196 protein-coding genes and 1 other annotated feature (2 of these 197 cut by a window edge) are annotated in these 230,686 nt (G+C 55.9%); of the genes, 53 read left to right on the forward strand and 143 right to left on the reverse strand.

Annotation, left to right across the window (positions count from 1 at the left end; all coding sequences use genetic code 11):
• On the forward strand, positions 1-40 hold the final stretch of the coding sequence (locus tag AC0YNU_RS01970; RefSeq protein ID WP_475752632.1) for a helix-turn-helix transcriptional regulator. It extends 827 nt beyond the left edge of the window; the window shows 40 of its 867 coding nt (coding positions 828-867); its start codon lies off the left edge, out of view; it ends in the stop codon at positions 38-40.
• A 106-nt stretch (positions 41-146) separates the two neighbouring features.
• Here the strand turns inward: AC0YNU_RS01970 and AC0YNU_RS01975 are convergent, their stop codons facing one another.
• A complete protein-coding gene (locus AC0YNU_RS01975) occupies positions 147-1,673 on the reverse strand; it encodes a carboxypeptidase M32 (RefSeq protein ID WP_475753924.1) in 1,527 nt (508 codons plus the stop codon).
• Positions 1,674-1,782: 109 nt separating this feature from the next.
• Between AC0YNU_RS01975 and AC0YNU_RS01980 the strand changes: the two genes are divergently transcribed.
• Together AC0YNU_RS01980 and AC0YNU_RS01985 are read left to right on the forward strand one after the other, a co-directional pair.
• Positions 1,783-2,103: an iron-sulfur cluster biosynthesis family protein gene (locus tag AC0YNU_RS01980; protein ID WP_475752633.1), complete on the forward strand. Its 321-nt coding sequence runs from the start codon at positions 1,783-1,785 to the stop codon at positions 2,101-2,103.
• A gap of 97 nt (positions 2,104-2,200) precedes the next feature.
• Positions 2,201-2,746 carry a beta-class carbonic anhydrase gene (locus tag AC0YNU_RS01985; protein ID WP_475753926.1) on the forward strand — a complete coding sequence of 182 codons (546 nt, stop codon included), beginning with the start codon at positions 2,201-2,203 and terminating at the stop codon, positions 2,744-2,746.
• A gap of 143 nt (positions 2,747-2,889) precedes the next feature.
• Here AC0YNU_RS01985 and AC0YNU_RS01990 read toward each other — a convergent pair whose 3' ends face one another.
• Positions 2,890-3,420: a DUF309 domain-containing protein gene (locus tag AC0YNU_RS01990; RefSeq protein WP_475752634.1), complete on the reverse strand. Its 531-nt coding sequence runs from the start codon at positions 3,418-3,420 to the stop codon at positions 2,890-2,892.
• Between the two features lie 131 nt (positions 3,421-3,551).
• On the opposite strand from AC0YNU_RS01990, the gene AC0YNU_RS01995 reads away from it, so the two are divergent.
• From AC0YNU_RS01995 to ytxJ (AC0YNU_RS02010), 4 genes are all read left to right on the forward strand, one after another.
• Positions 3,552-3,986 carry a hypothetical protein gene (locus AC0YNU_RS01995; RefSeq protein WP_475752635.1) on the forward strand — a complete coding sequence of 145 codons (435 nt, stop codon included), beginning with the start codon at positions 3,552-3,554 and terminating at the stop codon, positions 3,984-3,986.
• A gap of 2 nt (positions 3,987-3,988) precedes the next feature.
• A complete protein-coding gene (locus AC0YNU_RS02000; RefSeq protein ID WP_161694458.1) occupies positions 3,989-4,267 on the forward strand; it encodes a YxcD family protein in 279 nt (92 codons plus the stop codon).
• Between the two features lie 229 nt (positions 4,268-4,496).
• Positions 4,497-6,425 carry a glycosyl hydrolase family 18 protein gene (locus AC0YNU_RS02005; protein WP_475752636.1) on the forward strand — a complete coding sequence of 643 codons (1,929 nt, stop codon included), beginning with the start codon at positions 4,497-4,499 and terminating at the stop codon, positions 6,423-6,425.
• Positions 6,426-6,530: 105 nt separating this feature from the next.
• Positions 6,531-6,878 carry a bacillithiol system redox-active protein YtxJ gene (gene ytxJ / locus AC0YNU_RS02010; protein WP_475752637.1) on the forward strand — a complete coding sequence of 116 codons (348 nt, stop codon included), beginning with the start codon at positions 6,531-6,533 and terminating at the stop codon, positions 6,876-6,878.
• Positions 6,879-7,037: 159 nt separating this feature from the next.
• Here the strand turns inward: ytxJ (AC0YNU_RS02010) and AC0YNU_RS02015 are convergent, their stop codons facing one another.
• The 9 genes from AC0YNU_RS02015 to AC0YNU_RS02055 all read right to left on the reverse strand — a co-directional run bounded on the left by AC0YNU_RS02015 (position 7,038) and on the right by AC0YNU_RS02055 (position 23,931).
• Entirely contained in the window at positions 7,038-8,801 is a 1,764-nt protein-coding gene (locus AC0YNU_RS02015) for a putative bifunctional diguanylate cyclase/phosphodiesterase (RefSeq protein WP_475752638.1), read from the reverse strand.
• Between the two features lie 452 nt (positions 8,802-9,253).
• Positions 9,254-12,016, reverse strand: coding sequence for an alpha-mannosidase (locus AC0YNU_RS02020; protein WP_475752639.1), 2,763 nt, complete (start codon positions 12,014-12,016; stop codon positions 9,254-9,256).
• A gap of 95 nt (positions 12,017-12,111) precedes the next feature.
• Positions 12,112-15,297: a beta-galactosidase gene (locus AC0YNU_RS02025; RefSeq protein ID WP_475752640.1), complete on the reverse strand. Its 3,186-nt coding sequence runs from the start codon at positions 15,295-15,297 to the stop codon at positions 12,112-12,114.
• The gene (locus AC0YNU_RS02030; RefSeq protein ID WP_475752641.1) at positions 15,290-16,615 is read right to left on the reverse strand and encodes a glycoside hydrolase family 125 protein; all 1,326 of its coding nucleotides are present in this window, start codon (positions 16,613-16,615) and stop codon (positions 15,290-15,292) included. The genes AC0YNU_RS02025 and AC0YNU_RS02030 overlap by 8 nt, the downstream gene beginning before the upstream one ends.
• 38 nt (positions 16,616-16,653) lie before the next feature.
• Positions 16,654-17,574 (reverse strand): carbohydrate ABC transporter permease, encoded by a 921-nt coding sequence (locus tag AC0YNU_RS02035; RefSeq protein ID WP_475752642.1) that lies wholly within the window; start codon positions 17,572-17,574, stop codon positions 16,654-16,656.
• A 218-nt stretch (positions 17,575-17,792) separates the two neighbouring features.
• Positions 17,793-18,728, reverse strand: a complete 936-nt coding sequence (locus AC0YNU_RS02040; protein WP_475752643.1) for an ABC transporter permease — start codon at positions 18,726-18,728, stop codon at positions 17,793-17,795.
• A gap of 125 nt (positions 18,729-18,853) precedes the next feature.
• Complete coding sequence (locus AC0YNU_RS02045; protein ID WP_475752644.1) at positions 18,854-20,365, reverse strand: ABC transporter substrate-binding protein; 1,512 nt, start codon at positions 20,363-20,365, stop codon at positions 18,854-18,856.
• A 145-nt stretch (positions 20,366-20,510) separates the two neighbouring features.
• Complete coding sequence (locus AC0YNU_RS02050; RefSeq protein WP_475752645.1) at positions 20,511-22,115, reverse strand: response regulator transcription factor; 1,605 nt, start codon at positions 22,113-22,115, stop codon at positions 20,511-20,513.
• Positions 22,108-23,931: a sensor histidine kinase gene (locus AC0YNU_RS02055; RefSeq protein ID WP_475752646.1), complete on the reverse strand. Its 1,824-nt coding sequence runs from the start codon at positions 23,929-23,931 to the stop codon at positions 22,108-22,110. The genes AC0YNU_RS02050 and AC0YNU_RS02055 overlap by 8 nt, the downstream gene beginning before the upstream one ends.
• Before the next feature lie 299 nt (positions 23,932-24,230).
• On the opposite strand from AC0YNU_RS02055, the gene AC0YNU_RS02060 reads away from it, so the two are divergent.
• Both AC0YNU_RS02060 and AC0YNU_RS02065 read left to right on the forward strand, forming a co-directional pair.
• Positions 24,231-24,653 carry a hypothetical protein gene (locus AC0YNU_RS02060; RefSeq protein WP_475752647.1) on the forward strand — a complete coding sequence of 141 codons (423 nt, stop codon included), beginning with the start codon at positions 24,231-24,233 and terminating at the stop codon, positions 24,651-24,653.
• Positions 24,650-25,723: a phosphodiester glycosidase family protein gene (locus AC0YNU_RS02065; protein ID WP_475752648.1), complete on the forward strand. Its 1,074-nt coding sequence runs from the start codon at positions 24,650-24,652 to the stop codon at positions 25,721-25,723. Before AC0YNU_RS02060 ends, AC0YNU_RS02065 begins: the two co-directional genes overlap by 4 nt.
• A 434-nt stretch (positions 25,724-26,157) precedes the next feature.
• On the opposite strand, the gene AC0YNU_RS02070 is transcribed toward AC0YNU_RS02065, so the two are convergent.
• Positions 26,158-26,616: a DinB family protein gene (locus AC0YNU_RS02070; protein ID WP_475752649.1), complete on the reverse strand. Its 459-nt coding sequence runs from the start codon at positions 26,614-26,616 to the stop codon at positions 26,158-26,160.
• Positions 26,617-26,849: 233 nt separating this feature from the next.
• Here AC0YNU_RS02070 and AC0YNU_RS02075 point away from each other — a divergent pair, with 233 nt between their 5' ends.
• Positions 26,850-27,656, forward strand: coding sequence for a class I SAM-dependent methyltransferase (locus AC0YNU_RS02075; protein WP_475752650.1), 807 nt, complete (start codon positions 26,850-26,852; stop codon positions 27,654-27,656).
• Here AC0YNU_RS02075 and AC0YNU_RS02080 read toward each other — a convergent pair.
• The 8 genes from AC0YNU_RS02080 to AC0YNU_RS02115 all read right to left on the reverse strand — a co-directional run bounded on the left by AC0YNU_RS02080 (position 27,607) and on the right by AC0YNU_RS02115 (position 36,056).
• Positions 27,607-28,407, reverse strand: a complete 801-nt coding sequence (locus tag AC0YNU_RS02080) for an ABC transporter permease (RefSeq protein WP_475752651.1) — start codon at positions 28,405-28,407, stop codon at positions 27,607-27,609. The genes AC0YNU_RS02075 and AC0YNU_RS02080 overlap by 50 nt on opposite strands.
• Positions 28,388-29,203, reverse strand: a complete 816-nt coding sequence (locus tag AC0YNU_RS02085) for an ABC transporter ATP-binding protein (RefSeq protein ID WP_475752652.1) — start codon at positions 29,201-29,203, stop codon at positions 28,388-28,390. Before AC0YNU_RS02085 ends, AC0YNU_RS02080 begins: the two co-directional genes overlap by 20 nt.
• A gap of 5 nt (positions 29,204-29,208) precedes the next feature.
• A complete protein-coding gene (locus AC0YNU_RS02090) occupies positions 29,209-30,219 on the reverse strand; it encodes an ABC transporter substrate-binding protein (RefSeq protein ID WP_475752653.1) in 1,011 nt (336 codons plus the stop codon).
• Positions 30,220-30,443: 224 nt separating this feature from the next.
• Complete coding sequence (locus AC0YNU_RS02095; protein ID WP_475752654.1) at positions 30,444-32,117, reverse strand: ABC1 kinase family protein; 1,674 nt, start codon at positions 32,115-32,117, stop codon at positions 30,444-30,446.
• Positions 32,118-32,130: 13 nt separating this feature from the next.
• Positions 32,131-32,439: a phasin family protein gene (locus tag AC0YNU_RS02100; protein WP_161694424.1), complete on the reverse strand. Its 309-nt coding sequence runs from the start codon at positions 32,437-32,439 to the stop codon at positions 32,131-32,133.
• 273 nt (positions 32,440-32,712) lie between these two features.
• On the reverse strand, positions 32,713-33,483 hold the full coding sequence (locus tag AC0YNU_RS02105) for a phytanoyl-CoA dioxygenase family protein (RefSeq protein ID WP_475752655.1): 771 nt from the start codon (positions 33,481-33,483) through the stop codon (positions 32,713-32,715).
• Positions 33,484-33,508: 25 nt separating this feature from the next.
• Complete coding sequence (locus AC0YNU_RS02110) at positions 33,509-34,507, reverse strand: aromatic ring-hydroxylating dioxygenase subunit alpha (protein ID WP_475752656.1); 999 nt, start codon at positions 34,505-34,507, stop codon at positions 33,509-33,511.
• Between the two features lie 163 nt (positions 34,508-34,670).
• The gene (locus AC0YNU_RS02115) at positions 34,671-36,056 is read right to left on the reverse strand and encodes an amidohydrolase family protein (RefSeq protein ID WP_475752657.1); all 1,386 of its coding nucleotides are present in this window, start codon (positions 36,054-36,056) and stop codon (positions 34,671-34,673) included.
• A 304-nt stretch (positions 36,057-36,360) separates the two neighbouring features.
• Between AC0YNU_RS02115 and AC0YNU_RS02120 the strand changes: the two genes are divergently transcribed.
• Positions 36,361-36,819 (forward strand): Lrp/AsnC family transcriptional regulator, encoded by a 459-nt coding sequence (locus AC0YNU_RS02120; RefSeq protein ID WP_475752658.1) that lies wholly within the window; start codon positions 36,361-36,363, stop codon positions 36,817-36,819.
• A gap of 107 nt (positions 36,820-36,926) precedes the next feature.
• On the opposite strand, the gene AC0YNU_RS02125 is transcribed toward AC0YNU_RS02120, so the two are convergent.
• From AC0YNU_RS02125 to AC0YNU_RS02210, 18 genes are all read right to left on the reverse strand, one after another.
• Positions 36,927-38,492 carry a histidine kinase N-terminal 7TM domain-containing diguanylate cyclase gene (locus tag AC0YNU_RS02125; RefSeq protein WP_475752659.1) on the reverse strand — a complete coding sequence of 522 codons (1,566 nt, stop codon included), beginning with the start codon at positions 38,490-38,492 and terminating at the stop codon, positions 36,927-36,929.
• 223 nt (positions 38,493-38,715) lie between these two features.
• Positions 38,716-39,891 (reverse strand): sugar ABC transporter permease, encoded by a 1,176-nt coding sequence (locus AC0YNU_RS02130; protein WP_475752660.1) that lies wholly within the window; start codon positions 39,889-39,891, stop codon positions 38,716-38,718.
• 12 nt (positions 39,892-39,903) lie between these two features.
• Positions 39,904-41,424 (reverse strand): ATP-binding cassette domain-containing protein, encoded by a 1,521-nt coding sequence (locus tag AC0YNU_RS02135; RefSeq protein WP_475752661.1) that lies wholly within the window; start codon positions 41,422-41,424, stop codon positions 39,904-39,906.
• Positions 41,425-41,517: 93 nt separating this feature from the next.
• On the reverse strand, positions 41,518-42,621 hold the full coding sequence (locus AC0YNU_RS02140; protein WP_475752662.1) for a sugar ABC transporter substrate-binding protein: 1,104 nt from the start codon (positions 42,619-42,621) through the stop codon (positions 41,518-41,520).
• 257 nt (positions 42,622-42,878) lie between these two features.
• On the reverse strand, positions 42,879-43,961 hold the full coding sequence (gene xylF, locus AC0YNU_RS02145) for a D-xylose ABC transporter substrate-binding protein (RefSeq protein WP_475752663.1): 1,083 nt from the start codon (positions 43,959-43,961) through the stop codon (positions 42,879-42,881).
• A gap of 40 nt (positions 43,962-44,001) precedes the next feature.
• Positions 44,002-45,591 carry a response regulator gene (locus tag AC0YNU_RS02150; protein ID WP_475752664.1) on the reverse strand — a complete coding sequence of 530 codons (1,590 nt, stop codon included), beginning with the start codon at positions 45,589-45,591 and terminating at the stop codon, positions 44,002-44,004.
• Positions 45,588-47,027 (reverse strand): sensor histidine kinase, encoded by a 1,440-nt coding sequence (locus tag AC0YNU_RS02155; RefSeq protein ID WP_475752665.1) that lies wholly within the window; start codon positions 47,025-47,027, stop codon positions 45,588-45,590. Before AC0YNU_RS02155 ends, AC0YNU_RS02150 begins: the two co-directional genes overlap by 4 nt.
• On the reverse strand, positions 47,024-48,007 hold the full coding sequence (locus tag AC0YNU_RS02160; RefSeq protein WP_475752666.1) for a substrate-binding domain-containing protein: 984 nt from the start codon (positions 48,005-48,007) through the stop codon (positions 47,024-47,026). The genes AC0YNU_RS02155 and AC0YNU_RS02160 overlap by 4 nt, the downstream gene beginning before the upstream one ends.
• A gap of 1,216 nt (positions 48,008-49,223) precedes the next feature.
• On the reverse strand, positions 49,224-51,248 hold the full coding sequence (locus tag AC0YNU_RS02165; RefSeq protein ID WP_475752667.1) for a beta-galactosidase: 2,025 nt from the start codon (positions 51,246-51,248) through the stop codon (positions 49,224-49,226).
• A gap of 4 nt (positions 51,249-51,252) precedes the next feature.
• Positions 51,253-52,842 (reverse strand): response regulator, encoded by a 1,590-nt coding sequence (locus AC0YNU_RS02170; protein WP_475752668.1) that lies wholly within the window; start codon positions 52,840-52,842, stop codon positions 51,253-51,255.
• Positions 52,835-54,616: a sensor histidine kinase gene (locus AC0YNU_RS02175; RefSeq protein WP_475752669.1), complete on the reverse strand. Its 1,782-nt coding sequence runs from the start codon at positions 54,614-54,616 to the stop codon at positions 52,835-52,837. The genes AC0YNU_RS02170 and AC0YNU_RS02175 overlap by 8 nt, the downstream gene beginning before the upstream one ends.
• Positions 54,617-54,783: 167 nt before the next feature.
• Positions 54,784-56,547 carry an extracellular solute-binding protein gene (locus tag AC0YNU_RS02180; protein ID WP_475752670.1) on the reverse strand — a complete coding sequence of 588 codons (1,764 nt, stop codon included), beginning with the start codon at positions 56,545-56,547 and terminating at the stop codon, positions 54,784-54,786.
• A gap of 84 nt (positions 56,548-56,631) precedes the next feature.
• Entirely contained in the window at positions 56,632-57,522 is an 891-nt protein-coding gene (locus AC0YNU_RS02185; protein WP_475752671.1) for a carbohydrate ABC transporter permease, read from the reverse strand.
• Positions 57,523-57,538: 16 nt separating this feature from the next.
• The gene (locus AC0YNU_RS02190) at positions 57,539-58,507 is read right to left on the reverse strand and encodes an ABC transporter permease (RefSeq protein WP_475752672.1); all 969 of its coding nucleotides are present in this window, start codon (positions 58,505-58,507) and stop codon (positions 57,539-57,541) included.
• Between the two features lie 174 nt (positions 58,508-58,681).
• The gene (locus AC0YNU_RS02195) at positions 58,682-59,254 is read right to left on the reverse strand and encodes a GNAT family N-acetyltransferase (protein WP_475752673.1); all 573 of its coding nucleotides are present in this window, start codon (positions 59,252-59,254) and stop codon (positions 58,682-58,684) included.
• A gap of 97 nt (positions 59,255-59,351) precedes the next feature.
• On the reverse strand, positions 59,352-59,831 hold the full coding sequence (locus tag AC0YNU_RS02200) for a DUF6530 family protein (RefSeq protein WP_475752674.1): 480 nt from the start codon (positions 59,829-59,831) through the stop codon (positions 59,352-59,354).
• Between the two features lie 248 nt (positions 59,832-60,079).
• Positions 60,080-61,381: a potassium channel family protein gene (locus AC0YNU_RS02205; protein ID WP_475752675.1), complete on the reverse strand. Its 1,302-nt coding sequence runs from the start codon at positions 61,379-61,381 to the stop codon at positions 60,080-60,082.
• Positions 61,382-61,548: 167 nt separating this feature from the next.
• Complete coding sequence (locus tag AC0YNU_RS02210) at positions 61,549-61,971, reverse strand: VOC family protein (protein WP_475752676.1); 423 nt, start codon at positions 61,969-61,971, stop codon at positions 61,549-61,551.
• Positions 61,972-62,153: 182 nt separating this feature from the next.
• On the opposite strand from AC0YNU_RS02210, the gene AC0YNU_RS02215 reads away from it, so the two are divergent.
• Positions 62,154-62,345, forward strand: a complete 192-nt coding sequence (locus tag AC0YNU_RS02215; protein WP_475752677.1) for a hypothetical protein — start codon at positions 62,154-62,156, stop codon at positions 62,343-62,345.
• Positions 62,346-62,539: 194 nt separating this feature from the next.
• Here AC0YNU_RS02215 and AC0YNU_RS02220 read toward each other — a convergent pair whose 3' ends face one another.
• A complete protein-coding gene (locus tag AC0YNU_RS02220) occupies positions 62,540-66,793 on the reverse strand; it encodes a S8 family serine peptidase (protein WP_475752678.1) in 4,254 nt (1,417 codons plus the stop codon).
• 42 nt (positions 66,794-66,835) lie between these two features.
• Positions 66,836-70,156, reverse strand: a complete 3,321-nt coding sequence (locus AC0YNU_RS02225; protein WP_475752679.1) for a S8 family serine peptidase — start codon at positions 70,154-70,156, stop codon at positions 66,836-66,838.
• Between the two features lie 1,021 nt (positions 70,157-71,177).
• Between AC0YNU_RS02225 and AC0YNU_RS02230 the strand changes: the two genes are divergently transcribed.
• From AC0YNU_RS02230 to AC0YNU_RS02245, 4 genes are all read left to right on the forward strand, one after another.
• On the forward strand, positions 71,178-71,504 hold the full coding sequence (locus tag AC0YNU_RS02230; RefSeq protein ID WP_161694379.1) for a PadR family transcriptional regulator: 327 nt from the start codon (positions 71,178-71,180) through the stop codon (positions 71,502-71,504).
• A gap of 2 nt (positions 71,505-71,506) precedes the next feature.
• Positions 71,507-71,914, forward strand: coding sequence for a permease prefix domain 1-containing protein (locus AC0YNU_RS02235; RefSeq protein ID WP_475752680.1), 408 nt, complete (start codon positions 71,507-71,509; stop codon positions 71,912-71,914).
• A gap of 12 nt (positions 71,915-71,926) precedes the next feature.
• Positions 71,927-72,559: a hypothetical protein gene (locus AC0YNU_RS02240; RefSeq protein ID WP_475752681.1), complete on the forward strand. Its 633-nt coding sequence runs from the start codon at positions 71,927-71,929 to the stop codon at positions 72,557-72,559.
• A gap of 72 nt (positions 72,560-72,631) precedes the next feature.
• Positions 72,632-73,171: a GNAT family N-acetyltransferase gene (locus AC0YNU_RS02245; protein WP_475752682.1), complete on the forward strand. Its 540-nt coding sequence runs from the start codon at positions 72,632-72,634 to the stop codon at positions 73,169-73,171.
• Between the two features lie 113 nt (positions 73,172-73,284).
• On the opposite strand, the gene AC0YNU_RS02250 is transcribed toward AC0YNU_RS02245, so the two are convergent.
• The 6 genes from AC0YNU_RS02250 to AC0YNU_RS02275 all read right to left on the reverse strand — a co-directional run bounded on the left by AC0YNU_RS02250 (position 73,285) and on the right by AC0YNU_RS02275 (position 80,442).
• Positions 73,285-74,310: an AAA family ATPase gene (locus AC0YNU_RS02250; RefSeq protein ID WP_475752683.1), complete on the reverse strand. Its 1,026-nt coding sequence runs from the start codon at positions 74,308-74,310 to the stop codon at positions 73,285-73,287.
• Positions 74,307-74,951 carry a nicotinamide riboside transporter PnuC gene (pnuC, locus tag AC0YNU_RS02255; protein ID WP_475752684.1) on the reverse strand — a complete coding sequence of 215 codons (645 nt, stop codon included), beginning with the start codon at positions 74,949-74,951 and terminating at the stop codon, positions 74,307-74,309. Before pnuC ends, AC0YNU_RS02250 begins: the two co-directional genes overlap by 4 nt.
• A 229-nt stretch (positions 74,952-75,180) precedes the next feature.
• Positions 75,181-76,422 carry an aminopeptidase gene (locus AC0YNU_RS02260; RefSeq protein ID WP_475752685.1) on the reverse strand — a complete coding sequence of 414 codons (1,242 nt, stop codon included), beginning with the start codon at positions 76,420-76,422 and terminating at the stop codon, positions 75,181-75,183.
• Between the two features lie 205 nt (positions 76,423-76,627).
• The gene (locus AC0YNU_RS02265) at positions 76,628-78,343 is read right to left on the reverse strand and encodes an ABC transporter ATP-binding protein (protein ID WP_475752686.1); all 1,716 of its coding nucleotides are present in this window, start codon (positions 78,341-78,343) and stop codon (positions 76,628-76,630) included.
• A gap of 37 nt (positions 78,344-78,380) precedes the next feature.
• The gene (locus AC0YNU_RS02270) at positions 78,381-79,397 is read right to left on the reverse strand and encodes a FecCD family ABC transporter permease (protein ID WP_475752687.1); all 1,017 of its coding nucleotides are present in this window, start codon (positions 79,395-79,397) and stop codon (positions 78,381-78,383) included.
• A gap of 1 nt (position 79,398) precedes the next feature.
• Positions 79,399-80,442, reverse strand: coding sequence for a FecCD family ABC transporter permease (locus AC0YNU_RS02275; protein WP_475752688.1), 1,044 nt, complete (start codon positions 80,440-80,442; stop codon positions 79,399-79,401).
• A gap of 296 nt (positions 80,443-80,738) precedes the next feature.
• Here AC0YNU_RS02275 and AC0YNU_RS02280 point away from each other — a divergent pair, with 296 nt between their 5' ends.
• Positions 80,739-82,637, forward strand: coding sequence for a terpene cyclase/mutase family protein (locus tag AC0YNU_RS02280; protein WP_475752689.1), 1,899 nt, complete (start codon positions 80,739-80,741; stop codon positions 82,635-82,637).
• A 153-nt stretch (positions 82,638-82,790) separates the two neighbouring features.
• Here the strand turns inward: AC0YNU_RS02280 and araA are convergent, their stop codons facing one another.
• Entirely contained in the window at positions 82,791-84,284 is a 1,494-nt protein-coding gene (araA, locus tag AC0YNU_RS02285; RefSeq protein WP_475752690.1) for an L-arabinose isomerase, read from the reverse strand.
• A 372-nt stretch (positions 84,285-84,656) separates the two neighbouring features.
• Between araA and AC0YNU_RS02290 the strand changes: the two genes are divergently transcribed.
• Positions 84,657-84,986: a helix-turn-helix domain-containing protein gene (locus AC0YNU_RS02290; protein ID WP_475752691.1), complete on the forward strand. Its 330-nt coding sequence runs from the start codon at positions 84,657-84,659 to the stop codon at positions 84,984-84,986.
• Here AC0YNU_RS02290 and AC0YNU_RS02295 read toward each other — a convergent pair.
• On the reverse strand, positions 84,983-87,028 hold the full coding sequence (locus tag AC0YNU_RS02295) for a sensor histidine kinase (protein ID WP_475752693.1): 2,046 nt from the start codon (positions 87,026-87,028) through the stop codon (positions 84,983-84,985). The genes AC0YNU_RS02290 and AC0YNU_RS02295 overlap by 4 nt on opposite strands.
• A 108-nt stretch (positions 87,029-87,136) precedes the next feature.
• Between AC0YNU_RS02295 and AC0YNU_RS02300 the strand changes: the two genes are divergently transcribed.
• Genes AC0YNU_RS02300 through AC0YNU_RS02315 form a run of 4 tightly spaced genes read left to right on the forward strand, consistent with a single transcriptional unit; the run spans position 87,137 to position 90,848 of the window.
• Positions 87,137-87,868, forward strand: a complete 732-nt coding sequence (locus tag AC0YNU_RS02300) for a response regulator (RefSeq protein WP_475752695.1) — start codon at positions 87,137-87,139, stop codon at positions 87,866-87,868.
• Positions 87,855-88,721, forward strand: coding sequence for a class I SAM-dependent methyltransferase (locus tag AC0YNU_RS02305; protein ID WP_475752697.1), 867 nt, complete (start codon positions 87,855-87,857; stop codon positions 88,719-88,721). The genes AC0YNU_RS02300 and AC0YNU_RS02305 overlap by 14 nt, the downstream gene beginning before the upstream one ends.
• Position 88,722: 1 nt before the next feature.
• On the forward strand, positions 88,723-89,481 hold the full coding sequence (locus tag AC0YNU_RS02310) for an RluA family pseudouridine synthase (RefSeq protein WP_475752700.1): 759 nt from the start codon (positions 88,723-88,725) through the stop codon (positions 89,479-89,481).
• Positions 89,478-90,848 carry a CapA family protein gene (locus tag AC0YNU_RS02315; protein WP_475752702.1) on the forward strand — a complete coding sequence of 457 codons (1,371 nt, stop codon included), beginning with the start codon at positions 89,478-89,480 and terminating at the stop codon, positions 90,846-90,848. The genes AC0YNU_RS02310 and AC0YNU_RS02315 overlap by 4 nt, the downstream gene beginning before the upstream one ends.
• Positions 90,849-90,980: 132 nt before the next feature.
• Here the strand turns inward: AC0YNU_RS02315 and AC0YNU_RS02320 are convergent, their stop codons facing one another.
• The gene (locus AC0YNU_RS02320) at positions 90,981-91,388 is read right to left on the reverse strand and encodes a MarR family winged helix-turn-helix transcriptional regulator (RefSeq protein ID WP_475753928.1); all 408 of its coding nucleotides are present in this window, start codon (positions 91,386-91,388) and stop codon (positions 90,981-90,983) included.
• A 196-nt stretch (positions 91,389-91,584) separates the two neighbouring features.
• Here AC0YNU_RS02320 and AC0YNU_RS02325 point away from each other — a divergent pair, with 196 nt between their 5' ends.
• Positions 91,585-91,752 (forward strand): hypothetical protein, encoded by a 168-nt coding sequence (locus tag AC0YNU_RS02325; RefSeq protein ID WP_475752704.1) that lies wholly within the window; start codon positions 91,585-91,587, stop codon positions 91,750-91,752.
• 78 nt (positions 91,753-91,830) lie between these two features.
• Here the strand turns inward: AC0YNU_RS02325 and gyrA are convergent, their stop codons facing one another.
• From gyrA to leuC, 16 genes are all read right to left on the reverse strand, one after another.
• Entirely contained in the window at positions 91,831-94,284 is a 2,454-nt protein-coding gene (gene gyrA, locus AC0YNU_RS02330; RefSeq protein ID WP_475752706.1) for a DNA gyrase subunit A, read from the reverse strand.
• A gap of 92 nt (positions 94,285-94,376) precedes the next feature.
• Complete coding sequence (parE, locus tag AC0YNU_RS02335; protein ID WP_475752708.1) at positions 94,377-96,350, reverse strand: DNA topoisomerase IV subunit B; 1,974 nt, start codon at positions 96,348-96,350, stop codon at positions 94,377-94,379.
• A 316-nt stretch (positions 96,351-96,666) separates the two neighbouring features.
• Positions 96,667-97,653, reverse strand: coding sequence for an ABC transporter permease (locus AC0YNU_RS02340; protein ID WP_475753930.1), 987 nt, complete (start codon positions 97,651-97,653; stop codon positions 96,667-96,669).
• Positions 97,646-98,614, reverse strand: coding sequence for an ABC transporter ATP-binding protein (locus AC0YNU_RS02345; protein ID WP_475752710.1), 969 nt, complete (start codon positions 98,612-98,614; stop codon positions 97,646-97,648). The genes AC0YNU_RS02340 and AC0YNU_RS02345 overlap by 8 nt, the downstream gene beginning before the upstream one ends.
• Positions 98,615-98,625: 11 nt before the next feature.
• A complete protein-coding gene (locus AC0YNU_RS02350; protein ID WP_475752712.1) occupies positions 98,626-99,453 on the reverse strand; it encodes a GDSL-type esterase/lipase family protein in 828 nt (275 codons plus the stop codon).
• Between the two features lie 203 nt (positions 99,454-99,656).
• Positions 99,657-100,835, reverse strand: a complete 1,179-nt coding sequence (gene purT / locus AC0YNU_RS02355) for a formate-dependent phosphoribosylglycinamide formyltransferase (protein ID WP_475753932.1) — start codon at positions 100,833-100,835, stop codon at positions 99,657-99,659.
• 124 nt (positions 100,836-100,959) lie between these two features.
• Positions 100,960-102,795 carry an ABC transporter ATP-binding protein gene (locus tag AC0YNU_RS02360; protein WP_475752714.1) on the reverse strand — a complete coding sequence of 612 codons (1,836 nt, stop codon included), beginning with the start codon at positions 102,793-102,795 and terminating at the stop codon, positions 100,960-100,962.
• Positions 102,795-104,573: an ABC transporter ATP-binding protein gene (locus AC0YNU_RS02365; protein ID WP_475752716.1), complete on the reverse strand. Its 1,779-nt coding sequence runs from the start codon at positions 104,571-104,573 to the stop codon at positions 102,795-102,797. The genes AC0YNU_RS02360 and AC0YNU_RS02365 overlap by 1 nt, the downstream gene beginning before the upstream one ends.
• Positions 104,574-105,086: 513 nt before the next feature.
• Positions 105,087-108,752, reverse strand: coding sequence for a dynamin family protein (locus AC0YNU_RS02370; RefSeq protein ID WP_475752718.1), 3,666 nt, complete (start codon positions 108,750-108,752; stop codon positions 105,087-105,089).
• Between the two features lie 57 nt (positions 108,753-108,809).
• Positions 108,810-109,076, reverse strand: a complete 267-nt coding sequence (locus AC0YNU_RS02375) for an NAD/NADP transhydrogenase alpha subunit (RefSeq protein ID WP_475752721.1) — start codon at positions 109,074-109,076, stop codon at positions 108,810-108,812.
• A 39-nt stretch (positions 109,077-109,115) separates the two neighbouring features.
• Positions 109,116-109,766, reverse strand: a complete 651-nt coding sequence (nth, locus tag AC0YNU_RS02380; protein WP_475753934.1) for an endonuclease III — start codon at positions 109,764-109,766, stop codon at positions 109,116-109,118.
• Between the two features lie 183 nt (positions 109,767-109,949).
• Complete coding sequence (locus tag AC0YNU_RS02385) at positions 109,950-112,667, reverse strand: S-layer homology domain-containing protein (protein WP_475752723.1); 2,718 nt, start codon at positions 112,665-112,667, stop codon at positions 109,950-109,952.
• 17 nt (positions 112,668-112,684) lie between these two features.
• On the reverse strand, positions 112,685-113,353 hold the full coding sequence (locus tag AC0YNU_RS02390; protein ID WP_475752725.1) for a GerMN domain-containing protein: 669 nt from the start codon (positions 113,351-113,353) through the stop codon (positions 112,685-112,687).
• A gap of 10 nt (positions 113,354-113,363) precedes the next feature.
• Positions 113,364-114,854 (reverse strand): N-acetylmuramoyl-L-alanine amidase, encoded by a 1,491-nt coding sequence (locus AC0YNU_RS02395; RefSeq protein ID WP_475752727.1) that lies wholly within the window; start codon positions 114,852-114,854, stop codon positions 113,364-113,366.
• Between the two features lie 190 nt (positions 114,855-115,044).
• A complete protein-coding gene (gene leuD, locus AC0YNU_RS02400) occupies positions 115,045-115,638 on the reverse strand; it encodes a 3-isopropylmalate dehydratase small subunit (protein WP_475752729.1) in 594 nt (197 codons plus the stop codon).
• A gap of 28 nt (positions 115,639-115,666) precedes the next feature.
• The gene (gene leuC, locus AC0YNU_RS02405; protein WP_475752731.1) at positions 115,667-117,088 is read right to left on the reverse strand and encodes a 3-isopropylmalate dehydratase large subunit; all 1,422 of its coding nucleotides are present in this window, start codon (positions 117,086-117,088) and stop codon (positions 115,667-115,669) included.
• Positions 117,089-117,257: 169 nt separating this feature from the next.
• Between leuC and AC0YNU_RS02410 the strand changes: the two genes are divergently transcribed.
• Positions 117,258-118,160 (forward strand): LysR family transcriptional regulator, encoded by a 903-nt coding sequence (locus tag AC0YNU_RS02410; RefSeq protein WP_475752733.1) that lies wholly within the window; start codon positions 117,258-117,260, stop codon positions 118,158-118,160.
• Between the two features lie 55 nt (positions 118,161-118,215).
• On the opposite strand, the gene AC0YNU_RS02415 is transcribed toward AC0YNU_RS02410, so the two are convergent.
• Positions 118,216-119,013: a carbon-nitrogen family hydrolase gene (locus AC0YNU_RS02415; protein WP_475752735.1), complete on the reverse strand. Its 798-nt coding sequence runs from the start codon at positions 119,011-119,013 to the stop codon at positions 118,216-118,218.
• Between the two features lie 156 nt (positions 119,014-119,169).
• Between AC0YNU_RS02415 and AC0YNU_RS02420 the strand changes: the two genes are divergently transcribed.
• The 8 genes from AC0YNU_RS02420 (at position 119,170) to mtnB (ending at position 127,329) form a co-directional block, all read left to right on the forward strand.
• Positions 119,170-119,613 (forward strand): hypothetical protein, encoded by a 444-nt coding sequence (locus AC0YNU_RS02420; protein WP_475752737.1) that lies wholly within the window; start codon positions 119,170-119,172, stop codon positions 119,611-119,613.
• 106 nt (positions 119,614-119,719) lie between these two features.
• Positions 119,720-120,904, forward strand: coding sequence for an aminotransferase class I/II-fold pyridoxal phosphate-dependent enzyme (locus AC0YNU_RS02425; protein WP_475752739.1), 1,185 nt, complete (start codon positions 119,720-119,722; stop codon positions 120,902-120,904).
• 394 nt (positions 120,905-121,298) lie between these two features.
• Entirely contained in the window at positions 121,299-122,414 is a 1,116-nt protein-coding gene (gene proB / locus AC0YNU_RS02430) for a glutamate 5-kinase (protein ID WP_475752741.1), read from the forward strand.
• Between the two features lie 205 nt (positions 122,415-122,619).
• Positions 122,620-123,867 carry a glutamate-5-semialdehyde dehydrogenase gene (locus tag AC0YNU_RS02435; protein WP_475752743.1) on the forward strand — a complete coding sequence of 416 codons (1,248 nt, stop codon included), beginning with the start codon at positions 122,620-122,622 and terminating at the stop codon, positions 123,865-123,867.
• Positions 123,868-123,888: 21 nt separating this feature from the next.
• Entirely contained in the window at positions 123,889-124,770 is an 882-nt protein-coding gene (gene proC / locus AC0YNU_RS02440) for a pyrroline-5-carboxylate reductase (RefSeq protein ID WP_475752746.1), read from the forward strand.
• Entirely contained in the window at positions 124,767-125,996 is a 1,230-nt protein-coding gene (locus tag AC0YNU_RS02445) for a 2,3-diketo-5-methylthiopentyl-1-phosphate enolase (protein ID WP_475752748.1), read from the forward strand. The genes proC and AC0YNU_RS02445 overlap by 4 nt, the downstream gene beginning before the upstream one ends.
• Positions 125,993-126,682, forward strand: coding sequence for a 2-hydroxy-3-keto-5-methylthiopentenyl-1-phosphate phosphatase (locus AC0YNU_RS02450; protein WP_475752750.1), 690 nt, complete (start codon positions 125,993-125,995; stop codon positions 126,680-126,682). Before AC0YNU_RS02445 ends, AC0YNU_RS02450 begins: the two co-directional genes overlap by 4 nt.
• Positions 126,683-126,684: 2 nt before the next feature.
• A complete protein-coding gene (mtnB, locus tag AC0YNU_RS02455) occupies positions 126,685-127,329 on the forward strand; it encodes a methylthioribulose 1-phosphate dehydratase (RefSeq protein WP_475752752.1) in 645 nt (214 codons plus the stop codon).
• A gap of 95 nt (positions 127,330-127,424) precedes the next feature.
• On the opposite strand, the gene AC0YNU_RS02460 is transcribed toward mtnB, so the two are convergent.
• Positions 127,425-128,879: a DUF2515 family protein gene (locus AC0YNU_RS02460; RefSeq protein WP_475752755.1), complete on the reverse strand. Its 1,455-nt coding sequence runs from the start codon at positions 128,877-128,879 to the stop codon at positions 127,425-127,427.
• Between the two features lie 134 nt (positions 128,880-129,013).
• Between AC0YNU_RS02460 and AC0YNU_RS02465 the strand changes: the two genes are divergently transcribed.
• Positions 129,014-129,697, forward strand: coding sequence for an SOS response-associated peptidase (locus AC0YNU_RS02465; RefSeq protein WP_475752757.1), 684 nt, complete (start codon positions 129,014-129,016; stop codon positions 129,695-129,697).
• 51 nt (positions 129,698-129,748) lie between these two features.
• Here the strand turns inward: AC0YNU_RS02465 and AC0YNU_RS02470 are convergent, their stop codons facing one another.
• The 5 genes from AC0YNU_RS02470 to AC0YNU_RS02490 form a co-directional block, all read right to left on the reverse strand.
• A complete protein-coding gene (locus AC0YNU_RS02470) occupies positions 129,749-130,036 on the reverse strand; it encodes a stage VI sporulation protein F (protein ID WP_161700936.1) in 288 nt (95 codons plus the stop codon).
• A 108-nt stretch (positions 130,037-130,144) separates the two neighbouring features.
• The gene (gene recG, locus AC0YNU_RS02475) at positions 130,145-132,193 is read right to left on the reverse strand and encodes an ATP-dependent DNA helicase RecG (RefSeq protein WP_475752760.1); all 2,049 of its coding nucleotides are present in this window, start codon (positions 132,191-132,193) and stop codon (positions 130,145-130,147) included.
• Positions 132,194-132,203: 10 nt separating this feature from the next.
• Positions 132,204-133,061, reverse strand: coding sequence for a DegV family protein (locus tag AC0YNU_RS02480; RefSeq protein WP_475752762.1), 858 nt, complete (start codon positions 133,059-133,061; stop codon positions 132,204-132,206).
• A gap of 13 nt (positions 133,062-133,074) precedes the next feature.
• Positions 133,075-134,919, reverse strand: coding sequence for a DAK2 domain-containing protein (locus AC0YNU_RS02485; RefSeq protein ID WP_475752764.1), 1,845 nt, complete (start codon positions 134,917-134,919; stop codon positions 133,075-133,077).
• A 16-nt stretch (positions 134,920-134,935) separates the two neighbouring features.
• Positions 134,936-135,295, reverse strand: coding sequence for an Asp23/Gls24 family envelope stress response protein (locus AC0YNU_RS02490; protein WP_475752766.1), 360 nt, complete (start codon positions 135,293-135,295; stop codon positions 134,936-134,938).
• Between the two features lie 221 nt (positions 135,296-135,516).
• On the opposite strand from AC0YNU_RS02490, the gene rpmB reads away from it, so the two are divergent.
• Positions 135,517-135,705, forward strand: coding sequence for a 50S ribosomal protein L28 (rpmB, locus tag AC0YNU_RS02495; protein WP_161700925.1), 189 nt, complete (start codon positions 135,517-135,519; stop codon positions 135,703-135,705).
• Positions 135,706-135,854: 149 nt separating this feature from the next.
• Here rpmB and spoVM read toward each other — a convergent pair whose 3' ends face one another.
• The 20 genes from spoVM to AC0YNU_RS02595 all read right to left on the reverse strand — a co-directional run bounded on the left by spoVM (position 135,855) and on the right by AC0YNU_RS02595 (position 159,008).
• Complete coding sequence (gene spoVM / locus AC0YNU_RS02500; protein WP_040711006.1) at positions 135,855-135,935, reverse strand: stage V sporulation protein SpoVM; 81 nt, start codon at positions 135,933-135,935, stop codon at positions 135,855-135,857.
• A 303-nt stretch (positions 135,936-136,238) separates the two neighbouring features.
• Positions 136,239-136,496, reverse strand: a complete 258-nt coding sequence (locus AC0YNU_RS02505) for a hypothetical protein (protein ID WP_475752768.1) — start codon at positions 136,494-136,496, stop codon at positions 136,239-136,241.
• A 10-nt stretch (positions 136,497-136,506) separates the two neighbouring features.
• A complete protein-coding gene (gene rpe, locus AC0YNU_RS02510; RefSeq protein ID WP_475752770.1) occupies positions 136,507-137,151 on the reverse strand; it encodes a ribulose-phosphate 3-epimerase in 645 nt (214 codons plus the stop codon).
• A gap of 1 nt (position 137,152) precedes the next feature.
• The gene (rsgA, locus tag AC0YNU_RS02515; RefSeq protein WP_475753937.1) at positions 137,153-138,088 is read right to left on the reverse strand and encodes a ribosome small subunit-dependent GTPase A; all 936 of its coding nucleotides are present in this window, start codon (positions 138,086-138,088) and stop codon (positions 137,153-137,155) included.
• Positions 138,069-140,282: a Stk1 family PASTA domain-containing Ser/Thr kinase gene (gene pknB / locus AC0YNU_RS02520; protein ID WP_475752772.1), complete on the reverse strand. Its 2,214-nt coding sequence runs from the start codon at positions 140,280-140,282 to the stop codon at positions 138,069-138,071. Before pknB ends, rsgA begins: the two co-directional genes overlap by 20 nt.
• Positions 140,283-140,287: 5 nt before the next feature.
• Positions 140,288-141,037: a Stp1/IreP family PP2C-type Ser/Thr phosphatase gene (locus tag AC0YNU_RS02525; protein ID WP_475752774.1), complete on the reverse strand. Its 750-nt coding sequence runs from the start codon at positions 141,035-141,037 to the stop codon at positions 140,288-140,290.
• A gap of 12 nt (positions 141,038-141,049) precedes the next feature.
• Positions 141,050-142,096 carry a dual-specificity RNA methyltransferase RlmN gene (gene rlmN / locus AC0YNU_RS02530; RefSeq protein ID WP_475752776.1) on the reverse strand — a complete coding sequence of 349 codons (1,047 nt, stop codon included), beginning with the start codon at positions 142,094-142,096 and terminating at the stop codon, positions 141,050-141,052.
• A 143-nt stretch (positions 142,097-142,239) separates the two neighbouring features.
• On the reverse strand, positions 142,240-143,832 hold the full coding sequence (rsmB, locus tag AC0YNU_RS02535) for a 16S rRNA (cytosine(967)-C(5))-methyltransferase RsmB (RefSeq protein ID WP_475752778.1): 1,593 nt from the start codon (positions 143,830-143,832) through the stop codon (positions 142,240-142,242).
• Positions 143,829-144,773, reverse strand: coding sequence for a methionyl-tRNA formyltransferase (fmt, locus tag AC0YNU_RS02540; RefSeq protein ID WP_475752780.1), 945 nt, complete (start codon positions 144,771-144,773; stop codon positions 143,829-143,831). The genes rsmB and fmt overlap by 4 nt, the downstream gene beginning before the upstream one ends.
• Positions 144,774-144,777: 4 nt before the next feature.
• Complete coding sequence (def, locus tag AC0YNU_RS02545) at positions 144,778-145,263, reverse strand: peptide deformylase (RefSeq protein WP_475752782.1); 486 nt, start codon at positions 145,261-145,263, stop codon at positions 144,778-144,780.
• A gap of 41 nt (positions 145,264-145,304) precedes the next feature.
• Positions 145,305-147,839, reverse strand: coding sequence for a primosomal protein N' (priA, locus tag AC0YNU_RS02550; protein WP_475752783.1), 2,535 nt, complete (start codon positions 147,837-147,839; stop codon positions 145,305-145,307).
• Positions 147,836-149,056, reverse strand: coding sequence for a bifunctional phosphopantothenoylcysteine decarboxylase/phosphopantothenate--cysteine ligase CoaBC (gene coaBC, locus AC0YNU_RS02555; RefSeq protein WP_475752785.1), 1,221 nt, complete (start codon positions 149,054-149,056; stop codon positions 147,836-147,838). Before coaBC ends, priA begins: the two co-directional genes overlap by 4 nt.
• A gap of 81 nt (positions 149,057-149,137) precedes the next feature.
• Positions 149,138-149,353, reverse strand: a complete 216-nt coding sequence (rpoZ, locus tag AC0YNU_RS02560) for a DNA-directed RNA polymerase subunit omega (RefSeq protein ID WP_475752787.1) — start codon at positions 149,351-149,353, stop codon at positions 149,138-149,140.
• Positions 149,354-149,369: 16 nt separating this feature from the next.
• On the reverse strand, positions 149,370-149,987 hold the full coding sequence (gene gmk, locus AC0YNU_RS02565; RefSeq protein WP_475752789.1) for a guanylate kinase: 618 nt from the start codon (positions 149,985-149,987) through the stop codon (positions 149,370-149,372).
• 14 nt (positions 149,988-150,001) lie between these two features.
• Positions 150,002-150,262, reverse strand: coding sequence for an extracellular matrix/biofilm regulator RemA (remA, locus tag AC0YNU_RS02570; RefSeq protein ID WP_020615370.1), 261 nt, complete (start codon positions 150,260-150,262; stop codon positions 150,002-150,004).
• 286 nt (positions 150,263-150,548) lie between these two features.
• Complete coding sequence (locus tag AC0YNU_RS02575) at positions 150,549-152,399, reverse strand: bifunctional homocysteine S-methyltransferase/methylenetetrahydrofolate reductase (RefSeq protein ID WP_475752792.1); 1,851 nt, start codon at positions 152,397-152,399, stop codon at positions 150,549-150,551.
• Positions 152,400-152,423: 24 nt separating this feature from the next.
• The gene (gene dapF / locus AC0YNU_RS02580; protein ID WP_475752794.1) at positions 152,424-153,254 is read right to left on the reverse strand and encodes a diaminopimelate epimerase; all 831 of its coding nucleotides are present in this window, start codon (positions 153,252-153,254) and stop codon (positions 152,424-152,426) included.
• Between the two features lie 999 nt (positions 153,255-154,253).
• Entirely contained in the window at positions 154,254-154,952 is a 699-nt protein-coding gene (locus AC0YNU_RS02585) for a class I SAM-dependent methyltransferase (RefSeq protein WP_475752796.1), read from the reverse strand.
• Between the two features lie 62 nt (positions 154,953-155,014).
• Positions 155,015-156,028 (reverse strand): MerR family transcriptional regulator, encoded by a 1,014-nt coding sequence (locus AC0YNU_RS02590; RefSeq protein ID WP_475752798.1) that lies wholly within the window; start codon positions 156,026-156,028, stop codon positions 155,015-155,017.
• A 187-nt stretch (positions 156,029-156,215) separates the two neighbouring features.
• Positions 156,216-159,008, reverse strand: a complete 2,793-nt coding sequence (locus AC0YNU_RS02595; protein ID WP_475752800.1) for a calcium-translocating P-type ATPase, SERCA-type — start codon at positions 159,006-159,008, stop codon at positions 156,216-156,218.
• Between the two features lie 159 nt (positions 159,009-159,167).
• Between AC0YNU_RS02595 and AC0YNU_RS02600 the strand changes: the two genes are divergently transcribed.
• Entirely contained in the window at positions 159,168-161,024 is a 1,857-nt protein-coding gene (locus AC0YNU_RS02600) for an Rqc2 family fibronectin-binding protein (RefSeq protein ID WP_475752803.1), read from the forward strand.
• Positions 161,025-161,086: 62 nt separating this feature from the next.
• On the opposite strand, the gene AC0YNU_RS02605 is transcribed toward AC0YNU_RS02600, so the two are convergent.
• From AC0YNU_RS02605 to AC0YNU_RS02645, 9 genes are all read right to left on the reverse strand, one after another.
• Positions 161,087-161,959: a PHP domain-containing protein gene (locus tag AC0YNU_RS02605; RefSeq protein WP_475752805.1), complete on the reverse strand. Its 873-nt coding sequence runs from the start codon at positions 161,957-161,959 to the stop codon at positions 161,087-161,089.
• Positions 161,950-162,861: a selenium metabolism-associated LysR family transcriptional regulator gene (locus tag AC0YNU_RS02610; protein ID WP_475752807.1), complete on the reverse strand. Its 912-nt coding sequence runs from the start codon at positions 162,859-162,861 to the stop codon at positions 161,950-161,952. The genes AC0YNU_RS02605 and AC0YNU_RS02610 overlap by 10 nt, the downstream gene beginning before the upstream one ends.
• 116 nt (positions 162,862-162,977) lie before the next feature.
• Positions 162,978-163,415, reverse strand: coding sequence for a hypothetical protein (locus tag AC0YNU_RS02615; protein ID WP_161700882.1), 438 nt, complete (start codon positions 163,413-163,415; stop codon positions 162,978-162,980).
• Positions 163,416-163,594: 179 nt separating this feature from the next.
• On the reverse strand, positions 163,595-163,858 hold the full coding sequence (locus AC0YNU_RS02620; RefSeq protein WP_475752810.1) for a YlbG family protein: 264 nt from the start codon (positions 163,856-163,858) through the stop codon (positions 163,595-163,597).
• 24 nt (positions 163,859-163,882) lie between these two features.
• Complete coding sequence (locus tag AC0YNU_RS02625) at positions 163,883-164,365, reverse strand: YlbF/YmcA family competence regulator (RefSeq protein ID WP_475753939.1); 483 nt, start codon at positions 164,363-164,365, stop codon at positions 163,883-163,885.
• A gap of 139 nt (positions 164,366-164,504) precedes the next feature.
• Positions 164,505-166,409 carry a helicase-associated domain-containing protein gene (locus tag AC0YNU_RS02630; protein ID WP_475752813.1) on the reverse strand — a complete coding sequence of 635 codons (1,905 nt, stop codon included), beginning with the start codon at positions 166,407-166,409 and terminating at the stop codon, positions 164,505-164,507.
• Positions 166,406-168,124 (reverse strand): DNA repair helicase XPB, encoded by a 1,719-nt coding sequence (locus tag AC0YNU_RS02635; RefSeq protein WP_475752815.1) that lies wholly within the window; start codon positions 168,122-168,124, stop codon positions 166,406-166,408. The genes AC0YNU_RS02630 and AC0YNU_RS02635 overlap by 4 nt, the downstream gene beginning before the upstream one ends.
• Before the next feature lie 151 nt (positions 168,125-168,275).
• Positions 168,276-168,722, reverse strand: coding sequence for a CBS domain-containing protein (locus tag AC0YNU_RS02640; RefSeq protein WP_475752817.1), 447 nt, complete (start codon positions 168,720-168,722; stop codon positions 168,276-168,278).
• Between the two features lie 104 nt (positions 168,723-168,826).
• Positions 168,827-170,032, reverse strand: a complete 1,206-nt coding sequence (locus tag AC0YNU_RS02645) for an amidohydrolase (protein ID WP_475752820.1) — start codon at positions 170,030-170,032, stop codon at positions 168,827-168,829.
• Between the two features lie 217 nt (positions 170,033-170,249).
• On the opposite strand from AC0YNU_RS02645, the gene AC0YNU_RS02650 reads away from it, so the two are divergent.
• On the forward strand, positions 170,250-170,594 hold the full coding sequence (locus tag AC0YNU_RS02650; protein ID WP_475752823.1) for a YugN family protein: 345 nt from the start codon (positions 170,250-170,252) through the stop codon (positions 170,592-170,594).
• A gap of 18 nt (positions 170,595-170,612) precedes the next feature.
• Positions 170,613-171,794, forward strand: a complete 1,182-nt coding sequence (gene ftsW / locus AC0YNU_RS02655) for a putative lipid II flippase FtsW (protein ID WP_475752825.1) — start codon at positions 170,613-170,615, stop codon at positions 171,792-171,794.
• 58 nt (positions 171,795-171,852) lie between these two features.
• On the opposite strand, the gene AC0YNU_RS02660 is transcribed toward ftsW, so the two are convergent.
• Both AC0YNU_RS02660 and AC0YNU_RS02665 read right to left on the reverse strand, forming a co-directional pair.
• Entirely contained in the window at positions 171,853-172,236 is a 384-nt protein-coding gene (locus AC0YNU_RS02660) for an Asp23/Gls24 family envelope stress response protein (RefSeq protein WP_475752827.1), read from the reverse strand.
• A 73-nt stretch (positions 172,237-172,309) separates the two neighbouring features.
• On the reverse strand, positions 172,310-173,992 hold the full coding sequence (locus AC0YNU_RS02665) for a stalk domain-containing protein (protein ID WP_475752829.1): 1,683 nt from the start codon (positions 173,990-173,992) through the stop codon (positions 172,310-172,312).
• Between the two features lie 109 nt (positions 173,993-174,101).
• Between AC0YNU_RS02665 and cax the strand changes: the two genes are divergently transcribed.
• On the forward strand, positions 174,102-175,163 hold the full coding sequence (cax, locus tag AC0YNU_RS02670; RefSeq protein WP_475752831.1) for a calcium/proton exchanger: 1,062 nt from the start codon (positions 174,102-174,104) through the stop codon (positions 175,161-175,163).
• Between the two features lie 146 nt (positions 175,164-175,309).
• Here the strand turns inward: cax and AC0YNU_RS02675 are convergent, their stop codons facing one another.
• The 5 genes from AC0YNU_RS02675 to AC0YNU_RS02695 form a co-directional block, all read right to left on the reverse strand.
• Positions 175,310-175,591 (reverse strand): Fpa/YlaN family protein, encoded by a 282-nt coding sequence (locus AC0YNU_RS02675; RefSeq protein ID WP_161700861.1) that lies wholly within the window; start codon positions 175,589-175,591, stop codon positions 175,310-175,312.
• Positions 175,592-175,734: 143 nt separating this feature from the next.
• Entirely contained in the window at positions 175,735-175,974 is a 240-nt protein-coding gene (locus AC0YNU_RS02680; RefSeq protein ID WP_475752834.1) for an HPr family phosphocarrier protein, read from the reverse strand.
• Between the two features lie 79 nt (positions 175,975-176,053).
• Complete coding sequence (locus tag AC0YNU_RS02685) at positions 176,054-177,169, reverse strand: aminopeptidase (RefSeq protein WP_475752836.1); 1,116 nt, start codon at positions 177,167-177,169, stop codon at positions 176,054-176,056.
• Between the two features lie 79 nt (positions 177,170-177,248).
• Positions 177,249-177,995 carry a hypothetical protein gene (locus tag AC0YNU_RS02690; protein WP_475752838.1) on the reverse strand — a complete coding sequence of 249 codons (747 nt, stop codon included), beginning with the start codon at positions 177,993-177,995 and terminating at the stop codon, positions 177,249-177,251.
• 157 nt (positions 177,996-178,152) lie between these two features.
• The gene (locus tag AC0YNU_RS02695) at positions 178,153-179,895 is read right to left on the reverse strand and encodes a sensor domain-containing diguanylate cyclase (RefSeq protein ID WP_475752840.1); all 1,743 of its coding nucleotides are present in this window, start codon (positions 179,893-179,895) and stop codon (positions 178,153-178,155) included.
• A 515-nt stretch (positions 179,896-180,410) separates the two neighbouring features.
• Between AC0YNU_RS02695 and rpsD the strand changes: the two genes are divergently transcribed.
• On the forward strand, positions 180,411-181,010 hold the full coding sequence (gene rpsD / locus AC0YNU_RS02700; RefSeq protein WP_161700998.1) for a 30S ribosomal protein S4: 600 nt from the start codon (positions 180,411-180,413) through the stop codon (positions 181,008-181,010).
• 63 nt (positions 181,011-181,073) lie between these two features.
• Here rpsD and AC0YNU_RS02705 read toward each other — a convergent pair whose 3' ends face one another.
• Entirely contained in the window at positions 181,074-182,177 is a 1,104-nt protein-coding gene (locus AC0YNU_RS02705) for a glycoside hydrolase family 172 protein (protein WP_475752843.1), read from the reverse strand.
• A gap of 121 nt (positions 182,178-182,298) precedes the next feature.
• On the opposite strand from AC0YNU_RS02705, the gene AC0YNU_RS02710 reads away from it, so the two are divergent.
• On the forward strand, positions 182,299-183,174 hold the full coding sequence (locus AC0YNU_RS02710) for an AraC family transcriptional regulator (RefSeq protein WP_475752845.1): 876 nt from the start codon (positions 182,299-182,301) through the stop codon (positions 183,172-183,174).
• Here the strand turns inward: AC0YNU_RS02710 and AC0YNU_RS02715 are convergent.
• The 5 genes from AC0YNU_RS02715 to tyrS form a co-directional block, all read right to left on the reverse strand.
• A complete protein-coding gene (locus tag AC0YNU_RS02715) occupies positions 183,150-183,986 on the reverse strand; it encodes a phytanoyl-CoA dioxygenase family protein (RefSeq protein ID WP_475752847.1) in 837 nt (278 codons plus the stop codon). The genes AC0YNU_RS02710 and AC0YNU_RS02715 overlap by 25 nt on opposite strands.
• A gap of 132 nt (positions 183,987-184,118) precedes the next feature.
• The gene (locus AC0YNU_RS02720; protein ID WP_475752850.1) at positions 184,119-184,892 is read right to left on the reverse strand and encodes a helix-turn-helix domain-containing protein; all 774 of its coding nucleotides are present in this window, start codon (positions 184,890-184,892) and stop codon (positions 184,119-184,121) included.
• Between the two features lie 179 nt (positions 184,893-185,071).
• On the reverse strand, positions 185,072-186,577 hold the full coding sequence (locus AC0YNU_RS02725) for a flotillin family protein (protein WP_475752852.1): 1,506 nt from the start codon (positions 186,575-186,577) through the stop codon (positions 185,072-185,074).
• Between the two features lie 25 nt (positions 186,578-186,602).
• The gene (locus AC0YNU_RS02730; protein ID WP_475752855.1) at positions 186,603-187,130 is read right to left on the reverse strand and encodes an NfeD family membrane protein; all 528 of its coding nucleotides are present in this window, start codon (positions 187,128-187,130) and stop codon (positions 186,603-186,605) included.
• A 190-nt stretch (positions 187,131-187,320) separates the two neighbouring features.
• Positions 187,321-188,574, reverse strand: a complete 1,254-nt coding sequence (tyrS, locus tag AC0YNU_RS02735) for a tyrosine--tRNA ligase (RefSeq protein ID WP_475753941.1) — start codon at positions 188,572-188,574, stop codon at positions 187,321-187,323.
• A gap of 46 nt (positions 188,575-188,620) precedes the next feature.
• Positions 188,621-188,914 (reverse strand) — a binding site (T-box leader).
• A gap of 184 nt (positions 188,915-189,098) precedes the next feature.
• On the opposite strand from tyrS, the gene AC0YNU_RS02740 reads away from it, so the two are divergent.
• Positions 189,099-192,218, forward strand: coding sequence for a transglycosylase domain-containing protein (locus AC0YNU_RS02740; protein WP_475752857.1), 3,120 nt, complete (start codon positions 189,099-189,101; stop codon positions 192,216-192,218).
• Positions 192,219-192,298: 80 nt separating this feature from the next.
• On the opposite strand, the gene acsA is transcribed toward AC0YNU_RS02740, so the two are convergent.
• Positions 192,299-194,023 carry an acetate--CoA ligase gene (gene acsA, locus AC0YNU_RS02745; protein WP_475752859.1) on the reverse strand — a complete coding sequence of 575 codons (1,725 nt, stop codon included), beginning with the start codon at positions 194,021-194,023 and terminating at the stop codon, positions 192,299-192,301.
• A gap of 166 nt (positions 194,024-194,189) precedes the next feature.
• On the opposite strand from acsA, the gene AC0YNU_RS02750 reads away from it, so the two are divergent.
• Positions 194,190-194,822 carry a GNAT family N-acetyltransferase gene (locus tag AC0YNU_RS02750; protein WP_475752861.1) on the forward strand — a complete coding sequence of 211 codons (633 nt, stop codon included), beginning with the start codon at positions 194,190-194,192 and terminating at the stop codon, positions 194,820-194,822.
• Between the two features lie 44 nt (positions 194,823-194,866).
• Positions 194,867-196,045 (forward strand): acetoin utilization protein AcuC, encoded by a 1,179-nt coding sequence (locus AC0YNU_RS02755; protein ID WP_475752865.1) that lies wholly within the window; start codon positions 194,867-194,869, stop codon positions 196,043-196,045.
• Between the two features lie 77 nt (positions 196,046-196,122).
• Here AC0YNU_RS02755 and AC0YNU_RS02760 read toward each other — a convergent pair whose 3' ends face one another.
• From AC0YNU_RS02760 to AC0YNU_RS02780, 5 genes are all read right to left on the reverse strand, one after another.
• Complete coding sequence (locus AC0YNU_RS02760; protein WP_475752867.1) at positions 196,123-196,824, reverse strand: 5'-methylthioadenosine/adenosylhomocysteine nucleosidase; 702 nt, start codon at positions 196,822-196,824, stop codon at positions 196,123-196,125.
• Complete coding sequence (gene ccpA / locus AC0YNU_RS02765; RefSeq protein ID WP_475752869.1) at positions 196,824-197,828, reverse strand: catabolite control protein A; 1,005 nt, start codon at positions 197,826-197,828, stop codon at positions 196,824-196,826. Before ccpA ends, AC0YNU_RS02760 begins: the two co-directional genes overlap by 1 nt.
• A gap of 57 nt (positions 197,829-197,885) precedes the next feature.
• On the reverse strand, positions 197,886-198,239 hold the full coding sequence (ytxJ, locus tag AC0YNU_RS02770; protein ID WP_475752872.1) for a bacillithiol system redox-active protein YtxJ: 354 nt from the start codon (positions 198,237-198,239) through the stop codon (positions 197,886-197,888).
• A 35-nt stretch (positions 198,240-198,274) separates the two neighbouring features.
• Complete coding sequence (locus tag AC0YNU_RS02775) at positions 198,275-198,655, reverse strand: hypothetical protein (RefSeq protein ID WP_475752874.1); 381 nt, start codon at positions 198,653-198,655, stop codon at positions 198,275-198,277.
• Positions 198,656-198,839: 184 nt separating this feature from the next.
• Entirely contained in the window at positions 198,840-199,253 is a 414-nt protein-coding gene (locus tag AC0YNU_RS02780) for a VanZ family protein (protein ID WP_475752876.1), read from the reverse strand.
• Positions 199,254-199,316: 63 nt separating this feature from the next.
• On the opposite strand from AC0YNU_RS02780, the gene AC0YNU_RS02785 reads away from it, so the two are divergent.
• Positions 199,317-199,841, forward strand: a complete 525-nt coding sequence (locus tag AC0YNU_RS02785; protein WP_475752878.1) for a type 1 glutamine amidotransferase domain-containing protein — start codon at positions 199,317-199,319, stop codon at positions 199,839-199,841.
• Positions 199,842-199,924: 83 nt separating this feature from the next.
• Here the strand turns inward: AC0YNU_RS02785 and ptsP are convergent, their stop codons facing one another.
• The 6 genes from ptsP to AC0YNU_RS02815 all read right to left on the reverse strand — a co-directional run bounded on the left by ptsP (position 199,925) and on the right by AC0YNU_RS02815 (position 206,870).
• Positions 199,925-201,682, reverse strand: coding sequence for a phosphoenolpyruvate--protein phosphotransferase (gene ptsP, locus AC0YNU_RS02790; protein ID WP_475752880.1), 1,758 nt, complete (start codon positions 201,680-201,682; stop codon positions 199,925-199,927).
• Positions 201,679-203,562, reverse strand: a complete 1,884-nt coding sequence (locus AC0YNU_RS02795) for a glucose PTS transporter subunit IIA (protein WP_475752882.1) — start codon at positions 203,560-203,562, stop codon at positions 201,679-201,681. Before AC0YNU_RS02795 ends, ptsP begins: the two co-directional genes overlap by 4 nt.
• Positions 203,563-203,713: 151 nt before the next feature.
• Positions 203,714-204,385 (reverse strand): hypothetical protein, encoded by a 672-nt coding sequence (locus AC0YNU_RS02800; protein WP_475752884.1) that lies wholly within the window; start codon positions 204,383-204,385, stop codon positions 203,714-203,716.
• Positions 204,386-204,498: 113 nt separating this feature from the next.
• A complete protein-coding gene (locus AC0YNU_RS02805; RefSeq protein ID WP_475752886.1) occupies positions 204,499-204,933 on the reverse strand; it encodes a CoA-binding protein in 435 nt (144 codons plus the stop codon).
• Positions 204,934-204,983: 50 nt separating this feature from the next.
• Entirely contained in the window at positions 204,984-206,309 is a 1,326-nt protein-coding gene (gene aroA / locus AC0YNU_RS02810; protein WP_475752888.1) for a 3-phosphoshikimate 1-carboxyvinyltransferase, read from the reverse strand.
• A gap of 18 nt (positions 206,310-206,327) precedes the next feature.
• A complete protein-coding gene (locus tag AC0YNU_RS02815) occupies positions 206,328-206,870 on the reverse strand; it encodes a shikimate kinase (RefSeq protein ID WP_475752890.1) in 543 nt (180 codons plus the stop codon).
• 142 nt (positions 206,871-207,012) lie between these two features.
• On the opposite strand from AC0YNU_RS02815, the gene AC0YNU_RS02820 reads away from it, so the two are divergent.
• The gene (locus AC0YNU_RS02820) at positions 207,013-207,312 is read left to right on the forward strand and encodes a hypothetical protein (RefSeq protein WP_475752892.1); all 300 of its coding nucleotides are present in this window, start codon (positions 207,013-207,015) and stop codon (positions 207,310-207,312) included.
• Here AC0YNU_RS02820 and gndA read toward each other — a convergent pair.
• The 4 genes from gndA to AC0YNU_RS02840 form a co-directional block, all read right to left on the reverse strand.
• Positions 207,293-208,705 (reverse strand): NADP-dependent phosphogluconate dehydrogenase, encoded by a 1,413-nt coding sequence (gene gndA, locus AC0YNU_RS02825; RefSeq protein WP_475752894.1) that lies wholly within the window; start codon positions 208,703-208,705, stop codon positions 207,293-207,295. The genes AC0YNU_RS02820 and gndA overlap by 20 nt on opposite strands.
• Before the next feature lie 212 nt (positions 208,706-208,917).
• The gene (locus AC0YNU_RS02830) at positions 208,918-209,514 is read right to left on the reverse strand and encodes a hypothetical protein (RefSeq protein ID WP_161700804.1); all 597 of its coding nucleotides are present in this window, start codon (positions 209,512-209,514) and stop codon (positions 208,918-208,920) included.
• A gap of 281 nt (positions 209,515-209,795) precedes the next feature.
• Complete coding sequence (locus AC0YNU_RS02835; RefSeq protein WP_475752897.1) at positions 209,796-209,996, reverse strand: hypothetical protein; 201 nt, start codon at positions 209,994-209,996, stop codon at positions 209,796-209,798.
• A gap of 123 nt (positions 209,997-210,119) precedes the next feature.
• The gene (locus AC0YNU_RS02840; protein ID WP_475752902.1) at positions 210,120-210,545 is read right to left on the reverse strand and encodes an Hsp20/alpha crystallin family protein; all 426 of its coding nucleotides are present in this window, start codon (positions 210,543-210,545) and stop codon (positions 210,120-210,122) included.
• A gap of 151 nt (positions 210,546-210,696) precedes the next feature.
• Here AC0YNU_RS02840 and AC0YNU_RS02845 point away from each other — a divergent pair, with 151 nt between their 5' ends.
• The 6 genes from AC0YNU_RS02845 (at position 210,697) to AC0YNU_RS02870 (ending at position 213,170) form a co-directional block, all read left to right on the forward strand.
• The gene (locus AC0YNU_RS02845; protein WP_475752905.1) at positions 210,697-210,933 is read left to right on the forward strand and encodes a spore germination protein; all 237 of its coding nucleotides are present in this window, start codon (positions 210,697-210,699) and stop codon (positions 210,931-210,933) included.
• Positions 210,933-211,136 carry a spore germination protein GerPB gene (locus tag AC0YNU_RS02850; RefSeq protein WP_475752907.1) on the forward strand — a complete coding sequence of 68 codons (204 nt, stop codon included), beginning with the start codon at positions 210,933-210,935 and terminating at the stop codon, positions 211,134-211,136. Before AC0YNU_RS02845 ends, AC0YNU_RS02850 begins: the two co-directional genes overlap by 1 nt.
• 18 nt (positions 211,137-211,154) lie before the next feature.
• A complete protein-coding gene (gerPC, locus tag AC0YNU_RS02855; protein ID WP_475752909.1) occupies positions 211,155-212,102 on the forward strand; it encodes a spore germination protein GerPC in 948 nt (315 codons plus the stop codon).
• Positions 212,103-212,148: 46 nt separating this feature from the next.
• A complete protein-coding gene (locus tag AC0YNU_RS02860) occupies positions 212,149-212,415 on the forward strand; it encodes a hypothetical protein (protein WP_475752912.1) in 267 nt (88 codons plus the stop codon).
• Positions 212,412-212,906 carry a spore germination protein GerPE gene (locus tag AC0YNU_RS02865; protein WP_475752914.1) on the forward strand — a complete coding sequence of 165 codons (495 nt, stop codon included), beginning with the start codon at positions 212,412-212,414 and terminating at the stop codon, positions 212,904-212,906. Before AC0YNU_RS02860 ends, AC0YNU_RS02865 begins: the two co-directional genes overlap by 4 nt.
• Before the next feature lie 141 nt (positions 212,907-213,047).
• Positions 213,048-213,170 (forward strand): YjcZ family sporulation protein, encoded by a 123-nt coding sequence (locus AC0YNU_RS02870; RefSeq protein WP_475753943.1) that lies wholly within the window; start codon positions 213,048-213,050, stop codon positions 213,168-213,170.
• A gap of 228 nt (positions 213,171-213,398) precedes the next feature.
• Here the strand turns inward: AC0YNU_RS02870 and AC0YNU_RS02875 are convergent, their stop codons facing one another.
• The 8 genes from AC0YNU_RS02875 to AC0YNU_RS02910 form a co-directional block, all read right to left on the reverse strand.
• On the reverse strand, positions 213,399-213,848 hold the full coding sequence (locus tag AC0YNU_RS02875) for a GyrI-like domain-containing protein (protein WP_475752916.1): 450 nt from the start codon (positions 213,846-213,848) through the stop codon (positions 213,399-213,401).
• Between the two features lie 185 nt (positions 213,849-214,033).
• Complete coding sequence (gene thrS, locus AC0YNU_RS02880; RefSeq protein ID WP_475752918.1) at positions 214,034-215,953, reverse strand: threonine--tRNA ligase; 1,920 nt, start codon at positions 215,951-215,953, stop codon at positions 214,034-214,036.
• A 507-nt stretch (positions 215,954-216,460) separates the two neighbouring features.
• Positions 216,461-217,294: an MBL fold metallo-hydrolase gene (locus AC0YNU_RS02885; protein WP_475752920.1), complete on the reverse strand. Its 834-nt coding sequence runs from the start codon at positions 217,292-217,294 to the stop codon at positions 216,461-216,463.
• Positions 217,288-217,554, reverse strand: coding sequence for a hypothetical protein (locus AC0YNU_RS02890; protein WP_475752922.1), 267 nt, complete (start codon positions 217,552-217,554; stop codon positions 217,288-217,290). The genes AC0YNU_RS02885 and AC0YNU_RS02890 overlap by 7 nt, the downstream gene beginning before the upstream one ends.
• A 15-nt stretch (positions 217,555-217,569) precedes the next feature.
• Positions 217,570-218,109: an aromatic-ring-hydroxylating dioxygenase subunit beta gene (locus AC0YNU_RS02895; protein ID WP_475752924.1), complete on the reverse strand. Its 540-nt coding sequence runs from the start codon at positions 218,107-218,109 to the stop codon at positions 217,570-217,572.
• A gap of 33 nt (positions 218,110-218,142) precedes the next feature.
• Positions 218,143-219,501 (reverse strand): aromatic ring-hydroxylating oxygenase subunit alpha, encoded by a 1,359-nt coding sequence (locus tag AC0YNU_RS02900; RefSeq protein ID WP_475752926.1) that lies wholly within the window; start codon positions 219,499-219,501, stop codon positions 218,143-218,145.
• Between the two features lie 34 nt (positions 219,502-219,535).
• Positions 219,536-220,453, reverse strand: coding sequence for an NAD-dependent epimerase/dehydratase family protein (locus AC0YNU_RS02905; RefSeq protein WP_475752928.1), 918 nt, complete (start codon positions 220,451-220,453; stop codon positions 219,536-219,538).
• A 15-nt stretch (positions 220,454-220,468) separates the two neighbouring features.
• Entirely contained in the window at positions 220,469-221,500 is a 1,032-nt protein-coding gene (locus AC0YNU_RS02910; RefSeq protein WP_475752930.1) for an ABC transporter substrate-binding protein, read from the reverse strand.
• A gap of 125 nt (positions 221,501-221,625) precedes the next feature.
• Here AC0YNU_RS02910 and AC0YNU_RS02915 point away from each other — a divergent pair, with 125 nt between their 5' ends.
• A complete protein-coding gene (locus AC0YNU_RS02915; protein WP_475752932.1) occupies positions 221,626-222,462 on the forward strand; it encodes a MerR family transcriptional regulator in 837 nt (278 codons plus the stop codon).
• Between the two features lie 163 nt (positions 222,463-222,625).
• On the opposite strand, the gene AC0YNU_RS02920 is transcribed toward AC0YNU_RS02915, so the two are convergent.
• The 5 genes from AC0YNU_RS02920 to glgB all read right to left on the reverse strand — a co-directional run bounded on the left by AC0YNU_RS02920 (position 222,626) and on the right by glgB (position 230,400).
• Positions 222,626-224,611 carry a glycoside hydrolase family 15 protein gene (locus AC0YNU_RS02920; RefSeq protein WP_475752934.1) on the reverse strand — a complete coding sequence of 662 codons (1,986 nt, stop codon included), beginning with the start codon at positions 224,609-224,611 and terminating at the stop codon, positions 222,626-222,628.
• Positions 224,593-226,056 (reverse strand): glycogen synthase GlgA, encoded by a 1,464-nt coding sequence (glgA, locus tag AC0YNU_RS02925; RefSeq protein ID WP_475752936.1) that lies wholly within the window; start codon positions 226,054-226,056, stop codon positions 224,593-224,595. Before glgA ends, AC0YNU_RS02920 begins: the two co-directional genes overlap by 19 nt.
• Positions 226,057-226,122: 66 nt before the next feature.
• The gene (glgD, locus tag AC0YNU_RS02930) at positions 226,123-227,235 is read right to left on the reverse strand and encodes a glucose-1-phosphate adenylyltransferase subunit GlgD (RefSeq protein ID WP_475752938.1); all 1,113 of its coding nucleotides are present in this window, start codon (positions 227,233-227,235) and stop codon (positions 226,123-226,125) included.
• Positions 227,232-228,398 carry a glucose-1-phosphate adenylyltransferase gene (locus AC0YNU_RS02935; protein WP_475752941.1) on the reverse strand — a complete coding sequence of 389 codons (1,167 nt, stop codon included), beginning with the start codon at positions 228,396-228,398 and terminating at the stop codon, positions 227,232-227,234. Before AC0YNU_RS02935 ends, glgD begins: the two co-directional genes overlap by 4 nt.
• 55 nt (positions 228,399-228,453) lie before the next feature.
• On the reverse strand, positions 228,454-230,400 hold the full coding sequence (gene glgB, locus AC0YNU_RS02940) for a 1,4-alpha-glucan branching protein GlgB (RefSeq protein WP_475752943.1): 1,947 nt from the start codon (positions 230,398-230,400) through the stop codon (positions 228,454-228,456).
• 231 nt (positions 230,401-230,631) lie between these two features.
• On the opposite strand from glgB, the gene AC0YNU_RS02945 reads away from it, so the two are divergent.
• On the forward strand, positions 230,632-230,686 hold the beginning of the coding sequence (locus tag AC0YNU_RS02945) for an iron-containing alcohol dehydrogenase (protein WP_475752945.1). It continues 1,112 nt past the right edge of the window; the window shows 55 of its 1,167 coding nt (coding positions 1-55); its start codon is at positions 230,632-230,634; the stop codon falls past the right edge of the window.

Raw genomic sequence — 230,686 nt, forward strand, 5'->3', positions numbered from 1 at the left:
GGACAAGGAACAGCAGGGCCAAGAGTCCGATTTGCCATGATGAGGTCTCAGGCAATGTTCAAGTTCGACTCGTCTTGCCTATTATCCATAGAAAAGACCCCCTTCACCCATAGGCGAAAGGGGTCCTCCCGGCAGTAAACCGATCGTTACAGTTTATAAATAGCGGCGTACTTCTTCTCCAAATAGCGAACGAGATAATCCGGATCCAGCGGCTTGCCGGTAATGCCCTCGATCAATTCGGAAGGCGTTCTCAGCTTGCCGTATTGATAGATCTTATCCGTCAGCCATTCCTTGATCGGAAGCAGATTGCCCTGCTCCACGAGCGACCAGAATTCCGGCAGCTCGCGCTCCAGCGTATCGGTAATCTGCGCGGCGTACATATTGCCCAGCGAGTAAGACGGGAAGTAACCGAACGCGCCGCCTGACCAGTGTACGTCCTGCAGCACGCCTTCGCCGTCGTTCTGCGGCTCGATGCCGAGGTACTCTTTGTACTTCGCATTCCACAGCGCCGGCAGCTCGGACGCTTTCGCGCCTTCGTTGAAAATCAGCTTCTCCAGCTCATAACGGATGATGATGTGCAGATTGTAGGTCAATTCGTCCGCTTCGATACGGATGAGCGAAGGCTCCACGACGTTCGTCGCGCGGTAGAACTCCTCCATGGACACGTCCAGCTGGCCCGGGAAATGCTGCTGCAAATCGCCGTAATAGCGGCTCCAGAAGCTCATCGAACGGCCGATTACGTTCTCCCAGAAACGCGACTGCGATTCGTGGATGCCCATGGACGTTCCCGTCGCGAGCGTCGTGCCGACCAAATCCTTGCGAATGTTCTGCTCGTAAAGCGCATGCCCGCCTTCGTGAATCGTGCCGAATAGCGCGCTGGTCACGTCGCCCTCGAGGTATCGCGTCGTGATCCGCACGTCTCCGGGGTTCAAGCCCGTAGCGAATGGATGGGCGCTTTCGTCCAGCCGGCCCGCGGCGAAGTCGAAGCCCATCTGCTCCAAAATAAACAGACTGAATTTCTTCTGCGCTTCTTTCGGGTATTTCTGCTGCAGGAATCCGGTCTCCGGCTGATGCGGCGATGCCGCGATAGCCGCGGACAGCGGAACGAGCTTCTCCCGCAAGCCGCCGAATACGCGGTCAAGCTCCTCCGTCGTCATGCCCGGCTCATAGGCATCGAGCAGCGTGTCGTAGCGCGTGCCTTTAACGCCCCACAGATCGATGAATTGATTCGTATAAGCGATGATTTTGTCCAAGAACGGCTCGAACGACGCATAGTCGCTGTTCGTCTTCGCCTCTTCCCACATCGATTCGGCCTGCGACGTCAGCACGACGTAGTCCTGATACAGCTTCGGCGGGATTTTCACGCTGCGGTCGTAGTCCTTGCGCGTCTCCGTGACGAGACGCCGGTGCACTTCGTTCAATGTCTCGTATGTATCCGGCTTCTCGAGGGCAGTCAGCCACTCGCCCAGCTCCGGGGCAGTAGAGAGCTTGAACATTTGTCCGGACAGATTGCCGATAGCCTCCGAACGGACATCCATCCCTTTGCGGGGCGCTCCCGTGCGCAGATCCCAATAAAGTACCGCGAGCGCTTCTTCATAGCTCTTGATCAATCCGATGCGTTCGATAAACGGTCCCAGCACTTCGTTATTCTGTGTTGTCGTCAATGCTATCATCACCTTTCCAGCGTCGTATTCCCGCTCCTACTTGATCATACTTTTTGCAAACCGTATAATCAACTTTAATCCTACATAGCCATTCACTTCGCGGAAAGGAGTCCTTATCATGCATTTTACTTTTACTCCCAGCGCTGTGGAGAAGCTGTCCGAACCGCTTGCGGACGGCAGCAAGAGCTTGAAGCTTCTATATGATACGGAGGGCTGCGGCTGCGTCATGAACGGCGTGCCGACGCTGCTTGCGGTCAACGCGCCTGAACAGAACGATACGCTCGGCGAAGGTACCCCCTACTCGGTATGGTACGAGCCCAATTACGAAGTGTTCTTCGAGCCTGAGCTCAAGATCGATTATCAAGCGTCGCGCAATGCGTTCGTCCTGAAAAGCGACAGTCAAATTTACACCTCGAATTTGCGTTTCATCAAGCAATAAAGCAATAACGACCGCGCATGACAGCTACAAAAGAGAGATGAACGGCATACTTGTGGGATATTTCGGAGGAGGAACCAGCTTGAGTACTGTACAAACCATGTTAGCCTTTAATGAACAATTCGTGGAAAACCGCGAATACGAGCAATATTTGACCACGAAGTTCCCCGATAAGAAAGTCGCCATCGTCACCTGCATGGACGCGCGGCTTACGGAGCTGCTTCCGAAGGCGTTGAACCTGCGCAACGGCGACGCCAAAATCATCAAGAACGCCGGCGCCATCGTCACGCAGCCGTTCGGCAACATCATGCGCAGCATCCTGGTCGCCGTCTACGAGCTCGGCGCCCAAGAAGTCATCCTCATCGGCCACCACGATTGCGGCATGACGGGACTCGATTCCGATGTGGTCCTCTCGCACATGAAAGAGCGGGGAATCTCGGAAAACACGATCGACACGCTGAACAATTCGGGCATTCACCTCGAACGCTGGCTGACCGGCTTCGACAACGTGCAGGACAGCGTGGAACGAAGCGTAGGCATTATCAAGAACCATCCGCTTCTGCCGCCTGGCACCCCGGTCCACGGCATGATCATTCACCCGACCACGGGCAAGTTGGATCTCGTGGTTGACGGCTACCAGGATTAAACGGCATTCAAAAGAAGCTTAGCATCGCAAGGGGCAGTTTCCTTGCGGCGCTAAGCTTTTTTATTTTAATGAAGTATGCCGTCTTCAGCGAACGCGTCCATTCATAAATGCGGACAACCTTCCGGGCACGGCAGCTGCAGGCATCAGCCCCTTCTTAGACGACTTCTCTCCGCGGCTGCAGCCGCTCTAGCGGCGATTACGTCACTGCGGTCGCGCAGACTATGCCTGTGCACCAGCGCCTCATCGGCGGCGCTTGGCGCTCCCCAGACGTTGCCTTCCGATTCGGCCGAGTCCCGGAGCCGCTTCAGCAGCTCCCGATCCGCGATCGGAATCGCCAAATCCGCGAATGCCTCCCCGCTCTCCGCTTCGGCAATTCTCCGGTCAATTCGTGCCAACAGCTCTTCGCCGTCGATCCCGAGCTGCGTCAGTTGCCCGGCTTCCAGCCGGCGGAAGGCTTGGCGGTACATTTTCGAAGCGCCACGGAAATTGTCCCTGCGGTGATGATAGGAGCCTACGGCGAGTTGAATCAATCCGACCCATGCATTGCCGTATCCGTCGTCGGGATGCTTCTTCCAATACTCCTCGAGCAGCTCGTGGCACTCGAAATAGTCTCTCGTAGCATGAAATTCATATAAATACGACTCGTAATCGACCGGATATCGTCCATTGTCCACCCTGATCCCCCATTTATTCCGTCATTATTCCGAAACGGGAATGAAAACTGAAACCTTTGATTATATTATTCGTAATTGTACTGAAGTGCAATAAGCCTAGCAGCTTATGAATAACAGGAGGAGATTTGCAGATGAAGAAGGGGATTATGATTTTCATGGCATTCGCGCTGTTCTTCGTGGTCAGCGTCGGATCCGCAGATGCCAAACCGCGCGGCGGCGGCTTCAAATCGCCGAAGAAGAGTTATTCTTCGACGCCGGCCAAGCCTGCGGACAATGTAAACAAGAGCACGTCGGGCACCTCGGGTACGACGAAATCGGGCACGACGGCGAACGCGAACCGCGGATTCTTCAGCGGCGGCGGCTTCATGAAAGGACTCATGATCGGCGGCTTGGCCGGCATGATGTTCGGCGGCTTGTTCGGCAACATGGGCTTCCTCGGCAACATATTCGGCTTCCTGATCAACATACTCGCCATCTATGTCGGCATCGTGCTGATCCTCGGTATCGTCCGCTACTTCCGAAACCGGAATAAGCCTGCGAATCCCGAGCATCGGAGACCTTATTAACAATGCGGATCTACACCGACGAGATTATTAATGCCGTTTGCCTCCATATGGCAGAACGCAGAGGCGTCTCGCCGACGGATGTCGAAGTGCAGCTGTCATGGGAGGAAGAATACGGCTATACCGCAGAAGTATGGGTGAAAGGCCGCAGCCAGTACCTGGTCGAGGCCAATCTGCTGGAGGCGATCGAGCAATATTTGCTGAAGCAGTACCAGCTTCGCAAATTCCGCTCTCAGATCACGTTGGACGCCGACGAGGAATTTTGGGCGGACATCGAAGATTGATGCCAGACAAAGGATTGGGATTTAAGATTTAGGATTTAGTTTTAGGATTTAGGATACACCGACGGGTGCAGCTCACGCTGCCCCGTTTTTTTATGGCTTCGGAATCGCCTCTCGGCCGTTTCGACAGCCGTTCTCTCCTCATTTATGAGAAAATTGTCGAATAACGCAACCTCCTCCAACATATTGCGTCTAACTGCGTAGTTTGAGAGAGGAGCGAACGTACACGCATATGCAGAATCGAATCAAATGGACCTCCGTTATCGCCGTTTCCCTGGCCTTGCAAGCCGGCTTGACGACGTTCGCCGCATCGGACGCGCATGCCGCCTCCGACAGCACGAAGAACTACCGCGTCTACCAGAACGACAAAGCGCTCCGCGAATTTACGACGAGCACAAGCGCCATCACCTACGCCAAATCGTTCTCCTATTCCCATGTCGAGAAAATTACGGGCCGCCAATGGCTGTGGGACAATTTCCCGAGGTACAAGGTCTATGAGAACGGCATCTCATCCCCTGGCCGCGAATTCAAGACGTTGGCAGAAGCGAAGCATTACGCCGCCAGCAAACGATTCGCCCAAATCCGCGACATGGAGGCGCCGGGCTTCATTCAAGCCGAATTCCCGAATTTCCGCCTGTACCAAGGCGACAATACAACGGATGCCTGGTCGTTCGCGACGCTTGCCGACGCGAAGAAAGCTGCCAAATCCTTTGCGAACAGCCACATCATGGATCTGTCCACCAACCAATGGGTGTGGGACAATTTGACGGCAGCTCAGGAAAATGCGCAACGCGCAGCCGCGCCGAAATACGGCTTAATGAAGGACGGCGAGCAGCTCGGAGCCAAAACGTACGGATTCCTGCTGGATGCGATCCGTGCTTCTGCCAGCCGCCCCGGCAGTACGGTCGTCAATACGTCGACGAATAAGGTCGTGCATCGCAATGAACCTTCCTTTACGGTCATTCAGTCCGGTCCCGTGCTGGGCTCTTACAATAGCATATATAGCGCGATCGCGTATGCCAAAACGTTATCCGGCGCTACCGTCTTGAAGGACGGCGTGCCCTGGTGGACGAACATGCCTTATTTATCCGTCTTCCAGGGAAACAAGCTGCTGAAGAACTTCCATACGCTGAAAAGCGCCGTTCCGTATGCCGCGCAATACAGGGATAGCATTGTCGTTACGGCAGACAGCCGCACCGTCTGGGACAATACCAAGCAGCTGCTCTATCTCGGCTGGAACGGCTCTTCCCGCACGCAGACCGTAATGGACCAAATCGGCCAAACGCAGGGATTGGATATCGACTCCCCGTCTTGGTTCGAACTCGCCGCTGCCGACGGCTCCTTTACCGATGCTTCCGATCCGGCGCTCGTCAGCTCGCTTCGTTCGTCCGGCATCAAGCTGACGCCGCTCGTCAGCAATCAATTCGACAGCAAGCTGACCAGCGCATTCCTGCGCGATGCTGCCGCGAAGACGCGGTTCATCACGAAGCTCGTGGCCAAGCTCTCGGCATTAAAAGTGGCGGGCGTCAACGTTGACTTCGAAGGGCTAGCCGGCGGCGATCGCGCGCTCTATACCGCATTCATTCGTTCATTAACGTCCGCCGCGCATCAAGCCGGACTGACGGTTTCCATTGATTTGCCGCGCGGCGACATCCGTTGGGATGCCCAGACGGCCTACGATCAGGCCGCGCTGGCCGGAATCGTGGACATGATCATGATTATGGCGTACGATCAGCATTGGCAGGGCGGCGACGAGGCTGGATCCGTGGCGGAGCTCGCCTGGACGGAGGAAGGCGTGAAGCAGTTCCTGGCTTACGGCGTCCCTCGAAGCAAGCTGATGCTCGGCGTTCCGTTCTATGTTCGCGAATGGAGCATCGATGCCTCCGGCAAGCTTGCGGGCAGCCAAGCCATCCTCATGAAAAGCATCGCCCAGCTGATCCAGTCCACCGGCGCGACGGGCACGTACGACGCGGCTTCCGGACAGGTCAAATACAGATATAATGCCGCGGACGGCTATACGCATGTGTTCTGGGCGGAAACGCCTTCCACCGTTAAAGCCCGTGTCGCGATCGCGCAAAAGTATGATTTGGCAGGCGTTGCCGCATGGCGGCTCGGCTACGAACAGGCCGACCTATGGAGTATGCTTCTCCAGCAAAAATAGCATCATGGGAACGACGGGACAAGAGTGGTACCGCACTTCTCGTTGTGGTATGATGATGAGCAAGCAGTACTGTAACTCATTTCATAACAGTTAGGAGAATGCGACATGTCCCAACCATTCAAAGAAATTCAATCCATCGAGGAATGGAATGCCGCGCTTGAAGGCTCCGCCTCCCGCCCGCTCGTCGTGTTCAAACATAGCACGACTTGCCCGGTCAGCGCGAACGCGTACAATGAATTCACGAACTACTTAAACAGCGAAGAGGCTCCCGGCGATACGGACTACGTGCTTGTCAAAGTGATCGAGTCGCGTCCTGTCTCCAATCAAATCGCCGAAGACATCGCGGTCAAGCATGAATCGCCGCAAATCATTCTCGTGAAAGACAAAGCCAAGTATTGGACGGCTTCCCACTGGTCCATTACGGAAGCGCACATGAAGGCGGTTATGAACTAGACGCCGAATCACCGTCCAAGTTCCAAATTCAGAAGCCCCGGGTAACAAGTGTACATCCTTGTCGCCCGGGGCTTTATTTGTGACGTATTCGCATTCTGATTTTATTAGTGACTTGTTCGCGTTCTGATTTTATTGGAGACTTGTTCGCATTCGCGTCGATTATGAGGTTTTCCGCAGTCTCGTTTGCATGAGGTCTGCCGACAGCGGCTTATCGATGAAATAGCCCTGCCCTTTGTCGCAGCCCATTTCACGCAGCCATGTCATCTGCTGATCCGATTCGATGCCTTCGGCGACGACCGTCTTGCCGAGATGATGCGTCATCGTGATCATGGCGGCAACGACGGAACGAACCGAATGGACATCGACCATCTCGGCAATGAACGACTGATCGATCTTGATGACGGAAATCGGCAGCTGGCGCAGCAGGCTCAAGGAGGAATAACCTGTCCCGAAATCATCGATGGATATTTCGACGCCGAGCGCTACCAGATCGTCCAGCATCTTCAGCGTAAACTTCAGCTTGTCGATGACGACGCTCTCCGTGATTTCGATGCACAGCTTCCTCGCATCCAATTCCGTTTCCTTCAAGATGCCCTTGACCATGTCCGCGAAATCCGGCTGCATGAACTGCTTCGCCGATACGTTGACCGATACGGTCATCGATGTCCGCCCTGCCCGTTCCCACCGCTTCGCTTCTTTGCAGGCTTCTTGCATCACCCATTGGCCAAGCTTCAAAATCAAGCCGGTCTGCTCCGCGAGCGGAATAAAATCCGCCGGGGACACGACGCCGTAATCCTTGGAATTCCAGCGTACGAGCGCCTCCGCCCCGATCATAGCCCCGCTCTCGATATCCGTCTGCGGCTGATACAAGACATAGAACTCATTCTCATCCAACGCCTTGCGCAGGCTCGCCTCCATATCCACCATGCGTTTGATCGACGCGTTCAATTCTTTGGAGAATAACCGATACTGGCTGCCGCCGCTCGTTTTGGCATGGTACATCGCAATATCCGCATTCTTGATGACGGCATCCACCGTATCGCCATCGCCCGGGAATAAGCTGATTCCGATGCTCGCGGTAATGTAATAGTCGCTGCCGAGCAGAGAAACCGGCGTTTCCAGCACGTCCTGAAGCTCCTCCGCCAACCGGATGATCTCGTCGAATTCCGCTGCGCCGCGCACCAACACCATGAATTCGTCTCCGCCCGCGCGCGCCAACAGCGAATCTCCGTTCAAGCACCCGAGAAACCGTTCCGTGATCACTTTCAGCACGTCATCGCCGCATTGATGGCCAAGCGTATCGTTGATCAGCTTGAACCGATCAAGGTCGACGAGCAGCACGGCATCGAAGGTCGAGGCGTCGTTCTTGGCGGCTAGCGCTTCGTCCAGCGCCTGCTGGAAGGCAAACCGATTCGACAGTCCGGTTAACATATCGTGATGCGCCAGATACTCCGACTGCTTCTCGATGCTTTTGCGAAGCGTAATATCCCGAATGATCGCGATCGCGTAGGACTCCCCGTTCTCCTCCATGGTCTCCATGTCGATCAGCACGATTTTCGTATCGCCGCCCGCTCCCCGCATCGCCATCTCCTTGCCCTGCCAGCGAATATGAGGGAACTCCCGGCCATACAGCTCATTGAATAATCGACGGTCTTCAGGAAGGAAGAACGTCTCTAAACCGTAATGATGAAGAGCTTCTTGGGCGAAACCGAACATATCCTCCGCCTTGGCGTTCGCTTCATGAATACGGGCATGCCGATCCAAAATGAGAATCGGCGCAGGCGACATCTGATACAGCACTTCGTATTTCCTTGCCGTCCGGTTCTCCCTTCGGAAGCGATTTCTGCGATACATCAGGATCGACAACAAGAGGAGAACGACGAGCAGAACCAGTATGACAAGGAGATGACCATCGTATAGCAAGAAAGCACCCCCAGCAGTATTTGTTTCACGACCTGCGACCTACGAAAGCGAACAACCAAAAAATACCGTTGTGTTAAATTATACCTTTTATTCGACATAATTCAATGAAATCCGAAGATTTTAACTAGTCTTTAGGAACTATTCGTATCCGAATTTATCGAATTTAGTCGAATTTCGTAACCCTTTGGTCCCATAACTCCCTCGTAACAGGTCGAAGATGTCGCAATAACGAAAATTTCCGGCTGTGCGGGGATTCGCAATTCCCATCATATTACTTCTCCGGTTGGGAGAAACGTTCCTCTGAGCACGTCAAATAAAAACGAAAATTAAAACCTGCAACATAGAAACCGAAATAAAACCGTAAACAAAAAGGGCCAGCCGAAGCTGACCCGATCCTCATAAGCAAGCTAATGCTTGTCGTTGCCCGTACTAAACGGTGAATTCACATCCCCTTAGCTCTTCGCGGACACGATCCCGACGGTGAAAATCTCGCAAGGACCAAGCTCTGCCGCAAACGCCGCGGCGGCATCGCCATCCAGCGGTTGGATGCGTTCGCCAGCGCGCTCCAACACATCGCTCTTGTATGCAGCTGCCGTCTCTACGACATTCGAGCGAACTTGAAGCACAGCCGCCTCCGGTCGCAGATTGAACCAACGCAGCATGAGATCGCCTGACGCTTCCGCGATCTTCGCCGAGGAGAACGCGATGCCCTCTCCCTCCCAAGCCATAAAAGCATGAACAGGTGCGAGCGTTCCGTCATGAACGCCGGTCTGCACGGACGTCCATGGCGTCTGGAATTGATAAGCCGAAGCGTACGCGCCGGATGCCGCGCCGTCACCTTGATGCGGAAGGATCAGCAGCTCGGCCGTCTGGACGCCGAGGCACTGCGCTTCCGGCGTCGGGAACACGCCCCAGTCGCCAAGTTCCGCGACGGAACGATGCAGCGTGACCGCAATCGTGTTGCGGCCGTCGCGCAGCACTTCATATTCGTTCAAGCCCTTGTTCGCGATGGTAAGTCCTTGCTTCTCGTCGCTGACATCGGCGAAAGCCTGCTGATGCTGCGCGTTGCTCGGATTCTCCCACTCGGCTGCCGGTTCGTTGTCCCGAACCGCTACCTCGAAGATGGCGTCGGCTCGATGAACCGACGAGATCAGGTCCGTCGGGAAAAGCGCGCGGACGCGGTGGTCCTTCGCCTGGTTATCGAATGTGACGCTGATGCCAACGCCGGAACCGGAACGCTCCAGGCTGACGACGGAGCGGATCGTAAACGGCACAAGCGCTGTCGATCGCCCTGCTTTGCGCTCCGGATAATAGACGGCTTCCTGCTTCTCCTGCTCGAACAGCTCGTCGGCCGAAGCCGGAATCGACCAATGATGCACGATTTCGAACGCCGCGCGATAGGCGTTGTCCTCGAGGACGCGAATTTCAGCCGCGAGGCCTTTGGTCGTCAGCGCCGGCTCGTTGTCCGGCTGCTTGAACATGTATTCGTTGCCGATGTCGCCGGCATCTTCATAGATCAACAAGTCGCGGTACGTACGGCCGCTTGCGAAGTCCGTCACTGCCAAGGTGCCGTCCTCGGCGATTTCGACGCCAAGCGTTCCATTGCTCATCGAGCGAGATCCCGTCACGAGCGACGCCGCAAGCGGCGCGTCAGCCGAATCAAGCACCCAAGCGAAGGTTTTCAGTCCAAGTGCCGGCACCGCTGCCGTTTCGAACGTCAGCTTCACGCGGCGCGCCCAATACGGCTGGCGGAATTTGTCATCCGGCAGCTCATAGTCGAATTGCAGGCCAAGATCCTCCATCGTGCAGGAGATAGCCTTGCCTTCCGCATCTACGAGCGTGCGCCCAGTGACGGCGATGCCCTTCATCATGCGAATCATTTCGGTCGGACTGATGCCTTCCCGATAATAGACGCGCGCAACGTCCAGCTCGACCTCCACGACGCCGCTGCGCTTCCATCCCGTCGTGTTGAACACGACGAGCGGCAGCGCGTCCCGGCCGAACGCGGCGAATGCGCTCGTATCGACGGCGCCGGCAAGCGCGAGCGCGCTGTCGTCCACGATCGTCTCCGCGACATGGCGGCTCTTGTCGAACCGGGTAACCATCTCGCGGTGCACTTCGTCGACGCTGCAGCCGCAGATGCTGTCATGCGGATGGTTCTGCATGAGCGTCTTCCACGCGTACGTAAGCAAATGCTGCGGATACTTGGCGCGTCCCGCCGTATGCGCGAACGCTGCCAGCGGCTCGGCAACCTTCTCCAGCATGGTCTGACCGACTTGGTTCATCTGTTTCAAGTACACTCTGGCCGAAGCCGTGTTCACGAGCGTCGACCAGCCGTCCGTCCGCTGGCTGCGCAGCTCGCCCCGAACGACCGAGAGCTCTTTATCGTTCAACGACGACCGCAGCGAAGCCAGATAATCCGGGAAATTCGAATGGACGAAATCCGTGTCCGGATAAAGCTTGCTCGCCACGCGAATGGCTTCGGACAGGTCCGTCTGGATCGGTTGATGATCGCAGCCGTTCATGAACAGCAGCTGTTCCGTCGACGCGTATTTGCCCGCGTCAGCCAGCTTACGCTCCCAGTAAGCCTTGGCTTCCGCCTCGTCGGCAGGCACTTCGTTGCCGTTGCTATACCAGTTGGCGAACAAAATACCGAGTACGCGCGAGCCGTCCGGTCCTTCCCAGACGAGCTCCGAGAAGGACGATTCGTAAGCGGCATCCGATACCATGTTATTGAAGCCGGTCGGCTTTACGCCGCGGCCGAACACCGCGTTATCAATATCCGCCTGCCGCATAAGCTGCGGCGCTTGGCCGATATTCCCGAACGTGTCCGGGAAATACCCGATCTTGGCGATCGTATCGTAATGCGCGGCATCCTGATGCCCGATTTGCAGGTTGCGAACGTTCGCTTCGCTGCTCGTCAGGAACGCATCCTGCAGCACGTACCAAGGCCCGATGTGGATGCGGCCTTCGCGGATCCATTTCTCCAGCCGTTCCCGCTGATCGGGGCGCACCTGCAAGTAATCCTCGATGATAATGGTCTGCCCGTCCAAGTAGAAGCTGCGATATTCCGCATCGTTCTCCAGCGTGTCCATCAGCGTATCCATGAGCGCGATCAGCCGGACGTGATGTTTCTCGTAAGGCAAATACCATTCGCGGTCCCAGTGGGTATGCGAGATAATATGCGCCGTTCTTCTGTTATCTGCGTTCGCCAAGATGAATGTCACCCTTCCTTGTTCCATTCGTTACTGCTTTCCACCTTATGTGCTGCCTGACAATGAATCACGCTCTGCCACTAGCCAGCGCGCTGCTATGCCTTCGTCCGCACGTCCACTTCATCCGGCCGGTAGACCGACGTTACGCGGCCGTCCGAATCAACGGCGAACATAACCGCCCGCTCCCGTTCCAGCACGAATGAATACGTCTTGCCGGTTGAAGCGGCTTGTACCTCGATTTGCGCCTCATGCGCGTATTCGGAGACGAAGACGAAGAGCTCGCCGTCCCGGAAACGAAGGCTCCGGCCGTAAACGCCGGGCAAATCTCCGCCCTTGAGCCAAGTCAGCTCCGCTTCGCAGCCGGCTGCTTCGAGCGCATGCTTGTATAGAGCCGCGACCGGCTCGATGCGTTCATTCAGCTCGACAGGCAGCGGACACCAGATCAGCCGACCTTGGCCGTATGCCGATTCGACGATTCCATCTACGCCCGCCGGAACGGATCCTTTATCGACGACAGCTTCCTTAAGTACCTCGGCGATTCTGCGGTGACCGTAGGATACCGGATAAGCCTTCTCGCCGATGGCGATCCGTTCTTCGCGGACGACATTGCCGAGCTTTCGCTCGCCGAACGTTGCCGCTAACCGCTCCGCAGAGCGCCAATACGCATCGAGTCCAAGCGGGCCGGTGAAGAGCAGCGTCGCCGCCGTCCGGTCCACGATGTCGAGCAGCTGCGCAAACGCTTCGTCATCGAAGTTATGCGCAGACGGCACGATGATCAGTTTCGCAGGAGCCGCTTCCAGCACGTCGAGATGATACTCGGACACGCCGCGGAACGGCACCTTCAGCTCGTAGCCGAGCACGCGCGTCAAGCGGGTCGTCGCATCGAACGCCAGCTTGCGGTTCGAGAAATCGTTGGAGTACGGGAACACGACGGCCACGTCCTCCAGCTCGCGATCCCGGAACAGGTCGCGAATGTCCGCCATGAAGCTGCCGAACCGGTATGAGACGTCGGCTTCCGGCTTCTCCGTCCCGTCGGCGCGCAGTGCGCCGATATGAGACTCGTTCGCGTTGTCCATGTAGAAATTGGTGTTCCAAATCCACTGCACCGCGCCTGCTCCGCCCGTCGCGAACGCGTAAGCATATTTGCGTTCCAGCATGGCGCGCAGCTCTTCCTCGGAACGCTTCGCGAAGCCTGCCGGCGTCTCCACGTACATGATGCCCGTCTCTTGGATCACGTTCGGTTTATTCGCCGTTTTGGCAAAGATGCCGTCCCACAGCAGATGGTCGTTCAACCACCAGGAATGAACGGTCGTATAATCCACCGCTTCCTCGTAGAAGAACGGCGAAGGACGCTGCGCTCCCAGCCCTTCGTCCTGACCGACGGTGACGAGCTGTTCGGGATTGCTTTCCTTAATGGCATTAACAAGCTCCCCAGCCCAGCGGTTATGCATGTCCATGGAGAACAGGACATAATCCAACCAGCGCGTTCCGCGTTTGCCTTGGTGCATATCCTGCACGTCGAAGTTGATCTCCTCCGGCTCCGGAATGCCGGCGGAAGCGAAGTCCGGCAGTTCGCCGGGCGTCATTCCCCAGCGCTCTCGCAGCGCCTCGACGGAACCATGGCGCTCCGCAAGCCAAGCCGTATACGCCTCGCGTTCGAAGCGATCGCGGGTCGACCGCGGTCCGTCCGAGAAAATCCGCGGCGGATCGAACATCGACGGCTCGTTGATCAAATCCCAATCCACGTTCGTCGTGTCGCGATGGCGGCTGACGATGGATTGAATGAACCGCTTCTGCGCTTCCACGCTGCGCGGATCGAGGTAAGGATTGACCCCTTCCCACGTCTCGGGGGTGAACGAGAAGAACGTGAACGTCACTTGCAGTCCGTTCTTCCTCGCCGTCATGAAGAAAGCGTCGATCGAGCGCAATACCTCTTCCGACGCATGGCCGTCGACCTGCATGATGTTGCGGTATGCCGTCCAAATCCCCGTGCGAATCCAGTTGATGCCGGCTTTGCGCATTTGCGCCATGTCGCGGTCCCAGACCGAAACGTTCGGCAGGAACAGGAACTTGCGCGCAACGTCGGAGGTCATGTAGGTCATGCCGACGACAGGCATCGGATGGCCGTCTTTCTCGAAATAATCCCGTCCGCGCGTCAGCAGGCCGCCCGTGCGAAGCAGCTCGGCATCCGTTCCCCAGAAGCCTTGACGCAGCACTCGCTTCTCGCCTTCAGCCGAAACCGCCGTGCATGATACGCGGTAATAACCGGCTTGCAAGTCGAGCGGAAGCGGAATCCGGACCAGCTCGAGCGCCTGGCCGATGTCCGCTTGATGGACATATAGGAACGCCGCCGGCTCTATGTCGCGATAATGAACTTGAATCGTAAACGTCCAGCTCGTCTTCAATGCTGGCGTACTGTTATGTTCACCGCCGCGGCTCAGCTTCTGCGCCTGCAGCGTCAGCATCGGCCGTTCGTTCAACTCATAGGACGCGTAGCTCGGCTTCAACCACAGCTCGGTCACGCCCGCCGCGCAGAACGACGCCCACTCCTGCAATGCCGCAGCTCCGCCGCGCGCGAAGAATTCCCCGCCAAGCGGCTGATTGACGAACAACCAGCGGCCGCCGGCAAAATCGCCCTTCGTGTTCTCCCATAGCACGGCCGGCGCGGCAACCTCGCGTCCCTCGCCCGATATGCCCTTCAGCACCGGGTAAATATGAGCATCCATCGGACCCGCCGATCCCATCTGATGCGGCAGATCGCTCGTCTTCGTGACATGCGGCACCAGATTCCACGTATCAGATACGTCAAGCAGCGCCTCGCGGCCGTGGAATAGCGGGATATCATTCGTCGCCGCAAGCGCGGTTACGGGCGCGGCTTGAACAGGCAGCGCCTCGTGAATGCGCAGCTGCCGATGATAGGCGGTCTGCTCCGGCTCGATCACCCACGCATCGGCTTCCTTCCTCACCGGCAGACGGAACGGCGCGCCGCCAGCGCTGATCAAGCCGCCGCCGCGTTTCAAGAAACCGAGCAAGGCCTCCCAGCTCGCGCTCGGAAAATAAGGGGCGTGCAGCGTGACAAATACGCCGCCGTCCGCTTCGCTCAAGCGGTCCGCCAGCTCGTCTGCCGTGCATACGTCGCCAATCCCTCGCAGCTGTTCCAAGTCTGCAGCCCCTACGACAGCGGCGCCCGGGAAGGCGCCGTCGTAGAACAGAATCGTTTTGCTACTCAATGGCGTTGACGATGCCGTTGATCGCGTCGATGGGGTCGTCAATTTAGGCATCGAGCAGCCCCGCTTTCATCGCCTTGTACACCAGCTGAGAGAACAAGCTGTTGGACCAAGCGAACCATTTGCGCGTGAACACGGTCGGATCGTCCGAATGGAAGCCTTCGTGCATGTAGCCGGTGTCCGCGTCCGTCGCTTCCAGCAGCGCGATCATCGCCAGCTTCTCCTCGTCCGAAGAAGCCGTCAACCCTTGCATGGACAACGCCATATGCCAGACATAGCCAGGAGGCGTATGCGGGCTGCCGATGCCGCGAGCCGCAGTACCTTCGTAATAGAACGGGTTCTCTTTGCTAAGGGCAAAACGACGCGTATTCTGGTAGATCGGATCGTCGCCGTCTACGTAACCGAGATACGGAATCGAAATCAGCCCCGGCGTTCCCGCATCGTCCATCAGGCAATGATTGCCGAAGCCGTCCGTCTCGTACGCATAGATCGGCCCAAACTCCGGATGGCGGTAAATGCCGTACAGCTGAATGCCGTGGTCGATTTCGCGCTCGAGCTTCGCCATCTCCTTCTCGAACGACAGGTCGCGGAACACGAACTCGGCGATTTCCCGCATTTGGCGCAGCGTAACGACGGCAAACATATTATCGGGAATGTTGTAATGGAAATCGCAGGCGTCGTCGCTCGGACGGAAGCCCGACCAGACCATGCCCGTATAGTTGACCGGCATGCCGCGGCCGTCGTTCTGGAGCGTATCGTGCATGATGCCGTTGTCCCGCTCGAAGCGGTAAGGCGAGCGCTCGAAGTGGAGCTGCTCCCGCTTCCACAGATCGACCGTCGCGCGCATCGCGATTTTGAAGTCCGCGTCGAAGATATCCGCTCGGCCGGTTTCTTTCCAATAGGCAAAAGCAAGACGCATCGAGAAGCAGATGGAGTCCAGCTCGAATTTGCGTTCCCACACCCACGGGGACATATCCGTCTTGTCGTCGGTGTTCCAATGCCAATCGTTCGCCATTTCGTTAAACGCGTTCGCGTACGGATCGATGACGATATCGCGCATATGCAGCTTGATCAGCCCGCTGATGATGCGCCGCAGATCGGCGTCTTCCTTGGCGAACGGCACGTAATGCATCACTTGCTCGACGGAGTCGCGCAGCCACATCGCCGGAATATCCCCCGTGATGACGAACGTCGTGCCGTCATCGAGCAGCTTCGTCGTCGTCTCCAGCGTATTCGGAAAACAGTTCTTGAACAGCTGCAGCAGCTTCGGCCGGTGCGCGAGTCTCGTCTCCGCTTCCGCGAGGACGTCCTGAATGGATTGCGGCAGCGGCAGCGCCGGCATGTCGATTTTCGGTAGTCGGAATTGTTCCATGTCTCTTTATCTCTCCCTCGTTTTTTCCATTAATGACATTACTCTTTAACGGCACCAACTGTCAAACCTTGGACGAAGTACCGTTGGAAAAACGGATAGGCGAGCACGATCGGCCCGGTTGCCAGCACGACCATCGCCATCCGCGACGTATCCTGCGGCATCGACTGCAGGACGCCCACGCCGAGCGAGGCGTTGTTGCTGTTCGCGAGAATGAACTGCATGCTGTTCTCGATCCGCATCAGCATCGACTGCAGCGGAACCAGGCTCGGGTCGTCGATATAAAGCAGCGCGTTGAACCAGTCGTTCCAATACCCGAGCGTGCTGAACAGCGCGATCGTGGCCAAGCCCGGCAGCGCCAGCGGCACGATCAGACGGAAGAAGATGCCGAACTCCCCCGCGCCGTCGATTTTACCGGATTCCACGATCGCGTCCGGAATCATCGTCGAGAAGAACGTGCGCATGATCATGATGTAGAACGCATTGACCGCAAGCGGCAGGATCAGCGCCCATAGCGAGTTTTCCAAGCCAAGCAGCCTCGTCGTCACGATGTAGCTCGGCACGAGTCCGCCGTTGAAGAGCATCGTGAAGAAGGCGAAGAAGGAGAAGAAGTTGCGGTATTTGAATCCTTTTCGCGAGATGGCGTAGGCAAACAGCGAGATCATAATCAGGCTGATGACCGTGCCCACGACCGTCACGAGGATCGTAACGCCGTACGACCGAAGCAATTGATCGCCCGCCTTGAACAGGTAGCTGTACGCGTCGGCGCTCCATTTCTCCGGAAACAGGGAATACCCGTTCCGGGCGAGCGTTTTCTCATCCGTGAACGAGATGATCATGACGAACAGAAACGGGAATACGCAGGCCAGCGCGAAGATGCCGGCGATGAGATTAAACAAGACGTTCCAGATCGGAGATAGGCGGTGAAAGTCTTGCGGTTTGGTTTTGGTTAAGGAAGCCATGAAAGTTGCTCCTTTCTGGTTAGCGTAGGTTTAGAACAGGCTTTGAATATGTTGGAACAATGACCGGAGAGTCGGTATGGAGTCGTAACAGCGTAAGCGTTCGCCTTTGTAGTCTGATTTCTACATCTACTTACTTATATAATCAAGAAATCAGAACTACAACAGCGAGTGTAGGCCCATACCGACCGCAGGTCATGCTTTTTGCTTTCTCAATCGTCTTAAAACAGCGCATTGTCCTTGTTGAACTTACGAACAATGTAGTTCGACGTAATGACGAGCACGAAGCCGACGAACGATTGATACAGCCCCGCCGCCGTGCTCATGCCGATTTCACCGGTTGTTTTCAAGCCGCGGTAGACATAGGTGTCGATAACGTTCGTAACGCCGTAAAGCGTTCCGGAATCCCGGGTGACTTGGTAGAACAAGCCGAAGTCGGCATAGAAGATGCGGCCGATTGCCAGCAGCGTCAGAATCGTCATGAGCGGTGCCAAAGTCGGCAGCGTGATGTTGCGGATCTGCTGCCATTTGTTCGCGCCGTCGATCATCGCCGCTTCGTACAACGATTTGTCGATGCCCATGATGGCCGCTAGATACACGACGCTGTTGTAGCCGAGCGACTTCCATAGGAACACGATCACGATGATGAACGGCCAGTATTTCGGCTCCGAGTACCACTGCGTCGCATCCATGCCGAAGGAAGCCGCGATTTTGTTGATCATGCCCCGATCGAAGCTGAGGAAGCTATATACGAAATAACCGACGATGACCCAGGACAAGAAGTACGGCATGAACATGCCGGTCTGGTACCATTTCGCCAGCCGTTTGTTTGCGATTTCGGAAAGCACGATGGCCATGGCCACCGCCAGAACGAGTCCGATAAGGATAAACACGATATTGTAGAGCAGCGTATTGCGGGTGATGATGTAAGCGTCGTCCGTGCTGAACAAGAACTTGAAATTGTCGAAGCCGACCCATTTACTGTTGATGATGCTGGACAAGAATCCGCCGTGCACGCGGTATTCCTTGAACGAAATGATCGTGCCGAGCATCGGCAGGTACGAGAAGAAAATAAACCAGACGGTCGCCGGAAGCACCATCAACAACAGGGCTTTATTGCGGTTCATGTCTTTGAAGAAGCGCCCTAAGGCTTTCATTGGGGGTCACCCTTTCTTGGCAAAGTCGGTTCGCGGCGCCAGCTGCGCCGCATGCTCCTCCCAAAAAAAGGGCGAATGCGGAACATTCGCCCTTCATTGCTATGAGAACAGCTTGCTTATTGCGTTTATTTGCCTTGCGTTGCTTTCCATGCGTCGAGCTGCGTTTGCGCTTCGGTCAGGATTTTGCCAAGGCCAGCGTCGTTCATCTTCTTGATCGCTTGCGGCAAATATTTAACCGGATCAACCGTTCCCGTCATCAGCGGCGCCCAGAACGCTTCTTTCGCATTCTGTACGGCTGCGATTTCGCTGGATACTTTCGTTGGATCAAAGTTGAAGCCGAGCAGCGCTGCAGGTTTGCCTGCTGCGTTGTACGTTTTGAATTGCGCCCATTTGTCGGCAGGATCGCCCGGGTTCAAGTACGTCAGCATGATGTTGCCGAGCGCGAAGGTCGGCATGTCGTAGTTCTTGGATTCCGGCAGGTTCTCCATGTAGTCGCCGTCGGTTTTCTTGTAGTGTGTACCTTCGATACCGGAGTCAACCATGTTGCGAAGAACCGGATCCGTGTTCAGCAGGTTCAGGAACTCCATTGCTTTCTCTTTATGCTTCGAGTTCGCGGAGATCGCCTGCATGGAGCCCATAACCGACGAGTTGTAGATCAGCGCGTCGCTCATCGGCGTCGAGACGATCGGATAGCCGTAGCTTGTCGACCATACGTTGTCCGCGAACGGCTGCGTCGTCGCTTTATCCGCGAACCATTTGCCCGTTGCTTGCACGTCCGAGGACGATTCCAGCGTTGCGGCTTCCGTCGGGATGTAGCCGGCTTGATAGTATTTGTGCATCGTATCCAGCGCTTGCTTCATCTCCGGCGTATCGAAGACGTTTACGACTTTGTAGCCGGTATCGCCGAGCTTAACGGCCAGCGGGAATTTCTCGATCAGGTAATCGTACGGGATGTACGGCGTGTAGTTCTTGTCCACTTGCAGCGGCGTGACGTCCGGATTGTTTTGCTTCACCGTTTTGAGCAGCGGCTCCAGGCTTTCCAGCGTCTTGATGCCCGTGATGTTCAGCTTGTTCTCGTCCAGGATGGTTTTGTTGAAGCGCCATACCTCTGCCGTTGGCAGCTCTTTATAGGCCGGAATGCCGTAGTTCTTGCCGTCGACCTTCGAGCCCTCGAGGAAGGCCGGATCCAATGTGTCCGTAATGCCTTTGCCATATTGCTTAAGCAGATCGTCGATCGGTGCGAAAGCGCCTTTACGTGCGTTTTGTACATAATCGAATGCCCATGCTGCCGTGAACATCATGTCGATGTCCGCGCCGGAAGCCGTCAAGACTTGCAGCTTCTGGTTGTAGTCGCCCCAGTCGATCATGGTCATTTTGACCGTGGCGCCGATTTTTTCCTTCGTATATGCGCTGACCGCATCCATAACTTTGTCTACGTCTTTCTGCGGCGTACCGATCGTGTACCAGTTCAATTCAACCGGTTCGGCGCTGCTGTTGCCCGATGCATTGCCGGAAGCCGAGTCGTTTGCGGCCGTGTTGCCGTTATTGCCGCCGTTGCTGCCGCATGCGCTTAGCAAAAGCATTGCTGCCATGGCGGACGTCAGTCCGATTGCTGCTTTCTTACGGGTCGTTCTCATGGTATAGCCTCCCTAATGTCTGTGTAGAATCATGTCGAAACTTCCTTCTTCTTCATCTTAGAAGATGAAAACAGTTTCAAAAATAATAGAAAACAAAGAATACGTGTACAAATTAAAGAAAGGAGCTGCATGCGGCGCATCGGCGTCACAGCAGCTCCTTATATTCGCCAGGCACCATGCCGACATGCTTCTTGAACTGTTTATAGAAATAACCGGTCTCCCAATACCCGACCTGCCTCGCGATGTCGCTGACCTTAAGCCGGCTGTCCGCCAGCAGTTCCTTAGCCCGCTCGATGCGGTATTTGTTCAAATAATCGGTGAACGTGTCGCCCGTCTGCTTGTGAAACAGCTGACCCAGGTAGTTGGGATGGATGTGAAATTGCAGTCCGAGCGACTTCAGCGTCAACGGTTCCTCGTAATGCTCGTGGATGTAGCGCAGCGCCTGCTTGACGACCGGACTCATGTCTTCGCCGGAGAACGAGTCGGCCGCGAAGTATGCAGCCGTCGTTACCGCGTCCTCCACGCCTGCGAGCGACTCCGCTGCGACCGCCCTGTCGAGCAGCTCCTTGAAGACTTCCGGAGTGTCGGCCCGCCGGAGCTTGTCGACCTCCATCTTCATCAGGATCATCAGCTCGACGGCCGCGCCCCTTGCCCGGGCCGGATGCAGGCCTTCAAGCGCCCGGATGACCGCGAAGTCCCGCTTGATCCGCTGCGTCAGCTCGTCCTTGTCCTTCGCCGTGATCGCCTTCGCATACAGCTCCCAATTGAATAACTCCGTCGGCAGCGCGGAAGTCTCCGCGGCTATCCGCGCATAATCGATCAACTGACGTTCGGGAAGCACCAGGAAGAATTGCTGCGCTTTGCGCGCCTGGCCGTAGCTGACGGCGGCATCCGCCATCCGCACGATTTCGCCGAGCGCGATGCGCGGCTGCCATTGCCGGCTCTCCCACCCTGCCGCCAAACGTTCCAGCGCTTCCGTGAGCTTAGCTTTCGCCTGCTCGCTTCCGTCTATGCAGCATGCCGCAACCAAATCGCCTTCTTCGTTATGGAACGGAATGAACGATAGTTCCTCCGTGGTGATGGACAAGAGGTCAGCGATGGGGTCGGCGGAGCTTCCCGGATCGGCGACGTACATGGAATCGGTAGTGTCCGTTGGTCCGGTAGCGCCGGTCGGGTCGGGAATGTTGGTCGGATCGGTAATTGGGCCAAAACGAATGATCGCCAGCGCCGTGTATGGCTTCGACAGGTCGATGCCGAGCAGAGACGTTCGCTCAGCCAATTCAGGGAACGCGATCCGTCCGTTCGCCCAGCGGGTCATGACGTTATCCCGCAAAATGCCGATCTCATCCTGCCCGAAGATTGGCATTGGCTTGTCCGCGTCCAGCTTGCGCACCGTGTCGGCCAGTGTCGCTTCGAGCTCCTCGAAGCGGATCGGCTTCAGCAAATAGTTCTCGATGCCAAGCCGCATGCCTTCCTTGAGGTAATCGAACTCGTTGTACCCACTCAATATAATCACCTTCAGCTGCGGCTGCAGCTCCCGGGCTGCGCGGATCAGCTCAAGCCCCGTCATAATCGGCATGGAAATGTCCGTAATGAGCAAATCCGCGTTCACTTCGCGCAGCCGCTCCAGCGCTTCCTCGCCGTCCTCCGCGCTCCCGACGACTTCGAGGCCGAAAGCAGACCAGTCCACCGCGTCGCTCAGACCTTCCGTAATGAACGGTTCATCGTCCACAAGCAAAACTTTATACATCGCCAGCTTCCTCTCTCTTCTGCGCCGCGGGCCAGTATGCGATCACTGACGTCCCGCTCCCGAGCGCGCTTTCGATATGCAATCCATAGGCCGGCCCGTGCATGAGCAGGATGCGATCGTGCACGCTGCGCAATCCGAAGGAATCCTGCCCTTCGATTTCCGGCACCCTCAGCTTCTTCCGGAGACTTGCCAGCTTGGCCGGTTGAATGCCTTTGCCATTGTCGCGGATTTGGACGAACACCATGCCTTCCGCTTCGACGGCTTCGATCGTCAGCAGATTGTCTTTGCGCCTCGAATCCATGCCATGCACGATATAATTCTCCACGACCGGCTGCAGCAGCAGCTTGGGCACGAGAATCGGGAGCAGCTCCTGCGCGCAATCGATTTCGTAGGCGAATTTGTCCTTATAGCGAATCCTGAAAAGCTCCAGATATAAGCGGCACATCTCCAGCTCCTCGCCAAGCGTGCTCTCGGTCCGGCTGCTGACCGAATTGCGGAACAGCGCGGCGAGGCTGTATATCATCTCGCCGACGTCCGCTGCCCCCTGCGACATCGCGCGCATCCGAATAACTTCCAGCGTATTGTACAGGAAATGCGGGTTCACCCGCGCCTGCAAAGCCGCGAGCTCCGTCTGCTTCAAGCGCAGCTCCGATTTGTACTCCCGATCGATATGGCGGCCGAGCTCGTCCAACATGTCGTTGAAGCTTCGGGAAATTTGACCGAGCTCGTCTTCCCGCTCATCCTGCAGCCGGGCGCTCAAGTCGCCGCCTTCCACCTTCCGCATGAAATGGACGATTCGATTCGTCCGACGAGAGATATTGACGACTAACACCGACGGGACGATGATCGCAACGATGATACAGATCGCGCTGATGAGTATGATCGTGCGCTTGATCCCCGCGTAGGCTTCGGCCACCGTGCGCTTCGGCATAATGCCGACCACGAGATAGCCGGCCTTGTTCTGCGTCAGCGTAGAGATGTACGACGGCTCGTCCAGCATGTCCGACGCCTTGAGCGAATCGAGCTGTTTCATATACGGATATGGCTTCCCGTAGAAGCGGTTCGAGGTATCGGACATCACCTGGCCGTCCGGCGTGAGCACCAGAATCTCGCCTTTGAACGCGGTCTGCTCCAGCGAACGGCTCACCATGCCCGCATCGAAATAGACGAGGAGCTGTCCGATCGATTGCAGCGTATTGTTATCGTTCACTTGAATGCGCATGGCATACAACTGTGCATTCCACTGGCCGATCAACGTGCGAATCCACACGTTCGGCGTACCGGCTGCCGGCCCTTCCGCCGCCATGATTTCCGGAATGTACGAGCGGGTCGGATTTGTCGAATACAGCTTCCGCGAGCCGTTACGGCTGAATGCATACATTTGCTGCTTCCCCGTGCTGTACAGCAGGATGTTCTGAATGTCCGGATCCGCGTCCAGCCTGTCTGCCAGATAGCTTAAGATATCGATCGCGCTCTCGTTGCCGCCTGCATAATTCTGGTCGAGCAAATATTGGGCGTAGTCGTTGTAGGGATGCTGCAGGAAATACGACGTATTGCTCGCCAGCACGCTGTTGCGATACACGTTCTGCATGAGGCTTTGCACGCCTTCGTATTTCTGCTCCATATAGCGGTTGACCCGCTCCATCGCCTGCTTCTGGTTGTTCAGCTCGCTGTCCGCGATGGACGAAGACATGAGGGTAAAGAGAAAATAAGAGAGCGTAATGATCGTCAGATTCACGATCATCGCGAAGACCAAAATGACTTTGACGAACAAATTGTTCTGAATATAGCTGCGGTAAATCTTCCGGAATCGCAATCTTGGCTGCCTTCTCTCGAAATTCGGGGTTGGATTTCCGACATTATAGCATGAAGTGAAGAGCCTCGCCTATTCGCAACCTGTTCCGGCTTATTCTCGTCTGTTCAGACGCGAGCGATGCAGCCTCTCTCGCAGGTCGTTCGCGCACGCAGCTCGCAAAGCCATTCGCCGGCCTGGCCCTCTGCCTGCTCTTCTACCATTTTTGTGGTAGAATATAGTTTCCGTTGGTAGGCACTTTGCCCGAAGACGAACGATTTCCCGCATTTCGCAATTTTAGGTCATTAGGAGTGATGCACAACATGGAAACGAATTTGCAAACGGCGGCGCAGCGCTCAACCGAACGCACGTCCCGCAGGTCCAAGCCGTCCGTGCCGTTATTTCTCGCGGTATGGGTGCTGCTGATCGGCTGCGGCGTCTTCGGTACCATATGGTATACCGGCCAAGTGAAGGCCAAAATGACCCAGGAAATCGCCGCGCAGACTTCGCAGCAGATTACGGCGATGCAGAAGGATTACGACGCGCAGCTGAAGCAGATGCAAACGCAATTTGCCGGCGAGCTGACCAAGGTTCAAGGCAAAGTCGACGCGCTGAACGAGCTGCTGGAATTCACGAAGGATAACACGAATTCCAAGACGGACAACAGCAACAAACTGTTCACGCAGCTGAGCCAGGTACAGAAGAAGCTGGCCGAGCTGCAAAAAAGTCTGGATGTGTTGAAATGACGTTGACCGTCAAACGCATCAATCGCTTCTGTCTGCTGGCCTGCGCCCCGTTCATCGGGCTGGTTATCTGGCTGCTGGCCGCGGATCTGTCGATCACGCTTCCGGACGACGCCTTCCCGAAGCAAGCGTTGTCGGAGGTTAACGTGCCGGCCGACACCGGAAAACTAACGGATGGCCTCGACGCTGCGAAGCAGAAGGCGCTCGTGACCGCGAAGTCGCTCAAGAAATCGATCGCGCTCTATACGGCGACGGGCAAAAGCATGAATGCCATCGTTACGCTGTCCGTCTCGCAAGCCGACAGGCCTTATCGAATCTACGACCGCCGCATTACGTTGAAAATCGGATCGCCGGCGCAGCAGATCCAATCCGATAACATCCGCGCGCAGCTGTTCACGATCCATGCGCAATACTTCAGCGGTTATGCGCTGAAGGTCAAGCTGAAATCGCCCGAAGCGATGAAGATGGTTCTCGGGCAGGATAAGAACGGCGGCGCCGAGACGACGCTCGCGGCTGCCCGCCGCTACAACGCGATCGCCGGCGTCAATGCCGGCGGCTTCGCGGACGACGGAGGCAAACGGTATCCGCTCAGCACCACGGTGATGAACGGCAGCTATTTGAACGGCTTTGATCCTTCGTTCAAGGACCTCTTCTTCGTCGGGTTGAACGACAATCTCGAGCTGATCGGCGGCAAATATTCGAGCCGCGATCAGTTGGACAAGCAGAACCCGCGGTTCGGCGCTTCTTTCGTGCCGGTGCTGCTGCAGAACGGCAGAACCTTGACGATTCCGACCAAGTGGCAGACGAGCCCGCTGCGCGCGCCGCGGACCATCATCGCCAATTATAAGGACAACCAGCTGCTCTTCCTCGTCATCGACGGGCGCAACGAGAACGGCAGCTCCGGCGCGACGCTCGAAGAGGTGCAGATCCTGCTGCAGCGGTTCGGCGCGATCGACGGCTATAATCTCGACGGCGGCGGCTCGTCGACGCTCGTCTTCAACGGCCGGGTCGTCAATCACCCGTCGGACGGGCAGCTTCGGCCGGTGCCGACCCACTTCTTGTTTTTCAAATGAGACCGGGACGGCCGCCGAGCAGCTTGCAGACGATTTTCGCCCGTTAGAAGCTTAGAGGCTGCTATGCATAGAGGCTGCTATGTTCCATAAACACAACAAAGACCACTTCGTGATGAAGTGGTCTTTGCGTTCGTTGCAAAGATTTAAATGAATGGGAGGGCAACGACTATAGCGATTAACATGTAGAACAATCAACGACGTTTCCCGCACAGCTAACGGTTGTGCGGAGGACTATTCGGCTAAACATGCTTATTGTACATGGCTTACGGTTGTCAGGAGGCTTATTGCGCGATTTTCCCGTATCAAACAGCGCTTTTACGATAATAACGACTGTCAGAACCGTTAGATCCTGATACACTGCATTATTCATGGATTAGCAACGCTGACAACCGTTAGTCTCCGTCCGAATTCACGTTAACCGGACCAACTCCGCTCTACCCTTTGCTAACGTAAAACGGCAGCTGTTCGATACCGGCCAAACGAAGGTAAATGAACAATTGCCCTTTATGGTGAATTTCATGCTCTTTGCCATTTTGGAGCAGCGCGCTGCCTGACAGCGAACGGCCGAAAAATTCGATCGTACGGTCTAATTGCTCCGGCGTAAGCGAACGCAGCAGCGCCTCGGTTTGCTCCGTATCCGCCAAGATGTTCGCTCTTAGCTCGTCGCTTGTCGTAAATGGCTTCGAGGGCGCCCCCTTCGTATATGTACCGTTCTGCACCGACGAAGCGAACATGCCCATCGCTCCCGTGATATGCAGGACGAGCTCCGCCAGCGACATGCCTTTCTCGTGCGGCTTCAATTGTAGCTGCTCCGTCGTGACATCCTTAAGCATCTCGTGCAAGACTTTGCGGTGGCTCAGCCAACCGCTGACAAATTCACTGCTGTTCGTCATCTCATGTGCTCCTTCGGATTATGGATTAAGTACCGCTTGCTGCTGCCAGCAGCTCAACCCATTATATCGAAGTGGGGTTCGCATTTCATCTTTCTGCCGTCTTACGTTCAGCTTTATGGTTAACCGAACGGCTTATTCATAGCCAAATCCTATAAAGTCCATTCCCATCTTATATTTTACGAATAACGCCGACCATGAGACAATAGCCTCATCAACGATAAGAGGTGATCGAGATGGCTTCTATTAACGAATGGAATCCCGGAGCATACGACGATAAGCTGGGCTTTGTATCGCAATTCGGCAAAGGCGTCGTCGAGCTGCTCCAGCCTGTACGCGGAGAACATATTCTCGACTTAGGCTGCGGCACCGGAGACTTAACGGAGACGATCGCCCAAACAGGCGCCATCGTAACCGGCATGGATTTGTCGGCAAGCATGATCGCCAGTGCCCAAGACAAATACCCGCATTTGGATTTTCGCGTCGCCAATGCCGAGGACTTTGCTTGCGACCGTGCATACGATGCCGTATTCTCGAACGCGGCCTTGCATTGGATGAAGAAGCCCGAGCAAGTGATCCGCTGCGTATGGAACGCCCTCGATGCCGGAGGCCGATTCGTCGCCGAATTCGGAGGGCGCGGCAATGTCGAAACCGTGATCGCCGCCCTTGGCGAGTCGCTGGCCGAAGACTACGGAATCGATGCTTCATCGCGAAATCCCTGGTACTTTCCGAGCATCGCGCAATATAGCAAGCTGCTGGAAGACCAAGGCTTCGCCGTGAAGGCAGCCTTTCATTTCGACCGGCCTACGATGATGAAGGACGGAGAAGCCGGCTTAAACCACTGGCTGGCCGGATTCGCTGACGATTTCGTGAAGGAATTGGACGCCCGGCAGAAGGAAGCCCTGTTCGACAAGGTGGCGTCGAAGTCGCGGGCAACCTTATTCCGGGACGGGTCCTGGCATGTGGATTACAAAAGATTGCGCATCCTTGCGATCAAGCCTCATGGTGATACTTCTGCCGCGCATACCGCTCGAGCAGATTAACGAGCCCGTACAACACGATCGACAACAGCGCTAGCAGCGCGATGCTGACCATGACCAGGTTCATCTGAAACACCTGGCCGCCATAGATGATTAAATAACCGAGACCGGCTTTCGAGGATAAGAACTCGCCCATGATGACGCCGACGAGCGTCAAGCCGACGTTCACCTTGAGCGTCGCGATCAAATGCGGAACGCTTGCCGGAAGCAGCACCATGCCTAGCATTTGCAGCTTGGTGGCGCCGAACGACTCCATGAGCTTCAGCTTCGTCCGGCTGATATCCTTGAAGCCGCTCTCGATCATAATGATCGTCACGATGACGGAAATCGCGACCGCCATGCCGTACACCGAATAACGGTCCCCCAGCCAAATGAAAAATATCGGCCCGAGGGCGACTTTTGGCAAGGCGTTCAATACGACCATATACGGATCGAGCACCTTCGAAGCAAATGTCGACCACCAGAACAAGACGGCCACGATCGATCCGATCGCCATGGAAACCGCGATGCCGATAAGCGTCTCCTGACTCGTGATCCATAAGTGATGAAACAATTTGCCTTCCATCGCCAAATCGCGAAAAGACGACCATAGCTGCGACGGCTTGCTGGTGAGCATGGAGTCCACCCACTTCCACCTGGCCGCGAACTCCCATAGCAGGAGGAAGACCGCCAGAAGCGCAAGCCGCGCAAGCCAGATCAGCCGCTGCCTGCGCTTCTGGGCGCGCAGGTAGCGGTCATAAAGCGGGGACGGCATGCTCATCCAGCTCCTTCCATATGGTATTGAAGTAGTCGTGGTATCGCGCAGCCTGCCGCTTGCTCCACGGGGACAGATTATCGCCCTCGTCGAATACGATGTCGTGCGCCGCCGCGATCGTGCTCGGCCGTTTGGACATGACGAGCACGCGGTCTCCCATGCTGATCGCCTCGGACAGGTCGTGCGTGACGAGCACGGCCGTTTTGCCCTGATCCTTGATGATGCCGAACACTTCCTCCGACAGCGTCAGCCGCGTCTGATAGTCGAGCGCGGAGAAAGGCTCGTCGAGCAGCAAGATGTCCGGCTCAGCGACAAGCGTGCGGATCAGCGCCACTCGCTGCCGCATCCCTCCGGACAGCTGGGCGGGCGCGTGGTGGATAAAATCACCCAGTCCGTAACGCTCCAGCAGCTCCTGGCCCTTTCGCCTCGCGTCCGCCTTTTTCATCCGGCGGATTTCCGCCCCGACGGTCACATTGCCTAGTACGTCACGCCATTCGAACAAATGATCATGCTGCAGCATATAGCCGACTTTATCCGACGATCCGGTCACTTCCGCTCCGTCGATCGTTACGGTCCCCTGCGTCGGCCGAAGCATGCCGGAGACGAGAGAGAGCAGCGTGCTCTTGCCGCAGCCGCTCGGCCCTACGATGCTGATGAATTCGCCCCTGCCGATCGATAGCGAGATATCGCGCAGCGCCTCGGTCTCTTCTCTCGGCGTAAAATAACTAAGTCCCACGCCGTTCAGCCGGATATGCTCCTGCCCCGGCTTCGACGCGCCGATCTCCTTGCGTGCCACCGGCGTTAGTCCGACTTTCCGAGCTGCTTCGCGAAGCTCATGTCGACGACGTCATCCATCTTCGTTACCTTCTCATCGGCCTTCAGCACGCCGTTCTCCACGAGCACGTTCTGGAGAATATCGAATTGCTCCTGCGTCAGAACAGGATCGGTCGGCCACGTATCCTGCGCTTTATACCGGTTGACCGATTGCAGGATGAGTTCATCCGACGTGCCGTCGAAGAACGGTTTGAGCGCCGCCACGATCTCTTCGTCGGAGGCGGTGTTCAGCCACTTCGCGCCTTCGGTAACGGCAGCCGTGAATTTCTTGATAATGTCCGGATGCGACTTGATGAAGTCGGAAGTCGCGACGTAAGACGTCTCCGGGTATGCGCCGAAGTCTTCGCCGAGCGAAGCGACGTAATAGGCTTTGCCTTGGTTGACCAACGTGGAAGCGACAGGCTCGAACACTTGGATGAAGTCGCCTTGACCGCTCGTGAATGCGCCTGCCATCGCCGGCGATGCGATGTTCGTAATGACGTTGGCGTCCGTCACCTGCTCCTTCAAGAGCTGAGAATTCAGTACCATTTGCGGGGAACTGCCCGGTCTCCAGCCGATGACCGTCTTGCCCGAGAGGTCGCCCCAATTGAAATCGTCAATCTTCTCTCTCGAGAGCAGGAACGAACCGTCCTTCGCCGTAAGCTGATGGAACACTTTCAGCGTCTTATCGCCTTTCTGATTGTAGATATAGATCGTCGTCTCCGGACCGACCATGGATATGTCCGCCGTTCCCGCGATGAGCGCGGCCGCACCTTTGTCGGAGCCTTGCGCGGTATTCATATCGACGTTCAAGCCTTGTTCCTTGAAGAAGCCCTGCGACATGGCGACATAATGCGGCGCATAGAAGATCGAACGGATGACTTCTGAAAATTTGACCGTCGTCAACTCATCCGATTTGGAGCTTTTGCCGCACGCGGCCGTCATGGCCAGCAGCAGGACCGCCAGCAGCAGCAGCGTCGGTTTCATCATTTTACGCATGTTGATTTCTCCTTTGCCCTCGTGAATGTCTGTCGTGTACTTGTCTTGCTGTATGTGAACGGTCCGCCCGGAACCGGTAGGTCAGCGCAATGCCCCATAACGCACAAAGAGCCTTGAATAGGTAATATCCTATTCAAAGCTCTAGACCGATGTTCGTATTCAGCTGCGCTTACATTTCCAAAAAATTGGCTTCGCGTCACTCTACCTGACTTCTACTTCACCTATCAGAACCGATTGGAACGAATCATAGCCACGATCAGCCAGATAAACATGACCAGCGCGACGACAAACCCGATATCGATGATCGGGATATGCCAAATCATCGTCTGCGTATGGCTTAAAGCGGCACCGATGATCAATCCGACCATCAGGATGCTGAGTGACAACAGCACGATGCTGAGCGACAATCGGTTGCTGATCCGATCCATCTTCTTCGTCAGCATGTCCACTTGCGGGGATGCAACCTCGACGCGAAGCTTCCCCTGACGGATAATACGGGACAATTGCTTCAGGCTGAGCGGCACGTCGCTGATCAAATCGATCATCTCCGGCACGTCCTCGACCCAATTCCTCCAAATATTGCGCGGATCGATCCGCTCCAGGAACAGCTTCCGGCCAAGCGGCTCGGCCACGTCGAACACGCTGAATGTCGGATCCAGCGCCGTGACGACGCCTTCCATAGTAAGCAGCGCTTTGCCGAGCAGCGTCAGCTCGGACGGAATGCGGATCCGGTGGCGGAACGACAGCGAGAACAGATCGTTCACGATCTCGCCGAAGCCGATCCGCTCGAGCGGTACTTTGTAATATTTCTCCCTCATCTCGTCGACGTCGGCGCCGAGCGCCTCCATGTCCGCGTCTTCCGGGATGACGCCCATGCTCGAAATCGCGCGCATGACGCCCTTCGAGCTTTGGTTCCGCAGCGCGATGACGAACGCTACGAACTGCTTCTTCATGCTCGGATTCAGCCTGCCGACCATGCCGAAATCCAGAAGCGCCAGACGACCGTCCGAGAGCGCCAGCACATTGCCGGGGTGAGGATCGCCATGGTACAAGCCGGCAACGAGAATCTGATGAAGAATCGTCGTCGCGAAACGATCCGCCAGCACGCGGGTATCCAACCCCGCCCGTTCCAGCTGCAAACGGTCGGACAGCTTGATGCCGTCGACGTAAGCCATCGTAAGCACGCGCTTCGAGCAGTAATCCCAATAGATCTCGGGCACGTGGACATGCTGCAGATTCTCGCTTTGCGCGATGAAACGTTCGGCATTGCGCGCCTCAAGCGAATAGTCCAGCTCCTTGCGCAGCACATGGCCAAGCTCATCCACGATTTCGCGAAGCCGGTAAATTCGCGCCCACTCCATCGTACTCTCGGCGAGCCGTGCCCAGTCCGCCAAAATATCCAGGTCGGTCTCGATCAGCTTCCCGATCGCCGGCCGCTGCACCTTGATCGCGACCATCGTGCCGTCCTGCAAGGTCGCGCGATACACCTGACCGATGGATGCCGCCGCCAGCGGTTCCGCGGTGAAGGAACGGAACAGCTGATCGATCGGCGCGCCTAGGTCCTCTTCGATGATGGCGGCGACGTCCTCGAACGGCGAAGCGGGCACATGATCCTGCAGGCGCTCCAGCTCCGTTACGATGTCGGCGGGAATGAGATCAGGACGCGTACTGGCGATTTGTCCAAGCTTTACGAAGGTCGGGCCAAGCTCCTCGAGCAGCAGCCTGATGCGTTCTCCCAAGCTCTTGACCTGAAGCTCCCTCTGCGCCTCGCTGCGAAAAAAAAACAGCTTGTCTGTCAGCCCCATCTCATGGGAGACATACCCCAGGCCGTTGCGCGCCAGCGCCGAGGCGATCGTTCGATATCGCTGCAATTGCCGCAGCCGTTTCCCCGCATTCATGACTTGCCCCCGATCATGACTCGGAAGGATTCACGCGTTCCCGTTCCAGCGCATCCAAGCGCTGCTCGATTCGGGCGATATCCTCCTTTGTCGCCAGCTTGTTCTCGCCAAGCAGCGCTTGCATGCGCTCGCGAGCCATCGTCTCGACCTGTTTGCGCAGCTCATCGCCCTTAGCGAGCAGTTCCTCCACCAGCGCTTTGGATTCCGCCTTGCTGACCTCGCCTTTCTTGACGAGCTCGTCGAACGTCTTCTCGACCTGCTCCTTGCCTGCGAGCGCCAATCCCAATCCCAATGAAATAGCTTTTCCGATCGTATCCTTCATCCGATTCACGACTCCTTCGAAGCTAAAGTTGCGGTACGTATTAATGGCCTGCACAAAATAGACGACTGCGACTAAGATATGCTTCCATTATACCCTTGGATTCCCGCCCTTACCAAGTGTACGCCAAATTCTGCCGGCATCCCGCGAAGAGGCGCCATGCGAATCTCATTGGGACGCGGCTGATTTATACGTTTGCCTGCTCCCTTACAGACGAAAAAAAGCCTGACCGCCCGTTCCGCCTTTCGGGGGACAAAGCCGATCAAGCTTCGCGTTTCAACCTCGGCGCGCTACCACCGGGAACATGTCCCCGGTAATGGCATCGCCGTCGCTCAAGCCCAGACCTTTCGTCAAGGGATGCCTGCTGCTTCCGTCGAACGTCGCATGCTCGGGCATATAGACGATCGTCAGCACCCGGCGGGGGCGGTCGGTCTGGTTCGCATACGCATAATGGAAGGTCAGCCCATGATGCACGGTGCAGCTTCCCCGCTTGAGCGGGACCGCAACCGGTTCATTGCCCGCGGCGGCCGTATCCTTCGCCAGCTCGAACAAGTCGACGGGCTTGACGAAATCGACATTGTCCAGCTTGCCGGCCCGATGGGAGCGCGGCACGAACGACAGGCAGCCGTTCGTCTCGTTGACGTCTTCGAGCGGAATCCACATCGTCATCACGTCGGACTCCTTCATCGGGAAGTACGTCGCATCCTGATGCCACGGCGTTGCTTTGGAATCGCCGGGCATTTTCCAGAACGCCTGGTCGTGAAACATCCGCAAGCCGGATGAATCGGTCAGCTGCAGCGCAATGCCCGCAAGGTAGGGACTGAGCGAATACTTCGCCATGCCCGCGGACTCCTTCCACGTGTTCATTCTCATGAGCAGCACGCGCTCCAGCTCCGGATTATCTCCGCCTGCGGCATGATCGCGCATGACTTCTTCCAAGTAAGTCGTCAGCTCTTCGAGCTCCGGCTCCGTCAACACGCCGTCCAACTGAACATAGCCTTCGCGCTCGTAAAATCTCACTTGCTCGTCCGTCACCTGATAAGCCACTGCTTTCGCCTCCCCTAGAGAGTGATTAAGCCATGCCGATCCTTACGCCAAGCTCGATCAACCATCGCCGGTAAGCGACGGACAGGACATCCGCCTTGTGGTTCAGCTCCTGCTGCAGATCAAGCGGAAGCAGCTCCGGCTTTTGGGTCTCGATGATCCAGGCATCCTGCTCGAACACCGTATCCTGAAACCGGATAAACTGCTCATCCGGCACATCGAAGCCATAATTACGCGAGACGGCCATGTAAACCGTACATTCCTTCTCCGTCACCGGCAGCACGGTCAGCAGAATCCACAGCGTCTCTCCCGTGGCCGCATCCCGCTTGGACAGGCGCCCCGCGAGCGGGCGAAACACTTCTTTCACATACACGTACGTCGTCCCTTCCTCCGCTTCGGAGCCGGAATGCGCCACGGGCTGGAAGATCGGCACATCGCTCGTGTATACGCGATCCTTCTCCTTGAACACCTTGAAGTCCGGCACTTCCGCATAATCCGGATGGCCGAGAAGACCGCCGTGCACGAACATCAGGTGGGCAAAATCCGTAAAGTTCTCGATGACTCTCGTGCCGGCAGCATGGACCGTATAGGGGCCGCAAGCCAGCGGCCGATAATCCGGATTTTCGAATTCCTCTAGATCCGGCAGCGAATGTGACGGTTCTCCGATGCACACCCATACCAGGCCGTACTTTTCCATGCAAGAATAATTCTCCGCGCGGGCTCGAAGCGGGATCGTGTCCGATTTGCCTTGCGCCGGAATGCAGACGCAGGCGCCGCTCCCGTCGTATTTCCAGCCGTGATATGGACAGACGAGGTTATCCCCTTCCACCCTTCCCTTGGACAGCATCGCGCCGCGGTGCACGCACAGGTCGCGCAGCGCGTAGACACCGCCGCTCCCCGCGCGGAATACGGCCACGCGTTCCCCAAGGATTGTAACCGACAGCGGTGCGTCGTTCAGCTTGCTCGCAATACATACGGGATGCCACTCATTCTCCAGCACGTTATCCTTCAGCGCTTCCGTCAACATATGCCCACTCTCCCCGGGTTTCTCGTCTCGATTTTGGTGTTTGCCTCGCTACGACCTCTGTAAATCGTGTTCCGTAATGCTTGCCTCACGCTCTCGCGTGCCGTGACCGACATGTCGTGATTAGCGTTACGGCCTAGCGCCTCATTGGCATTCGTAAGCGCGTCTACTCCACGCTGGCGAAGACAGGATAAGCCGGCGCCAGCTTGTGCCGCAGCGCATCGACGCGCGCCTGCGCCCTGCGGATGATTTCCGCCTCGTCCACGAGCGTGCATTGCCCATGACGCACGACGACCCGCCCGTTCACCAGCACCGTATCGACGTCGTTGCCGTTCGCGTTGTACACGATCGCCGAGCTGACCCGATGAACCGGCGCGATATGTGCTTTCTGCAGATCGATAATGACGATATCCGCCTTCTTCCCTGGCTCCAGGCTGCCAAGATCATCCTCCCTGCCGACGGCCTTCGCGCCGTTCCGAGTCCCCATCCGCAGCACCTCCATCGGCGGCATCAGCGTGGAATCAAGCCGGTCCACCTTGTGCAGGCATGCGGCGAATTTCAGCACCTCGAGATTATCCTGGCAGTTGTTGCTGCCGGGACCGTCGGTTCCAAGCGCAACATTGATGCCGCGCTCGAGCATGTCCGGTACCCTCGCAACCCCCGAGGCTAGATACATATTGGACACGGGACAATGAACGACCGTCGCTTCGCGCCTCGCGAGAATATCGAGCTCGGCATCGTTCAGCCATACGCCGTGCACCACTTGCGTTTGCCGGCCGAGCAGCCCGACCTCCTCCGCCAGCTCCAGGTTGCGCAAACCGAACCGCTCCAGCGTGTTATCGATCTGCTCCCTCGTCTCCGCAATGTGAATATGCGTAATCAAGCCGTTCCGTTCGCTGTACTTGGCGGCCTGCCTCAAGAACCCTTCCGAGCAGCCGTACAGGTTAAGCGGCCCCATCGCGATCGCGATTCGGCCTTCGCCTTCGCCCTGCCATTTGTCCAGCAGCGCATCGGTGTTGGCGAAGATCTCGTCGACGCTTTCGCTAAGTCTTGGCTCATAACTGAGATCGACGCCGCCCCGCGCCATATGGCCGCGAATGCCGGACTGCCGCATCGCCTCCAGCACGCCCTCGTCGTTGCCGGGATGGGTATGGATGTAATGATGGTCCATCACATACGTCGCGCCGGACTTCAGATTCTCGATGCAGCCGATCATGGCCGCCAGGTAGAAATCCTCTTCCTCCATCGCAAGCGACGCCGGCCATATAATCTGCCGCAGCCATTGTGCCAAAGGCAGATCGTCCGACACGCCGCGCATGAACGTTTGAAACAGATGCGTGTGGCAGTTGACCAGACCCGGTATGACCGCTTTGCCAGCGGCATTGATAACCGTATCCGCCAGCGCGAGCAGCGCGTCTTTGGAGCCATCCCCCGGCCAAACGCCGACTTCCGCGATCCGGGCGCCATCGATATAGACATATCCTCCCGGGATGACGTCCAACCCGTCGTTCATCGTCATGATCGTGCCGTTTCGAATGAGTGTCTTTGCCAAACGAATCACATCCTAAGTAAGGTATAAGGAACATTCGTACCGTTATCACGGAAAAATTCAATTTTCTATTTATTTATGTAATGTTATCTGACATAATTATATTTGTCTCTTCGTCTTCGCGTCAATCCGTTTTGTAAACCGAATTACTGGATTATCACTCAATTCATAAGGAAAATAGTGATTATTGGTTTACAACTCATTTAACTGTTAGCCCGAATAACGAACAATCGAAACCTAAACCTCACGCGACTATTACGTTAGCTATCATAACGTAACATTTTATTCTGATCGGGGAGCGATGCCTATGTTTCTGCCTCAAATGGACGCGATCGACCAAGACATTATTCGCTTGCTGCACGATAACGGAAGAATGTCCTATTCCAAAATCGGCGAGCAGCTGAATTTATCGCGCGTTGCCATCCAGAAGCGCGTGGATGCGCTGATCGAGGACGGCATCATCGAGAATTTCACGGTTCGGCTGAACGCGGCGCGTCTGGGGAAATTCGTCTCCGCCTTCTTCGAGGTGGAGGTGGAGCCAAGATTCGTGGAGCAGGCGGGCGAGCTGCTGTCGCGAGAGCCGGAGGTCATCAGCATCTATCAAATGACGGGGCCAAGCTCGCTGCATATGCATGCCCTTCTTCAAGACGAGAAGGCGCTGGAGGAGTTTCTGTTCAAGAAAATCTATGTGCTGGAGGGCATCGTGGGCGTCAATACGCATATGGTGATCCGCCGATTCAAGCAGGGGACGGGATTGGAGCTCTAGGTCGCCTAACCTTGCCATACAAAAAAGAAGGCAGCCGCAGCTGCCTTCTTGTCTATGCTTCTATGCTTCTATGCTTCTATGCTTCTATGCTTCATTCCCTAATACCGTCATGCCGTATACGCTTCCTCGAACAACCGGACGCGGTTGCGTCCCTCCCGCTTCGCCTCGTACAGCGCCATATCCGCGTTCTTCAGCAGCGCCTGCAGCGTCGCGCCGTCGTTGCCGGACTGCGATACGCCGAAGCTTGCCGTAATGGCGATCGTTTCGCCGTCCGCCAGAAGCGGTTCCGCGGCGAGCGCAGCCCGAATCCGGTCCGCCGATTCCCCCGCTCCCGAACGCGCGGTTGCCGGCAGGAAGAACACGAACTCCTCTCCGCCGTATCTGGCGAACAACGCATCCGGCGGAAGAAGACGATTGACGACCGAAACCACATGCTGAATAGCGAAATCGCCGGTCTCATGCCCGTACGTATCGTTGATGCGCTTGAAATAGTCGATATCGAACAGCACGACCGATGCCGGCGTCCCGCTTTCCTGCGCTTCCTTGAGCAGCTGCTTGCCCCGATAGATGAACGACGTGCGGTTCAGCAGCTTCGTCAAGCCGTCATGATAAGCCAGCCGCTCGAGCTGTTCCTGCAGCCTCCGCGGCTCCGTCACGTCGATCAGCATCAAGAGACTGCCGATGGATTCCCCGATTCGGCCGCGCACGACGGATGTACGAACCTGGTAATAGGCGTAGGAGCCATCCTTTGCCTGCCACCTCATGGCCTCCTGTTCGACGTCGGCATGCCGGTTAAGCGGAAAAGGAGCGCCGGTCATGCCGATCCACGCTTCATCCAGCGTCCGGCCGATCAGGCTGACGCGGAGTCCAGGCAGCATGCGGCTCGCCGCGCCGTTGAAATCGATCAACCGGTCCGCGCTGTCGAGCACGATAACGCCGTCCCCCATGCTCTCAAAGATGCTTTCTTTGGCGATCGGAACGATCGTCAGCATGCGCGTGGATATGATGGCCCAAATGTACATCGCCGACGTCACGCACAGGATGACCGGAACCGGATCCATGCCGTTCGGAACCATGCCCATCAAATAGACGAACGCCCCGGCCATCGGGAGAAACTGCCCGACGATGAGCGTCACGAGCTGCAGGCGGTACGCTTTCTTCGTGCTCTGCCATTTGCGCACGAGCAGCACGACGCCAGCCAGCATGGAACCGAACGTGAACGCGCCGTGCACGACATAGAATTGGCCGATGACGATATCCGTGAACGGCAGCGACGAGCCTTGGCGCACATGAACCGCTTTGTAAAACAAATGATGATACTCGTTCGTGGCGACCATGACGATCGACAGGACGGGAATCGCGAACAGCGCCGCTGCCATCTTGCGCGATACCGTCTTGCCGGTGTACTGCAGCACGACGATCAGGCCGAGCGCGGGCGCAGGCGCCATTCCCACATATTGGACGACCGTCCAATGAATAATGTCTTGCAGCGTGCTGCTTGCCATTCCGAACGCCACCGAAAAAATATAAATGGCCTGCGCGGTCGTATACAGCATGAACGTCCTGGCGCCGGCCATTTCTTCCCGCTTCAGATAGGCATACAAACAAAGAAACAACGTAAACACGCCCGAGGTCGCGACAAGCGAAATATACATCGTAAGTGAAGACCCCATTGTCAGCTCCCATGAAGATCATTGTGGATTTTTGTAACTTCGAGGCGAAAAAAGTCGATTTTATGGTACCACACCAGCATGGGGATGTCATGAGCTATTTTCGATTTCAGCCAACTTTATTCTTTACGTCATCCCTGCCCGCAGCACGCCGTAAATGTCGACCAATGAACGCAAACAGCCGGCGGCTGTTTCGCAACAGTCGCCGGCCGGCACGCGCGCAGTCTTATGCTCTCTGCTTGCGGGTCATGACATCGAAGATGACGGCGATCGCGAGTACCGCGCCGCGAATCATATATTGGTACGATATGCCGACGCCAAGCAGGTTCATGCCGCTCGACAGCGATGCCATGACGATCGCGCCGATGATGGAGCCCGTTACTTTGCCGACGCCGCCGGCCGCGGATACGCCGCCGACATAAGCGGCCGCGATCGCATCCAGCTCGAACAAGGTTCCCGCCGTCGTCGTTGCCGATTGCAGACGGGCCGTGAACAGAATGCCCGACAAAGCGGACAGCATTCCCATCGACCCGAACACGATATACGTGATTTTCTTGACGCTGATCCCGCTCAGATGCGCCGCTTCCGGGTTGCTGCCTACGGCGTAAATATGCCGGCCAAGCACGGTCTGCGTCGTAAGGAAATGATAGATGACGACGATCAGCAGCATAATGATAACCGTCCACGAGAAGCCGTTGTATCCCGCGATGATATACGTAATATAGGCGATGATCGCGGAGACGAAGATCAGTTTTACGGCGAACATGCCGCCGGAGATGACTTCGAAGTTGTAGCGCAATTTGTTCCGGCGCTTCGAGAATTCGCTGTACAAGTAGAAGACGATGACGACGGCGCCGAAGATAAGCGAGAGCAAATTCAACCCGCCTACCGTCGCGAGCGATGGAATATACCCGTTGCCGATGGCGTTGAAGCGATCGTCGTCGACGTTGATCGTGCCGGTCTTCTCGGTGACCCGCAGCAGCGCGCCCCGGAAGATGAGCATGCCCGCCAGCGAGGCGACGAACGACGGAATTCCGATCTGGGCGACGAGAAATCCGTTGAACATCCCGATGACGACGCCCATTACGAGAATGATCGGAATCGTGAAGTAGAACGGAACGCCGAGCTGCGACATGAAGATGGCGGCGATGGCGCCCATGAACCCCGCGGCGAACCCGACGGAGAGATCGATGTGCCGGATGACGATGACGAGCGTCATGCCGACGGCAAGCACGGCGATATACCCCGTCGCATCCAAGAGATTGCTGATGTTCCGCGAAGACATGAACAGGCCGTCCGTCATGATCGAGAACGTAAGCATAATGACGAATAACGCAATGTACATCCCGTATTCGCGAATGTTGACTTTGATTAATGATCTGGCTTCCTTGTATAAGTTCATCTGTCTTTCCCCCTATTGCGTTGCAAAATGCATGATCTTCTCTTGGTCGGCATCCTCGATGGCCAGCTCGCCCGTTATTCTGCCTTCCGCCATTACGTACACGCGGTCGCTCATGCCGAGCACCTCGCCCAGCTCGGACGAGATCATGATGATGCTCAACCCTTCGCTGATCAGCTTGTTCATGATCGTATAAATTTCGAATTTGGCTCCTACGTCGATGCCGCGCGTCGGTTCATCCAGGATGAGCAGCTTCGGACCGACGAACAGCCATTTGCCGAGCGATACCTTCTGTTGATTGCCGCCGCTCAGATTCCCGACGAGCTGCTCGACGGACGGCGCCTTGATATTCATCGATTGCTTATAGCCGTTGGCGATCTTGACTTCCTCGTTGCCGTTAAGGATGCCGCGCGAGGCGACCGCTTCCAGATTGGCAGCCGATATGTTGCTTTTGATGTCCTGGATCAGGAACAAGCCGTCGCCCTTGCGATCCTCCGTCACATAAGCGATGCCCGCCTTGATCGCGTCCCGCGTATGCTTGAAGACCCGCTCCTTCCCTTCCAGCAGCAGGTCGCCCTGCAATTTATACGACTTCGGATTGCCGAACAAGCTCTGCGCCAATTCCGTTCTTCCGGAGCCCATCAAGCCGGCAATGCCGACGATTTCGCCTTTTTTCACGTGGAGATCGACGTTCTTGACGACTTTCCTGCCAAGCTTCGCGTCGTAAGCAGACCAATTGCGGATCTCGAGCACGTTCTCGCCGAACGCCCGGTTCGTCCTTTTCGGATAAATATCGTCGATTTCGCGTCCGACCATGTTTTTGATGATGATGCTTTCGGAGATTTCGCCTTTCGATGCATCGAGCGTGCAGATCGTCCGGCCGTCGCGGAGAACGGTCGCTTTGTCCGCGATCGCGATGACTTCCTTCAGCTTGTGCGAGATCATAATGCATGTGATGCCCTGCTGTTTCAGCTCGCGGAGCAGCGTCAGGAGGTTCTCGCTGTCATCCTCGTTCAACGCGGCCGTCGGCTCGTCGAGAATAAGCAGCTTCACATCCTTGCTTAATGCTTTCGCGATTTCGACCAATTGCTGCTTGCCGACGCCCAGATCCTTGATCTTCGTCTCGGGATTGACGTTCAGCTTCACTTTCCGCAGCATTTCCTTCGCCTGCACGATCGTTTGGTTCCAGTTCACGACCGCGCCTTGGGTAATTTCGTTACCTGCGAAAATATTTTCGTACACCGTCAAATCGGGGAACAGCGCAAGCTCCTGATAAATGATCGCGATCCCCGCCTTGACGCTGTCGCTAATCTTGGCGAAGCTTTGCACGCTGCCTTCGAACACGATGTCGCCTTCATAGGTTCCGTGCGGATAAACGCCGCTCAGCACTTTCATCAGCGTCGATTTGCCTGCGCCGTTCTCGCCGATCAGGCAATGGATCTCGCCCTGCTCGACCTTGAAATTAACGCCGGAGAGCGCTTTGACTCCCGTGAACCCTTTCGAGATCTCCTTCATTTCCAATATCGCTTTGCTCATGTTTATCGCTCCTAACGGGACCATTCCTGCGCACGGGAAGCAGCGGGAGACTTGCGTCCGCCGCCGCTTCCCCGCAGGAAATCGGTGATGCGCTTACAGCCCTGTGAAATCGCTCGCTTTGTAATAACCGGAATCGATCAGTTTTTCTTTCACGTTGTCTTTGTCGACGACGATAACTTCCGTTTGTTTTGCTTTGACGTCGATTTTGCCGTTGTTGTACGAACCCGTCGTCTCCGGCGCATTGCCTTCGAGGAGGGAAACCGCCATGCCCATCGCGTCTTTGACCAGGCTGCGCACGTCCTTGAACACCGTCATGGATTGCTTGCCGTCGATGACGTATTGAACGGAAGCTTGCTCGGCGTCCTGACCGCTCACGACATAGCTCTTGATTGCCGAATCCGAACCGAATACGTCGGCGATGGAACGCGCGGTGCCGTCATTCGGGGCCAAGATCGCAACGTCGCCTTTCATGTCCGCCGCCGCGGCCGTCAGATGCGTCTGCGCTTTGTTTTTAGCTTCGTTGGCATCCCAGTTCGTCGTCACTTGGCCGATGATTTTGCTCATTTCGTCGCGGGACAGCTCAGCCTTGCCTTTCAGGCCTTCCGCTTCGCTGGAGTTCGCGATTTTGAACGTGCCGTCCGCGATTTTCGGCTGCAGCACCGTCCAAGCGCCTTGGAAGAACAAGAACGCGTTGTTATCGGAAGATGCGCCGGCGTAGAGGTAAAGCGGCTCGCCGTTGCCTTTGGCGTGATCGACCAAGTATTGCGCTTGCGCTTTGCCTACTTCTACGCTGTCGAACGTTACGTAGTAGTCGACGGCGTCCGTTTTGGTGATGAGGCGGTCATAAGAGATGACTTTGATGCCGGCTTTCTTCGCCGATTCCACTGCACCAGCTGCCGCGTCGCCGTCCTGCGGGCAGATGATCAGGACTTGAATCCCTTTATTGATCAACGTTTCCACGTTTTCTTTCTCTTTCGCCGAAGAACCTTGACTGAACAAAATTTCGGTCGAATAATCCGTTCCCTTCAGCGCATCCTTGAAGCGCTGTTCATCCTGTACCCAACGCGGCTCGTCTTTCGTCGGAAGCACGATACCGACGCTCACCTTGCTGCCTCCGTTTTTGCCGCATGCCGCTACGGCTACTGCCAGGATCATAATCACGAGCAGCAGCGAGATCCGTTTCAATCCTTTTCCCATTTGTGTTACCCCTCTCGATAATGAAAATGTCTGAAGCGCTTACAAATCCAACTATAGCACCGGCGCCATCGTCTGAAAGCGCTCTCTTATAGCACTTTTTTCATACTGCCTATACTATTTTGACATGGGCTTGTCCGCATACGCGCAGCTGCGATTCAAGGTGTGGTCCAGCATTCGCGAAGCAATGCCGGAAAAGCAAAAAGAACGGCGCCTCTGCTTGGCTGCAGAAACGCCGTTCTCTCACTTATATGCTAGGCCTACTTATTCACGTTGCGGTATACGTCTTCCCGGCTATGAAATCCGTCCGCGATAATCGTCGCATCGATATTCGATCGATTGACGGCGATCGGCTCCAGCAGGATGGCCGGCACGTCGATTTTCTTGTTGAACACGGTCTTGTCCGTGCTCACCTTCTTGCCCTGGGCCATCTGCACGGCAAGCGCGGCCGCCGTCTCGGCCAGCTTCCGGATCGGTTTGTACACCGTCATCGTCTGCGTTCCTTCCACGATCCGCTGCGCCGCGGCCAGCTCCGCATCCATGCCGGTAACCGGCGTTTTCCCCGCCAGCTGCCGTTCGGCCAACGCGCCAACGACGCCGCCCGCAGTCCCGTCATTCGCCGCGAGCACGGCGTCGACCGCATCGCGGTTCGCCGCGAGTGCCGTCTTCATGTTCGCCAGCGCATTGACCGGCTTCCATTCTTTGGTGAATTGATCATAGACGATTTGAATGTCGCCGCGGTCGACAAGGGGCTGCAGCACGTTCATCTGTCCCCGCTTGAACATATGCGCGTTATTGTCGGTGTCGGCACCTTCGATCAGCACATAATTCCCGCGCGGCACTTGAGAGACGAGCGCCTGCGCCTGCAGTTCGCCCACTTTCTCGTTGTCGAACGATACATAGAGATCCACGTCCGCGTTCAAGATCAAACGGTCGTACGAAATGACCTTCACGCCGGCCTGATGCGCCTTCGCCACGATCGCAGCCGATACTTTGGCGTCATGCGGCACGACGACGAGCACATCGACATGCTTCGAAATCATGTTCTCCGCCTGCGCGATCTGCTTGGCGTCATCACCGTTCGCCGCTTGTACGTCGACCTTCGCGCCCAGCTTCTCGACCGCGGCTTTGAACAGATCCCGGTCTTTCTTCCAGCGTTCCTCCAGCAGCGTATCCAGCGACAACCCGACAACCAATTCATGGACAGCCGCTTCGTTCTGTTCCTGCGCCGCGGGTTTCGTTTCACTCCCGGCGCCTTGATTGTCGGACGAACAAGCGGAGAGCACAGCAAGCAGAATCGTCAATACGCCAGCCAATCCGCTACGTTTGAAGCTCTGCTTCATTCTTCATCCCTCCTTCCTTAAAGCCGCCTGTTGCAGCTGCCTACGTAAGTTTCTTATCCAGCGGACGAAGCAGCATTTTGCGATATTCCGTGGGCGAGTAGCCGACGATCTTCTTGAATACCCGGCTAAAATAGTTCGGATCATGGTAGCCGATCTCGTACGTGATTTCCTTCAAGCTTTTCTCCGCGTCGAGCATCAGCTGCTTCGCCCTCTCCATGCGGCATTCCGTCAAATAATCGATATAATTCATGCCGAAATGCGATTTGAACAGCTTGCTGACATAGAACGGATTCCGATCGACCGCAGCCGCAACCCGCTCCAAGGACAGATTCTCGCGGGCATGCTCCCGGATGTACGTCTTCATCGTCATGACGAGATCCGATTCCATGTCGCCTGCTTTCAATGCCGTCGCTTCCGCCAAACGTCCAAGAAGAACGCTCGTTTCCGTCTTCAGCTGCATGTAGCCCGAGGTCTGATGCGGATAGTAAGGCTTATCGAGTTCGTAGCCCATCTCCTCCAGCATCCGCGTCAAGATAATGAGCACTTCGAAGATCCGCTGCTGCGCGATCGCGATCGGCTGTCCCGCGCTTTCATACGCTTCGATGACGCGGATGGCGCCCGAAACGGCCGATTCCCAATGGCCTCGGCGCACATCCTCCAGCACGCATTTCTCGAGCTCCAGGACACGTGGTCCGCTTGACGGATGCTCATGCAGCGGGAGGTCCTCATACAGCCGGAAGCGTGCGGGCAGCGACAGATCGACGGAGGCGAGCAGCGCTTCGTGATAGGATTTGCGCAAGTCTTTCCGATCGGCGTACAGACCGCCGACGCCGATGAACGGCTCCGCGCCGGTCATGCGGCGCAGCGCCTGAACGAGCGTTCTGCCGAGACCGACGGCTGATTGACGGTATGACTGGCGGCTGTCTTTGAATACGATAAGCGGAATTTGCTTGCCTGAAGCTTTGCCGACCCAGCCATGCACGGACGAAGCCTCCAATTGCTGCGCCAGCCGAAGCTGAAGCTCCTCGAACTCTCCATGCAAGCCTTCTTGCGAAGCATGATTATCGTGCAGCAGCACGTTCATGACGAAGCCGTCGTTCATCTCCGGAGCTTCCAGCAGGTCAATCATCTCGTTCAAATGCACGGACGGAGCAAAGTCGAACAGCAGCTGCGAGACGATATCGGCCTCTACGACGGGCAGCATCCTCCGCAGCCGCTCCTGATCTTGGCGCCGGCTCTCCACATCCCTGCGCGATGCGCGAATCTCGTCCGCCACCTTGCCGATCGTTTCCAACACGACCGCGGTTTTGCTCGGCTTCAGCAAGTAATCGCGCACGCCTAGCCGCAGCGCCTGCTGCGCGAACTCGAACGTGTCGTAAGCGGTGACGACGATGAATTTCACTTGCTTATCCGTTTCCATGATGGTCTCGATAGCCTGCAGTCCGCCTATGCCCGGCATCTTGATGTCCATCGTGATCAGATCCGGCTTCAGGCGCGCCGCCGCTTCGATCGCTTCGCGGCCGTTGGCGGCCTGGCCGACGATGACGATATCGTCCATGCCTTCCTGGATCATGCGCTGCAGCGCGGTCCGTTCGATCGGTTCATCATCCACGATCAATAGCGATATCATGTTTCCGGCCTCCTTGGCAGCTTGAGCGTAATGCTGGTTCCTTCTCCGATCGCGGCGTCGATCGCGATCAATTCCTCTTCGCCGTAGAACAGCTGCAGCCGATCGCGCACATTGCGGATGCCCAGTCCCGTAGAATGGCCCTTGTAATCCGCCGACTCCGCGTCCGACATCAGGCTGGCCTGCTTCTCCGGCGTCATGCCCGGACCGTTGTCGCTCACCTGCACGAGTACGTACTCGCCGCCGTCAACGACGCGAAGCGTAAGCACGCCGCCGTCTTCCGACGGTTCAATGGCGTAGATGAAGGCGTTCTCGACGAGCGGCTGCAGTATGAGAATCGGCACCTCCAGCTCCAGCGCGGCTTCGTCGATGTCCCGGACGACAATGACGCGGGAACCGAAGCGCGCCTGCTGAATCGTCAAATATTCTTCCACGACGTTGATCTCGTCCCGGAGCGATACCCGGCTGTCCATCCGACGAAGATTGTAGCGCAGCATGCCGGCCACCGAGCTGATCAGCTCGCTCGTCTTGTCCGCGCCCGCCAGATAGGCTTCCTTGGACAGCATATTCAGCGTATTGAACAGAAAATGCGGATTGATCTGGCTTTGCAGGCTCTTCAGCTCGCTTTCCTTGAGCATCAGCTTATGCTTATGCAGATCGTATTCCAGCTGCGCTTTGCTTTGGATTTCATCGAATAGATTGCCGATGCTAAGCCGCATGTTGTCCAGCGTCTTGGCCAGGAACGACATATCGTCATTGTTGTCGATGACAATCGGCTTCTGGAAGTTGCCTCGCGACAACTCGCGCGCCGACTGCGTCAGCTTCAGAATCGGCCGCGTGACACTGTTTACGAACCGATAGGAGAACAGCAGCAGCAGCAGCGACACGAAGGCGAGCGTCCAAAAGCCCATTTTCTTGATCTCATTGCTTCGCTCGATGATCTGCCTATAGAACGCGTCATAGGTATGCTGTTCGCTGCCGATCAGCGACAACGCCGCCTCCGAAATATAGCCGGAAATATTCGATGCCTCGTCGAATTGTTCCGCAACCGCTTCATCGTCATGGTCGCGCTGGAACCGAACGGCCAAATTCATCGCCTGCGATTGACTGTCCACCATATGCTGAAAATCAACGAGCTGCATTTCGTTGTTCGGGTTGCGCAGCAGGTTCATGTCCATCTTCATGCGCAGCAGCCGGTTGCTGTCTTCGACATACTTCCGCAGATTATCGTCGGTCGGCGACATCCGGTATGTGTTCAGCGTCGTCAGTGCTTCCCGGCTCAGCTCGGAGGCTTGATTCATCAACAGATAGCGCTGCAGAATGCCATTGTACTTCTCCACCGTCCGCTGGTTGAAAATACTCATGGAGATCCAAATGAACGCCATTATGATCCAAATAATGATCGAGAGCATCATCATTTTGCTGCGAATCGTCTTCATGGCGCTTCCTCTTTCACGTCGGCGGGCTCGACGACGCTGATCGGCGTGTAGTAGCTGGGATCGAGCGGCAGGCGTTCGCTGTCCAGCCAGCGCTGCAGCAGATCGACGCTCATTTTCCCCATGTCCTCGTAATGCTGCGACAGTCCGGCTTGAATAAGGCCGCTCTTGATCATCGACTCCGTCTGCGGCGAAGCGTCGAACATGAACACTTGGCTGGCCTTCTTCCTCGAGCGGGAATCGACCGCCTCCACGATGCGCTTGCCCGAATCGGCGGGAAGTCCGATGAACGCGGTCACGTCCGGATCATGGTTCAAAATATCGAAGGTCTGCATGCTCGCCTGCAGCTTCGACGCATCCTCGGAGGCGAATACGAGCTTAATGCCGGCATGCAGATCCAGCACCTCGCGCAGCCCCTTGAGCCTCAGCTGATCGGTATCCGAGGATTCCGCGTTCGTAATGACGCCGATTGTCCCTTTGCCTTTCAATTGCTCGGCGAGATGCCGACCCATCAGAATGCCTTCCTGGTAATGGTTGGAGCCGATATACGTTTTGCGCAGGCTGCCCGGCGCGTCCGAGTTAATCGTAATGACCGGAATCCCCTTCTCCGTCGCTTTGTTCACCAGCCGCACGAAATCCGGCCGGTCAGCCCCTTCCAAAATGATGCCGTCCACCTTGGAAGCGATTGCAACATCGATCTGCTTCAACAACTCTTCGTCGTTCAAACGGTATACGCCCCAGAAATCAATCATCATGCCGTGTTCGGCCGCCGCGTCGCGAGCGCCCTTCTCGATTTCGTCCATGACGTAGCTCCCTAGCTCTTGCGAGATCACGACCACCCGCTCGGAATGGGTGCCGAGCGCGGTTTCCGAGCTACCCGTCATCCCCATGTCGCCGCGGTAGATCGTCAGCATCAAGTAAAGCGTCACCGTTAACGCAGCCAAGCTGCCGGCAAAAACCGTGGCAAATAGTAGCTTTTTCATGCTAGCCCCTTAATGAAAGCGTTTTTGCACCTATTCTATCCGGAAATCCATGCTTTGCATAGGTGTAATATTTGTGAGCTGGGTGGGTTTTATTAATGTGCGGCCTCGGATGCGACATTATTTTCCTTCCGAAACCTGTTTTACCGCACCCAACTGGCATTCCCTCCATATCCGAACTGCGTACGTGATCAACCGGCAATCGGCCCGCATCCATTGCTCCGCCCGTAATTCACCTGCCCGGGAGCAGCCAGTATCCAGCGTCCAAACCTCAACCATCCCACCCATACCAATCGCTATTTAGATGCAAATAACCGCTGTCCGCAAACAACCGGCAGCTCGCACGAACAGCATTTCGTCAGTCGAACAAGAGCGGTTGGGCGAAATGCTCGCGGAGAGATGTTGATTCAGAAAATAGATGTAAAAGTGCAGCTAAAATCGGGATCAACCGCGGTTTGGCTCGATTTAGCTGCAAAAGTGCAGTTATTTCAAGCCCATTTCATTGAATTTCCTATTTCCGCCCTAAATAAGTGCAGATTTGCAGTTATTTTTGTTTTGAAGGCGGTTTAAAGCGAAATAGATGCAGATTTGCATCTATTTCTCGCGTCGAGTAATCGGATTCAATATGAACACGAACGGTCGAATAGGAATGTTGGATTCCAGTTTGTCGCGTGCGAACGGAGGAGAATGAAGAATTATTCGCGGTCGCGTGCGAACGGAAGGGAACGAAGGGTTCTACGCAGTAGCCCCTACGAGCGGTCGGGAACGAATGGTTCTACGCAGTAGCCTGCGAGCGGTAGGGAACGAAGGGTTCTATGCAGTAGCCCCTACGAGCGGTAGGGAACGAAGGGTTCTACGCAGTAGCCTGCGAGCGGTAGGGAACGAAGGGTTCTACGCAGTAGCCCCTACGAGCGGTAGGGAACGAAGGGTTCTACGCAGTAGCCTGCGAGCGGTAGGGAACGAAACGTTCAACGCATCCGCGTCCAATACATTAAGAGCTCTTCTTCCACTTCTTGTTGTAGTTGAACAAAAAAAGACGCGCCGTCAGCACGTCTCTCCTAAGTCATTATTCTTTCGTTATTATTCTTTCGTTATTATTCTTTCGTTATTATTCTTTAGTTATTATTCTTTAGTCATTATTCTTTCATTATTATTCTGTCGTCAGTATTCTGACGCAGTATTCTATCGTTATTGTTCCGTCCTTATTTTAACTCCCCGTTTACTCCGTCACAGTCGGATCCGCACTCGGCTGACCAAGCATCCACACCCCGTTGCCTTCCAGCTCCGCCGGTCCGCTCTCCAAGATGCGGCCCGACAGCGCGTCCTGCCGAATACCGCCAAGGTTCACGATGACCGGTTCCACCGTATGGTTGATGACGAACGTGTATTCACGCTCGTCGTTCGAGCGCGATACGATTTCAACGCCCGGAGGAGCAGTGACCTCGGGACGTCCGAGGAGGATTCCAGCTTCCCCGCAGATCGTACCGAAGATATGATCGCGCAGAGTTGGATCGATTTCGGTGCCGATGTAGTACGCTTGCCCTCTTCCGAACGCATGCTTCGTGACGGCCGGACGGCCCGCGTAATAATCCTCGTCGAACACGGCGAGCGCCTCGGCGCCTCGCAGCTCGATCACGTCCACCCATTTGCCTCCGCCATAGACGGCGTCTTGCCCGTTCGCCTTGATCCGCCGTTGATCATCCTTGAACAGGACGCCGTACTCTTCTACCGTAATGCCGAGCAGCTCCGCGAATTTCCCCGGTAGCGTCAAAGGCTCCATACGGTTGTCCCAGTCCTTCGCCCCTGCGCGGAAGTCGAGCACGAGAGAGCCTCCCGCTTCCACGAACGCATACAGGCGCTCCACCATGTCGTCCGTCGCCATGATGAAATTGGACAGCACGAGCAGCTTGTATTTGGAATAATCCGTATTGGGCGATACGATATCCGTACCGATGCGATGATCGTAGAAAAATTGATAATAGCCCGTAAAATGATCCAGATACGAATAGTTCATGATGTGCGGCTGAATCTCGAACGTCCATTCGTTGTCGTACGAACGAAGCATGGCCGCCTGCGGCCGGTTCTCCGTTCCTTCGAGCAGCCACGAGACCCGCTTCAGCTCTTCGCCGACCGCTTTCGTCTCCGCGTATTTGCGACCTGGCTTCCCGTCATGCTGCAGAATGGCATGCCAGAATTGCTCGGCGCCGAACAAGCACCCGCGCCAGCGGAAATACAGAATCCCGTCCGCTCCATGAGCGATCGACTGGTACGTCCAACGTCGCAGCTCCTGCGGCTTCGGCGTCGGGAACATGATATTGCCGCCGGGCTGGCCGCTCTGATGCTCCATGATCCAGAAGTTCTGCTCCTTCAGCCCGCGCGTCATGTCATGCGACATCGCCGCGATGGCAGGATTAACGTCCCGCGTGAACATGAGGTTCGGATAGTTGTCCCAAGACGCGATATCCAGCTCCTCGGACAAGTCGTAGCCGTCGATTTCGTTGAACGTGCCCATCAAATTATGCGTAATGAGCTGACGCGGCGCGATCGAGCGGATCAGATCCGTCTGCAGCTTCTGGAATTTGCATACCGAATCCGATGCGAATCGGCGGTAATCCAGCTCCAAGCCCGGGTTATGAAGCGGAAACGGCGTATTCGTAGGCAGCACGATTTCATGCCACTCATTATAGATTTGGCTCCAGAATACAGTGCCCCAACGTTCGTTCATGGCGTCGATATCGCCGTATTTCTCTTGCAGCCAGACATGGAACGCCGTTCTGCAGTTCTCGCAGTAGCAGCGGGTCGTCTCGTTGCAGCCGAACTCGTTGTCGATCTGCCACCCCAAAATGTTAGGATTGTTAGCATATCGGCTAGCCAAGCGCTCGACGATCTTTCGGATGTACGGTTGATAGGACGCAGCGTTATAACAGTAATGCCTGCGGTTGCCGAAGCCCCGCACATGCCCGAATTTATCCCGCATGTAAATATCGGGATGTTTGTCCATCAGCCATTTCGGCGGGGTGGCAGTCGGCGTTCCAAGTATGACGCGGATGCCATGCTCCGCCATTAGATCGATAATGCGGTCCAACCAGGAGAAGTCGAATTCCCCTTCTCTGCGTTCCAGCTTGGACCAGGCGAACTCGCCGATCCGGACGACGTTCATCCCTGCCTCCTGCATCATGCGGACATCCGTTGCCCACCGTTCCTCCGGCCAATGCTCCGGATAATAGCAAACTCCGAACAGCATGCGATCACTCCCTCGATTGAGGCTGATACGACGATCGATATTCGCCGGCGCTCAGTCCCGTATATAATTTGAACCGTTTATAGAACCAGTCTAGCTCGCCGAACCCGACTTCCTGCGCGATCTCGTACACCTTCTTGTCCGTGAAACGAAGCAGCTCCTTCGCCTTCTCCATCCGAATCTGAAGCAGGTACTCGTTGAACGACGTGCCGGCGTTCGCCTTGAACAGCTTGCCGAGGTAATGGGGGTTCATATACACCTGCTGGGCGATGCTGCGCAGGCTGATGGGCGTCTGGAACTGTTCCTGGACAAGCTTCTGTACCGTGACGAACACTTTGTTCGGCTGCTGTTCCTTCATGCGCACGAGCAGCTCGAAGGCGGACAGGCATTTGTTCTCGATGAACTGGTGCAGCTCGTCGATCGTACGGATCGTCATGACATGATCGTAGTCGCCGAACTGCGAATCGAACAAGAGCGCATGGTTCGCGCCCGCTTCCTTCACGACATGGAACAATTGGATGAGCTGCTCCAGGACGCGAAGCTTGATAATACCAGGTTCCACGTTGCTGGATCTGTACGCTTCCTTCAAGGCGAGAAGCGCCTCCCGGACCCGGTCCAGGCGGAAGCTCTTCATTGCCTCGATGACGTTCTCCTCCATGGCGCGGAGCTCCGTCTGTTCCGTGTCCTTCGCTTCGACCGACATGCTCGTCAGGATGGCATTCTTCCCCCGCAGAAACTTACCGTCGAGCGCTTTCTCCGCCGCCGCGAAGGACTGCGGTACATGCTCGCGGGCGTAGACGACGTGGCCGACGCCGATGCTGACGGTTTCCTTGGCATACAGACTGATCGACGATGCCAATCGCTCTGCCAGCGAAAGCCGGTCGCTCTGCTCGGCCTTCTCGTCTCCGCCGCCGCACAGCACCGTAAACCGTTCTTCCGACTCCTCGAAGACATAGCAGCCGACGCCGCACACATCCTCGATGATGTTGCGAATCGCGAATCGCTTGAGCGACAGCTCCTGATCCGTCCAGTACGCATGCAGCGCCTGCACGAAATCCATTTCGATGACCAAGCAGCATAAGGAAGGCCAATCTACGGACAAATTGAGCAGCTTCGATTGTTCCTGGAACTCGCCCGCCTTCACCTGACCATGCACCCACTGCTTGAAGAAACGGTCGCGCAGCGCGGACACGCCGAGGTTCAGCTGTTTATGCGTCCTGTATTTGACGTCCAGCTCGCCCTTGATCCGCTCGATGACGGCAGCAAGATCGTCCTCGTCCACCGGCTTCAGCAAATAATCCTGCACGCCCAGCTTCAGCCCTTGGCGCGCATATTCGAAATCGTCATATCCGGTCAGGATGATGACCTCCGCGCCCGAAAATTTCCGCAGCTCGGCGATGAACTCGAGGCCGCTCATGATCGGCATCCGAATATCGGTCAGCACCAGCGAATAGTAATGGCCGCGCATCAATTCCAGCGCTTGCTGGCCGTTCTCTGCTTCGCCCTTGATCTCGAAGCCGAGCGACTGCCAGTCGATCAAGTATTTCAATGATTCTCGTGCAAATGGCTCATCCTCTACGATCAACACGTCATACATCGCCGTCACCTCTCGCGCCTGTTTCGTCCGGGAGAATCATCGTCACTCGCGCGCCTTGACCTTCCGTGCTTTCGACGTTCAGCCCATAGGACTCGCCGTACATATCCTTCAATCTGCTGTGCACGTTCCGCAGCCCGATATGGGTATCGCGGGACAACGTCGTTCCTTCCTTCAGCCATCGATGAATCTCGGCCAACCGCGCCGCCGTCAAGCCGAGTCCATCGTCCTCGACGGTCAAGAGGATCCGGTCGTCCTGCCGCTTGCCCGTCACGCGAAGATGGGAGAAGCTGTTGTTCAGCTCGATCCCGTGCACGATCGCATTCTCGACGAGCGGCTGAAGCGACATCCGCGGAATCGCAATCGACCGCATGTCCTCGGGAATATCGATGACATAGTCGAATTTGTCGACGTACCGATACGCCTGAAGCTGGAGATAACGATCGATGAATTCGATCTCCTCCATGAGCGGGATCTCTTGTCCGCCGTTCTTCAGCATCATGCGGAACGATTTGGCGAGCAGCCCGATAATACGGGCGTTCTCCCGGTCGCCGGAGATGAGCAGCTTGCCGCGGATCGTGTTCAAGATGTTGAACAGAAAATGCGGCTTGATCTGCGCTTGAAGCGCATACAATTCCGCTTCTTTCGTCCGTAGCTCCTGCTCCTGCCGGTCGATTCTCGCCTGATACGTCTCGTTCACAAGCTGACCCAGCCGCCTTACCATCACATTGAAGATTTGGCCCAGCTGCGCGACCTCATCCTTGCCTTTTACCTCGATGAAGCTTTCGAAATTATCTTTGTGAACGCGTCTCATCTTCGTCGACAGCTCGGTAAATCGACGCGTCAGGCCGAGCGAGAATCCGAAGATCAGCGTCGCCGAGAGGAACATGGCGACGGCCAGCAGCACGAGCGCCAGCGACTGCAATTGCTTGATTTTCGGCATGAATTCCGTAACCGGGATGAGCGTGATGACTTTCATGCCTCTGACCACGTTGCGCGAATCGAGCGTTTTGTATAACACCTGATAGCTGTCCTTGCCGTCTTTATAGAGAAAGCTGCCTTCCGCGTCCCCCATGATCCGATCGCTGAACGGAAGCTTCTTCAAATTATCGATTGGCGACTTGGCGGACGAGTCGAGCAAGGTTACTCCGTCCGGCATCGTAAATAAGAATCGTTTGCTCTTGCTTTCCTCGTGAATCAAGTCATTCAGCACGCTGACGTTCACCTCGATCGACACGACCAGCGGCGAATTCGGATTTTGCTTATTCAGCCGTTTGCGGAGACTGAACACCTTGTGCTCCGGAAACTCGTTCATGTACGAAGCCGTCCAATAGGTGCCGAACGGATTGCTCATGACTTTCTGGTACCAATCGCTCGATCGTATATCCGCGTCGATCAGATTAAAATTCGCGAATACGAACGACGGATTGTCCGTGTAGATGATCAGGGACGATACGTTCTGCGTCAGCTTCATCGCGGAGTCGAGCGGCTCGAACTTACTGAAATAGTCGTCGTACGCGTCGCGAAGATCCGGATAATTCTGCGAAAGCATTTCCTGGAGCGACGAATTCAAATAGAGGGAATTCGCGATTTCTTCATAAGCTCCGAGCGTATGATCCAGGTTGACGGCCACCTGGGACAGCGACAGATCCGCGTTATCGACCATGTTGTCGAAGACGATATCGCTGCTGCGCTTCATCAACGCGTACGTCAATGCGCTGAGCAAGAGCAGCATGATGAACAGATTGGCTAAGATCAGCTTGGTGCGTATTTTCATCGTAGCGTTCCCCTTGGCTGTCGCAATGTTGGCAACTGGCATCGCCACCCTAGTTATTCTCCGTCGCCGTACTATTACCTCTACATGGAGATAACTCCTTATCCCATGTTCGAGATAAGGAGTTATCGGTTATTAAAGCTCCTTCAGCATTCAATATCGCTGGCTTATTAATTGTTGCCCAGCTGCGCCTGGTATTTGGCGTTGAAATCCGCCCACAGGTTCGTGAACGCCGCTTCATAATCGGCGAGGCCGTCTTTCGAGATCGATTCCTTCATGTTGTTCCAGTTCTTGTCGAACTCGGCGTCGTTCTTGGACATGATCAGTTTTGGAATGCCTTTGCGCCAGTCGTCGCTGATTTTTTGCTGCGCTACCTTCGTGCTGTCCGGAGGCGTCAGCTGCCAGAGGTAACCCGGCACCTTCTCGACCGGCGGCAGGAAGTCCGCCCATACGGTCTTGCCGTATTTCGCAAGCACTTCTTTCGTCATGTCGTCATAGCTGGTAACGACGGAATCCTTGGTAACCGGCGTCGCGTAGTCGCCGTCGCCCAGCTTCGCGCCGTTGCCAAGCGCGAACCACTCGCCTGCAGGACCGCTGCTCGGGCCTTTAAGGCCGGTTTTGTACATGTAATCCGGATCGGAAGCGGTGTTCTTGATTTTCTCCGGATTTTCGACGCGTTTGCCGTCCGCGATCGTGTAATCCTTGCCTTCGATACCCCAGTGCGTCAGGATTTGGCCTTCGTCGGAGAACAGGTAATCGATGAATTGAATGATGCGCTCGGGATTCTTGGCGTTCTTCGTGATGACCCATTGGCCCGTGCCGGTACCGATCGGCGTAATCGTGTTGTTATGATCGACCACGCTGTCGTTGAAGTAGATCGGAATATGCGCGTAAGCACGTTCCGGCTTGCCGGCAGCCCGGAGCGATTTCTCCGTGTCGCCTAGAATCCAGCCCGGAGCAAATGCCGCCAGGACGCGGCCCTGAGCCATTTTGGCACGCATGCCGTCCATGTTGAGCGAGAACGTTTCTTTGTCGAGCAGGCCGTTCGCATACAACTTATTCAAGAATTTATCGTAGGTTTTCGCATCGTCCGTCAATGGATTGTACGAGACTTTGCCATCGGCGTCGATCCGGAAGTTGCCGTGATCCGGCTGACCGGCAGCGAACGTAATCGGATTGTTGAACTGCGCGTCCATGATCCAGTCGGCCATGGCCGCCGTGTAACCGATCGTGTCCTTGCCGTCGATTTTCGGATGCTTCTGCGTGTAATCGGCAATGATGTCGTACAATTGATCGAGCGTTTTGATCGTCGGGTAACCGGCTTCCTTCAGCACGTCGTATTGCACGATGAAGTTCGGTACGGCATCCGGGGACGCTTCTTTATTCAGGAGCACGCTGGAAATCGAGTCGATGTTGCCGTCGTCGGATTTCAGCAGGTTGTACATGTCGCCGTATTTTTCTTTAATATGAGGACCGTATTTGTCGATCAGGTCATTCAGCGGAATAATGGCGCCAGCGTCCTTGTACTTCTTGACATGCTCCGGATCAAGCGGCATGATGTCCGGATAATCGCCGCCGGCCAGCCAAATGTCCCATTTCTGTTTCTCGTCGCCGACGATCAGATCGTATTTCAGCGTCGCGCCCGTCTTCTCCGTCAGCTTCTGGCTGACCGGATTATCCCAGTTCAGCTTGTTGTCGCTCGTGCTGATCGTGAACGTGACCGGGGACGTGTCCACCGCGGGTTCTTTGTTTCCTTCGTTTGTCGTGCCTTCGTTCGTCGCCTTGTTCCCGTTGTTCGTCGTCGCCGGAGGCGTGTTCGTATTATCCGCCGCATTTCCCCCGTTGTTATTGGAGGAGCAGCCAGAAAACACAAGCGCGGTCATGCAGGTGAGTGAAAGTAAAGCCAATCTTCTCTTGGTATGTTTCGCTTTCATGTGACACCCTCGCATTCTATATATGATTTTATATCTAACGGTGTATGAACCCCCGATGATATCATGCTTTCGGCCGATAACGCCTCATTCCTTCATGGCCGACATGGTGATGCCTTTCACGAAATACTTCTGCAGGAACGGGTAGACGAGCAGGATCGGCAAGGTGACGACGATCGTCAACGCGGCCCGGATGGACTGCGGACTCAGGCGGGCAACGTCGTTCGCCGCGGAGGAGCCCGCCGTGACGGCCGATTGGTTGACGGATTGCAGGAGCACCTTCATCAGCTCGTACTGCATCAGGCTCAAGCTTTGGCTGCGGCTCGTATACAGATAGTTATCGAACCAGGAGTTCCAATGCTGTACCCCGATGAACAAGGTCACCGTCGCGATGACGGGCATGCTGATCGGAATGATGATGCGGAACAGCGTCTGGAAATCGTTCGCTCCATCGATCTTGGCGGATTCCACGACGCCTTCGGGCAGCTGCTCGAAGTAGCTTCGCATGATCATAACGTTGTAAGCGCTGACCAGGATCGGCAGGATGTAGACCCAGAAGTTGTTCATGAGACCGATATTCTTGATCAGCAGGTAGCCGGGAATCAAGCCGCCGTTGACGTACAGCGTCAGGACGAAATAGAAATTGAACGGCCTGCGGAAGATGAATTCCCTCCGGCTGAGGGCGTAGGCGATCATGGCCGTGCAAACCACGCCCAGGAAGGTGCCTACGACGGTTCTTGCGATCGATACGAAAGCCGCCATGAAGAGATTCTTGTTGTCGAAGACGTAGCTGTAGTTGAACCAGGACAGCTTGCGCGGCAGCCATGTAATGCCGCCTTTGATCATATCCAGCGGCTCGTTAAGCGAGATCGCCAGCAGATGTACGAACGGAAAGAGCGTAATGAATCCGAGCAAAGCCAATCCGAACGTATTAAGGAACGTAAAGGCCATGTCTCCGAATGAGCGCTGCCGAATCATGTTGGAGCTCCTTTCATCAGAAAAGTCGTGTTTGTGCGGTTTTTCTGGCCAGCAGATTGACGGATACGACCAGCGCGATCGATACGACCGACTTGAAAATGCTGATTGCGACGCCGTACGAGAAGTCGCCGATCTGGGTCGAATAGCGAAGCGCGTACAGATCCAGCACCTCGGAACGGCCGCTGACGACGTCGTTGCCGAGCAAATACTGCGATTCGAAGCCGCCTTGGATCAGCCAGCCGAGCGACATGATGAGCAGCAGGAACGCGGTCGGCATAATGCCTGGGAGGGAGATGTACCTCATCTTCTGGAGGCGAGTGGCGCCATCGATATCCGCTGCTTCGTAATGCTCGGGATTCAAGCTGGCGAGAACGGCCAAGTAGATGATCGTGCTCCAGCCGATTTCCTTCCACAGGTTCGCGGCGGTTTGGATGTACCAGAAGTAGCCTTCCTTCGCCATGAAATAGATCGGTTCGTGGATGAGGCCAAGCTTCATGAGGAAGGAGTTGATCATCCCTCCGTCCGGAGACAGGAACGTTAATACGATGTTGGCGATAACGACCCAGGAGACGAAATGCGGAATGTAGGTGATGGTTTGGATCGTCCGCTTGAAGAACTGGTTCTTCACTTCGTTCAGCATGAGCGCCAGCACGATCGCGCCGACAAAGCCGGTAATCAGATTCATCACGGCCATGACGAGCGTGTTGCGAAGCACGGGGTAAAAATCGTCGTCCTTGAACAATGCCTTGAAGTTGTCCAATCCGACGAACGGACTATGCCAGATGCCTTGGCCGATTTTGTATTTCTGGAAGGCCATGATCCATCCCCAGAGCGGTCCGTACGAAAAAATCAACGCCCAGATAACGAAAGGCACCGTCATCAGGAGCAGATACCTTTGCAGGTACAGCGTTCGCCATAGCGATCTGCGATTTGCCGGGGCAGGATGCGGCATTGCCGCCTGTGGTTCGATCATTATTTTTGCCATGGTGTCCTCCTTCTTGCCTACAACCTAAGTATGCCTTGGTACGGAAGCGCCTTCAACCTTACAAACCTCAGCAATCGACCTTAGAAATGAGATATATTGCCGGATGTGCCGACTCTAAAAAACAAGGATCGTCCATGAAGTCATGGATCGACTTCGTGAACAATCCTTGTTTGGTTAGCCGAAGCTTATAACATGGCCTGCGGCATCGATGCCCTCGATCCGCCTGTCCAATACATTCGCCAGTCCCCGCCAGCGCTCCGCATGGCCATCATCGACGATCTCGGGCGAATATCCCAGCTTGAGATACGTCTTGACTGCCGGCAGGCGAAAATTATCCGTGTGCAGCACGCACCTCGTGCGACCTTCCTGCTTCATCTGCAGCAGCGCCGCCAGACTGACCCAATAACCTAGTCTCCGCCCCGCATGCTCCGGCATAATTCCGACCATGTGCAGGTACCCCGTATCCGCATTCCATTGCGGTCTGAACCAGGCGGAAGCCGTCGCGACCGGCGTGTTGCCGGCGTCGCAAACGAACCATACGCGTTCCGGCCGGTAGGCCTCGTCTTCCGTCATATGCTTCGCGAAGGAGTACGCATCGCCGAAGGAAGCGCCGATAATCCGTTCCCACGCCTCCTCGTCGCCCGAGCGAAAGCCCCTTGCCCGATATCCTTCGGGCAGCGACATCGCGGGCAGCGTGTCCAACCCTTCTTTCACCATAAGCAGCTGCGTCTGATTCGTTTCCGACATTCAATCCAGCCTCCCACGTCTCGTCTCCCATTTCATGCGACTTGCGAATGCGATCCTTACAACCTGGAAATCCAGTCCCGTACGGCTCCGGCGTTCGTCAGTAACCAAGCTCCTTCAGCACGCGGGACAGCGTACGCAGCCGTTCGCCGATCATCTCGCCGTCTTCGCCCAGCGCTTGGTTGAACAATTGCATGTCTTCTTTGATTTTCTCGTTGTCCGTGCAGACGGAGATCGTCATGGCGTCGCCCTGCAGGCCTATGCGGTCGAGTACCGGCTGTTCCGGGTCGTACAGATCCTTGAAGCGATACGCATCCTGGAAATGCAGGATCCCCCTGCTTACCAGAATCGCCAGATCCAGCACGCGGTGCAACGGCAGCTCTTCGGATTGCCTCGACCATTTCTCGCCCGTATAACGCCACACCTTCGCCGAAATATCGATTTTGCCCCGATCATTCCATTGCGCGAGTCCAAGCGACAGCCCCTTGGCGTCCGAATGGTTGGCGTATCTGCCGTCGATCTGCTCGTAATTCTCCGATACGATGACCGGTTTATGTTTCAGTGTCGTTGGAATTTTCATGCTGTTCGCTCCCGTTCTCTGTATCGTATCTTCACATAGTAAATTACTGATTTACTAAATCATAAAACGATCATAGCCCATTCCCCAAGCTCATGTCAATCGGGCAGCAGCTTGGAGGATGGGCAGCGATTTTTCGGGCCATATGCACGGATGGAAGACTCGCATGGAGGCATACGGAGCGTCCGCGAGATGCTTCTAGCAATTCTTGCACTCGGCCGTACTCATGAGTCCGAGTGCTACACCAAGTATTAGTTGTCCGGTTTCTTCGATCTCACCCCGGACACATAGATGCCGATCAGCATCACGCCCAGCAGCGTTTCGAACATGACCGCCGCCTTGACCGGGCCGGAATTCGGCGTAATGTCGCCGAAGCCGAGCGTCGTAATCGTAATGGCGCTGAAGTACCAGAAGTCCTCGATATGATAGCTCGCGTAGCCGTTGATGCCGACGTACAGCTCGAGGAACTTGCCGTCCGGCAGCGTATGGGAGGCCGCGATCAAACGGCTCAGATGCCGATCCTTGCGGTCGCCTTCGAACACCTGCATGAAATGCTCGTAGTCCTGCCCGGCAAAATAAAGCTTCATCGTTTCGTCAGGTTCTCCGAGCTGCGTCTGCCCTGCCTCCGTCCCTCCGCTCGCCGGTACATAAACCACTTCATTGTTCCCGTTCTTGTTATCCTTGCTCTTGTAGAGACGTACGTCGATGACTTTGAACGACTTCCCCAAGTAGGGCTCCCAGGCAGCTAGGGCGTCGTAATCCAGCAGCTTGGGCTTGATCGTCAAAGGTTCCGCAGAGGGTGCAAAGGAATAGTACGCATAGCCTTCCCTGCCGAGCATATTCTCATAGATTTCGCCCCAGTCGATGCCCGTAGCATCCGTCGTCAGAAATTCATCGTCCGCCATCTTCAAGTACTCCTTCTTGTACTGCCCCTTCTTCAATATTTCCTGCAGCCGATATGCATCGTAATCATCATAGCGATCGTCGCCCGAGATGCCCTTCAAGGTCATTTGGATCTTCGCCTCGTCCGAGAAGATGAAATCGCTGCCCTTCGTTCGCTCGGCCATATAAAAATAAAACGCGCCGCACCATACCCAAAGAAACAGATACAGGAGCAGCGTTAAATGTTTCGCATTGCGCCGCAGCCACGGCATATAACCCTGCGTGAACAGGCCGAGCAGCACGATCAGCAGCGGATACGCGGCCATTTGGATGCCGATCTCCAATTGCTCGGTTTTCTCGGGACCGTACGCGTTCGTTTCCCTTACGAGGACCTGGATACAGGCAGTCGACGCCTGGAAACCGAGCAGCGCCAGGAGCAGCACGGCCACATGCAAGAGCATTCGTCGGGAATGCTTCATCTGCCAGCTGGCAAACACCGCGCGCTGATCCTGATAGAACGCCCATGCCAGCACCAATGCCGCCGCAACCTTAAGAAGCTTCAGCATGCCGTGATAAGATGTATGAACGAGCGAATATTCCAAGCTGGCTGCAATGATCAGCAGCGTCATCGCGATATGACGATAGGACGAAATCCGTTCCGACAGGCGCATAGCTTCAGGCTCCCTTCGCGTTTGAAGCATATATACCCCAAACGGCGCCCATTCACACCATGAGGCCAATTGGACGGATGCCTGCGCAAATAAAAAACGGGGTCTTCGCCGTAGCGAAGACCCCGTCATAGGACGAATATATTAACTTGCAAGCCAGCAGGCCCAGCCTACATATCGGCGATGCCCAAGTTGAACTGCCAGAAGATACCGTAACGGTCCGTTACTTGGCCGTACAAGGCGCTCCATGGCGTTTGCTGCAGCTCCATGGCTACGTTGCCGCCTTCCCGCAAGCGATTGAACGCGCGTTCGATCTCTTCCCGGTCATCCGTAACGACAGCCAGGCTGATGTTATTGCCCACCGTGAACGGCATGTTCGGAAACACATCGGAGAACATCACGTTGCTTCCGCTGATGTTCAGGCGAGAATGCATGATCAACGATTTCGCTTCTTCCGGAAGCGGATAATCCGGATGAGCCGGCATATCGCCGAACGTCTGGAATTTAGGCTTGTCCGTCTCGAAAACATCCGCGTAATACTCCACGACTTCCCTGCAGTTTCCGTTGAAATTCAAATAAGCATCTACAGACATCCCATTGCACGCTCCCAATTTTTAGCTTGATCGGATGGAAAAGTCTTCTTCCTTCGCCATTATAGCATTCCCCGGCAGACGTGCATATCCGCACCCATCCTGCAGATAAATGGACATCCACATAAGCATGTCTATCCGCCCGCGCATATCCTGTACCAACTACGAGCATGGAGGGATTCGCGATGAAACCTTTTAAAAACGGCGGCAGAAGCAAAAAAGGCGTAACCAAAATCTACTACATCACGATCAACAAATGGATCACGATCAACCAGCATGCAAGCGGCAACTCGCAGATCAACCGCAACATCGGCACCTATGCCAATGAAGGCGGACAGAACGTCAAACGAGGCGGCAAAAACATCCAAAAGCGTTAACCCCTGCCGCTGCGCTTCGGTTAGTTATACCCTATCGAGAATGATCGGTTTAAAATGATTTTGTTCCATCAGGCGTTCCCTCTCCTTAATGACTTGCTTCCTGCGAAACACGAAAAATACAGGCAGGCAGACGCTTAGTAAGCGTCTGCCTGCCTGTTCATCGAGCGAGCCCCGTATCGAGGACGTTCTTTGAATTAAATCAAGTTTCCTACACTAAGCAATTGGTAAAGCACTTTCGCTGCGGCTTCGCGCGTCGTCGGCATCACGGGATCGAAGAAGAGCTGTCCCTGCTTCTCGAGTCCCTGCATCAATCCGGCATCGGTTACGGCGCCAATGCTGTCTTGGGCGTAAGAGCCGAACTTGGACGCATCGGCGTAAGGACGGTCCGGCGTGCTGCCGGTCTTGACGATATGCAGCAGCTTCATGGCTCTCGCGAGCATGACGGTCAGATCCTGACGCGTGATTTGATCGTTCGGTCTGAATTTGCCTTCGCTTCCCGTGACCAGGCCGGCCTTGTAAGCGGCGGCCACGTCTTGCGCGAACCACTCCGTGCCTCGGATATCGGAGAACGGCGCGGATGCGGATGGTTTGTTCAAGCCGATCGCATTCACCAGCATGGCGGCGAATTCGGCGCGCGTGACGGACTTCTTCGGCGAGAACGCGGATTCGGAAGTGCCGTTCAGGATGAATTTGTCCGCAAGCGTCTGAATTTGTTCGGCGGCCCATGAGGCTTTCGTATCCGCGAACGCGACATGACGCGTCGCGACGGCGTATACGGAGAAGCCTGGACGCGTAATGGAGACGAGCGTGCGGCCGTCCGCCGTTTTCTTGAACGCGGCAGGCACAGGATTCACGCTGCCGTCTTCGGCGTAGAGCGCGCCAGCCGTGCTTGCGTCGATGCCTTTATCCAGCAGGAACGCGCGGCGAACCGCTTGGTCAGGCGCCAGGACGATCGGCGTCGCCGTTCCGGCTGCGATCGTGTGCGCTTCGAATGCATACGGCGTGCCGAGCACGGTCGCCGTCGGATATTCTTTCGTAAACAGCGATGCTTGATTGGCAGCTTGATTGATCGCGAGCTCGAAATCGGCATCGATTCCTTTCAGCGCCGACAACGGCATGGCAACGGAAGCGTCGTTCCACGTGAACGCGACGGATCCTTGCCCGGAAGCCGCTTGCAGCAGCTTCACTTGCGCGGCCGTCAAGAAGAGGCGCGCATTGGCGACGGAAGCATCCCCGGAAGACGCGACGACGCTGAAGGCAATCGGATCGCCTTTAGCGCTGTCGAGCGCTTTCTGAAGCTCGGCATCCGTTACGGTGACGACCGTTTGGTTATCCTTCGTTGCTGCGGTGCTTGTCAGCGGCACCAGCTTCTGATCGAACGGAACGACGGAAGCCAGCGTTTCCGGGGCCGGGGTCGTTGCCGGTTGGGTCGGCACGCCGCCTCCGCCGTTACCCGGATTGGTCGGGGTTCCCGGATCGCCGGGATTGCCCGGTTCGTCGGTACCGTCCGGTTCATCCTGGACATAGATCATCGAGCCCGCCGATTGGACGAGATCCGCGTTGCCTCCTCCAATGAGATGCGCCACGATCAACTGCAGCACGTACTGGCCTTCCGGCAGCTGCTTGATCGTCTCGAACCCGTTCTCGTCCTCGGTCTCGTCGGTATAGGTGCCGTCCAGCTTCTCGATCCGAAGATCGCCGGCCGGCAGCGGATTCAAGCTTTGCGTCTCTTCATCGACATTGTACATAAACGCCAGCGTGCCCACGTATTCTTCGTCCATGTTATAGGCGTAGACCGCGGCATAGTTCATGGAATCGTCGGCCAATTTTGCCGTGATGTCGATAGGCGACCCAGCCGCGATTTTTTGGCCGGACAGGGCGAAGTTTTGCAGCGTAAAATCGTTATCCGCCACGTCGTCGCCGACATGGATAACGAACGGCAGATGGAGCGCAGGCTTCCCGTCGCCGCTTTCCAATTTGACTTCTCCTTCGTACACGCCATGCGCGGCATCGGTCTTCGCCGCAGCCGTCAACGTGAACGGCTGGCTGGAAGCCGCGCCCGCGGTGATTGTATTCGCGCCGGCATCAAGTCCGCCAAGCTCCACCACGACGTCGTTCACGTCCGGCGTCGCGATCGGATCGGACGGATCCGAAGTGACGCTCGGATGCATAATTACGGAAGCCGTGTACGTCACGGGGCTGTCCGAGAAGTTCTTGAGCCGAAGCGGTTTGGAGAGCGGGTCGGCCCCGGGCTCGATCGCCCCGAAGCTTACGCTGCTCGCTTCGCTGTCGATGACCTTCGCGTTCATCTTCTCGTCGTAGATCGTGATCGGATCCATCGCTTCAACGATTGCCGGCGTCAGGATCGCGTTCGCAACGTCCGCCCGTCCGGCGCCTTGGGAATAGACGTCGTATTGCGTGCCGTTCTCGTCATGCAGCGCATCCGACGTATTGGCAAGCGCGGCGCGCACGTCGCGCGGCGTCCAGTCGGGATGCTCCTGCTTCATGAGCAGGGCCAATCCGGCAATATGCGGCGTAGCCATGCTCGTGCCGCTGATCCGGTAATAGGCCGTGTCATAATCGGGAATCGGTTCATATCCGTAATCCAATTCCCCGTAAGCCGGCCACGTCGAGCGGATATTCACGCCCGGCGCTGTGATATCGGGTTTGATGCTGTAATTGCCGTCCGAGTTCGGACCGCGCGAGCTGAAATCGGCGATCGTGTCGCCGGGCAGCACCGTCTCGGGAAATTCGGCCCCGAACGCGAATTGCAGCGGCGCGCCTTCGTTCGCGGGATCGATAATCTTCCTTGCAAGCGCCCTTCCTTCGGAACCCGACATATCGAAGGCGGGGAGATAATCGGAGTTCTCGCCCAGGAACGCGACGGATCCGATCTTGCCGTCCCGGCCGTCGACATGCTCGGAGAGGTCCGCTTCAGTCGTATCTTTTACCTCTTTGCCGTTAAAAATGACGATCGCTTTCGCGCCGTGCCGCTTGGCGATGGCGATCTTGTCCACGAACGCAAGCACGCCGCGCGAGGCGAGAACCACTTTGCCCGACACGTCGGTCGTGTAATCGCCGTCATCCCCCAAACCGACGTACACGGCATCCAGCGGATCCGTTCCCAGTATCTCGCCGAAATTCGATTGATTATCCTGCCAAGCCATGGCATCGATCGAATACGCCGGTTGACCGGCCGTCAGCGAATCCGTGAAGCTGCCGCCGAAGTGGCGGCTGGTGCTCGTGGCCGCCGCGACCGAAATGCCCAGCTGCGCGCTTGCCGGCGAACCCATGGAATAGTAATAATACCCGTCGGCCGCTGCGTTGCCGTTCGCCACGACCGCGATCACGCCGGAAAGCACCGCATTGTTGACCGCGATGGAATCGGGCGAATTCGGGCTTTTCTCCATATCCGAGCCCAAGGACATGTTAATGACGTCCATATGGTCTTTGATGGCATGCTCGATCCCGTCGATGACCTGGGCGGATGAGCCCGTCACATCGACTTGTTGCTTCTCCTCGTTCCATTTCGCCCCTAATACCTTATAGGAATAGAGGTCGGCCTCGTACGCGATCCCCTTCTGCACGAGCTCGGCGTTCGGATTGGCCGCGCGGCCTGCGATGGTTCCGGCAACGTGCGTACCGTGTTCGGAGCCTGCGAAGCCGTAGCTGATGTTCGGGACGTCCTCGTACGGGTCGTTGTCCTTATAATAGGAATCGTACCCGCCTTTGTAAGCGCCTTTCAGATCGGGATGGTCATAATCGATGCCGGTATCGATGACGCCGATCTTCATGCCTTTCCCCGTCAAGCCTTTCGTCCAGGCGGTATCCGCTCCGATTTGCTTGATGGGATCGATATCGTAGTTGATTTCGCTTGCGCCGTCCGCGCCGTATTCGGGCGTTGCCGGCATCGGGATCGGATAATAAGTGCGGTTCTTGTTGATTGCCTTTACGCCGGCCATCTGCGCCAGCTTCGGAATTTCATTGGCGCTGACGGTCACTTCCATGCCGTTCAACACCGTATCGTACTGGTAGTTCACGTTCATGGCGACGCCTTTGCTGCCGGCAGCGCTGACGAAGGACGCTTGCTCCGTCTTGACCGCGCGCTGGACCGATTCGGCCGAGAACGAGCTTCTCGCCAGCTCCGACGCGTACTTGGCCACGGAAACCGGCTGCGTGCTAAGCTGCACGATAACGTTGATCTTGTCGGCCGAGGTCGTGTCGATTGCCGGGTCGATGGTCGCGCCCGGATTGCCGGCAGTGCCGCCGATCGTATTCAGCGCCTGCAGCTCGCTTAGGTTCGATGGAAACAACGGACCGCCGGGATGAAGGATATCGGCGAGATTCGTCTCCGCGCCGGCCGCTTCGCTAGCGTGGCCGAAGGGAGCCGTCAGCAGCATGGCGGCCGTGAGGAGGGCGACCGATTGTTTGATCATGGATTTAGCCAATTTGCGATTCCTCTTTTCCTATGAATGATGAATGATGACCTTTTACTGCGTGACGGACAAGGCGTCGAACGAGACGACCGTGCCGGCGGACGACGGATTTTTCTCGCCTTGATTGACGATCTTGATCGTATGGGCGCCCGCGGCGAGGACATTCGATTCGAATACGACGGTACGGTACTGGTCGGCGTTGCTGTACAGATCGATCGCTTCCGGCGTAACCAGCTTGTCGTCGATGTAGATATTCGCTTTGCCGCGGTCCTTGCCGACGAGCGCATACAGCTTCACATGCGTACCCTCGAACTTCAATTTCGCGGAGCTGCCCGCTTTATCCGAGTAGATGGCTCTGCCTCCGAGATGCTTCACGCTGTAATTCGTCGTCCATTGCCCCGAGAGCATCAACCCGGGATCGTTGTCTTGTACCAAATTCGCGACATTGAACGCATCGACGTTGATGAACGTGCCGTCGGATTTCTTGGCGGACGGATCGTGCTTGCCGGTCCATACGATCTTGATCGCATGCTGGCCGAACGGAAGCATCTTCTCGAACACGATCTGTTTGTTCAACGATTTGGCGCTGTACAGCGAAGGCGAAGCCACTTTCGTTCCGTCCACGTAGACATCGGCGATCCCTTGATCCGCGTTCTTGGACCCGATCCAGGAGAAGTAGCTGCCCACGAAGGCGAATTCGACTTTACCCGCGGCATCGATTTCCTTCTTGCTGCCGCTCGTATAGGCGCTGCCGCTCACCTGCTTCCAAGGTCCGGAGAAGGCGAGGGAACTGCTGGAATCCTCGTAACCGCCGATTTGATTGTCCCGTTGAAGCGTTAAGCCGTACGCGCCCTTGCCTTTATGGGCGAAAACGTCCAGGTAGTAGGTCCCGCTCGTCGTTACCTTGTAATCGAACGATTCCGCGGATGTCTTGTCGTTCTCGGAGTAAGCGACCATATGATCGTTCAGGTTCACGGTCGTCGCGTCCGGCGCGTATAGGTAGAGATCGAAGTCCGTATTCTTGTCGCCGGTCATCGAGACGCTGATGTTTTCGCCGGCATGGAGCTCGACCGCATAGACGTCGTTCAGGTCAGAGCTGTCGTCCAAGCGATTGGAAATGCTGTCGCCGGTGAACGGCGACCCGGGAATCTCGTCGTCCGTCAGCGCCTGGTACGCGTTGATCATCCGGCCGCTGGCTACTTTCCCCGACAAGGAACTGACCTTGGTGCCGCTGTTGATCACCCGCTGCTTGACGGCCAGCGCGCTGAGCGAAGTCTCTTGGCTAAGCACCAGCGCCGCTGCGCCGGCCGCATGCGCAGCGGCGATCGAGGTGCCCCGCATGTAGCCGTAGCTGCTGCCTTTAAAATCCTTCGTCACGTTCAACAGGTCGATCTTGGCGATCGAAGGATCCCGCGAAATGATCCAGTTGTAGCTGTCTTTGTCTTCGTCGAGCGGGTAGTCCTTATCGTCGTAAATCGTGCCGGGAACCCCGATTGCGTTGCTGTAGAAATACTGATCCATGAAAGCAAGGTGCAGGACATCCTTGACGAAAGGCGTGTCGATGATGCTCGAGGCTTCTTCGCCCATGTATTCCGTCGGTCCGTTCAGCACGTTCGTGCCGGTCAGCATGAGATGTCCGCCGCCGTGCAGAAAATCCGTCAGGTTCTTCTGATCGTTCACGGTCAGATTGGAAACGTAATACCGGTCCGCCATGCCCGTAAACCAGATCACGGCGTCGTACGCCTGCATTTTCGCCAGCGTCGGTCCGTCGCCGCCGTCCGGCGAGGCTTGCACGATATCGACCCCGGCGTAATCCTGAAGGAGGTCGGTATACTTCGCCAGCTTGCTGGCGCTTGGAAGGGCCGTGTAATTCGAGAGGTCATCCTGAACGAGGAGGATTTTGCGGTCCGGATCGCTTTTGGATACCTCGAGGTAGTCCATGGCGGTGTCGAACGCGTCTTGACGGTAGTCATCGTCCGCGTCTTCCTCGTCCAGAATGTTCTCGAAGGCAATGCCGTTGAAGATCGCCTTGGAACCGTTCTCCGGATCGTGGATCTCCGCCGCCAAACCGGTGTTCGATACCGGAACCGCGGCCGCGATCGCCTCCCCGGGAGCAGCGACGTCAACGGACGCAAATCCGATGTTCGCATCGTTGACAATTTGGCCTTCGTTATCGATTCCGGTTACCGAGAGGATATTCGGGCTGTCGAAAGCAGCAGGGTAAGACGGCGTGCCGTCGATGTTCACGCGATAATCGCCCGCTCCCGTCACGAACAGCATGGAGGAAGCGTCGATGGCATCCTTCAAGGCTTGGCTGTACTCGAAGGTTTGCGCGCTGATGTCGGCGATTTGAGCGCCGTTGTTCTCGGCATATTCGATGGCTTCGATCAAATCGGACAAGTAACCGTATTCCGTGCCGATGTATTTGAGCGGCATGATCTTGACATTCGGCGCAATGCCCGCCAAGCCGGTTCCGTTATTGACGGAGCCCGCGATGATGCCGGCTAAAGCCGTGCCTTCCGAATTCAAGTCGAGTTCGGAATAAATTTGGTTATTGTCCTCGACGAAGTTCCAGCCGTGCACGTCGTCGGCGTAATGATTGTTATCGTCGTCCGTTCCGTTGCCGGCCCGCTCCTTCGGATTGGTCCAGATGCTGTCCGCCAGGTCCGGATGGTCGATCTGAATGCCGGAATCCATCACCGCGACGACCACGTCCGGATTCCCCTTCGTGACCGTCCACGCTTCGGGCGCTTTGATATCGAGTCCCGGAATGCCGGGATGCCCTTCCTGGAACGGATTGTTCAAGTTGAAAGGCGGGGTTTGCCCCGTATTGTGCAGCGCCCATTGCTTGTCGAAGTACGTATCGTCCGGTAGCGTCGCGTCTTCGGCGATTTTTTTGATTTGATTCAGGCTGTCGGCCGACGCGCTGGATTTGTACAATTTGCGGTCAGGCTCGGCGTAGAGCACGTTCGGATCGCTGTTCAGCTTGTCGAGCAGCGACTTCACGTCGGCGGGCGAGGTTAGCTGAATGACGGTGGCATCGATGCCTGCCAGCTTCGCGCTGCTTGTCGTCATGCCGGCTGGCAGAATCGAGGCTGCCGTCGCGGCGAAGCCCTTCTTGTACTTCACGATGATCCGGTCGACGCCGTCGAGATTCTCTTCGATCGCCGGCGGAGCAGGTGCTTCTTCGTCGTTCGAAGCACCTGCTTTCGGCGCGACTTGAATGACGTTTTCTTTGGGGGCCGTCTGGGCGGTCCAAGTGCTTTTCTTTGGATTCGCCTCGGCCGCGTGGACCAATGCGGGACTTGCGGAGCCGATCATTAGCGAAGAGAATGCCGTGATCGCGATCGACTTTATTACCTGTTCTCGTTTCAAGTTGTCGCCCTCCTGTTTGACGAAAATGTTGGCTTATGTATACGGCAGCAAAAATCCTATGCTTTCCCCCAGGCTTCACCCCCTCTATGTTTTGAATCTATCACGATTTAATAGAACGAGATTCATGCTGGAAATTGTAACATAGTGCAAATACCTTATCAATGAGCCAGCATAAAATATTTCTATTATTTGGTCCTAAAAGTGACTTGACTCCAGAAAGTACATGGCAAATAAACTTACATGTCGTGTTATATAAATGTATATTTTTAGTTAATTAATTAAACTCAGATCCTGACATTTCTTTTTTTGAGATGAATTTTGCCCATCATCCATGCAAAGCGTTAATTAATTAAAGAAAAATTCCATATTACATAGCAAGTTAGCTGTCATTAATATTGATTCCTCCCTCTGATTTCCGATTGTATGTTAGATTTTCTCCGAGGGAATATCGATATCCCAGCAAGATTCAACTCTGTTAGATTAGCTATTATCCGCATGGAAATCATACAAATAGTGCAAACTCGATTTCCAATCCTTAAAAGCGTCCAATGCCCTCTTTCGAGAATCTTATCCGTCCTCGATAGCAAAAAAACCAAGCTTTTTGAGCTTGGTAGAGGGGCGCCGGCAACTCGCGGAACGCTTCAATAGAAACTTCGAATGGACATCTAAACCTAGCACACATGCTGGCTTTTTCGCGGGACCTTCAAAACTGCTCGGAGGACCGGATTGCGTTCAACAATAGGGCAGCGCCCCGTACCGTTAGGATAACCGGCCCCACCCACCGGATAGGCGTAACGAAGGAATGTGTGGGCATCGACCACCGAGACTCCATAAACGAGCGGCATTGAAATTATTACTTTGACACGTAGAGTAATGATGTGATACATTTACTCCATCAGATAGAACTCTATCAGGTAGAACACTATCACATAGAACACTATGAGACAGAGCACTGCGACATAGAGCAATTCGCCGCACCGGCTTTGAACGCAGCCATCGAACAAGGACTGGAGGAAACAGCATGATCCGAAGCGATATTATCCGCGGCCATCTCGACGCCATCATTTTACGGCTGATTTATGAAGAAGACCGTTACGGCTATGAGATTTCCAAAGAAATCAGCGTCCGCACGGACGACCGGTTTCAAATCAAAGAAGCAACGTTATATGCGGTATTTCAACGGCTTGAACGCAAAGAGCTGATCGAATCGTACCTAGGCGACATCTCGCACGGCGGCAAGCGCCGGTATTACAAGATCACGAAGCTCGGCAAGGCTTATTTGAAAGAAACGGTCGAGGAATGGAACGAAATCAAAGAGATCGTCAATATATTCATGGAGGGACTATGACAATGAAAAGAATCAGAACGCATGTGGAAGAATGGTTCTCGGACATTCCGGACAGCGAGCAGAAGCAGGCTATACAGGAAGAAATCACGCAAAACCTCGAGGAAAAAGTATTCGATCTCGTGCGAAGCGGCAAAACCGAGGAAGACGCCACCAATAAGGCGATCGTCGAATTCGGCGACATCACGGACATCAAGCAGGAGCTCGGCGTCAAGGAAGGCAAGCCCGTCTCCTCCCGGAAGCAATACGGCCTTCACCTCGGCTTCTCGCTATGGGGCAGCGGACTCATCATTGCTCTCTTCCTTTTCATTAATGTGTACTATACGCCCGATGTCATCTGGTTCGTTTACCCGACCTTCGCCGTTGCCTGGTGGCCGCTCGTCATGTTCTACAAATGGCTGGGTTGGAAATAAGGAGGCGATTCGATGAAGACGCATCGCATAGCATTTGCCGTCTCTGGCAGTATCATGAGCATCTTCTTCCTGGCGCTCGTTAATTATTTGACTTCCCCCGGCGTCGTGTGGTTCATCCATCCCGCGTTCGCCCTGATTCAGTGGCCGGTCTCTCTCTATTTTGCGGGCAACGGCCGGATCAAAGCTTATTCCGTGGCAACGACAGCCCTCATCATCGCCTACTTGGCTTATCAGAACATCACGGAAAGCCCCGGTTATCCTTGGATCCTGTATGCAGGCTTCGCCGTCATCTGGTGGCCGATTCTCATGTATGCCGGCCGTTTCGCAGGTACGCTCGCGATGGCGCTGCTTGGCAGCTTCTGCATCATCATCTATTACGGCATGTTGAATCTGCTGCTCTCGCCGCAGTTTCCATGGATTATATTCCCCGCCTATGCCGTGCTCTGGTGGCCGATGTCGATCTATTTCGTCCGCACGCGCCAATGGTTCTCGTTCGCGCTCTGCGCCTCGCTGCTCAGCAGCGCGCTGTTCATTACGGTCAACGCGATTACGTCGCCGGAGGATATTTGGGCGGTCTATCCGATTTTCGCCGTGATTTGGTGGCCCCTCAGCATGTATTTCTTCGTGAAGAAACCCGCGGTTTGAACACGCCGGGCGCCGGATGCTACAATAGAAGCCTGCGCAAGTATCAAACGGTAAACGGACGGAGAAACCAACATGCTTAATTACATCATGCACAACGATCATGCGAATGCACGTATTTCGGTTACCCAGGCGAAGCCGGCCGATACGGCGGCCGTCATGGAACTGCTCGTCGGCGCAGCCAGATGGCTGCAGAGCCAAGGCTCGACCCAATGGAGCGCGCTATTATCGGGCGACGATCACCATGACGTCGCCGGTCATATCGAGAAAGGCGAGCTGTTCCTTTTCAAGGACGGCGAGAAGCTGGCCGGCATCGTGCTGCTCATGCAGGTGCCCGGCGATTGGGACCATAATTTGTGGGGACCGGACGGACATGAATCCGTCGTCTACCTCCACCGGCTCGCCATCAACCGCGACTACGCCGGGCTGGGTCTCGGCGCCGACATGGTGCGCTGGGCGGAAACCGGGGTTTCGTTCCCGGGCAAGACCGTCATGCGTCTGGACTGCATTGCCAGCAACCCGAAGCTGAACGCGTTCTACAGCGGCATCGGCTACACGTTCAAAGGCACGTCGCCGAGCGGATTCTGCTTGTACGAGAAGCAGCTGGGCTGGTAAGAACGACAAAAACCATGCGAATGAGTCTCTCAATCGCATGGTTTTTTGCATGTCGTTCGATTATCGTGAAATGCACATCAGAGACTCCGTGGAACACGGCGCTCTAACCTATGCTAGCTGAAGTTTCCCATCCATTCGAATGGACTGCGATATTTACGGAACTGCCGCAGCACTTCCTCCACCCGCTCGGCACGTTCGCTCAACGGCCCGCGGAGCAGCACGTACGGGATGCGGCGAATCTGCAGATCGGCCTCGATTTGCTTCTGGAATACTTCTCTGTGCACCGCCCCCGAGCGGTCCCACGTATCGTCGTACGGGATATCCGCGTCGCAGAGGAAGACGAGATCGTAGCGCGCCGCTGCCCGCTCCGCCAGCAGCGTCAATCCGGGCGTCGCCGAGCCATGATAGTCCCGGGCGAACATATACGTCGTGATGGCGTTCGTATCGACGAACAGTACGTCGCGCGCGTCGAGCATCATTCTGTCTTCCCGTTCGATGTGGCCGACTGCGATCTCCTCCAGCTGCTCCGGCATCAGCCGACGGTCGATTTGATGCTTCTCCCAGTATTCGCGGCCGTATTCCGGCATCCACGCCGTATTCATTCGCTCGGCCATATACGCGGCAAGCGTTGTCTTGCCCGTGGATGGCGCGCCTAACAGAACTGCTTTCGCGATCAGATCACCATACACGACCGGACTCACGAATTTACGATTGGCATAAGGATCCAAGCGGACCCGCGTCCCCGAGACCGGAACCTGCTTGCGTTCGACATCGACTTGGCGGTTCTCGGCACCAAGCGCCGCGCTCATATGCTCCCCGTAAAATTCGCTGGAGTAGAAATGGGTAATCCGTCTCCCGTTCAGTTTGCCAAGGATATAATTCTCTTGCAGCCGTTTGATTTCCGGCGTGTCCCCCATCGCCGTCGGGCCGTCCCAGGCTTCGATGACCTGCACTTGCGGATATAGCATCCGAATCCAGCCGGCACGTACGTTCAGCGGAATATCCGTCGTCTCCGGACAATCATAGATGACGACGATGACTTCGTCGGTTTCTTGAATTGCGGTTTCGATCATCAGCTGATGGCCGCGATGCAGCGGCGCGAATTTGCCTAGCGTAAGTCCTGTGCGTCGTTTACTCATACCGATAACCCTCCCTTTACGGACCGATATTCCCGCTGCCACGATACATGCCCTGCGATGGCGATTGCCAGGAAGATCATGTAGAGAAACGCAAGCGAATGCAGGCCTTTGTACGCATACATGCCAATCGACATGACATCCACGGCAATCCAGCACAGCCAGTTTTGAAGGATTTTCGAGGAGAGCAAATACTGCGCGATCAGGCTAAGCGTCGCGATCAACGCATCCGCGTACGGAATCGAAGCATCGGTATATTGCTGAAGCACGTATCCCCACAGCAGCGTCACGATGACCAGGAGTAACGCAAGCGTCCAGCTCAGACGGCCGGTAATCGTGCGCGACGGACGAACTTTGGCGGCGCCTCGCCCCTTCAGCCATGCTGCCCAGCCATAAATGCTCAGGATGAAGAAAAATACTTGCAGCATCATATCCGCGTACAGCTTGGCGTCCTCGAACATATAGAAGAAGCAGGCGACATTGACTAACCCGATCGGCCAAGCCCATATCCGCTCCCTCGCCGTCAGCCAGACGCTGAGCAGCCCCGTAGTCGTAGCCGCGATTTCAAGCGTAGAGGACGAAGTGTAATACGCGATCCCCACCATAATTACGAATAAGCCCGGGAGAACCCAAGGTTTGTTCATTCGTCATTCCTCCTGTACAGAAGTTTCAAATATGTCAAAATGACAATATCAACAACCGTAATCCATTATCAAAACCGAAACCAAAATCCTTCTTATCGATATTGTCATTATGACATATTAAAATTTACTGTCAACCCCTTATTTCTGAAAAAGGCTTTCCGTCACCGGCGCCAAACGACACCCGGCACGAAAAGCCCCTCGCAACGAAGCATAATAAGCCCTCAATACCTTAGAACGCCCAGTTCCCGTTCCTGAATACCGGCTCCAGGCTGCCGTCCTCCCGGACCCCGTCGATCTCGAGATCTGCCGTTCCGATCATAAAGTCCACATGCGCCAGGCTTTGATTCAAGCCTCGCGCCATTTGCTCTTCCTTGCTCAGCTGCAAGCCGTTTTCCAAACAGAAAGAAAATGCAAATCCGATCGCCAAGTGGCAAGCCGCGTTCTCGTCGAACAGCGTATTGTAGAACGTGAGATTCGTATCCGAGATCGGCGAACGGTACGGTACCAGCGCGACTTCACCCAAGTAATGCGAGCCGTCGTCCGTCTCGATCAACTGGCGAAGCGCATCCTCTCCCTGTTCGGCTTCGAATGCGGTAATACGGCCTTCGACAAACGTAATCGAGAAACGATCCATCAGATTACCGTTATAGCTGAGCGGCTTGCTGCTGACGACTTTGCCGTCGATGCGCATCCGATGAGGCGAAGTAAACACTTCCTCCGTCGGCATGTTCGGGATGAACGTCGAACCCTGCTTGCTTTGCGTTCCGGCGCTGACCCAGATATGTCCTTCCGGCAAGCCGATCGTTAAATCGGTGCCCGTAGATTCGCTGCGGTAACGCAGTTCCGCGTACTTCCGCTCGTTCAGCCAGCTCGCTTTCGTATGCAGATTGCTGGCATGTCCGCGCCACGCGGCGATCGGATCATCCGCATCGACGCGGACGGCGGCGAAGATTGCCTCCCACAGCGCTTGGACGCGTTCGCCTTCCGCATGCTCGGGAAACACCTTGTCCGCCCAGGCTTGCGTCGGAACCGCTACGATCGACCAGGCCGACTCGTTGTTCAACGTGTATTTGCGGAACGCATACAGCGCCTTCTGTTGCGCTTTCGTCATCGTGCCTACCCGAGCGGCATCGATGCCGTTCAGCAGATCCGGATCCCCCGCATCGACCCATAGGAACGCGGCGCCGTCCTCCGCCATTTGGATGCGTCCGTCGGCAATCCATGTCGGGAAGACGGACAAACCGTCCTCCGGCGAATGCTCCAGCCGAGCGCGCGTCACGCCTTCGTCGTTCCAGTCGACATGTACATATGGCGAGCCGATGCGGTACGCATGCTTGACGATTTCGCGCACGAACTCTGCGGCCTCCACCGACGCGATGATGTAAAGCTTCTGACCGGGCTGCACGTTGACGCCGACCTCGACCGCCAGCGCGGCGTACTGCTCCATCCGTTGCCGGAACGTTTTCGTCACTGTTCGCACTCCTCTTCGGTTAAATTGGCATGAAGCCAGCGGGACACTAGTGACCCGAAATGAAATCCATTATACCAATGGAAAGCCGCCTCATGCAAAAAAAGACCGTTCGCAGCGCGGGCTGGAACGGTCTTCGATGCTCGTACTAATAGAATGTCATACACGGTATCAAAAAGGAGCGTTAGACTACGCTTAGATCTGTTCGTTAATTCTGAAACTGCGCCCGATGAAGTCGGCTGTAATGCCCGCCTGCTGCAAGCAGTTCCTCGTGCCTGCCCTGCTCGGAGACGCCTTGCTCCGTCACGACGATGATCCGATCCGCATTCTTGATGGTTGCCAGCCTGTGCGCGATGACGAGCGTCGTGCGGCCCTGGGACAGCTCGGCCAGCGATTGCTGGATGGCCAATTCCGTCTCCGTATCCAGTGCGGAAGTGGCTTCGTCCAAGATGAGATACGGCGGATTCTTCAAGAACATCCGAGCGATCGCGACGCGCTGCTTCTGTCCGCCGGACAGCTTCACGCCGCGCTCGCCGACGATCGTGTCGAGCCCTTCCGGCAGCGATTGCACGAACGTTTCCAGCTGGGCGCGTTTCACGGCCGTATCCATCTCTTCCGCGGTGGCGTTCATTTTGCCGTACAAAATATTCTCTCGCAGCGTGCCCGAGAACAGGAAGACGTCCTGCTGCACGATGCCGATGCCTTTGCGCAGCGATGCGAGCTTCATGTCCCGAATGTCCAAGCCGTTGATCGAGACGCTGCCTTCGCTCACGTCATAGAACCTTGGAAGCAGGCTGCACAGCGTCGTTTTGCCCGCGCCGGACGGACCCACGAAAGCTACGGTCTCGCCTTCGCGAATCTTCAGATCGATATGGTTCAGCACCTTCGCTTCGTTCTCGTAGCCGAAGCCGACATCGCGAAATTCAATATCGCCTTGCAGCTTGTCCACGTTAACCGCGTTCGGCCGGTCCGCTACCTCGGGCTCGGTTTCCAGCAGATCGACGTAACGCTTGAAGCCCGCGATGCCCTTGGGATAACTTTCGATGACGGCGTTGATCTTCTCGATCGGTCCGATGAATACGTTCGCCAGCAGCAGGAAGCCGACGAATTCCCCGGCAGTCAGTTCCCCTTGGATGACAAACCAGGTTCCGCAAATCATGACGAACAGCGTAACCAACCGCTTCAGTATATAGCTGAGCGACGTGTTGGAGGCCATGATCTTGTACGACAGCAGCTTCGTTAACCGGAAACGCTGATTGTTCTCATGAAAGAGCTTCCTCTCGTGCTCTTCGTTGCCGAACGCTTGAACGACGCGAATGCCGCCGACATTATCTTCGACGCGCGCGTTGAAATCGCCGATATCCGAGAATAATTGATGGAACGCTTTAGTCATTTTAGAGCTGAACAGGATGGCCAGCCAAATCATGAGCGGAACGACGATGAACGTCAGCACCGCGAGCTTCCAGTTAATGAGCAGCATCAGGACGAAGGCGCCGACAAGCGTCATAACGGCAATGAATAAATCCTCGGGCCCGTGATGCGCCATTTCGCCGATCTCCATCAAGTCGTTCGTCAGCCTGGACATCAGATGCCCCGTCTTCGTGTTGTCGAAGAACCGGAAGCTGAGCTTCTGGACGTGATCGAACAGCTTGCGGCGCATATCCGTTTCGATATTGATGCCAAGCATATGGCCCCAGTAGGTTACGATGTAGTTCAAGAAAGCGTTCAAGGCGTAGATACACAGCAGTCCTGCGCAAGCCCAGGTAATCAGGCTCCAATCCTTGCCCGGCAGGAGCTTGTCAATGAATTGATTGACGGCAAGCGGAAACCCGAGCTCGAGAAAGCCTGCCAGTACCGCGCTGAAGAAGTCGAGATAGAATAGCTTCTTATAAGGCTTGTAATACGAAATAAAACGCGCCAGCATAAATTTCTTTCCTCCCTGTCATGCACGTATGCAAATATTAGTTGCGGGCTTTGGCGAGCAAATACAAGAAATACGGCGCGCCGATGACCGCGACGACGATGCCTGTCGGCACGTCGAACGGCCTGGCGATCGTATCGGCTGTCATCACGAGCAGTGCGCCAGTCAGCGCTGAAGCGGGAAGCAATTGACGGTGCTGCGGACCGACGAGCCTGCGGGCCAGATGAGGGCCGATGAGTCCCACGAAGCCGATGGATCCGCCGAGCGCCGTGCACGACGCCGCCAAACCGACGGCCGCGGCGAAGAGATACAACCGCTCCCGCTGTACGGCGGATCCAAGTCCCGTTGCCGTGAAATCGCCCAGATTCATCACGTCCAGGATGCGCCCCTTGGCAAACGCGAAGGGCATCAGCACGATCAGCCACGGCAGCAGCGCGGTAACGAACCGCCAGTCCGTACCCATGATGCTTCCCGCCAGCCACGTCTGTACATAATTGAACTGTTCCGGATTCAGCTTGAGCGTCAGCACGAGCGTCAAAGCATTGATTCCGGCTGCCACTGCGATGCCGACGAGCAGCATGCGAATCGTAGATACGCCTTGATGCCGCCTATACGATAAACCATAGATGAGCGCGGCGGCAGCCCCGGCACCGATCAGCGATAGGACAGGCAGCAGGAAGACGCTGCCGTTCACGGCATGCGAAGAAACGTACAGCAGCACGACGAGACCCGCTCCGGCGTTAATGCCGAGAATACCGGGCTCCGCGAGCGCATTTCGGGTAATGCCTTGCAGCATGCAGCCCGATAGACCGAAGCCGGCACCGATCAAAAGCGACATGACGATGCGCGGAAGCCGGAATTGAAACAGAATGAGCTCCTGCTTGTCGGAACCGGAACCGAACAGCGTCCGGAGCACGTCAAGCGGAGCCAGTCGGATAACGCCCGTATTCATGCTGACGATGAACAACAGTAGTACGAGCAGGAGCATGATCCCCATGATTCGCGCCGCACGGATGCCGCGGCTATGTGTCGCTTGAGAGAAGCTTGCCCTCTTCATGCTAGCTCGACCTCCCGTCTCTCATCGCCAGATAGAGAAAGAAAGGCACGCCAAGCAGCGCGGTAACGGCGCCGACCGGCGTTTCCGTCAGCGGATTGAACAGCCTCGCACCGATGTCCGAGAGCTCGAGCAGCAGCGCGCCGAGGACGGCGGAGCATGGAATGATCCAGCGATAATCGACGCCGACCAAGTAGCGGGCCACATGCGGAATAATAAGGCCAAGGAAACCGACGGCGCCGACGACGGATACGGAGGCGCCTGCGAGAATCAGCACTAGCAGCGTGCAAGCAGCCTTCACCAGGCCAATCCGCTGACCTAAGCCGACGGCGATATCGTCGCCCAGGCTGAGGAGCGTAATGGACCTCGACAACGCGATGGCTCCAGCGAGACAAACGATAATCCACGGCGCCATCAACTGCACTTGCACCCAGCTGACGCCAGCCAAGCCGCCCGCGAACCAGAAGGCCAGGTCGCGGCCGATCTGATAATGGATCGCGATACCGTCGGTGATGGCCAGCAGCAGCGCGGATGTCGCCGCGCCTGCGAGAACGAGGCGCAGCGGCGACAACCCGCCCCGCGACAGCGAGCCTGCTCCGAACACGATAACGGCGCCGACAGCGGCGCCGGCGAACGCGAAGAGCATCAAGCTGATGAAGGGCAGTCCTGGCAAGAAAGCGAAGCAAACCGCCAGCATGAGGCCGGCACCGGCATTGATGCCAAGTATGCCGGAGTCCGCAAGCGGATTGCGCGTCATGCCCTGCATGATGGCGCCTGCCGTCGCGAATGCCGCGCCGGACAGCGCGGCAGCCAGCACGCGGGGCAGCCGCAGCTCGCGTATGATCTGATGCGTCGTCAGATCCGGATTGAAATGGAAGACGGCATCCCAAACCGTTCCCAGCGAAATATCCGTCGCGCCGACAGAGATGGACACCGCCGCGGCCAAGACAAGCGCGATCAGTCCCAGCACGAGTATAAGTACAGCAGCAATCGGCCGAGTGGTCGTAAGGGGGCCGGATTCGCCATTCGAAGTAGACTCAGGGTTCACGAAAATAAGACCACCTTTGCTTTATGTAGATCATGTTGAAGAATCCGAACGAATGAGAATCATTTTCATAATATAGAGTTCGACGCGTCTTGTCCATGCTTTTACAACCTTCTTTGTTGAAAAAATCCGAATTCGAGCGGAACCCCCGCTGTATGTGAACGCGACATGACGGGACATAACGCGACATGAGCAAGACATGGCATGGTACGATCAAAATGGCATGGCATGAGCACGACATCAGCATGCGACATGAATGAAGCAGCGACCGTCATACACTACCTAGTGAGGTGATTGTCATGATGCTTCAACGCGTGCAATCTGGGATCGACATGCTCATCGGCCACCTGCTCCAGCGGCAAGCCGCCGACGGCAGCTGGCGCATGGGATTTATCGAGCACGGCACCTCCGTGGATGCCACGGCGGTAATACTGCTGCGCAGCTTGGGCATCTCGAGACCGAAGCTCGTGAAGGAATTGACGGATCGGATGCTGGCCAAGCAAACCGACGATGGCACTTGGCGCGTCTATCCGGACGAGGCGCCAGGCAATGCGTCAGCAACGGCGGAATGTTACTATGCTTTGCAATACGCGGGACTTTCATCGGAAGAACCTGCCTTGAAACGGGCGAAGGACGCTTTCGCCGAGCTGGGCGGGCTGAAACAGATCGGCAGCCTGCTGACGAAATTTCATCTCGCGCTCATCGGACGCTACCCTTGGCCCCGATGGTTCCCGCTTCCGCTGGCGATCATGATGCTTCCTTCTTCGTCTCCGCTCCATTTCTTTCACTTCTCGGGCTATGCCCGCGTGCATATGGCGCCGATGCTGCTGCTTGCACACCGGAAGCCGAATTACAAGCTGCCCTCCATTCGACCGTTGACGCAATCCTCACGCCGCGGGAATGAATTCAACAGCCTGCTCCGCGGCTGGCAGGAGCACTTCAGCCTTCCGCTTCACGAGCTGTCCGACCATCGCCGCAAAGGGCTTTGGAGCCTGACCGGCAAGCTGCATAGCCAGGCGGCCGAACGCGCCGAACGGTACATGCTGGATCGGATCGAGCCGGACGGCACGCTCTACAGCTACTCCAGCTCCACCATACTCATGCTGCATGCCTTGCATGCCTCCGGTTATCACTTCAGCCATCCCGTCATGCAGAAAGCGATTCGCGGTCTGGAATCGCTCGTGTTCGCGGACGCTCAGATATCGGCTAAACCAACGATTCAAATCACGACATCCGCCCAATGGGACACCGCGCTGGTCAGTCACGCCTTGCAAAACGCCGGCGTACCCGCCGATCATCCAGCCGTCGCCGGAGCCGGCGCTTACCTGCTTGCCCGCCAGCACACCTTGCTTGGCGATTGGAAACGCAACGTAAAGCGGCCCGCAGCCGGGGGCTGGGGCTTCTCGGACGTCAATACGATCAATCCCGACGTTGACGATACGACGGCATCCCTGCGAGCCGTCCGTGAACTAAAAGGCTCCGCCTCGCGTCGCGCCGTCGACCTCGGTCTGCAATGGCTGCTGAGCATGCAGAACAGCGACGGGGGGTGGGCCGCCTTCGAACGGAACATCGACAACCCGCTCGTCCGCTGGGTTCCGCTGGACGGCGCCGAGGATGCTGCATCGGACCCCTCCACGCCGGATTTGACCGGCCGGACGCTGGAATATTTGGGCCGCAGCGCAGGTTTGACGAACGGGAATGCCTTCATTCGCCGAGCGACAGACTGGCTCTATCGCCATCAAGAGCGTGACGGCTCCTGGTATGGCCGATGGGGCGTATGCTACATCTACGGCACATGGGCCGCGTTAACCGGTCTGGCCGCCGTGAGCGAGCCCGCCGATCATCCGCAAATCCGCAAAGCGGCGGATTGGCTGCTCCGCATTCAGCAGCCGGACGGCGGATTCGGCGAATCGGGCGGCAGCGACCGGGTCAAACGATATGTTCCGTTGTCCTATTCGACGCTCTCGCAAACCGCATGGGCGCTCGATGCCCTGATCGCCGTGCACGACAAGCCGCTGCCGGCGATGGAGCGAGCATGCGATTACTTGCTGACGCACATGCGGCAAGCCGGACCAGCCGCCGACTACCCGACTGGCGCTGGTCTTCCCGGATGTCTCTATACGCGCTACGACAGCTATTCGATCGTCTGGCCGCTCTTGGCGCTCGCCAATTATCGGAATAAATACGGCCATCATTAGCGGCAGACGCATGCCAACGATCGATCTCTACCCTCAAGAACGCCAAGAGGACTTTCCCTGACGGCAGTCTACCGCCGGGAAAGTCCTCTGCATGAATTCCTATCATCCGGCCATCGCTGCGCCTCGCAGCAGTTATGGCCTATTTGCGATAGTCTATCGGTTCAAACGCCAGTACATATCATTCAAGCGCAGCTCATTGCGGAACGCGTTCGTGTTCGTCGCATTATCGATGATGACGCACTCGATGCCCGCCATTTCCGCCCAATCCAGCAGCTGCTCCGCTGTCACCTCGTACGAGAATACGGTATGATGCGCGCCGCCTGCGCGGATCCAAGCCTCGGCGGATTCGTTCAGCGAAGGCTGGGGCTTCCACAGCACGCGCGCAACCGGTAGCTGCGGCATGTCATGCGGAACGTCGACCGCGTCCACGATGTTCACGATGAGACGGAACCGGCTGCCGAGGTCGATCAAGCACGCATTCACGGCTTGGCCGCTGCGGCCGTTGAAGATCATGCGGGCCGGGTCAGCCTTCCCGCCGATGCCGAGCGGATGCACTTCCAGACGCGGGCGGTCCGCCGCGATCGTAGGGCAAATTTCAAGCATATGGGCACCGAGAACCATTTCGCTTCCAGGCTCGAAGTGGTACGTATAGTCCTCCATGAACGATGTGCCTTTGTTGTCGGCGATGATCTTCATGACCCTTGTCAGCGCCGACGTCTTCCAGTCGCCCTCTCCGCCGAAGCCGTAGCCCGCTTCCATGAGGCGCTGCACGGCCAGTCCTGGCAGCTGCTTCATCCCATGCAGATCCTCGAACGTCGTCGTGAATGCCGTAAAGCCGCCCTCCTCCAGGAACGCCTTCAACCCAAGCTCGATCCGCGCCTGCTCGCGAATCGCTTCCCACTTCTGGGCGTCGTTCCGAAATTCCGGCGCGATATCATAGCTTGCTTCATATTCAGCCGTCAGTGCATCCAGCTGCTCGTCCGTGATTTTAGAAGTGTAGCCGACCAAGTCGCCGATGCCGAAGCCGTTGATCGCCCAGCCGAATTTCACCTGCGCTTCGACTTTGTCGCCTTCCGTTACGGCAACTTGACGCATGTTGTCGCCGAAACGGGCAACCTTCAGGAAGCGGCTTTCCGTAAACGCGACCGCCGTGCGCATCCAGCCGGAAATCCGGCTGCGGACGGCCGCGTCTTCCCAGTAGCCGACGACGACTTTGCGGGCGATGCCCATGCGGGCGCCGATAAAGCCGTATTCGCGGTCGCCGTGCGCGGACTGGTTAAGGTTCATGAAATCCATGTCAATGGAATCCCATGGAATGTCTCGATTGAACTGCGTGTGCAGGTGCAGCAGCGGTTTGCGAAGCTCCGACAGGCCCGCAATCCACATTTTGGCCGGCGAGAACGTATGCATCCAGGTGATGATGCCCGCGCAGCGTTCGTCCGCGTTCGCAGCGGCGCACACCTTGTAAATTTCCTCCGGCGTCGTCACGACCGGCTTGAATACCACTTCATACGAGACCACTTCGTCCCGGTCCAATCCTTCGGCGATGATGCGGGAATGCTCGGCAACCTCAAGCAGCGTCTCGGGTCCGTACAAATGCTGGCTTCCGGTCACGAACCAAAATTGATAGGGCTTAACGGTAATCATGACAATATTCCTCCTTCATCGTCTCCAAAGTACATCAACTTGTACGAACATGAGCGCGACACGGCAGTCGACCACGATACGAATACATCAAATGATTGCATGAATCATGCATCTTAACTGCAGCGATCGCGCCCTAACTTGTACGTACAACTTCAACTTCTCCTATTGTACGATGACAAGGCTTTCATTTCAACCGTTTTTTCTCCGCTTGCCAGCGCCCCGAAACGTTAAAAAATTATAATGTCGCCGGCTAAATGCCAATATTTCCTTGACAATGATACACTTTGTATCATAAATTATCTAGTAGTAGGACGGAAGGATATCTTCCGTACTAGTACTAGATGGCTAGATTGACGTAAGGAGCTATAAATTATGACGATGGGAGATCGATTGCGAGAACTAAGGCTTCGCAAAAACATTTCGCAAGAAGAAGTCGCCAAGCAAATCGGCATTACGCGTTCCGCTTACAGTCATTACGAAATCAATAATCGCCAGCCCGTCTATGAAACCTTAAAGAAGCTGGCGGTTCTGTTCAACGTATCGCTGGACTATATTATCGGAGGCGAGCAGGCGAAGTCGGATACGTCCGTTACGCCCGAGGCGATTGAAATCATCCGCATCCTAAACGGCATGGATCAGGAGAGGCGAAAGCAGTCTATCGACCGGATGATGGCCGTCCTCAAGCAGGCCGATCGAAGCTAGCGAACGGTGCATGGCAGCATGAACCAAATCATGGTGCCCTTCTCGACCGCGCTTACCGCTCCGATCGTGCCCCCATGGGCTTCGACGATTTCCTTGGCGATGGCCAGCCCCAGCCCGCTTCCGCCTTCCGCGGAATTGCGGGATGCCTCGATTTTGTAAAACCGGTCGAATATGAACGGCAGATGCTCCTCCTCGATCCCGCTTCCCGTGTCGCTGACGGTAATGATGACCCGGTTCGTCGACGCCTCGAAGAAAAAAGAAAGCGTTATCTCTCCGCCTCTCGGCGTATGTTTGATCGCATTGTAAATGATATTCGCCATGACTTGATCCATACGGGACAAATCCAAGCTCAGCCGGATGCGGTTCTGCTGTTCAGCCTCCCGGGCATGACTTTCCCGGGGCGCGTTTTCGCTGTGATATTCGCAGTTGAACCGTAATCCCGCGCTGATGACGTCGATCTCGTACAAGTCGTTCAGCTGTCTCTTCCATTGCCCCAGCACGACCTCCGCAAAATCGAACCGCGTCTGTCCCGCCTCCAGCTTCGTCAGCTCGAACAAATCATGAATCAAGCGATTAAGCCCGCCGACTTTCCCAAGCATCATCCGTATGTAGCGCTGCTGCTGTTCCTCGGATTTGACGACCCCGTCCTGGAAAGCTTCCAGATACCCTTGGAGAAGCGTGATCGGCGTTCGCAAGTCGTGAGAGATATTCGTCATCAGCTGGCGCCTTGACGTTTCCGAGCGCTGCAGGTCGCGGTTCGTCTGCGCCAGCGAATCATTGACCTCGCTCAGCGCGACCGTCCGCTCCTCGATCCGCTCCTCCAAATGCACGTTCAGCTCGCGAAGCTCGTTCGATACATGCTCCACCTGGTACAAGGCGCTCGAGAACCGTTTGGATATGATAAACGACTGCATCAGCATGAAGAAAAACAAGCCAAGCGGCACTAATTGCGCGTTCATCAGCCATTCATTATAGAACAGCATATCATTCAGAACGGTAAGGACGAATACCCCCACGCCGACAAGCACGAACGCGGCTCCGATCCGCCTCCTGATTCTCGCGGCCGCGAGCACGCAGAGCGTATAGGCGCTTACCGCGACGACGTACAGCTGAAATACCGTAAGCAGCCTGGAATAGACGATCGCCGGGCAGAAGATGACGAACGCGCAGAGCGCGAGGCCGACGCCAATGACGGCATGAGCGACTCTCTTCGACGCTTCCTGCGGAAACAGCCGGTACACGTACAAATAGCCGGTAACCGCGCTTAGCGAGAAGGAGATGTACTCGATCTTCAGCCCGCCCTCCCACGGGATCGGAAACAGCTGGAGCAGATAGTTATCGCCCGTAACGCTCGCCCTGGCAGCCACGAACAGGCAGAGAAGGCCGAAGTGAAGCATAAACTTCTCCTGCCTTCGGAACGCGAAGAGCCCGATGTGATAGACGCCGATGATGATCAGACTGCCGAGAATGAGCATTTCCTTGGCCGTCGTTTTCATCTGCCCGTTCACGATCGTGTCGCTGTTCCCGAGCTGCATGGGTACCCATATCCCGCCTTTGCGGTGCTGAAAATTGGATACTTGAATGACGATGTCGACGTTGTCCGAATTGGCGTCAAAGGAAACGATACGCGGATATTGCTGCGGCACCGACGTGTCTCGGCTAGTCCCGACTCGTCCCTGCACGGCCATTTCCTTCCCGTCGATCCACAGCCTGTAGCTGCTGAAAATGTTCGGAACGCGCAGCGCCAGCACCCGTTCCCGCGGCGCCAACTCCACCTTCAGCTTATAAGTGGCGTATCCTTGCCCGTTCCATGAGCGCGGCACCATGACGAAGCGATCGGACTGATCCAGCTGCGGATCCCCCGGCGTCATCAGCTTGCCTGTATAGAACGACCATTGTCCGGAGAGCGCTACCTCTCCCTTTTCTTCGAACGACCAGCTTCGCAGGTCCATGACGCCGTTCTTGGCCGCGGGCAAGGCGCTGCCTTCGCGAACCGTGCAGCCCGGCAGCATGATGAGGAGAACGCAGATAAGCATGAGCATGAATAGTGCGGATAAGCGGCGAATGACGGTACCCTCCTGAAAAACGTAGATTGCCCGCCCCTCCCTCCATTCGCTATAATAGTGCGAGGGAAGAGGAGGAACTGAAAGATGTCTGGGAGCAAAATATTAGTCGTTGATGATGAAGCGGATATTACCGAGCTGATCAGCCTGTACATGGAACGCGAAGGCTATCATGTGCACACAGCGGACAATGGCGAAGATGCCGTGTTGTTCGCCGATTCGTATCGGCCGGATTTGATCATTCTGGATGTGCAGCTCAAGCAGATGGACGGTTTCGACGTCTGCAAGCAGATCCGTGAAGTTTCGGATGTTCCCATCCTGTTTGTCAGCTGTAAAAACGACGATACTGACATTATACATGGTCTGACCGTAGGCGGCGACGATTACATGACGAAACCATTCAGTCCGAGCCAGCTGGTCGCACGGGTCAAGGCCCATCTGCGCCGTCAGTCGGTAAACGACAAGCCGAATCCGTATGACCGCGCCGCCGGCGAGGTGCTGCGTTTCGACGGTCTCGTCATCGACCTGCCTGGCCGCACGGTGCATGTGCAAGGCAAGGAAGTGTTCCTCTCAACCAAGGAGTTCGAGCTGCTCGTCCGATTGGCCAAGACGCCTAACCGCGCCTTCGCTTTGGACGACCTGTACACGATCGTGTGGGGACACGATAGTATGGGAGACACGCGCACGCTCATGGTGCACGTCAGCAATCTCCGCAAGAAAATCGAGCCGGACCCCGCGAATCCGACCTATATCGTCACTGTCCGGGGCGTCGGCTATAAATTCAACATCAAGGAAGGAAACACGCATGTACAACGCTGATTTATGGAAAGATTACGAGCTTCTCGATACCGGAAACGGTGAAAAACTGGAACGCTGGGGGTCCTACGTGCTTCGCAGGCCGGATCCGCAGACCATTTGGCCGATCGCGAACGAGACGGGCCGCTGGAAGACGGCCGACGGCCACTACCATCGCAGCTCCTCGGGCGGCGGCGAATGGGAATTCCGCACGAAAATGCCGGACAGATGGACAATCTCTTACGGGGAATTGAAATTCCATATCAAGCCGACGAGCTTCAAGCATACCGGCCTGTTCCCGGAACAAGCGGTCAACTGGAGCTGGATGATGGACAAGATCCGGAACGCCGGCCGACCGATCAAAGTATTGAATCTGTTCGCTTATACCGGCGGCGCTACCGTCGCGGCGGCGGCGGCCGGCGCGGAAGTGTGCCACGTCGATGCCGCCAAGGGCATGGTGCAGTGGGCGAAGGAAAACGCCGAGCTGTCCGGCCTTGCTTCCGCTCCGGTCCGTTACATCACGGACGACGTTTTCAAATTCGTCCAGCGCGAAGAACGCCGCGGCAATCGGTACGATGCCATTATCATGGATCCGCCTTCTTACGGACGCGGGCCGAACGGCGAGATGTGGAAGCTGGAACAGAACCTGTATCCGTTCCTGGAATCGTGCACGAAGATCATGAGCGAGACCCCGCTGTTCGTGCTGGTTAATTCCTATACGACAGGGCTCTCCCCTACCGTGCTCCACAATATGCTCCATATGACAATCGGACGCAAGTTCAAAGGCTCGATCCACTCCGGCGAGATCGGAATTCCCATTACGGCGTCGGGCTTGACGCTACCATGCGGCATACTGGGACGCTGGGAGGGCGAATAGCATGACCGCCGGCAGCAGGCCCGATTCGTCTCCCTTGCTTCCCGTGCTTTATGAGGATAATCATCTGCTTGCCGTCGTGAAGCCGCCGGGCATCCTCTCGCAAGCCGACGAAACGGGCGAGTCCGACATGGTCACCTTGCTGAAGGAAGATTTGAGAGTGCGGTATAACAAGCCCGGCAACGTTTACGTCGGGCTTGTCCACCGCCTGGACCGTCCCGTCGGCGGCGCGATGCTCTTCGCCAAGACGTCCAAAGCGGCCTCCAGGCTGTCGGAATCCGTCCGCAGCCGCAGCTTTGACAAAATATACCTTGCTGTCGTTCACGGCGCTCCTGCGGCCCCTTCCGGCCGTCTGAGGCATTTTCTGCGCAAAGACGCAGGCCGCAACATCGTAACCGTTCATGAACAGGCGGTCCGGGATTCCAAAGAGGCGATTCTGGATTATGCGGTTGCCGCGAAGCGAGGCGCGTATTCCCTCGTCGCGGTGAAGCTGCTGACGGGCCGCTCGCATCAGATTCGGGCGCAGATGGCCGCGATCGGCTGTCCGCTCGTCTTCGACCGCAAGTACGGCGCTCCGCCCGTTCAAGGGGAGCAGGACATCGCCTTATGGTCGACGTCCATCGGCATATCGCATCCCGTCACGAAAGAATGGCTGACCATCATCTCTCGCCCGCCGGCGTCGCTGCCATGGACCCGGTTCGAAGAGGAGGATTTCTCCAGAGCGCTTCAACTGCTTGCGCACGAAGGAGGGACAGATCGATGAAGCACCTTTCAGCGAATCGGTTGAAGAGATGGTACTTGCCTGCCCTGCTGTGCCTGCTGCTGCTTAGCGGCTGTTCATCGGGTCCCAAGCTCGACCCTGTTCCTCCCGATCAAGCCGCTGACAATTCGAACGGCAACCAGTCTCCGGAAACGCCTGAACAAGATCCGGCTCCGGACAATACGCCGGATGCCGGACAGCAGCCGCCCGATGAACCAGCTGACCATTCAGGAGACGCAGATTCCCCCGGCACGGATGAAGGTGTTTCGAATGACGACGGAAACACCGCTCAGCCTCCCGTTGACGACGGGACGTATGATGCGACATGGGTCGCAGCCGGCGACATCATGATGCATATGCCGCAGCTGCCGGGCGCCTACGACGAGGCAACCGGCACCTACAACTTCAATTCCTTCTTCACGCCCGTGAAGTCGATTTTGGAACAGGGGGACTGGACGCTCGGAAATCTGGAGACGCCGATCGCGGGCAAGTCGCTCGGATTATCCGGTTACCCGCGCTTCAACGCGCCCGCGGAGCTTGGCGATGCGTTGAAATATGCCGGGTTTACGACGATAACGAATGCCAACAACCATGCGATGGACCGCGGCTCCCAAGGTATCGCCATGACGCTAACGAAGCTGCAAAAGCTTGGCTTCGACACGAAAGGAACGGCCCGCTCGCAAGCGGAAGCCGATAAGATCACGATCGTGAAGCAGGCGGGCATATCCATGGGACTGCTAGCGTACACGTATGGAACGAACGGCATTCCGCTGCCGAAGAACCAGCCTTATGCGGTATCGCTCATCGACGAGCAGGCCATCATCAAGGACATCGGCCGTTTGAAGGCGGCCGGGGCGGACTTCATCACCGTCTGCTTGCATTTCGGCATCGAGTATCAGACAACGCCTAACGACGAACAGACGAAGCTGGCCAGAAGCCTCATCGCCGCCGGTGCCGACATCATTGCCGGCTCTCATCCGCATGTCGTACAGCCCTACGAGCTCGCCGAGGTGACGAATCCGGACGGCACGGTAAGAAAAGGCCTTATCATTTATTCCATGGGCAACTTTATTTCCAATCAACGCGGCAATACGAAAGATTACGGCGTCATCTACAAAGTCGGCATTCACAAGGAGCATGGCATCACGTCGATCGGCAACGTGAAGGCCATTCCGACATGGGTGCACCGAACGAGCGCGAAGGGCGTCACGCGTTTTGCTATCGTTCCGATCGGAGAGGCAATCGCTTCCAAAACGCTGACCGATTTGAGTGCGGCCGATTACTCTACTTTGAAGAGCACCTACGCGCAAGTAACGAAGCGGATCGAATCGATGCACAGCAAGCCGGTTCAGCTTCAGGCTTCGCAATAAACAGCGCCGTTAAGGGAAGACTTCAGGACACCTTTCGGACACCTATGGACAAAAGAAACCGCCCCTTCAATTCCCGGTGAGGAATCGAAGGGGCGGTTTTTGCTATATTCCGTTCAACTATAGTCATCCCAATCAGGCATTTGCAACCTTACCGAGCAAATAAACAAGCAGCTGTTGATTGTGCAAGGAAATCCGATCCAGCGCCTCGCTGATATACGCATCGCGAATGGATACGCCCCGCTCGGCTTCCTCTTTCCCTTTCTCCGTGGCCGTGATCCATACGATCCGTCTGTCGCTCTCGTCCCGGTTTCTGACCACCAGGCCGCCGCGTTCCATACGGTCCAGCAGCGTCGTAATCGCTGCAGGCGTCGTCTCCAAATACGCCAGCAGATCCGACGGCTTCATCGGCTGATGCTGTTGAAGCAGCTCCAGCACGACCAGCTGTCCTTCCGTCAAGCTCGGTGCCAATTCATCCTCCAGATGCGTCTTCCATTCCTTCGTCATCTTCATCCACAGCCGGGCAAATTCCGCAGAAACGATGACCATCACCCGCTTTCTGTCCGATTTAAGCTCATACCTTATTATACCATGACCGAATGTCGAATTTAAGGTTAATGCAGTTAATATTTTGCCCGCTTAATCGCTATAATAGAGAACCATTTGACAACGTTAGACATACACTGATGCTATAGGCTGTTGTACCGGCTCGAAACATCGAACAGGAGCGTGAACGCACATGGAGGACCACAAGCTGGAGATCTTGCGCAAATTGAGCCGTTTCGGAATAGAAAAAAACCCGCAATGGCTTGACCGGCTTGATGAACCGGCTCCATTGTGGGTCGTGCTTGAATTGATGATTGAACTGCTTGAGCAGCGGGAACCGCCGCATCAGCCATACGACTAGTTCGTATGAAACCTTTTGATTAAATCAAAAGAAACCATACGACTATCTCGTAAAAAGCCGTTCGATTAACTCACCCGGCTAGTCCTGCTGCTGCAGGTCCGCCCTGACGAACAACGCGACGAGCGCGTCCTTCTTATCAATCGGCGTAAGGGCGCGCCCAGTCGATTTGCGATCCTCGATCGGCGCTTTCTCGGTCGATGCCGAGAATGCCGATCCGGACGCCGCGAGCAGGACAAGCTCCCGCTCTTCTTTGCACAGCAGCCCGCCGATGAGTCGATCGCCGTTCGGACGAACGCGTTTGCCTTCTTTGAATTCGAAGGTCGCCACGCCTTTGCCGCCCCGGCCCTGCATCGGATAATCCAGGAGCAAGGAACGTTTGGCAAAACCGAGGTCGGTCATGACAAGCACTTCGCCCTCATCGCCGCTGACCGTTTCGGCAGCTACGATTTCGTCGTCCTCGCGGAGGGCGATGCCCTTGACGCCGGCCGCAACGCGTCCCATCGTGTTCACTTCGCTTTCGGCGAAGCGAATGCTCATGCCGTTCTTCGTCAGCAGCAGCAATTCCTTCGCATTGTCGCTCGGCATGACGCGAAGAACATCGTCTCCATCCGCCAGTTTGACAGCCGCGATGGCCGTTGAACGCGTTGATTTGTAATCCTTCAGCTCGGAACGTTTCACTTGTCCCCGCTTCGTCACGAAGACGAGCGAACGGCCGGGCACTTCGAAGTCTTTGATCGGAATGACGCTGACGATGCTGTCGTCCTTCGGAAGCGGCACCACGTTAACGACCGCGGTTCCGGTATCCTTCCACTTGAACTCGGGTATGAGATGGACAGGCAGCTGATAATATTGACCCTTGCGCGTGAAGAGCAGCAGCTGGTCGATCGTATTGACGTCGATCAGCGTGCGGATAACGTCGCCGTCCTTCACGCCTGCGCTCGACAGCTCGCCGCCCGAACGGGTGAACGAAAGCTTTGAGGTCCGCTTGATATAGCCGTCCTGGCTCAGCGTAACGAAGACATCCTCCGCCGCCACGATGACTTCCAGGTTCACTTTCAGCTCTTCCACTTCGCCCTTGATCTCGGAGCGACGGTCGATGCCGTACTTATCGCGGATTTCCGTCAGCTCTTCCTTGATGACGCTAATCAGTTTCTTCTCGCTATCGAGGATGGAACGCAGATACGCGATGCGTTTCTGAATATCCTTGAGCTCCTTCTCGATCGACGTGATCTCCAAATTCGTCAGACGGTATAATTGCAGCGTTAAGATGGCGTCTGCTTGGCGTTCGGAGAAGCCGAATTTCGCGACGAGATTGTTCTGCGCATCCTGGCGGTTCTTCGATGCCTTGATCGCAGCAATGACTTCGTCCAGAATATTAAGCGCCTTCGCCAAACCTTCCAGCACATGCGCGCGGTCTTCCGCTTTCTCCAGCTCGTACTTGGAACGGAAGGTCACGACTTCCTTCTGGTGCGCGATATAGGCTTCCAGCATCGCCTTCAAGCCCAACTGCTGCGGCGTTTTGTTGACGATCGCAACCATGTTGAAGCTGTAGGCGACCTGCAGGTCGGTTTTCTTCAGCAAATAAGCCAAAATTCCCTGCGCGTCGGCTTCCTTCTTCAGTTCTACGACGATGCGCAGACCGTTCCGGCCGCTCTCGTCGCGCACTTCCGCGATGCCTTCGACCTTCTTCTCGATCCGAATGTTCTCCATGGCCGTCACGAGACGGGATTTCACGACCTGATAGGGAATTTCGGTAATGACGATTTGCTGGCGTCCGCCCTTGACGTCTTCGATCGCCGTCTTCGAACGGTGATAGATGCGCCCTTTGCCCGTCTGGTACGCATCCCGAATGCCATCCTCGCCCATGATGATTCCGCTAGTCGGAAAATCCGGACCTTTCACGATCGTCATCAGCTGCTCCAGCTCGATAGTCGGATTATCCATCATAGCCATGCACGCATTGATGACTTCCCGAAGGTTATGGGGCGGGATTTCGGTTGCGAAGCCGGACGAAATGCCGCTTACGCCGTTGACCAGCAAATTCGGGTAACGGGAAGGCAGCACGACCGGTTCTTTCGTCGTATTATCGAAGTTGTCCTTGAACAGGACGGTACGTTTCTCGATATCGCGCAGCAGCTCCATCGCAATCGGCGACAAGCGTGCTTCCGTATATCGCATCGCCGCTGCCGGATCGTCGTCGATCGAGCCCCAGTTGCCATGGCCGTCGATGAGCATATGTCCCATTTTCCATGGCTGCGCCATGCGGACCATGCCTTCATAGATGGACGAATCGCCATGGGGGTGATAGTTGCCCATGACGTCGCCGACCGTTTTGGCGGACTTCCGGTACCCTTTGTCCGGGGTGTTGCCCGCATCATACATGGCGTACAGAATACGCCGCTGCACCGGCTTCAGCCCGTCGCGAACGTCGGGGATGGCGCGGTCTTGAATGATGTATTTGGAATAACGTCCGAATCGGTCGCCGACGACCTCTTCCAGAAACGCCGGTAAAAACTGTTCCAGCATACTCATGCCGATACTCTCCTAAAAGTTTATGGGTGAAGCCAGCAGCCGAGTTATCGGCTAGTTAAACATAACTGCTTCGTAAGTCTAATCTTAACTAATTATTCCTCGTACTCCGTAAAGTCGACGTTTTCGACGATCCAACGTTTGCGCGGATCGACCTTGTCGCCCATCAGCGTGGAGACGCGGCGTTCCGCTTTCGCGGCATCCTCGATCTGCACCTGCAGGAGCGTGCGGGTTTCCTGATTCATCGTCGTTTCCCACAACTGATCGGGATTCATCTCGCCAAGTCCTTTGTAGCGCTGCAGCTCGAAGTTTTTGCCGAACTCCTTCAAGTAGTTCTGCAGCTGCTCGTCCGTCCATGCGTACCGAACCGTTTCCAGCTTGCCGGATTTGCGCGTGATCTTATAGAGCGGCGGCTGCGCGATGAAGACGCGGCCGGAATCGATCAGCGGCTTCATGTAGCGGTAGAAGAACGTGAGCAGCAGCACTTGGATATGCGCGCCGTCCGTATCCGCGTCCGTCATAATAATGATTTTGCTATAATTACACGATTCCGCGTCGAATTCCGGACCGATGCCCGCTCCGATCGCCGCAATAACCGCCTTATATTCGTCGTTTTTGAGGATATCGAGCAGCTTGGCCTTCTCCGGGTTCATCGGCTTGCCTTTGAGCGGCAGAATGGCTTGGTATTTGGAATCGCGGCCCTGTTTCGCCGAACCGCCGGCGGAGTCGCCTTCCACGATAAACAGCTCGGTTCGCGTAACGTCCTTCGATTGTGCCGGCGAAAGCTTGCCGTTCAGATTGGAGCTCTCGCTCTTCTTCTTGCCGCTGCGGATTTCGTCGCGTGCCTTGCGCGCCGCTTCGCGGGCTCTGGACGCTTGTACCGCTTTCTTCAGCAGGAGCTGCGCCACTTGCGGGTTTTCTTCCAGAAACACTTGCATTTTCTCGGTCACGATGGCATCGACGGCACTTCTGGCCGACGAGCTTCCGAGTTGATCCTTCGTTTGGCCGACGAATTCCACGTCCGCCATCTTAATGTTGATGACAGCCATCATGCCTTCGCGCAAATCATTGCCCTCAAGATTCTTGTCTTTCTCCTTCAGCAGGCCGTTCTTGCGGGCATAATCGTTCATGACGCGCGTATATGCCGTTTTGAAGCCCGTTTCGTGCGTGCCGCCGCCCCTTGTCGGAATGGCGTTAACGAACGAGGCCATCGTTTCCGTATAGCCATCGTTATATTGCAGCGCCACTTCGACCTCGATATCGTCGCGCTCGCCCGCAAAATGAATCACGTCATGAAGCACCGTCTTATCCTCGTTCAGGAACTGTACGAATTGACTGGCGCCGCCCTCGTAATAATATTGATCTTCCTTGCCGCCGCGGCTGTCCTTTACGCTGACCTTCAGGCCGGAGTTCAAGAACGCGATTTCCTGCAGCCGTTCGGACAGCGTCTCGTAATGGATCGAGATATTGCCGTGGAAGACGCGCGTATCGGGCTTGAACGTGATTTTGGTTCCGGTGCGGTTCGTATTGCCGATGACTTCCAAACCGGTCACCGGTTCGCCGACATGTTCTTTGCCGTCCTTGTCGACCCAATATTCAAAGCGCTGCTTATGTATTTTGCCGTCCCGGAAAATTTCAACCTCCAGCCACTCCGACAGCGCGTTCGTGACCGAAGCGCCAACGCCGTGCAAGCCGCCGGATTTCTTATATCCGCCGCCGCCGAACTTGCCGCCGGCATGCAGGATCGTGAACACGACCTGCGGGGTCGGAATGCCCGTCTTGTGCATGCCCGTTGGAATACCGCGCCCGTTGTCGCGGACCGTGATCGAGCCGTCGCCGTTGATCGACACGTCGATGGCAGAGCAGTACTTCGCCAAATGCTCATCCACCGCATTGTCGACGATTTCCCAGACGAGATGATGAAGACCCGAGCTGCTCGTGCTGCCGATGTACATGCCGGGCCGTTTGCGGACGGCGGTCAATCCCTCCAGCACTTGAATGTCGTCCGCGTCGTAATTGCCGGCAGCCGAATTTTTATCGCCCGCAAACAGATTCAACTGCTCAGTCATGTTTGGCCTCCTGTAAGTTTTTTACGATACCTCGTCGATTTACACCTCTGCGAGCAAAAAACTCGCTTCGGAAGCATAATCCAAGTTTTTAAGCGATACTTACTTTCATACACAATTCCAAGTTTAACGCCATAAAATGACGGTTCCTAAATAATTAACGGTATGTACCCCGCGGAATTGAAGAGCGGCGACTCCGCCTTCTCGCCCTCGCCCCGGGCTATTAACAATACACGATAAACCTTCTCCGCGCCAAGCATTCGGCCAAATTTTTTAAATCTGACCCGACGATGCCCGGCATCACTCACTTCAAGCTATTCTAATTCATGATGTCTTGTTTCGTAAAGACGGAGAACGAAACCGTCAAGGAAGCCGCGGCCCAGAACGCGAGCACGATCAGCGAGAATCCAAGCGTCATGCCGGTGATCGGCGGCGGTGAGCCCGCCAAATAATCGGTCAGCTGCAAATTGACGGAGAAGATGAATTTCGCGCTTTGCCACGAGGAAGACATGCTGGATAATATCGTACCCGAGATGACGGCTGCCATCATGGTGACAATGCTTGCCGCCGTGCTTCGAACGAGCACGGACACCATCAGAGCGAGCAAGGCGACCGACATGGAGGATACCCAGATCAGGCCCGCTTCCATCATCAGGTAGAGCCATTGGGGCACCGCGTGCACGAAGCTGCTCTCGATCGAAGAGCCCTGGATGACAAACCCGGTGAAGACCGGCATGTCCCATCCGTCGTAGCCGAACACCGCGCCTGATATAAGATAACAGAGAACGGCGCTCGCGACAACGGTCATCGAAACATACATCGTAAGCGCGACGAGTTTGCTGAACAATATTTTCCATCGCCGCACGGGCCGCGTAAGCAGCATTTTGATCGTGCCTGCCGTACGTTCGCCCGATACCAGATCGGATGCGATGGCCAGTACGAGCAGCGGGAAAAATAACGTAACCGCGTTCGACATGAAGCTTCGCGTAAAGGTCACGCCGTCCGGCGAATTCGGATTGACGTCATGATCCAGATAATACTGCAGCTGCTGGACCGCGATCCGCCGCGAGCGCTTCCACTCGTCGGGAATGCGGTCGCTGGACAGCATATTTTGATATTCGTTTATTTGCTGGACCAGCTGATTCCGCCAGTCCTTGAAATGGCTTTTGTTCGTCTCGGCGATTTTCATCTGCGCGTACGTAAAGATCGGAATGAGAATGAGCAGCACGATGAGAATGACCAGAAACCGTTTCTTCTTCCAGATCTTCAGCGTCTCGTTCTGTATAAGCGGCAGCAGCCTATCCAATGCTTTCACCCTCCGTCATCTGCAAAAACAGCTCCTCCAGCGTCGGCGCGATGCGATGCACGGCCACGACGCCGATTCCCGCGCGTACGGCTTTCTCGACCAGAGAAGGGATCCGTTCTTGATTCATCGTTGTCACCTGCGCATCCTGCATGCCGGCAAAAATACTCTCGTCGATTCGGTGCTCATGCTCGCCGACGAGCTGAACGTCATTCTCGCCTGCCAATAGCCGCCTGCCGGCTTCCGGCTGCTCGAATTGCCAAACAACGTATTGGCCGGCGCCGTGTATGAGTTCGTCTACCGTGCCGACAGCCAGTACCTCGCCTCTGCTGATAATCGCCACGCGATCGCACATCAGCTGGATCTCGCTCAGCAAATGGCTGGAAATAAACAAGCTCATGCCTTGATCGGCCAGCATGCGGACGAATACCCGTAATTCCTTGATGCCCTTAGGATCCAGACCGTTCGTCGGTTCATCGAGAATGAGCAGCTTCGGCTTGCCCAGCAGCGCTTGCGCGATGCCGAGCCGCTGCCGCATGCCGAGCGAGTAGGTTCTCACCTTGTCGTGAATGCGGGCATCCAAGCCGACGATCTGAACAACCTCTCGAATTCGTTCTTCACCGATATTCCGCTGCATCCGCGCGAAATGCTCCAGGTTCTCCCAGCCCGTGAGAAAAGGATAGGCTTCGGGGTTCTCGACGATGCAGCCGACGTGACGCAGCGCGGCTTCCGGATTGCGCCCGATATCCTCGCCGCAGATCGTGATTTCCCCGGAGGACGGCTTGATGAGGTCGACCAGCATGCGAATCGTCGTCGTTTTGCCTGCTCCGTTCGGCCCGAGGAAGCCGAAAATTTCACCGCCGCGGACATCGAAGGTAACGCCCTTGATAATCGGTTTGCCGCCGATTTGCTTCTTGAGATCGTTCACTGACAATACGACCTCGTCGTTCATGGTCTTGTTCATCGCAGTGCCTCCTATTCCAGCGATTGCGCAATACGAGCGGCAATCTGGGCGTACCCGGTATGGTTGGGGTGAAAATGATCCGATGACAAATAGCGGCCGATCGTCTGCTCGAACAAATCGAACGTAGGTACCATGCTCATATTGCCGAACTGGTGAAGCAGCCCGTAGGCTTGTTCGTTCCATTCCTGGATCTGCAGCGAGCCTGCGCGAAAGTCCGGGATATCGTAGAAAGGATTATAGAGCCCTACATAGACGACATGCGCGTTCGGATTGATGCCGTGCAGCAGCTTCGTTACTTTCGCCAATTGCTCCAAGCCCTGAGGAAGCTCCGCCTTCAGCTTGTTCAAGTCCAACTCGTCCGACTTCTGGTTGGCGCTTCCTCCCGCCGCGATCTGAAACAGATCGTTGCCGCCAATCGTGAAGAGAATCACGTTCGCCTGCATAAGCGCGTAACGATAGCCTTTGTCGGTTTCCAACAACCGCACAAGCCGATCGGCTTTTAACCCATTGATAGCTAGATTATTGTTCAGGCGGACAACAGCGTCCGGATATTTCTTGGCCAACAGGGAAATCGTCTGCTTGACGTAGCCTTCGCCCGTCGCGTCGCCGGTTCCCTTGGTCAACGAATCGCCGATGGCCGTAATCGATATTTCTTTGGCTTCGCTCAACTTACCGCCAGCCGGAAGTGCCGGGAAGGCTGCTGTCCCTTCAAAAGCCTCGCCTTTCGGATGAAGCATATCTTTCACGGCATACCCGAAGCCCGCCAGCAGCAGCAAGGTCGAGATCACGGCCGACAAACCAATCCATTTCCACAAGCTTCGGGAGGATAACGTTCTCATCTCGCTGTGCTCCTCATTGTTTATCGATTGCTGAAACATTTTACGTAGTCTATTTAAAGTAATGCTTTCGGCATCAATTTGCAAATTCATCCATTCCGTTCGGCTGATTGAACCGCATGAAGATATAAAAAGGGCATGCCTGCGTCGGTTCCCCCTCGTTAGTGGAGATCGCTCTGCGTGCATGCCCTGCTATTCAAAATGACTTAGGTGTAGGAAATCGAAAGCGACTGCGCGGCTTCTTTGGCAAGCGCCCGCGCTTGTTCGGCGTTGTCGGCCGTACTCAGGGCAACGGCCATGCGGCGGCCCGGCTTCGTGACGGGCTTGCCGAAGACGCGCACTTGCGTATTCGGTACGGTGAGCGCATGCTGCAAGCCGTCGATTTGGAACGAATCCGAATCGCGGTCGGCTTTCAGCGTATGCGTCGCGCCTGGCGTCAGCAGACGGATCGTCGGAATCGGGAAGCCCAGAATCGCGCGCGCGTGCAGCGCGAACTCCGATAAATCCTGCGTCGCCATCGTTACCATTCCGGTGTCATGCGGGCGCGGAGAGACTTCGCTGAACAAGACGCCGTCCTTCGTCAGGAACAGCTCAACGCCGTAAATGCCATATCCGCCAAGCTCGTCCGTTACCGCGCGGGCAATGGCTTCCGCCTCGGCGATTTGATGCGCCTGCATTTCATGCGGCTGCCAGGATTCGATGTAGTCGCCGTCCTTCTGCACATGGCCGATCGGCGCGCAGAACGATGTGCCGGATACGGAGCGTACCGTCAGCAGCGTAATCTCCGAATCGAAGTGGATGAAGCCTTCGACGATGACGCGCTGGTTCTTCGCTCGGCCGCCGTCCATCGCATATTGCCAGCAATCTTCGGCATCCTCTGCGGTTTTGCAAACGCTTTGGCCTTTGCCGGAGGAGCTCATGATCGGCTTGATGACGCAAGGCGTGCCCAGCTCGGCTACGGCTGCCTTCAATTCCTCAAGCGAATCGGCGAACCGATAAGGCGCCGTAGGCAGACCAAGCGTCTCGGCAGCCAAGCGGCGAATCCCCTCGCGGTCCATCGTCAGCAGCGCGGCGCGCGCGGTCGGAATGACGCCCCAGCCTTCCTCTTCCAGCTCCACGAGAGCGCTCGTCGCGATCGCTTCGATTTCCGGGACGATCAAATCGGGCGTTTCTTTCAGAATCAGATCGCGAAGCGCTTCCGCATCAAGCATATCGATGACATACGAGCGATGGGCAACCTGCATCGCGGGCGCGTTCTCATAGCGGTCCACCGCAATCGTTTCGACGCCAAGACGCTGCGCCTCGATGATTACTTCCTTACCGAGCTCGCCGGAGCCGAGCAGCATGATTTTACGGGCAGTAGTAGAATACGGCGATCCATACATAGACAAGAAAAGAACCTCCCAGGAAGATCGCGTGCCGGCGGAGGCGAGAATTCGATTCCCGCCGTTCCAGCCGGCATGCGCGTTTTTCTTCCATTGTGGAGGTTCCGTCCCGAAAAATCAAGAATTATGCCGATAAAAAGCGGTACTGCGCTTCAATCAAGCCGTTATACGTGCCTTTATGACGGATCAGCTCGTCATGGCTGCCCTGTTCGACGATTTGACCATGATCCAGCACGACGATGCGGTCGGCATTACGAATGGTCGACAATCGGTGCGCGACGATGAATGACGTACGTCCTTGAAGCAGCTTCTTGAGCGCTTCCTGGATTTTGAGTTCGGTTTCGGTATCGATGCTCGCCGTCGCCTCATCCAGAATGAGCACGCGCGGATCGGCCAGCAAGGCCCGGGCGAAGGAGAGCAGCTGTCGCTGTCCCATCGACAGGCTGTTGCCGCGCTCCTGAACTTCCGTGTCGTAGCCGTCCGGCAGGTTCATGATGAAATCATGCGCGTCAACCGCAGTCGCCGCTTTGACGATCTCATCGTCGGTCGCATTCAAGCGGCCGAAACGGATATTTTCGCGGATCGTCCCCGAGAAAATGAACGTATCCTGCAGCACGACGCCGACCTGCGAGCGAAGGCTCTCCAAGGTAACGGAACGAATATCGATGCCGTCAATCCGTACGGCGCCCTGAACGGGATCGTAGAATCGGCAGAGCAGATTCATGATCGTACTTTTGCCCGAACCGGTATGACCGACGAGCGCGATCGTTTCGCCTGCCTTCACATGCAGATCGATTCCCTTCAGCGCCGGTCTTCCTTTCTCGTATTCGAAGACGATATGCTCGAAGCTAACGTCCCCGGAGATGCGCGGCAGCTGCCGGGCTTCTTTCAACTCGCCTACGGTCGGCTCTTCGTCGATAAACTCGAAGATCCGTTCCGAGGAGGCCATCGCGATCAGCAATTGGGCATACATTTGGCCTAGACGGTTAATCGGATCCCAGAAGTTGCCGACGTAGTTCGCGAAACCGACGAGAACGCCGACCGTAATGGCCCCGATAGCGATTAAGTGCGCGCCGTACCAGAATAGAATGAGCGTCCCTACCGCCGACGTGATCTCGATGATCGGACCAAATGCCTGGTTAAGCATAGACGCCTTATTCCACGCTTTGATGTTGACGTTATTGACATGCTGGAAGAAGCTGAAGTTCGCTTTCTCCTGCGTGTACGATTGCGTGACGCGCATCCCTTGGATGCTCTCGTTCAGATGCGCGTTGATCCGCGACTGCTTCATGCGCACGTCCTGCCAGGCGAAGCGGATCCGCTTGCGCAGCGCGGTAGATACGGCGAACATCAGCGGCACCGTAATCATGATCGCGAGACCGAGCTTGAAGTTCCAGACGAGCAGGATGATGACAATCCCGACCAGCTGGATGCAGTCCATGAGCAGGTTGACGACGCCGTTCGTGAACAAGTCCTGCAGCGCATTAACGTCATTCGTTACCCGCACGAGCACGGATCCGGCCGGGCGTTTGTCGAAGAAACGGAACGACAGCTTCTGGATATGGCGGAACAAATCATGTCGCAGATCGTAAATGACCTGCTGGCCGATCATATTCGTATATCGGATCCGGTACGTGTTAGCCGCCCATTGAATAATATAAAGCGCGAGCATCATTCCGGCATAGAGATACAACTTATTCATGCTTGGATCGCTGCCGTCCTTCGGCTGGATCGCATCGTCGATCGCCTTGATGAACAAGGCCGGAATCGCCAGACGGGTCAAGGTTCCAAGCACGATCATGACGATGATGATCGGAAGCATCTGCTTCCGGTAAGGTTTCATGTACGTAAATAGCCTGCTGATTTGCGCCCAGTTAAACGGCTTTTCGATCGCATCGTCATCCTTGTAGATGAATCTTTCATGCGCGCCGCGGGGCTTTTGCTGCTCTTGCTCGCTCACTAGACGACCCCTCTTTCCACTCGTGCAATGATTTCATCGGCGGTCAAGGGACGGTCGGCATATTGAATGTCGTACGTGTCCCGATAACGACCCGGCTTGTGAACCAACTGATCGTGCGTGCCGCGCTGCTTGATATGCCCTTCGTCCAGCACGATAATCTCGTCCGCGTGACGAAGCGATGAAATCCGGTGTGCGATTATGAATGTGGTGCGACCGGCCATGACTTCCTTGAATCCGGCTTGAATTTCATGCTCGGTTTCCATATCGACAGCGCTCGTAGCATCGTCCAGAACCAAAATGCGCGGATTCTTGATCAGCGCTCTCGCGATGGCGATCCGCTGCTTCTGACCGCCCGAGAGCCCCATGCCGCGTTCTCCGACGACGGTATCGTAGCCTTCAGGCAGCTCCATGATGAAATCATGCGCTTTGGCAAGCTTCGACGCATGGATGATCTGTTCCATCGTGACCCCGTTCATGCCGTACGCGATGTTGTCGCGGATGGAGCAGGAGAACAGGAACGTCTCCTGAAACACGATGGCGATATGGCTGCGAAGGCTTTCCAGCGACAGATCGCGGATGTCGATTCCGTCGATCGTAATCGAGCCGGATTTGACGTTGTACGCCCGCATCAACAGCTGGATGATGGTCGATTTCCCAGCGCCCGTGGCACCGAGCAAGCCGATGACAGAGCCGGGCTTCGCGTCGATGTCGATGTTCGAGACGGCCGGCGCTTTATCCGCGTAGTTGAACGTCACGTCATGGAATTCGACATGGCCTTTGGCCATATTTTCGTCCAATACGATCGGTTGTTCGTTGTCTTTCACGTGTACATATTCATTGAGCAGCCCGACCAGACGCTCGCCGGAAGCTTTGGTTTGCGTGTAGTTATTGATGTGGAACCCGATGCCCCACATGGGAGCGATAATGTACCACAGCATGCTGTAGAAGGCAACCATCTGACCCAAAGTAATGGCCTCGGTGATGACCAGTCTTCCTCCGGCAATGAGCAGGATGACGACGCTCAAGCTTGCGAGAAGCTCCATGACCGGGAAAAACTTGCCCCACAGCAGCGATGCGCCGATTTGATTCTTTTTGTACAGCTCGCTCCGATCGGAGAACTTATCCATTTCGAACGGTTCGCGCGCGAACGATTTGACGGTGCGGACGCCCGTGATATTCTCTTGCACCGCCGTCGTCAGGTTGCTCATCGCCTGCCGCATTTCACGGAAGGCCGGATGGATCTTCTTCTCGAAACGCAAAGCGGTAAAAGCCAGGAACGGCATCGTGCACAGCGTGATCAGCGTGAGCTGCCAGTGAATCGAGAACATCATGATCGCGCCGAAGATGACCATCATGAACATATTCAGGATTTGCACGAAGCCGAAGCCGATGAAGTTCCGAACCGCCTCGAGATCCGCCGTGAGACGCGACATCAGGTCGCCCGTCTTGGCCGTATCGTAGTATTGATAAGACAGCGCTTGAAGCTTCTCGTAGCAGGCGTTCCGGAGACGGAACGCGACCCGGTTACCCAGCCTGCCGCCGAACAAACCTGACAGAAACGCGAAGCTGCCTTTAATAAGAACGACTCCGACAACGGTAAGCGACAGTGCGGGCACCCACGTAAAATTTTTAGGAACGATGATATCATCGATTAAGACGCGTAACAAATTGGGATAAACAAGACCGAGTGCGGTTGCGAACATCATGAAGATAATCGAACCGAGCAAACTCTTTCGTTCGACCCAGTAATACGGTTTAAGCTGCTTGAAGACTTCCAATTGGGTAACCCTCTCCCTGTGCTGGTGTGTGATGCTCTTTATTTGAGAAGAACACGTCCGCGCCGCAACGTGACGAGGGGTGTTTCTTCTTGATATGACTGAATATTAACAGCATGAGTCCGGTACGGCAAACAGAGTGCGGGGGCATATAATTGACAATATTCGCTTGCGCTTCCATCTCGCTCAAAAGTAAGGGGGTATTCTTCGATATCGTCTCATATCGTGGCAAATAGGGGCATATTCCTCCGTTTTTGCACATTTGCCTCTGTTTTTGCATGATTTATTTTTCATGGAAAAAGCAGTGGAAAAGCATGCCTTCCCGTACCCATTTCAACCACTCCCGTTTGGAGGACCTCCGTCTATGCCGGGCAATGGCTCCTGCGTATCAAACAAGGCGAAAAAAAGAAGCTTATTCGCGTCGAAACGAGGCGCGAATAAGCTTCTTGTCAATAAAGTAAAGATTCGGATCGTGAACCATCAAACTGACGATAGACATGTAGTTCAAAAATCCAGCTAAATGGCCTGCAGTTCCTTCTGGATCCGCTGCAATTCGACCATATTCGTGCTGCCAGACAAAGAATCCAGCTTTCCTTGGCTGAACGCATCAATATCGGCCTGCAGCTGGAGCGAGCAATTGGCCGCAGCCTGCTGCATGAGGCTGCCGTACCGGAGACTCCACGCCTGCTCCGCCTCCGCCATCCAAGCTTGGAGCGGCGCATCAAGCTCCTTCTCCAGCAAAGCGCGGAGCGCAGACTTGCCCTCGCCTTCGAAGAAATGCTTCGGCGATTTGAATTTGCTCCACAGCAGCTTCATATCGACGGCGGACGCCGTCCAAGCAGGCTGCTCCTCCGGCGTCTGAAGCTCCAGCGGCTTGTAAGGGGAAGGCGCGAAGCCGTCCAGCAAGCCTGAGGCTTCCTCCGCGGTGTCCGCGTATTGCTTCGCAGCCAGCTTGTTCAGCGTATTGTCGAGGCGAAGCGATGTCGCCTCCAGCTCTTGGGCCAGCTCGATTTGCAGCAGACGCTGCAGCTCCAGCCACGACGTCCACATCGCTTTCTTCAGATCCCTGCCGTCGTCCTGCAGCGCGGCCGGATTGAAAGCGAAGTGATAATGGTCGCCGAACCGGAACTGCACCCGCTGCAGCACGTAGAAGAGCAGTTCTTTCAGCTCCTGCTGCAGCTGCGCATGCTGCTTCGGCTCCGCGAGCGCGGCGGCAAGCCGACGCGCCTGCTCCGCGCTGGCGCGTAAAGCTTCGCGGATGCGATCCCGCGATTGCTCATCTCCGGAGGCAGCCTCCAGCCAGTTCGCGATCGTGCGGCGAGCGCGTTCCAGCTCCTGCTCGGCTGAAGCAACGGCCAATGCGCCAAGATCCCCCTGCGTAAACCCGAGGAAGGACTCCTCGAAGGCTCCGATGCCGGATTCCGCGATCAAGCGGCTGCTGCCGACGCGTTTGCCGTCCAACGCCTGCAAGCTCGATACCGGGAACATCCGCGGGAAACGGATGCCGTGCTGCTGCAGGTTGCGCTCCACGTGCGCGAGCACGCCTTCCAGTTCCTCCTGGCTGGCCGCGAGATCGGCCGCATTGACGATGAAGAACATTTTATCCAATTCGAATTGATCCTTCACGCGGCCGAGCTGCATCAGGAACTGACGGTCGGCCTGCGAGAAGGCGTGATTGTAATACGTGACGAACAAGATCGCGTCCGCGTTCTTGATATAGTTGAACGCGACGCCCGTATGCCGCGCGTTGACGGAATCGGCGCCCGGCGTATCGACGAGCACGATGCCCTGCGCGGTCAGCGGATTGGCATGGTAGAGCTCGATCTCGCTGACGAAGCAGGAGCGCGACTCTTCCGCGACATAACGACGATAGTCCTCGCCGCTGACGGCCAGCTGCTGTCCAAGATGGGCTTCGTGCTCCGCCCAGCCTTTCGCCGCGGCCTTCAAGAAGCTGTAATGCGGACGTCCGCCTGCATGTACGCCATCCGGCGACAGCTTGTGGATCGCTTGCAACAGCGCGTCGTCGCTTAATTGCGCCGCGTTCTCGCCAAGCAAGCCGAGCGAGTACCGCAGGTCATCCAGCATCGCTTCGCGCGATTTCATCCAGACGGCCGCGGTTCCATGCGGCCGCTCCGCCGTCGGCGGAACGATCCGGTTGACCGCCGCCGTCGTCGGATTCGGCGAGACCGGCAGCACCGCATCGCCCAGCAAAGCGTTGGCGAGCGAGGATTTGCCCGCGCTGAAGGCACCGAACAGCGCAATCGTGAACCGGCTGCTGCGCAGACGATCCGCTTTGTCGCGCATGCCGTTCACGGTCGCGGCCAGCGATGGATGCGGCGCCAGAAGCTGCGCCGCCTGGCTCAGCCGCTCCGCCGCTTGGCGCTGCGGAGCGAGGGCTTCCGCGGCGGCCGGGCTAGGCGCCGCCGCTGCGGGCGTGCCCGCGCCAGCGCCGCCGGCCGCGGGCTCCGCCGCGGCCGAGGCGCCAGAGCCGGCGCTTGCCGCCGCCGGCTCGGCGCCAGGGGCGCTGCGCGCCCCGCTGCCGAGCGCCTGTGGCTTCGGCAGCGCAGGGCGCGGCGGCGCGGGCGGCAGCAGCGCCGCCAGCCGCGCGAGATGCGCGGCCGCGCGCTGCGCGAGCGCGGCCAGCGCCGAGAGCGCGCCGGCTTGCGTCGCAAGCTCGGCAAGCCGTGCGCGCAGCGGCGCGGCGGCAGCTTCGCCGGCCGCGGCGGCACGCTCGCCAAGTGCGTCGATCCACGCGAGCGCGCGCTTGCGATACTGCCCTTTGACCGCTTCTGCAATCTCGCGGCTATAGGTCATGGTATACGCGTTGCCGAACGAGGCGCCCGTATTCACATGCGATACGAGCAGATCGGCATCCCATAATCCATTCACGAACGGCGACAGCTCTACTTCCAGCGTCTCGCCGCGCCAGCCGATACCGTCCGCCGCGCGCCGCAGCAGGTCGAGCAGATGCCACTCGATGCCTGCTTGCACCTTGGCATGCAAATCATGATAGAACGCCTGCAAGCGGCGTTCCTGTTCAGCGGCCGTCTTCGAGCCTGCGAACAGCAATCCTGCTTTGAAGCCAGGCTTGCGGCTCTCCAGGAACGATTGGGCCAGATCGCGGGTAGCCGCAGGGGTCAGGTTCGCATTATCCAACAAACCTTGAACTTCGAGTCTCAGTCGCGTACGCAAGGAATCCACTTCGGCTTGGCCCCGCCCAAGCTCGGCTTCCAAGGACGCGATCTCTTCGCGAACCTTCTCCGCTTCGCCTTCTCCGCCGGCCAGCGTAAGCAGCCGTTCGCGTTCCTCTTCGGACGCCGCCTCCAGCGCTTTTCCGTGCAAGCGAATCACATGGCTCGCGGAAGAATCCACGCTGCCGACCGCGAGCGGCGTGCGAAGTTCGGCTAAGGACTCGAACAACGCGAGAAGCGAAGACCATTCCGAATGCGGATGGTTCGGCTGCCGCAACGACAAATAGACGATGCCGCTCGGTTCCAAATGCCAGTTCCCGAACGCTTCGTCAACGCTTTGCCTATAAGCCTCGAACGACAGCTCGCTGTCCCGGTGCTTATCGATTTGGTTCACGATCAAATAAAGCGGTTTTCCCCATTCCTTCAACTGCTTCGCGAACGTGAAATTGATTTCGGACTGTACGTGATTGTAGTCCATGACATAAAAAACGACGTCCGCCAAATGAAGCGCCGATTCGGTCGCCATCCGGTGCGCGTCGTCCGTGGAATCGATGCCCGGCGTATCCAGCAGCACGGTATGGCTGCCAAGCCGGGGAATAGGGTAAGACAAGGAAACGGAAAGGACCGTTTCGCCGTCTTTACAGTAAGCATTTACGTCTTGAATCGGAACTTCCAGCGTCTGTTCTTGTCCGGAGACAAGCTTCTTGATGATCGCTTTCGCTTCCCCGTTCTTGATGCTGACGACATTCGCGCTAGTCGGTATCGGACTCGAAGGCAGCAGTTCCGTGCCGCAAAGCCGGTTAACCAGCGTTGACTTGCCTGCGGAGAAGTGCCCGCAGAAGGCTACAGTCAACTGCCCTTGATCCAGCTTCGACTGCAGCTCCCGCAGCCGCTTCGCGTCTCCTTCGTCCCCGGCGTCAGCCATCAAGGACGCCATGTTCTCCAGTGCGGCCTCCATGGCTTGCGTATTTTTCTCCATCGTATGGCTCATGGTTCTCTCTCCCTGTTTGCTCCCCGTCTTCCCTTCAGTCAACCGCAGAGCGACGTATTAAACGAGTTGAACTGCAGGCAGGCAAATTTCGAATACTTCGCCGTGCTGCAGGATCGTCACGCCGCGTTCCTTTTCCTTCATAACGACGCATTCCGGCTTCTGCCGCATACGTTCAATATATTGATCAGGCACGTCGCCCGCTCCGCTTACCGTAACGCCTTCCAGAATAATTTCTTCATTCTCGGCCGGCGGTGCTTCCATGATCTGCTCGTAAATATCGGAAAACAACGCAAAATCTTTCGTGTACACGGAAATGCATTTCATCGGTTAATCATCCTTATCATTAAGTGGTTGGACTAGCATTTAGCTCTTAGTTTTTCGGTTTAGAGCCGGTTTCATACGTAGTTGGCCTTCTTTGCAGCAATCTAGCAGCGGGCATACGGGACATTGCGGGTTTTGTGCCTTGCAATGATACCGCCCGAAGAAAATCAGCCTGTGATGGGTCTCCGTCCACAGCTCCCGCGGAACCAGCTTCATCAGCCGTTTCTCGACCTCCAGCACGCTGTCATCCGCTTTAGCAAAACCGAGACGCTTCGAGACGCGTTCGACATGCGTATCCACGGCGATTGCCGGTATGCCGAAGGCGTTGGAGACGACGACATTGGCCGTTTTGCGGCCTACGCCGGGCAGCTTCGTCAATTCTTCGTGCTCTCTTGGGACGTCTCCGCCGTAATCGTCGATCAGCATGCGGCAGAGTTTCTGGATGAACAAGGCTTTGTTGCGAAAGAGCCCGATCCGTTTGATATCCTTCTCCAGCTCGTCCAAAGGAACAGCCAGGTAATCCGCAGGCGACCGGTATTTCTGAAACAAATTCGCTGTCACTTTATTGACGGTTTCGTCCGTGCACTGCGCGGAAAGCAATACGGCAATGGTCAGCTCGAAAGGGTTGCCGTGATTGAGCTCGCAATGCGCGTCCGGAAACATGCGGCCGATCACGTCCAGGACATGGGTCATTTTGTCTTTCGCTTTCAACTGACGCTCAACTCCTAATAGAACCATCGCTTCAAAGTGTAGCGAAAATTGTCACATTTATCAACCGCAAAACCGCATGAAAATGCGGTTTCCTCACCTATATTCACAGAATTGAAATAAAAAATTGTCCCGGCAAACGCCAGGACAATTGTGTTCAAGCGGACTTTAACCCTTCGAAATCTCTACCAGCGCATTTCGATAGAAATAAAGCACGATGGAATCGCCGTCCGTCAGCTGGCTAGTCGTGATGGAAGCCCCGTTTTGCGTGATTTTGGTTGCCGCCGTTACAGCGAACGTGTTGACGTCCGACAACGATTCCCGTTTCACGGACAATATACGGGTTGCTGCGTCGTATTTCCAGAACTTCTTCGCAACGCCGCTGTTTACGGTAATGACCAGACGATCCTTCTCGTCGAGCTTCGTATCCACGCGGTCGCCGGCGCTTAGAACGGCAGCGGAATTTCCCGTGATCCCGTTCTTCACGACAATATAGCCAGCGCTAAGCGCAACGTCGACCGTCGAGCCGTTGTAGTCGGATACGGTTACCTTATCCGTCGAAACGGAAGTCACGCGTCCGACCGCTACGTTCAGCACTTTGAAAGAAGCGATGTTGTTTCCGACGAAATACAGATTGCCGAGCTGACCGGCCGTCACGCTTCCGATCGCCAGCTTGTCGCCTTTCTCGTTCTTGACCTCAAGCGTTGCCGTAGAATAATCGTAGAACGTACCGTCGGCTGCCTTCAGCTTCAGCTTCTTGCCGGCGATATCGACAGCGTACACCTCGACCTGCTTGGCCGTTTGCACTTGCAAATAAGAAACTTTATCCTGGTTGGCGTTAAGCAGTGCCGTTACTTGATCGCCGGCCTTCACATCGCTAAGGGTAGCGGAGGACTTGCCTGCGATTTCCACGTAGCCCGGAATATCCATCGGCAAGGTGACCGCTCCGCCATTGCTTTGCAGCAGCGTAACCGTGCTCGCATTCGTATTGACGGCCGTTACGGCGCCGGTGTACTTGTATACGAATTGAACGAATACCGCCTTGCTTTCCGTATAGCCAAGCGTTACCTTCTTCCCTTTTTGAAGCAGTCCGCCAACGCTGCTAAGCGTAATCGCCGTACCGTTCATATCCAGTTTCGTTTTGTCGCTGAGGTAAACGGAAGCCAGGTTGTTGCTCGCGTCCTTCACGGTCAATGCCTTCAAATCGCTGTCGTAGCTGACGACCGTTGCGCCTGTCAAGACGTTGACCTTGCGGTTCACGACTTTGATCGCGGTGACCTGATCTTTGTCGTTCAAGGAGATGTCGAGCACGTCGCCTTTAACGAGATCGCCGATCGTCGTGCCCGTCAGACCTTCGATCGTCACGTCGACCGCAGCGGTTACGAATTTCGCTTCAAGCACTTGCTGCGCGGTCCCCGCGCCCTTCACGTATTGAATCGTATTGCCGTCGCTGCTGGCGGAATAGAACTCCCCGCGAATCAGCTTGGCGGATGTTTGAACGATGGTGATCTTCGTCACTACCGAATTTTTGACCTCGTAAGAGACGACATCGCCGACGCGAAGCTGCGATAAGCCGCCGTCCAAGATTTGTCCCTGCCACACGACATCCGCTTGCGGCGAGACGCTGTACATCGACGAAGCGCCGGTCGTTGCATCGGCTACCGTGATCGAAGGAGTCGCCGTTTGTATAGCCTGTACGGTGCCTTGTCCGACCTTGTTCACCGGAGCCGATTGAACGGCAATGGAGACAGCCAGCGGTTTCGTGCGGTAGGTATCACGCGTAATTTCAACCTTGCTGTCTGCAGCCAAGCTGCTGATTGCTATGGTGTTGCCGGCTCCGTCTTTTACAGCCGTTGCTTGCGTATAATTGATCGCTACCGGCTCGTCGTCTACCCACACCCATAACTTGCTGTCATTCGGCAGCACGCGGTCCACGGTTCCCGTGATCTTCTCGACTTGAAGCTCATCGTCGAGCTGTTCGACGTACAGCGCTTTTCCGCCGCTCGCCACGACCAGGAGCTTCGTATTGGGAACGAGCTGATCCAGCGTGGCCGCTTTCTCGGAATCGAAGCGGTAGACGTACGTGCCTGCGCTCAAATCAACCGACGAATCTTTGCCATCCGCGTACAAGCCCAGCGTCGAAGCGCTTTTGCTTGTCAGAATGGCCGTGTATTGTCCGCTATAAGCAACTGGGTATACCGTTTCCGCGCGGCTCAGAATCGTCGCGATTGCCGCCCGCGTAATATTGCCCTTCGGATCGAACTTATCCGCCGTAACGCCATTCACAAGCTTCAAGGACACCGCCGCATTCACGTAACCGGCATAATCTTTGCCGATGAGGGTCCCGTCCTTGAACGAGCTCGGCGTCGACGCAAGCTCGCTTGCCGCCTGCTCCTTGCCGATTGCCTTCACGATCAGCTTCGTGATCCATTCGCGGGAGGCTTTCTTGGTGCCCCATGCATTCGCCGGATCGGCATCCGCAAGCTTGAACTCCTCGTCGCGGTTCAGAAGGCCTTCTTCGAAGGCGAGAATAATATACGGCTTGAAATATGTACTGACATTGAAGTTCTCCGGAAACACGATCGCGTCGTCCGTCTTCACTTCGTTTTCTTTGCCGATGAAACGGATCGCCAGCGCGATCGCTTCTTGCTGCGTGATGTTGTCGCTTGGCTTGAACGCACCGTTCGTGCCTTTAATGATGCCCTGGCTGGCGAGCTTGGCGATGTGTTTCTCTGCCCAATGTCCTGCGGGCACGTCGCTGAACTTCGTCGTCGAGACGACTGCATCCGCATGAACCGTACCAGCCTCGGCTGCGGTGTAACCTGCCAGCAAAGAAAATACCATGAATGATGAGACCAGCTTAACCCATTTTTTTTGCTGCGGCATGTCTGCGTAGCTCCCCTTTATTGTTTTTTGATCGGATGCTCCAGGTCCTCATGACCCATCAAGCTGTCTACGGCTTCGCCATCGACGAGAATATTCAGCGATGCGACATCCTTGAATTGAAAATAGGTTTGCGTAACGGCCGATAGCGCGAGCTGTTCGCCAGGAGCTCCTAGTCTCGCTTCGTCGGGCAAGTGAATGTCAAGCGTCACGGCATCTCCGTCTTGCTTGGCAGTTAACAGCTGAACCTTCTTCCACAAGGAAGTTTCGCCTTTGTCGCCATCCGCTTGCAGCGCCTCGAACGCCGCCTTCAGTCTCTCGTTCCCGTCGCCGTACGCAATTTGCTTCTTCTGCGCATGAAGATCGATCATTTGGTCATCCGTGTAATACACGGAGATATCCTCTTGCTTCTTCTCCGGCCCCGCAGCCGTTCCGGTGTCGGACGCGTTACCTGAATCGCCTGCGTTCTCCGAATTGCCGGCGGTTCCGCTATTGCCGGTATTAACTGCGTTTCCGGTCGTTGTCGACTGGTTCGAATTTTCATTCCCGCCTTCGGATACGGATTGATTCTGATTGCTTGTTTCATTGCCCTGGAGCGGCTGCTCCTTGTTCCCGCATGCGCTGAGCGAGACGATCGAGGCAGCTGCAATGAGAGCCAACATCATTGTTTTTGTCGATTGTCGCTTCATTTGCATCCTCCTAGCTGAGTTTCAAGTATTCTTTGATGCCTGCTACGATTTCCAGTGCGAGCTTGTCCTGCTTGGCTGTGTTATACAGGGTCAAGCTGTCGCCGTTGTTGGACAGGTATCCTGTTTCGAGCAAGACGGCAGGCATCTTCGTTTCCCGGATGACGTGGAAATTGCCCGTTCTCACGCCTCGGTCTGCAAAGCCCGTGCCCAAAACCAAATGCTTGTGCATCACTTTCGCGAGCGCCAGGCTGTCCGAACGCCAGTAATACGTTTCGGAACCGCTGACGGTTGCAGATGTCGCGATATTCGCATGGAACGAAACAAAGATATCGGCGGGCAATTTGTTCGCGAAGCTAGCCCTGTCGGCCAGTTCGACGAACGTATCGTCCGAACGAGTCAGATAGGCTTTGATTTTCGTTTCCTTATCGAGCAATGCCTTCACCTTCAGCGTGATGGCCAAATTGAATTCCTTCTCTTTGCGGCCGTTCACGCTGGACGCGCCCGGATCTTTGCCGCCATGGCCGGCATCCAGCACGACTTTGAATACGCCTTTGTCAGGCGTTGTCGGCGGGTCGACAGGAGGCGTTACGATCGGTCCGGTTTGTTCCAAAACGTCGATTCGGACGACGTGGTCTTCATTCGTAACCTTGTAATTCGTCGGAGCGGCCATATCGAGCACGACGCGCACAGTCGACGGCTTGTCCGAATAATACGAATAACGAATCTTCTGAAGCGTCGGATTGGAATCGACTAGAATTTCTCCGAGCTTGGTACCGTTCGTGTCCGGCAGGAAGCCCGGCAGGAAATAAGGGTCGAAGTTCATCGACGGCAGATCAACGACGATACGCTCCGGATTATGGAGCACTTGCGTCTTCACGTTGTCAAAGTCGCCCGCGTAAGGCATATAGATGCTTCCAATTCCGTCGTAAACGACGGATTTCAGCAACGCCGTGTCGGTGGAAGGATCGGTCGTCTCCCCTCCTGTACCCGGATCCGCAGGACCCGAACCCGAGTCGCCGCCGCCTTCTCCCGGATCAGTCGTTTCGCCGCCGTCCGAGCCGGATTGCGGAGGATTATCCACGAGTTTTGCATACAGATGCACGGAGTGGGTATCAGCATCCCAAGACACATCCAAGCCGAACTGCTCACCTACGAATCGAAGCGGTACGTAAGTAGAATTCTTCGAAATCATCGCAGGTGCGTCCAGGCTGACTTCTCGATCATTAACGACAGCCGTCTTGCTTCCAATTGTCAGGACGGCCATCGTATCGCCGTTGGAAATCGTCACGTTCGGGGACTTCCAGTCGACGTCATAGCCGAGCCCTTCCGTCACGGTACGAATGGGAACGAAGATACGGGAGTTGACGTTCTTCGGTTCCGCGCTTCCGGACAATTGTTTGCCATTCAGATAAAGCTTGGGTGCTTCCGCTGCTCCCACGAGCGCGGGGAACAATGTGATGAGAAACGACAACAGCAATACAGCGGTTACAAACTTCTTCATCTTTCACCTCAGTGACTGTTTTTTCGCCTTGAAGCAGCTCGTACAAGACGATGCTTACAGACAATGGTTAGACGCAGCTTGTCAGAAAAAGTTGCGTTTTCAGGAAAATTGTAGCTAATAAAAATGCCAAAAAAGAAACCCCGGCATTTTTGCCGGGGTTTACTTGCCATTCAACCCGAACTGCGTTCAATTAGAACGCAACGCGGCTCGCTTCGTATGCGGAAATTTTATCCTCATGCTTCAGCGTCAGCCCGATGTCGTCCAAGCCTTGCAGCAGGAATTGGCGGCGATGCTCATCCAGATCGAACGAAATGCTGAGGCCGGCGTCGTCGGAAATCGTTTTGTTTTCCAGATCGACCGTCAGCTTGTACCCTTCCGTCTTCGCCGTGCGTTGGAACAGTTCTTCGACTTGTTCTTCGCTCAGCTTAATCGGCAGGATGCCGTTCTTAAAGCAGTTGTTGTAGAAAATATCTGCGTACGAAGGCGCGATAACGACTTTGAAGCCGTAATCGAGAATCGCCCACGGCGCATGTTCACGGGAAGAGCCGCAGCCGAAATTCGCGCGGGAAATCAGCACTTCCGATCCCTGGTAACGAGGTTGGTTCAGGCTGAACGAATCGATTACGTTGCCCTTCTCGTCCCAGCGCCATTCGAAGAACAGGAATTGGCCAAAGCCACTGCGCTCGATGCGTTTCAGGAATTGCTTAGGAATGATAGCATCTGTATCTACGTTTACGCGGTCTACCGGAGCTACGAGACCCGTTAATTGTTTGAAAGCTTCCATGTTGGTTGACTCCTCTCTCTTCTACCTCTTAGTTCAGCACTTCGGACTTGATGGTCCAATCGCGCACATCCGTGAATTTGCCCATGATCGCAGCTGCCGCGGCCATTGCCGGGGATACCAGATGCGTACGTCCGCCGCGGCCTTGACGGCCTTCGAAGTTACGGTTGGATGTCGATGCGCAGCGTTGTCCCGGCTCAAGCACGTCGGGGTTCATCGCAAGGCACATGGAGCAGCCGGCATCGCGCCATTCAAAGCCCGCTTCCGTAAATACTTTATCAAGGCCTTCCTTCTCGGCCTGGATTTTAACGCGTCCGGAGCCCGGAACGACGATGGCCGTTACACGGTCGCTGACTTGGTAGCCGCGCGCGATTTCGGCAGCGGCGCGCAAGTCTTCGATACGGCCGTTCGTACAGGAACCGATGAACACGTAGTCGATATCGATCTCGTTCATTGGCGTGCCAGGTTCAAGGCCCATGTATTCAAGCGCCTTCTCGGCGGCTTTACGTTCATTCTCTGTCGGAAGCTCGGCAGGAACAGGAACGTTCTTCGTGATGTCCGTACCCATGCCAGGGCTTGTGCCCCACGTTACTTGCGGAATCAGCGCGTCCACGTCGAAATCGACAACGGTATCGAATGTTGCGCCTTCGTCCGTAGCGAGTTCTTGCCATACCGCTACAGCGCGATCGAACGCTTCGCCTTGCGGTGCATACTCGCGGCCGCGAAGGTAGTTAAACGTCGTTGCATCCGGAGCGATAAGACCAGCGCGGGCGCCGGCTTCGATGGACATGTTGCATACCGTCATGCGCTCTTCCATCGACAGGGAGCTGATTGCTTCGCCCGTGAATTCCATTACATAGCCGGTACCGAAATCCGTGCCATATTGCGCGATTACGCCGAGAATCATGTCTTTCGCCGTTACGCCCGGTTTGCGTTTGCCGTTGAAGCGCACTTCCATCGTTTTCGCTTTGGATTGCTGCAGACATTGCGTAGCAAGCACGTGCTCCACCTCGGACGTGCCGATACCGAATGCCAGCGCGCCGAACGCGCCGTGCGTGGAAGTATGGCTGTCGCCGCAGACGATCGTTTTGCCCGGATGCGTCAAGCCCAGTTCAGGACCCATAACGTGCACGACGCCTTGGTCGATGCTGTCGAGATCGAACAGCGTAACGCCGAAGTCTTTGCAGTTTTGCGTCAGCGTGTCGATTTGTTGTTTCGAGATCGGATCGCTGATGTTGAACCGGTCTTTCGTCGGAACGTTGTGATCCATCGTCGCGAACGTCAGGTCGGGACGGCGCACTTTGCGTCCGGACAAGCGAAGACCTTCGAAGGCCTGGGGAGAAGTAACCTCGTGCACGAGCTGCAAGTCGATATAGATGATGCTCGGTTTGCCGGCTTCGGATTGAATGACGTGGTTATCCCAAATTTTCTCAAACATCGTTCTTTTCGTCATTGAATTCACCTCATAAAGTTTCATAAATTACGTTGCGCAATCTAGTAGATCTATGCAGACATCATAGCATTTCTTTCTTCATTGATCCAAGATATAATATCTATAACAGCAATAGGTATGGCCTATGATGATCTTACCTTCAATCCATGTCGAAAGGAAGTGCATATCCTTGGAACTTCGTCAGCTGCAATATGTCATCCAGATCGCCAAAGAGAAAAACTTCTCGCGCGCCGCGGAAAAGCTGCATATCGCGCAACCTTCCCTCAGCCAGCAGCTCTCGAAATTGGAAAAGGAAATCGGCGTGCTGTTGTTCAGACGCACGACCAACTCCGTTGAATTGACGCATGCCGGAGCCGTATTCGTGGAGAAAGCGCAAGGGATTCTCGATAACGTCGAGCAATTAAAGCAAGAGCTGGACGATCTTGCCCATATGCGCAAAGGAAAGCTGGTCGTCGGCAGCTTGTCCATTACGGGCTCGCATGTCCTTCCGATCGTACTGCCGATCTTCGGCCGGAACTATCCGGAAATCGAGGTCGTACTCGTGGAGGATACGCCTTCCAAGCTGGAGCAGCTGACCGCCAGCGGCCAAACCGACCTCAGCTTGCTTGCGCTTCCGCTTCATGAGCCTTCGCTGGAGTGGATTCCGATTATAGAAGAAGAAATCGTGCTGGCTGTTCCGCCCGACCATGCTCTCGCGAAACGGACGAAGCCGGTGCGCGTGGAAGAGCTGCGCGCAGAACCGTTCATCGTACTCAAGAAAGGCCAAGGCTTCCGGCAAATCGTACTGGAAACCTGCGAGAAAGCCGGATTCGAGCCGCGCATCGTCTTCGAAAGCACCAATATCGAAACGGTGCAATCCCTCGTCGCCGCCGGCATGGGCATCACCTTCGTGCCGAAGATGCTCCAGCGGGAGTCGTCCGGCGAGCTGGCTCCGGCCTATCTGTCCTTCGCATCGCCGAAGCCGACAAGGACGCTCGTGATCGCCAGCCGAAAAGGCCGCTATCTCTCGAGAGCGGCCGAAGCGTTTATCGCAACGATGAACCAGACGACGGAAAACCATTTCAGCTCCTGATTTCGAAATCATGCGAATGATGTTGATCATGCAGCGAACTATATCATCTGAACGTTCAATAAAATGACGGTCTGCGGTCTTCAAATACCGGAATTTTCGCCCGCACAGCATCCACGAGCGTCAAGTCGATTTCGGCACGCAGAATCGTCTCTTCTTCCCCCGCCTCCGCGATGATTTCACCCCATGGATCGATAATCAAGGAATGTCCGAAGAATGAGCTCTCCCCGCTCGTTCCGCAGCGGTTGCAAGCGATGACGAACATTTGATTCTCGATCGCCCTGGCCGTCAGCAGCGTCCGCCAATGATGCAGCCTCGGATTTGGCCATTGCGCAGGCACGAACAGTGCCTTCGCGCCGTCCAAGGCAAGCTTGCGCGCCAGCTCCGGAAACCGGATGTCATAGCAAATCATCATGCCGGCAGGAGCCTCTCCTACCTCTAACTGACCCAATTCCTCGCCAGCCTTCAAATACTTCTCTTCGTCCATCAGACGGAACAAGTGAATTTTGGAGTAGCTGCTTGTCAGCTCCCCCTGTTCATTGAATGCGTAAATCGTATTATAGACGCCATCCGCGCGTTTCTCCGCAATCGAACCGCCGAGCACTTGAACGCCGTTCTCTCTTGCGAAAGCAGACAACAGCTCCTTCGTCCGACGCCCATCCGGATCGGCGATCTCTTCGATTCGCTCGAGCGCATAGCCCGTATTCCACATTTCCGGCAGCATGATCAGCTCCGGTTTCTGGTCGCCGCTTACTGCTTCGGCAAGCTTGCGCACCAGACGCTCGAAATTCGCATCCGGGTTCCCCGCGTCCACATGCATTTGAACGACGGCCACGCGCAGTTTATTCCCGCTCATTTTCATTGCCTCCCATCGACATTTCCACATCCGGCATTTCGTTGCCGAAGTCCCTATATTGCTCAGTTTTACTAATCATAACGTCTCATGCTTCGCTGTCAAGATGGGTAGCTTAACAACGAAACGAAATCCCATCCCGAAGGAGCGCTACGATTAATGAAAATACGGAGCATACACATTCTTTCCGCATTCGCACTTTTGCTTTTCCTGATGATGCCGTTCTCCGCAAGTGCCGCTAGCAGCGAAGGCGAGACGGGTCAACGGCCGGTTCAAGCTTTCGACGTCGTGGCGGGAAAAGTGGTCAAAACCTTGCCGAACAGCCCGGAATTCCAGGGCTACGCCAAATCGTGGCTGAAGGCTACGACAGGTCTCTCGCCAAAACTGCAGGCTGAAGACAAATGCGGCTACGTCTTCCGGATCCCGCTCGACGAACCGACCGCCGTCAAAGCCGGCGCGGAACAAGTCATGACGCAGGATGTCTTTTTGTTCTATTGTCCGAAGAAGCCTCAACTGCTGCTTATTTTTGACGAAAACCGCAAACCTTATTTACTCACGTTCAAAGCCAATATCAAACCTTTCCTGAAAGCCGTCGATTTGTAGCACGGACCAGAAAACATTTCACGGAATAGCGCTTTGGAAACTCGACACTTATTCAGTCGATATGCTACATTTAGGGCTAGAATAATGGTGGAGGATTACGACTACGATGGAACGAAGATTGCACATCCAACCGGCAAGCCGCATGACGGGTTTGCCGGCTCAATTTTTCTCGGCACTGGTTCAAAAAGCGAATGCGCAGGCGGCAAAGGGGCGCGATGTCATCAATTTGGGACAAGGCAACCCGGATCGGCCTACTCCGCCTCATATCGTGACCGCGCTTCAGGAGGCGGCTCCGAATCCGCTCTACCATAAATATCCCCCTTTCAGCGGATTCAAATTCCTGAAAGAAGCCGTAGCCCAACGCTACAAGGAGGATTATGGCGTCGTGCTGGACCCGGAGACGGAAGTAGCCGTCCTGTTCGGAGGGAAGACCGGATTGATCGAGATCAGCCAATGCCTGCTTAATCCAGGAGATGTCTGCCTCGTGCCCGATCCCGGTTATCCGGATTACTGGTCCGGCGTCGCTCTGGCCGGCGGGGTTATGGAATACATGCCGCTAAGGGAAGGCAATGGTTTCCTGCCGGATTACAGCGCCATCTCTGCGGACGCGGCGAACAAGGCGAAGCTGATGTTCATCAATTATCCCAACAATCCTACCGGCGCGACCGCCGGACCGGAATTTTACGCGCAGACGATCGAATTTGCCGCTAAACACGGCATTGTCGTCGCGAGTGATTTTGCGTACGGCGCGATCGGGTTCGACGGCAAGGCACCCGTCAGTTTCCTGCAGTCGCCGGGTGCCAAAGAAGTCGGCGTGGAATTCTCTACGCTGTCCAAGACGTACAACATGGCGGGTTGGCGCGTCGGCTTCGCGCTCGGCAATTCCGAGATCGTATCGCTCATCAACTTGATTCAAGATCATTATTACTGCAGTCTGTTCGGCGGCATTCAAGACGCTGCCGCCGTTGCCCTCACCGGACCCCAGCAATGCGTGACGGAACTGACGGCCGCCTACGAGAGCCGCCGCAACGCGTTATTCGCTGCGATGGATGAGATCGGCTGGGTATCCAGCAAACCGAGCGGCTCCTTCTTCTGCTGGCTCCCCGTGCCTAAGGGGCATACGTCCTCTTCGTTCTCCGATTATGTGCTGGAGCACGCCGATGTCGTCTTAGCCCCCGGCGTTGGCTTCGGCTCGCATGGCGAAGGGTATGTGCGGCTTGGCTTGCTGGCACCGGAGGAACGGCTCCAGGAAGCCATCCACCGAATCGGAAAGCTTGGTTTGTTCGGCTAAGCAGCGCGTCCAACGCCCGCAGAGCGCATCTCTGCGGGCTTTCGTTTGCTTTACAGGTCGACGCCGGCCATGGTATGCTTGCTATAACTTAACATAAGCAACGTCTTGACGGGGCTAAGTATGCAATACGCGATGCGACCAGAGAGTAGATTCGCTTGCTGCGAGAATTTACCGTGTCTGCTGCAGAAACCCACCCCTGAACGGCCGGCGACGAGTCGGACAGCGGCCTGCTGTTATCAGGTCTTGAAGCCGAACGGCATGCATGCGCATGGCGTTAATAAAGGTGGTACCGCGGAAGCTAACTTTCGTCCTTTGTCTATATACAAGGGCGGAAGTTTTTTTGTTTTTCAAGCATATTCTGCCAGCCACTCCTGGGAAAGGTTAGGTCGCCACAATGACAGATACGATCGTAGTCAAAATCGGAAGCAGCTCCCTCACTTCGGAAGAAGGCGGCTTAAACCGCGAACGAATTGCCTTCTTCGCGCACGAGCTGGCAGCCTTGCACGAGGCCGGCCACCAAGTGCTGCTCGTGACCTCCGGCGCCGTAGCCGCAGGATTCCGGAAAATCGGCTATACGAGCCGTCCGAAAATCATTCATGAGAAGCAGGCCGCGGCTGCCGTCGGGCAGGCGCTGCTCATGCAGGCGTATCAAGAGGCGTTCGGCTCCTACGGCGACCGCGGGGGCGTCGGCGTCGCGCAAATTTTACTTACGCGTGCCGATTTCTCCAATCGCAAACGGATCCAAAACGCGCAAATGACGATCGAGGAGCTGCTCAAGCAGCGAATCGTCCCCATCGTCAACGAGAACGATACGGTCGCGACGGAAGAATTGAAATTCAGCGAGAACGATACGCTGTCCGCGCTGGTCGGAAATCTCGTGAAAGCCAAGCAGCTTGTCATCATTACCGATATGGACGGCTTGTACACCGAGGACCCGAGGAAAAATCCGGCCGCCAGACGCATTGACCGCGTCAGTCAAATTTCCGAAGACATCTTAAGCTTTGCCGGAGGCGCAGGGTCTGCGGTCGGTACGGGAGGCATGCGTTCCAAAATTGAGGCATCGCGGATCGCCATGCGCGGCGGCGTGCCTACCTTCATCGGGCGCGTCGTCGAGCCCGGTGATCTCCAACTGGCGGTCTCGGGGAATGGCAGAGGCACGTATTTCGATACGAGCCTGCATAACCTCCCCATGAAGAAGCAGTGGCTCGGCTTCCACTCCATGCCGCAGGGACGCATCATCGTCGATGAAGGCGCGGAACGGGCGCTGATCGAAGGCGGCAAGAGCCTGCTTCCCGCGGGAATCCGGACCATCGAAGGCGATTTCCATCCCGGAGACGTCGTCGAGGTGTGCAACCTGCAGGGTCATACGCTCGGCCGCGGCGTGGTCAACTACGCTGCTTGGCAAGCCCAGGCCGCGGCGGGCCTTAGTTCCGAGGAAGTGCGCAGGCGGGTCGAGGTTGTTCGCATGGAGGTTATTCATCGCGACGAATGGGTGACGCTGAAGAATTAAAAGCGCGGTTAGAGCATGACCTGCGGTCGAAATGGGTCTCCAATCGCTGTTGTAGTTACTGATTTCTTTTAACTTGTAAATGACTAGATGTAGAAATCAGACTACAAAGGCGAACGTTAACACTTTTCCGACTCCATTTCGACCTTCGGTCACGCTCGCCGCGAATAAATTCAAGCTAATGAAAATGAAGAAAGAAGGGCTACATATGAGCGAAGTACGCGAGAAGGCCGCGCTGGCCAAGACAGCCGCGCAACTGATGAACCGAACGACGACAGAGCAGAAGAACGAAGCCCTGCTCGCGATGGCCAATGCCCTCGTTGAGCAGCAAGCTTCCATTATTGACGCGAATACCGAAGATATCGAACGCGGACGCAGCAACGGAACGAGCGAATCCCTGCTCGACCGGCTGAAGCTGACGCCAGATCGGATTCTGGGCATCGCCGAAGGGTTGAAGCAAGTGGTGGAGCTCTCCGATCCGGTCGGCTTGACGCTTGAATCGTTCCAACGGCCGAACGGTCTGCGCGTCGAAAAAATCTCCGTCCCTCTCGGCGTCATCGGCATGATCTACGAAGCGCGGCCGAACGTTACGGTAGACGCGGCAGGCCTCTGCCTCAAGACCGGCAACTCGGTCGTCCTTCGCGGCGGATCCGCGGCGATCGCTTCGAACCGACGCATCGTCGAGGTGCTCCGCGGCGCTCTTGAGAATTCCGCGCTTCCTGCGGATGCGTTGCAGCTCGTGGAAGATCCGTCGCGCGCTTCCGTCGACGAAATGCTGAAGCTGAACGGCCTCCTCGATGTCGTCATTCCGCGCGGCGGCGCCTCGCTGATCCGCAACGTCGTCGAGAATGCGACCGTGCCTGTCATCGAGACAGGGGCAGGCATCTGCCATACGTTCGTCGATGCCGGCGCATCGTTCGAGATGGCCGCGGAGATCGCCTTCAACGCGAAGGTGCAGCGCCCTTCGGTATGCAACTCCATGGAAACGCTGCTGCTGCATAAATCGTTTGCGGCTGCGCACATTCGCGCGCTTGCGGACCGTTTCTTGACGGCGAACGTGGAACTGCGCGGCTGCGAGCGGACGCGTGCGCTCGTTCCCGAAGCAGCTCTTGCATCGGAAACTGATTTTGCGACAGAATATAACGACTATATTATGAATATCCGCATCGTGGACGATCTCGATCAAGCGCTGAGCCATATCGCCCAATACGGGACGATGCATTCGGAATGCATCGTCACCGAGAACGCGGAGAACGCCGCGAGCTTCATGCAGCGCGTCGATGCGGCAGCGGTTTACCATAACGCTTCCACCCGCTTCACCGACGGATTCGAATTCGGCTACGGCGCCGAAATCGGCATCAGCACCCAGAAGCTTCACGCTCGCGGACCTATGGGCCTGCCCGCGCTGACGTCAACTAAATTCCGCGTCTTCGGCAATGGCCAAATCCGCGGGTAAAACAGGAGGATAACAGCTATTATGACGACTCTTTCCACATCCGGCACCCTTCCGGACATCCATACCCTTCGCATGTGCTTCTACGGCGCCGGCTCCATGGCCGAAGCGATCGTGCGCGGTCTTCTTGACCGCGGCCTGACCGAGCCGGAACGCATCAGCATGATGAACAGGCAGAATGCGGAACGCATGAACGAGCTCTCCAGCCGTTACGGCATTATCGGTGCAATGACCGCCGATGACAAAGAAACGATGCTGCGCGAATCCGATATCATCTTCCTCGCCATGAAGCCGAAAGACGCGGCTGAAGCGATCAAGCGCGTGCGCGACTTGCTCCATCCCGGCCAAATGATCATTTCCCTTATCGCAGGCATGACGATCTCGACGCTGGAAACGCTGCTCGGCAAACCGATGCCGATCGCGCGTACGATGCCGAATACGTCCAGCACGATCGGACTTGGCGCAACGGGCATCAGCTTCTCGTCATCCGTGAACGACAGCCAGCGCCTGCTGGCAGACACGTTGTTCCAAGCCGTCGGCTTGACGGCCATCGTCGAAGAGCCGATGCTCGAAGTCGTAACCGGACTGTCCGGCAGCGGGCCTGCCTATATCTATTACATGATGGAAGCGATGATCGCTGCCGGCAGCAAGCTCGGACTGTCCGAGGAAGCCGCGCGCGAGCTGACGATTCAAACGGTGCTGGGAGCCGCGCATATGGTGAAAGCGACCGGAGAAGACCCGGCTGAGCTGCGCCGCAAGGTCACGTCGCCGAACGGCTCCACGCAGGCAGCGATCGAGAAGTTCGACGAGTATCGCTTCTCCGAAGCCGTATTGGAAGCCGTCACGCGTTCGGCCGAACGGGCGATGGAAATGGGAGCCGAAATCGAAAGGAATGCAAAATCATGAGTCATGCCGTATGCACGGCCACTTATCGCTGTTATGACGATAAAGCCGATTTTCAGAAAAAAGCGCTGGGCATCGCCGTCGGCTTGACCGTCGGCAGCTGGACCGACCTGCCCGAAGCGCGCAAAGCCGAAATGGAGAAACATCTCGGCCGCGTCGTATCCGTCGAGGAGCACGGCGGCACTGAGCCTGGAACGCGTTATGCAGATATCGTCATTGCATATCCGGACGTCAATTTCAGCCGGGATCTCCCTGCCCTGCTCGTGACCGTCTTCGGCAAACTGTCCATGGACGGACGTATCAAGCTGCTGGATCTGGATTTCTCGCCGGATTTCCTGTCTGCCTTCCCTGGACCGAAATTCGGCATCGAAGGCGTTCGCGGCCTGCTGGGCGTTCATGACCGGCCGCTGCTCATGAGCATTTTCAAGTCCGTCATCGGCCACGACCTGCCTAATCTGCGCGAACAGTTCTACAAACAGGCGCTTGGCGGCGTTGACCTCATCAAGGACGACGAGATTCTGTTCGAGAACCCGCTCACCCCGCTGCAGAAGCGCGTGGAAGCTTGCATGGAGGCAGCCCGACAAGCGGAAGCCGAGACCGGGCAGAAGCTGCTGTACGCCGTCAATTTGACGGGTCCGACTTCGAAGCTCGCCTCGCAGGCAAAGCTCGCGATCGCGTCCGGCGCCAATGCCCTGCTCTTTAATGTGCTGGCGTACGGCTTCGACGTGCTTCATGAGCTCAGCAGCGATCCGGAAATCAACATACCGATCGCCGCGCATCCGGCCATGGCCGGCGCATCCTATCCGTCACCGCATTATGGCATCTCTGCCCCGCTCCTGCTGGGCAAGCTTATGCGGCTCGCCGGCGCTGACCTGGCCTTGTTCCCATCGCCTTACGGCTCCGTCGTGATGCCGCGGGAAGAGAATCTGGCGGTGCAGGCTGCTCTGATCGATCCGGCTCTGCCCGTACGGACAAGCTTCCCCGTACCGTCTGCAGGGATTCATCCGGGACTCGTTCCCCTTATTCTCCGCGACTTCGGCTCCGAGGTCGTCGTCAACGCAGGCGGCGGCATTCATGGCCACCCGATGGGAACGGCTGCCGGCGGACAAGCGTTCCGTCAAGCGATCGAGGCAACGCTCCGCAACGTTCCGCTTCCGGAGGCAGCCGCGCAGCCGGGGAACGAAGCGCTTCAAACCGCGATTGACAGCTGGGGGTACAAAACGCCATGACGAATGAGGTACAGACATCCAAGACTAAACAACGCGTCATTTTTTGCGATTTTGACGGGACCATTACCGAGAACGACAATATCGTAGCGATCATCCGCCATTTCAATCCGCCGGGCTGGGAAGCGATCGTGAACAGCATCGTCAATCAGTCCAAAAGCATCAAGCAAGGCGTCGGCGAGCTCTTCCGCCTCCTGCCATCGTCAAGGAAGCGCGAGGTCGTCGATTATGCGATCTCCAATGCCCGCATCAGGGCCGGTTTCGCCGACCTGCTGCAATATAGCAAGGACAATGACATCCAATTTTACGTGACGAGCGGCGGCATCGACTTCTTCGTTTATCCGCTGCTTGCGCCGTTCGGCATCCCGGAAGACCATATTTACTGCAATGGCAGTGATTTCTCCGGGGACGCCATCGAGATTACTTGGCCGCATCCTTGCGAAGGCCAATGCACGACGGATTGCGGCATGTGCAAGAAGACGATCATCAATCGTTTCCCCGCCGATCGTTTCGAACGCATCCTGATCGGCGACAGCGTCACGGATTTCGAAGGCGCCAAGCTGGTCGACGTCGTCTTCTCCCGCTCGCATCTGACGCAGAAATGCGCGGAGCTTGGCCTTCCCTACCATGAATATGCGACGTTCTACGACGTCATCGATCAATTGAAACGCCAGGAGGCGAGAACGTAACGATGTCCTTTGCACAAATTTCTCTCGAATCGAAACAAAAAGCGCTCGCGGAGCTGACCGAAGTGAAGAGCCTCTTCGCCTCGCGCGGCTGGTTCCAAGGCACGAGCGGCAACTTGTCCATCCGCGTAGGCGATTTCGCCCCGGAGGATTTCCATTTCGCGATTACGGCCAGCGGGAAAGACAAATCGCTCTCAACGCCGGAAGACTTCCTCTTCGTCGACCAAACGGGTAAACCTAGCGAGCTGACGAAGCTGAAGCCGTCCGCGGAGACGCTTATCCATTGCGAAATCTATAAGCAAACCGGCTGCGGCGCGATCTTCCATGTGCATACCGTATTCAACAACCTGGTGTCCGAGCTGTTCTGGGAACGCAAATCCATTCCGGTGGATGGCGTCGAACTGATCAAAGCGTTCAATATTTGGGACGAAGAAGCGCATATCGACATTCCGATCGTCTCCAACTTCGCCCATATTCCGAGCATCGTGCCGGAAGTGACCGAGCGGCTGGACAAACGCATCCCTGGCATCATGCTGCGCAAGCACGGCATCTATGCCTGGGGCGCCAATGCATTCGAGGCCAAACGCCATCTGGAAGCATTCGAATTTCTATTCGAATACGTCTATCGCTGGGAACTGCTGAAACGCTGACAATCCGATCATCAAACGTTCGAATGTTTGGCTTGGTCATCCCTTCATAACCAAAATAAAGGCGCTGCATGCAGGCTGTACGACACAGCCGGGCATCAGCGCCTTTTCGTATGCGAACCGAACCGCCGCTTCGCCTGCACGGCCAGCTCCAGCTTATTGAGCGCCATGCAGTGCTCGAACGTGATCTCGAAGATATCCGGCAGCGGCAGCGCTTCGAAATAGGTCCCAATGGCATCTGCTTCTGCGTGCTCGAACCAATCCTCGCGATCAGGCGGCTCGTAGGGGACATCTTCCCAAGCGGCCGACAGCTGGGGACTTAACAGCTTGTTGGCGCCATCCAATAAGCTGCAGCCTTCAAGCCGCTCTTGAAAGGAGGCGTCCTCCCGCCCGCTGCTCCGTTCGCTCCTAAATAGATGCGGTGCATAGTCCGAACGCGAACCCGTATGATGCACGCCGCGAACGAACGCCATCACGCCTTTCATGACTTCCGGCACGCAAATCAAGATGGCGTACAGCCGTTTGCCGAATTCAATCCGCTCCGAGAGCTCACTGAAACGCTCCAGCACCAACCCGGCCAGCATCATCTCTCCTCTGGCATCAAGGGGTGAACCATAAGGCATGACGACCGTATTCGTCTGGAGCGGAATTTGCAGCAGGAATGATGCCCGCTTCAGCACATGCGCCTTGAAATACTCGCTTTGCACCAGAGGCTTCTCGATTACATGCTGCTCGTTCACGATCAGCGCGGTCGTAAGCAGGACGGAATCTTTGCGCTGCCAAAATTGCGACCATACCGGGAGCATGAACTGCGATACGCCGAAGCAAGGAAGCATGCGGGACAAATCGCGCCCTTCCTTGCGGGAGGCCTCGTAGAGCAGCAGCTGCGGGTAGGCGTCATGAAAAATCAGCGAATTGATGCGTTCGAGCAGGATGAACATATGCCGGCGAGTCTCCTCGTCCAACAGCTCGGGCAGGAGATCGCCCTGCAAGTCCGTCATGTTCCAGCCGCCGTTACGCGATACGAGATGGGCAAGCAGCGCCCACTGAAGCTCGGGACAGCGGTAATAGACAGCGCGGTACGCTTCGGTACGCGTGACATTATTCCGATTCGCGACCTCGGTCTCGTGATGGATCCTGTGAACAAGCGCGCGTTCCTGCTCGGAATAGGCAGCCAATGCTTGATCGGCCCCCAAGCCTGCCCCAGCCCCGGAGAAATCTTGTTCATCCGTTGGCCGATCGCAAGGCCCCACCGCATTCGCATTCGCATTCGCATTCGCATTCACACTCTCAATTGGATTCTTATGTTCGTCCGTCCCGGAGAGACTTCCGCTTGGGTTCTTGTTCGACTTCAAGCCCGCCTTGGGCATCGAGGCAAACAATTCGCGCACGAGCTCTTGGCTGATCCCTGCAGGCAGCGCATGCTCGGCGAGCTCATGCGAGGCGCTCCTGGCATGCCGCTTGCGCAGCGCGTAATTTCTTATGAAGCGCAAAGCATGGAGCAGCCAGCCAAGCAACGAAGGCTTGGCGCGGTGCGGGCGGCGCTGCGGCATATCCAGCCATCCTCCTTTTCACCCGAAAATACCGTTGTTCGGTTAGTATGAGCTTCACTGCCAACGATTAGCCGTTATAGTATACTATAGCTAACGCAAGTCTGTGCCACTGCGCAACAAAGGAGGAATCTCGCATGTGCGGACGATATACGATTACCGTGACGCTGGAGGAGCTGATGCTGCATTATTGGGTCGCCGAATCAGGCATCCCGTATCAACAGCCCAAATATAACGTCGCGCCAGGCCAAATGATACCTGCCATCATCCATGATGGCGAGAAGAATAAGCTCGGCGAGCTCAAATGGGGACTGGTTCCGTCTTGGGCGGAGAGCGTCAAGCTCGGCGCTAAAATGCTGAACGCGCGGTCCGAAACGGTATGGGACAAGCCGGCGTTCCGAAACCTTATGAGCCGCAAACGCTGCATTATTCCAGCCGATGGCTTCTACGAATGGCAGCTGCAGGCAGACAACCGGAAGCAGCCGATGCGAATCGTCAGGCGCGACCGCAAGCTGTTCAGCATGGCGGGACTGTACGATACGTGGACGTCGCCTGACGGGCTGAAGCTGAGCACCTGCACGATCTTGACGACGGCGCCCAATGAGCTTATGGCCCCGATCCACGACCGTATGCCGGTCATCTTGGAACGAGAGGACGAGGCAGCCTGGCTGGACCGTTCCCTACGCGACCCCCAGGTGCTGAACCGGCTGCTTCGCCCTTATCCGTCCGGACAACTCGAAGCGTATCCGGTTGCCGCCGGCGTCGGCAGCGTGAAGAAGGACGACGCAGACTGCATCGCCCCTCTTCTATCGAGCGGCTGACACGTGCTTGGAAGAGCGTAAGGAAACAAAAAAATCGCCGACCCCGTAGGATCAGCGAAACATTGCCCATAATTTGATTAAGTGCAGCGTATTGTTCGGATCGATTTTTTGCGCGAGGATGAACGTGATCAGCTGTTCTTCCTGCTGATCCGTCAAGTTTTCCTGCATGACGCCGGCTGCCGTGCGTACCAGCTTCCGCACCTTCGCGCGGTCCTGCAGATCGTACTTGGTCACGCCGTTCAGCAGCATTTTGATCCGGTCCTTGACGACCGGATTTTTCATTTTGAATTTGACGCGTTCAACCAGCTCGGGCCGAATGCCGAATTTTGTATAGCTCATCCCGGTAATAGCACCTCCGTCCAGCTTCAAGCAGCCTCGTTGCACAAGCAGCAGCTCGCTAGCCAACCTTCACTCTAGTACTATATGCCGGGAATTCCGCTTTAAAAACTAGTCCAAAAGCTCTCCTTGAAAAAGTTGATCTTTACGGAGCGCTTCCCGCAGCCGTGCGTATGGCGCCTCGGTCCAAAAGTCGCGATTAGCCGTCAGTTCCGCGGCATCGTCCCGCGCTTCCTCCAGCACGCCGAAATCCGCCGCCATATCGGCCAGCTTGAAGTCGGGTACGCCGCTTTGCTTCGTGCCGAAGAAGTCGCCTGGCCCGCGGAGCTCCAAATCCCTTCTCGAGACCTCGAAGCCATCGTCGGTTTCCGTCATGATCTTCATCCGTTCCCGGCCGACCTCCGACTTCGGATCGGCGATCAGGACGCAATAGGACTGATGTTCGCCGCGGCCGACGCGCCCTCGAAGCTGGTGCAGCTGCGATAATCCGAACCGCTCGGCATCCATGATGACCATAAGCGTCGCATTCGGCACGTCGACGCCGACCTCGACGACCGTCGTGGCAACGAGAACATGAACCTCGTTCGCGCCGAATGCCCGCATAACCTCGTCCTTCTCCGACGCGGACAGTCTGCCGTGAAGCAGCCCGATCTGCAGATCCGGGAATGCCTGCTGGATTTGAACATGGAGATCAATGGCGTTCTGGACGTCCAGCTTGTCCGATTCCTCGATCAGCGGGCAGATGAAATAGCATTGCCTGCCTGCCTCCACTTCTCTGCGAATAAACCCCAGGACGCGTTCAAGCATGGAATGCTTGACCCAATTCGTCTGAATCGGCTTGCGCCCATGCGGACGCTCCTTCAGCGTGGACACGTCCAGATCCCCGAAGGCCGTGATCGCGAGCGTCCGCGGAATCGGCGTCGCCGTCATCGTGAGCACGTCGGGATTCATTCCTTTGCGCCGCAAAATACTGCGCTGATTGACGCCGAATCGATGCTGCTCATCGGTCACGACGAGTCCGAGACTCCGGAAAAACACGCCGTCTTGAATAATAGCCTGGGTACCCACCACAATGTCGATCAGACCCATTTGGAGGCCGGCTAGCACGTCTCTCCGTTTCTTCTCGGTCACGCTGCCCGTAAGAAGCGCAACCTCCAGTCCGGCGGAACCCAGAAGCTTCTGCAACGAGCGATAGTGCTGCTCGGCCAGAATCTCCGTCGGTACCATCAGCGCGCCTTGATGACCGGCCTTGACGGTCGCGAACAACGCGATTGCGGCCACGACCGTCTTGCCGGAGCCTACATCGCCCTGGAGCAGTCGATTCATGCAGGCATGGGAGCGCATATCGATCAATATTTCGTTGACGACCCGCTTCTGCGAATCTGTCAGCTCGAAAGGAAGCGTTCGCGAGAACACGCGAATCGATTCGGCGTCGACCACATGTGCGATGCCATCCGCCCGTTTGCGGTTAAGCGACCGGTAGGCTTGCAGCTTCAATTGGAACAGGAAGAGTTCCTCATATACGAGTCTTCGCCGCGCTGCCTGGCCCTGCGCGATATCGTCCGGATGGTGAATATGCTGTACGGCGTCCCGCCGAAGCATCAAGCCATGCTTGTCGATCAACAGTGCCGGCAGCACTTCCTCAACCATCGTTCCATACTGAACGAGCGCTTGTCCGATCGTCTTGCGCATCCAAGCCTGGGTCATGCTCCCGCCGACGGAATATACGGCTTGCAGCGTACCGGAACGGGCGGTGCCTTTGTCAGGAAATTCCGATTCCGACACCGTAATCTGAAGCCGCTTCTGCTCCCATTTGCCCGTCAGCACGATATCTCGTCCAGGGACGAGCTGCTCTTGCAGAAAATGCCGGTTGAACCATACCGCCGTCACCAATAAACCGTCGACCATGACCTTGCAGGTCAGTCTCGTCTTCGTTCGGCCGAACCGGTGCAGCAATGGATTCCCCAAAATTTTGCCTTCCACAGTCGCCTTCTCGCCGTCTTTGGTTTCCCCCAGGCTGCGAATGCGATAATCCTCGTATCGAAACGGAAAATAGTCCAGCAAATCCGCGATCGTATGAACGCCAAAGGCGTGAAGCTCCAGTTCTTTCTGAGCGCTCACGCCTTTCATTTGCCGGACCGGTATTTGATCCAGCTTCATTCCCATGACCTCACACCCGTGTAATAAATAGCGCCGCCGCTCCGGGACCCGCATGCGTGCCGATTACGGCGCCGATATCCGTCTGTCTGATGTTGCGCACGTTCAGCTGCCCTTGCGCGAGCCCTGCGAGCTCAAGCGCCAATTCGCGCTTATGCGTCCACCCTACCGTCATCTCGATAGGGTCGTTGCCGTAATCTTGCTTGAGCAGATCGATGATGCGCTGCATCGCCTTCTTCGTGCCGCGAACCTTGTCGACCGCGGATACCTCGCCGTCCTTATCGATCGTCAGGATCGGCTTGATATTTAGAATGGAACCGAAGAGTGCTGCTGCTTTGCCGATCCGTCCGCCTTTCTGCAAATATTCCAGCGTGTCGAGCAGGAAATACACCTTTCGATCGTTCATCATCGTATCGATGACAGCCAAAATCTCTTCTTTCGAGGCTCCGGCAGCCGCCATTTCGGCTGCCTTCACTACCAGCATCCCAAGTCCGTAAGAGACGGACTTGGAGTCGATGACGGTGATATCGCCAGCCTCCTCTTCCATGAGCGTGGAGCCCAGAAGCGCCGATTGGTACGTGCCGCTGAGCGCGGAAGAAAGTTGAATCGAGATGATCTGCGCATCCGGGAATTTCTTATAGAGCTTCTCGTAGGTTTCCGTGAACTCCATCGGCGACGGCTGAGAGGTTGTCGGCAAGGCAGCCGATGACGCCAGTCGTTCGTAAAATTGCTCGTTCGTAATCGTGACGCCATCCAAAAAAGATTCTTCGCCGAACATGCATTTCAACGGAACCATTTCAATGCCGTACTGTTCTCTGACGCGCTTCGGGATGTCTGCCGTGCTGTCCGTTACGATCTTGATAACGCCCATTCCTGCCACCCCTCTATTCGACCGCGATCAAGTATGGATACAGCGGCTGACCGCCCGCATGAACCTCAAACTCCGCATCCGGGAAATTGTCCTTCGCCCATGCCGTTAGTTCTACCGTCTCCGCTTCGATCGCCTGCTCGCCCGTCAGCACCGTGACCAGCTCGCCGCCGTCCTCCAGCATACGCGCCAGCAGTTCTCTGCACGTCTCCTGTAGGCTTGCAGATGCAGCGACAATCGTCTTCTCCAGGATCCCGATATAATCGCCCTCATGAATCGAAATCCCGTCAATGGCCGTATTCCGCACCGCATTCGTCACTTGGCCAGAACGGACTTGAAGCACGGCCTCATTCATCGCCTGCGTGTTGATATCCGCCGAATCCTCTTCTCTGAAAGCGAGAACGGCCGCAAGCCCTTGCGGGATGTTCTTGGTGCCGATGACCGTCACGTTCCGCTCGCTTAGATCGGCCGCTTGCTGGGCAGCCAAGATAATATTGCCGTTGTTCGGAAGCAGGTAGATATGCTCCGCCGACAGCGATTCGATCGCTTTCACGAAATCTTCCGTCGAAGGGTTCATCGTCTGGCCGCCCGACAAGACGACATCGACATTATTATCGAGGAAGATCGAACGGATGCCATCACCCATCGCAACGGCGACTAGACCGAACGGCGCCCATTCATGAGCCTGCTCCGCGGAAATCGCGTCTGCCGGCGAACCCGTCAGCACCTCGGAGACGGCCAGGCCAAGCGCTGCCTCCTCGACCACCGCCGTTTCCGGCAGCACCTCGGCGGCGCCGAGCTGGACGCCTCCCGCGATTGCTGCGCTAGCTTCCTCTTGGAGCAAATCACGGTGCTGCTCGCGCATGTTCAAGATGTGGATTTCCGTCAGCTCGCCGTACGGCAGCGCGTAATTCAATACGTCGCCTGGCTTGCGCGTATGCACATGAACTTTGATGATCTCGTCATCCACGATGACAAGAATAGAATCGCCGTCCCTGCTCAGCATGCCTTTGAACAGCGCTTCGTCGAAACGAAGTCCCGTGCGGCCCGTCTGCTTGCGGTTGATGAAAAACTCCATATCGTACAGAAACTCGATATGTTCGGTTTGGATTTTGGACTGCGCGCTGTGATGCTGGAACGCCTCTGCCCGCTTTGGCGGAGATAGCGTCTGCTTGAGCGCTCCGGGAACGCTCGCGGGAATCGCGGATTCCGTGCCGATATAACGATCAGTATCCTCGCCTTGTTCTCCCGCCAAGCTGCTCATAAAGCCTTCATAAATGCATACGAGACCTTGACCGCCGGAGTCGACGACGCCGACCTGCTTCAGTACCGGCAGCAAATCCGGCGTGCGGGCAAGCGATTCGTTCGCACGCGCACAGACTTCCTGCATCAGCAGTATGATATCGTTATTGCGCTTCGCGAACGTCACGGCATGCTTCGCCGTATCTTTCGCTACCGTCAGGATGGTCCCTTCGACCGGCTTCACGACCGCCTTGTAAGCCATGTCGACGCCGTTCTGCAGCGCCGCGGCAAACTGCTGGGCATCGATGCCCTCTTGGGCAGCGATGCTCTTGGAGAACCCCCTGAACAGCTGCGACAAAATAACCCCGGAATTGCCTCGCGCACCCATGAGCAGCCCTTTGGAAAGCGCTTCCGCAACTTTGCCCACTGCTGGATTCGGATTTTTTTGGAGCTCGCGTTTTCCGGACGTCATCGTTAAATTCATATTGGATCCCGTATCGCCGTCTGGGACAGGGAATACATTCAGAGCGTTTATGCGCGCTTCGTTTCGTTGCAAGTTGTCCGCCCCGCTCAGGACCATGTTCATAAAATCCGAGCCGTTAATAAAGCGTTTGATCAAGCGTGATTACCCCTTCCTACCGAGATACCCGTACGCCTTGGACAAAAATATTGACAACGTCTACCTTAACGCCGACAACCTCGTTCATCACATATTTGACTTTTGACTGGATGTTATGTGCGACCTCGGAAATTTTTGTACCATAGCTCACGATGATGTATAAATCAATGTGTAAGAAATCGTTCTCTCGGTGGACTTCAACACCGCGCGACAGATTATCTCGACCCAGCAGCTCGGCTATGCCGTCCTTCAGCTGCTTTCTTGTTGCCATTCCGACCAGTCCATAACAATCCATCGCTGCGGAACCGGCTAGGACGGAAATCACATGATCGGTTATATATACGTTTCCAAGTTCGGATTGAATCTGCACAGGCATGGAAAACCACTCCTTCACCGTTATTATTATGGACTAATCCACATTGTACTATAAAAATGAACGATTTTGAAGTCCAGCCCCCCATTCTCGACTATTTTCATCAATTTTTAAGCTGTAGATAGCCTAATCGATCGTTGACAAGCGCTTGTAGAAAGCCCAGACATATGCTATTATATTGGAGTCTGTTTGTTTGCAGTGATTCTTCAAGGGAGGTGTATTCCATGTCTCGCAAATGTTTCATTACGGGCAAAGGCCCTGGTGTAGGTAACAACGTTTCGCACGCTAACAACAAAACCCGCCGAACTTGGGGCGTTAACGTTCAGAAAGTAAGAATTCTGGTTAACGGTAAGCCAAAACGTGTTTACGTCAGCACTCGTGCTCTGAAATCCGGCCAAGTGACTCGCGTATAACGGCATCAAGCCATGGACAAAAAGCACCTGATCGTCATCAGGTGCTTTTTTGCATGACGAAGCACGAAAGCTGTCGCCGATCAAGCGGACTTTCGTGCTCGTAATCTTGCGTGCTCAGGGTCGTTCCAGGGGGAGCCGCCGGAGCGCTGCTAGCTCTTCTGAAACGTATTTAGAATCGCCTTCACGAAGCCACCCAAAAACTTCGGCAGTTTGATCGTGTAAAATTTCATGCTCCACCCCTCCTAAGCATTTGCTGGCACTTCCTCGAACCTGCAGGCTGACTGCCGTCTCTTCATTCAGCCGGAACGCGAACGAACACACTCCGATCCATCAAGCCCAAGCAAGGTTTTGCCTGCTGCAAAACCTACCCTAACGGCAGGATATAAACATCCGTAACAGTTCCCTGCCTTCAAAGTTCCCACAAAAAAAGGCTACAAGAACGTTCGTTCATGTAACCATCCTATGCGCCCGAGGACTGTCCTATTCCAATCCGTCAGACTTGGCTTATATTGAGGCTCTGTCTCCGAAGCCGCTCAGGGAGCGGTTTGCGATGCCGTAATCACCGCATAAATAAAGACGGAGATAAAGAAAATGAGCAGCGCCATCACGATAAATGCGATCCGCGAGCGGATCGATGAAAACCGTTTGAAATAATGAATGGCGATCAAGATGGCAAGCAGGGAGAACACAAGGTTCGCCATGCCCCGCATAATCGTAAACACAAACAAAAATACGCCGCACCCGGCACTGTATAACAGCAGCAGAAGGCCTTTCTTCAGTCGTTCGCCCATCCGCTGCTCCCTAACGCAGCGCAGCGATAGCTGCAGCGCGGTCCCGTTCGGTAAACACGGCATTGCCTGCTACGAACACCGTAGCGCCGGCTTCTCTGACAAGCGGCGCAGTCTCGGCGTTAATGCCGCCATCGACCTGGATGTGAAGGTCTCCGCGTCCACGCTCGGCAAGCATGGCACGCAGGCTGCGAATCTTGTTTAAGGATTGCGCAATAAACTTCTGGCCGCCGAAGCCAGGGTTGACGGTCATCAGCAGCACCATGTCGACGTCGTCCAGGACGTTCTCCAGGGCGCTTATAGGCGTTGCCGGGTTGAGGGCTACCCCAGCCGGCAGACCGGCTTCTTTGATTTGATGAATGACGCGGTGCAGATGCACGCACGCTTCCGCATGGACGGTAATCCGGTCCGCGCCAGCCGCGACGTAGTTCGGGATATGAAGCTCCGGACGTTCGATCATAAGATGGACGTCGAATACGAGCTTCGTCGCCGGTCTTACGGCTTGAATAATCATCGGTCCGAACGTCAGCGTGGGCACGAAATGGCCATCCATGACGTCGATGTGAATCCAATCCGCGCCGGCGCGATCTACGTCTTTGATTTCTTCTGCGAGCGCCGCGAAATCCGCGGACAGGATCGATGGTGCAATGATAGTCATTTCAGTACCTCCGCTTTTTCTCTTTCATCTCCGCCATGAACAGCACGTAATTCGCGTGCCGGCTTGGCGCGATTTCCCCCTTGCCGAGCGCTTCGAGCACGGCGCATTCCGGTTCGTGGATATGCGTGCAGCCTCGGAACTTACAGGAGGAAGACAACTCTCTCATTTCTCTGAAGCAAATGCCCAGCTCCTCGATGCCGAGCTCGGTGAAATCCAATTGGCTGAAGCCCGGCGTATCCGCGACGAAGCCGCCGCCGATATCGATCAGCTCTACATGCCGCGTCGTGTGTTTCCCCCGCCCGAGCCGGTTGCTGATTTCGTTCGTTTCCAGCGTCAGCCCTGGCACGAGCGCGTTCAACAGCGAAGATTTCCCGACGCCGGACTGACCGGCAAACACGGCCAAATGGCCCTGAAGCCGTTCCTTGAGCGCAGAAGTGCCTTCTCCCTGCTTCGAGCTGGTTACGAGAACATCGTAGCCGATCGCCTCGTAAATACGGCGCACATCGGACATCGCCCGCTTAGCTTCTACTGTATCCTCGCCATTTTCCGCCAAGTCCTGTTTACTTAAGCATAGTACGGCATCGATGCCGGCATGCTCGATATGAACAAGGAATTTGTCGAGCAGCTGCAGGTTCAGTACCGGCTCCGTCACGGAGAAGACCAATACGGCCAAATCCACGTTCGCCACGGGCGGCCTGATCAACTCGGAAGATCGCGAATGAATGGCGTTTACCGCGCCTTCGCCGTTCTCCGTCTCCTCGAAATCGACGATATCTCCGACCAGCGGCGACTCGCCGCGTTTCTTGAAGATCCCGCGCGCCCTGCACTGAATAACGACGGCATCGGAAGGAGCGCCGGACGGGCGTACGTAATAATACCCGCTCAGCGCCTTGACGATCCTTCCAAGCTTCGCGTCTTTATTGCTGGTTTCCCGCATCTGTGGTTGTTGTTTCGTCTGTGTTTGCGTTCGTATTGCCATTCGTTGGATTCTCCTCGGCGTTGGCTGGCTGATCCGCAGGCGGTTCGTCTTGGCCTGGAATCGTTTCCGGCGGTGAGTCTTCGCCCGATTTTACTTGATCGTACGTTTTCGAGAACGTATCCACGAGGTGCTTATCCCGGTAAATCTCCACTTTGGCTTCCGTGTTCGGAGCCAACGTTACTTTGACAGGGAACGGCTGAGTATCCTTGATCTTGCGTGTGCCCCATTCTTTCTTTTCACCGGTGGCGTCGCTGTAAACGATGCGGATTTCGCTCGTTTTGCCTGCCTCCGCAGGCGAGATGATCATATTGAACGTATACTCGAGCGCGTCGTCCGGCGTACCCGTGCTGACCGTGATCGTAATGGCCGCTCCTTTGGATACGTCGGCATCCGGATCATATGGATATTGGGCGATAACCGTGCCTTTCTCCTTGTAGCTCGGCTCGAAGACGATGTCGGCTTCGTTGATCGTCAAGCCCTTGGAGCGGATAAGATCGATTGCCGTGGTTTGCTTCAAATCGATGAGCTTCGGCATCTTGATCGTTTCCTTGCCTTGGCTGACCGTCAGCTTGAATTCCGCCTGCTTCGGATCGAAATCCTCTCCGGCCTGCGGCGATTGCTCCAGAACCGAACCCGGCGTTTCGTCGCTGTATATTTCTTCCTTGCTGATTCGCTTCTCATCGACCCCGAGTGCGACAAGCGCCGCAACTACATCCTCGTAGTCTTTGCCGAGATAATTCTCCGCTTTCTTCATCGCCGGACCCGTGCTTACGTATAGCTTGATGAACGATCCGACCTTCACCCGCTGGTTCGGCTTGGACTGCTCGTACACGATGTCCTTGGCGACGCCTTCCTTATCGGTATGAATCGTGGGCTCCTCGACCTTCAACCCCGCTTTAACCAATGCGTCGCGAGCGTCGGTCTCCGTCATGTTGATGACGTTCGGCACCTGAACCTCCTCGATGTCAAACCAACCGAGTACGGTCATCGCACCCCAATAGACTAGCGCGATCACGACGAGCGTAGAGGCAACCGTCACGACAGGTTTCACCCACTTACGCCTCCGCGTATCCTCCAGACCGCTGGAATTCCAGCGGTCATCCGTATCCGCGGGCGTATCTTGCAGCGCGGCGGCCGCCGAAGCGGTTTGACGCTCCTTGATCGGGGCAGTCCCGTTGCGTTCGGCACGTTCCGAAGCCATCGGCGCTTTGTCCGTTTTGGCGGCAGCCGGAGAAGCTGCCAGCGTGTCCGCCAGATTGCCGCGGATCGCGGGCATCACGCGCGTCTCGTCGAAATCGGGATTGCTGAATTCGACTTTCGGTTCGCGCAGCCGCTCGGGCCTCAAGCAGGTTTCGAGATCCTTCAGCATCTCCGTAGCCGAACGGTAACGCTCGTTCGGATTTTTGCGCATCGCTCTCAGAATAACGTTCTCCACGCTCTGCGGTATGTACGGATTGAGCTCTCGCGGCTCCTCGAACGTTTCCTGCAGATGCTTGAGCGCCACGCTGATGGGGCTCTCGCCCAGGAACGGCAGCTTGCCGGTCATCATCTGATAGAGAACGATGCCGAGCGAATACAAGTCCGATTTCTCGCCGGTCGCCGTTCCTTTGGCATGCTCGGGCGAAAAATAATGAACCGAGCCAACCATGGAGCCGGTCTGCGTGATCGTCGACGACGTAACCGCGCGCGCGATCCCGAAGTCCGTAACCTTCACGCGTCCGTTCTTGCCTATTAATATATTATGAGGCTTAATATCGCGATGAATGATTTGGTTATGATGCGCGTGCTCCAAGGCATCGCAGATCTGGATGGCGATACGGACCGCTTCTTCCGCTTGCAGCGGCGCGCGTTCTTTGATGATTTCGTTCAGGTTGTTGCCTTCGACGTACTCCATGACGATATAATGCGTATCTTCTTCCTGGCCCACGTCGTAAATGCTGACGACGTTGGGATGCGAAAGAGCCGCGGCGGACTGGGCTTCCCGCCTGAAACGGCGAATGAACTCCTCGTCATGCACGAATTGCTGGCGAAGCACTTTGACGGCGACGTTGCGGTTCAACAGCAAGTCTTGCGCCTTGTAGACAAGTGCCATGCCGCCTCCGCCGATTCGCGTCAAAATTTCATATCTTCCGCCAAGTTCATGTCCTATCATGTCGATCACCCCTCAAGCTCTGTGTCTTCGGCATGATGCAGCAGCACGACGGTAATATTGTCATCCCCGCCTGCTTGCAGCGCCAATTGAACGAGCCTGTCAGCCTTCTGGTCAAGATCCAGCTCGTCCTGCTGCAGCGTTTCGATGATTGCCGCCGCATCGATCATGCTGGAAAGTCCGTCGCTGCATATTAGCAGCAGATCGTCCTTCTGCCATGAAATGCCCTTGACGTCGACTTCTACCTGCTCGTCCGTGCCTAATGCCCGTGTCAGGACATTGCGGCGAGGATGCTTCGCTGCTTCTTCCGGCGTAATTTGGCCGGATTTCACCAGTTCGTTCACGAGAGTATGGTCTTCCGTCACTTGCGTAAGCACGCCGTCCCGCCATTGATAGGCGCGGCTGTCTCCGATGTGGCCGATAACGCCGTTTGCATCGGTCAGCAGCGCCGCTACGACCGTCGTGCCCATGTTATGGTATTGCTCATTATTGGATGCCGTGTCGAAAACGACTTCATTGGCCTGCAGAATAGCCTGGCTGATCAGCGTTTTTCGTTCGTCTACGGTCAATGCCGCCGTGGATCCCTGCACCGCTTCGCGAAACGTATCGACGGCAAGCTTGCTTGCCACGTCGCCTGCTTGGTGGCCGCCCATTCCGTCGGCCACGATAGCTACGACAAGACCGGGTTCCAGCTCCTCGCACCAGCCCCGGTCTTCATTTACGAGTCGAATTCTTCCGATATCACTCCGCAAAGCCATCTTCAAGACTCATCACCCCGCCGTAGACTCCATATGTTTAGCACGTAGTTGTCCGCAAGCCGCTGCAATGTCATGTCCCTGTTCTCTGCGGATGGTGGCATTGATTTTGTTCTTCTCTAAAATACGGTGGAATTCGAAAATCTGCTCGCGAGGCGTACGCACGTAATCCCGCTCCGGCACGTGGTTGACCGGAATCAAGTTCACGTGGCACAGCATGCCCTTAAGCACCTTCGCCAGCTCTTCCGCGTGTTCGCTCTGATCGTTCACGCCGCCGATTAAGGCGTATTCGAACGTAATGCGGCGTCCCGTCTTCGCAATGTAGTTCCGGCAAGCTTCCATGACTTCATCGAACGAAAAACGTCGGTTGACCGGCATGAGCTTGGAACGGAGCTTGTCGTTCGGTGCGTGGATGGAGATCGCCAGGTTAATCTGCGTGTTCTCTTCCGCAAACTTGTACATGCTCGGCACGATGCCGCTCGTCGACACCGTAATATGGCGCTGGCCGATGTTCAGTCCCTTCTCATGGATCATGAGACGCAGGAACGTCATCGTGGCGTCGTAGTTCTCGAACGGCTCTCCGGAGCCCATAATGACGATGCTGGAGACGCGTTCGTTGGTCGCATCCAGCATTTGCTGCGCGACAACGACTTGCGCGACGATCTCGCCAGCCGTCAGGTTACGCTTCAACCCCCCGAGAGTCGAAGCGCAGAACGTGCAGCCGATCCGGCAGCCAACCTGCGTCGTGACGCAGATGCTGTTGCCGTAGCTGTGGCGCATGATGACCGTTTCGATCGCATGATTGTCATGCAGGCCGAACAGAAATTTCACCGTGCCGTCCTTGGATTCGAACTTAGTGATTTCGCTGAGGGTCACGAATTGGAAATGGTCTTCAAGCTTCTCCCGAAGCGCCTTGGATAAATTGCTCATGTCCTCGAAGCTTTTCACTCGCTTCACGTAGAGCCATTCGAACAGCTGCGTGCCGCGGAATGCGGACTCGCCGTTCTCTTTCATCCAATCTTGCAACTGCTCGAGCGTATAGTCGTAGATGAACGGTTTCATCGGTTAAACACCTGTTTCTTTGCAATATTTTCATGGCGTTTCCCTGCGCGGGAAGTGCCATCGTTATTTTACCACAAACGCCCATAACAGGCCACTTTAGAGCTGTCATGGGCATTGGTGCCGATCTATTTTTGGATACGGCGCTACTCGCTCAAGCGTTTCAGGCGGGCGATGAAGAAACCGTCGCTTCCGAAATGCTGCGGCAGCAGTTGCACCATACCTTCGAAGCCGTCACCGACGATTCCCTTCGACCGCAGCGGCTGCAAGACGCGCTCAGACCAATCGGCATCCAGCTTATAGGATTCGCAGCGGGACAAAAATTTCAGTACCTGCTGCTCGTTTTCGTCCTGCTCGATCGTGCAAGTGCTGTATACGAGCGTGCCGCCCGGACGCACCAGTTTCGCGGCTTCGTCCAACAGCTGCGTTTGAAGCAAAGCGATCGCGGCGATATCCGCCTCCGATTTGGTCCATTTGATCTCCGGCTTGCGGCGAATGACCCCGAAGCCCGAGCATGGCGCATCCAGCAGCACAAGATCGAAGCTGCCCGGCGCAAAACGCTCGGAAAGCGTCCCCGCATCGCCCACGACGGTATGAACGGCGCTCAGTCCCAATCGGGCGGCATGCTCTTCGATGAGCTGCTGCTTATGCGGATGGACATCGTTGGCGATGATCTCTCCCCGATCTTCCATCAACTCTGCGAGATGCGTCGTCTTCCCGCCCGGAGCGGCGCAGCAATCGAGTACCCTCATGCCCGGATTCGGCGCGCAGACGTCCGCCACGAGCATGGAGCTCTCGTCCTGGAGCGACCACCAGCCGTTCTTGTAACCTTCGGTCGCGGCCAAATTCCCGCCTCCGCTTACGATAATGCCTTCGGCGGCAAGCGCCGAAGGCGTCGATTCAAAGCCGGCTTCCGATAGGAGCGACTCGGCCTTCTCCCGCGAGAGCTTGAGCGGATTAATGCGCAGACTGCTGTGCGGACGTTCGTTCCCGGACGCGCAGATCTGCTCCGCTGTCTCGACACCGTACTTAGCGATCCAGCGTTTCACCAGCCAGTCGGGATACGAATGCGCGATGCCGATCCGGAGTACCGGGTCTGCAAGCTCATCAATAGGAAGCCTCAACTCGGCCAGATTACGCTCCATATTGCGCAGAACGCCGTTGATCATGCCGGAAATCCCGCTGTGACCGCGGCGTTTGGCGATGACGACCGCTTCGTTGACGGCCGCGTGAGGCGGTATCCGGTCCAGCAGAAGCAGTTGGTAGGCGCTCATTCGCAGGAGCACGAGCACCCATGGCGTCAATTTATGGAATCCCTTCGTTATGAGCGCATTCAACCGCTCGTCCAGCAGCCGCTGGTGTTGAATCGTTCCGTACACGAGCTCGGTCGCGAGTCCGGCGTCCGGTTTCGAAAGCCCGGAATCCTCCAGTGCGCGATTCAACTGCAAATTGCTGTAGGCGCCGCCCTCCGCCACGCGAACCAGCGTGTCGAGCGCGACTTCGCGGGCCGTTTTGCGCCGCGGCTCCGGCTTCGGATTCGCTTGTCGTCCCGGCTTATGGCCGTTCCGGCCGCCGGGCCGCTTGCCGCGCGGGGCAAATTTCCCTTGTCCCTTGTCAGAGGAACCCGAAGGCTTCGCGCCTGCCGGCTTTACGGCCTGGGCTTGTCCGCTTCCGCCAGTCGGTTTGCTTCCAACATTCCCTTTATTTCCGATTGTCCCTTTGCTGCCGCCGGTGCTCATGCTTCACCTCCGGATCCGAAGACGGATCCCGGCGCCAGCCGTGCGCCGAGCAGCCAATCCGCAGCGGGCATCGCTTTCTTGCCGGAAGGCTGAATGTGCGTCAGCAGCAGCGCATCTTCGCCGGTTTGGACGACGATGCCATCGCCTGACACGGCTAGAACCGTTCCCGGCTCAGCCGATGAGGAACGCTTCTCGATCGTGCAGCCCCATACCTTGAACGGTTCCTCGTTCCATAGCGTGAAACCGCCAGCCATTGGCGAAAGGCCGCGTACTTGGTTGTAGATCGCCCGCGCCGGGCGGTTCCAGTCGATACGCTCGTCGTCCCGCGTCAAGTTCGGCGCATAGGTCGCCTCGTCATGATTTTGCGGAATGGCCCGTATGGTTCCCGCTTCAATGGCCGGCAGCGTCTCCGCCAGCAGCTTCGCGCCTATTTCCGTCAACTTCTCGAACAGCGTGCCTGAAGTATCCTTGTCCGTGATAGGCAATTCCGCGACGCTGATCATGTCACCGGTATCGAGGCCTTCGGCCATATACATGATGGTGACGCCGGTCTGCGTCTCCCCGTTGATAATGGCGCGCTGAATCGGTGCCCCGCCGCGATATTTCGGCAGCAGCGAGCCATGCACGTTGATGCAGCCGAGCCGAGGCACGTCTAGCACGGCTTTAGGCAAAATTTGTCCATAAGCCGCCGTTACGATCAGATCCGGCTTCAGCTCCGCAATCCGCGCCGCCGTCTCGGAGCCGCGCAGCCGTTCCGGTTGTTCGACGGGCAATCCGCGCAGAAGCGCCGCTTCCTTGACCGGAGGCGGCGTCAACGTTTTTTTGCGGCCCTTCGGCCGGTCTGGTTGGGTGACGACCAGTTCGACAGTATGGCCTGCGGTCAGTACAGCTTCCAATGATGCGACCGCAAATGCCGGCGTTCCCATAAATACGATGCGCATGACGTCACTCTCCGTCCGGATGGGGACGATTGGTGATGTCGTAGATAGATTCCGCGATATCGGTAAACAGGACCCCATTCAAATGATCGACCTCGTGCTGGAACGCACGGGCCAGAAAGTCGCTGGCTTCCAGCTCGATCGGCGCGCCGTTCCTGTCCATGCCCTTCAGCTTGATATGCTGCGCGCGGCGAACGTCGCCGTTCAGCTTAGCGATACTGAGGCAGCCTTCAGGACCTAGCTGCTCGCCCGTTGCGTCCACGATCTCCGGGTTGACCATCTCGATCAAGCCGTTATCGTCACCGACGTCCACGACGATGACGCGCTTGGAAATGCCGACCTGCGGCGCAGCCAAACCAACGCCGTCCGCGTCATACATCGTTTCCGCCATATCGTTCAGCAATTTATGCAAATTAGCATTGAATTTCGTTACTTCGATCGCACGCTCGCGAAGCACAGGATCTGGATCCTGCACGATTAATCGAATCGCCATTAATAAAACGACCTCCAGTCATCCTGCTTTATAGGTATAGATTATAAAATCACTTGCGGATCCACGTCTACGCTCATGGTCACCGGCGGCTGGCCGTTCGCGCCAGAAAGCAGCGAAATCGCCTGCCCTAACAGTTCCGAGGCGCCGACGTTTCCCCGATATTTTATCATACATTGAAATCGATAGCGATCCTTCATCCGCGGGATCGGCGAGGCGACAGGCCCTAAAATATCGATGAAACGGCTTCCGTCTCCATCGTCGGACCCTCTAACGCCGGCCGAACGCGCAAGATCGCGCAGCGTCGAGGCCAGCTTCTCGCCCTCGGCGTATACCAGCGCCAACTGCTCATGGGAGAGCGTGACGAGAATAAGCCGGCAAAACGGAGGATACGCCATGAAACGGCGGTGTTTCAGCTCTTCCTGAGCGAAGGACGCATAATCGTGACGCTGTGCGCTGATGATGGCGTAATGTTCGGGGTTGTACGTCTGTACGATGACTTCTCCGGGAAGCTCATGCCGTCCGGCACGTCCCGCAACCTGCGTCAACAGCTGGAACGTCTTCTCCGCTGCGCGAAAATCGGGCAGATGCAGCGACGTATCCGCGGCTATGACGCCCACTAACGTAACATATGGAAAATCGAGCCCTTTGGCTACCATTTGCGTACCGAGGAGCACGTCCGCCTTGCGCTCGCCGAACATGGTGAGCCACTTCTCGTGAGAGCCCTTCTCCGTCGTCGTGTCCACGTCCATCCGAATGACGCGGATGCCCGGGAACAGCTTGGCAAGCTCCTCCTCCACCCGCTGGGTTCCCGTTCCGAAGAACCGGATGTGCTCGCTCTCGCAGGAAGGACATGCAGTCGGCGCTTGCTCGGCATGTCCGCAATAATGGCACCGCAGCGCCTTGGATTTCTGATGGAAGGTGAGCGAAATGTCGCAATGCGGACATTGCGCCGTGTAGCCGCAGGAGCGGCACATCACAAACGTGGAATAACCTCGCCGGTTAAGCAGCAGCACGGATTGTTCGCCGCGTTCAAGACGCTGCAGCAGCGCTTCGTGCAGCTGACGGCTGAACATCGAACGATTGCCGCCCTTCAGTTCATCGCGCATATCGACCAGATGCACCTTCGGAAGCGGCCGTCCCGCGACGCGTTCGGGCATCGGCAGCAATGTCGCGCCCTGTTTCGCGGAGCTGTTCGTGCTCGCGGTCCCTTCCTGGCTTCGCGAAGCCGAAGCGGCCACGAACGATTCCAGCGATGGGGTCGCCGAGCCAAGGACGACGACAGCTTGATGCTGCTTCGCGCGCTGCACGGCAACGTCACGCGCATGATACTTGGGGCTTTCCTCTTGCTTATAGGAAGATTCATGCTCTTCATCGATAATAATGAGGCCTATTCGTTGAAAAGGCGCAAATACGGCAGATCTTGCCCCGACCGCGACTTCTGCGCGGCCCTCCCGAATTTTGCGCCATTCATCGTATCGCTCGCCGCTGGATAGACGGCTGTGCAGCACCGCGACGGAATCGCCGAAACGGCCTTTGAAGCGCTCCACCATTTGCGGCGTAAGCGCGATTTCCGGGACGAGCACGATTGCTTGGCGCTCTGCTTTCAAGCAGCGGTCGATCGTCTGCAAATAGACTTCCGTCTTCCCGCTGCCCGTAACGCCATGCAGGAGAAAGACGCGCGCCGCTTCATTGTCCAAAGCCTCGGCGATTTCGTTATACACAGCCTGCTGCCCCTCCATGAGCGGCAGAGGCTCTGTTCGTTTGAATCCCCGCCCGGCGTACGGGTCGCGCTGCTGCTCCATTTCACGGATGGTCAGCCAGCCCTTGTCCGCAGCGCCGCGGATCGTCCCCGTCGTGGTCGATAACGCCTGCGCCAAGGCGGCAAGCGGAATCGGCTCCGGATTGTCCAATAGGTAGCGCGCCGCTTCCTGCTGCTTCGCCGCCCGCGACGACGCTGAAGCCAGCGCTGCCTCGGTGGCGGCCGTATCCTCAGGCGGGAAGACGGTCCATACTTTACGGACCTTCAGCCGATCGCGTATGGAGATTTCCTCCGTCAGCGTTCCGCGACGAATAGCCGCTTTAATGCTTGCCGCGGCTTCAGGAAACCGCTCCTGCAGCAGCGCCAAGCGGACCTCTCCGTGTTGCCGGATAAATTGGAACCACGACTCCGTATCTTCCGGGAGAAGTCCTTCTTGTTCCTCCGTGGATTCTGTGGATTCTGCTGACAAGGAGACAACGGAATCGGCCTTGCCTTTCAGCGCCGACGGAATCATCACTTGCAGCGCCGTCGTCCAGGGACAGCAATATTTGTCGCTGATCCACCTCGCCAGCTCGACAAGGTCAGGGGACAGAGGCGGAAGGTGATCCAGCAGCTCCGCGATCGGTTTCAGCTTCTTGACGTCAACGTCCGCGTAAGGCGCCAGGCCAACGACGAAGCCTTGCAGGACGCGCCCCCCGAAAGGCACGCCGACACGGCTGCCCACCTCTACCCAGCCGTTCAAATTGTCCGGAATCTTGTAATCGAACGGTCGATCCGTCGACCGGCTCGGCACATCCACGATCACCCTCGCGATCATTCGCCGGCCTCCCCGGCCGATTTCGTTTGCATTTGACGAACGATGCGCTCCAGCAGACGATCTGCCACTTCCCGTTTATGCAGCTGCGGCAGTGCTTCGATCAGCCCATCCTGGCCGTATATCTGAACGACGTTCGTATCCACGTTGAAGCCCGCGCCATCCTGGGAGACATCGTTCGCCACGACAAGATCGCAGTTCTTCCGGCGAAGCTTGTCCATGGCGTACTGCGCAACGTGCTCGGTCTCCGCAGCGAAGCCGACGAGAAATTGATGCGTTTTGCGCTCGCCGAGCGTTTGCAGAATATCGGTCGTCCGTTCCAGCTCGATGACGAGCTTCTCTTCGCTTTTTTTGATCTTCGTCGGCGCTTGCGACACCGGCCGGTAATCGGCGACCGCGGCCGCTTTGATGACGAGATCCGCGGAATCATACCGCTCCAGGACAGCCTGCAGCATTTGCTCGGCGGATTCAACGCGCACAAGCTTAACGCCCGCGATCGGCGGGGCCGTCGTCCTCGCTGCGATCAAGGTCACGTCGGCGCCGCGATTAGCAGCTGCTTCTGCCAAAGCAAAGCCCATTTTTCCGGAGGAATCATTCGTCAAATAGCGTACAGGGTCAAGCCGTTCGACCGTGCCGCCTGCCGTCACGATAACGGATTTGCCGGCAAGCTCCGTCCGCGATGCGAACCAATGCTTGACCGCGGCTACGATTTCCTCCGGCTCGGCCAGCCGGCCTTTGCCGACATACCCGCATGCGAGCAGACCGGTACCCGGCTCCACGAAGCGAACGCCCCGATCAGCCAGCAGCGCCATGTTCCGTTCCACCGCCGGATGGCCGTACATATGCACGTTCATCGCAGGCGCTACGATAACCGGAGCCGTCGTGGCGAGCAAGGTTGTGCTTAGAAAATCATCCGCGAGCCCGTTCGCCATCTTGCCCACGATATTCGCCGTCGCCGGCGCGACCAGCACCAGATCCGCACTGTCGGCCGCGTCGATATGCGCCACGACGGCGGGATCGAATTCATCGAACGTATCGAGATAGACGGGATGACGCGACAACGTTTGAAGCGTCAACGGCGCAATGAATTTGGTCGCCGATTCCGTCATGATGACGCGCACCTTCGCCCCAGCCTGAACGAGCCGACTGCAAATCGTCGCCGCTTTATACGCCGCGATGCCGCCGGAAATCCCTAAAAGAATCGTTTTCCCTTGAAGCATGGAAATCTCTCCCCCTCTTCTTACAACCGCACGTAGGTAAAAAAATAACAACCGCAAGGGTTGTTATTCTTAAGCTTTCATTTACTCATCGTCTTTCTTGTTCAGCGTGCTCTCCACCACGAGGATATCATGATAGATCTCTTCCAGCGCTACGCCTACAAATTTATGCGACTTCGGCGAGCGGATCTCGCTCTTGCTTCCATCCCGCAGCTTGCGCGCGCGCCGCGACGCTGCGACTACCAGCGAGTACTTGCTGTCTACCTTCTTCATCATTTCATCGATCGATGGATACAACAACGTTCTCTCACCTCACTCATGCTTTCTCGGAAGCTTCCTTCACTTCTTCGAGTTCTTCGATAAAGCGGTCCTTGCGGCAGTGCTCCGCGACAATGATGCTTTGAATGCGGTGACATGCGGCATCGATCTGATCGTTCACCACGGCGTAATCGTAGTAACGAATCAAATTCATTTCTTCCACCGCGACATTCATTCGGTGGTCAATAATATCGGCATTCTCCGTACCGCGCCCCGTAATGCGCTGTTTAAGCACATCAAGGGATGGCGGCACCAAGAAGATGAACACGCCTTGAGGGAACTTCTCTTTCACTTTGAGCGCGCCTTGCACTTCGATCTCAAGAATAATATCCTTGCCCGAAGCAAGCGTGCGCTCGACAAAATCGCGCGGAGTGCCATAATAGTTGCCCACGTATTCCGCGTACTCCAGCAGCGCATCGCGCGCGATCATGTCTTGAAACTGTTCTCTACTCTTGAAAAAATAATTGACTCCGTCGATTTCTCCCTGGCGGGGCAAGCGCGTCGTCGCCGATACGGAATAAACCAAATCGTTCTGTTTATGCCGCAGCTCGGAGCACACCGTACCTTTGCCTACGCCCGAAGGACCGGACAATACGATTAACAATCCTCTGTTCATATGACTCCCCGTTACTATTCGTCGTGATCGTCATCCTTGGTCGATAGACGATGCGCAACCGTTTCCGGCTGAACCGCTGATAAAATAACATGATCGCTGTCCGTGATGATGACAGCCCGCGTCCGGCGGCCGTAAGTGGCGTCGATCAGCATATGCCGGTCGCGCGCTTCTTGAATGATCCGTTTGATTGGCGCCGATTCCGGACTGACGATCGAAATGATCCGATTTGCGGAAACGATGTTCCCGAAACCAATATTGATAAGCTTAATGGCCATGATAGGTTCCCCTCCGGTATCTCTCGTGCATGAGCATGAATAGCACACGATGTATAGATAAGCGCAAGAATGATGGAATCTGCAAGGCAGAATATTGCACTATTCTTGACGAAAAAAGTCCGGAGCATACGTTAAGCCAGCCGCCCTGAGCTCTATGAGCTACGAAAACTCAGAGTCCCTAATTCTAACGCATCGACAGCGGCATGGCAAGTGCATCCAATGTCTATATTAATCCATTTTCATCGGACGAACAAGTGTTAAAGCGCAAACGGGAGAAAAAACGAGGTTACCTCGTTAAACTGCCCGTTTTTCGCCATACATAATCCGTCAGCTTCACTGTCATGTCATAGAACATGAACGGCGTAATGAGATAGATGCCTTTGAAATATTCCATCGCCGTATCCAGCAGCTCTTCCGCAATGCGTACGCCTTCGGCGCGTCCCGCCTCGCCTTCGAGGCCCGCCATCCGCTTGCGAACCTCATCCGACAGCTGAATGCCGGGTACTTCATTGTGAAGGTACTCTGCGTTTCTGCCGCTGGCGAGCGGCATGACGCCGAGGAAGATCGGAACCTGCAAATGCTTCGTCGCTTCCGCGATGCGGACGATCAATTCTTTGTCGTAGACAGGCTGCGTCATAATGTAGTCGGCGCCGGTCTCGATTTTCTTCTCCAGGCGGGCAATGGCTTTATCCAAATATTTGACATTCGGGTTAAAGGCCGCGCCCGTAATAAAGTTCGCCTTCTGCTTCAACGGCTTGCCGGAGAAGGCTACGCCCTCGTTCAACTGTTTGATCATTCTAATCATCTCGAAAGACGTCAGGTCATAGACGGAGCTGGAATCCGGCAAGTCGCCGAATCTGGCTGGATCGCCCGTCACGGCAAGTACATGATCGATCCCCAAAGCATCCAATCCCATCATGTGCGACTGCGTCCCGATAAGGTTGCGGTCCCGGCAGGCGATGTGCACCAGCGGCCGGATGCCGACTTGCTGCTGCACGAGCGAAGCCAGCGCGATATTGCTCATTCGCGTGACGGCCAGCGAATTGTCCGCCATGGTCACGGCGTCCGCCTTGATCGCTTTCAGCGCCTTCGCCCCTTCGATGAATTTATGAATGGCGAGGTCGCGGGGCGGGTCAAGCTCCACGATGACCGTATGGCGTTCTTTCACTAGATCCACGATGTTCGGCTCCGTTGCCGCCGGTCTCTCTTCGCGAACGACGACGCGCTCCGCATAGGGCTGCAGCAGCTCCGATGGATCTACCGGCCGCGGCTGGTACCCGTCAAGCGCAGCCGCGATCGCCGCGACATGCTCCGGCGTCGTACCGCAGCAGCCCCCGATGATGCGGGCGCCGCGGTCCGCGAATTTCCGCGCGGATTCAGCGAAGTATTCCGGCGTCGACGTATATTGATATTTGCCGTCCACGTAATCCGGTATACCGGCATTCGGAAAAACGGACAACGGCAGCTTGACATCCGCGTTGATGGAATCGATTGCGCGAAGGATGCCGTTCGGACCGCTTCGGCAGTTGAAGCCGACGATGTCCGCGCCCTCCATCCGCAGGCTTTCGAAAGCGGAAGCGATCGGCTTCCCGTCCAGCGTAACGGCTTCTTTCTCCACCGCAAATTGGCAAATCACCGGCACCTCGGACATGCTCCGCACGATACGAAGCGCCAGAAGCGCTTCTTCCAGATCGTAGAACGTTTCCAGCATGATGCCGTCGACCCCTGCGGTAAGCAGCGCGTTAATTTGCTGGCGGAAGAGCTGGTCCAACTGCGCGATCGACATATTTTTGCGTTTCCCCGCCCGAATGGAACCTACCGCGCCGACGACGTAAGCGTCGCTGCCGACTGCCCCGCGAGCAATTTGCACGCCTGCCCGGTTAATGGCCTCCACTTCGCCGTCCAGCCCGTAATTCGTCAAGCTTACCAGGTTGGCCGAGAACGTGTTCGTCTCTATGATTCTCGCCCCTGCCTCATAATAGCGGCGATGAACGTCCGCAATCACTTCCGGCCGGAGCAAATTGAATTCTTCGTAGGAAACGCCGACAGGGAACCCCATCCCGTACAGGTAGGTTCCCATCGCGCCGTCGCCGGTCAAGATGCGCGCCTGCAGCGCTTCCCTTAAATCCGGTTTCATTGTCAAAACTCCTTCATCTCTTGCTTATACCGTTCCGCGGAACACTTCTGCAGCCGGTCCTGTCATGTATACATTGTTCGTTGCTTCATCCCATTCGATCAACAGGTCGCCGCCTTTGAGCGATACCGTCGCCGTCCGATCCGTCATACCGTTCAGCACGGAAGCGACAACGGTTGCGCATGCGCCCGTGCCGCAAGCCAACGTCGGTCCTGCTCCGCGTTCCCACACGCGCATGTCCGTGAAGTCCTTGGCGCGCACCGTTACGAATTCCACGTTGATTTTGCGTGGGAATAACGGATGCACTTCCAATTTCGGGCCCCATGTCGCCAGGTCGAAGTTCACCGCGTCGTCGACGTAGATGACGCAGTGCGGGTTACCCATCGAGACTGCCGTAAACTTGAATTCGCGGCCGTCCACCTCGATCGATTGATTGATGACCGGATTGGCATCGATCGTCGTCGGCACCTTCAAGCCTTCGAGGATCGGCTGTCCCATGTTGACGCGGACTTTCACGACGCTGCCGTTGTCCACCGTCAATTGCACGGCCTGCACGCCGGCACCGAGCGTCTCGATGGTCAGCGTTTCTTTGTCCGTCAAGCCGTTGTCGTAAACATACTTCGCTACGCAGCGAATGGCGTTGCCGCATTGTTCCGCTTCGGAACCGTCCGAGTTGATGATGCGCATCCGGAAGTCCGCCTTCTCGGAAGGCAAAATGTAAACGAGTCCGTCGGCACCGATACCGAAGAAGCGATTGCAAAGCTGCTCCGCCAATTGCGCTGCGTTATCCGGCAGCTTCGATTCGCCTGCGACTACGATAAAGTCGTTTCCTAGACCGTGCATTTTCGTAAAGTTCATGTTTGGCTGTCTCTCCTCGTATGAAGCGAATCCGCTTATAAATATTTAATCCTATTGTGTTTATTAAAAATCAGTTTACCTTAGTCTTTGGGTTCTGTCGACAGAAATTCGACCCCCTAAATCCCCCTTCTCCAAGGGGGACCCCAAGGGCTCCGCCCTCTGGACACCCGGATGGGATAACGTCGGCTCGGCAGAGAAGCGCACCCGAGTTCATACGTGCCTGGCTCGCTTTCGTCCCTCACGGGACACGCTTGACGTTTGGCGGATGCGAGCGGCCTGCTGTCCCTTGCGGGACCATGGGAACGTGATGCGCCGCAGAGACGCTCGGCCTGACCATGCGTGCCGGGCTCGCTTTCGTCCCTTGCGGGACACGCTTTACGTTCGGCGCACGAGTGGGATTGCCTGGGCTTCGCTGCGCTCTCCGGCAATTTGGGGGCCGCCAGGTCCTTGGCGGCGAAGTTGGTTTTTGGATTGCCTGGGCTTGGCTGCGCCCAGCCGGCAATTTGGGGGCCGCCAGGTCTTTGGCGGCGAAGTTGGTTTTTGGATTGCCTGGGCTTGGCTGCGCCCAGCCGGCAATTTGGGGGCCGCCAGGTCCTTGGCGGCGAGGTTGGTTTTTGGATTGCCTGGGCTTGGCTGCGCCCAGCCGGCAATTTGGGGGCCGCCAGGTTCTCGGCGGCGAGGTTGGTTCTTGGATTGCCTGGGCTTGGCTGCGCCCAGCCGGCAATTTGGAGGCCGCCAGGTCTTTGGCGGCGAAGTGGTTCTTGGATTGCCTGGGCTTGGCTGCGCCCAGCTGGCAATTTGTGGGCCGCCAGGTCTTTGGCGGCGAAGTTGTTCTTGGATTGCCTGGGCTTGGCTGCGCCCAGCCGGCATTTTGGGGGCCGCCGGGTCCTCGGCGGCGAGGTTGGTTCTTGGATTGCCTGGGCTTCGCTGTGCTCAGCGGCAATTGTTGGGCCGTCTCTTTGCGGCCCCCGACAAGAAAGAGGCCTTCGCGGCCTCTTTCTAAAACCTTTTCCACCAGACGCCCGTGCATTCGGGGAAGTGAACTGATTGATTGTCGGCCACTTGCTGGCTGAGCTCGCTGCCGAAGAAGAAATCGATCAGCGCGAAAGCTTCTTCCTTGGACGCGAACTGAAAATCGGTGCGGATAAACTTGTGTGCGAAGCCATATTGCTGCTCCAGCTCACGGTAATACTCAGTCAAAAAACTCGGCGGGTTCGGCTCGGCTGAACCCGTGCCGAAGTTTTCGAAGATCATTGCCGTGCCTCCTGGCCGGATCACGCGTTCCAGTTCGGTCATGATGGCTTGCAAATTCGCGCGCCAGCTTGGGATGTTGCTGCTTGCCGAATAACAGATCGTCCAGCCCGCGGTCAATAGATCTACGCTGTGGTCACCCAACGGCAGGTTATCGTTGACACCTTGGCTGGTTCGCCAGTTGGCCAACTTTGCCTCCGTTAGCTGCTTGGCGGCTTTATCGAGCATGGCCTGCGATGCATCCGTCAATAGGATGGACCTTACTTGCGGGGCAAGCAGCCTTGCCAACCTTCCGGTGCCTGCGCCGATATCTACTGCGTCCAGTTCTGTCAGGTCAGGGATGATAGTTCGAATGGTTCGAAGCAGATTGCCCTCTGCGTCTTCGCTGGCAATTAGCCTGTCGTAGCGCTCTGCTTCGGTTTGATAGATGATGTCGTGTTCGATCAAAAAAATCCCTCCCCGTTTGTTGTCTACCTCAGCATGAGGGTTGACGCCGGGTTAAGGTCAAGTCAATGTTTGCGAACGGCGTAGAGCGCGCCAATGCTCGGATTGATCCCATAATGGAGCGTAATATAACCATGTTCCCTGAACCAAGCCGTCAGCTGGCTGCGGTCGATGGCATGCCTCGTCGGATCTACCTCTTCTGCTGCATGGCTGTTCTCCTGCATAAGTCCTGCCAGACAAATACGGCCGTTCGGCTTCAGAACGCGGTCCATCTCCTCCAGCGCCAGAAGCTGTTGGCCGCCGCTCATATAATGTAGGGCGAACGCGGATACAACGAACGGAAATCGCCCGTCCGCGAAAGGAAGCGCAAGCGCATTGCCAAGCTTAGCCGTTACGGAAGGATGCTTGTCCCGGCAGATAGCCAGCATTTCTCTGGACTGGTCAACGGCCGACATCCGCGCTCCGCCCGCCGCTAGCAGACCGGCTAAATTGCCGGTCCCCGCGCCGATATCCAGACCTTCTTCACCTTCCTGCGGCGATACCCACTGCACGATTAAGTCCAGCACCTGCCCGTACTCCGCTTGCGACAAAGCAGCACCTGCGGATACCCAAGCGGAAGAGCCGTCAAACTCAGCGGCCAGCTTATCGAACTGCCAAGCATCGATCCAAGATTCCTGCTGCTGCCGAACCTCTTTCAGCCGGCCTGTCAATTGAAACAGATCCTCGGGCTCCAGCTTGCCTTTCGCCTCCAGCCTACCGATAAGTTCATCCAGCATGGCGATCGCGTACTTTCCTTCCACCCATTTGGAGACGAGCGCCATCCGCTGCAGCTCGAGATCATGGTGCACGGTCGAGGAATCCCCTTCATCATGCCGTTCGATCAACGTTTTGATCCGATCCAGTCCGAGCCCGACGCCGCGCAGCGCAGCAATCGTCTGGAGCCGCCATGCGTCGCTCTCCGAGAACATCCGGTAGCCGTTCTCCGCTTCGCGTCCAGGCTTAAGCAGACCCTTCGCTTCATAAAGCCTGATCGCACGTGGCGTTATCGCCAGCCTTTCGGCAATTTCATTGATTTTCACGCCACCAAAGCCTCCTTCAACCTTACCTTGCTCTTCTTGCTTCTCTTACTCCCACTCTAATCCTCACTTCTAACACACAGTATAAACTATGACGCAGGGTCAAGGTATATCATCGCAATTTTCGGCGAGCGGTTCAATTAAACGCCAAAGGCTGCCTGGAATATAATCCAGACAGCCTTCTTTCCGATCAACGCATGGCAGCTTTTTGGCCTCCGAGCGGCCATTTGGATTTCTTCTTCTTGTCCGTCGTGCCGAGCACGCTGCCGATGCCCATGAAGAACGTCGGGATCCCTGCGGCGACAAGCACCAGGCACCAGTCGCGGATGGTGAGCGGAACCGTTTTGAAAATCGGCTGCAGAACCGGGACGTACAAGACGGCAAGCATCAGCACGACCGACGACAGGACGGCAAACAGCAAATATTTATTTTGCAAGATGTTGCGGTGGAAAATCGATCTCGAGCTGCGGCAGTCGAACACATGAATCAATTGCGCCATGACGAGCGTTGCAAAAGCGACCGTCTGCGCGTGAATGAGATTTTGCGGATCGCCGGGCTTGATGCGCAGCGTAATCCAGAACGCCGCCAGCGTGAAGACGCCGATCAGAATGCCGCGGCTGATGATTTTCCAGCCCAGCCTGCGGGCGAATATATTTTCCTTCGCGGAACGCGGCTTCTGCTGCATGAGATCCTTCTCGGCCTGGTCGACGCCAAGCGCCATGGCAGGCAAGCCGTCCGTCACCAGGTTGACCCACAAGATTTGGATCGGCACGAGCGGCAGAGGCAGTCCGGCCATCATCGCCAGGAACATGGTCAATATTTCGCCGACGTTCGAAGCCAGCAAATAACGAATGAATTTCCGGATATTCTCATATATGCCACGCCCTTCCTCTATCGCTGAGACGATGCTCGAGAAATTGTCGTCCATCAGTACGAGCGAGGAAGCTTCCTTGGAAACGTCGGTACCGGTGATGCCCATCGCGATGCCGATGTCGGCCGCCTTGATCGCCGGCGCGTCGTTGACGCCGTCGCCGGTCATCGCCACGACATGTCCTTTGCGCTGCAGCGCTTTGACGATACGCAGCTTATGCTCAGGCGATACGCGAGCGTATACGAAGATATTATCTGCCAGCCGGTCCAACTGCTCCTCCGACATTTCGTTCAATTGCTGTCCGCTGACCGCGATACCGCCGCGCGGCATGATGCCAAGCTGGCCTGCGATCGCCTCAGCCGTCGATTGATGGTCGCCGGTGATCATGACCGTCTTGATGCCTGCGCGGCGGCAGTTCGCGATCGCTTCTTTCACCTCGCGGCGCGGCGGATCGATCATGCCGGACAAGCCGACGAAGATCAGCGAATGTTCGACATCGGTTTCCACCTCTGAAGCATCATGCGGACGCAGCTCGCGATAAGCGAAACCCAGTACCCGAAGCGCGCCTGCAGCCAGCTTTTCCCCGGCTTCTCCGACCTTCTGCTTGAGCGTGGCCGTGAACGGCACGACTTTGCCGTCCCACAAAATGTACGCACACTGATTCATCAGCACGTCGGGCGCGCCTTTCGTGCAGACCAGGCGTCCGCCTTGATGCGTGACCAGCACGGACATCCGCTTCCGCTCGGAATCGAACGGATACTCCTTGATTCGTTTATACAGCCCTTCCATTGATTTGGCGGAAACACCCAGCTTGGAGGCCAGCACCGTCAGCGCGCCTTCCGTCGGATCGCCCTTGAGCACCCATTCGTCCTGCACGATTACGCCTTTTCCTTTCTTGCGCTTGGCATCCGGCTCCTGGTCCAGCTTGGAGACGGTTGCGTTGTTGCATAGCGCCGCGACCTGCAGCAACCGGCGGAGCGACTGGTCGTGCTTGATATCGACGCCTTTGCCGCTCTCGAAGCAGCCTCCGGTCGGCTCGTATCCTTCGCCCGTAATATCCATGCCGCGGCCGCCGATCCACAGCTTCGTCACCGTCATTTTATTTTGCGTCAGCGTGCCCGTCTTGTCCGAGCAGATGACGGACGCGCAGCCGAGCGTCTCGACGGAAGGCAGCTTGCGCACGATCGCGCGCCGCTTGATCATCCGCTGCACGCCGAGCGCGAGCGCGATCGTGACGATGGCCGGCAGGCCTTCCGGTATCGCGGCGACCGCCAGGCTGACGCCTGCAAGAAACATTTCGTAAGCGGGCTGGCCATGCAGGATCCCTGCAAGCACGACCATGACCGTCAGCGCCAAGGCGACGATGATGAGAATCTTCCCCAACTGCTCGAGGCGATGCTGGAGCGGCGTTTCCATCGATTCCGTTTGTTGGATAAGATTGGCGATTTTACCCATTTCCGTGTTCATGCCCGTCCGAACGATGATGCCTTTGGCGGTGCCTCGGGTGATCATCGTCCCCATGAAGCCGATGTTGCGCATATCTCCGAGCGGAATGTCCGACGACTTGATCGGGTCGCAATGCTTGTTGACCGGCACCGATTCGCCCGTCAAGGCGGACTCTTCCGCGTAGCAGCTGTTCGTTTCGATAAACCGGAGATCCGCCGGAATGCGATCGCCGCTTTCAAGCTCCACGATATCTCCCGGAACCAGCTCGCTCGCCGGAATGATAATGATTTCTCCCCCGCGCAGCGCCTTGGCCATCGGAGCCGACAGCGCTTTGAGCGCGCGCAGCGATTTCTCCGCCCTGAATTCCTGTACGAATCCGAGAACGGCATTGATCACGATAATCGCCACGATCGTAATGGCGTCCAAATATTCGCCGAGCAGCCCCGAGATTAAGGTCGCCCCCATAAGCACCAGCACCATGAAGTCTTTGAACTGACCCAGAAAGAGCTTCAGCGGCGAAACTTTCTTCCCCTCCGACAGCTCGTTTCGGCCAGTCTGCACCAGCCGTTCCGCCGCCTTGTCCGGCGACAGCCCGGTTTCCAGGTTAGCGTCCAGCGCCTTTGCCAGCTCGGCCGTTTCCAGCCCATGCCACATTCCTTGTTCCATTCCTCCGACTCCCTTCCGATACTCGCCGCCTGACGGACAGCCTCTATGGGCTAAATGTATTCGGACAAACCTGAAAATATCCCAGCCCGGGACTTAAGTTTTTGTTCCGGTTATGGCATGATAGGGAAGATGAATCACGAGTAAAGGGGATTTTACGCTATGGCCTTAGATGGAATCGTTACCCGCGCCGTCGCGGATGAGCTTCAAGCCTGCGTCGGAGCGCGCATTCATAAAATACACCAGCCGTCACCGCATGACCTTGTCCTGCAAATTCGCGGCGGCGGAATCCAGGGCAGGCTGCTGCTCTCGGCTAATCCGACCTACCCGCGCGTCCACTGGTCGGAGCAAACCTACGTCAATCCGATGGAAGCGCCGATGTTCTGCATGCTCATGCGCAAATATTGCGAAGGTGCCGTCATAGAAGCCGTCCGTCAAGTCGGCAATGAGCGCATCCTTCATCTCGACGTCCGCCAGAGAGACGAGCTTGGCGATACGTTTCAGAAACGAATCATCATCGAGCTGATGGGCCGGCACAGCAACATTATTCTGCTCGACGCCGCAACGGAGACGATCCACGATGGCATTCACCATGTCACGCCGTCCATCAGCAGCTTCCGCGTCGTTATGCCGGGAACCGCCTACGTCTCGCCGCCGGAGCAGGGCAAACGCGATCCGTTCTCGATCTTGACCGAGCAGGATTTCACGGACGCGCTGCGTACGGCCGGGACGGCGCTGCTGCACCCGCCGATGCCCAATGAAGACAGCATACATTTCGGAACGGCACCTAAGCCGGTTCCGGCCGAATCGTTGACGCCGGATAAGCTGATCGTCGCAGCCTTCAGCGGGCTGAGTCCCCTGTTGGCCAAGGAAATCGTTTTCCGCGGAACGGCCGGCGCAACGCCGATCAAGCTTCCGAACGGACTGGACGATCTGCAGCTTACGGGCAAGACGCTTTGGCCGATTTTCGATCAGCTGATGACGCAGTTCCGAACGCGCAATTACGAACCGCAAATCGTCGCACCGAGCGGCGGAAGCGGCAAGTCTGCCTTCTCTGTAACGGCATTAACGCATCTCTCCGGCGACACCTCTGCGTTTGCTACTATAAGCGCATGCCTGGAAGCTTTTTATGGCGATAAAGCGCAGCGCGATACGGTAAAACAACGTGTGTCGGATCTCATCCGTTTCCTGCAAAATGAACGCAATAAGAACGAGAAAAAGGTGGAGAAGCTGGAGGAGACGCTGCGAGAGGCGCACGAAGCCGATAAATTCCGCATCTTGGGCGAGCTGCTGACAGCCAGCCTGCATGCGATTCAGCGCGGCGATACTTCCGTGGAGCTTGCGAACTATTACGAGGAGGATATGCCGCTTGTCACGATTGCGCTCGATCCGCAGTTGACGCCTTCCCAGAATGCGCAGCGGCTGTTCAAGAAGTATGCCAAGTTCCGCAACAGCCAAACGGTCGTGGCCGAGCAAATGGAGCTGGCCGAGCGGGAAATTCAATATCTCGCCTCGCTCCTGCAGCAGCTGGACAGCGCATCCTTGGCCGATATCGAGGAGATACGCGAAGAGCTCGTGGATCAGGGGTATATGCGGCAGCGCGTGAAGCGGGGCGCCAAGAAGAAGAAGCCGAAGCAGCCGTCGCTCCTCTGCTATACTTCATCGGAAGGCTTGCAGATCTACGTGGGCAAGAACAATACGCAGAACGATTTCTTGACCAACAAAGTAGCGGGACCGAACGATACATGGCTGCACACCAAAGACATTCCCGGCTCGCATGTCGTGATCCGCGGGAACAGCTTCAATGACAGCACGCTCGAAGAGGCGGCCATGCTGGCGGCCCAATTCAGCCAGGCGCGATCTTCGTCCATGGTTCCCGTCGATTACACGCTCATCCGCCATGTCAAGAAACCGAGCGGCGCCAAACCGGGATTCGTCATTTACGATCATCAAAAAACGCTGTTCATCACTCCGGATGAACAGCGCCTTAAGGACCTGCCTTCGCAAATCAAAGTCTAATCCGACGGGCGAATACTCCCGTTGTGCCGAGCGGCACGCAAGCTTCCTGAAGCTGCGTGCCGTTATTTGTTGTTCCGGCGCGCTGGATCCAACTGCTCCAGCACGGATACGTCGACCGTCCGGCTGCCGATTTCCCCGTGGAACACGACGCCTTGGCGTTCGCCGTGAAAGTCCGAGCCGCCCGTTACGATCAAGCCGTGATCCTGCGCAAGCTTCAAATAACGCGCCTCGGCGGCTTCGTCGTGATCGGAATGGTAGACTTCGATGCCTTGGGCTCCGCGCGCGACGATCGCTTGGACGAGCTCGTCGTTGCCGTACAAGCCCGGATGCGCGATGACGCTCGTTCCGCCAGCCTCGCGGATCCATTCCAGCGCCTCGAACGGATGCAGACGCGGCGGATTGGCGTAAGCCGCACCGTCTTGGCCTAAATAACGATCGAACGCTTCCTGCATGGTACCGACGAAGCCTTGCTTAATCAACACGGCGGCGATGTGAGGCCGTCCAAGAGAGCCGCTGTCCTTGCCCTGCGACTTCGCCTCTTCTTCGACCTCTCCGAGCGTAATCCCTATACCCAGCTCGTTCAGCCGCGCGATGATCATGTCGTTGCGCTGCTCCCGAAGCGTCAGCAGACGCTCCAGCTTCCGTCGCCATTCCGCGCTTCGCCAATCCATGTAATAACCCAAAATATGAATGTCGATGCCTTCCGCGACGGTGCTGATCTCCACGCCCGGAACGACCGTGATGCCGAGACGTTCGCCCGCTTCCATCGCTTCCTCGATGCCGTCTACCGTATCATGATCGGTGATCGCTACCGCGGCAAGTCCTTTGGTCTTCGCGACCGCGACATTATCGGACGGCCGCTGCAGGCCATCCGAAGCCGTTGTATGCGTATGCAGGTCCGCCCTGCCGTTAAGATGCCGTTCATCTAGAGCCATTGCTGCAGATCCCTCTCTCTCAGAAAAGTCAGGAATGTAACGGCCGAAATCGGAAGCAGCGCGGATTTCAGGAAGATGGAATAAAATTGCCGCTTGAATTGCACGTCCCGAATCGGAATCGTTTGAATAAGTCCGAGCGCTACCTCGTGCTTGACTGACGAAGCGGATACGAACGAGATGCCGAGGCCTGCTTCGACCGCGGATTTCACCGCTCCCGTGCTCCCCAGCTCCATGACGATCTTCAGGTCCGCAATGTTCATTTTTTTCGCGCGCAGCTGCTCTTCCATAACCAGCCTCGTGCCAGAGCCCTGTTCTCGCAGCACGATCGGATATTGCATGACATCTTCGAGCTCCACTTCCTCCTTGCCCGCAAGCGGATGCGATTTGCCGACGATCAGCTTCAATTCATCGCTCAAGACGGCTTCCATATGCATGTCCGGATGATTGACAGGCGCTTCGATCAAGCCGAAGTTCAATTGATGATTGACGATCTCTTCCATGATTTGAGCCGTGTTCATGACTTTCATGCTGATCGCGATATGTGGGAACTCTTGGCCGAAAGGCCCCAGCAGCCGCGGAAGAATATACTCGCCGATCGTCAGGCTTGCGCCTAACTGGAGGCGTCCTTTAAGCTGCTTCGTAAATTTGGACATCTGCAGGTCGGTATCGCGAATCAAGTCGATACTGCGCTGGGCGAACGGCATCAATGCCCTCCCGGCCTCCGTCAGCTCGATCCGTTTGGTCGAGCGCTGCAGCAGCTTGGTGCCGAAATAATCCTCTAAGGACTGGACCTGCATCGTCACGGCCGGCTGCGTCATGTGCAATGCCTGCGCAGCCGCGGAGAAGCTGCCTCGCTCCGCAACGGTATAAAAAATATGGAGTTGATGAAAATTGAGCGCCATGAAGGGCATCCCTTCCTTTCTCTTCGCATTATTATACATCAAACGCTGCGAAATTTACCCGTCCTTATAAGAAAAAGCACGAGCTTCAGCCCGTGCCTACCTTCTTATTTTCCATATTACTTACGTTTGCGGCTGTTCTTGATCAATGTCATTCTTCTGGAATGACGCAACCAGGAATAATAAGACTTCAAATCTCGTAGTTCTATAGTCTCAGACATTCTTCCCAAAAAAGTGACAACGATCATTTTGTGCAGCGGATTGCCGGTCAGATCCGTTTCTTTCTCCAATACAGCAAATTCGGCTACGAACACCAAGTCATCATCAATCAGATAAACGTCCTGCTCGTTTCGGTAATAAGGTTCCATTCGTCCTTGCTTCAGGCACTGCCACATGAAGTCTGCGATATCTTCAAAGCCGGTTTTTTCGCTCTCGACTCGGTCGGCCCAGCGGCTCTTGGCGTGGTTCGTGATGACAATATCCGCCACTTTTTTATCGCCCAATACGACATGGAACGACTCATAGGTGTTCCATCTGTCCGTCATCTTGTCTTTCATACGCGATCCACCCCTCCCCTGAAGTAGGCCTTATTATCTATTGTACTTTCCATATTATTGTAGCATGCATGTCCGAGATTTCAACATAAAAATAAACTCGCCCCAAATATGGAACATAATGGATGTATTAAAGTTATAAAAAGGCCCCCGACTTCAAATTATGGCCGGGAGCCTGTGACTTACAAACTGTAAAAACGTGTTTTATCTGGAACGCCCTGGGTATATTCCGTTTTTATTTCATTGCGATAGGAGCGTTCGATGCGTTTCACGAAAGGCAGACGTCCCATATTGCGCACGACCTCTTCAGCCCGATCGGCGTTCATGTACATCACTACATAATGCATTTTACGTGACATGTAATGAACCGTTCCATATTTCTCTAGCGAACGGGCAGCTTTTAGATCGCTGACCCATACGATATAACCCACGCGTTCCGAAAACATGAAAGCCCCCCGTTCCCCTCTCTCTTACCCGCAGCCGCCGCTTCCGCAGCTGCACGAACCGCCGCTTCCGCAACCGCCGCCTTTGGGCAGCGGATCGTTGCTCGGCACCTTGATCGTCTCCGATACTGCAGCGGCGATTTCCGCCGCGATCGCATGCAGCAAATCATCGACCGCTTGTTCGGCCGCCTTGAAGCGGCTGACGCAATCAATCTCGTTCAGCTGCCGCTGAACCTCCTGCACGTTGTCCTTCGCCGCGTGATAGTCCGGGTGAAACCGTCCGAACCGTTCGCATTCCACGAATAGCTCCTTCGCTTTCTCAAACTGTTTCACGAGCTGACGCACCTGGTCGTTCGCGTCGACAACGGATTTCCAATATGCATATTCGGCAACTTCCGCCGATTGGTTTACCAAATCGCCAATTTCGTAGGCGCGCAAAAGCAGCTGCCCCATATCGAGCGATGCTGGACTAGCAAACTCAAAGGAATCAAAAGATTCGAAGAGCGGCATATCCAGTTCGAACGCTGCGGGGTCCGTTAACGGCAATGTTTCCATTAATTCTGCCCCCTCTATGATCAATAGGCTAAGCCTTACACGTATCATACCATACCCTGATCGCAAAAAGGTAGAGCAGCCGACGATTTCGAAGTTATGAATTCATGAGCGGAACAGGAAGGACGAGCATCATTTCCTCCCACGTCTCCGGATACAGCTTCACGGCTGCCGACGGCTCCGGTTCCGATGACTTCTGCTGCGCATGTCCGCAAACCGCCCAACCGCCGCCAGTCTCATCGACGATGCGCTCGGGAATGAACAGTGTAGCCGCGCCTTCAACGTTCAGCTTGACCGTTGTCCGCCATGACAACGCTTGCTCCATCATATCTCGCCTCGTCGACAGATGATAGGATCTGAACTGCTTCAGCCACATCGATGGAACATCCTCCAACCCCGCGAATAAATGTTTCTCGGTCATTCGGTCATGAAGCAGCTCATAGTTGCCGCCGAAAGCCGGTTCATAATACACATCAAGTGGTGCGGCTTCGCTGCTCCTTTTCGCCGCGTGGATAGATACTGATCCCCTTTGCTCCGAATAATCGTCGTAGCCGTTCATTCCTTGCCCGATCGCCGCGCGAACAGGATCCGGCAGCGCTTCCCGGGTTAAGCCCTCTAAGTAAGAAACGATCGCTTCTGATGTCCACCCTGCTCCTGCAGCGCGTTTCAAGCTAGCGGCATCCATGCGGTAAACGGCTGTATGATCGGTCCTTCGGCGTGTCGCGATCTTCTCCAGCTTCCATCGCTCCGCGTATGAACAGCCTGCATCCACATAGAGATCACCGTCGGGCGTCAGTTGAACGGCGCCTGAGCCGAATGTATTCGTCTGGTCCGCATACTCCCTCTGCTCTGCCATGCAAGGCTCAGCTCCACCGGATTCAAGTGCGCGGGATTCCGTCGTTTGGGATTCCATCATTCCGGATTCAATTCTGGCATCGAGCAGCCATTTGACCACCGCTTTGCCTTGAACATCTTCTCCGCGCTCGATCCAGCCCAGCTGGCTGAGGAGTCGGCACCAGGCTTCAATCGTTAACGGGTGCGGCTTGGCGGACAGCCTCTGAAGTTGCAAGCAGCTTGCCTCGATCTCCTCGATCCGATACCAGCTGCCAGTATCAAGCGCGCATAGGCTCGCAGCACCGGTCGCCGCAGCGGCATTGCGGGCGCAGACGACGGATAGCAGCTGCCGGAACAACCGGCCTTCCCGACGTGCTGGCCAATCATTCAGCCATTCCTGCCATTGTTCGTTCCGAAGCGCGTAAGCCCCATCTTTCACTTGAAGCCATCGATTCTGAACCGCAGTCTCCAGTATGAAGAGCAGCGCAGGCGGATACGCATCCGCTGCCTCTGCAGTTTCCGCAGCTGGCGTCGCAGAAGGCATTAGCAGCCCCGTCAGCGTCCGATCTTCCATGTACAGCTGCTCGGCTCCCTTGACGATCGTCCGCTTCGTCAGAACGCCTTTGGCGGTAAGCTTCAACCCAGCGTCTTCAAGTTGAGCCATCGCATGCAGCAGCTGCAGGCTGAACGGCGGAAAGTAGCCGGCTTCGTCAATCGCGTCTATCGTCAACGGATCGACGGCTTGCAGCAAGTCGTCCGCATCCCTTAACTTTATATTCCCTGTTAGGATCGTACAGTGCCAAGGGAAGAAGCTGTCGAGCGGCAGCACGTACAACTTCTCTCCCCAGCCTTTGCGCATGGCAAACACAATGCCGGCTTCCGTAAGCCGAAGCAAACCGATTCGAACGGTCGCACCAGCGATTCCTGGCCGGGCGGCCTGCAGCAGCTGTTCCTCCGAGAACGGAAGCGGGCCCGGTCCATATACGATCATCTCGAGCGTAAGTGCCGCTTCGTTCGCCATCGCGTGCCATGCGGATGCCGTACACCTAAGATCCGTCAACGTGTCCGGCCAGCTTGTTCCGGGAGCGCATGCTTCCCATAAGGGATGCTTTTGCTTAAGAGCGATCTCCTCTTCCGAGAGCTTAGCGGTAATTTGTCGTACATTCACTGCGCAGCCCCCCGTTTTGCTGCCGACGCACCTTGAATACGGCTGTGCAGCTCGGACCAATCCTCGAGTGCATACCGATACCCTTGCTCGAGCAGGAATAACTGCCGTCTGCCGGCATAATCCGTTTCCTTGGTTCCTCCTGTGACGACCGTGTAGAACCAAGCCTCGTTGTCGCGAGCTTTCGGCCGAAGAATGCGGCCAATGCGCTGCGCTTCCTCCTGCCGCGAGCCATAGCTGCCCGACACTTGAATCGCGACCGCGGCTTCAGGCAGATCGACGGCAAAATTGGCGACCTTGGAGACGACCAGGACCGAAATTTCTCCGGATTTGAAACGGCCGTAAAGCGCGGATCGCTCCTCATGAGACAGCTCACCTGTCAGAACGGGGGCATCCAGCTCCTCCGCAAGCCGATGAAGCTGACTCAAATACTGGCCGATGACGAGCGCAGGCTTGCCGGCATGCAGCTCCAGAAGTGCGCGAACCACGTGGACTTTATCCTTATTTTCGCCGGCGATGCGGATCTTGGACTTCTCGCCTGCGGCAACGTAAGCTTCGACTTCCTCATGCGCCAGCGGCAGCCGAATTTCCGTGCAGGTCAAGGAAGCGATCCAATTGCGCGTCTCGAGCGTCTTCCAAGGCAAATCGAATCGCTTCGGTCCGATCAGAGAGAATACGTCCTGTTCCCTCCCGTCTTCGCGGACGAGCGTCGCCGTCAAACCGAGCCGCCTTGTCGCCTGCAGGTCCGCCGTCATGCGGAACACGGGCGCCGGAAGCAAATGCACCTCGTCGTAAATAATCAGCCCCCAATTTCGCTGGCTGAACAAACGCATGTGGCTGTACTCCTCGCTCTTCTGGCGGCGGCTCGTCAAGATCTGATAAGTTGCGATCGTTACCGGCCTGACATCCTTGGATGATGCGGCGTACGTGCCGATCTGATCCTCCTGAAGCGAGGTTTTATCCAGCAGCTCCGACTTCCATTGGTTAACCGAGGTCACGTTGGAGGTCAAGATCAGCGTGTCGCAGCGAAGACGAGCCAGTGCCGCGATGCCGATAATCGTCTTCCCCGCGCCGCATGGCAAAACCAGCACGCCGCTTCCCCCTTCGACCTGCCCTTCCCGGTAAAATAAATTGACCGCCCGCTCCTGGTAATCCCGAAGCTGAAACATGCGTCCTCCCTCCGTTCGGGGACGCAGCTCCACCTCCAGCGCCTCCCCGTGCCGGTAGCCGGCCAAGTCCAGAACGGGATAGCCGAGCCTGATCAGCTCCTGCTTCAGCAGCCCCCGCGCTTCCGGTTTCACGCTGCGCTGCCCGATCTCTCGAACCGGCAGCCACGTATCGGCAATCGCAGCCTTCTCCTCCAGCTTGGCAAGCAGGTCCTCTTCGCCTAGCAGCAGCAAGCGTCCCTCGCTTGTTTGCTGCAGCATGAGCTTGCCGTAACGGCCGCCTAACTTGCGAATGGCGCTGACCACTTGCAGCGGAACATCATTCGAGCTGAACGCCATCAGCGCTTCGATGATTTCTTCCGGCGCCATGCCGGCCGAGGCCGCATTCCATAACGACATCGGCGTTATGCGATAGGTGTGAATATGTCCCGGACGCTTGGTCATGTCGGCAAACCGGCACAACTGCTCGCGGGCAGCTTCCGCCTGCTCATGCCTGTCATCCAACAGCACCGTCAAGTCAACCTGCACGCATAGGGGCCGTTCTCGTTTCATCACATTCACCATCTCCCGGATTCAAGATAATACCTCAGTATGACAATAACCGCCTTTTTTTATGCACCGAAGCAGCCTATCCTATACGCGCTCGACTTTGAAAAACAAAAAAGCGCAATCCCGTGTAGGATTACGCTGCTTCAGACGTTTATTAATGAAAAACGGCTTGGGATTCGCCTGATCCCTGCTGTGAAATGCTGCTGAGCGCTTCGCCGGCTTCATCGACGAAAATTTCGCGAACCGCCAAATCGCCGATGGATACGATCCCGACAAGATCGCCGTTCTTCACGACCGGCAATCGTCTGATCTGGTTGCCCGCCATCAGTTTGGCAGCCTCATCGACAGACATGTCGGCTTCGATCGTCTTCATATCCGTCGTGATGACCTCCGCGACGGCCGTCGAGCCCGAATGCTTCGCCGCGTAGCCCCGGACGACCAAATCCCGGTCGGTTACGACGCCGATCAGCTTCTTCCCGTCTACGATCGGCACGAAGCCGATATCGTGATCTCTCATTAGTACGGCAAGCTCGTATACATTATCCAGTAACGTTGCCGTCACGCAGTCCGTCGTCATCAACTCTTTAACCGTGCGTGCCATTGTCGGCGTTCCTCCCTCGAGATGCTTCATTCATCATCCCTTAGAGTCGCCCTGTATGACTGCTTCCATGCACGCGCCTGCACAGTAACTGTTGGCAGCCTACGCTATCTTTCGGTTCGCCCGAACAACGTCTCGGCCGCGAAATCCTCCGCCATTGCCACCATCAGCTTGGCCGATTTCAGCATGGCCCGTTCATCGATATCGAAGCGAGGGTGATGATGCGGGAACGTGGCGCCGCACTCTGGATTTCCCGCTCCGACGAACATGAAGCAGCCCGGCACTTCTCGCAAGTAGTACGTAAAATCTTCGCCCGCCATAATTAGCGTGGACTCCTTCACCGCTTCCGCACCGAACGTATCGGCAGCTACCTTGAAGAAACGTTCCGCTTCATTCACGTCATTCACGACCGTCGGATAGCCGTTACGGTATTCCAGCGAGGCGCTAGCGCCGTACATCGCAGCGGTGTTATTGACCACCAATTCCAGACGCTCCCGCACGAGCGCGCGGACTTCATCGTTGAAGGTGCGTACCGTCCCGGTCATCCGGCAGCGCTCCGCTATCACGTTGGCTGTCGAGCCCGCGTGGAAAGAACCGATCGTGACGACGGACGGATCAAGAGGATTCACGCTGCGGCTGACGATCGATTGCATGGCTTGCACCATTGCGGATCCGACGTAGACCGCGTCGACCGTCTCATGCGGCAGGGCGCCATGTCCGCCTTTGCCTACGATGTCAATGTAGATTTCATCCGGCGCCGCCATGAATGGACCTGGGCGAGTAGCGACAATGCCATATGGAATCGGTGTCCAGAGATGCACGCCGTAGACGGCATCGATGCCAACAAGCGCACCGTCCTTGATCATGCCGATCGCTCCGCCGGGAGACACTTCCTCGGCCGGCTGAAAGAGAAACCGCCGCTCTCCTGCAAATTCATCTCGATTCGACTGATAGCAGGCTGCGATCGCAAGCATGGTCGCCGTATGGGCATCGTGGCCGCATGCGTGCATGACGCCTGGAACCTTCGATATATATGCAGTCGCTTTCTCATCCTGGATCGGCAGCGCATCGATATCGGTCCGCAGGGCGATCGCAGGTCCGGGTTTATGGCCGTGCACGGAAGCGACAAGCCCATAACCGCCGACTCCTTCCCTTACCTCGCAGCCGATTTCGCGCAGTCGATCCGCGATCCAACGGGATGTTTCCTTCTCCTGAAAAGACAGTTCCGGGTGCTGGTGCAGATAGCGGCGCCATGCCACCATATTCGGATAAGCAGTTTGCAGCTGTGCGTCCAATTTCGAATTCAAGTTCACGCTTACAAACCCCCTAGCGTTTCAAGTATCATGTTCTCCTTATTGTAGCAGAAGCGAAATGACGTACGAAAGTTTTTTGCCAATAAAAGAGAACATTTTTCGTAAAGCTGTCACTTTTAGCGTTGCAAGGCGCTTCGCCGGAGGCTTGCACTGCCCCATGAAAACGACTATCATATGAAGAAGAAAACCTGCTCTACAGCTTGAAGGAGGATCATCCATGATTATTGAGAATACGGGCTTGAACGGCATGAGTAGCGAACTCTCGCATCTTGACGAGTCCGCGGAGAAGCTCGGCTTCGTTCGCTGGCAATGGGAATATTACCGCGCAACGTACGATTTGAAGCTGGAAGACCGCACTAACCGCGAAGACTACTACTTGCGCTTCAACGTCCGCGCGATTGAAGGCAAGCTGGAGTCTGCTCATGCCGTGCTGCAAGTGGAATCCGTCTATATCGGACGAGCTACTTTCCCTCATGGCCTTGATTATGAGTCGCCGATTCCGCAGCCGATTCTGAACGCTGCGACGCAGCGCTTGCAAGAACTCAAGAAGCTGCTTGCCTAATCCACGATGGGTCCACAAATGAAACCAAAGACGAACGGCCTGCGCGGCAGGCCGGATTTCTTGCTTCTCGTGCTCACGCTGCTCCTTGTCGGCTTCGGGTTGATCATGGTATTCAGCGCCAGCTCCAATACGGCGGCCATTTCCAAGAGCAACAATTTTGACGCCCTCTATTTTACGAAGCGCCAGCTGGAATTCGCGGTACTCGGCACGATCGGCATGTTCGTGGTGATGAACATCCCCTTTACGGCGTTCAAGAAAGGTTTCATCATCTACTTCATCCCCGTACTGATTATGCTCATCCTCGTTCCGTTTATCGGTAAAAGCCTTAACGGAGCACGAAGCTGGTTCGGCATCGGCTCGCTAGGCATTCAGCCTACGGAATTCGCAAAGCTGGGACTCGTATTATATCTAGGCTCTCTGATTGCCAAGAAAGGCGAGAAATTTCGAGATTTCAAGAAAGGCCTAGTTCCAGTCTTTATCATCATCGCCATCATTTGCGGACTTATCATGCTCCAGCCTGACCTAGGTGCCTGCATCGTTATTGCAGCCGCTTCGTTGATCATCATCGTTGCCGGGGGCGCGAACCTCAAACAGCTGTTCTTGTCCAGCATCATCATCGGCTTCATCGTGACCGCTCTTGTGAGCGCCTCCATGCTGCACGATCCTGACGGCTGGTCCTATCGGATCAATCGCTTCACCGCCTTCATGGATCCTACGTCGGACATGCAGAATACGACGTATCACTTATCCCGCTCGCTGGAAGCGCTTGGACACGGCGGCATCACGGGCGCAGGCTTCGGTCATAGCGTGCAGAAGCTGAAGTATATGCCTTATCCGTACAGCGACTTCATTTTCTCCGTTATCGGCGAAGAATTCGGCTTTATCGGCAGCTTGCTGTTCCTGCTCTTCTATTTGTTCTTCATCTGGCGGGGCATGCTCGTCGCCATTCGATGTCCGGACAATTACGGTACCATCGTCGGCGTAGGCATCGTCGGACTGATCGCCGTACAGGCAATCGTCAACATCGGCGGGGTCACGGGTGCAATGCCTCTGACAGGGGTCACGCTTCCGTTCATCAGCCACGGCGGATCCTCGCTCATCGTCTGCTTGCTCGGGATGGGTATCCTGCTCAGCATCTCACGCGAGTATAACCGGCCGGAGAAAGCGCCGCCTGCAAATCGCTCACGCACGAAATCATAGCATTCAGACATATTCAAAAAGGCATGCCCGCGGGCATGCCTTTTTTGGTGCTTGACGCTTATTTGAGACGTGCCACTTCTTCGGTTGCCGCCTCTTCTTCTTTGAAAGCAACACCTTCGACTTTGATGTTGACTTCCACAACGTGCAGGCCCGTCATATTGGCTACCGTTTCCCGTACGTTCTCTTGCAATTGACGACATACTTCTTGAATCGGAATGCCGTATTTCACGATGATGCGCAGGTCGATCGCCGCCTCAAGCTGACCGACTTCGACCGATACGCCTTTCTGCGCATTCTTGCCGCTGAGTCGTTTCGCAAGACCTTCAGAGATCCCCCCGGACATTGCAGCAATGCCAGGAGTTTCAAGAGCAGCTAAGCCTGCGATTGTGGCGACTACGTCGTCTGAAATACGAATAATGCCGGATTGAAGTTCTTCTGTCATGCCACTCACTCCTCGTTCACCTTATGTTTCCATTGTAATGGAAGCGTACATTTGAAGCAAGGCAATGATGAGCTTAGGTATCGATTTGAACGCTCTTGTCTTCCTCGCTCCACGCAACCTTTAATCCAAAGCTCTGGCTTACGAACCGAAGCGGTACCATGGTACGGCCTTGGACGATTTTTCCGGGAGCATTTAGCGTTACGGTTTGACCATTGACTGCAGCCGTTAGGTCGCCAATTCGATAAATCAATTTCATGTTTCCTCGTGTCGCCGTTATGAACTTGCCTTTTGCATCGTAGGTTACCTTAGCCCCGAGTGCATCAAACAATTCGCGAAACGGCAAGTAGACAGTTCCCCGAACGACCATCGGGTCGGAAGCAAGTTGAAGAGTCTTGCCGTTAATCTGGACGGTGACTGCCTTCGCAGTTGAATCATTCACGATAGGCAAGTTCGACGGTCGGACATTATCTTTCAACGCTAAGATATGGCTGATTATCTCACCGTTATTCGAACCGTCCATATACGCTGTATATATGGTTCCGTCTTCGCCAAGTGCCACGGAAGCGTTGGCATGTGACCAATTCAGTTCGGTTAACGGCTTATACAAGATCCGAAGCGATCCGTCTGCGTTTACCAAGACCAACTGACCGCCCTCTTGCCAGATTAGCAAACGCCCGTAAGCATCGGCCACCACATGCCCGTAAAAAGAGGAAGTTCCATAGGAAGAGGTTTCCTTGCCGAGTGCGTCGAATCCCATGATTTTATTATCGACCGGATAGTACAGCTTGTTGCCGACGACCGCTGCCTCTCCTGCATTCCCTCCCGACCTACTCGCCGGCGCATGCAAGATCGCCCCCTTTGCACCAAGAATATATAGCGCATCTTGACCGACGGCGTATCCCCCTGCGAAAGGAACCGGCGCGACGGATTGCGGTTCAACGCCGTCGAGCTTCGTCTGCCATAAAGCAAACCCTTCTTTGTCGTACGCAAGGAGCGTCGACGAATATACCCTGGCATGCTTATTATCGTTTTGATCGTAATAGAGTTCCGCAAGCGGATCGGACACATCGCCGTCATCTGTTTGAACAGTGCTTGTAACCACCATTGTCCCGTCAAGGGAGAACGCGACCGGCGATAGCTTACCCGCACTGCCGACCTGCTCTTTCCATTGCAATGTTCCTTTTCGGTCAACCGCATATACGTTATGCGTTACATCGGAGGTTAAGTAGATTAGACCGTCCCGAACCGTTGGAACGCCTTTAAGCGTATCGCCAGGAGGAAGGAACGTCCATACAAGCTCGCCCGTTTTGGCATTCAGTGCCTTGAGTTCGCCGTCGGCTATGTAGACATAACTGCCGTTTTCGTCGATTGCGGCGGTTTCCGCAGCATCCGTCACCTTGCGCTGCCAAACGATTTCCCCGTCTAAGGTCAGCGCGTAGAGTACGCCTTCGAATCTGTTGCTAGCTAATAGCTCTCGGCTAATCACGTATATATAACCATGCGATACGACCGGCGTGGAAGCCCTTCCCTCCACGGTCGTTTTCCAAACCTGCTGGATATCCGAATCAGTGGCGGAATTTGCGGCGTACGCTTCTTTCTGGCTCCCATCGAGCATGCCTGTTACGAGCAACCCCAATAGGCAAAATAATAGCATGAAACCGGTGCGTCTTCTTCCTGTCGTCATTTGCCGAAAAACCACCTTATTTGGATAATGTAATATTATCCCAACATAAACGGCTCGCCGAAGTCTTGTCAACCACGTTTGGCATTCAACATAATTGCCAAGTTTACACAACTGACTTTTTCCGCTATAGTGTTAACAGAATTTCCAATTACTAAAATCGTAAATCGAGGTGCCTGGAACATTGAATCAGAAATTGTTTTTCACATTGCTTATCGGGCTGTTTGTTCTAAGCGGCATTAGCCACTATGCCCATTTCGGAACGATTCTGGAGTTTATCATCTCGGCTCTGGCCATTCTCATGGTGGCAGGCTTCCTGGGTAAGGCCACCGAAAGCGTCGCCCATTACGCCGGACAGCGGCTCGGCGGATTCTTGAACGCCACGTTCGGCAACGCAGCCGAGCTGATTATCGCGATCTTCTTGGTTCGCGAAGGTTTGTTCGACATGGTAAAAGCAAGCATCACAGGCTCCATCATCGGCAACCTGCTTCTCGTGCTCGGCGCCAGCGTATTCCTGGGCGGGTTGAAGTTCAAGGAACAGCGGTTCAACGTTCAATTGGCCAGTCATAACTCTTCCTTGATGATTTTGGCCGTCATCGCGCTCGGCATTCCAGCGATCTTCATCTCGACGCAGCATTTCTCCGCGGACAAAGCAAAGCTGCTTAGCTTGACCATTGCCGGCATCTTGATCGTCGCGTACATACTGTGGCTCGTATTCTCCATGATTACTCATAAGGATATCCTCGCGGACGTGGAGGAGACGACGCCAGACCACGGAGAAGAAGCAGCCTGGTCGAAGAGCACGTCGGTCTTGTTCCTCATCCTGGCTACCGTCATGACGGCCTTCGTCAGCGAATGGCTTGTCAGCACGCTGCATACGTTCACGGCCAAATTCGGCTTCTCGGAAGTCTTTATCGGCGCCTTCTTGATCGCCATCGTTGGTAATGCCGCCGAGCACAGTGCAGCCGTCATGCTTGCCATGAAGAACAAAATCGGCGCGGCGGTGGAAATCGCGGTCGGAAGCAGCTTGCAAATCGCGCTGTTCGTCGCGCCCGTGCTTATTCTCGTCAGCACCTTGTTCGGACCTACGATGGATATCGTGTTCACCCCGATCGAGCTTGCCGCCATTGCCGTCTCCGTGTTCATTGCCAAATCGATCTCGAAGGACGGTACGACAAACTGGTACGAAGGCGCGCTGCTCATATTCGTCTACATCATCTTAGGCATTTCGTTCTACTTGGTGTAAGGCGTTAGACAAAACGCGATCCAACAAAGAAGACGCTCCTGCGGGTTCCGCGGGAGCGTCTTCTTGTTAGTAACATTTACGCGCGCAACTACGAACGCAATACCAGCGTAAACGAGCAAAAAAAAAGCAGCTGCACGAGACTGCGGCTACTTCTCCATCGCTTCGTACAGCTGCGCCAAATTGCGTTCCAGCTTATTAATAATATCCTTGCCGATGACCTCGGATACAAGCCCCGCCCGAATCGCAAAATCGATTTCTCTGGAAAAGCCATATATTTGAGTATCCAGCACCTCTTCATAGAGCGGACATTGTCTCGTCGTCAAGTTCTCCATTTGGACTTCGATTAATTTCTCAATTTTATTGGCATCCTCATGAAGGAGGTTGAGCGCTTTTTGATGCATGTGAATAAGAACATCGGATGAAGACATCGTACTCCTCCTTATGCGTAGTGCTGTTCGTCTTATATCCTTTATATTAGACGAAATCAACAGAATGTACAAGGTCAAAACAAATAAGCGCTCCACCGATTATTCGGTGAAGCGCTTTCCTTGTCTCTCGAAGGGAAAAAAACCTATTCCACTACTTGAACATTCAAGCTGTGCTTAGCAAATACTTCGGACATAGCCGCTTTGGCCTCATCCGCATCCGGACCATGGACGTGAAGCTCATAGGAGTGTCCGCCGACCAATGTAGTGAAAAGACCGAGGATGCTTTTGACGTCAATATATTTATTCTCGGCTTGAAGAACGATGGACGACCGGAATTTATTAGCCGTTTGAGAAATATCTACGATTGCCGCATTATTGGACATGGGAATCCCTCCATTATTTAGTGTGTAATCGCTAACTTTACTCATCATAACTCGATTTTTACATTCCTACAAGGGGCTTTTACTTTAAATTTTCCGGATTCAAGCCTTCCAATTCAGGCAGCACGAACAGGCCGTCTTTCCGGATCAGCACATCGTCAAAATAAATTTCGCCGCCGCCGTATTCCGGACGCTGAATGAGCACCAAGTCCCAATGAACCGCGGAACGGTTGCCATTGTCCGTCTCTTCGTAAGCCTGGCCTGGCGTGAAATGCAAGCTTCCCGCAATCTTCTCGTCGAACAAAATATCCTTCATGGGATGCAAAATGTACGGGTTGAAGCCAAGGCTGAATTCGCCGATGTAACGGGCTCCCTCGTCCATGTCGAGAATCTCGTTCAGCTTCTCCGTGTTGTTGCTGGTCGCTTCGACGATCCTTCCATCCTTAAACGTAAACGCGATGTTCTCAAACGTGACGCCGGAATAGACCGAAGGCGAGTTGTACGCAATCGTGCCTTGAACGGTTTCACGGACCGGACAGCTGAATACTTCTCCGTCTGGGATGTTGCGCTCGCCTGCGCATTTGCTCGCCCCGATGCCTTTAATGGAGAACGTCAAATCCGTTCCCGGCGCGACGATGCGCACGCGATCGGTCTTCTTCATCAAAGCTTCCAGCGGATCCATCGCCTTATCCATCTTGGCATAATCCAGGTTGCACACGTCGAAATAGAAATCCTCGAACGCTTCGGTGCTCATATTGGCCAGCTGCGCCATGGAGCTGTTCGGGTAACGCAGTACGACCCACTTCGTATGCTTCACGCGCTGCTCCGAATGAATCGGATGACGGTAATGCTTGTCGTATAGGCTCATCTTGTCGCTTGGCACATCGGCCAGCGAGTTGATGTTGTCGCCCGAACGAATCGCTATGTAGCCTTGCATGGATTCCATTCGTTTCAAGTCGAAGGAAGCCCACAGCTTGATTTGCTCTTCCGTCGCATTCATGAGCATGGTGCGCAGTACCGAGCGGTCGCTCGTTTCCACGAATGGACGGCCGCCGCGCTTGGCCACTTCTTCGACCAGGCATTTCGCCAGTTCACGCTCCGAGCCGATCATATCGATCAGCACATTTTCTCCAGGTTGGACGTTAATGGAATAACCGACCAGGTTTTCCGCAAGTTTCTGCATTCTTGGATCGCGCATCGTATTACCTACCTCCACATCTTGGCTTACTTTAGTATGGTATCATGTTCGGCTGCCGGATGCACGGCGCTGAAGGCGGCTACCACTTACTTCCATCCAATCGTTTGAAGCTGAGACGCATGTTCCTCATCTCCGTCATCGGCTTCCCGTCCGACTTGTAGCGGAACGTGGTCTGTTGGTCGATCGAGAGCGGGAGCAGCTTCTTCCGGTCGATGACGAGCTTGCATGAAGATTGTACCTGCAGCCCGGCAAGCATCGTTTCCAGCTCTTTTCTGGATCGCGCGAGTTCTTCTTGCCACTCTTCTTGAAGCGCTGTCTGAGCGGCCAAGCTTCGCATTTGCGTACTGTGCAAGTTGGCGACAGTCTTGGCGGGCACCTTCTTCTCCAGCATGCCGAATTCACTTCGAAGCCGCTCCGCCCAGCTCGCCGCCGTCCGTTTGGAATCCGCCGTAATGCGCAGCACCGTCTCTTCATCGTTTGATTCCTCAGGCACTAGCTCTGTTATAACGGCCGTCTTCTCGATTTCGCCGAGCAGCTCAAGAGGCGCGAAAGGTGTCGTTGCTTCATTCGGGGCAATGCCTTGAATGGCGATTTGATCATGGTTTTCTACCTTGCCTTGAAAGCCGACAGGCATGCCGGTCGCCTGACTGCCGTATCCGATTCTGGTATCTCCGCTGAACGCGTAGCGGTCTACGCCGGACAACCCCGAGACAGCAAGCGACAGCAGCTCCTGCGAAGAACGGCCTGCGCCATGACTGCATCCTGCGGTAACCAAGAGCAACAGCATACCGCATAGGTTGATCGTTATTCCCGCTTTCATTCTCATTCCACCATCCTCCGATGCATATCATGCTGCTTCTGATAGCGTCTGTTCGATTGTTGTGGTTTATGTACTTTGTGCAAATAAAAAAGCAGCGTGCATTCAAGCACTGCCGCTGCCTTCTGATGAATCTGAGGTTGGATGGTTAAATTGTTTGTGTCGATCAGCCCACGCATATGCGATTCCGGCCATTTTTCTTCGCCTCGTACAAGGCCATGTCCGCTCTGTAAAATAGCGATTCAACGCTGATTTTTTCTTCTTCGAACGACCATTCCGAGATGCCGCAGGATACAGTCACCGCCGGATTCGTCTGGGTCTCCACCGTGCTGCGTATGCGCTCCGCGATGCGGTAAGCTTGTCCGGAGCGGATCTGCGGTAAGTACACCGCCAGCTCTTCTCCGCCCCATCTCGCCGCGATATCGGTATCGCGTATGCAGGATCGGATGGCTTCGCTGACGATGACCAATATGCTGTCGCCGATCAGATGGCCGTACGTATCGTTAACGCGCTTGAAATGATCGATATCCACCAGCACGAGAGAGCCGCAGCGATCCTTCCGCTGGCGGGACTGGATCTGCTCGTTCAGGTAATGCCGCGCATGCAGGCCGGTCAAATTGTCCGTAATGACCATGCGGCGCACTTCGGCATGAAGCGAAGCATTGGAGATCGCAAGACCGATATGCGTCGACAGAAGCTGCAGAAGCTTGTAGTTGTCGTACGAGAAGTAGTTTGGACTTTGATGCGAGACCATAATGACTCCAACGACGCCGGTTCCCGCCATGACAGGCGTGGCGATCAGCGATCTTGATCGTGTCACATCCATCAATTTGGAGTCCACGACCCGCGTGCTCCAATAATCGGATATGATCAAGGGCTCCCGCGTGGCATAGACAATACCGCAGAATCCATACTCTGTCGTGTATGTCTCATTCGCCGCGGCAGGCACGTTGCTCGATACAATTTGAAATTGGCTGCCATCCGTGTTGAGCTGCAATAAATTGCAATAATCCGCCTTGAAAATATGCAGCAGCTCGGACATCGCGAATTCGAATACTTCGTTCAGCCGCAGGGATTGATTCAGCCGCTTCGTCAGCTCGTTGATCAGCTGCAGCTCGCCGATCAGCAGATTGGACTGCTCGAACAACTTGGCGTTCTCGAACGCAGACCCGGCCGTATCGGCCAGCATGACCATGGAGCGAAGCTCGAACTCATCCCATTCTTCTCGCTGCAGCCGCAAGCTTAATACGCCGTATACGGCTTGCTTGCCCTGCATGGGAATGGCCCATTTCATCAGGCCGTCCCCGTCCGCGGCGGAAACCGGGCGACCGGACAGAAACGCGTCCGCATTCAGATCATCGTCCGAATGGCGCAGCTGCAGCGGCTTGACCCTGTTATCGCCATTGACGAAATCTTGCGACAAATATAAATTCACGTCGGCACTCGGATACATATGCTCGATGTCATCCAGCAGCACGCGCAGCACGGAATGGACGTCATTTTGATCGTGCAGTCGCTTGGCGGCCTGAAACAGATAATCTCGTCCGCGCGCTTCTTTATCGCTGAGCTGCTGCCGCTTCATCATGAGCCGGACCGTCATTAAATCGAAGGTATGGTCGTACATCTCAGATAGCGTCTGGGCTGCCGACTGCAGGAGCGGAAGGACGGATTCATCGTTATCCGTCGTCTCCAGCATCAGCCGCGCGATACTCGTTTGCTTGTTCTTGCTGCTATACACTTGCGCTTCGACGGTGTCGATTCCCGTCATCTGAGGCAATGCGACTCCCCATTCGGCCGTGAGCTGGCCTTGGGTATCCAACAGCTTCAACCGATGACGCAGCAATGGAGAAGAGAACGTTAGCGCCTGCGATTGCCATTTATGCCACGCTTCCTTTAATAAGGCTTGCACAGCCTCACCTTTGTCGGCATGGAAATCTCGTTGCTGCAACCAAAGGTCGGGTTGCTGCGCCATTAGCAAATCTAGCGACCAACGGTCGGGATCCGACACATTCATGTCATTGAAACTCATCATACGCAGCATCCCCCCGCACTCGTTCTGCCTAGTTTCGTCATTATTTTCCAAATCTTTCATCTATCCTTAACTATACTGGAAAAGTAGATTGATTGCACTATAATTGAAAGCATCAGATAGGTCTTTAGTTTTAGTTTTTTCATTAGAAGGCATATTCGCCTTTTTGCACATCGTAAAACACGCAATCCGCTTGACATTAGGCTGTGAACTTATATAATATTTATAGTTGAATACATGGGAACGGTTTTGTGTCACCCTCAAGAGACTGTCGCTAACTGGACTGCGGCTGAACATTCCAGATAGGCTTTCGTTGCACGGCAGCGAAGCGGAGACAGCACTCGGCGAAACACCCATTTTCAAACATTCCATTTGAAGAAGGAGTTTTACGACACATGTCAAGATATACAGGTCCTAAGTTCAAACTATCCCGCCGCCTCGGCATCTCCCTTAGCGGTACAGGCAAAGAATTGAAACGCGCATTCCCTCCAGGTCAACACGGCCCGGGTCAACGCAAAAAAATGAGCGGCTACGGCATTCAATTGCAAGAGAAACAAAAGCTTCGTCACATGTACGGCGTGAACGAGAAACAATTCCGCAACTTGTTCGACAAAGCTTCGAAACTTAAAGGTATCGCCGGTGAAAACTTCATGGCCCTCCTCGAGAGCCGTTTGGACAACCTGGTTTACCGTCTTGGTTTCGCACACTCCCGTGCAGGCGCGCGTCAACTCGTATCCCATGGTCATGTTACGGTTAACGGCAAGAAAGTCGACATCGCTTCGTACACGGTTTCCGTTGGCGACGTGATCGGTCTTCGCGAGCGCAGCCGTTCGATGAAATCCATCAAAGAAGCTGTTGAAGGCCGCAACTACCTTCCAAACTACCTGGAATACAACGATGCTTCTTTCGAAGGCAAATACGTTCGTCTTCCAGAACGCGCTGAGCTTCCACAAGAGATCGACGAGAAACAAATCGTCGAGTTCTACAGCCGTTAATAAGCAAGAGGTCCAAAGCAGCTGCTTTGGACCTCTCTTTTTTTTGTCTTGTTCATGCTGCTTTTATCTCGGCCATCTCCGATTCGCGGGCGGCAGCACGGGAAACGAAGCATGAGGCTCCAACTGGTACCAGTAGGCAACGGAAGAAACGTCGTCCGCGCGCTCGAACAGCTTGGTATGGTCATGACCGATTTGTTGAATCGTGACGCGCAGATCTCGTTCGAATCGAATCGGGTCGGGCAAATGCCACCGGTACATGCCGTGCATCGGAACATTGTGTCCGTACCAGGCGTCGATTTCGGTCGTTTCCTTATAGAAATGATAGCCCAGGTAAGGCGTCGAATAGGATTCCGGTTCATTCGTCTTCATGTTGTTGAAACACCAAGCTCCGCCAACGTAATCCTCCGTACCGGTACCGCAAATCGTCGGCCATTCCTCGTCGCCGTCCATATAAAACTTGATTTCCCCTTCACCCCACCAATTCCGCTCCAATGCCGCCCATGCGAGGTACGTGCCGATATATTGTCCGGCTCCTTTGACATTGTCCAAGATGGTAAAGTCCTTGCCTCGTTCGGTGACGCTTTCGTGCCGCCACTGCGCATGGAAATACGCCGCGTTCTCAGGCAGCTCGTCCACGAGCGTATAGTTGAACGTGTAGAAGAAGCCTTCAATATCGACCGCATGCTGATTTTCGATCGTGATCTTGGCGGATTGCCGGAACGGCATCGGGATATAGCAGTTCATCCCGCCCGTCGGCACGACGCAGATGGGAAGCGAATTGACATTCGTGCGCACGCCAAAACCGTTGCAGAAGAAATCGCCCAGCGGAACTTCGACTGAGGGCGCCTCTTCATCGTCCCAGTACATGCGTAATACCAGATCGCGCAGCACGAATTGGCCGGCATGCCCTTTGCCCGTCTTATCCGTTACGGTAATCCAGAAATGCTGCATGATGCCCGTCCCTTGTATGGACGCGAGCGTAACTTCCATGCCTTGAGGCAGCGTGATCGCAGGTCTGCCCTTTCTCCCCGTGCCGAGATTGCTTGCTTCCTTGCCGCCCTGGCCCTTCTCGCCGTTCGGATTCTCCGCCGAAATCGACCGTGTCCGAGCTTTCGTAACAAGCGGCGCGGTAGAGAGTCCTAATCCGAGACCGTGATTTTGCAACATGATGATCCTCACCTCGTGTATCAGATATTGTGCTTTGACGAGCCTATTATATAATGAATAGGGGGAGAATCCGTTACCTTGTATTGTTGATTTATTTATCAATTATTGCTGAGGTGTTAAAATGCAAATCGAGCAACTATCGCCCTATATTCGGGTAGCGATCGACAGCATATTGGAAGCGACATGGAGAATCGATGAGCGGGTCATCTGGGACTACGAGCTGCTGTACCTCATGGAAGGCCAGCTGCTGGTAACGGTGGAGGGCGAGGCTTATACGGGGAGCGCGGGAGATTATTTCTTCTTCAAACCGGGTCAGCGGCATACGATCGAAGTGATCGGAGGCGCTCGGGTACGCCAGCCCCATGTCCATTTCGATTTGACCGCCCTACCCGACAGTCAGGAGGTTGGCGTATCGTTCAAGACGCTGGAGCAGATGAATGCTAAAGAACGAGGCTGGCTGCGAACGAATGAGCTGGAAGCCGCGCCGTATGACGTCCCTTCCCATTTTCGGCCGAACAGCCCGCATCCGCTTGAGCAGACGCTCCTCGAGCTGATTCGCGAATTCGAGACCAAACCGCCCTTCTACGAGCTTCGCTTGAAAAGCTTACTGCTTGAGCTCCTGTCCCGCATCATGCGGGAACGATACTGGGAGAGCAAAATCAACAGCGGCGGACAGCTCGAGCTGCTTACCGAGATCCGCTCTTTCATCGAACACAACGCGCATCGCAGCGTGAATTTGGCCGAGCTTGCAGACCGATTCCACATCAGCAAATTTTATTTGATCCATTTATTCAAGGATGTGTTCCAACGGACACCGATCCAATACCATCAACAGATCCGCATGGAGAAAGCCAAAGCCATGATTCAATATACGTACCTGCCGATGCAGGAGATCGCCGAACAACTCGGTTATTCGACGATCCATGCCTTCAGCCGCGCATTCAAATCGCATGAGGGCTGCAGCCCGTCCGGTTATCGCAAAACCATCTCCGGCTGATGCTCCTTGAGCCATGCCCGGAGCGGCACATCGTCATCCGTCGGCGTATAATGGCCGTTGCAATTCACGCCTGCGCCGAGCATTTGGCGGCGGATGGGATCGGAACGCTCCCATAAATGCTGCACGGTCATATCGTCCTTCGTGCGAATCCAGCGATAGCCGTAACCGTAAAACAGCACCTTGCGCGTCATGTCCGACCAGTTCGGCGTTCCCGCATGCCAGAGGCGCCGATCGAAGAAGACAGCCGCCCCCGGCTTTACGCGAACGGGTATAGCGCCTTCCGGCTGGCCCTGGCGGTCTTCCGGAAGGGCCATATTATCCATTAAGTGGCTTCCGGGAACGATCCAGAAATTGCCGCGGTCCGCTTCGGATACGTCGGACAAGAAATACGCGACTTTCAATGACAATCGTGGACGCGGATGCGTCTCGATCTCGATGTTGACGCGGCCGCTGTCCTGATGCCAGCCGAACGTCGCATCGTTCTTCGCCTGCCCGGACGGCGGCGTAGCGATCATATGGGCGTGATACAGGTAGATGTTCCATCCCAGCAGCCCCCATACCTTCGGCAGCACCTTCTCATAGTCGACAAGATCGAGAAACGCATCATGATCGGGGATGAAATTTGGATAAAACAGCGCCGTCTTCGGATCATGGCCGCCTTCAACCTTGCCATCGTAAATGCGATCGAATTGCTCCGTCAGAGCTGCGACCTGCTCCGCCGACAATGCATCCTCAATAATCAAATAGCCGGTTTCGTTAAACGTCCTGCGCTCTTCTTCCGTCAACGCGTACTTCAAACTTGATGGATTCATCGCTTGTTCGCCTCCGTATGTTTCATGCGCTACCTGTCTCTATCATAAGAGTAAATGCGCGCGGATTCGATTAACGATACGGTTATCTTTTGTACGATTCAACGATTTACTTGGTAGCGCTATCATCTTCGTTCAATCGGATCGTCCCTTCAGGAACGCCGTCGGCGAGCAGCCCGTCAGCTTCTTGAACACCCGGTTGAAATACGCTTGATCGCAAAAGCCGGTTTCTTCCGCGATCTGGCTGATCGGCATCATTTTATCGAACATCAGCTCTTTGGCTTTCGTAATTCGGACATGATGCAAGTATTCGATCGGCGTCAGGCCCGTTACCGATTTGAACGCATGAGAAATATGGTTCGGCGTCCGTTCCGTGAAGGCAGCCAATTCATGGAGCGTCACCGGCTCCCGATAGTGGTCCAGCATATATTGCTTGATATCTTCGGCCATATCGATCTTCTTGGCAGGGAGCTTCCACTTGTCCCGCTCGTAATTGATGATGCCGAGCAGCTCCAGCAGGACGGCGTAGCAGGTCGTTTCCGAGTATGGCCCGCTCATTAGCCAATGATGCTTCAGAAGCAGAAATCGCTGCTTGAAATATTCGAAGCCGCTGATCGCCGCCTTGCAGTAGTGATTGCCGCTAAGAAGGGGCAGCAGCGCGCGATCGTGGTCCTCGATCGTAAAGTGCGTCGCGTACCGCTGATGGTCTTCCGCGGCTAGACCACCGCGGATCGAGCCGGACGGTATAAAGATCGCTTCGCCCTTTTGCAGGTAGACGGTTTCGTCGTTGATCCAATAGACGATTTTCCCTTTCGTCGCGACGAGCAGGATATGATATTGCGTGACGTCCTTCGCCATTTCCCATTTGCCGTGAAAATCTTTCACATAACAGGTATGCAGCTTGATCATTGCCTGCTCCCTTCTACATCTTATTTGTCTTGCTGCTACAATTCGGCGTTTGCCTCTGCGTTCCCTGTCACCGTAGAAAAGGAAAGAAGCTGACTTCAGGCAAATGCCGAAGCCAGCTTGAATGAATGAATGAATGAAAAGATGAATGACTAAAAGATGAATGGATGAATGGAAGAATATTAAGCGATATCGCCTTTTACCGCTTCAACAGGAATTGCCGCGCCTGCGGGAGAAGGCGAATTCTTCGAAGTCAGTCCCCTGACGAGGGCATTCAAATCGATGCCGGAGACGCTCTTGAGCATTTCCGGGGCTGTCGCCATCAAAGAAGTCACATAATTGCTTACGCGGGCAGCGCCTTCGCCATGACCGGTGTCGACGACGGTCAGCTTATCGATCGCGCTGATCGGATCCGCGATTTTGCCGGCCAGTTCCGGCAGCATCTTCACGATAATATCTAGCACGGCCGCCTCGCCGAACAATTCGAAGGCATGAGCCAGCTTCTCTTTGGCCTCCGCCTCTGCTAGGCCTCGAAGCCGGATGACGTCCGCTTCCGCCGTTCCCTTCGCACGCTCGGCTTCCGCGATCGCGAGGCCGTCCAAACGCTTCTGCGCCGCGTTCGCTTTTGCTTCCGCTTCGATCTGGTACTGCGCCGCATCCGCCTCGCGCATTCTCTTCGACTTATCCGCTTCTGCCGCTTGTTCGACGGCATACCGGTCGGCGTCCGCCTTCTTCTTCACCTCGGCGTCGTACTGCTTCTCGCGACGCAGAATTTCCTTGCCTTCCAGATCGATTTCGCGCTCTTTCCGGACCAGCTCGACCTGCATCTGCTCCTCCACGACGAGCTGCTTCGCCTTTGCTTCCTGAATGGCGTAGGCTTGATCCGCCTCTGCCTTGGCGGAATCCTGTTCCTTCTTGAACGAAGCAACCTTCAGCTCTTTGGCCTTCGACGCTTCCGCAATATTCGTATCGCGCAGCAGCTCCGCCTTCAAGCCTTCTTCTTCCGCGCGCGCCTTCTGAATCCGGGAATCTCTGACCGCTTCCGCTTCGGCGATGTCGGCATCCCGTTTGACGGCTGCGATGCGCGGTTTGCCGAGCGCCTCCAGATAACCGTGCTTATCGCGTAGATCCTTGATCGTAAAGGAAACGATCTGCAGCCCCATCTTCTTCAAGTCCCGTGCCGCGACGCCTTGCACTTCCTGCGCGAATTTGTCGCGGTTCCGATAAACTTCCTCCACGGTCATGGAGCCAAGAATGGCGCGCAAATGTCCTTCCAGCACTTCCTGGGCCTCGCTCTTCAGCGCATCCGTCGGCTTGCCGAGAAACTGCTCGGCCGCAGTCGCAATATCCTCGACCGACCCGCCGATTTTGATGATCGCGACGCCATCGCAAATAACTGGAACGCCTTGCTCCGTATATACTTCGGGCGTGGATACGTCGAGCTTATGGGACAGCAGCGACAAGAAGTCGGCTTTTTGGAAAATCGGCAGAATGAACGCGCCTCCGCCGCGCACGATTTTGTTTTTGCGTCCGGATTCGTCGGCGGCTACGTTGCGGCTTCCTAGAAAAGAACCCGTCACGATCATCGCCTTGTCCGGACCTACCGTCCGGTACCTGGCCCAGAAGGCCAGGCCAAGCAAGATTAATACGCCGACAACAGCCGCGGGTATGATTAAATAATCAGCCATGTAATCGTTCCTCTCTCATGCGAAATTATAGCTCCAGCTTGGATACGAGGAGCGTGTGCGCTTCAACCCTGATCACGACGATACGCGTGCCGGATGGGATCTCCATGCCGTCGAAGCTGGCGGCGATGTGATTCGTCAGGCCGACGCCGACCTTCACCGTCACTTCGCCGAAGCCCGCGGCCGGAATAGGTACGATGACGTCGCCGATCATGCCGTTCAGTTCGTTCATCGAATATCCCGTCGATTGCTCGCTCCGTTCCATCGGACGGATGTACAGCAAATACATACCGATGGCTCCTATTACAGCAAGCAGAACTGCAATCACGGTATTCATAATCGTGCCCAAACCGCTGTGATGCTCGAGAAGAAGTCCGGCTCCGCCGAATACGGTAATGCCGCCGACGATGGCGGTCGGCTTGAGAACCGGTATGCCATCCAGCGATAAGAAATCGAGCATGCCGTCAAGCGCGAGACTGAGCCAGTCGCCGAGAACGACACTGACGACGGCAAAGAATATACCGCCGAATAAACAGCCTAGAAATACCCCCTCCATGCCCTCCCTCCGTTTCTCAAATTCCATATTTTATCATTTCATCCGGTATTTATTACGCTGCATTTCATGAGAAGTTTCGCTTGGGCTGATGGAAGCTTTGCGTGGATGTCGAATAAAGGGGTTCTATGGCACATTAAAAAAAGCTTACCCTGCGAATACATCCGCACGATAAGCTTATTGTTAACGACTGTTATTGAAGAACCAATTTCACGAATTTACGCTTGCCGACCTGGATAATATCTCCATCGGAAGGCGTGATGTCCGCTGACCAATCCTCGATTTTCTGTTCGTTGATTCGTACCGCTCCCTGCTGGACGCTGCGCTTTGCTTCGCTGCTCGAAGCCTGCAGGCCGAGCGTCGTCAGCAGCTTCAGTATTCCGATGCGGCCTTCCTCCAGCTCTCCGGCGGCCAGTACGGTTTCTTGAATGTCGTCAGGAAGCGCGCGCTTTTGGAAAACGGTAATGAAATGCTCCGCCGCCGCAGCCGCAGCTTCTTCGCCATGGTACATGCGAACGAAAGTGCGGGCAAGCGCCATCTTGGCGTCACGCGGATGCTTGCTGCCGTTCGTGATGCCTTCCCTCAGCTGCAGCAGCTCCTCATAGCCGATATCCGTCGCTAGCTCGTAGTATTTCAGCATGAGCTCATCCGGAATCGACATCGACTTGCCGTAAATTTGGTTCGGTTCTTCGTCGATGCCGATGTAGTTGCCCAAGCTCTTGCTCATCTTGTTCACGCCGTCCAAGCCTTCGATGAGCGGCGTCATGATCGCGGCCTGCGGCTCTTTGCCGTACTCCTTCTGGAGCGTGCGGCCCATAAGCAGATTGAATTTTTGGTCCGTGCCGCCGAGCTCTACGTCGCTCTCCAGCGCCACGGAATCGTAGCCCTGCATGAGCGGGTAGAAAAACTCATGGATACTGATCGGCAGACCGGACTGGTAGCGCTTCGTGAAATCGTCCCGTTCCAGCATCCGCGCGACCGTCACTTTGGCCGACAGCGTCACGACGTCCGCGAAGCTCATCGGACCCAGCCATTCGGAATTGTAGTAAACCGTCGTTTTGGCCGGATCAAGCAGCTTGTAAATTTGCTTCTGATACGTCTCCGCGTTCCGCTTCACGTCTTCTTCGCTCAGCTGTTTGCGCGTCTCGGACTTGCCAGTCGGATCGCCGATCCGTCCCGTAAAGTCGCCGATGATCAGCTGCACGTCATGGCCCAGCTGCTGGAACTGCCTCAGCTTGTGAAGCACGACCGTATGGCCGATATGAATGTCTGGCGCCGAAGGATCAAGGCCAAGCTTCACTTTAAGCGGCTTGCCCGTCGCAACGGCGTTCGCGATCTTCGCCTTCATGTCGTCCTCAGGCACGATCTCGACGACGCCTCGACGAATCACATCCATCTGGCGTTCCACTTCCTGCTGCTGTGCCGGCGTCAATTGTTCCCATTTCACCATCTCGGTATCACTCCCTCGCGAAATAAAAAAAATCCTTCTGTCCTCAAGGGACGAGAAGGATTTGCTCGCGGTACCACCCTCGTTAGCGCCGCCGGACTCCCTCGCAGCAAGCTGCGCGAAGAGCACCGTGAAACGGCCCTCACTTCATTTCATAACGGATATCATCCGGATGCAGACTACTAGGCGTACGCTTCCATGCTTACATAAGCGGGAACCGCGCGTTCATCCGATCAACTCAAGGCGGTAATTCGAATGTCGGCGCGTACCGGTTCGCACCTGCCACCGGCTCTCTGGAATCGCGGCCCGCCAATCTACTGGAGCCTGTCAACGTGTTTTGATATGCACTTTTCTTGTTACCCTTTATACCATAGGGGAATTAGCAAGTCAACGGGCATGCGCTGCATCTCCCGCATCATGCGGCATTTTGGCGAATAACGGTCAAATTCACCCGGCAAATACTCCAAATCAATTGGCGATTTATGCTATAATAATGCTGTTAATCGGAGGAGGCTAATCACTTTATGGATCAAGACCATCAAAAGAAGCCGAAAGGATACAGCAAATGGCGAACTTTTGGTATCGTAACGTTCGTAACGTTTAAATGGCTCTTTATTTTCGGTATATTATTCGGATTATTCGCAGGAGCCGCAGCAGCCGGTTACGTGGCATCATTCGTGAAGGACGAGCCCGTACGCGCCAGAGCGGAAATCGAAGCCAAAATTCAAGAAAACGCCATCACTGGCTTCGTATACTTCAATGACGGACAAACCCCCGTCGGCCAGCTGCGAACGGAAGAAGACCGGCGCCTGATCAAGCGGGAAGACATTCCGCCGCAGGTCGTCAACGCCGTTCTCGCCACGGAAGACAACAACTTCTACAAGCATATCGGGGTTGATTTCAACGCGCTCGCCCGTGCGGTCAAACAAAAATTGCTGAACGAAGATACGCAGACCGGCGGCAGCACGCTCACCCAGCAGCTCGTCCGGCAGGTTTTCCTGACGCTGGACAAGACGGACAGCCGGAAGGCGAAAGAAATTTTCCTCTCGCTGCGGCTTGAGCGGTTCATGACCAAGGATGAAATTCTAACCGCTTATTTGAACAAAGTGCAATTCGGCACAGGCAACAGCGGCTACAATTTGTACGGCATCAAGGCTGCTGCGAAGGGCATTTTCAACATTACGGACCTGAACCAGCTGAACATCGCGCAATCCGCCTATTTGGCCGGTTTGCCGCAGCGTCCTTCGGCGTACACGGCATTCACGAGCAAAGGCAAGTTCAATCCGACCGGCTTCAAGCTCGCGATGGACCGTCAGCGCTTGGTATTGAAGCGCATGCTGGATACGACGCGCATCAGCCAAGAGCAGTATGACGAAGCGCTTAGCTTCGACGTCGAAGGCTCGCTTGCGAAACCGACGGAAAAAGCCTACTCCACGTTCCCGTTCCTGATGCTGGAATCGGAACGTCAAGCGGCAGAGCTCCTGCTCCTGCAAGAGAACCCGAATCTGACGCCCGAGGACGTCAAGAAGAAGGAAAACGCTCCGCTGCTCGAAGAAGCAAGGCAGCATCTGCTGCGCGGCGGTTATCACATCTACACGACGATCGACAAGAAAGTCTATAACTCGATGCACAAGGTCGGCTCGGACCCGAACAACTTCGGAGGCGACAGCAAGGAGAAAGGCTTGGAGCAAACCGGCGCGATCATGCTCGACCACAAGACCGGCGCGATTCTCGGCATGCTGGAAGGCCGCGACTTCTATACGGAGCAATTGAACCACGCCACGCAGATGACGCGTCAGCCAGGCTCTACGATGAAGCCGATCGCCGCTTATTTGCCCGCCATCGATAAAGGGCTGATACAACCTGCGAGCATCATCGACGATTCGCCGATCGTCATGAAGGACGGCCAGAAGGGCTATCATATCCCGATGAACGTGACGAACAAGTTCAACGGGCTCGTGACCGCGAGGGATGCGCTGAATCGTTCGTTGAACATTCCGGCGCTCAAAATTTTCAATAACATCGTCACCATTCCGGAAGCATGGAAATTCGCCAGAAAGCTCGGCATTACGACGCTTCAGCCGAGTGACGATTCGGCGCAAACCGGCGTCATCGGCGGTCTTAGCATCGGGGTATCCGTCGAGGAATTGACGAACGCTTACGGCGCGATTGCCGATAACGGCACGTTCAATGACGCCTATATGATCAGTCGGATCACGGATGCCGACGGCAAAGTCGTCTATCAGCATGAAGCCAAACCGCTTCGCGTCTTCTCGGAGCAGACCGCATTCTTGATGACGGACATGCTGCGGACGGTCATTTCCGAACCAGCCGGATCCGGCCATAAAGTTGCGACTTACTTTAAAAATTACGGCAAAATTCCGGTTGTCGGCAAAACAGGCTCGACCCAAAGCTACGGAGATGTTTGGTTCATGGGCTTCTCCCCCGACATTACGCTAGGCGTATGGGTCGGCTACGAAAAGCAGAAATACACACTCTCCAAACCGGAGCGCGAACGTGCGCGCATCATTTGGTCAGATATCATGAACGAAGTGACGACGGAGCGTCCGGAGCTGTTCCCGACAAAATCGTTTACGATGCCATCCGGCATCGTCAAGTCGACGGTGTCCAGCGTCAGCGGCAAATTGCCGACGGACCTGACGCGCAGCGGCGGCAAGCTGGTAACGGATTGGTTCAATTCGAAATTCCTGCCGAAAGAGCCAGATGATGCGCTCGTCAAGATGGCCGTGATTTCATACAACGGCGTGAACTACATTCCGCAGCCATCCACGCCTTCGGACATGATCAGCGAACAGATCGTCGTGAAGCGCGAGAAGCCGCTCGACGTACTGATGCAGGAAATCGAAGCCGCGCAGGCGAAGCTGCCGGCAGACAGCCGCAGGCCGATGAGCGTCTATCTGCCTGCCGACGCCGGCAAGGATGCCCCATCTATCGTCGATCCGCGCGTTGAAGACGGCAATATACCGAGCCCGCCTTCGAACGTGACGCTGGAGACGGTAACGTCGACCAAGTACCGGATTTCGTTTAAAGCATCTCCGGAGAAGGATGTCGTCGGCTACAGGCTGTACCGTGCCGTCAATGACGGACCTTTCACGAATGCGGGCAGCCCTATTCTGACCGGACAGGATACCAAGTTCGTCAGCTACATCGGCAACCAAGGCATCTACGCGTACTATGTAACAGCCGTGGATGTAGCTGGCAAAGAATCGGCGCCAAGCCTTCTCGTCTCGCCTGGCGGCAACTATACTATCAAAGGCAATGGTACGGGGTCGAACGGCGGGAACGCCGGCTCCATCAATACGGATACCGGCATTCCAGAGGATAACGGCAATTCAACGGGAACGAATGACGGCCTCGCGAGCCCGTCAGCTCCGATGAACGTAACGGTCTCGACCACGGATATCGGCATTAAGCTGACTTGGCCCGATAATGCCTCGTCCGAGCAAGTCACCAGCTACAATGTTTACTACAGCACGAGCAGCAATGGCAGGTACAACAAAATCGGCAACACCGGTGAAGCGAGATTCGAGTACGTATCTCCTCTGACGAGCGGCTACTTCCAAGTAACCGCCGTCAATGAAGCCGGGGAATCTTCAGCTTCCACGCCTGTCGGCATTCAATAACAAAACAAACAAAGAACCTTCCAGCGCATCAAGCGCTGGAAGGTTCTTTGTTTTGCAGCTAGTTCTAATTACGTTCAAGCTTAATCTTCAATGGTGGACAAGTCGCCTGTCGGCAAGTTGAGCTCCCATGCCTTCAGAACGCGCCGCATGATCTTGCCGCTGCGCGTCTTCGGCAGTTTGTCTTTAAATTCGATTTCTCGCGGCGCTGCGTGCGCGGAGAGGCCTTCTTTTACGAATTTCGTAATATCGGCCTTCAGTTCATCCGTCGGCGTGAAGCCTTCGCGAAGCGCCACAAACGCTTTGATGATCTCGCCGCGCATCGGATCCGGTTTGCCGATTACGCCGGCTTCCGCAACGGCCGGATGCTCGACCAGCTTGCTCTCCACCTCGAACGGTCCTACGCGCTCCCCTGCCGTGTTGATGACGTCATCAATTCGGCCTTGGAACCAGAAGTACCCGTCTTCGTCGCGATACGCGGAGTCGCCGGAGATATACCATCCCGGAATCCGGAAGTACTCTTCGTACTTCGCAGGATTGTTCCATACCTTGCGCATCATGGACGGCCATGGCGTACGGATCGCCAGGTTGCCCATCCGGTAAGGAGGCAGCTCATTGCCGCCGTCATCGATAATTGCGGCCTGTACGCCCGGAATCGGCTTGCCCATGGAGCCTGGTTTGATCTCCATGCTCGGGTAGTTGCAGATGAGCTGAGCACCGGTCTCCGTCATCCACCACGTATCGTGAATGCGCTGGTTATAGACTTTCAGTCCCCAACGCACGACTTCCGGATTCAGCGGTTCGCCGACGCTCAGGACATGACGCAGGCTGGACAGGTTGAATTGCCCGACGACCTCGTCGCCCGCTCCCATGAGCATGCGGAATGCCGTAGGCGCGCTGTACCATACGGTAACGCCGTAACGTTCAATCGTCTTATACCAATCCTGCGGGCTGAAGCGTCCTCCGCGGATCACGTTCGTAGCGCCATTCAGCCATGGAGCGAAAATACCGTAGGAAGTGCCGGTGACCCAGCCCGGATCGGCCGTGCACCAATAAATATCGTCCGGCTGCAAATCGAGCACGACGCGGCCAGTGAAGTAATGTTGAATCATCGCATTTTGTACATGGAAGATGCCTTTGGGTTTGCCAGTCGAGCCGGACGTATAATGGATGAGCAGACCGTCTTCCTTGTCCAGCCACTCGATATCCGCTGCATCGCTCGCCGCTGCCATTTCGGCTTTGAAATCGACGATGCCCTCTCCTGCTTGTACATCGTCACCGACGACGATGATATGCCGGAGATCCGGAAGCTCATTTCTCGGAATGCGCGATAACAAGGCAGGCGTCGTAATGATCGCTGCCGCGCTGCTGTCCTGCAGTCGGTCTCTAACAGCCGTTTCCATGAATGCCTCGAAGAGCGGTCCGACGACAGCGCCGACTTTCAATGAACCGAGCAGGCTGAAGTAAAGCTCCGGCGTACGCGGCATGAAAATGAAAACGCGTTCACCTTTGCCGATACCCAATCCGCGCAGCACGTTGGCGAATCGGTTCGACTGCAGGGAGAGATCCTCGAACGTATACGACTCATCGCGTGCATTATCGCTATAGTAGAGAGCAATTTTGCCGCCTCGTCCAGCTTCGACATGACGGTCGATTGCTTCGTAAGCCATGTTTACTTTGCCCGTTTCATGCCAGGAAAAATGCTTCTCGAGCTGCTCAAACGAAAAATCCGCATACGTTTCATCGTAGCTTGCCATGTTGGAGCCGGATGCCGTCACCGGAATCCGTTCTTGATGCGTGTTACTCATTGTTCATCATCCTCCTGCCCATAGTAAAACCATACTCTCTTCTCTCTTCGAGCCCTGCCCGAATACGCTTTCATATTATATCATGTCTGTCGTTCTTCAGGCCATGCTTTTCATGCTAAGATTTTTTTGATATAAGTAGGATAGCATGCGAAAGGAGCCCGATTCATTGGAACATCGCAAACTGCCGCATACGGAGATCGTCCGCTATCAGGAACGGGATATCATGATCGAAGGCCCTGTGGAAGCAGATCGGCTGAAAGGCTTGAGGCTGCATGACCAGCTGGATGCGTTCCGCCGGCCGATTGAACAACATAAAGCGCTGATCGAAATTGCCGAGCTGCCGGAAGGCCGGATAATCGCAGCCAGGGATGGCGATACCATTGTCGGTTATGTAACCTTCCATTACCCCGATGAGCTCGAAACATGGTCCGAAGGAAACATGGAGGATTTGATCGAACTGGGCGCCGTTGAAGTTGCTGATGCTTATCGCGGTTTGGGCCTGGCCAAACGTTTGATTCAGCTCGCATTCAAGAACGAACAGCTGGAGAACGTCATTGTTTATACAACGGAATATTATTGGCACTGGGATCTCGAAGGCACCGGCCTTAGCGTGTGGGACTACCGCGCCATGATGGAGCAGCTGATGAAAGAAGCCGGCATGGTATGGTTTGCGACGGATGATCCCGAGATTTGCGCGCATCCCGCAAATTGTCTCATGGTGCGCATCGGCAGAGAAGTCCCGCTTAACTCGATTCAGCAATTCGACCGCGTTCGTTTCAGGCAGCGGTTCATGTATTAGCTTGCTTACACGTGACAGCACTCGCAGAAAGGAAGTTGAACAGCATGGCGGCCAAAGCCGTTTATATCCATTCTCCAGATGCGGAACGTTATAAATTCAATCAGGAGCATCCCTTCAATCCGATTCGCCTGACGCTTGCCCGGCATTTGCTGGAGGCTGCAGGTGCGCTCGAGCCCGATCAAATCGTCCAAGCTGGCCCTGCTAGCGACGACATGCTGCAGCTTGTCCATCGTTCGGATTATATCGAAGCCGTTCGCAGTCTCAGCGTCCCTAATCCCGCTCCGTCTGCCGTTGCCAGGGCGGACATCTACGGCCTCGGTACGGAGGACACGCCGTACTTTCCCGGCATGAACGAAGCCGCAGCCGCCATCGTAGGCGGTTCTGTGCTTGCGGCAGACATCGTCATGAGCGGCCGAGCTGAACATGCGTATCATATGGCCGGCGGCCTGCATCATGCTTTTCCCGACCGCGGGTCAGGCTTCTGCGTCTATAACGACGCCGCCATCGCCATCGCGCACATCCGCAAACAATATGGCGCCCGCGTGCTGTATATTGATACGGACGTCCATCACGGCGACGGCGTTCAGTGGACCTTTTATGCCGATCCGGACGTATGCACCTATTCCATTCATGAGACCGGCAAATATTTGTTCCCGGGGACCGGCTTCGTTTCGGAGCGCGGCATGGATGCCGGATTCGGCATGGCCATTAATCTGCCGCTCGAGCCCTATACAGAAGATGATTCCTGGCTGGAGAGCTTCCGGTTGACGATTGAACGGGCAGCTGACGTATTCAAGCCGGATGTCATCATCAGCCAGCATGGCTGCGATGCCCATGCCTTCGACCCGCTTTCGCATATCCATTGCAGCATGCGCATTTATCAAACCATGCCGCTAATTATCCGCGAGCTCGCACGTACGCATACGGATGGCCGCTGGATTGCTCTCGGAGGCGGCGGATACGACATTTGGCAGGTCGTGCCGCGCGCCTGGGCGTTGGTATGGCTTGCGATGACCGAGCACCCTCTGGCCGATCGATTAAGCGACAGCGCCGCAAACGAGCCGCTACCGCAATCCTGGCAGCGCCATTGGCTGCCGATTGCCGAACGCACGCTTCCGACGGACTGGCTGGATGATCTGACCGGCTGGGAGCCGATGCCCCGGCGGCAGGAAATTGAAGCCCGCAACAAGGAGATCACCTCTATCGTTCTCCAGCAGCTCTAAACAAAAAAGGCAGCTTCGCTCTTCCGTACAGGAAGAATGCGAGCTGCCTTATTTTATAACGATATCGAAGCTATGGGTTACATCTGTTTGATCATCTCTTCGATGATCGCATGCGAATTGACGGAAGCTTGTACCGTGAAATCCGCAAAGTTGACATGCGCCGAACCGTCCGCTTTATCCGACATGGAACGAATGACGACGAAAGGAACGCCGTTCATGACGCATACCTGCGCGAGCGAAGCCCCTTCCATCTCGGTGCAGGCGCCGCCAAGCTCTTCGTACATCTCGCTGACCGCATCGCGCGAAGCGATGAATTGGTCGCCGGAGAGCACTTTCCCCTTCAGGCTGCGCGCCGGGAATAATCGCTCGCTTGCCGAACTTGCAAGCTCCACGAGATCCGGAGCGGCTTGAAATTCCCATACATCCTGATAAGGAATTTGACCGCGGGCAAATCCGAGCGGCGTAACGTCAAAGTCATGCTGCAGACAGGACGTCGAGATGACGATGTCGCCGATATTCAAGCTTGGCGCGACCGCACCCGCAACGCCGGTGAACAGGACGCACTCGACGCCTGCATCGATAAGCAGCTGCGTGCAAACGGCGGCATTGACTTTGCCGACGCCGGATTTGCAGAACACGACTTGACGGCCGTGCAGCGTGCCTTCCGTATATTCAATGCCTGCTTTCACGAAAGATCCTGTCTTCGCGACAGTCTTGTGAAGCAAATCGATTTCTTCAACCATCGCGCCAATGATGCCGATCTTTCCATACGCTGTCATTAGATGCTCCCTACCGATTGACGGGTTACGATTTCGTACGGCAGAATCACTTTCGGATTATCGACCGTTTCTTTCTTCATGAGCTTCGTCAGCAGACGCATCGAGACCGCTCCGATGTCGTACATCGGTTGTGCTACCGCAGTCAGCTGAGGTCTAACCATCGACGCCATGCGGCTGTTGTCAACGCTGATGACCGAGATGTCATCCGGAACCTTCAAGCCCGCGTCTTGGATGCTGTGGATCGCCCCAATAGCCATCTCATCCGTTGCGGAGAATACCGCGGTAGGACGCGTAGGCAGATCGAGGAAATATTTCATCGCATCCGCTCCGGATTCGTAGCGGTAGTTTCCGATGCGAACCATGTTCTCGTCATAGACGATTCCCGCTTCTTCCAGCGCACGCTTGTACCCTTGGAAACGAGCATAGCCGTTCGCCGGATCTTGAAGCGTGCCGCCGATCATCGCGATCGAACGGTGCCCGTTCTTGATCAGCGTTTGCACGGCTTCGAATGCTGCCGCTTCATGATCGATGTCGACCGAAGGAATCGTTCCGTTCTCGTCGGTCGTCGCGCAAAGAACGATCGGCACATTGGCCGTCTTGAACGCCTGCAGATGCTCGTCCGTTACGGCGCCGCCCATAAACAGCAGTCCGTCGACTTGCTTCTCCAGCAGCGTATTGATGACGCGAATCTCTTTATCTTTCTTCTTATCGGCGTTGCACAAAATAATATTGTAGTGATACATATTGGCGATATCTTCGATGCCGCGCGCCACTTCCGCGAAGATCGCATTGGAAATGTCGGGAATCACGACGCCTACCGTAGTCGTCTTCTTGCTCGCCAAACCGCGTGCAACCGCATTCGGACGATAGCCGAGTCGCTCGATGGCTTCGAACACTTTCTTGCGCGTTTGAGGCTTTACATTCGGATTGTTGTTGACGACCCGTGACACCGTTGCCATGGACACGCCTGCTTCTCTTGCTACATCATAAATGGTTACCGTCACAGTCCTACTCTCCATTAGTTCAAATTTTTCTCTCGCCCCGTAACACTTTATCGTTAATCATACGACAAAATGTTGCTTTTCGCAATGCGTGCCGAGATGCTCGTCTAATGTTGAGTAGGTAATCTGCCAGTGTGAAGCATGCCACGACACTTTTCCACCATCTACCAGAATCAGCTGAGGGGATTCGTGCTTAAGGTTTAATTGTTCGGCGATCGCCATCGCGATGCTCCGATTCTCCAGCACGAGCACCATGACGGGCGTTAGCGACAGCGATGCCGCGTCTTCCAGCCAATTGGACAGCTCGTCGCTCGCGCCGCTGCTGATCGAGCATTCGGTGCTATGCTTGAATATCAACACGGGACGTCGAAAGGATTCGACATAGGCGGCTTCCCAATCTGCTGCGGTCGTCATTGGAACAGGCATCTCCATCTTCGCCACTCCCTTTGTTATCCGTACTGCAGCATGCTCCTGCTCAATTGAGCCAGCCGCTTATGTATGTCAGCCATCCAATCCTCATCGCCGGATGACTGCGCAACGGCCAACAGATCAAGAAGCATGTCGATCCGTTCCTCGGTCAGCCGTCTTACGATTGCGGGATCGGAATGTTTATGATCGTGATACGCCTCTACTAACAGCTTTGCCCATTCGTTCCATTCGTTAAACAGAAACGTTTGTTTGGCGGGCTGTGCCCCCAGTCGGCCGATCAGTCCCGTCAAGTCCGGCTTCACTTCAGGAAACACCTCGCTGCGGTTGCAGGAAGGGCATGAGTAAATCGGAACGTTATCAATTTCAACCTTATTGGAATAAATGACGGTACGCAGCTTCATTGGCATGAGATCGCCGCAAGAACAGCGCTTTTGCAAAATGGTCCACTCCTTCTCATAAAAGCAGCACAGCCTCGGAGCGCTTATGTAAGCGTTTTTTCCTAGGCGTAGCATGACGATAAAGGTATTCGACTTTTTGCGGTAAAGTCCTTCTTCCGCGAAGGTTGTAATTTTTGCATCTAACGGATTAAACAGCCAGTCTTCGCCACTGTTTGACGACAGGCGGGAAGGACAATAGGAGCATGCCCAGCGCGGCGCCGATGCCGTCGTGCAGCAGGTCAGCGCTATCCGGCGTGCGACCGTCAACGAAGGACTGATGATACTCGTCCGTCAATCCGTATACGAGACATAACCCGATGATTAGCACTTTCACCGAAAGGCGTTCGGCATGTCTGCCAAAGCCGTAGGCATAAGCGAGCCCGAGGACGAAATAGGCGATAAAATGCCCCCAATCGAAGCTCGCCATGGAGGGGAAAAGTTCTTGAAACCAAGGCAGCACGGAATCCAGTTCATCGCTCGTTCGCGAGGACAGCCAGAAAATCGCCAGCATGATGGCCGCTGCAGGGAGAATTGCGGCTGAACGTCTAACAGTTTGCTTCATGGAATCACCTTCGTTTAAAATAGTGACGAGCTTGGAATCGAAAATGGCAGAGGAGGAATAGACTTGTCGCTGAATAATAAAACGATTATTTGCCTGCTAGACGATGAATTCGAGGATCTCGAATTATGGTATCCGGTCTATCGCGTCCGCGAAGAAGGCGCGACCGTGCTGTTCGCCGGTCCTGTGAAAGGAAAGACGCATATCGGGAAATACGGCGTACCGGCAACGGCCGACCTCGCCTATGAAGAGGTGGACAGCGCCAAAATCGACGGTCTGCTCGTGCCCGGAGGTTGGGCGCCGGACAAAATCCGCCGCTATCCGAAGGTGCTGCAGCTCGTGAAGGAAATGGATGCGGCCGGCAAGCCGATCGGTCAAATCTGCCATGCCGGCTGGGTGCTCGTATCCGCCAAAATCTTGAACGGCCGCAAAGTGACCTCCACGCCCGGTATCCGCGATGACATGGAGAATGCCGGCGCGGAATGGTTCGACGAGCCGGTCGTCGTCGACGGCAACTTGATTTCGGCACGACGTCCGCCGGATCTGCCGCCCTATGCCAAAGCGTTCGTCGATGCGCTAGCCCGCAAATAAGGAAGGCAGACATAAACAAGGGGGCAGACTATTCGTTTGCCCCCTCGTTTCGTTAGCTATGGTCGATTTCATTTCAGCTTCATCTAGCTTCTGAACATATCGGGATACGCTTCCGTCTGCGACTCTTCCACTGCCTTCAGCTTCACGATCTCATGAATTTCCGCGCTCGTCTTGCAGCGCAGAAGCCGTTCGAACAACTCGCGGCTCTCCTGCTGCCGAAGGGACAACAGTCTCTCCTTGACCGGGAGAAGCGAATGCGAGGACATGCTCAGTTCATCGATATCGAGCGCGAGCCAGATCGGAAGCGCCTTGAGATCCCCCGCCATTTCTCCGCACACCCCGACATGGATGCCTTGTCGCCTTGCGGCCTCGACCGTCAGCTTAATCATGCGCAGCACGGAAGGGTGATACGGCTCATACAGATGCGAGATCTGTTCGTTCATCCGATCGACCGCCAGCGTGAATTGAATCAAATCATTCGTGCCGATACTGAAGAAATCGACTTCCTCCGCCAGCATATCCGCGATAAGCACGGCTGCGGGCAGCTCGATCATGATCCCGGCCTTCATGTCTTCCGCATGCGGAACGCCTTCTGCCCGCAGCTCGTCTTTGCATTCCTGCAGCAGCTTGTTCGCCGCCCGTACTTCTTCGACAGAAGAGATCAGCGGATACATGATCTTCACGTTGCCGTAATGACCTGCCCTCAGAATTGCCCGAAGCTGCGTCTTGAACAAATCGGTTTTGTCCAAGCAGATCCGAATCGCCCGATAGCCCAGGAAAGGGTTATCTTCTTCCGGCAGCTCGAAATAATCCAGCTGCTTATCGCCGCCAATGTCCAGCGTCCGGATGATGAGCGGCTTCTGACCCAGCTTCTCCGCAACGTTGCGGTAGACCTCGAACTGCTCCTCTTCCCGAGGCAGCCGGCTTCGGTCCATGTACAGGAACTCTGTTCGGAACAAGCCGACGCCGTTCGCGCCGCTGGATAAGGCCACGTCCAATTCCTTCAGCGAGCTGATGTTCGCGCTCAGCTCCATTTCCTTGCCGTCCTGCGTGACCGGCTTGAAGCTGATAATGCCCTTCAGCTGCTGCTTCTTCTCCCGCTGCAGGATCTGCTTGCCTGTATAATAATCGACGAGCGACTGCTCGGGTTCGATATGAACGATGCCGAGACCGCCGTCGATAATCAGCATATCGCCAGTCTGAATCGGTTCCTCCAGCTTAGGCTCGATGCCGACGACGAGCGGCACGCCGAGCGCCCTCGCCATAATGGAGGAATGCGAAGTCATGCTTCCGGCCAGCGTCGCGATGCCCAGCACGTGATTCGGATTCAGATGCGCAAGCTGCGAAGGCGACAGTTCCTTCGCGATCAGAATGAACGGCTGCGTATCGGAAGGCAGCGTAATTTCGGGCGCGCCGAGCAAATGCTTGAGCAGCCGATTGCCGACATCCTTGATATCGAGCGCGCGCTCCTTCATATACTCGTCGTCCAGCAAATCGAACATGGTGACAAAATGGTCGATCGCTTCTTTGACGGCCACTTCCGCTGCTTTATATTGACGCTGAATAATGCCCTGAATCTCGTTCATGAAGACCGGATCGTCGAGGATGGCCAGATGCGCGTCGAAGATAAAGCTTTCTTCCGGACCGACCACTTCGCGGAGATCGTCTTTCATTTGCTCGATCTCGACCTTGGACGTACGAATCCCTTCATATAACCGTTCGAACTCGCGGGCCAGGTCGCCCACGTCGATTTTCTGCTCGGGCAAGTCCCATTCCCAATTCGGAAGTACGAAAGCCTTGCCGATCGCGATACCCGTTGATGCTCCAATACCTTGAATCACGCTGTTTCCCCTCCACCGCTTCTCTCTTTTAGAACGACCGACATGACGGAAGCCTGGCCCCGTCTCACGCTTTTGAACGGCGCGAAGCTCCAGGAGCTGACCCGGTCCGAATTCGTGATGACCATCGGCGTCGCAAGCGATTTGCTTCCTTTACGGATTTTCTGCATATCGAAGGTGATCAGCAGCTGGCCCGGCTTGACTTGGTCGCCTTCCTTCACGACGGCGGAGAAGCCCTGGCCTTTCAATTGCGACGTATCGATGCCGATGTGAAGCAGCACTTCAAGCCCATCGGGCGTTCGAATGCCGATCGCATGCATCGAGGGATAGACGTGAATGACTTTGCCCAGAACGGGAGATACGAGCTCCCCCTTCTCCGGCATGAACGCGACGCCGTCGCCGACGAGCTTGCCCGCGAAGATCGGATCGGGCACTTCGCTGAGCGGCATCATCCGGCCTTGGACCGGCGAGCAGAAGAGCACCCTGGAGATGTCCCGGCGGATCGCCTTGTTCATTTCCTCCCGGATGAGCTCGGAATAGGTGCCGAATACGATCTGAACGTTGCCGCCGCCCAGACGGATAACGCCGGCCGCGCCGAGATGCTTAAGCGCATTATTATCGATCAGCTTGTCGCTGCCGACCTTCAGGCGAAGCCGGGTAATGCAGGCTTCCATCTGAATGATGTTTTCCTTGCCGCCGATCGCCTGAAGGATAAGCGGTGCCCGGTAAGGAATGTCGCCTGCCCATTCATCCAGCTGCGAACCTTCCTCGCGACCCGGCGTCGGAATGCGGAACCGCCGTATCGCCCAGCGGAACATGACGTAATAGATGAGTCCGAAGAGAATGCCAATCGGAATAATCAGCCAGCCACGGGTAGCCAGATGCTCATTGATCAGGAAGTCGATGGCGCCGGCGGAGAAAGAGAAGCCGGTTCGTATGCCCAGCTCGTACGTGATCCACATCATAAGTCCGGAAAGCAGCGCATGGACGACGAACAAATACGGGGCTACGAAAAGAAACGCAAATTCGATCGGTTCCGTCACGCCTGTCAGGAAAGAAGCCAATGCGGCCGTCATGAAGGTTTTGCGGATCGTCGGCTTCAAATCCTCGCGCGCTTCATGAATAATCGCGAATGCTATAGCCGGAAGGGCAAACATCATCGTCGGATATAAGCCTGCCATGAACGCGCCGGCACTTGGATCGCCAGCGAAAAATCGCGGTAAATCGCCGAATACCATATGGCCCCCTGGCACTTGATAGCCGCCGACCTGGAACCAAAAAACATGGCTGACCAAATGATGCAGGCCAAACACGACCAAAATTCGCAGTACGAAGCCGAAAAGGAACACGCCGAAGCCGCCGCCAGAGTTGACGATATCGCCGAGATCCATCAAGGCACTATGTATGCTTGGCGCAATCTGTACCATCAGGATCGCCCACAAGGTCGAGAATACGCTCACAATGAGCGGCACGAACCGCGGACCGCCGAAGAACTGTATATATTCAGGGAGCTTGATCGATTTGAATTTCTCATTCAGCACGCTGGTAACGATACCGATAATGACCCCCGTGAAAACCGTTGGCTCCAGCTCGTAGTGGCTGGCATTAATGATGCCGGTATAAATAAACATCCCCGCGATCGCCGCCAGGCCGGCCGTCCCTGAGTTGCTGGTCATGCCCATCGCGACGCCGAAAGCAAACAAATAAGGAAGGAACGTAAAGAGCGTTTCGCCAGCTGTCAGCAGATGCGTATGAATGCTCGGCATGCCGAACGAATCCCAAGGCAACCCGCTAAGACATAGAAAAATCGCGGCCGCAGGCAGCACGATTGTCGGCAGCATAAGCGAGCGCCCTAGCTGCTGCAGGTGGCCCATGATGTTCATAACATTCCTCCTTTCGATCGTACTGAAATTGCAAGTCCTGCCAACGCGAAGCGCTTGTCTTGATCGTAAGGGTTTCCCCCTCCGTTGTCAAAAGAAAACGGCGGACTCTTCGTCCGCCGTCCGCCGATTATGATCGGCCCCTATGCCGTACCTAGAAGCGCTGCTGACTGTTGAATCCCATCGATGACTGCCCGCTCGAGGCGAAGCCATGACGGGAAACGACCGGACCTTGGTTCGAGTAACCGGTGCTTTGCAGGACCGGATTGTTGCCGGAATGGCTCGTATATTGGGTAGCGCCGTATTGATGGCTATGATTCTGCATACCCGCAGATCCGATGCCGGCGCTCATCCCAGCGTTGCCGCGGCCTCGCAGCGCGTCCTGTCCGCTCGTATCGCCCACATGGTTAAGAACCGGCTGCGACGACTGCATGTAATGCGTCGAAGCTTGATAGGAAGAAGGCTGCTGCTGTTGATGCTGTCGCTGCTGGGCGTTCTGTGCCTGATAGCCCCCATAATGGGAAATGACCGGCTGCGAAGAAGCATGCGACGTATAAGAAGTACTAGCGCCAGCGTGCGAATGCTGGGAGGACGACTTGGACTGATAGGCATTGTTAGCCGAATAACCGAACTGGGAGATGACAGGACCCGAATTGGACTGTGCGGAATTGCCGCCTTGTCTCGAAATGCCTTGATAGTGGGATTGTACGTAGCCTGAAGGCTTATAGCTGTTCTGCTGCCCTTGAGCTTGATTCATCCCGTACGACGGCTTGGTTCCGAACGAAGCTTGATTTCCGTTAAAGCCCTGCTGCCCGAATTGGTTCATTGGTGTAATGTCCTCCTAGAATAACGCGGATTAGCCAAGGAGCATGCTGCTTGGACGCTTCAGCCCCTTAAAGCCTCCATTATTGTTAGAGAGAACTTGTTTTTTTATGTCCGTTAGGATTTGGATTTGCCGTGCGGCAGCAGAATGGAATCCTCGACCTTGATGCAGCGGTCCATGATGGCCTGCACCCCGGCCTGCTCTGCAATGGCGGCCGCTTCCTCGCTTATGACGCCAAGCTGGAGCCACAGCACTTTGGCTCCGATCGCCGCGGCTTCCTCGGCGATTGGCGGCGTATGCTCGCTGCGCCTGAATACGTTGACGATATCCACGGGGAACGGGATGTCCGACAAGGAAGGATAGCTTTTCTCCCCAAGAATCGTCTCCGCGTTCGGATTGACGGGAACGATCCGGTACCCCTTCGCCTGCATCGCCTCCGAGACCATATGCGAAGTGCGATCCGGGTTATCGGACAAGCCGACGACCGCAATCGTGTCCGCCGATTCTAAAATGCGCTTGATTTCATCCCGAGAAGGATTTGAGAATGCCATTCCATATCCATCCTTTCCGCCTGCGATAATGTCCCGCTTATTGCATATCGTTAGTGTCCGTTAGTTAGCGTGCCTTCGTTGGATTCAACCCATTCTACGTTTGCGCCGAGCGCCTTCATGTGGTCGAAGAAAATCGGATACGATTTCGCCACGTGGTGCGCGTCGCGGATGCGAATCGGCGCTTTCGCGCGAAGACCGACGACCGTCAGCGCCATGATGACGCGGTGATCGTAATGGGCATTGATTTCCACGCCGCCTTCTACGCCTTCGGGACGACCGTGCACGATGATTTCGCTGCGGCGCTCTTCTACGTTCGCGCCCGCTTTGCGCAGCTCGTTCAGATAATCCGTGATGCGGTCGCATTCCTTGAAGCGCAGGTTCTCGACGTCATAGAAGCGCGAGGTGCCTTCGGCGAACACGGCTGCGGCAACCATGGCAAGCACGGCATCGGTCGCTTTGTCGCCATCGAATTCCAGCGCCTTGAGCTTGCCGTTGCCTTGTACGTGAACAACGCCGTTGTCATGCGTCAGAGGCACTTCCATCATGCGAAGCACGTCGACGATCGCGCGTTCGCCCTGCTTGCTGTTCTCCATCAAGCGGTGCAGCTTCACGTCCGATTGCGTAACGGCGGCGGCCGCCAGCACGGCGGCGGAGCCCGGGTAGTCGCCTTGCACGATGTATTCCTTCGCTGCGTATTTCTGTCCGCCCTTCACGCGGTAGCGCATCAGGTCTTCGCTGGCCTCGATGACGATACCCGCTTGCTCCAGCACTTCCAGCGTTTGGCCGACGACGACTTTGGACTTCAAATCATGCAGCACTTCAATCTCGCTGTCTTCCTGCAGCAGCGGCGTAAGGAATAATAACGCGCTGAGGAATTGGGAGCTGACATTGCCGGACACTTGGATTTTCCCGCCTTTGACCGCGCTGCCGCCGCGAATCGTGATCGGCAGCTTGCCGCCGTTATGCTGGACGTCCACGCCGATTTGGCCCAAAGCATCGATCAGATCGTCATGCGGGCGTTTGCCGAGCGAATCCGGATAACGGTTGATGAACGTGACGTCCGGCGCCAAGGCCGCGATCGCCATCAGAAAACGCAGAACGGCGCCGGCGTTGCCGACGTCAAGCTCCTTCACGTCGCGCGGATGCGCGCCGAAGCCCGTAATCGTTATTTGCTCGTCGTCTTCCTCGATAACCGCGCCGAGGTCCCGAATGCAGCGGCGCATGGCATCGCTGTCTTCGCTGTGGGCCGGATAGTAGATCGTGCTGGTGCCTTCCGCAAGCGCCGCGACCAGCAGGTAACGCGTCGTATAGTTTTTGGAGGAAAGCGCTTGAAGCTCGCCTTGCAATTTGGGAGTAGGAGTAACTAGAACGTCCATGGTTTGCGTAGATCCCCTTTATGAATTGGAATGTTGGCTGTTGCGGGTAGTAGCTTCTGCGATGCGATTCACGATCTCGTCGACGGTGAGATCCGTCGTATCGATGGTTAGATGGGCAAAATCATACGCGTGCTTCCGGTCTTCCAGCAGCTTATAGACGCGTTCCCGGATGCCCCCTTGAAGAAGAGGACGGTCAGGGTCTTGGCTGACACGCGAGATCACTTGCTCCGGATGTGCCGTAAGCGCGACGACAAATCCGTTCCGGAGCATCAGCTCGCGGTTAACGGAAGACAATACGGCGCCGCCTCCGGTCGCAATAACAAGCTTATCCCGCGCACCCAGCACGGCGTCCAGCGCCGCCGTCTCTGCGGCCCGGAACGCATCCTCGCCCCGATTGGCGAAGATGGAAGCAATCTCTTCGCTTTCGCGCTTCACGATTTCGGCATCCACGTCGCAGGCCGAGCAGCCCAAACGGACCGCGAGCTGTTTGCTGACCGTCGACTTGCCTGTGCCCATGAAACCGATCAATACAACATGCTGCAGCGGCTGATCGTCGCTCATGACAATCCCCTTTCTTGTTGTCTTAACTCGATAAACATGTTCCATGATTATAGCATTTTTAGACATACTCGGGTATAAAAAACTTGATTCTACCGTAGAGTTGTTAGTACTGGTGCTTACATTGAAAAAAGGAGTGACTTTCATGGCTTCATTGCCTGAGCCCTTCTCCGCCCGTTACCGAATCAACCGCATCAACAATCCCGACCATCCGCTGTCACGCGAAGACGTGGTCTGGACGCTCGCATTCGTGAAAAAGAAAATGGCTGACGGAGCACCCGACTTGGTCGGTCTCCCTCAGCCACTCTTATTAAGCAAATTTCAAAGCTTTGCCGAAGCTTCCCTCCTGTTGCTGAAGCAGCGCGGCGGCTGCAGTCACGAAGCAGACCGGCTGCGCCAATGCTTGCAGGAGGTTATCTCGGGTCTTACGATTGAATCCAATTGAAGTGGAACGATCCTTCTTTGTCCACGCGTTTGAACGTGTGGGCGCCGAAGTAGTCGCGCTGCGCTTGCAGCAGGTTCGCCGGAAGGCGCTCCGTGCGGTAGCTGTCGTAATAGGACAGCGCGCTCGAGAATGCCGGAACCGGAATGCCTTGCGTCACGGCCGTTGCGATGACTTCGCGCCAAGCGCCTTGGTACGATTCCACGATTTCTTTGAAGTATTCGTCAAGCAGCAGGTTGCTCAGGTTCGCGTCGCGGTCGTAAGCGTCCTTGATGTTTTGCAGGAAGCCCGCACGGATGATGCAGCCGCCGCGGAAAATCATCGCGATGTCGCCGTAGCGAAGGTTCCAGCCGTACTCGTCGGATGCTGCGCGCATTTGAGCGAAGCCTTGCGCGTAGGAGCAGATTTTGCTCGCGAACAGCGCTTTGCGAACGGCTTCGATGAAGGCGGCTTTGTCGCCTTGGAAAGGAGCCGTTTGCGGTCCTTTCAGCAGCTTGCTTGCTTCGACGCGTTCTTGCTTGAGGGCCGACAAGAAACGGGAGAATACGGATTCCGTAATGATCGAGAGCGGAACGCCGAGATCCAGCGCGCTTTGGCTCGTCCATTTGCCGGTCCCCTTCTGGCCCGCGGAGTCGAGGATCACGTCGACCATCGGCTTGTTCGTTTCCGGATCGTATTTGGAGAAAATATCGGCCGTGATTTCGATCAGATAGCTGTCGAGCTCGCCTTTGTTCCACTCGGTGAAGATGGATTGAAGCTCTTCCGTGCTGACGCCAAGCACGCGGTTCAACAGGTCGTAAGCTTCGCAGATCAGCTGCATGTCGCCGTACTCGATGCCGTTATGAACCATTTTGACGTAGTGGCCCGCGCCGTCCGGTCCGATATACGTGCAGCAAGGATCGCCGCCGACTTTCGCGGAGATCGCCGTCAGGATAGGCTCAACCAGCTTGTATGCGGATTCTTGACCGCCAGGCATGATGGATGGGCCTTTAAGCGCGCCTTCTTCGCCGCCGGAAACGCCGGTGCCGATGAAGCGGATGCCGCGTCCTTCCAGGTCTTTGCTGCGGCGAACCGTATCCGGGAAGTAGGCGTTGCCGCCGTCGATGATGATATCGCCTTGGTCAAGCAGCGGAACGAGCGAGTCGATCGTCGCGTCCGTACCTGCGCCAGCCTGAACCATGATCAGGATTTTGCGGGGAACTTCCAAGGATTGCACGAACTCTTCAATCGTGTATGTAGCGACCAGGTTTTTGCCAGCTGCTTCCTTGATCAGGTCGTCCGTTTTCTCCCGGGAACGATTGAATACGGAAACCGTAAAGCCTCTGCTTTCAATATTGAGCGCGAGGTTCTTACCCATGACGGCAAGACCGATAACGCCGATTTGCTGCTTAGACATGATTTTCTCCACACCTTTTCTCTGATATTGTGTTGAAGCATTGCGCCGTGCCAAGAGGCTCTATACGCATACAATACTCCTATTTTACTCTTTTTACTCTCCAAAGAAAACCATGTCGGTCAGAAAATTGTCGAACCCCGGTCCAATAACAAAATAAACCCCCGGTTCGCAATCGACCGGAGGCTTATTTCATATCTGCAAACGTGGGTATTTCAAAGTTCAAGCTGTATCATCTCAGTTCTTAGGGATTGCAGCCTCTCTTTGGACTGCGCCATGTCGGTTTCGCGGCCTTCCGTTATTGCTTCGTGGAGGACGGACAATTCGTAATCAAGCTCGTAGCGGAGCACGGACGCCCGTTCCTCGGCCCGCTTCGACTGAAACGCCTGAATCACTTCTTCCACAGTGACGAAAGGTTTCTTCTGATAAATGATCCGATGTTCCATGCCGGACACCTCCACAAGACGTATGATTTCGCCAAACATGATGCTTTCGATCACGATCTGTCTGTCTTTGAACCGTTTGACCACTGCATGACCGCGGGAATCGTTAATGAGCTTCTCGAGCAAATCCGACAACTTCTCGTCCTTGATCAAATAATCGCCGACGATCTTGTAGCGATTGCGCATCCGTTGGAAACGAAGCTTTACCAGCTTGCGCCCGCTCCGAACGGAGATGAGAAAATAAACTTCTGTTTCGCTCCAATAAAGCGAATAACCTTCCTGGATCAAATCCCGAATGAGATTTTGGATTTGCCGGCGGTCGAATCGCAGCTCCAAATTGCAATACTCAACTTCATGGCTTTTGTTCATCGGCAATCCCTCCCTTCGCTTGATTCATTGACGAAATGTTCTGAATATTCTCTCATATCATTATCTTATACTCCATCTTATGATCTGGCAACTTGGATTATTGACTATTTTTAAACATGCTGCCCCGATTTGGACAAACAAATTTATTTTGCCGTCCGGAACGGGCTGCTGCCCTTAAATAAACGTCCAGATCGTCCGCATATGACAAAAAAGCTGTCCCCGCAGCCCGAGATTCAGGCGGCAGAAACAGCTCCTCTTCCATGATGAAGACGCTTCGAGCGTCAGACGTACCAGGTATTCAAAATAACGCCGAACACGACGCCGCTCACGACCGCGCCGATGAAGCTGTACACGCCCGCGCGGTATCGGAGTTGAAACATTCTCAAAATGCCGAAGCTCAGCAGGCCGAAGACCAGCATAATAAAAATCGCGCCCAACACGAACAGGGTCGCGGAAATTTGGCTAACATCCACCAGCGTCACGGAAAACACTCCCTATGCAAGATCTATACTTGCATTATAAGCCAAGGATCGCGCGGATAGCCAGCAGGCTGAACTGGGAAGATCGGACAAATTGGTGACAGTTCCGTGAACGGCGATGCCCCGTCATCGACCTTGAATCACGGCGATATGCGACCGTTTGCTCGGCGGACGCTTGCGCAGCTTGATCTTCAGCACGGCACCATCGTATTCGGCCTGGCAGGTTCTCGGGAGCACGAGCTTCGGCAGCCGGATCGTCTCGTCTCCTCCCCCGGGCAGCCCGCTCAGCTTGAGTCGGTCTTCCTTCGCCAGCAGACGGACCGCGGACAGATCCGCGCCTTCTCCGATCGGATACGTCACGACCACGAACCTCTTCGTCTCGGCGACGTTGGCGTTCGTCGTCTGGAACGCCGAGGACGCAGCCGGGATCGCCTTGTTCATCATGCCCCGGACATAGTTCTCGATCCAATCCGATTGACGAAACACGTCAAAGCCTTTGGGCAGCTGCTGATTCTCCATCCACTGCTCCAATTCCTCCCAGTTCAAAGCCATCTCCCATTCCTCCGCTCTATTCATCTGCTTCATCTATATGCGAGCGCCCAGCCTCCCGTCACAGCCGCCGCCTTGCGAGGATTCACCTCTGGGCGAATGCCGCATAAGATGTAACATCTGCTCGTTGTAGAACAAAGAAGGAGTGACGCGCATGCCTGCCATTGTCGGCTTTGTCAAAGTCATCAGCGTCGGCTCAAGCGCCATCGTGCAATTCGGCGATTCGGTCCAGCTTTCGCCGGCGAGTTCTTCCAAAACGTACGCGGGCTCCGGATCGTTCCTGACCGGCAGCCTGGCGAATTCCAACACCGCCGTCAGCGCCACGAACACGAATGATCCCGACGTTCAAGACAACACGGAAAACAACCTCGCGAACGGGGTCAACGTGTAATGAATCTCACGGTTCATCAGACGATCACGATTCATCAGCTTCGAGTAGACAGCGTTGCGAACTCCTCCGTCCTGCAAGTCGGGACGGCGGGTTCCATCGCTTCCAACGCCCAGATGTACAACTCAGGCGGATTCACGGAACCGGCGCCGCAGCTGGGAGAAGAGAATCCCATCAATTTCGTGCCGCTGCCGAATCCGCATTAACGCCGGAGGTGACTGCAAATGCAAAACGAACCCCAGAGGACGCAATCTCCATGGCAAATGGTCATGGGCCTCAACCAATACGTGCAGCAGCTGCAGTGCCAGGTGAACGATCAGCAGGCGCTTATCAACCGGTTGTGCAGGCAGCTTGACGCTTTGAACGAACGAATGGAAGCGTTGGAGAACAAACCGTACTATCACGTGGATACGATTCAGTATCATTTCGATCAATTGAAAGTGGAGAAGCTCTCGGGAACGCTCAATATCGGGATGTCGGTGCCGAACGAGGAGCAGATCAAGGAAATCGGCCAGTTGGTCATGCCGGTTGGCGGCAGCAGCGGCAACGGTAATGGAAACGGAAATGGAAATAACAATGGAAACGGCGGTAACGGCAAGAGTAATAGCAACGGCAGCGGTCAAGTCGGAAACGGCGGTAATGGTAATGGAAGCAGCGGAAACGGTCACGCTTTCGGAAACGGCAGCAGTAACGGCGTTCTTGTCGGAAACGGGCTGAGCGGACATCCATTCGGCACGGCTGTCGTGAACGAGCCCGTAAAGTCCAAGGAACCCGAAATGGATCCGCAAGCGACCAACGAGCCGCATCAGTTTCCAACGCCCTCGTCGCTCGGCATCCCTCCCGTAGTCACTCCCGCTCCGCCTTACGCGGAAATCCGCCATGCCATCGACTGTTATTTGGATGCCAGCGCGCCGCAGCAGCTGCAGCAGCTTGAAGCCGAAACCGGCATCGCGCTCGACCCGTACCACCGCAGGCTCGTCATTGAGGATATTCGCAAGCAGATGAGCCAGCGCATCCAATTTTATATTCAGACGCTCTCGCGCGATAAACATGCCGAGGCCGCGACTGACCCAACCGGTCCGGATTTCCAGGAGGAAGTCGTCCGCAAGACGAAGCGCGACATCGATACGGCATTGCGAAATTACGTCAGCCGCCTGCTTGGCCCTTCATAGACGATTCATAGACGAAGCACACTGTGAACAAAAAGGAGAAATGATGATGCAGCTTCATGTCGTGAACCATGTGCTTGCCGTCGGCAGCATCCAATTGACCGCCGTTGCGAGCGCCTCGATTTTGCAAATCGGAGACACGCAGACCATATCGCTCGTCTCCATGTTCGACACGCCGCCGGAATCGATTATCGTCGGTCCTTTCGCGCCGTTGGAAGCGCCTGAGGGAGCCGAAGATGCCCTTGGAGAAGGCGCGTTGGAGCAAGAGGCCGAGGAGCGGCTGACTAGAAGCGGCGTTAGGGACCTCGCCCGATGAAGCGCAATCCGGGAGCTGACCGGCTTCCTGACGCCGAAGATTCGGACTACCCTGTCCGCGTATCGGAAGTCGGAGGCTTCTATCTGACAAGCATAGGCACCGCATCCATCGCCCAGTTCGGGGACCGGGCGGACGTGAATGCCTTCATAAGAGGCATAGCCGTTCAGCGGGAGTCCGACCACCTCGTCTCGCAGAACGTCTATTTCGAGTCTTACGATATTTTCAATCAGCCGATCCCTCCGCTTACGCCTTGGCTGGCGGAAGCGGCGAAAGACCCGCTCGAGATGCGGACCACCAACCGCGAGCCGCGGATCAGCGTCGGGTCCGTCGAGATCATCGCCGTCAGCAGCTCCGCCATGGTGCTTGTCGGCAACGGCGTTCATACGAAGGCCGAATCGCGCATCAGCAACATTCGGCAATTCGCCAGGCCGCCAATGCGGTATTATGGTACGGGCTGTTGTCCCCCCACCCCGACATGCCCGCGAGACTAAAGGGCTGCCGGCTGGGCGAATGCGTAATTATAGCTGTACCCCGTACAAACGTCCAAACGAATTTGTGCCGCGCTCATATATTACCTATGTGATAAGAAACATCACAAATTAACCACTCAGGAGGTATGTACAGTGGGATACATGAATGGTGTAGGCGGTGCAGGAATCGGTTGCGGCGGCGGCGGAGTACTTTGGGCAGGCGCAGGCGTAATTCTCGTCCTTTATATCTTGCTCGTAATCGTTCTTCGCGGCGGCTTCTTCTGAACCTGACATCTCGTAACCTTTGTAACCTAACAAAAACAGATTCTGCCCTCGGGCAGGTCTGTTTTTCGTTATGGGAAGCCACTTCGTTATGGGAAGCCACTTCGTTATGCGAAGCCATTTCGATTTGGGAAGCCATTTCGTTATAGAAGCCATTTCGATATGCGAAGCTATTTCGTTATGGAAAGCTATTTCGTTATGCGTAGCCATTTCGAAATGCGAAGCCGTTACTTACAATAAAGGAATATAGACGTCGACCTCGTCCGGCCATATCGGTTTATGCACCCGATACACTTCAAGCGCCATGCCGCGTTTGTTGTTTTGCTGCCCTTTCGCCTTCAGATAAGCATGCAGCAGGTCGTACGGATCGGCTCCGGACGCCCGCACCGTCGCATACCGCTGCTCCGGAATCGCGAAGCCGATCATGCCTTCAGGAACGACGGACAGCTGGTTCACCTCCATGCAGAACAAATAAGTAAACAGCTGCTCGCATACGAAGGAGGGACAGACATAGGTCTCGGCGTCCAGCATGCCTTTGATCTCGAACCTGCGGCTGAGGAACAGCTTCTGCAGCTGCTCGACGCGCTTCGGATCATGCGCCGCGAACGGCGACGTGATCGCCATTCCGATATACCGGCGCTCCGGGAGCGTTACTTCTTTGACATCATCAAGCGTACTCATGCGAGAAGCCTCCTTGGGCAATCGTCGGATTGTACCTCTTATGTCGTCTCCACGCTGTCAGCAATAGCCTAGCGCTGCTCCTGCCATCCCGTCAAGAGGGGCGGCATAAGCGGCTGACGACTTTGCTCGGCAAGAATCGGAGCCATGATTCGCCCGGAATCGAAGGAGAAACGGAATCCGCGCAATCAGATGCGCGCGGCGGCTTCCCCGCTTAGCTTCGCGATCAATTCCTGCATGGAGAGGGAGCCGATTTCCCCCTCCCCGCGTCTACGGACGGACAGCGTGCCTGCAGCCCGCTCCGCTTCGCCGATGATGAGCATATAAGGAACCTTCTCCAGCTGCGCTTCGCGAATTTTGTAGCCCAGCTTCTCCTGCCGCGGGTCCGCCTCCGCACGCAGTCCGGCTTCCGTTAGCGCGGCTACGACCTCCAGCGCGTAATCCGCGTCTTTGTCCGAGACCGGAATGACCTTCGCCTGCACAGGAGCTAGCCATAAAGGGAAAGCACCTGCGTAATGCTCCGTCAGAATGCCAATGAAGCGGTCGATGGACCCGTACACGGCCCGGTGGATGACGACGGGACGATGCTTCAGACCGTCCTCGCCGACATACGACAAATCGAATTTCTCCGGCATTTGAAAATCCAGCTGCACCGTCGCGCACTGCCAGCTCCGTCCGATCGCGTCGCGAATGTGAAAATCGATCTTCGGCCCGTAGAACGCGCCGTCCCCCGGATTGACGCGATAGTGAACGCCGCGGCTCAGAAGCACCTTCTCGAGCGAGCTCTCCGCGCGGTCCCACAGCTCTTGCGCCCCCATGGCGTCGTCCGGTTTCGTCGACAGCTCGATCCGGTAAGCGAAGCCGAACACCGCATACATCTCGTCGATCTGCGCGATAACGCGCCCGATCTCCTCCTCGATCTGATCGGGCCGGACGAACAGATGCGCATCGTCCTGGCAGAACGACCGCACGCGCATCATCCCGTTCAGCGCGCCGGAGAATTCGTGCCGGTGCACCTGACCGAACTCCGCGATCCTAATCGGGAGCTCCCGGTAAGAGCGCAGCCGGTTCTTGAAGATGAGCATGTGACCGGGGCAATTCATTGGCTTGAGAGCGAATTCCGTTTCATCCACTTTCGTGAAATACATATTGTCCTTGTAATGATCCCAATGGCCCGACTGCTCCCATAACCGCCGATTCATCATGAGCGGCGTGCGCACCTCCTCGCAGCCGCGCTTCAGGTTCTGCTCGCGGGAGAACTCTTCCAGCAGCGTGCGCACGAGCATGCCTTTGGGCAGGAAGAACGGCATGCCCGGCGCTTCCTCGGAGAACATGAACAGCTCGAGCTCCTTGCCGAGCTTGCGGTGGTCGCGCTTCTTCGCCTCCTCCAGCAGCTCGAGATGATGCTCCAGCTGCGACTTCTTCAGGAAAGCCGTTCCGTAGATGCGCTGCAGCACGGCATTCGCGGAATCTCCCCGCCAGTAAGCGCCGGCGACGCTCAGCAGCTTGAATGCCTTGATCCGCCCCGTCGAGGGCAGATGCGGTCCCCGGCACAGGTCGATGAATTCGCCCTGCTCGTAAACCAAAATAACCGCATCTCCCGGCAAATCATGTATCAGCTCCAGCTTCAGCCGCTCGTCCCGCGCCGCGAAAATCGCCAACGCTTCGTCCCGGCTGACTTCCCGGCGAACGATAGGCAAGTCTTCCCGGACGATGGCTTCCATCGTTTTCTCAATGGCGCGCAGGTCGGCCGGCGTCAGCGGCTCCGCGATCGCGACGTCGTAGTAGAATCCGTCCTCGATGACAGGGCCTACGCCAAGCCGAACCGCTTCTTCGCCGTACAAGCGCTTGATCGCCTGCGCCATCAGATGAGCCGTGCTGTGCCGGTACAACTCCAGCCCCGCCTCGCTCTCGAGCGTGACGATCTCCAACGCGCAGTCATGTTCCACGGCAAAGTCCAAATCCACGAGCCTGCCGTCCACTTTGCCTGCCACGGCATTCTTGCGAAGCACGGGGCCGATCGCCTCCGCGATCGTCGCGACCGATTCCCCTCTACCGCAGCTGCGTTCCGAACCGTCTGCCATCCTCACGTTGACCTTGTTTTCCATGAACCTTCCTCCGTTCGATCGAATTGCGGCAAGCCGGCATGCGCAGTCCCGCGGCGCACGGGACCGTCGACTTTCCGCGTGAACGCAAAAAAACGCATCTCGCCCAAAAGGGACGAGTGCGTTCGGCTCGTGGTTCCACCCTAGTTCGATCCGGTCCCGTCCGCTTGCGCGGCACGAAACAAGATCCTTATTGGAATCCGGTAACGGGGATGAATCGGTTCCGTTTACAGCCGCGACACCGAGTCGGCGGGTTCAACGTGACGGCTGCAAAGTGGTAATTCCGCATCTCAGGACGGAAGGGATTCGCAGCAATCATCCCTCTCTCTGTACAGCCTGACTATGGGAACCGTGTCTTTGGTTTTCGCCAAATATGAATCTGTGATTCCATATTATTCAGATTTAACAGACAATTGTCAAGGGGGTACGTATTTTTTTTAATAATGGCTCGCGCGTAAGTGGCCGCAATCTCGGCATTGCTAGCGCTCCACGCTTCCTAAGGCGCCGGCTCTAGCTCAGCGGCGCCAGCTTGCGTTCCTTGGCCAGCACCTGCATGTTCGCTTCGTGCCGCAGCCTGAAGCCGCGCTTGAACCGATAGCCGCAGCGATCCATGAACGCCTCGAACCGGCTGTCGTCCCGCTCCTCCAGGAGCCCTTCCGTCAACCGAAGATAGGTCTCGGAATCGGCGATGCGAGCGCGTATCTCATCTGCGTCGTCCGTCACGCTGCCGTGGCTCGGAAGCAGGAGCAGCGAAGGATCGGACGCGGCGATCGAGGCGATTCTAGCAAGCGTCTCGCGATAGTGCGCATACGTGTCGAAGACGAACGGAAATTCGATATCCGAGACGTAATCGCCCGTAATGAGCATGCCGAGCGGTTCAACCAGGCACATCATGCCGTCGCCGTTATGGCCGCATGCCGAATAGAAGATCAGCGTCGTGCCGCCGATGGTCAGCCGCTCGCCTTCCTGCGTAATCACAACGTCAATTCTCGGATAGGCGATGCTGTACGGGCGCCGGATGTAGAATTCGTCGTCGAGACGTTCTACGACTTCGATGCGCTCCGCTTGGTCGGGATGATCCGCCATCGCCCGGCCGGCGATTACCGTGCAGTCGGCAAAGCTGCCGAATCCGACGATATGGTCGAAATCCGAATGCGTAAATAACAGATACACGGGCCGCTCGCCCTTCACGCCGTCGACATGCTGCCGAATGGCATCGATCTCCGAAGGCAGATAGTTCGGATCGACGACGAGCAAGAGATCGTCCGTCTCGATGACGAAAGCATTCGTTTGATACAGCTCGCTTTGAAACACATGCAGTCCATTCGTTTGATACGTCAGCACGGTTCATCATCCTTTCCTTGTTCGGCCGTCTGCCCGATCTCGCGGAACGGATACGGCTCCAGCGGCGTCTGGAGCAGCCTCGAATACATGTCCGGCCCCTGCCATGTCAGGCTTTCTAACGCGAGCGGATCCAGACACACTTTCAGTCCCAGTCCGTTCGAAATAATTTCCAGCCGCTCCCCGTTGCGGGTCCGCACCTTGCGTACCGTTACGCTGGCGAATTCATTGGCAATACGGATTTCTTGCTCGTTGGTCGTCATGCGCCTCACTCCGTCCTATAAGAAAATGCCCAGGCTGCTAATGCCCATCGTCGTATGATCCAGGAGGACAACGCGCTTCGCGAGTCGCCAGCCGTCCCTCGTCTTCCGCAACGTATCTTCCCGCTCACCCGATACAAGATCATAAGCCGGACTGTCGAACCGGCTTCGGAACAACAGCAGATTGCAGCGGAGCAAGATCTCAACTTCACCGCTGCGCTCGCCCACTTCGTCCAGCCGGAAGTTGCCCAGATGATGGCGTATCCGCGAAGGCGGATCCTCCGCCCAGTTATAGTCCGAGAACGTCCGCTCCACGCGCATCGTTATCGAGCCCATGTTCTCGTTCATATGCCACGCCTGATCGCTGAACGGACTTGGCGCATGGCGCTCCCGCGTGACCCGGATCGGTATCTGATACGTGATATCCTCCGTCAGCAGCGCGATCCAATCGCCGTATTGCCCACGGTCGAGCAGCTCCGCTTCCCGGATCAGAAACTGCTGTCCTTCGAGCAGCAGCCGCTGGTTCGCCGGGTCGCTTACATCGATGATTCGTTCCATACTTCCCGCTCCTCTCTCCACCTCGATCCGCCGCTACTCGCCTTCCTCGCCTAACATCGTGTTGACATAGGACTCGTAGAAGTACCGCTGGTTGCCTTCGCCATACCGCGGATAATACGCGATGCCGGGGAGCGGCCATTCCTCGTCCCGCTTGGCTTTTCCCATGCCGTTCATGCCCATTTGGAAATTCAGCTTCAGATTCTCCCGCGCGAACCGGTTGCCGGCTGTCTGCGTAATCGTCTCCCACGTCATGGAATCGTCCATTTCGAAAATGCCCGCCAAGCTGAACGTCGTCACTCCGGCACGATACGAAGCTTCCTTGAACGACTGCGGCGTGTTCTTGAACATGAGGAACCAATTCCAAATCTCGATCTCGTCCGGACCTTTCGGCCTCCACTGGCGCATGCTGATGAACGGAACCGGCGGCAGATCCTTCTCCGGCGTAACGGTCATGAGCAGGAACGAGCTGTTCGGGAAAATATTGCCGAGCATTTCCTTGGAATCCCGCACGATCTCCAGCCCTTTCGGATCGAGGCGGTCGAGGCGGAACGTATCGACGATTTCCTGCGGGAAGTTCCAGTACGGCATTTCGATCGGCTGCGGCGTCTTGTCGAGCGAAATGTCGATGCAATGCCCGTTGCCGGCCAGAATCTGCTCGCCGTTCATGTTCCCTAACATCGAGAACGGCGTCGAGCCGACCTCATAAGCGGAATGGTGCAGGAAAATCAGATGATACGCATCGCCGCTGAAGTTCTCCGCCGCTACTTTCCAGTTCGCCTTCACGATCCAGCGCTGCGGCTCGCCGATCACTTCCAGCCCTTCGTCCTGCAGGCCGAACAGCAGATCGAGATAATATTTGCTGTCCGCAAGATACTCTTCAAGCGGCGGCGTGTCATTGTCCAGGCAGGCGAAGATCAGACCGTGCAACGTGTCGCATCTGGCTTCCAGCAGCCCCCATTCCTTCTTGTTCAGCCCGTTGTACGCTTGCTGCTGGGCCGGCATGCCGATGAGATCGCCGTTGTTCTTATAAATAAACCCGTGGTACGGACAGCGGAAATGAGAGGCATTCCCCTTCTCCGCCCGGCAGACGCGGACGCCCCGATGCACGCAGGCATCGAGCATGACGCGGATGGCGCCGGATTCGTCCCGGTTGACGATGAACGGATCCTCGCCGATATAGCGGAGCACGTAGTCGCCCGGGGATGAAATCTCCGATTCATGCCCGACGAACACCCATTTGCGCGTAAAGATCTTCTCGATCTCCATCTCGTAGAGCTCGCGGTCATTGAAGATGCCGACGGGAATGATGCCTTCCTTGAGGCTCTCGCGCATCTCCTTCAGGAGAGAGACCGCACGGCTGTATTTCGGAGCTGCTGTCATATCGTTATTCATATCCGTCACCTCGCTCGTCTTGGATTAATAAGGATTAATAAGGGTGATTCTCCAACCAGTCGGCATAGGCGCGAACGCTTTCTTCGAACGGTCTCGACGGCTCGTAGCCGATTTCCTCGCGAGCCTTCGAGATGTCGAAGGTACCGTAGTGGTCGAGCTCGGAGAAGCGGCCTTCGCCGACATCGATGACCGCATCCGGATAGAGCTCCCGTACGAGCGAGATCAGCTCGCCGAACGTCGTTTTATACCCCGCCGTGATGCTGTATACGTAGCTCTTCATATCCGTTGCGGTCATCGCGCAGATACAGGCTTGGGCGACGTCTTTCACATGCACGTATTGGAAGCCGTAATCCCGTCCTTCCTTCAGCACCGTCGGCTCGCGCCGGATCGCATTGACGATGAGATCCTTCATGTAGCACTGCATGAATTGACCCGGTCCGTACAGCCAGCCCGGACGCAAGGACGGAATTTCAAGATCGTATAAATTGCGGTATCCGTACGCCAGCTTCTCGGTGAACACTTTCGTCGCCCCGTACACGCCGCTCGGATGAAGCGGCACGTCCTCCGTCACGATGCCGAGCTCGGCGTTGTTGCCGTAGGCGTATTCGGAACTCAGGTTTACCACCCGCTTGATACCGGAAAGTCTCGCTGCCTCGAACACGTTCGTCGTGCCGAGCGCGTTCGTCAGCACCGTCTGGTACGGAATCTCGATCGCGGTCACGGGATGCGAGATTGCGGCCGTATGAATGATGCGGTCGATCGCATAGTTGCGGATCGTCTCCAGCAGCAGCGGCAAGTCGAGCAGATCGCCTTGAACATAATCCAGTGCTTCGTCGCCTCGGTTATCCCCTGCCCGACGATCGTAGCTGACGACGCGATAGCCTTGCTCTCTCAGCATCGGTACCAAATTCGAGCCTAAAAAGCCCATGCCTCCGGTTACTAAAACGTTCATATTCCCAACCTCCTGTTATTTGGATGCCTTCGCCAATTCGTTGACGAACGCCGGATTGTAGAGCTGGCTCATATCGGGTACCTTATCGATGAACTCAAGTCCTTTCAGGAAATCGCCGACCTGCTCGCCGTTGTACTTCACCGAGAGATAATCCTGCTTATCCTGCTGCGCATCGAGATTGTCCTGCAGATTGTATACTTTCACGCCTTCAAGCGATGTCTTGAATGCTTCGGGCGTAATGTCCGCGTGCTTCGCCATGATGGCGATCGCGTCGTCCGGATTGCTTCGCAAGTACTCGACCGCTTCGAACCAGGCAGCCGTTACGTTCTTGACGTCGTCCGGACGTTTGTCGACGATGTCCTTGCGGAATACGATCGTATCCATCAACAGCCCTGGCGTTTCCTTCGAGGAGAACAGCAGCTTGCCCTTGCCCGAGCTGAGCGTCTCGCTGAGGAACGGCTCCCAGATGACCGCGGCGTCAATCTTGCCGGCTAGGAAGGACGAGCCCGCATCGGTAATCGCCATGTTGAAATACTTGACGTCCTTCTCGGCCATGCCATGATTCTTCAGCACCGTCAGGAGGAAGAACTGATCCACCGTGCCAAGCTCCGTCGCGATTCGCTTGCCCTTCAGATCCTCTACGCTCTTGATGGAGGGATCAACCACGAAGCCGTCCGCGCCGGCCGAGTAATCGATGATCAGCGGAATTTGCAGCTTGATGCCCTTGCTTGCCGGCGGCAGCGTATCGCTGAGCGTCTGGCTGTTGGCGTCCACATTGCCTGAATTCAAGGCGGAGAGACCGTCGCTGTAGCTCGGAAACCACTCCAGCTTCACGTTCACGCCATGCTCCTTGAAGAAGCCTCTCTCCTCGGCAACGTACCACAGGAAATACGTCGGAAACGGATTGACGCCGATCTTGAGCGGGCTCGCGCTGCTCCCTCCATTGCCGTCCGACGCCGATGCTCCTGACCCTGCCCCCGAACAGCCGCTAAGGAGAAAACCTGCCATCAAACCCATTCCAACCACGGAAAATGTACGATTCTTCATGTTTGTTCCCTCCACTCAGTGAACTTAAGGCGATTCTAAACCTTTGTGCTACACAAAAGTCAACACCAATGTTATATTTATTCACATCAAGCATGGGAGCTTTGCCGGAGAGGAGCCGAAACGGCATGAAGGAACGGCTGAGTATCAGCGAAATGGCGCAGCTTCGCGGCATTTCTGCCGAGACGCTGCGCCATTACGATCGCATCGATCTGTTCAAGCCGCAGTTCGTCGACCCCCAGACCGGATACCGGTATTATTCGATCTTTCAATACGAGGTGCTGGGCACGATCAAGGAGCTGCGCCAGCTGGGTATGACGACGACGGAGATCAAGCAATACTTTAGCGAACGCAACATCCGCAATTCGGCAGAACTGCTGGCCGAGAAACACGCGGAGCTCGTCCGCAAGCTGGAGGAGTTGACGGCATTGGAGGAAAACGTACGGAATAAGCTCGTTTTTCTGCGGCAAATTTTGACCGAAACGGACAGTCAGGCCATACTGTTCCGGCGAATCGAACGGAGGAAGCTGTTCACGCTGCATCAGACGATCAACAGCAATTTGGAGCTGTGCTACGGGGTGCTGGGCTTGGAAAACCGGCTGACGGAGACAGCCCCGATTCTCGCCAGCAATCGGCTCGGCGTCCTGCTGGCGAAGGAAGACTTGGAGGCCAGGCGCTTCGAGTCGCCCTCGACGATCTTCGTCGTCGCCAATCGGACGACGATCGTGCCGAAACCGAATCTCGTCGTTATCCCGGCAGGCATGTTCGCCTGTGTCCGCTATTACGGCGAGCTGTGGAACCGCAGCGCCAGCGTCGCTGCGCTGCTCGGCGAGCTGGAAACCCAAGGGTTCGAAGCGACCGGCGACGCGCTGCAAATCATGCAGGTGGACATCACGATTACGGACAATCCCAGCGAGGTCATGTTCGAAATCCAAGTCCCCGTGAGGAGACTGGGCGAGGATTGAGTACTTGCGAAAGCCTTTATTGCGCGATAATAAGACCGTATTATTGTTTCGTGGAACAAAAACAGGGCTGTCTTAACAGGTCATGGAGTGACCTGTTAAGACAGCCCTTATTCGTGCACAATCATGTTTGCGCTGGTCCTTGTTCGCACCGGAGAGAATCGCTTTATTTCGCCGTTTCGGTCACGCTAGCCGCAGACAACAGAGCGTATTTCTCCGCATAACGGGTGACGGACTGCACGTATGTCGCATGGGACCAAGTAAGCGGCGCAACCGACAAGGGACTGCCGTCGTTCGGATGCAGCTGCTCCGGCAGGACGCCGCTCGAGAGGGCGGTTTGGACGACCCACTGCAGCGTGGCGCGCGGTTTGGCCAGATCGGAGAGCGTCTTGGCGGACTCGATCTCGAAGTTGGCTACCCACAGCGTGCAGATCACCCACGGATTGCCGGGAACGTTCTCGATATCGCCCGACTGTTGGAAATAATAGTCGTTCGTATACCGGGCCACGCCGCCGACATGCGTCTTGATCGTCAGACCGTCGCGAATGGCATGCATCGTCTTCACGACGCGCTCGTCATCGACGGGCAGGACGCCGAATTCCCAGATCGCGAACATGCTGCTCTCCAGCGTCATGTCCTTCACCCAGCGATTGTCCTTCTGGATCAGTCCGCGGGCGAAGCGGCCCGCTTCTTCATCCCATAGATGCGTCAGAATACCCTGCTTGATGTTCTCCGCGGTATTGCGGAGTTGGTCGCTCCGTTCGTAATCCCCGAAGAGCTCCGTGAAGAACGCCGCCGCCTTAAGCCCGCCATAGACGGAAGACGCCGTATACGTCCATATCCCGTACCGTTCCTCCCATAAGTCATAGCTCGGTTTGGGCAGCGACAAGGCATGCTCCATATACTGGCTGAGAAACGTAGCGCCTTTGCGGATCAGATTATGATAGAGCGCCTGCGGCAGTTCGATGACCTGATTCCGCGCGTAGTCCCTCCATAACGCGAACAGCACGAGCGCCGTCTCGTCCTCCTGGATCGGCAGGCGCCGGCTGCCCTGCACGATATACGGATGCCAGCTGGAGCCGACCGTCCCGTCGGGATTGTATTTGTGGAACAGAAAACCGTCCGGCGACAGCGCCTGCGCGCAAAACTGGAAGAATGGCGCGATAACGCTTTGAAAACCGGCCGCCGACATCGCATCCGCGATCAACGCGCCGTCGCGCGGCCACATATAGCTGTAATGATCGCGGTTGTATTGCAAGATGTCGGTGTCGTTCGCGGCAATGATGGCGCCGCCCTCGTCGGTCTGCGTCCGCACGATCAAGAGGCTTAAGCGGAACATATGGATCGCTTCAGGCGTTAGGTCGCCGAGGTTTTGCTCCGCCCGGTTCAGCCAGTGATTCCAGTAGATGACGATCCGGCTGAGCAGCTTCTCGGGATGGCTCTCCTGGACGTATTGGTTCAGCGCCTTGACTTCCTCGAGATTTTTGCCGATGGACATCCAATAGAAGACCGTCTTGTCGCCGCCCGGAGGCACGACGGTACGGAAGCTGATCGTGCTGTCGACGGAACCCTGCGCGATGGAATTGCCCATGAGCGTACCGTCTTCGGCGTCGCGCCAGGTGCCTTCGGCGGACTGAAACCGTTTGATGCCCGTCGTATATTGCATCATGCCGCCCTCGTCCGAGAAACCGTTGAACATGAAGTACGACGAGCGCTTGTAATGGTACAGCGTATGGTTCTCGGGATAATACGCCGCGGTATCGCCGACCTCGGAGCCGTCGATCATCAGATCGTGATGGAAGAAGAGCCGGCACTCGCGCGATTCCGTGCCCAAATTGCGGATGAGAACGCGCTTGATGTAGATGCTCTCCCTCTGATGGATCCCGTCGTTGATATGCAGCTCGATGGCGAGCCTGTCGTTTCGCGCGATCACATTGGTGACGAGCGAATCCGCGATGTAAGAGAGCTGGAATTTCCATTCGGGATCCTCCAGCCAGGAGAATTGTCCGCCGACCCAAATCCCGAACCGGCAATACTGACCGCCGACGTGGTTGAGCTGGCCGACGAACGGATAATAAATATCGCGTATGTAGCAGTTGGCATCCAAATTCATGAGAATTTTGCCGTTTCCGATTACGAGATGACGGGCCATTCGGAACTCTCCTCTCTTTGCGGCACAAGGGAGCCGTACAACGCCAGGTACGCCTTGGCCGAGCGTGTCCAGCTGAAGTCTTCCTTCGCCCCGTTCGCGACGATTCGCTGCCACGCCTCGGAGTCCTGATAGAATTGGACCGCGCGCTGCACCGTATACAACAAATCATGGGCGTTATAATTCGCGAAGCTGAAGCCGTTGCCCTCGCCGGTAAACTCATTGTACGCGTGGACGGTATCGCGAAGACCGCCGGTTTCCCGCACGATCGGCACGGACCGGTAGCGGAGCGCTAGCAGCTGGCTGAGGCCGCAGGGTTCAAACTGCGACGGCATGAGATACATATCGCTTCCCGCGTAAATGCGCCGGGCCAGCCCGTCGTTGAAGCCGAACCAGGTGGCTACCTGTCCGGGACGCTTCGCCTGCGCCTTGCGGAACATCTGCTCGTAATGCCAGTCTCCGGAACCGAGAATAACCAGCTGGACGTTCTCCGACAGGATCTCCTCCAGCACCGCCTCGATCAGATCGAAGCCCTTCTGATCGACAAGCCGCGATACGATGCCGATCAGCGGCGTATCCTCGGATTCCGCGAGCCCGAGCTCCCGTTGAAGCGCAAGCTTGTTCTTCCGTTTGCGCGGCAAAGATCCCCTATAGGGCACCGATAATGCCGGATCGTTCATCGGATCGAACAGCTCCGTATCGATGCCGTTCACGATGCCGCTCAAGTCGCCGGCGCGGTAGCGCAGCAGGCCATCGAGCTTCTCGCCGTAATACTCGGTCTGGATCTCGTTCGCATAGGCCGGACTGACCGTCGTCAGCTTGTCGGCGTACCGAAGTCCTCCCAGCATGCAGTTGCCTGCGCCGAAGAACTCGATCCCCTCCGAGCCGAACAGCTCGTCGCCCGAGCCCAGCAGATCCTTCAGCAGCTCGCGCCCGAAGACGCCTTGGTAACGCAAATTATGAATGGTATACACGGAAGCGAGATCCCGCGTACCCGGCTCGTACCGGTACCGCGTCTTCAGCAGGAACGGAATGAGACCCGTCTGCCAATCATGGCAATGGATGACGTCGGGATGGAAGTCGGAATGGAACAGCGACTCGATGACCGCGAAACAGAAGAAGACGAATCGCTCCGCATCGTCGTCGTACCCGTAGAGACCGCTGCGTTTGAAATAAAACTCGTTATCGATCAAATAATAGACGATGCCGTCGATTTCCGCCTTCAGCAGTCCGCAGTATTGTTCCCGCCAGCCGAGCCGTACGTTGAACGTTGCGATCGTTTCGAATTGGTCCGCAAGCGTCGCTGGAATCGAGCCGTAATTCGGCAATATGACCCGAACGTCCGCGCCTTTCGCGCGGAGCGCCTTCGGCAGCGCGCCCGCGACGTCGGCGAGGCCGCCCGTCTTCACGAGCGGCACCGCTTCCGAAGCTGCAAATAATAGTTTCATCTTGTAGTTTCACCTCGACTGCGGCCGCGATCTACGCTTCGCGGCCGTTGATGCAATTCATAGAGCTTATATAACCTTGCGCTTGACTGCAATAAACGGAGAGGCTTCCGCGCCGTACAGCTCTCTGCTGCGTTCCACGGTCACGTCTTTGTCCAGGATGGCGTGATTGACCGTGCTGTTCTCGCCGATGATGCCGTTCTGCATGACGATGCTGTTGCGGACGACCGCGCCTTTGCGGACATGCACGCCTCGGAACAGAATGCTGTTAATCACGGTACCCTCTATGATACAACCGTTGGCGATAATCGAATTGCTCGTCTTCGCCCCTTCGGCGTAGCGCGCGGGCGGTTCGTCCTTGACCTTCGTGAAGATCGGCCCCGGCTCGAAGAACAAACTCTTCCATACGTCCGGACGAAGCAGCTGCATGCTGTTCTGATAATAGCTGTTCAGCGTGTTCACGACGCCCAAGTAACCGTCGTACTTGTAGCATTGGATGCGCAGCTTGTCGACGCGGGACATGATCGCATGGCGGACGAGATGGTCCTGCCCTTGCGCCAGCGACGTATCCACCAGCTCGAGGAGCAGATCCTTGCGCATCAGGTACATTTCCATCGAGACCAGATCGCTTTCCATCCGTCCAAAATGGTCCTGCATCGCCGTAACGCGGCCTTTCTCGTCAACCTGCACCTTCCTTGCCCGTCCGCCGAACAGCACGGACTCCTCTTTGCAGATGACCGTGATGTCCGCTCCGCTCGCTTTATGCGAAGCCAGCACGCCTTCGAAGTCGATATTGCAGATCATGTGGCTCCGCGTCACGAGCACGTAGTCATGCGTGCTGCGGGCGAAGAAATCCCGGTGCTGATAGAAGTGATAGAGGTCGCCGCGGCGCACCTCGTTGACGTCGTCGGTGACCGGCGGCATGATGAACAAGCCGCTTTGGCGATGATGCAGGTCCCAGTGCTTGCCGGAACCGAGATGATCCATGAGGGAGCGGTACTTGGTCTGCGCGAACACGCCGACCTTGTTGATGCCGGAGTTGACCATGCTCGAGAGCGTGAAATCGATCAAGCGGAACCGTGCGCCGAACGGCACCGTGGCCAGGCAGCGGCTTGCGGTCAGCGACTCCATTTCGTCCGATTCGTGAATTAAGTTGATGACGCCCAATATGGATGAATTCATGAGTGCTCGACCTCCTGCAGCGAATGATTGGCCGTGACGAGCTCGTCGCTTCCGATAACGGTGACGGTCTCGCTGTTCGGATTGCCGATGACGACGCCGTCCCCGATAATGGCGCCCTCCCCAAGGATGGATTTATAAATGCGAACGCCTTTGCCGATCTTGACGTTCGGCATGACGACGGATTCTCGGATTTCGCTGCCCGCTCCCACTTGCACGCCGTGAAACAGCACGGAACGCTGCACGAGACCTTCGACGATGCAGCCTTCGGTTACGAGCGAATCTACGATTTCGGCGGTCGCCGCCGCATAATGGGCCGGTCGATTCGGATTGACGGAATAGATCCGCCAGCTGCGGTCGTTCAAGTCCAGCGCAGGCTGCTCGGACAAGAGATCCATGTTCGCCTCCCACAAGCTTTCCAAGGTGCCGACGTCCTTCCAATAGCCATTAAACGTATAGGACTGCAGCTTAACCCCGTCTTGCAGCATCGCCGGAATAATATCTTTGCCGAAATCATTCCCGGAGTGGCGGTTCGCCTCGTCGCGGATCAAATATTGCTGAAGTACCGGCCAGGAGAAAATATAGACGCCCATGGACGCCATATTGCTCGTCGGCACCTTAGGCTTCTCTTCGAACGATGTGATGGTGCCTTCCTCGTTCGCATGCATAATGCCGAAGCGGCTCGCTTCCTTCCAATCCACCTCGATGCAGGCGATCGTGACGTCGGCGCCGCGTTCCTCGTGTTCGCGCAGCATAAGATCGTAATCCATTTTGTAAATATGGTCACCGGAAATCACGAGCACGTAGTCCGGGTCATACTGATCGATGAAGCCCATGTTCTGATAGATGGCATTCGCGGTCCCTTTGTACCACATGCCGCCCTTCGATTTCACATAAGGTGGAAGAATCGCCATTCCCCCGTCCCGCCGGTCGAGTCCCCAAGGACTTCCGATCCCCAGGTACGTATTCAAGACGAGCGGCTGGTATTGCGTAAGCACGCCTATGGTGTCGATGCCCGAATGAGCGCAGTTGCTTAAGGTGAAATCGATAATACGGTACTTCCCGCCGAAGTGGACAGCCGGTTTGGCCAAGTCCTTGGTCAAGACACCCAGTCTCTTTCCTTCTCCTCCGGCGAGCAGCATGGCTACCATTCTTTTTCTGCCCATGGACACCCTCTCCTTCTCGGCTGCGTGCGGCCTGCCGCAGCACAATAATTGTTCCTTACGTCATGCCAGGCAAAGCGGAAAAGCGGTCGCGGCCATGTTCCCCCGTAGCGAACACGAGCAATTGGAACGATAGCGGCGGGAGATCGAGCGTCAGGCTGCACGGTCTTCCGTGCCAGGCCGACTTGGTGCTGTATAGAACTTCCTGCGGATGCGCCAAGGCACCGCCGAAGGCTGCCGCCTCGCTGTGGAGCGCACGCCGGTATTGGCCGGGCTCGGGTACGCCGATGCGATATTCCGGATAATGGTGGGCCGAGAAATTGCAGACGACGATTGAAAAATCGTTCTCGCTATGCCCGCGGCGCATGAACACGATGACGCTTTGCGCCGCATTGTGCACGTCGATCCATTCGAAGCCGCCGGGATCGCAGTCCCGTTCCCATAGGGACGACTGCTCGCCGTAAACGCGGTTCAGCGTCTTGACGTAATGATGCATGCTTTCGTGCTTCGGATATGCGAGCAGCTGCCAATCGAGCGGCTCGTCGTACTTCCATTCGTCGAACTGCCCCCACTCGCCGCCCATGAAGAGCAGCTTCTTGCCGGGATGCGTCATCCAGAAGCCGTAGAACAAGCGAAGCTGAGCGAACTTCTGCTCATAACTGCCGGACATTTTATTGAGCAGCGAATATTTGCCGTGCACGACCTCGTCGTGGGACAGCGGCAGAACGTAATTCTCGGAGAAGGCATAAACAAGCGAGAAGGTGATGAGATTGTGATGGCGCATGCGCTCGCCGGGATCGAGCGCCATGTAGCGGAGCATATCGTTCATCCAGCCCATGTTCCATTTGAAATTGAAGCCGAGTCCGCCCATGTAGGTCGGCGACGTGACCGCCGGCCAGGAAGAGGAATCCTCCGCGATCATGAGGGCGTCCGGGAAGTAATGAAACACCGTTTCGTTCAATATCTTCAGGAAGCGGATGGCGTCGATATTTTCGTTGCCGCCGAACGTATTGTACGTAAGCATTTCAGGGGGTTTGTCGAAATGAAGATCGATCATGCTGGCGACGGCGTCCACGCGAAGGCCGTCGATATGGAAAACATCCATCCAGTAGATGGCATTGGATATGAGAAAGCTCTGTACTTCCGTGCGGCCGAAGTCGAAAGCCAAGGTCCCCCATAAGGGCTTCTCGGCCCGCTTCCAGTCTGTTCCCTCGAAGATCGGCGTGCCGTCGAACAACCGGAGTCCGTGATCATCCTTGCAGAAATGTCCCGGCACCCAGTCTAGAATGACGCCGATTCCGCGCTGGTGGCAGCGGTCGATCAGATACATCAGCTGCTTCGGATTGCCGAACCGGCTGGTCGCGGCGTAATAGCCGGTTACCTGGTAGCCCCAGGACATATCGAGGGGATGCTCCGTGATCGGCAGCAGCTCGATATGGGTATATCCCGCTTCCACCACGTAGTTGACCAAGCCGTCCGCCATTTCTTCGTACGTCCAGAACATCTCCTTGCCCCAGCTGCGCCAGGAGGAGAGATGAACCTCGTAGATGAGCATCGCTTCATGATAAGGGCTGACTTCCTGCTTGCGCCGCTGCCATTCGCTGTCATGCCATTCATAGTCGAATACTTCGGAGACGACGGAGCCCGTGCTGGGACGCAGCTCGGCTTGAAACGCGAACGGATCAGCCTTCAGCAGCCGCTCGCCTTCGAGCGTATGTATCTCGTATTTGTATACGGTGCCCGGCCCGAGATTGGGCACGAACAGGCTCCATACGCCGGTTTCGCCGATCAATTCCATGCTGTGGCGCTCGCCCTGCCAGCTGTTGAAATTGCCGACTACCCGGACCTCGCGGGCATGAGGCGCCCAAACCGTAAATCGAACGCCGCATTCATCGTCTAGACGAATCGGATGTGCACCGAATGTGCGATAGCTGTGATAGAGACTACCTTTATTGAACAAATATAAATCGCGCAATGAGATTCCGATCGTTGCTGCATTCGCCATAAAACGGCACCCACCTCCTAAGTGTAGCGTCTTTGTAAAGGTCTTGTCATGAATACTGACGCGGTGCGATTATGCTTATTATTATACACGCCGCGCCCAAAGTTGGCATCTTATTTTCTGAAAATTCTTGATTGTCGAATAATGCGGTGCTGCCGGCTCCCGTAAACTTGCTTCGGGTTTTTGGAATCGCTAAGATAGAAGAATGCGTTCGATACCAATTGGAGGTGCATCATGAAGTCATTTTCTTACCAGAATCCAACCAAAATCGTTTTTGGCAAAGACACAA

It is taken from the genome of Paenibacillus sp. J31P316 (assembly GCF_056269105.1).

What these genes read in the sequence shown, in the direction of transcription:
- AC0YNU_RS02290 (WP_475752691.1), top strand. Translation starts at nt 84,657, where the DNA reads ATGACGATGGGAGATCGATTGCGAGAACTAAGGCTTCGCAAAAACATT.
- AC0YNU_RS02315 (WP_475752702.1), top strand. Translation starts at nt 89,478, where the DNA reads ATGAAGCACCTTTCAGCGAATCGGTTGAAGAGATGGTACTTGCCTGCC.
- AC0YNU_RS02900 (WP_475752926.1), bottom strand. Translation starts at nt 219,501, where the DNA reads ATGAATAACGATATGACAGCAGCTCCGAAATACAGCCGTGCGGTCTCT.
- AC0YNU_RS02625 (WP_475753939.1), bottom strand. Translation starts at nt 164,365, where the DNA reads ATGCCGCTCTTCGAATCTTTTGATTCCTTTGAGTTTGCTAGTCCAGCA.
- thrS (WP_475752918.1), bottom strand. Translation starts at nt 215,953, where the DNA reads ATGGAAAACAAGGTCAACGTGAGGATGGCAGACGGTTCGGAACGCAGC.
- AC0YNU_RS02600 (WP_475752803.1), top strand. Translation starts at nt 159,168, where the DNA reads ATGGCCTTAGATGGAATCGTTACCCGCGCCGTCGCGGATGAGCTTCAA.
- araA (WP_475752690.1), bottom strand. Translation starts at nt 84,284, where the DNA reads ATGATTACCGTTAAGCCCTATCAATTTTGGTTCGTGACCGGAAGCCAG.
- AC0YNU_RS02795 (WP_475752882.1), bottom strand. Translation starts at nt 203,562, where the DNA reads ATGAACATCATGGGCCACCTGCAGCAGCTAGGGCGCTCGCTTATGCTG.
- purT (WP_475753932.1), bottom strand. Translation starts at nt 100,835, where the DNA reads ATGTATGGATCGCCGTATTCTACTACTGCCCGTAAAATCATGCTGCTC.
- AC0YNU_RS02065 (WP_475752648.1), top strand. Translation starts at nt 24,650, where the DNA reads ATGACGTTGACCGTCAAACGCATCAATCGCTTCTGTCTGCTGGCCTGC.
- AC0YNU_RS01985 (WP_475753926.1), top strand. Translation starts at nt 2,201, where the DNA reads ATGTTAGCCTTTAATGAACAATTCGTGGAAAACCGCGAATACGAGCAA.
- gyrA (WP_475752706.1), bottom strand. Translation starts at nt 94,284, where the DNA reads ATGAGTATGCTGGAACAGTTTTTACCGGCGTTTCTGGAAGAGGTCGTC.
- AC0YNU_RS02780 (WP_475752876.1), bottom strand. Translation starts at nt 199,253, where the DNA reads ATGAAGCAAACTGTTAGACGTTCAGCCGCAATTCTCCCTGCAGCGGCC.
- AC0YNU_RS02445 (WP_475752748.1), top strand. Translation starts at nt 124,767, where the DNA reads ATGAGTCATGCCGTATGCACGGCCACTTATCGCTGTTATGACGATAAA.
- rsgA (WP_475753937.1), bottom strand. Translation starts at nt 138,088, where the DNA reads ATGCGGGAAACCAGCAATAAAGACGCGAAGCTTGGAAGGATCGTCAAG.
- AC0YNU_RS02205 (WP_475752675.1), bottom strand. Translation starts at nt 61,381, where the DNA reads ATGCGCCTGTCGGAACGGATTTCGTCCTATCGTCATATCGCGATGACG.
- dapF (WP_475752794.1), bottom strand. Translation starts at nt 153,254, where the DNA reads ATGAACTTTACGAAAATGCACGGTCTAGGAAACGACTTTATCGTAGTC.
- AC0YNU_RS02425 (WP_475752739.1), top strand. Translation starts at nt 119,720, where the DNA reads ATGGAACGAAGATTGCACATCCAACCGGCAAGCCGCATGACGGGTTTG.
- AC0YNU_RS02040 (WP_475752643.1), bottom strand. Translation starts at nt 18,728, where the DNA reads ATGAAAGCCTTAGGGCGCTTCTTCAAAGACATGAACCGCAATAAAGCC.
- AC0YNU_RS02465 (WP_475752757.1), top strand. Translation starts at nt 129,014, where the DNA reads ATGTGCGGACGATATACGATTACCGTGACGCTGGAGGAGCTGATGCTG.
- AC0YNU_RS01995 (WP_475752635.1), top strand. Translation starts at nt 3,552, where the DNA reads ATGAAGAAGGGGATTATGATTTTCATGGCATTCGCGCTGTTCTTCGTG.
- AC0YNU_RS02075 (WP_475752650.1), top strand. Translation starts at nt 26,850, where the DNA reads ATGGCTTCTATTAACGAATGGAATCCCGGAGCATACGACGATAAGCTG.
- leuC (WP_475752731.1), bottom strand. Translation starts at nt 117,088, where the DNA reads ATGACGAAAAGAACGATGTTTGAGAAAATTTGGGATAACCACGTCATT.
- AC0YNU_RS02050 (WP_475752645.1), bottom strand. Translation starts at nt 22,115, where the DNA reads ATGTATAAAGTTTTGCTTGTGGACGATGAACCGTTCATTACGGAAGGT.
- glgB (WP_475752943.1), bottom strand. Translation starts at nt 230,400, where the DNA reads ATGGCGAATGCAGCAACGATCGGAATCTCATTGCGCGATTTATATTTG.
- AC0YNU_RS02865 (WP_475752914.1), top strand. Translation starts at nt 212,412, where the DNA reads ATGAAGCGCAATCCGGGAGCTGACCGGCTTCCTGACGCCGAAGATTCG.
- AC0YNU_RS02245 (WP_475752682.1), top strand. Translation starts at nt 72,632, where the DNA reads ATGCTTAATTACATCATGCACAACGATCATGCGAATGCACGTATTTCG.
- leuD (WP_475752729.1), bottom strand. Translation starts at nt 115,638, where the DNA reads ATGGAAGCTTTCAAACAATTAACGGGTCTCGTAGCTCCGGTAGACCGC.
- AC0YNU_RS02815 (WP_475752890.1), bottom strand. Translation starts at nt 206,870, where the DNA reads ATGAGCGACGATCAGCCGCTGCAGCATGTTGTATTGATCGGTTTCATG.
- AC0YNU_RS02120 (WP_475752658.1), top strand. Translation starts at nt 36,361, where the DNA reads ATGTTTCTGCCTCAAATGGACGCGATCGACCAAGACATTATTCGCTTG.
- AC0YNU_RS02140 (WP_475752662.1), bottom strand. Translation starts at nt 42,621, where the DNA reads ATGGGAAAAGGATTGAAACGGATCTCGCTGCTGCTCGTGATTATGATC.
- AC0YNU_RS02160 (WP_475752666.1), bottom strand. Translation starts at nt 48,007, where the DNA reads ATGAAAAAGCTACTATTTGCCACGGTTTTTGCCGGCAGCTTGGCTGCG.
- AC0YNU_RS02350 (WP_475752712.1), bottom strand. Translation starts at nt 99,453, where the DNA reads ATGAGAACGTTATCCTCCCGAAGCTTGTGGAAATGGATTGGTTTGTCG.
- AC0YNU_RS02250 (WP_475752683.1), bottom strand. Translation starts at nt 74,310, where the DNA reads ATGAGTAAACGACGCACAGGACTTACGCTAGGCAAATTCGCGCCGCTG.
- AC0YNU_RS02375 (WP_475752721.1), bottom strand. Translation starts at nt 109,076, where the DNA reads ATGAAATGCATTTCCGTGTACACGAAAGATTTTGCGTTGTTTTCCGAT.
- AC0YNU_RS02640 (WP_475752817.1), bottom strand. Translation starts at nt 168,722, where the DNA reads ATGGCACGCACGGTTAAAGAGTTGATGACGACGGACTGCGTGACGGCA.
- AC0YNU_RS02395 (WP_475752727.1), bottom strand. Translation starts at nt 114,854, where the DNA reads ATGAAGAAGTTTGTAACCGCTGTATTGCTGTTGTCGTTTCTCATCACA.
- recG (WP_475752760.1), bottom strand. Translation starts at nt 132,193, where the DNA reads ATGAAGCTGGATCAAATACCGGTCCGGCAAATGAAAGGCGTGAGCGCT.
- AC0YNU_RS02850 (WP_475752907.1), top strand. Translation starts at nt 210,933, where the DNA reads ATGAATCTCACGGTTCATCAGACGATCACGATTCATCAGCTTCGAGTA.
- AC0YNU_RS02210 (WP_475752676.1), bottom strand. Translation starts at nt 61,971, where the DNA reads ATGTCTGTAGATGCTTATTTGAATTTCAACGGAAACTGCAGGGAAGTC.
- rlmN (WP_475752776.1), bottom strand. Translation starts at nt 142,096, where the DNA reads ATGAAACCGTTCATCTACGACTATACGCTCGAGCAGTTGCAAGATTGG.
- AC0YNU_RS02860 (WP_475752912.1), top strand. Translation starts at nt 212,149, where the DNA reads ATGCAGCTTCATGTCGTGAACCATGTGCTTGCCGTCGGCAGCATCCAA.
- AC0YNU_RS02920 (WP_475752934.1), bottom strand. Translation starts at nt 224,611, where the DNA reads ATGGCCCGTCATCTCGTAATCGGAAACGGCAAAATTCTCATGAATTTG.
- AC0YNU_RS02760 (WP_475752867.1), bottom strand. Translation starts at nt 196,824, where the DNA reads ATGACAGCGTATGGAAAGATCGGCATCATTGGCGCGATGGTTGAAGAA.
- AC0YNU_RS02910 (WP_475752930.1), bottom strand. Translation starts at nt 221,500, where the DNA reads ATGAAGAATCGTACATTTTCCGTGGTTGGAATGGGTTTGATGGCAGGT.
- proB (WP_475752741.1), top strand. Translation starts at nt 121,299, where the DNA reads ATGACAGATACGATCGTAGTCAAAATCGGAAGCAGCTCCCTCACTTCG.
- pnuC (WP_475752684.1), bottom strand. Translation starts at nt 74,951, where the DNA reads ATGAACAAACCTTGGGTTCTCCCGGGCTTATTCGTAATTATGGTGGGG.
- AC0YNU_RS02460 (WP_475752755.1), bottom strand. Translation starts at nt 128,879, where the DNA reads ATGCCGCAGCGCCGCCCGCACCGCGCCAAGCCTTCGTTGCTTGGCTGG.
- AC0YNU_RS02450 (WP_475752750.1), top strand. Translation starts at nt 125,993, where the DNA reads ATGACGAATGAGGTACAGACATCCAAGACTAAACAACGCGTCATTTTT.
- AC0YNU_RS02740 (WP_475752857.1), top strand. Translation starts at nt 189,099, where the DNA reads ATGGATCAAGACCATCAAAAGAAGCCGAAAGGATACAGCAAATGGCGA.
- ytxJ (WP_475752872.1), bottom strand. Translation starts at nt 198,239, where the DNA reads ATGACGACCGCAGCAGATTGGGAAGCCGCCTATGTCGAATCCTTTCGA.
- AC0YNU_RS02280 (WP_475752689.1), top strand. Translation starts at nt 80,739, where the DNA reads ATGATGCTTCAACGCGTGCAATCTGGGATCGACATGCTCATCGGCCAC.
- aroA (WP_475752888.1), bottom strand. Translation starts at nt 206,309, where the DNA reads ATGGACGTTCTAGTTACTCCTACTCCCAAATTGCAAGGCGAGCTTCAA.
- AC0YNU_RS02435 (WP_475752743.1), top strand. Translation starts at nt 122,620, where the DNA reads ATGAGCGAAGTACGCGAGAAGGCCGCGCTGGCCAAGACAGCCGCGCAA.
- AC0YNU_RS02415 (WP_475752735.1), bottom strand. Translation starts at nt 119,013, where the DNA reads ATGAGCGGGAATAAACTGCGCGTGGCCGTCGTTCAAATGCATGTGGAC.
- AC0YNU_RS02235 (WP_475752680.1), top strand. Translation starts at nt 71,507, where the DNA reads ATGAAAAGAATCAGAACGCATGTGGAAGAATGGTTCTCGGACATTCCG.
- AC0YNU_RS02685 (WP_475752836.1), bottom strand. Translation starts at nt 177,169, where the DNA reads ATGCGCGATCCAAGAATGCAGAAACTTGCGGAAAACCTGGTCGGTTAT.
- AC0YNU_RS02130 (WP_475752660.1), bottom strand. Translation starts at nt 39,891, where the DNA reads ATGAACTTATACAAGGAAGCCAGATCATTAATCAAAGTCAACATTCGC.
- glgD (WP_475752938.1), bottom strand. Translation starts at nt 227,235, where the DNA reads ATGAATTCATCCATATTGGGCGTCATCAACTTAATTCACGAATCGGAC.
- AC0YNU_RS02605 (WP_475752805.1), bottom strand. Translation starts at nt 161,959, where the DNA reads ATGGCTCTAGATGAACGGCATCTTAACGGCAGGGCGGACCTGCATACG.
- AC0YNU_RS02730 (WP_475752855.1), bottom strand. Translation starts at nt 187,130, where the DNA reads ATGGAGGGGGTATTTCTAGGCTGTTTATTCGGCGGTATATTCTTTGCC.
- AC0YNU_RS02635 (WP_475752815.1), bottom strand. Translation starts at nt 168,124, where the DNA reads ATGAAACGAGAACGGCCCCTATGCGTGCAGGTTGACTTGACGGTGCTG.
- AC0YNU_RS02905 (WP_475752928.1), bottom strand. Translation starts at nt 220,453, where the DNA reads ATGAACGTTTTAGTAACCGGAGGCATGGGCTTTTTAGGCTCGAATTTG.
- AC0YNU_RS02080 (WP_475752651.1), bottom strand. Translation starts at nt 28,407, where the DNA reads ATGCCGTCCCCGCTTTATGACCGCTACCTGCGCGCCCAGAAGCGCAGG.
- AC0YNU_RS02470 (WP_161700936.1), bottom strand. Translation starts at nt 130,036, where the DNA reads ATGAGCTATACAAAATTCGGCATTCGGCCCGAGCTGGTTGAACGCGTC.
- AC0YNU_RS01980 (WP_475752633.1), top strand. Translation starts at nt 1,783, where the DNA reads ATGCATTTTACTTTTACTCCCAGCGCTGTGGAGAAGCTGTCCGAACCG.
- AC0YNU_RS02895 (WP_475752924.1), bottom strand. Translation starts at nt 218,109, where the DNA reads ATGGAACGAATCATCGATGTAAGCGACCCGGCGAACCAGCGGCTGCTG.
- AC0YNU_RS02045 (WP_475752644.1), bottom strand. Translation starts at nt 20,365, where the DNA reads ATGAGAACGACCCGTAAGAAAGCAGCAATCGGACTGACGTCCGCCATG.
- AC0YNU_RS02680 (WP_475752834.1), bottom strand. Translation starts at nt 175,974, where the DNA reads ATGTCCAATAATGCGGCAATCGTAGATATTTCTCAAACGGCTAATAAA.
- rpsD (WP_161700998.1), top strand. Translation starts at nt 180,411, where the DNA reads ATGTCAAGATATACAGGTCCTAAGTTCAAACTATCCCGCCGCCTCGGC.
- gerPC (WP_475752909.1), top strand. Translation starts at nt 211,155, where the DNA reads ATGCAAAACGAACCCCAGAGGACGCAATCTCCATGGCAAATGGTCATG.
- parE (WP_475752708.1), bottom strand. Translation starts at nt 96,350, where the DNA reads ATGACTGAGCAGTTGAATCTGTTTGCGGGCGATAAAAATTCGGCTGCC.
- AC0YNU_RS02025 (WP_475752640.1), bottom strand. Translation starts at nt 15,297, where the DNA reads ATGCCTAAATTGACGACCCCATCGACGCGATCAACGGCATCGTCAACG.
- AC0YNU_RS02385 (WP_475752723.1), bottom strand. Translation starts at nt 112,667, where the DNA reads ATGCCGCAGCAAAAAAAATGGGTTAAGCTGGTCTCATCATTCATGGTA.
- AC0YNU_RS02830 (WP_161700804.1), bottom strand. Translation starts at nt 209,514, where the DNA reads ATGAACAAAAGCCATGAAGTTGAGTATTGCAATTTGGAGCTGCGATTC.
- ftsW (WP_475752825.1), top strand. Translation starts at nt 170,613, where the DNA reads ATGAAACCAAAGACGAACGGCCTGCGCGGCAGGCCGGATTTCTTGCTT.
- AC0YNU_RS02265 (WP_475752686.1), bottom strand. Translation starts at nt 78,343, where the DNA reads ATGCTGGCGCGTTTTATTTCGTATTACAAGCCTTATAAGAAGCTATTC.
- AC0YNU_RS02110 (WP_475752656.1), bottom strand. Translation starts at nt 34,507, where the DNA reads ATGTTGACGGAAGCGCTGAAGGATAACGTGCTGGAGAATGAGTGGCAT.
- AC0YNU_RS02505 (WP_475752768.1), bottom strand. Translation starts at nt 136,496, where the DNA reads ATGGGCGAACGACTGAAGAAAGGCCTTCTGCTGCTGTTATACAGTGCC.
- AC0YNU_RS02610 (WP_475752807.1), bottom strand. Translation starts at nt 162,861, where the DNA reads ATGGCGCTCAATTTTCATCAACTCCATATTTTTTATACCGTTGCGGAG.
- AC0YNU_RS02875 (WP_475752916.1), bottom strand. Translation starts at nt 213,848, where the DNA reads ATGAGTACGCTTGATGATGTCAAAGAAGTAACGCTCCCGGAGCGCCGG.
- AC0YNU_RS02345 (WP_475752710.1), bottom strand. Translation starts at nt 98,614, where the DNA reads ATGAACAAGACCATGAACGACGAGGTCGTATTGTCAGTGAACGATCTC.
- AC0YNU_RS02575 (WP_475752792.1), bottom strand. Translation starts at nt 152,399, where the DNA reads ATGAAACCGGATTTAAGGGAAGCGCTGCAGGCGCGCATCTTGACCGGC.
- AC0YNU_RS02800 (WP_475752884.1), bottom strand. Translation starts at nt 204,385, where the DNA reads ATGAACCAATTCGGGCAGCAGGGCTTTAACGGAAATCAAGCTTCGTTC.
- pknB (WP_475752772.1), bottom strand. Translation starts at nt 140,282, where the DNA reads ATGATAGGACATGAACTTGGCGGAAGATATGAAATTTTGACGCGAATC.
- AC0YNU_RS02270 (WP_475752687.1), bottom strand. Translation starts at nt 79,397, where the DNA reads ATGAAGAGGGCAAGCTTCTCTCAAGCGACACATAGCCGCGGCATCCGT.
- AC0YNU_RS02755 (WP_475752865.1), top strand. Translation starts at nt 194,867, where the DNA reads ATGGCGGCCAAAGCCGTTTATATCCATTCTCCAGATGCGGAACGTTAT.
- AC0YNU_RS02190 (WP_475752672.1), bottom strand. Translation starts at nt 58,507, where the DNA reads ATGGCAAAAATAATGATCGAACCACAGGCGGCAATGCCGCATCCTGCC.
- gndA (WP_475752894.1), bottom strand. Translation starts at nt 208,705, where the DNA reads ATGTCTAAGCAGCAAATCGGCGTTATCGGTCTTGCCGTCATGGGTAAG.
- AC0YNU_RS02095 (WP_475752654.1), bottom strand. Translation starts at nt 32,117, where the DNA reads ATGAATGCGGGGAAACGGCTGCGGCAATTGCAGCGATATCGAACGATC.
- AC0YNU_RS02005 (WP_475752636.1), top strand. Translation starts at nt 4,497, where the DNA reads ATGCAGAATCGAATCAAATGGACCTCCGTTATCGCCGTTTCCCTGGCC.
- AC0YNU_RS02180 (WP_475752670.1), bottom strand. Translation starts at nt 56,547, where the DNA reads ATGAAAGCGAAACATACCAAGAGAAGATTGGCTTTACTTTCACTCACC.
- AC0YNU_RS02090 (WP_475752653.1), bottom strand. Translation starts at nt 30,219, where the DNA reads ATGCGTAAAATGATGAAACCGACGCTGCTGCTGCTGGCGGTCCTGCTG.
- spoVM (WP_040711006.1), bottom strand. Translation starts at nt 135,935, where the DNA reads ATGAAATTTTACACGATCAAACTGCCGAAGTTTTTGGGTGGCTTCGTG.
- AC0YNU_RS02155 (WP_475752665.1), bottom strand. Translation starts at nt 47,027, where the DNA reads ATGAAGACGATTCGCAGCAAAATGATGATGCTCTCGATCATTATTTGG.
- AC0YNU_RS02840 (WP_475752902.1), bottom strand. Translation starts at nt 210,545, where the DNA reads ATGGCTTTGAACTGGGAGGAATTGGAGCAGTGGATGGAGAATCAGCAG.
- AC0YNU_RS02420 (WP_475752737.1), top strand. Translation starts at nt 119,170, where the DNA reads ATGAAAATACGGAGCATACACATTCTTTCCGCATTCGCACTTTTGCTT.
- AC0YNU_RS02325 (WP_475752704.1), top strand. Translation starts at nt 91,585, where the DNA reads ATGGAGGACCACAAGCTGGAGATCTTGCGCAAATTGAGCCGTTTCGGA.
- ytxJ (WP_475752637.1), top strand. Translation starts at nt 6,531, where the DNA reads ATGTCCCAACCATTCAAAGAAATTCAATCCATCGAGGAATGGAATGCC.
- AC0YNU_RS02620 (WP_475752810.1), bottom strand. Translation starts at nt 163,858, where the DNA reads ATGTTTTCGGAACGCGTGGGTTATATCGTATGGGTCAGCGATCTAAAA.
- AC0YNU_RS02660 (WP_475752827.1), bottom strand. Translation starts at nt 172,236, where the DNA reads ATGACAGAAGAACTTCAATCCGGCATTATTCGTATTTCAGACGACGTA.
- AC0YNU_RS02165 (WP_475752667.1), bottom strand. Translation starts at nt 51,248, where the DNA reads ATGCTGTTCGGAGTTTGCTATTATCCGGAGCATTGGCCGGAGGAACGG.
- mtnB (WP_475752752.1), top strand. Translation starts at nt 126,685, where the DNA reads ATGTCCTTTGCACAAATTTCTCTCGAATCGAAACAAAAAGCGCTCGCG.
- AC0YNU_RS02705 (WP_475752843.1), bottom strand. Translation starts at nt 182,177, where the DNA reads ATGTTGCAAAATCACGGTCTCGGATTAGGACTCTCTACCGCGCCGCTT.
- def (WP_475752782.1), bottom strand. Translation starts at nt 145,263, where the DNA reads ATGGCGATTCGATTAATCGTGCAGGATCCAGATCCTGTGCTTCGCGAG.
- AC0YNU_RS02615 (WP_161700882.1), bottom strand. Translation starts at nt 163,415, where the DNA reads ATGAAAGACAAGATGACGGACAGATGGAACACCTATGAGTCGTTCCAT.
- rpe (WP_475752770.1), bottom strand. Translation starts at nt 137,151, where the DNA reads ATGACTATCATTGCACCATCGATCCTGTCCGCGGATTTCGCGGCGCTC.
- AC0YNU_RS02200 (WP_475752674.1), bottom strand. Translation starts at nt 59,831, where the DNA reads ATGAAAATTCCAACGACACTGAAACATAAACCGGTCATCGTATCGGAG.
- AC0YNU_RS02060 (WP_475752647.1), top strand. Translation starts at nt 24,231, where the DNA reads ATGGAAACGAATTTGCAAACGGCGGCGCAGCGCTCAACCGAACGCACG.
- gmk (WP_475752789.1), bottom strand. Translation starts at nt 149,987, where the DNA reads ATGAACAGAGGATTGTTAATCGTATTGTCCGGTCCTTCGGGCGTAGGC.
- AC0YNU_RS02715 (WP_475752847.1), bottom strand. Translation starts at nt 183,986, where the DNA reads ATGAATCCATCAAGTTTGAAGTACGCGTTGACGGAAGAAGAGCGCAGG.
- AC0YNU_RS02150 (WP_475752664.1), bottom strand. Translation starts at nt 45,591, where the DNA reads ATGATATCGCTATTGATCGTGGATGATGAACCGATCGAACGGACCGCG.
- AC0YNU_RS02805 (WP_475752886.1), bottom strand. Translation starts at nt 204,933, where the DNA reads ATGGCATTCTCAAATCCTTCTCGGGATGAAATCAAGCGCATTTTAGAA.
- AC0YNU_RS02295 (WP_475752693.1), bottom strand. Translation starts at nt 87,028, where the DNA reads ATGCTCATGCTTATCTGCGTTCTCCTCATCATGCTGCCGGGCTGCACG.
- AC0YNU_RS02675 (WP_161700861.1), bottom strand. Translation starts at nt 175,591, where the DNA reads ATGTCTTCATCCGATGTTCTTATTCACATGCATCAAAAAGCGCTCAAC.
- coaBC (WP_475752785.1), bottom strand. Translation starts at nt 149,056, where the DNA reads ATGCTTCAAGGGAAAACGATTCTTTTAGGGATTTCCGGCGGCATCGCG.
- AC0YNU_RS02890 (WP_475752922.1), bottom strand. Translation starts at nt 217,554, where the DNA reads ATGACGACCAACGAGCAAGAAATCCGTATTGCCAATGAATTCGCCAGC.
- AC0YNU_RS02490 (WP_475752766.1), bottom strand. Translation starts at nt 135,295, where the DNA reads ATGCCTGTGCAGATTCAATCCGAACTTGGAAACGTATATATAACCGAT.
- AC0YNU_RS02240 (WP_475752681.1), top strand. Translation starts at nt 71,927, where the DNA reads ATGAAGACGCATCGCATAGCATTTGCCGTCTCTGGCAGTATCATGAGC.
- AC0YNU_RS02135 (WP_475752661.1), bottom strand. Translation starts at nt 41,424, where the DNA reads ATGAGCAAAGCGATATTGGAAATGAAGGAGATCTCGAAAGGGTTCACG.
- AC0YNU_RS02195 (WP_475752673.1), bottom strand. Translation starts at nt 59,254, where the DNA reads ATGTCGGAAACGAATCAGACGCAGCTGCTTATGGTGAAAGAAGGGTTG.
- AC0YNU_RS02820 (WP_475752892.1), top strand. Translation starts at nt 207,013, where the DNA reads ATGGCTTCATTGCCTGAGCCCTTCTCCGCCCGTTACCGAATCAACCGC.
- AC0YNU_RS02845 (WP_475752905.1), top strand. Translation starts at nt 210,697, where the DNA reads ATGCCTGCCATTGTCGGCTTTGTCAAAGTCATCAGCGTCGGCTCAAGC.
- AC0YNU_RS02710 (WP_475752845.1), top strand. Translation starts at nt 182,299, where the DNA reads ATGCAAATCGAGCAACTATCGCCCTATATTCGGGTAGCGATCGACAGC.
- AC0YNU_RS02935 (WP_475752941.1), bottom strand. Translation starts at nt 228,398, where the DNA reads ATGGGCAGAAAAAGAATGGTAGCCATGCTGCTCGCCGGAGGAGAAGGA.
- AC0YNU_RS02720 (WP_475752850.1), bottom strand. Translation starts at nt 184,892, where the DNA reads ATGATCAAGCTGCATACCTGTTATGTGAAAGATTTTCACGGCAAATGG.
- AC0YNU_RS02390 (WP_475752725.1), bottom strand. Translation starts at nt 113,353, where the DNA reads ATGAAGCGACAATCGACAAAAACAATGATGTTGGCTCTCATTGCAGCT.
- AC0YNU_RS02175 (WP_475752669.1), bottom strand. Translation starts at nt 54,616, where the DNA reads ATGAAAATACGCACCAAGCTGATCTTAGCCAATCTGTTCATCATGCTG.
- acsA (WP_475752859.1), bottom strand. Translation starts at nt 194,023, where the DNA reads ATGAGTAACACGCATCAAGAACGGATTCCGGTGACGGCATCCGGCTCC.
- AC0YNU_RS02230 (WP_161694379.1), top strand. Translation starts at nt 71,178, where the DNA reads ATGATCCGAAGCGATATTATCCGCGGCCATCTCGACGCCATCATTTTA.
- AC0YNU_RS02595 (WP_475752800.1), bottom strand. Translation starts at nt 159,008, where the DNA reads ATGGAACAAGGAATGTGGCATGGGCTGGAAACGGCCGAGCTGGCAAAG.
- AC0YNU_RS02480 (WP_475752762.1), bottom strand. Translation starts at nt 133,061, where the DNA reads ATGGGCGTTATCAAGATCGTAACGGACAGCACGGCAGACATCCCGAAG.
- AC0YNU_RS02775 (WP_475752874.1), bottom strand. Translation starts at nt 198,655, where the DNA reads ATGAAGCTGCGTACCGTCATTTATTCCAATAAGGTTGAAATTGATAAC.
- xylF (WP_475752663.1), bottom strand. Translation starts at nt 43,961, where the DNA reads ATGAAGCAGAGCTTCAAACGTAGCGGATTGGCTGGCGTATTGACGATT.
- AC0YNU_RS02100 (WP_161694424.1), bottom strand. Translation starts at nt 32,439, where the DNA reads ATGAAGGATACGATCGGAAAAGCTATTTCATTGGGATTGGGATTGGCG.
- AC0YNU_RS02725 (WP_475752852.1), bottom strand. Translation starts at nt 186,577, where the DNA reads ATGGCTGATTATTTAATCATACCCGCGGCTGTTGTCGGCGTATTAATC.
- AC0YNU_RS02185 (WP_475752671.1), bottom strand. Translation starts at nt 57,522, where the DNA reads ATGATTCGGCAGCGCTCATTCGGAGACATGGCCTTTACGTTCCTTAAT.
- AC0YNU_RS02170 (WP_475752668.1), bottom strand. Translation starts at nt 52,842, where the DNA reads ATGTATGACGTGTTGATCGTAGAGGATGAGCCATTTGCACGAGAATCA.
- nth (WP_475753934.1), bottom strand. Translation starts at nt 109,766, where the DNA reads ATGACCCATGTCCTGGACGTGATCGGCCGCATGTTTCCGGACGCGCAT.
- AC0YNU_RS02370 (WP_475752718.1), bottom strand. Translation starts at nt 108,752, where the DNA reads ATGAGCCATACGATGGAGAAAAATACGCAAGCCATGGAGGCCGCACTG.
- AC0YNU_RS02070 (WP_475752649.1), bottom strand. Translation starts at nt 26,616, where the DNA reads ATGACGAACAGCAGTGAATTTGTCAGCGGTTGGCTGAGCCACCGCAAA.
- AC0YNU_RS02035 (WP_475752642.1), bottom strand. Translation starts at nt 17,574, where the DNA reads ATGGCTTCCTTAACCAAAACCAAACCGCAAGACTTTCACCGCCTATCT.
- AC0YNU_RS02125 (WP_475752659.1), bottom strand. Translation starts at nt 38,492, where the DNA reads ATGGGGTCTTCACTTACGATGTATATTTCGCTTGTCGCGACCTCGGGC.
- rpmB (WP_161700925.1), top strand. Translation starts at nt 135,517, where the DNA reads ATGTCTCGCAAATGTTTCATTACGGGCAAAGGCCCTGGTGTAGGTAAC.
- AC0YNU_RS02870 (WP_475753943.1), top strand. Translation starts at nt 213,048, where the DNA reads ATGAATGGTGTAGGCGGTGCAGGAATCGGTTGCGGCGGCGGCGGAGTA.
- AC0YNU_RS01975 (WP_475753924.1), bottom strand. Translation starts at nt 1,673, where the DNA reads ATGATAGCATTGACGACAACACAGAATAACGAAGTGCTGGGACCGTTT.
- AC0YNU_RS02650 (WP_475752823.1), top strand. Translation starts at nt 170,250, where the DNA reads ATGATTATTGAGAATACGGGCTTGAACGGCATGAGTAGCGAACTCTCG.
- AC0YNU_RS02525 (WP_475752774.1), bottom strand. Translation starts at nt 141,037, where the DNA reads ATGGCTTTGCGGAGTGATATCGGAAGAATTCGACTCGTAAATGAAGAC.
- AC0YNU_RS02000 (WP_161694458.1), top strand. Translation starts at nt 3,989, where the DNA reads ATGCGGATCTACACCGACGAGATTATTAATGCCGTTTGCCTCCATATG.
- AC0YNU_RS02310 (WP_475752700.1), top strand. Translation starts at nt 88,723, where the DNA reads ATGACCGCCGGCAGCAGGCCCGATTCGTCTCCCTTGCTTCCCGTGCTT.
- remA (WP_020615370.1), bottom strand. Translation starts at nt 150,262, where the DNA reads ATGGCCATTAAGCTTATCAATATTGGTTTCGGGAACATCGTTTCCGCA.
- AC0YNU_RS02215 (WP_475752677.1), top strand. Translation starts at nt 62,154, where the DNA reads ATGAAACCTTTTAAAAACGGCGGCAGAAGCAAAAAAGGCGTAACCAAA.
- AC0YNU_RS02305 (WP_475752697.1), top strand. Translation starts at nt 87,855, where the DNA reads ATGTACAACGCTGATTTATGGAAAGATTACGAGCTTCTCGATACCGGA.
- glgA (WP_475752936.1), bottom strand. Translation starts at nt 226,056, where the DNA reads ATGAAACTATTATTTGCAGCTTCGGAAGCGGTGCCGCTCGTGAAGACG.
- AC0YNU_RS02300 (WP_475752695.1), top strand. Translation starts at nt 87,137, where the DNA reads ATGTCTGGGAGCAAAATATTAGTCGTTGATGATGAAGCGGATATTACC.
- rsmB (WP_475752778.1), bottom strand. Translation starts at nt 143,832, where the DNA reads ATGAGCACCGGCGGCAGCAAAGGGACAATCGGAAATAAAGGGAATGTT.
- fmt (WP_475752780.1), bottom strand. Translation starts at nt 144,773, where the DNA reads ATGCGCATCGTATTTATGGGAACGCCGGCATTTGCGGTCGCATCATTG.
- AC0YNU_RS02030 (WP_475752641.1), bottom strand. Translation starts at nt 16,615, where the DNA reads ATGGAACAATTCCGACTACCGAAAATCGACATGCCGGCGCTGCCGCTG.
- AC0YNU_RS02915 (WP_475752932.1), top strand. Translation starts at nt 221,626, where the DNA reads ATGAAGGAACGGCTGAGTATCAGCGAAATGGCGCAGCTTCGCGGCATT.
- AC0YNU_RS02690 (WP_475752838.1), bottom strand. Translation starts at nt 177,995, where the DNA reads ATGAGAATGAAAGCGGGAATAACGATCAACCTATGCGGTATGCTGTTG.
- proC (WP_475752746.1), top strand. Translation starts at nt 123,889, where the DNA reads ATGACGACTCTTTCCACATCCGGCACCCTTCCGGACATCCATACCCTT.
- priA (WP_475752783.1), bottom strand. Translation starts at nt 147,839, where the DNA reads ATGATCGCGAGGGTGATCGTGGATGTGCCGAGCCGGTCGACGGATCGA.